The 225,553-nt window shown below is 64.4% G+C and carries 225 protein-coding genes, 3 tRNA genes and 1 pseudogene (2 of these 229 cut by a window edge); 135 read left to right on the top strand and 94 right to left on the bottom strand.

Features of this window, described 5'->3' with window-relative positions:
* On the bottom strand, positions 1-262 hold the 5' portion of the coding sequence (locus WJU21_RS15900) for a hypothetical protein (protein WP_346324432.1). 164 nt of this gene lie to the left of the window's left edge; 262 of the gene's 426 nt are visible here — the first part of the coding sequence; its start codon is at positions 260-262; the stop codon falls past the left edge of the window.
* A 134-nt stretch (positions 263-396) separates the two neighbouring features.
* Here WJU21_RS15900 and WJU21_RS15895 point away from each other — a divergent pair, with 134 nt between their 5' ends.
* The 18 genes from WJU21_RS15895 (at position 397) to WJU21_RS15810 (ending at position 17,488) form a co-directional block, all read left to right on the top strand.
* Complete coding sequence (locus tag WJU21_RS15895) at positions 397-1,137, top strand: beta-ketoacyl synthase chain length factor (protein WP_346324463.1); 741 nt, start codon at positions 397-399, stop codon at positions 1,135-1,137.
* Positions 1,116-1,904: a lysophospholipid acyltransferase family protein gene (locus tag WJU21_RS15890; protein WP_346324431.1), complete on the top strand. Its 789-nt coding sequence runs from the start codon at positions 1,116-1,118 to the stop codon at positions 1,902-1,904. Before WJU21_RS15895 ends, WJU21_RS15890 begins: the two co-directional genes overlap by 22 nt.
* Positions 1,897-2,160: a phosphopantetheine-binding protein gene (locus tag WJU21_RS15885; RefSeq protein WP_346324430.1), complete on the top strand. Its 264-nt coding sequence runs from the start codon at positions 1,897-1,899 to the stop codon at positions 2,158-2,160. Before WJU21_RS15890 ends, WJU21_RS15885 begins: the two co-directional genes overlap by 8 nt.
* Positions 2,157-2,411 carry an acyl carrier protein gene (locus WJU21_RS15880; protein ID WP_346324429.1) on the top strand — a complete coding sequence of 85 codons (255 nt, stop codon included), beginning with the start codon at positions 2,157-2,159 and terminating at the stop codon, positions 2,409-2,411. The genes WJU21_RS15885 and WJU21_RS15880 overlap by 4 nt, the downstream gene beginning before the upstream one ends.
* Positions 2,398-2,967 carry a hypothetical protein gene (locus WJU21_RS15875; protein ID WP_346324428.1) on the top strand — a complete coding sequence of 190 codons (570 nt, stop codon included), beginning with the start codon at positions 2,398-2,400 and terminating at the stop codon, positions 2,965-2,967. The genes WJU21_RS15880 and WJU21_RS15875 overlap by 14 nt, the downstream gene beginning before the upstream one ends.
* Positions 2,964-4,619, top strand: coding sequence for an AMP-binding protein (locus tag WJU21_RS15870; protein ID WP_346324427.1), 1,656 nt, complete (start codon positions 2,964-2,966; stop codon positions 4,617-4,619). Before WJU21_RS15875 ends, WJU21_RS15870 begins: the two co-directional genes overlap by 4 nt.
* Positions 4,616-6,319 (top strand): glycosyltransferase, encoded by a 1,704-nt coding sequence (locus WJU21_RS15865; protein ID WP_346324426.1) that lies wholly within the window; start codon positions 4,616-4,618, stop codon positions 6,317-6,319. Before WJU21_RS15870 ends, WJU21_RS15865 begins: the two co-directional genes overlap by 4 nt.
* Positions 6,316-7,872: an aromatic amino acid ammonia-lyase gene (locus WJU21_RS15860; protein ID WP_346324425.1), complete on the top strand. Its 1,557-nt coding sequence runs from the start codon at positions 6,316-6,318 to the stop codon at positions 7,870-7,872. The genes WJU21_RS15865 and WJU21_RS15860 overlap by 4 nt, the downstream gene beginning before the upstream one ends.
* Positions 7,869-8,288, top strand: a complete 420-nt coding sequence (locus WJU21_RS15855) for an acyl-CoA thioesterase (protein WP_346324424.1) — start codon at positions 7,869-7,871, stop codon at positions 8,286-8,288. Before WJU21_RS15860 ends, WJU21_RS15855 begins: the two co-directional genes overlap by 4 nt.
* Positions 8,237-8,839, top strand: coding sequence for an outer membrane lipoprotein carrier protein LolA (locus tag WJU21_RS15850; RefSeq protein ID WP_346324423.1), 603 nt, complete (start codon positions 8,237-8,239; stop codon positions 8,837-8,839). Before WJU21_RS15855 ends, WJU21_RS15850 begins: the two co-directional genes overlap by 52 nt.
* Positions 8,836-11,058, top strand: a complete 2,223-nt coding sequence (locus WJU21_RS15845) for a hypothetical protein (RefSeq protein ID WP_346324422.1) — start codon at positions 8,836-8,838, stop codon at positions 11,056-11,058. The genes WJU21_RS15850 and WJU21_RS15845 overlap by 4 nt, the downstream gene beginning before the upstream one ends.
* Positions 11,051-12,271, top strand: a complete 1,221-nt coding sequence (locus WJU21_RS15840) for an NAD(P)/FAD-dependent oxidoreductase (RefSeq protein WP_346324421.1) — start codon at positions 11,051-11,053, stop codon at positions 12,269-12,271. The genes WJU21_RS15845 and WJU21_RS15840 overlap by 8 nt, the downstream gene beginning before the upstream one ends.
* Entirely contained in the window at positions 12,262-12,840 is a 579-nt protein-coding gene (locus tag WJU21_RS15835) for a DUF3261 domain-containing protein (protein ID WP_346324420.1), read from the top strand. Before WJU21_RS15840 ends, WJU21_RS15835 begins: the two co-directional genes overlap by 10 nt.
* Complete coding sequence (locus WJU21_RS15830; RefSeq protein WP_346324419.1) at positions 12,837-14,003, top strand: beta-ketoacyl-ACP synthase; 1,167 nt, start codon at positions 12,837-12,839, stop codon at positions 14,001-14,003. The genes WJU21_RS15835 and WJU21_RS15830 overlap by 4 nt, the downstream gene beginning before the upstream one ends.
* A gap of 8 nt (positions 14,004-14,011) precedes the next feature.
* Positions 14,012-14,455, top strand: a complete 444-nt coding sequence (locus WJU21_RS15825) for a 3-hydroxylacyl-ACP dehydratase (protein WP_346324418.1) — start codon at positions 14,012-14,014, stop codon at positions 14,453-14,455.
* Positions 14,448-15,185 (top strand): 3-oxoacyl-ACP reductase FabG, encoded by a 738-nt coding sequence (fabG, locus tag WJU21_RS15820; protein ID WP_346324417.1) that lies wholly within the window; start codon positions 14,448-14,450, stop codon positions 15,183-15,185. The genes WJU21_RS15825 and fabG overlap by 8 nt, the downstream gene beginning before the upstream one ends.
* Complete coding sequence (locus tag WJU21_RS15815; protein ID WP_346324416.1) at positions 15,185-16,408, top strand: beta-ketoacyl-ACP synthase; 1,224 nt, start codon at positions 15,185-15,187, stop codon at positions 16,406-16,408. Before fabG ends, WJU21_RS15815 begins: the two co-directional genes overlap by 1 nt.
* Before the next feature lie 123 nt (positions 16,409-16,531).
* Positions 16,532-17,488 (top strand): aldo/keto reductase, encoded by a 957-nt coding sequence (locus WJU21_RS15810; protein WP_346324415.1) that lies wholly within the window; start codon positions 16,532-16,534, stop codon positions 17,486-17,488.
* 75 nt (positions 17,489-17,563) lie between these two features.
* Here WJU21_RS15810 and WJU21_RS15805 read toward each other — a convergent pair whose 3' ends face one another.
* Both WJU21_RS15805 and WJU21_RS15800 read right to left on the bottom strand, forming a co-directional pair.
* A complete protein-coding gene (locus WJU21_RS15805; protein ID WP_346324414.1) occupies positions 17,564-18,559 on the bottom strand; it encodes a glycosyltransferase family 2 protein in 996 nt (331 codons plus the stop codon).
* Between the two features lie 176 nt (positions 18,560-18,735).
* A complete protein-coding gene (locus tag WJU21_RS15800; RefSeq protein ID WP_346324413.1) occupies positions 18,736-19,119 on the bottom strand; it encodes a VOC family protein in 384 nt (127 codons plus the stop codon).
* A 97-nt stretch (positions 19,120-19,216) separates the two neighbouring features.
* Here WJU21_RS15800 and WJU21_RS15795 point away from each other — a divergent pair, with 97 nt between their 5' ends.
* The gene (locus tag WJU21_RS15795) at positions 19,217-20,482 is read left to right on the top strand and encodes a saccharopine dehydrogenase NADP-binding domain-containing protein (RefSeq protein WP_346324412.1); all 1,266 of its coding nucleotides are present in this window, start codon (positions 19,217-19,219) and stop codon (positions 20,480-20,482) included.
* On the opposite strand, the gene WJU21_RS15790 is transcribed toward WJU21_RS15795, so the two are convergent.
* Both WJU21_RS15790 and WJU21_RS15785 read right to left on the bottom strand, forming a co-directional pair.
* Positions 20,479-21,288, bottom strand: coding sequence for a hypothetical protein (locus WJU21_RS15790; protein ID WP_346324411.1), 810 nt, complete (start codon positions 21,286-21,288; stop codon positions 20,479-20,481). The genes WJU21_RS15795 and WJU21_RS15790 overlap by 4 nt on opposite strands.
* Positions 21,285-23,129 (bottom strand): hypothetical protein, encoded by a 1,845-nt coding sequence (locus WJU21_RS15785; RefSeq protein WP_346324410.1) that lies wholly within the window; start codon positions 23,127-23,129, stop codon positions 21,285-21,287. The genes WJU21_RS15790 and WJU21_RS15785 overlap by 4 nt, the downstream gene beginning before the upstream one ends.
* A gap of 334 nt (positions 23,130-23,463) precedes the next feature.
* On the opposite strand from WJU21_RS15785, the gene WJU21_RS15780 reads away from it, so the two are divergent.
* From WJU21_RS15780 to WJU21_RS15760, 5 genes are all read left to right on the top strand, one after another.
* Complete coding sequence (locus tag WJU21_RS15780) at positions 23,464-23,646, top strand: PLDc N-terminal domain-containing protein (protein ID WP_346324409.1); 183 nt, start codon at positions 23,464-23,466, stop codon at positions 23,644-23,646.
* Positions 23,647-23,717: 71 nt separating this feature from the next.
* Positions 23,718-24,602 (top strand): neutral zinc metallopeptidase, encoded by an 885-nt coding sequence (locus tag WJU21_RS15775; protein ID WP_346324408.1) that lies wholly within the window; start codon positions 23,718-23,720, stop codon positions 24,600-24,602.
* 117 nt (positions 24,603-24,719) lie between these two features.
* On the top strand, positions 24,720-25,817 hold the full coding sequence (locus WJU21_RS15770; RefSeq protein WP_346324407.1) for an AI-2E family transporter: 1,098 nt from the start codon (positions 24,720-24,722) through the stop codon (positions 25,815-25,817).
* A gap of 92 nt (positions 25,818-25,909) precedes the next feature.
* Positions 25,910-26,350: a hypothetical protein gene (locus tag WJU21_RS15765; protein WP_346324406.1), complete on the top strand. Its 441-nt coding sequence runs from the start codon at positions 25,910-25,912 to the stop codon at positions 26,348-26,350.
* Between the two features lie 193 nt (positions 26,351-26,543).
* Entirely contained in the window at positions 26,544-27,035 is a 492-nt protein-coding gene (locus WJU21_RS15760) for a hypothetical protein (RefSeq protein ID WP_346324405.1), read from the top strand.
* 11 nt (positions 27,036-27,046) lie between these two features.
* Here WJU21_RS15760 and WJU21_RS15755 read toward each other — a convergent pair whose 3' ends face one another.
* Together WJU21_RS15755 and WJU21_RS15750 are read right to left on the bottom strand one after the other, a co-directional pair.
* Positions 27,047-28,432: an aromatic ring-hydroxylating dioxygenase subunit alpha gene (locus WJU21_RS15755; RefSeq protein ID WP_346324404.1), complete on the bottom strand. Its 1,386-nt coding sequence runs from the start codon at positions 28,430-28,432 to the stop codon at positions 27,047-27,049.
* Between the two features lie 133 nt (positions 28,433-28,565).
* Positions 28,566-29,393, bottom strand: a complete 828-nt coding sequence (locus WJU21_RS15750) for an SDR family oxidoreductase (RefSeq protein WP_346324403.1) — start codon at positions 29,391-29,393, stop codon at positions 28,566-28,568.
* Positions 29,394-29,829: 436 nt separating this feature from the next.
* On the opposite strand from WJU21_RS15750, the gene WJU21_RS15745 reads away from it, so the two are divergent.
* From WJU21_RS15745 to WJU21_RS15735, 3 genes are all read left to right on the top strand, one after another.
* A complete protein-coding gene (locus WJU21_RS15745) occupies positions 29,830-30,495 on the top strand; it encodes an ATP-binding protein (RefSeq protein WP_346324462.1) in 666 nt (221 codons plus the stop codon).
* Positions 30,496-30,849: 354 nt separating this feature from the next.
* Positions 30,850-31,209 (top strand): hypothetical protein, encoded by a 360-nt coding sequence (locus tag WJU21_RS15740; RefSeq protein WP_346324402.1) that lies wholly within the window; start codon positions 30,850-30,852, stop codon positions 31,207-31,209.
* Positions 31,210-31,312: 103 nt separating this feature from the next.
* Positions 31,313-31,945 (top strand): glutathione S-transferase, encoded by a 633-nt coding sequence (locus WJU21_RS15735; RefSeq protein ID WP_346324401.1) that lies wholly within the window; start codon positions 31,313-31,315, stop codon positions 31,943-31,945.
* A 50-nt stretch (positions 31,946-31,995) separates the two neighbouring features.
* Here WJU21_RS15735 and WJU21_RS15730 read toward each other — a convergent pair whose 3' ends face one another.
* Positions 31,996-32,394 (bottom strand): DUF4168 domain-containing protein, encoded by a 399-nt coding sequence (locus WJU21_RS15730; protein ID WP_346324400.1) that lies wholly within the window; start codon positions 32,392-32,394, stop codon positions 31,996-31,998.
* Positions 32,395-32,791: 397 nt separating this feature from the next.
* On the opposite strand from WJU21_RS15730, the gene WJU21_RS15725 reads away from it, so the two are divergent.
* Positions 32,792-34,057, top strand: a complete 1,266-nt coding sequence (locus WJU21_RS15725; RefSeq protein WP_346324399.1) for an acyl-CoA dehydrogenase family protein — start codon at positions 32,792-32,794, stop codon at positions 34,055-34,057.
* Between the two features lie 17 nt (positions 34,058-34,074).
* Positions 34,075-34,470, top strand: coding sequence for a hypothetical protein (locus tag WJU21_RS15720; RefSeq protein WP_346324398.1), 396 nt, complete (start codon positions 34,075-34,077; stop codon positions 34,468-34,470).
* Here WJU21_RS15720 and thrS (WJU21_RS15715) read toward each other — a convergent pair.
* The 3 genes from thrS (WJU21_RS15715) to WJU21_RS15705 form a co-directional block, all read right to left on the bottom strand.
* Positions 34,463-35,650: a threonine--tRNA ligase gene (gene thrS, locus WJU21_RS15715; protein WP_346324397.1), complete on the bottom strand. Its 1,188-nt coding sequence runs from the start codon at positions 35,648-35,650 to the stop codon at positions 34,463-34,465. The two genes, WJU21_RS15720 and thrS (WJU21_RS15715), sit on opposite strands and share 8 nt — an antisense overlap.
* A gap of 353 nt (positions 35,651-36,003) precedes the next feature.
* Positions 36,004-36,600, bottom strand: coding sequence for a VOC family protein (locus WJU21_RS15710; protein WP_346324396.1), 597 nt, complete (start codon positions 36,598-36,600; stop codon positions 36,004-36,006).
* 210 nt (positions 36,601-36,810) lie between these two features.
* Entirely contained in the window at positions 36,811-37,458 is a 648-nt protein-coding gene (locus WJU21_RS15705; RefSeq protein ID WP_346324395.1) for a TetR/AcrR family transcriptional regulator, read from the bottom strand.
* 108 nt (positions 37,459-37,566) lie between these two features.
* Here WJU21_RS15705 and dmeF point away from each other — a divergent pair, with 108 nt between their 5' ends.
* The gene (gene dmeF / locus WJU21_RS15700) at positions 37,567-38,490 is read left to right on the top strand and encodes a CDF family Co(II)/Ni(II) efflux transporter DmeF (protein ID WP_346324394.1); all 924 of its coding nucleotides are present in this window, start codon (positions 37,567-37,569) and stop codon (positions 38,488-38,490) included.
* 22 nt (positions 38,491-38,512) lie between these two features.
* Here dmeF and WJU21_RS15695 read toward each other — a convergent pair whose 3' ends face one another.
* Positions 38,513-39,358, bottom strand: coding sequence for a fumarylacetoacetate hydrolase family protein (locus WJU21_RS15695; RefSeq protein WP_346324393.1), 846 nt, complete (start codon positions 39,356-39,358; stop codon positions 38,513-38,515).
* A 3-nt stretch (positions 39,359-39,361) separates the two neighbouring features.
* Positions 39,362-40,210 (bottom strand): MaoC/PaaZ C-terminal domain-containing protein, encoded by an 849-nt coding sequence (locus WJU21_RS15690; RefSeq protein WP_346324392.1) that lies wholly within the window; start codon positions 40,208-40,210, stop codon positions 39,362-39,364.
* A 143-nt stretch (positions 40,211-40,353) separates the two neighbouring features.
* On the opposite strand from WJU21_RS15690, the gene WJU21_RS15685 reads away from it, so the two are divergent.
* The 3 genes from WJU21_RS15685 (at position 40,354) to WJU21_RS15675 (ending at position 43,996) form a co-directional block, all read left to right on the top strand.
* The gene (locus tag WJU21_RS15685; protein WP_346324391.1) at positions 40,354-41,361 is read left to right on the top strand and encodes a nitronate monooxygenase; all 1,008 of its coding nucleotides are present in this window, start codon (positions 40,354-40,356) and stop codon (positions 41,359-41,361) included.
* Positions 41,362-41,429: 68 nt separating this feature from the next.
* Entirely contained in the window at positions 41,430-43,016 is a 1,587-nt protein-coding gene (locus WJU21_RS15680; protein ID WP_346324390.1) for an MBOAT family O-acyltransferase, read from the top strand.
* A 14-nt stretch (positions 43,017-43,030) separates the two neighbouring features.
* Positions 43,031-43,996: a hypothetical protein gene (locus tag WJU21_RS15675; protein ID WP_346324389.1), complete on the top strand. Its 966-nt coding sequence runs from the start codon at positions 43,031-43,033 to the stop codon at positions 43,994-43,996.
* A 1-nt stretch (position 43,997) separates the two neighbouring features.
* On the opposite strand, the gene WJU21_RS15670 is transcribed toward WJU21_RS15675, so the two are convergent.
* Positions 43,998-44,417 carry a VOC family protein gene (locus tag WJU21_RS15670; protein WP_346324388.1) on the bottom strand — a complete coding sequence of 140 codons (420 nt, stop codon included), beginning with the start codon at positions 44,415-44,417 and terminating at the stop codon, positions 43,998-44,000.
* Between the two features lie 92 nt (positions 44,418-44,509).
* Between WJU21_RS15670 and WJU21_RS15665 the strand changes: the two genes are divergently transcribed.
* Positions 44,510-45,082, top strand: coding sequence for a LemA family protein (locus tag WJU21_RS15665; protein WP_346324387.1), 573 nt, complete (start codon positions 44,510-44,512; stop codon positions 45,080-45,082).
* A gap of 10 nt (positions 45,083-45,092) precedes the next feature.
* Positions 45,093-46,034, top strand: coding sequence for a DUF3137 domain-containing protein (locus WJU21_RS15660; RefSeq protein WP_346324386.1), 942 nt, complete (start codon positions 45,093-45,095; stop codon positions 46,032-46,034).
* Here the strand turns inward: WJU21_RS15660 and WJU21_RS15655 are convergent.
* Positions 45,994-47,304, bottom strand: a complete 1,311-nt coding sequence (locus tag WJU21_RS15655; protein ID WP_346324385.1) for a chloride channel protein — start codon at positions 47,302-47,304, stop codon at positions 45,994-45,996. The genes WJU21_RS15660 and WJU21_RS15655 overlap by 41 nt on opposite strands.
* A gap of 163 nt (positions 47,305-47,467) precedes the next feature.
* On the opposite strand from WJU21_RS15655, the gene WJU21_RS15650 reads away from it, so the two are divergent.
* A complete protein-coding gene (locus WJU21_RS15650) occupies positions 47,468-48,460 on the top strand; it encodes an aldo/keto reductase (RefSeq protein ID WP_346324384.1) in 993 nt (330 codons plus the stop codon).
* A gap of 2 nt (positions 48,461-48,462) precedes the next feature.
* Entirely contained in the window at positions 48,463-49,173 is a 711-nt protein-coding gene (locus WJU21_RS15645) for a hypothetical protein (RefSeq protein ID WP_346324383.1), read from the top strand.
* Between the two features lie 108 nt (positions 49,174-49,281).
* Here WJU21_RS15645 and arfB read toward each other — a convergent pair whose 3' ends face one another.
* From arfB to WJU21_RS15615, 6 genes are all read right to left on the bottom strand, one after another.
* Entirely contained in the window at positions 49,282-49,707 is a 426-nt protein-coding gene (arfB, locus tag WJU21_RS15640; RefSeq protein WP_346324382.1) for an alternative ribosome rescue aminoacyl-tRNA hydrolase ArfB, read from the bottom strand.
* A gap of 5 nt (positions 49,708-49,712) precedes the next feature.
* Entirely contained in the window at positions 49,713-50,144 is a 432-nt protein-coding gene (locus tag WJU21_RS15635) for an SRPBCC family protein (RefSeq protein WP_346324381.1), read from the bottom strand.
* Positions 50,145-50,230: 86 nt separating this feature from the next.
* Positions 50,231-50,764 carry a VOC family protein gene (locus WJU21_RS15630; RefSeq protein WP_346324380.1) on the bottom strand — a complete coding sequence of 178 codons (534 nt, stop codon included), beginning with the start codon at positions 50,762-50,764 and terminating at the stop codon, positions 50,231-50,233.
* A 9-nt stretch (positions 50,765-50,773) separates the two neighbouring features.
* Positions 50,774-51,301 carry a VOC family protein gene (locus tag WJU21_RS15625; RefSeq protein WP_346324379.1) on the bottom strand — a complete coding sequence of 176 codons (528 nt, stop codon included), beginning with the start codon at positions 51,299-51,301 and terminating at the stop codon, positions 50,774-50,776.
* 86 nt (positions 51,302-51,387) lie between these two features.
* On the bottom strand, positions 51,388-51,795 hold the full coding sequence (locus tag WJU21_RS15620; RefSeq protein ID WP_346324378.1) for a MaoC/PaaZ C-terminal domain-containing protein: 408 nt from the start codon (positions 51,793-51,795) through the stop codon (positions 51,388-51,390).
* Positions 51,792-52,250 (bottom strand): hypothetical protein, encoded by a 459-nt coding sequence (locus WJU21_RS15615; protein WP_346324377.1) that lies wholly within the window; start codon positions 52,248-52,250, stop codon positions 51,792-51,794. The genes WJU21_RS15620 and WJU21_RS15615 overlap by 4 nt, the downstream gene beginning before the upstream one ends.
* A gap of 134 nt (positions 52,251-52,384) precedes the next feature.
* Here WJU21_RS15615 and WJU21_RS15610 point away from each other — a divergent pair, with 134 nt between their 5' ends.
* Complete coding sequence (locus WJU21_RS15610; RefSeq protein ID WP_346324376.1) at positions 52,385-52,735, top strand: cupin domain-containing protein; 351 nt, start codon at positions 52,385-52,387, stop codon at positions 52,733-52,735.
* Between the two features lie 53 nt (positions 52,736-52,788).
* On the opposite strand, the gene WJU21_RS15605 is transcribed toward WJU21_RS15610, so the two are convergent.
* A complete protein-coding gene (locus WJU21_RS15605; protein ID WP_346324375.1) occupies positions 52,789-53,052 on the bottom strand; it encodes a hypothetical protein in 264 nt (87 codons plus the stop codon).
* 224 nt (positions 53,053-53,276) lie between these two features.
* Here WJU21_RS15605 and WJU21_RS15600 point away from each other — a divergent pair, with 224 nt between their 5' ends.
* Positions 53,277-54,248, top strand: a complete 972-nt coding sequence (locus WJU21_RS15600; RefSeq protein ID WP_346324374.1) for a CorA family divalent cation transporter — start codon at positions 53,277-53,279, stop codon at positions 54,246-54,248.
* 97 nt (positions 54,249-54,345) lie between these two features.
* Positions 54,346-55,719, top strand: a complete 1,374-nt coding sequence (locus WJU21_RS15595) for an aromatic ring-hydroxylating dioxygenase subunit alpha (protein WP_346324373.1) — start codon at positions 54,346-54,348, stop codon at positions 55,717-55,719.
* 15 nt (positions 55,720-55,734) lie between these two features.
* Here WJU21_RS15595 and WJU21_RS15590 read toward each other — a convergent pair whose 3' ends face one another.
* Complete coding sequence (locus WJU21_RS15590) at positions 55,735-56,775, bottom strand: PDZ domain-containing protein (RefSeq protein WP_346324372.1); 1,041 nt, start codon at positions 56,773-56,775, stop codon at positions 55,735-55,737.
* A gap of 174 nt (positions 56,776-56,949) precedes the next feature.
* On the opposite strand from WJU21_RS15590, the gene WJU21_RS15585 reads away from it, so the two are divergent.
* Both WJU21_RS15585 and WJU21_RS15580 read left to right on the top strand, forming a co-directional pair.
* A complete protein-coding gene (locus WJU21_RS15585; RefSeq protein WP_346324371.1) occupies positions 56,950-58,587 on the top strand; it encodes an AMP-binding protein in 1,638 nt (545 codons plus the stop codon).
* Positions 58,584-59,918, top strand: a complete 1,335-nt coding sequence (locus WJU21_RS15580) for an MFS transporter (protein ID WP_346324370.1) — start codon at positions 58,584-58,586, stop codon at positions 59,916-59,918. The genes WJU21_RS15585 and WJU21_RS15580 overlap by 4 nt, the downstream gene beginning before the upstream one ends.
* Positions 59,919-59,958: 40 nt before the next feature.
* Here the strand turns inward: WJU21_RS15580 and WJU21_RS15575 are convergent, their stop codons facing one another.
* A complete protein-coding gene (locus tag WJU21_RS15575; RefSeq protein ID WP_346324369.1) occupies positions 59,959-61,920 on the bottom strand; it encodes an FAD-dependent oxidoreductase in 1,962 nt (653 codons plus the stop codon).
* 267 nt (positions 61,921-62,187) lie between these two features.
* Here WJU21_RS15575 and WJU21_RS15570 point away from each other — a divergent pair, with 267 nt between their 5' ends.
* From WJU21_RS15570 to WJU21_RS15540, 7 genes are all read left to right on the top strand, one after another.
* Positions 62,188-63,069: an alpha/beta hydrolase gene (locus tag WJU21_RS15570; RefSeq protein WP_346324368.1), complete on the top strand. Its 882-nt coding sequence runs from the start codon at positions 62,188-62,190 to the stop codon at positions 63,067-63,069.
* A gap of 245 nt (positions 63,070-63,314) precedes the next feature.
* A complete protein-coding gene (locus tag WJU21_RS15565; RefSeq protein WP_346324461.1) occupies positions 63,315-65,228 on the top strand; it encodes a PAS domain S-box protein in 1,914 nt (637 codons plus the stop codon).
* Between the two features lie 71 nt (positions 65,229-65,299).
* Positions 65,300-66,031, top strand: a complete 732-nt coding sequence (locus WJU21_RS15560; RefSeq protein ID WP_346324460.1) for an ATP-binding cassette domain-containing protein — start codon at positions 65,300-65,302, stop codon at positions 66,029-66,031.
* Between the two features lie 8 nt (positions 66,032-66,039).
* The gene (locus tag WJU21_RS15555; RefSeq protein WP_346324459.1) at positions 66,040-67,503 is read left to right on the top strand and encodes a glycine betaine ABC transporter substrate-binding protein; all 1,464 of its coding nucleotides are present in this window, start codon (positions 66,040-66,042) and stop codon (positions 67,501-67,503) included.
* A gap of 9 nt (positions 67,504-67,512) precedes the next feature.
* Positions 67,513-67,974, top strand: a complete 462-nt coding sequence (locus WJU21_RS15550) for a PaaI family thioesterase (protein ID WP_346324367.1) — start codon at positions 67,513-67,515, stop codon at positions 67,972-67,974.
* Positions 67,974-68,405: a PaaI family thioesterase gene (locus tag WJU21_RS15545; protein ID WP_346324366.1), complete on the top strand. Its 432-nt coding sequence runs from the start codon at positions 67,974-67,976 to the stop codon at positions 68,403-68,405. The genes WJU21_RS15550 and WJU21_RS15545 overlap by 1 nt, the downstream gene beginning before the upstream one ends.
* Before the next feature lie 105 nt (positions 68,406-68,510).
* The gene (locus WJU21_RS15540; protein WP_346324365.1) at positions 68,511-69,524 is read left to right on the top strand and encodes an NADP-dependent oxidoreductase; all 1,014 of its coding nucleotides are present in this window, start codon (positions 68,511-68,513) and stop codon (positions 69,522-69,524) included.
* A 4-nt stretch (positions 69,525-69,528) separates the two neighbouring features.
* Here WJU21_RS15540 and WJU21_RS15535 read toward each other — a convergent pair whose 3' ends face one another.
* The 4 genes from WJU21_RS15535 to WJU21_RS15520 all read right to left on the bottom strand — a co-directional run bounded on the left by WJU21_RS15535 (position 69,529) and on the right by WJU21_RS15520 (position 74,086).
* A complete protein-coding gene (locus WJU21_RS15535) occupies positions 69,529-70,029 on the bottom strand; it encodes a DnaJ domain-containing protein (protein ID WP_346324364.1) in 501 nt (166 codons plus the stop codon).
* A gap of 66 nt (positions 70,030-70,095) precedes the next feature.
* Complete coding sequence (locus WJU21_RS15530) at positions 70,096-71,514, bottom strand: hypothetical protein (protein WP_346324363.1); 1,419 nt, start codon at positions 71,512-71,514, stop codon at positions 70,096-70,098.
* Between the two features lie 90 nt (positions 71,515-71,604).
* Positions 71,605-73,209 (bottom strand): phosphoenolpyruvate carboxykinase, encoded by a 1,605-nt coding sequence (locus tag WJU21_RS15525; RefSeq protein ID WP_346324362.1) that lies wholly within the window; start codon positions 73,207-73,209, stop codon positions 71,605-71,607.
* 151 nt (positions 73,210-73,360) lie between these two features.
* Positions 73,361-74,086 carry a DUF2470 domain-containing protein gene (locus tag WJU21_RS15520; protein WP_346324361.1) on the bottom strand — a complete coding sequence of 242 codons (726 nt, stop codon included), beginning with the start codon at positions 74,084-74,086 and terminating at the stop codon, positions 73,361-73,363.
* Positions 74,087-74,211: 125 nt separating this feature from the next.
* On the opposite strand from WJU21_RS15520, the gene WJU21_RS15515 reads away from it, so the two are divergent.
* The 15 genes from WJU21_RS15515 (at position 74,212) to WJU21_RS15445 (ending at position 91,189) form a co-directional block, all read left to right on the top strand.
* Complete coding sequence (locus tag WJU21_RS15515) at positions 74,212-74,907, top strand: response regulator transcription factor (RefSeq protein ID WP_346324360.1); 696 nt, start codon at positions 74,212-74,214, stop codon at positions 74,905-74,907.
* Between the two features lie 24 nt (positions 74,908-74,931).
* A complete protein-coding gene (locus WJU21_RS15510) occupies positions 74,932-76,662 on the top strand; it encodes a stimulus-sensing domain-containing protein (RefSeq protein WP_346324359.1) in 1,731 nt (576 codons plus the stop codon).
* Positions 76,659-77,090 carry an HPr kinase/phosphatase C-terminal domain-containing protein gene (locus WJU21_RS15505; protein WP_346324358.1) on the top strand — a complete coding sequence of 144 codons (432 nt, stop codon included), beginning with the start codon at positions 76,659-76,661 and terminating at the stop codon, positions 77,088-77,090. Before WJU21_RS15510 ends, WJU21_RS15505 begins: the two co-directional genes overlap by 4 nt.
* On the top strand, positions 77,087-78,013 hold the full coding sequence (gene rapZ, locus WJU21_RS15500; protein WP_346324357.1) for an RNase adapter RapZ: 927 nt from the start codon (positions 77,087-77,089) through the stop codon (positions 78,011-78,013). The genes WJU21_RS15505 and rapZ overlap by 4 nt, the downstream gene beginning before the upstream one ends.
* A complete protein-coding gene (locus WJU21_RS15495) occupies positions 78,014-78,418 on the top strand; it encodes a PTS sugar transporter subunit IIA (RefSeq protein WP_346324356.1) in 405 nt (134 codons plus the stop codon). It begins immediately after the preceding gene.
* Positions 78,419-78,703 carry an HPr family phosphocarrier protein gene (locus tag WJU21_RS15490; protein ID WP_346324355.1) on the top strand — a complete coding sequence of 95 codons (285 nt, stop codon included), beginning with the start codon at positions 78,419-78,421 and terminating at the stop codon, positions 78,701-78,703. It begins immediately after the preceding gene.
* A gap of 105 nt (positions 78,704-78,808) precedes the next feature.
* Positions 78,809-80,104, top strand: a complete 1,296-nt coding sequence (gene ahcY, locus WJU21_RS15485; protein ID WP_346324354.1) for an adenosylhomocysteinase — start codon at positions 78,809-78,811, stop codon at positions 80,102-80,104.
* 107 nt (positions 80,105-80,211) lie between these two features.
* Positions 80,212-80,706, top strand: coding sequence for a tRNA (adenosine(37)-N6)-threonylcarbamoyltransferase complex ATPase subunit type 1 TsaE (gene tsaE, locus WJU21_RS15480; RefSeq protein WP_346324353.1), 495 nt, complete (start codon positions 80,212-80,214; stop codon positions 80,704-80,706).
* The gene (locus WJU21_RS15475; protein ID WP_346324352.1) at positions 80,703-81,731 is read left to right on the top strand and encodes a phosphotransferase; all 1,029 of its coding nucleotides are present in this window, start codon (positions 80,703-80,705) and stop codon (positions 81,729-81,731) included. The genes tsaE and WJU21_RS15475 overlap by 4 nt, the downstream gene beginning before the upstream one ends.
* Positions 81,731-82,462, top strand: a complete 732-nt coding sequence (locus WJU21_RS15470) for a nucleotidyltransferase family protein (protein WP_346324351.1) — start codon at positions 81,731-81,733, stop codon at positions 82,460-82,462. Before WJU21_RS15475 ends, WJU21_RS15470 begins: the two co-directional genes overlap by 1 nt.
* Positions 82,463-82,514: 52 nt before the next feature.
* The gene (gene addB, locus WJU21_RS15465) at positions 82,515-85,448 is read left to right on the top strand and encodes a double-strand break repair protein AddB (protein ID WP_346324350.1); all 2,934 of its coding nucleotides are present in this window, start codon (positions 82,515-82,517) and stop codon (positions 85,446-85,448) included.
* Positions 85,445-88,831, top strand: coding sequence for a double-strand break repair helicase AddA (gene addA / locus WJU21_RS15460; protein WP_346324349.1), 3,387 nt, complete (start codon positions 85,445-85,447; stop codon positions 88,829-88,831). The genes addB and addA overlap by 4 nt, the downstream gene beginning before the upstream one ends.
* Positions 88,832-88,905: 74 nt before the next feature.
* On the top strand, positions 88,906-89,226 hold the full coding sequence (trxA, locus tag WJU21_RS15455) for a thioredoxin TrxA (RefSeq protein WP_346324348.1): 321 nt from the start codon (positions 88,906-88,908) through the stop codon (positions 89,224-89,226).
* An 81-nt stretch (positions 89,227-89,307) separates the two neighbouring features.
* Complete coding sequence (locus WJU21_RS15450) at positions 89,308-89,721, top strand: NUDIX hydrolase (protein WP_346324347.1); 414 nt, start codon at positions 89,308-89,310, stop codon at positions 89,719-89,721.
* A 94-nt stretch (positions 89,722-89,815) separates the two neighbouring features.
* Positions 89,816-91,189, top strand: a complete 1,374-nt coding sequence (locus WJU21_RS15445) for an aromatic ring-hydroxylating dioxygenase subunit alpha (protein WP_346324346.1) — start codon at positions 89,816-89,818, stop codon at positions 91,187-91,189.
* A gap of 74 nt (positions 91,190-91,263) precedes the next feature.
* Here WJU21_RS15445 and WJU21_RS15440 read toward each other — a convergent pair whose 3' ends face one another.
* The 12 genes from WJU21_RS15440 to aroA form a co-directional block, all read right to left on the bottom strand.
* Complete coding sequence (locus tag WJU21_RS15440) at positions 91,264-92,526, bottom strand: folylpolyglutamate synthase/dihydrofolate synthase family protein (RefSeq protein WP_346324345.1); 1,263 nt, start codon at positions 92,524-92,526, stop codon at positions 91,264-91,266.
* Positions 92,523-93,401: an acetyl-CoA carboxylase, carboxyltransferase subunit beta gene (accD, locus tag WJU21_RS15435; RefSeq protein ID WP_346324458.1), complete on the bottom strand. Its 879-nt coding sequence runs from the start codon at positions 93,399-93,401 to the stop codon at positions 92,523-92,525. Before accD ends, WJU21_RS15440 begins: the two co-directional genes overlap by 4 nt.
* A gap of 35 nt (positions 93,402-93,436) precedes the next feature.
* On the bottom strand, positions 93,437-94,291 hold the full coding sequence (trpA, locus tag WJU21_RS15430; protein WP_346324344.1) for a tryptophan synthase subunit alpha: 855 nt from the start codon (positions 94,289-94,291) through the stop codon (positions 93,437-93,439).
* 2 nt (positions 94,292-94,293) lie between these two features.
* The gene (gene trpB / locus WJU21_RS15425) at positions 94,294-95,514 is read right to left on the bottom strand and encodes a tryptophan synthase subunit beta (RefSeq protein WP_346324343.1); all 1,221 of its coding nucleotides are present in this window, start codon (positions 95,512-95,514) and stop codon (positions 94,294-94,296) included.
* Positions 95,511-96,164, bottom strand: coding sequence for a phosphoribosylanthranilate isomerase (locus WJU21_RS15420; protein WP_346324342.1), 654 nt, complete (start codon positions 96,162-96,164; stop codon positions 95,511-95,513). The genes trpB and WJU21_RS15420 overlap by 4 nt, the downstream gene beginning before the upstream one ends.
* A 47-nt stretch (positions 96,165-96,211) precedes the next feature.
* On the bottom strand, positions 96,212-96,937 hold the full coding sequence (gene pyrF / locus WJU21_RS15415; protein WP_346324341.1) for an orotidine-5'-phosphate decarboxylase: 726 nt from the start codon (positions 96,935-96,937) through the stop codon (positions 96,212-96,214).
* Complete coding sequence (locus WJU21_RS15410) at positions 96,937-97,215, bottom strand: LapA family protein (protein WP_346324340.1); 279 nt, start codon at positions 97,213-97,215, stop codon at positions 96,937-96,939. The genes pyrF and WJU21_RS15410 overlap by 1 nt, the downstream gene beginning before the upstream one ends.
* Before the next feature lie 39 nt (positions 97,216-97,254).
* Positions 97,255-97,536 carry an integration host factor subunit beta gene (locus WJU21_RS15405; RefSeq protein ID WP_346324339.1) on the bottom strand — a complete coding sequence of 94 codons (282 nt, stop codon included), beginning with the start codon at positions 97,534-97,536 and terminating at the stop codon, positions 97,255-97,257.
* Between the two features lie 72 nt (positions 97,537-97,608).
* Positions 97,609-98,508 (bottom strand): signal peptide peptidase SppA, encoded by a 900-nt coding sequence (sppA, locus tag WJU21_RS15400; RefSeq protein WP_346324338.1) that lies wholly within the window; start codon positions 98,506-98,508, stop codon positions 97,609-97,611.
* 152 nt (positions 98,509-98,660) lie between these two features.
* Positions 98,661-100,376, bottom strand: a complete 1,716-nt coding sequence (gene rpsA, locus WJU21_RS15395) for a 30S ribosomal protein S1 (RefSeq protein WP_346324337.1) — start codon at positions 100,374-100,376, stop codon at positions 98,661-98,663.
* 28 nt (positions 100,377-100,404) lie between these two features.
* Positions 100,405-101,070 (bottom strand): (d)CMP kinase, encoded by a 666-nt coding sequence (gene cmk / locus WJU21_RS15390; protein ID WP_346324336.1) that lies wholly within the window; start codon positions 101,068-101,070, stop codon positions 100,405-100,407.
* Entirely contained in the window at positions 101,067-102,389 is a 1,323-nt protein-coding gene (gene aroA, locus WJU21_RS15385) for a 3-phosphoshikimate 1-carboxyvinyltransferase (protein WP_346324335.1), read from the bottom strand. Before aroA ends, cmk begins: the two co-directional genes overlap by 4 nt.
* 157 nt (positions 102,390-102,546) lie before the next feature.
* Between aroA and WJU21_RS15380 the strand changes: the two genes are divergently transcribed.
* The 3 genes from WJU21_RS15380 to modA all read left to right on the top strand — a co-directional run bounded on the left by WJU21_RS15380 (position 102,547) and on the right by modA (position 104,188).
* Entirely contained in the window at positions 102,547-102,879 is a 333-nt protein-coding gene (locus WJU21_RS15380; protein WP_346324334.1) for a TIGR02300 family protein, read from the top strand.
* 76 nt (positions 102,880-102,955) lie between these two features.
* A tRNA-Ala gene (locus WJU21_RS15375) sits at positions 102,956-103,031 on the top strand.
* 410 nt (positions 103,032-103,441) lie between these two features.
* Positions 103,442-104,188 (top strand): molybdate ABC transporter substrate-binding protein, encoded by a 747-nt coding sequence (gene modA / locus WJU21_RS15370; protein WP_346324457.1) that lies wholly within the window; start codon positions 103,442-103,444, stop codon positions 104,186-104,188.
* A gap of 13 nt (positions 104,189-104,201) precedes the next feature.
* Here the strand turns inward: modA and WJU21_RS15365 are convergent, their stop codons facing one another.
* Positions 104,202-105,707: an SPOR domain-containing protein gene (locus tag WJU21_RS15365; protein WP_346324333.1), complete on the bottom strand. Its 1,506-nt coding sequence runs from the start codon at positions 105,705-105,707 to the stop codon at positions 104,202-104,204.
* A 314-nt stretch (positions 105,708-106,021) separates the two neighbouring features.
* On the opposite strand from WJU21_RS15365, the gene WJU21_RS15360 reads away from it, so the two are divergent.
* Both WJU21_RS15360 and WJU21_RS15355 read left to right on the top strand, forming a co-directional pair.
* Complete coding sequence (locus tag WJU21_RS15360) at positions 106,022-106,435, top strand: Hsp20 family protein (protein ID WP_346324332.1); 414 nt, start codon at positions 106,022-106,024, stop codon at positions 106,433-106,435.
* Positions 106,436-106,466: 31 nt separating this feature from the next.
* The gene (locus tag WJU21_RS15355) at positions 106,467-106,682 is read left to right on the top strand and encodes a DUF1150 family protein (RefSeq protein ID WP_346324331.1); all 216 of its coding nucleotides are present in this window, start codon (positions 106,467-106,469) and stop codon (positions 106,680-106,682) included.
* A gap of 36 nt (positions 106,683-106,718) precedes the next feature.
* Here the strand turns inward: WJU21_RS15355 and ptsN are convergent, their stop codons facing one another.
* The 8 genes from ptsN to WJU21_RS15315 all read right to left on the bottom strand — a co-directional run bounded on the left by ptsN (position 106,719) and on the right by WJU21_RS15315 (position 112,405).
* On the bottom strand, positions 106,719-107,186 hold the full coding sequence (gene ptsN / locus WJU21_RS15350) for a PTS IIA-like nitrogen regulatory protein PtsN (RefSeq protein WP_346324330.1): 468 nt from the start codon (positions 107,184-107,186) through the stop codon (positions 106,719-106,721).
* Positions 107,187-107,228: 42 nt separating this feature from the next.
* Positions 107,229-107,801: a ribosome-associated translation inhibitor RaiA gene (gene raiA, locus WJU21_RS15345; protein ID WP_346324329.1), complete on the bottom strand. Its 573-nt coding sequence runs from the start codon at positions 107,799-107,801 to the stop codon at positions 107,229-107,231.
* Positions 107,802-107,932: 131 nt separating this feature from the next.
* Entirely contained in the window at positions 107,933-109,414 is a 1,482-nt protein-coding gene (rpoN, locus tag WJU21_RS15340; RefSeq protein ID WP_346324328.1) for an RNA polymerase factor sigma-54, read from the bottom strand.
* Between the two features lie 53 nt (positions 109,415-109,467).
* Positions 109,468-110,238: an LPS export ABC transporter ATP-binding protein gene (gene lptB / locus WJU21_RS15335; RefSeq protein ID WP_346324456.1), complete on the bottom strand. Its 771-nt coding sequence runs from the start codon at positions 110,236-110,238 to the stop codon at positions 109,468-109,470.
* 90 nt (positions 110,239-110,328) lie between these two features.
* Positions 110,329-110,934: an LptA/OstA family protein gene (locus WJU21_RS15330; protein WP_346324327.1), complete on the bottom strand. Its 606-nt coding sequence runs from the start codon at positions 110,932-110,934 to the stop codon at positions 110,329-110,331.
* A 9-nt stretch (positions 110,935-110,943) separates the two neighbouring features.
* Positions 110,944-111,564: an LPS export ABC transporter periplasmic protein LptC gene (gene lptC / locus WJU21_RS15325; protein WP_346324326.1), complete on the bottom strand. Its 621-nt coding sequence runs from the start codon at positions 111,562-111,564 to the stop codon at positions 110,944-110,946.
* A gap of 101 nt (positions 111,565-111,665) precedes the next feature.
* Positions 111,666-112,280 (bottom strand): ribonuclease H-like domain-containing protein, encoded by a 615-nt coding sequence (locus tag WJU21_RS15320; protein WP_346324325.1) that lies wholly within the window; start codon positions 112,278-112,280, stop codon positions 111,666-111,668.
* 38 nt (positions 112,281-112,318) lie between these two features.
* Positions 112,319-112,405: transfer RNA gene (locus WJU21_RS15315), tRNA-Leu, on the bottom strand.
* A 183-nt stretch (positions 112,406-112,588) separates the two neighbouring features.
* Here WJU21_RS15315 and WJU21_RS15310 point away from each other — a divergent pair.
* From WJU21_RS15310 to queG, 3 genes are all read left to right on the top strand, one after another.
* Complete coding sequence (locus tag WJU21_RS15310) at positions 112,589-113,545, top strand: complex I NDUFA9 subunit family protein (RefSeq protein ID WP_346324324.1); 957 nt, start codon at positions 112,589-112,591, stop codon at positions 113,543-113,545.
* A 159-nt stretch (positions 113,546-113,704) separates the two neighbouring features.
* Positions 113,705-114,376 carry a glutathione S-transferase family protein gene (locus WJU21_RS15305; protein ID WP_346324323.1) on the top strand — a complete coding sequence of 224 codons (672 nt, stop codon included), beginning with the start codon at positions 113,705-113,707 and terminating at the stop codon, positions 114,374-114,376.
* Complete coding sequence (gene queG, locus WJU21_RS15300; protein ID WP_346324322.1) at positions 114,357-115,493, top strand: tRNA epoxyqueuosine(34) reductase QueG; 1,137 nt, start codon at positions 114,357-114,359, stop codon at positions 115,491-115,493. Before WJU21_RS15305 ends, queG begins: the two co-directional genes overlap by 20 nt.
* Here the strand turns inward: queG and WJU21_RS15295 are convergent.
* The gene (locus tag WJU21_RS15295) at positions 115,399-116,337 is read right to left on the bottom strand and encodes a tetratricopeptide repeat protein (protein ID WP_346324321.1); all 939 of its coding nucleotides are present in this window, start codon (positions 116,335-116,337) and stop codon (positions 115,399-115,401) included. The two genes, queG and WJU21_RS15295, sit on opposite strands and share 95 nt — an antisense overlap.
* A gap of 98 nt (positions 116,338-116,435) precedes the next feature.
* Between WJU21_RS15295 and WJU21_RS15290 the strand changes: the two genes are divergently transcribed.
* Positions 116,436-117,305 (top strand): SDR family oxidoreductase, encoded by an 870-nt coding sequence (locus tag WJU21_RS15290; protein ID WP_346324320.1) that lies wholly within the window; start codon positions 116,436-116,438, stop codon positions 117,303-117,305.
* Positions 117,306-117,363: 58 nt separating this feature from the next.
* Here the strand turns inward: WJU21_RS15290 and WJU21_RS15285 are convergent, their stop codons facing one another.
* Positions 117,364-118,332, bottom strand: coding sequence for an alpha/beta hydrolase (locus WJU21_RS15285; RefSeq protein WP_346324319.1), 969 nt, complete (start codon positions 118,330-118,332; stop codon positions 117,364-117,366).
* On the opposite strand from WJU21_RS15285, the gene WJU21_RS15280 reads away from it, so the two are divergent.
* The gene (locus tag WJU21_RS15280) at positions 118,300-119,298 is read left to right on the top strand and encodes a glycosyltransferase (RefSeq protein ID WP_346324318.1); all 999 of its coding nucleotides are present in this window, start codon (positions 118,300-118,302) and stop codon (positions 119,296-119,298) included. The genes WJU21_RS15285 and WJU21_RS15280 overlap by 33 nt on opposite strands.
* Here WJU21_RS15280 and WJU21_RS15275 read toward each other — a convergent pair.
* Positions 119,276-120,364 (bottom strand): M48 family metallopeptidase, encoded by a 1,089-nt coding sequence (locus WJU21_RS15275; RefSeq protein WP_346324317.1) that lies wholly within the window; start codon positions 120,362-120,364, stop codon positions 119,276-119,278. The two genes, WJU21_RS15280 and WJU21_RS15275, sit on opposite strands and share 23 nt — an antisense overlap.
* A 1-nt stretch (position 120,365) precedes the next feature.
* Complete coding sequence (locus WJU21_RS15270) at positions 120,366-121,454, bottom strand: YjgN family protein (protein ID WP_346324316.1); 1,089 nt, start codon at positions 121,452-121,454, stop codon at positions 120,366-120,368.
* A 150-nt stretch (positions 121,455-121,604) separates the two neighbouring features.
* Between WJU21_RS15270 and thrS (WJU21_RS15265) the strand changes: the two genes are divergently transcribed.
* Both thrS (WJU21_RS15265) and infC read left to right on the top strand, forming a co-directional pair.
* Positions 121,605-123,587, top strand: coding sequence for a threonine--tRNA ligase (gene thrS / locus WJU21_RS15265; protein WP_346324315.1), 1,983 nt, complete (start codon positions 121,605-121,607; stop codon positions 123,585-123,587).
* A gap of 115 nt (positions 123,588-123,702) precedes the next feature.
* A complete protein-coding gene (gene infC, locus WJU21_RS15260; protein WP_346324314.1) occupies positions 123,703-124,224 on the top strand; it encodes a translation initiation factor IF-3 in 522 nt (173 codons plus the stop codon).
* Positions 124,225-124,422: 198 nt separating this feature from the next.
* Here the strand turns inward: infC and WJU21_RS15255 are convergent.
* Positions 124,423-124,872 (bottom strand): annotated as a pseudogene (locus WJU21_RS15255) (transposase); the annotation flags it as partial.
* Between the two features lie 233 nt (positions 124,873-125,105).
* Between WJU21_RS15255 and WJU21_RS15250 the strand changes: the two are divergent.
* The 4 genes from WJU21_RS15250 (at position 125,106) to WJU21_RS15235 (ending at position 129,206) form a co-directional block, all read left to right on the top strand.
* Complete coding sequence (locus WJU21_RS15250) at positions 125,106-125,462, top strand: hypothetical protein (protein WP_346324313.1); 357 nt, start codon at positions 125,106-125,108, stop codon at positions 125,460-125,462.
* 1,231 nt (positions 125,463-126,693) lie between these two features.
* The gene (locus WJU21_RS15245; RefSeq protein WP_346324312.1) at positions 126,694-127,575 is read left to right on the top strand and encodes an AraC family transcriptional regulator; all 882 of its coding nucleotides are present in this window, start codon (positions 126,694-126,696) and stop codon (positions 127,573-127,575) included.
* A gap of 158 nt (positions 127,576-127,733) precedes the next feature.
* Positions 127,734-128,402, top strand: coding sequence for a phytanoyl-CoA dioxygenase (locus WJU21_RS15240; protein WP_346324311.1), 669 nt, complete (start codon positions 127,734-127,736; stop codon positions 128,400-128,402).
* Between the two features lie 144 nt (positions 128,403-128,546).
* A complete protein-coding gene (locus WJU21_RS15235) occupies positions 128,547-129,206 on the top strand; it encodes a hypothetical protein (protein WP_346324310.1) in 660 nt (219 codons plus the stop codon).
* 108 nt (positions 129,207-129,314) lie between these two features.
* On the opposite strand, the gene WJU21_RS15230 is transcribed toward WJU21_RS15235, so the two are convergent.
* Positions 129,315-130,223, bottom strand: coding sequence for a TraB/GumN family protein (locus WJU21_RS15230; RefSeq protein WP_346324309.1), 909 nt, complete (start codon positions 130,221-130,223; stop codon positions 129,315-129,317).
* Between the two features lie 173 nt (positions 130,224-130,396).
* Between WJU21_RS15230 and rpmI the strand changes: the two genes are divergently transcribed.
* The 6 genes from rpmI (at position 130,397) to lepA (ending at position 137,138) form a co-directional block, all read left to right on the top strand.
* Complete coding sequence (gene rpmI / locus WJU21_RS15225) at positions 130,397-130,594, top strand: 50S ribosomal protein L35 (RefSeq protein ID WP_346324308.1); 198 nt, start codon at positions 130,397-130,399, stop codon at positions 130,592-130,594.
* A gap of 12 nt (positions 130,595-130,606) precedes the next feature.
* Positions 130,607-130,972, top strand: coding sequence for a 50S ribosomal protein L20 (gene rplT, locus WJU21_RS15220; protein WP_346324307.1), 366 nt, complete (start codon positions 130,607-130,609; stop codon positions 130,970-130,972).
* Between the two features lie 69 nt (positions 130,973-131,041).
* Complete coding sequence (pheS, locus tag WJU21_RS15215; protein ID WP_346324306.1) at positions 131,042-132,118, top strand: phenylalanine--tRNA ligase subunit alpha; 1,077 nt, start codon at positions 131,042-131,044, stop codon at positions 132,116-132,118.
* A 13-nt stretch (positions 132,119-132,131) separates the two neighbouring features.
* Entirely contained in the window at positions 132,132-134,534 is a 2,403-nt protein-coding gene (pheT, locus tag WJU21_RS15210; RefSeq protein WP_346324305.1) for a phenylalanine--tRNA ligase subunit beta, read from the top strand.
* Positions 134,535-134,647: 113 nt separating this feature from the next.
* Positions 134,648-135,196: an Hsp20/alpha crystallin family protein gene (locus WJU21_RS15205; protein WP_346324304.1), complete on the top strand. Its 549-nt coding sequence runs from the start codon at positions 134,648-134,650 to the stop codon at positions 135,194-135,196.
* Between the two features lie 139 nt (positions 135,197-135,335).
* Entirely contained in the window at positions 135,336-137,138 is a 1,803-nt protein-coding gene (gene lepA, locus WJU21_RS15200; RefSeq protein WP_346324303.1) for a translation elongation factor 4, read from the top strand.
* Between the two features lie 4 nt (positions 137,139-137,142).
* Here the strand turns inward: lepA and WJU21_RS15195 are convergent, their stop codons facing one another.
* The 3 genes from WJU21_RS15195 to WJU21_RS15185 all read right to left on the bottom strand — a co-directional run bounded on the left by WJU21_RS15195 (position 137,143) and on the right by WJU21_RS15185 (position 138,709).
* Complete coding sequence (locus WJU21_RS15195; protein ID WP_346324302.1) at positions 137,143-137,610, bottom strand: hypothetical protein; 468 nt, start codon at positions 137,608-137,610, stop codon at positions 137,143-137,145.
* Positions 137,611-137,726: 116 nt separating this feature from the next.
* Positions 137,727-138,218 (bottom strand): hypothetical protein, encoded by a 492-nt coding sequence (locus WJU21_RS15190; protein ID WP_346324301.1) that lies wholly within the window; start codon positions 138,216-138,218, stop codon positions 137,727-137,729.
* A gap of 2 nt (positions 138,219-138,220) precedes the next feature.
* Positions 138,221-138,709: a DUF2569 family protein gene (locus WJU21_RS15185; RefSeq protein ID WP_346324300.1), complete on the bottom strand. Its 489-nt coding sequence runs from the start codon at positions 138,707-138,709 to the stop codon at positions 138,221-138,223.
* A gap of 124 nt (positions 138,710-138,833) precedes the next feature.
* On the opposite strand from WJU21_RS15185, the gene WJU21_RS15180 reads away from it, so the two are divergent.
* From WJU21_RS15180 to WJU21_RS15130, 11 genes are all read left to right on the top strand, one after another.
* Positions 138,834-138,923 (top strand) — tRNA-Ser (locus WJU21_RS15180).
* Positions 138,924-139,072: 149 nt separating this feature from the next.
* Positions 139,073-140,257 (top strand): integrase arm-type DNA-binding domain-containing protein, encoded by a 1,185-nt coding sequence (locus WJU21_RS15175; protein WP_346324299.1) that lies wholly within the window; start codon positions 139,073-139,075, stop codon positions 140,255-140,257.
* 137 nt (positions 140,258-140,394) lie between these two features.
* Positions 140,395-140,679, top strand: a complete 285-nt coding sequence (locus WJU21_RS15170) for an excisionase family DNA-binding protein (RefSeq protein WP_346324298.1) — start codon at positions 140,395-140,397, stop codon at positions 140,677-140,679.
* A gap of 151 nt (positions 140,680-140,830) precedes the next feature.
* The gene (locus WJU21_RS15165; RefSeq protein ID WP_346324297.1) at positions 140,831-141,082 is read left to right on the top strand and encodes a hypothetical protein; all 252 of its coding nucleotides are present in this window, start codon (positions 140,831-140,833) and stop codon (positions 141,080-141,082) included.
* Complete coding sequence (locus WJU21_RS15160) at positions 141,079-141,315, top strand: PC4/YdbC family ssDNA-binding protein (RefSeq protein WP_346324296.1); 237 nt, start codon at positions 141,079-141,081, stop codon at positions 141,313-141,315. The genes WJU21_RS15165 and WJU21_RS15160 overlap by 4 nt, the downstream gene beginning before the upstream one ends.
* A 78-nt stretch (positions 141,316-141,393) precedes the next feature.
* Positions 141,394-142,182 (top strand): hypothetical protein, encoded by a 789-nt coding sequence (locus WJU21_RS15155; protein WP_346324295.1) that lies wholly within the window; start codon positions 141,394-141,396, stop codon positions 142,180-142,182.
* 186 nt (positions 142,183-142,368) lie between these two features.
* A complete protein-coding gene (locus tag WJU21_RS15150; protein WP_346324294.1) occupies positions 142,369-143,598 on the top strand; it encodes an ATP-binding protein in 1,230 nt (409 codons plus the stop codon).
* 177 nt (positions 143,599-143,775) lie between these two features.
* On the top strand, positions 143,776-144,417 hold the full coding sequence (locus tag WJU21_RS15145; RefSeq protein WP_346324293.1) for a hypothetical protein: 642 nt from the start codon (positions 143,776-143,778) through the stop codon (positions 144,415-144,417).
* Between the two features lie 124 nt (positions 144,418-144,541).
* On the top strand, positions 144,542-144,874 hold the full coding sequence (locus WJU21_RS15140; RefSeq protein ID WP_346324292.1) for a nuclease: 333 nt from the start codon (positions 144,542-144,544) through the stop codon (positions 144,872-144,874).
* Between the two features lie 205 nt (positions 144,875-145,079).
* Positions 145,080-145,439, top strand: coding sequence for a Rap1a/Tai family immunity protein (locus WJU21_RS15135; protein WP_346324291.1), 360 nt, complete (start codon positions 145,080-145,082; stop codon positions 145,437-145,439).
* A gap of 1,585 nt (positions 145,440-147,024) precedes the next feature.
* Positions 147,025-148,026 carry a CsgG/HfaB family protein gene (locus WJU21_RS15130; protein ID WP_346324290.1) on the top strand — a complete coding sequence of 334 codons (1,002 nt, stop codon included), beginning with the start codon at positions 147,025-147,027 and terminating at the stop codon, positions 148,024-148,026.
* Positions 148,027-148,285: 259 nt separating this feature from the next.
* Here WJU21_RS15130 and WJU21_RS15125 read toward each other — a convergent pair whose 3' ends face one another.
* The gene (locus WJU21_RS15125) at positions 148,286-148,756 is read right to left on the bottom strand and encodes a hypothetical protein (protein WP_346324289.1); all 471 of its coding nucleotides are present in this window, start codon (positions 148,754-148,756) and stop codon (positions 148,286-148,288) included.
* A 408-nt stretch (positions 148,757-149,164) separates the two neighbouring features.
* Between WJU21_RS15125 and WJU21_RS15120 the strand changes: the two genes are divergently transcribed.
* Both WJU21_RS15120 and WJU21_RS15115 read left to right on the top strand, forming a co-directional pair.
* On the top strand, positions 149,165-149,635 hold the full coding sequence (locus tag WJU21_RS15120; protein WP_346324288.1) for a nuclear transport factor 2 family protein: 471 nt from the start codon (positions 149,165-149,167) through the stop codon (positions 149,633-149,635).
* 48 nt (positions 149,636-149,683) lie between these two features.
* Positions 149,684-150,148: a nuclear transport factor 2 family protein gene (locus WJU21_RS15115; protein ID WP_346324287.1), complete on the top strand. Its 465-nt coding sequence runs from the start codon at positions 149,684-149,686 to the stop codon at positions 150,146-150,148.
* Positions 150,149-150,182: 34 nt separating this feature from the next.
* On the opposite strand, the gene WJU21_RS15110 is transcribed toward WJU21_RS15115, so the two are convergent.
* Positions 150,183-152,345, bottom strand: a complete 2,163-nt coding sequence (locus WJU21_RS15110) for a xanthine dehydrogenase family protein molybdopterin-binding subunit (protein ID WP_346324286.1) — start codon at positions 152,343-152,345, stop codon at positions 150,183-150,185.
* 191 nt (positions 152,346-152,536) lie between these two features.
* Complete coding sequence (locus tag WJU21_RS15105) at positions 152,537-152,902, bottom strand: EthD domain-containing protein (RefSeq protein WP_346324285.1); 366 nt, start codon at positions 152,900-152,902, stop codon at positions 152,537-152,539.
* Between the two features lie 316 nt (positions 152,903-153,218).
* On the opposite strand from WJU21_RS15105, the gene WJU21_RS15100 reads away from it, so the two are divergent.
* Positions 153,219-153,662 carry a hypothetical protein gene (locus tag WJU21_RS15100; protein WP_346324284.1) on the top strand — a complete coding sequence of 148 codons (444 nt, stop codon included), beginning with the start codon at positions 153,219-153,221 and terminating at the stop codon, positions 153,660-153,662.
* Between the two features lie 215 nt (positions 153,663-153,877).
* Here the strand turns inward: WJU21_RS15100 and WJU21_RS15095 are convergent, their stop codons facing one another.
* Entirely contained in the window at positions 153,878-154,024 is a 147-nt protein-coding gene (locus WJU21_RS15095; protein ID WP_346324283.1) for a hypothetical protein, read from the bottom strand.
* A 177-nt stretch (positions 154,025-154,201) separates the two neighbouring features.
* A complete protein-coding gene (locus tag WJU21_RS15090; RefSeq protein WP_346324282.1) occupies positions 154,202-154,360 on the bottom strand; it encodes a hypothetical protein in 159 nt (52 codons plus the stop codon).
* A 152-nt stretch (positions 154,361-154,512) separates the two neighbouring features.
* On the opposite strand from WJU21_RS15090, the gene WJU21_RS15085 reads away from it, so the two are divergent.
* The 3 genes from WJU21_RS15085 to WJU21_RS15075 all read left to right on the top strand — a co-directional run bounded on the left by WJU21_RS15085 (position 154,513) and on the right by WJU21_RS15075 (position 158,119).
* Positions 154,513-155,724 carry an amidohydrolase family protein gene (locus WJU21_RS15085; protein ID WP_346324281.1) on the top strand — a complete coding sequence of 404 codons (1,212 nt, stop codon included), beginning with the start codon at positions 154,513-154,515 and terminating at the stop codon, positions 155,722-155,724.
* Between the two features lie 80 nt (positions 155,725-155,804).
* Complete coding sequence (locus WJU21_RS15080; protein ID WP_346324280.1) at positions 155,805-156,692, top strand: YihY/virulence factor BrkB family protein; 888 nt, start codon at positions 155,805-155,807, stop codon at positions 156,690-156,692.
* Between the two features lie 101 nt (positions 156,693-156,793).
* Positions 156,794-158,119, top strand: a complete 1,326-nt coding sequence (locus WJU21_RS15075) for an aromatic ring-hydroxylating dioxygenase subunit alpha (RefSeq protein WP_346324279.1) — start codon at positions 156,794-156,796, stop codon at positions 158,117-158,119.
* Here the strand turns inward: WJU21_RS15075 and WJU21_RS15070 are convergent.
* The 7 genes from WJU21_RS15070 to WJU21_RS15040 all read right to left on the bottom strand — a co-directional run bounded on the left by WJU21_RS15070 (position 158,116) and on the right by WJU21_RS15040 (position 166,543).
* Positions 158,116-158,799 carry a TetR/AcrR family transcriptional regulator gene (locus WJU21_RS15070; protein ID WP_346324278.1) on the bottom strand — a complete coding sequence of 228 codons (684 nt, stop codon included), beginning with the start codon at positions 158,797-158,799 and terminating at the stop codon, positions 158,116-158,118. The two genes, WJU21_RS15075 and WJU21_RS15070, sit on opposite strands and share 4 nt — an antisense overlap.
* 119 nt (positions 158,800-158,918) lie before the next feature.
* Positions 158,919-160,256: an MFS transporter gene (locus tag WJU21_RS15065; protein WP_346324277.1), complete on the bottom strand. Its 1,338-nt coding sequence runs from the start codon at positions 160,254-160,256 to the stop codon at positions 158,919-158,921.
* Between the two features lie 24 nt (positions 160,257-160,280).
* On the bottom strand, positions 160,281-160,610 hold the full coding sequence (locus WJU21_RS15060; protein WP_346324276.1) for a putative quinol monooxygenase: 330 nt from the start codon (positions 160,608-160,610) through the stop codon (positions 160,281-160,283).
* 186 nt (positions 160,611-160,796) lie between these two features.
* Complete coding sequence (locus WJU21_RS15055) at positions 160,797-162,125, bottom strand: aromatic ring-hydroxylating dioxygenase subunit alpha (RefSeq protein WP_346324275.1); 1,329 nt, start codon at positions 162,123-162,125, stop codon at positions 160,797-160,799.
* A gap of 95 nt (positions 162,126-162,220) precedes the next feature.
* On the bottom strand, positions 162,221-162,889 hold the full coding sequence (locus tag WJU21_RS15050; protein WP_346324274.1) for a TetR/AcrR family transcriptional regulator: 669 nt from the start codon (positions 162,887-162,889) through the stop codon (positions 162,221-162,223).
* Between the two features lie 142 nt (positions 162,890-163,031).
* Positions 163,032-165,518, bottom strand: coding sequence for a TonB-dependent receptor (locus WJU21_RS15045; RefSeq protein WP_346324273.1), 2,487 nt, complete (start codon positions 165,516-165,518; stop codon positions 163,032-163,034).
* A gap of 221 nt (positions 165,519-165,739) precedes the next feature.
* The gene (locus tag WJU21_RS15040) at positions 165,740-166,543 is read right to left on the bottom strand and encodes an SDR family oxidoreductase (protein WP_346324272.1); all 804 of its coding nucleotides are present in this window, start codon (positions 166,541-166,543) and stop codon (positions 165,740-165,742) included.
* Between the two features lie 180 nt (positions 166,544-166,723).
* On the opposite strand from WJU21_RS15040, the gene WJU21_RS15035 reads away from it, so the two are divergent.
* The 3 genes from WJU21_RS15035 (at position 166,724) to WJU21_RS15025 (ending at position 168,227) form a co-directional block, all read left to right on the top strand.
* Entirely contained in the window at positions 166,724-167,377 is a 654-nt protein-coding gene (locus WJU21_RS15035; protein WP_346324271.1) for a TetR family transcriptional regulator, read from the top strand.
* A gap of 87 nt (positions 167,378-167,464) precedes the next feature.
* A complete protein-coding gene (locus WJU21_RS15030) occupies positions 167,465-167,920 on the top strand; it encodes a nuclear transport factor 2 family protein (RefSeq protein WP_346324270.1) in 456 nt (151 codons plus the stop codon).
* A gap of 10 nt (positions 167,921-167,930) precedes the next feature.
* Positions 167,931-168,227: a putative quinol monooxygenase gene (locus tag WJU21_RS15025; protein WP_346324269.1), complete on the top strand. Its 297-nt coding sequence runs from the start codon at positions 167,931-167,933 to the stop codon at positions 168,225-168,227.
* 1 nt (position 168,228) lies between these two features.
* Here WJU21_RS15025 and WJU21_RS15020 read toward each other — a convergent pair whose 3' ends face one another.
* Together WJU21_RS15020 and WJU21_RS15015 are read right to left on the bottom strand one after the other, a co-directional pair.
* Positions 168,229-168,915, bottom strand: a complete 687-nt coding sequence (locus WJU21_RS15020) for a TetR/AcrR family transcriptional regulator (protein WP_346324268.1) — start codon at positions 168,913-168,915, stop codon at positions 168,229-168,231.
* A gap of 64 nt (positions 168,916-168,979) precedes the next feature.
* On the bottom strand, positions 168,980-170,266 hold the full coding sequence (locus WJU21_RS15015; RefSeq protein ID WP_346324267.1) for an aromatic ring-hydroxylating dioxygenase subunit alpha: 1,287 nt from the start codon (positions 170,264-170,266) through the stop codon (positions 168,980-168,982).
* A gap of 114 nt (positions 170,267-170,380) precedes the next feature.
* Between WJU21_RS15015 and WJU21_RS15010 the strand changes: the two genes are divergently transcribed.
* Positions 170,381-171,349: a TIGR03621 family F420-dependent LLM class oxidoreductase gene (locus tag WJU21_RS15010; RefSeq protein ID WP_346324266.1), complete on the top strand. Its 969-nt coding sequence runs from the start codon at positions 170,381-170,383 to the stop codon at positions 171,347-171,349.
* 3 nt (positions 171,350-171,352) lie between these two features.
* Here WJU21_RS15010 and WJU21_RS15005 read toward each other — a convergent pair whose 3' ends face one another.
* From WJU21_RS15005 to WJU21_RS14995, 3 genes are all read right to left on the bottom strand, one after another.
* A complete protein-coding gene (locus WJU21_RS15005; RefSeq protein WP_346324265.1) occupies positions 171,353-171,808 on the bottom strand; it encodes a nuclear transport factor 2 family protein in 456 nt (151 codons plus the stop codon).
* Positions 171,809-171,871: 63 nt separating this feature from the next.
* The gene (locus tag WJU21_RS15000) at positions 171,872-173,014 is read right to left on the bottom strand and encodes an NAD(P)-binding domain-containing protein (protein WP_346324264.1); all 1,143 of its coding nucleotides are present in this window, start codon (positions 173,012-173,014) and stop codon (positions 171,872-171,874) included.
* The gene (locus WJU21_RS14995) at positions 173,011-174,675 is read right to left on the bottom strand and encodes a choline dehydrogenase (RefSeq protein ID WP_346324263.1); all 1,665 of its coding nucleotides are present in this window, start codon (positions 174,673-174,675) and stop codon (positions 173,011-173,013) included. The genes WJU21_RS15000 and WJU21_RS14995 overlap by 4 nt, the downstream gene beginning before the upstream one ends.
* Before the next feature lie 133 nt (positions 174,676-174,808).
* Here WJU21_RS14995 and WJU21_RS14990 point away from each other — a divergent pair, with 133 nt between their 5' ends.
* Positions 174,809-175,120: a rhodanese-like domain-containing protein gene (locus tag WJU21_RS14990; protein WP_346324262.1), complete on the top strand. Its 312-nt coding sequence runs from the start codon at positions 174,809-174,811 to the stop codon at positions 175,118-175,120.
* Here WJU21_RS14990 and WJU21_RS14985 read toward each other — a convergent pair.
* The 3 genes from WJU21_RS14985 to WJU21_RS14975 are packed head-to-tail and all read right to left on the bottom strand — an operon-like array spanning position 175,114 to position 176,702.
* A complete protein-coding gene (locus WJU21_RS14985) occupies positions 175,114-175,602 on the bottom strand; it encodes an aminoglycoside phosphotransferase family protein (RefSeq protein WP_346324261.1) in 489 nt (162 codons plus the stop codon). The two genes, WJU21_RS14990 and WJU21_RS14985, sit on opposite strands and share 7 nt — an antisense overlap.
* A 25-nt stretch (positions 175,603-175,627) precedes the next feature.
* Positions 175,628-175,903: an aminoglycoside phosphotransferase family protein gene (locus tag WJU21_RS14980; protein WP_346324260.1), complete on the bottom strand. Its 276-nt coding sequence runs from the start codon at positions 175,901-175,903 to the stop codon at positions 175,628-175,630.
* 10 nt (positions 175,904-175,913) lie between these two features.
* Positions 175,914-176,702, bottom strand: a complete 789-nt coding sequence (locus tag WJU21_RS14975; protein WP_346324259.1) for an SDR family oxidoreductase — start codon at positions 176,700-176,702, stop codon at positions 175,914-175,916.
* Between the two features lie 135 nt (positions 176,703-176,837).
* Here WJU21_RS14975 and WJU21_RS14970 point away from each other — a divergent pair, with 135 nt between their 5' ends.
* Positions 176,838-178,172, top strand: a complete 1,335-nt coding sequence (locus WJU21_RS14970) for an aromatic ring-hydroxylating dioxygenase subunit alpha (RefSeq protein WP_346324258.1) — start codon at positions 176,838-176,840, stop codon at positions 178,170-178,172.
* A gap of 8 nt (positions 178,173-178,180) precedes the next feature.
* Here WJU21_RS14970 and WJU21_RS14965 read toward each other — a convergent pair whose 3' ends face one another.
* Positions 178,181-178,567 (bottom strand): DoxX family protein, encoded by a 387-nt coding sequence (locus tag WJU21_RS14965; protein WP_346324257.1) that lies wholly within the window; start codon positions 178,565-178,567, stop codon positions 178,181-178,183.
* Positions 178,568-178,720: 153 nt separating this feature from the next.
* Here WJU21_RS14965 and WJU21_RS14960 point away from each other — a divergent pair, with 153 nt between their 5' ends.
* The 4 genes from WJU21_RS14960 to WJU21_RS14945 all read left to right on the top strand — a co-directional run bounded on the left by WJU21_RS14960 (position 178,721) and on the right by WJU21_RS14945 (position 182,265).
* A complete protein-coding gene (locus WJU21_RS14960) occupies positions 178,721-179,593 on the top strand; it encodes an EthD domain-containing protein (RefSeq protein ID WP_346324256.1) in 873 nt (290 codons plus the stop codon).
* A gap of 10 nt (positions 179,594-179,603) precedes the next feature.
* Complete coding sequence (locus WJU21_RS14955; protein ID WP_346324255.1) at positions 179,604-180,452, top strand: EthD domain-containing protein; 849 nt, start codon at positions 179,604-179,606, stop codon at positions 180,450-180,452.
* A gap of 158 nt (positions 180,453-180,610) precedes the next feature.
* A complete protein-coding gene (locus WJU21_RS14950; RefSeq protein WP_346324254.1) occupies positions 180,611-181,174 on the top strand; it encodes a hypothetical protein in 564 nt (187 codons plus the stop codon).
* Positions 181,175-181,185: 11 nt separating this feature from the next.
* Complete coding sequence (locus tag WJU21_RS14945) at positions 181,186-182,265, top strand: hypothetical protein (RefSeq protein ID WP_346324253.1); 1,080 nt, start codon at positions 181,186-181,188, stop codon at positions 182,263-182,265.
* Between the two features lie 26 nt (positions 182,266-182,291).
* Here the strand turns inward: WJU21_RS14945 and WJU21_RS14940 are convergent, their stop codons facing one another.
* Positions 182,292-183,536: a cytochrome P450 gene (locus tag WJU21_RS14940; RefSeq protein WP_346324252.1), complete on the bottom strand. Its 1,245-nt coding sequence runs from the start codon at positions 183,534-183,536 to the stop codon at positions 182,292-182,294.
* Between the two features lie 83 nt (positions 183,537-183,619).
* On the opposite strand from WJU21_RS14940, the gene WJU21_RS14935 reads away from it, so the two are divergent.
* From WJU21_RS14935 to WJU21_RS14895, 9 genes are all read left to right on the top strand, one after another.
* Positions 183,620-184,405 (top strand): enoyl-CoA hydratase-related protein, encoded by a 786-nt coding sequence (locus WJU21_RS14935; RefSeq protein WP_346324251.1) that lies wholly within the window; start codon positions 183,620-183,622, stop codon positions 184,403-184,405.
* Positions 184,406-184,548: 143 nt separating this feature from the next.
* Positions 184,549-186,021: a phospholipase D-like domain-containing protein gene (locus tag WJU21_RS14930; RefSeq protein ID WP_346324250.1), complete on the top strand. Its 1,473-nt coding sequence runs from the start codon at positions 184,549-184,551 to the stop codon at positions 186,019-186,021.
* 71 nt (positions 186,022-186,092) lie between these two features.
* Positions 186,093-186,797 (top strand): YafY family protein, encoded by a 705-nt coding sequence (locus WJU21_RS14925; RefSeq protein WP_346324249.1) that lies wholly within the window; start codon positions 186,093-186,095, stop codon positions 186,795-186,797.
* Between the two features lie 46 nt (positions 186,798-186,843).
* Entirely contained in the window at positions 186,844-187,224 is a 381-nt protein-coding gene (locus WJU21_RS14920) for a nuclear transport factor 2 family protein (RefSeq protein WP_346324248.1), read from the top strand.
* A complete protein-coding gene (locus WJU21_RS14915) occupies positions 187,221-187,991 on the top strand; it encodes an SDR family oxidoreductase (RefSeq protein WP_346324247.1) in 771 nt (256 codons plus the stop codon). The genes WJU21_RS14920 and WJU21_RS14915 overlap by 4 nt, the downstream gene beginning before the upstream one ends.
* A gap of 99 nt (positions 187,992-188,090) precedes the next feature.
* Positions 188,091-188,678, top strand: coding sequence for a peroxiredoxin (locus tag WJU21_RS14910; RefSeq protein WP_346324246.1), 588 nt, complete (start codon positions 188,091-188,093; stop codon positions 188,676-188,678).
* A 115-nt stretch (positions 188,679-188,793) separates the two neighbouring features.
* Complete coding sequence (locus WJU21_RS14905) at positions 188,794-189,180, top strand: hypothetical protein (RefSeq protein ID WP_346324245.1); 387 nt, start codon at positions 188,794-188,796, stop codon at positions 189,178-189,180.
* Between the two features lie 179 nt (positions 189,181-189,359).
* Positions 189,360-189,842 (top strand): nitroreductase/quinone reductase family protein, encoded by a 483-nt coding sequence (locus WJU21_RS14900; RefSeq protein ID WP_346324244.1) that lies wholly within the window; start codon positions 189,360-189,362, stop codon positions 189,840-189,842.
* Positions 189,843-189,961: 119 nt separating this feature from the next.
* Complete coding sequence (locus WJU21_RS14895; protein WP_346324243.1) at positions 189,962-191,914, top strand: FAD-dependent oxidoreductase; 1,953 nt, start codon at positions 189,962-189,964, stop codon at positions 191,912-191,914.
* Between the two features lie 62 nt (positions 191,915-191,976).
* Here the strand turns inward: WJU21_RS14895 and WJU21_RS14890 are convergent, their stop codons facing one another.
* The 6 genes from WJU21_RS14890 to WJU21_RS14865 all read right to left on the bottom strand — a co-directional run bounded on the left by WJU21_RS14890 (position 191,977) and on the right by WJU21_RS14865 (position 202,277).
* The gene (locus WJU21_RS14890) at positions 191,977-193,989 is read right to left on the bottom strand and encodes a PQQ-binding-like beta-propeller repeat protein (protein WP_346324242.1); all 2,013 of its coding nucleotides are present in this window, start codon (positions 193,987-193,989) and stop codon (positions 191,977-191,979) included.
* A gap of 7 nt (positions 193,990-193,996) precedes the next feature.
* Entirely contained in the window at positions 193,997-196,036 is a 2,040-nt protein-coding gene (locus WJU21_RS14885) for a TonB-dependent receptor (RefSeq protein ID WP_346324241.1), read from the bottom strand.
* A gap of 30 nt (positions 196,037-196,066) precedes the next feature.
* Positions 196,067-197,029: a HupE/UreJ family protein gene (locus tag WJU21_RS14880; protein WP_346324240.1), complete on the bottom strand. Its 963-nt coding sequence runs from the start codon at positions 197,027-197,029 to the stop codon at positions 196,067-196,069.
* 56 nt (positions 197,030-197,085) lie between these two features.
* Entirely contained in the window at positions 197,086-197,988 is a 903-nt protein-coding gene (locus WJU21_RS14875) for a peptidylprolyl isomerase (RefSeq protein WP_346324239.1), read from the bottom strand.
* Complete coding sequence (locus tag WJU21_RS14870) at positions 197,985-199,844, bottom strand: DUF3604 domain-containing protein (RefSeq protein WP_346324238.1); 1,860 nt, start codon at positions 199,842-199,844, stop codon at positions 197,985-197,987. Before WJU21_RS14870 ends, WJU21_RS14875 begins: the two co-directional genes overlap by 4 nt.
* Positions 199,845-199,973: 129 nt before the next feature.
* A complete protein-coding gene (locus WJU21_RS14865; protein ID WP_346324237.1) occupies positions 199,974-202,277 on the bottom strand; it encodes a TonB-dependent receptor in 2,304 nt (767 codons plus the stop codon).
* Positions 202,278-202,463: 186 nt separating this feature from the next.
* Here WJU21_RS14865 and WJU21_RS14860 point away from each other — a divergent pair, with 186 nt between their 5' ends.
* Positions 202,464-203,123, top strand: coding sequence for a helix-turn-helix transcriptional regulator (locus tag WJU21_RS14860; protein WP_346324236.1), 660 nt, complete (start codon positions 202,464-202,466; stop codon positions 203,121-203,123).
* Between the two features lie 329 nt (positions 203,124-203,452).
* A complete protein-coding gene (locus WJU21_RS14855; RefSeq protein WP_346324235.1) occupies positions 203,453-204,028 on the top strand; it encodes a helix-turn-helix transcriptional regulator in 576 nt (191 codons plus the stop codon).
* 9 nt (positions 204,029-204,037) lie between these two features.
* Here the strand turns inward: WJU21_RS14855 and WJU21_RS14850 are convergent, their stop codons facing one another.
* Together WJU21_RS14850 and WJU21_RS14845 are read right to left on the bottom strand one after the other, a co-directional pair.
* Positions 204,038-205,390: an aromatic ring-hydroxylating dioxygenase subunit alpha gene (locus WJU21_RS14850; protein WP_346324234.1), complete on the bottom strand. Its 1,353-nt coding sequence runs from the start codon at positions 205,388-205,390 to the stop codon at positions 204,038-204,040.
* A 29-nt stretch (positions 205,391-205,419) separates the two neighbouring features.
* Positions 205,420-206,778 carry an aromatic ring-hydroxylating dioxygenase subunit alpha gene (locus tag WJU21_RS14845; RefSeq protein ID WP_346324233.1) on the bottom strand — a complete coding sequence of 453 codons (1,359 nt, stop codon included), beginning with the start codon at positions 206,776-206,778 and terminating at the stop codon, positions 205,420-205,422.
* A gap of 146 nt (positions 206,779-206,924) precedes the next feature.
* On the opposite strand from WJU21_RS14845, the gene WJU21_RS14840 reads away from it, so the two are divergent.
* A complete protein-coding gene (locus WJU21_RS14840; RefSeq protein ID WP_346324232.1) occupies positions 206,925-207,641 on the top strand; it encodes a dienelactone hydrolase family protein in 717 nt (238 codons plus the stop codon).
* A gap of 6 nt (positions 207,642-207,647) precedes the next feature.
* Here WJU21_RS14840 and WJU21_RS14835 read toward each other — a convergent pair whose 3' ends face one another.
* The 3 genes from WJU21_RS14835 to WJU21_RS14825 all read right to left on the bottom strand — a co-directional run bounded on the left by WJU21_RS14835 (position 207,648) and on the right by WJU21_RS14825 (position 212,647).
* The gene (locus WJU21_RS14835; protein ID WP_346324231.1) at positions 207,648-208,673 is read right to left on the bottom strand and encodes an NADP-dependent oxidoreductase; all 1,026 of its coding nucleotides are present in this window, start codon (positions 208,671-208,673) and stop codon (positions 207,648-207,650) included.
* A gap of 118 nt (positions 208,674-208,791) precedes the next feature.
* Positions 208,792-209,412, bottom strand: a complete 621-nt coding sequence (locus tag WJU21_RS14830; protein WP_346324230.1) for a glutathione S-transferase family protein — start codon at positions 209,410-209,412, stop codon at positions 208,792-208,794.
* Between the two features lie 82 nt (positions 209,413-209,494).
* A complete protein-coding gene (locus WJU21_RS14825; RefSeq protein WP_346324229.1) occupies positions 209,495-212,647 on the bottom strand; it encodes a hypothetical protein in 3,153 nt (1,050 codons plus the stop codon).
* A gap of 135 nt (positions 212,648-212,782) precedes the next feature.
* On the opposite strand from WJU21_RS14825, the gene WJU21_RS14820 reads away from it, so the two are divergent.
* Positions 212,783-213,397, top strand: coding sequence for a hypothetical protein (locus tag WJU21_RS14820; protein WP_346324228.1), 615 nt, complete (start codon positions 212,783-212,785; stop codon positions 213,395-213,397).
* 1 nt (position 213,398) lies between these two features.
* Here the strand turns inward: WJU21_RS14820 and WJU21_RS14815 are convergent, their stop codons facing one another.
* Complete coding sequence (locus tag WJU21_RS14815; RefSeq protein WP_346324227.1) at positions 213,399-215,141, bottom strand: radical SAM protein; 1,743 nt, start codon at positions 215,139-215,141, stop codon at positions 213,399-213,401.
* Between the two features lie 182 nt (positions 215,142-215,323).
* On the opposite strand from WJU21_RS14815, the gene WJU21_RS14810 reads away from it, so the two are divergent.
* From WJU21_RS14810 to WJU21_RS14770, 9 genes are all read left to right on the top strand, one after another.
* Positions 215,324-215,986, top strand: a complete 663-nt coding sequence (locus tag WJU21_RS14810) for an SOS response-associated peptidase (protein ID WP_346324226.1) — start codon at positions 215,324-215,326, stop codon at positions 215,984-215,986.
* Complete coding sequence (locus WJU21_RS14805) at positions 215,983-216,906, top strand: endonuclease/exonuclease/phosphatase family protein (RefSeq protein WP_346324225.1); 924 nt, start codon at positions 215,983-215,985, stop codon at positions 216,904-216,906. The genes WJU21_RS14810 and WJU21_RS14805 overlap by 4 nt, the downstream gene beginning before the upstream one ends.
* Before the next feature lie 72 nt (positions 216,907-216,978).
* Complete coding sequence (locus tag WJU21_RS14800) at positions 216,979-218,166, top strand: CoA transferase (RefSeq protein WP_346324224.1); 1,188 nt, start codon at positions 216,979-216,981, stop codon at positions 218,164-218,166.
* A 22-nt stretch (positions 218,167-218,188) separates the two neighbouring features.
* Entirely contained in the window at positions 218,189-218,971 is a 783-nt protein-coding gene (locus WJU21_RS14795) for an enoyl-CoA hydratase (RefSeq protein WP_346324223.1), read from the top strand.
* The gene (locus WJU21_RS14790) at positions 218,961-219,737 is read left to right on the top strand and encodes an SDR family NAD(P)-dependent oxidoreductase (protein ID WP_346324222.1); all 777 of its coding nucleotides are present in this window, start codon (positions 218,961-218,963) and stop codon (positions 219,735-219,737) included. Before WJU21_RS14795 ends, WJU21_RS14790 begins: the two co-directional genes overlap by 11 nt.
* A 108-nt stretch (positions 219,738-219,845) precedes the next feature.
* Positions 219,846-221,477 (top strand): FAD-dependent oxidoreductase, encoded by a 1,632-nt coding sequence (locus tag WJU21_RS14785; protein WP_346324221.1) that lies wholly within the window; start codon positions 219,846-219,848, stop codon positions 221,475-221,477.
* Between the two features lie 20 nt (positions 221,478-221,497).
* Positions 221,498-223,108 carry a GMC family oxidoreductase N-terminal domain-containing protein gene (locus WJU21_RS14780; RefSeq protein WP_346324220.1) on the top strand — a complete coding sequence of 537 codons (1,611 nt, stop codon included), beginning with the start codon at positions 221,498-221,500 and terminating at the stop codon, positions 223,106-223,108.
* A gap of 119 nt (positions 223,109-223,227) precedes the next feature.
* Positions 223,228-223,812 (top strand): hypothetical protein, encoded by a 585-nt coding sequence (locus WJU21_RS14775; protein WP_346324219.1) that lies wholly within the window; start codon positions 223,228-223,230, stop codon positions 223,810-223,812.
* A 180-nt stretch (positions 223,813-223,992) separates the two neighbouring features.
* A complete protein-coding gene (locus WJU21_RS14770; RefSeq protein WP_346324218.1) occupies positions 223,993-224,799 on the top strand; it encodes a TIGR03084 family metal-binding protein in 807 nt (268 codons plus the stop codon).
* Between the two features lie 6 nt (positions 224,800-224,805).
* Here WJU21_RS14770 and WJU21_RS14765 read toward each other — a convergent pair whose 3' ends face one another.
* Both WJU21_RS14765 and WJU21_RS14760 read right to left on the bottom strand, forming a co-directional pair.
* Entirely contained in the window at positions 224,806-225,315 is a 510-nt protein-coding gene (locus WJU21_RS14765) for an NADH-quinone oxidoreductase subunit B family protein (protein WP_346324217.1), read from the bottom strand.
* A 9-nt stretch (positions 225,316-225,324) separates the two neighbouring features.
* Positions 225,325-225,553 carry the final stretch of a nickel-dependent hydrogenase large subunit gene (locus tag WJU21_RS14760; RefSeq protein ID WP_346324216.1) on the bottom strand. 1,280 nt of this gene lie beyond the right edge of the window, so the window shows 229 of its 1,509 coding nt (coding positions 1,281-1,509); the start codon falls outside the window, past its right edge — the gene reads right to left on this strand; it ends in the stop codon at positions 225,325-225,327.

The following is a 225,553-nucleotide window of genomic DNA, read 5'->3' as shown; positions in this document are numbered from 1 at the left end:
GACGCAGGGTCAACTCGGCCTGCAGGTGGCCATCCTTGATCTTGGTCACCAGCCATCCCTTTTGCACAGCCCCGGCCCGGATAGCCCTTTCGACCTCCATCAGGTTCGGTCGGTCACCACTACCGGTAGCGACCGGTTCATCGACGATGTTGAGAATCGGCTTGGTGCGGCCAAAGGCGGCATCCGCGTGGCCACTCCACGACGTTGCGATGAGCAAGACCGCCGCCGCGGCAATTATCCTGAACATTCCGTAGGCCTTCATGCTCCCCTCGCGCTGCCCGACGACGTTGCCGCGCACAGCCTACAGCTGGGATTTCACCATTGGCAATTGTCGCACGCACCGGCAGTCGCCCGCGTCTGCCAAAGGTTGTACAGATAGGCGCCGGCTTGACCGGCGTGCCCTTTTCGCAGCGGATAACGGACGTGGATTTCCAGGACTCGGCCTATATTCTGGATTGGTCGGCGCTTCTGACAATTGGTGGCAGCCTGGTCGGCTTCGGTGCCACCGTAGAGGAGTCGGCCATCAAAGCCAGCCAGCGGAGGCGACTGACACCCTATGGCCGGGTTGCTTTCCGTTGCGCGCTTGGCTTGACCAATCATGGTGACAGCGCCGGCCTGGTCTTCTGCTCGCAGCACGGCGACACCAACCTGACGCTCGACTTGCTGCAGACCCAACTGACGGGCGCCTTGCTTTCGCCCACCGGCTTCTCACTTTCTGTGCACAACGCCGTTGCCGGTCTGCTCGATATCGGTCGCGGCAGCCACACAGGCCATGTCGCGATTTCGGCCGGCTCCCAGACCTTGAGCGCCGGCATGACCGAGGCGCTACTGCGACTTCACGATCAGCCTGGCACCGCCCAGATATTGCTCCATGTCGATACCCCATTGGCCGGAGCCTACCCACCCGACGCGCAGCCCCCGGCCGTCTGCGGTTTTGCTCTCCGGCTCGCGGCAACACACGCGTCTGGCAGCTTGGGGAAGGTGACGCGCGGCAACATTCCGGATGGCGCTCCAGATTCCGAGGTCGCATCCCACGAACTGGTTGCTATGCTGACCACATATCTGGACGCAAGGACCGGCCCCCCCGGTTTCGGGTGGACCGCTCAAGGCTCGACGTGGGAAATATCAACCTATTAAGACGACTTGATTTTGCCTGGCGGCTCTTTGGGACCGGCCTTTCGTTCTCTTTGTTCGGCATCGGCGGATTGTTTCTTTCTCTCTGCGTGCTCGCCCCGCTCAACATCGTCGTGCGCTCGCCCCAGCGCCGCCGGCAGGTCGCCCAGCGTCTTATCGCACGGGGCTTCAGCCTGTTCCTGTGGTTCCTGCAGTCCATCGGCGTAATGCGCATGGAGATCGCGGGGCGCGACATCCTTGCCACGGAACGGGGCACGCTGGTGGTCGCGAATCACCCCACGCTCATCGATGTCATCCTGCTGGTGGCTCACACCCGAGCGGCACTATGCGTCATCAAGGGGGATATACTGCGCAATCCATTCATGCGCGGCGTTGTTGGCGCGGCGGGCTACATCCCCAACGACGCGGACCCCGAAGCGCTAATTAGAGATTGCGCCCGCGCGCTCAAAGATGGCAACAATGTGATCATGTTCCCTGAAGGTTCGAGGACCAAGATCGGGCTTCCGAGAACATTGCAGCGTGGCGTGGCTAACATCGCATTGAGAACAGCCGCTCCTATAAGGATCGTTACTATAACGTGCGAGCCTCGAACGCTGTACAAGGGACAGAAGTGGTTCGATATCCCGCCGCGGCGCTGGTTGATTCGTGCGGAAGTTCGGGGCCGGATTGAAACCGCCACACAGTTCGGAGAGCTAACTCCGACCCTCGGCAGCCGCAGGCTGACTGAACATTTGTCGAACATCTTCACGGAGTTGTTGGGGGATGGATAAAATTGAAGATGACATTCGACGGTTGATCGTCGAGGCGCTCAACCTGGAGGATATGTCTCCAGAAGACATTGATCCCGCGGAACCGCTTTTCAATGACGGCCTGGGTCTTGATTCCATCGACGCACTGGAGATCGGGGTCGAACTTCAGAAGCGGTTCGGAATCAGCATCGATCCGGACGACGACACGATCGCCGATCACTTTTACAGTGTCCGGACATTGGCGCGGTTCATTCAAGAACAGCGGGTTGCGTCATGACGACAGAGAAGGAAGTTTTCGAGACGATCAGGGGCTATCTGGTCGAATTGTTCGACATTCCCGAAAACACCATCGTCATGGACGCCCATCTGGGAGATGACCTGGATCTGGACAGTATCGACGCGGTGGATCTGGCCCTTAAGATACAAACCATGACCGGGCGCAAAATCGCCGCGGACGAGTTCCAGTCCGTCCGCTATGTCCGTGACGTCGTGAGGCAGATTCACGGCATGATCAATGAGCCGGCCTAGTCTTCATTCAGCGCTGCTAGCCGCCGTCATCGCCGTCTATCCCATTATAGCCGGCCTCGGCATTCAATTTGTCGATGGCGGTGCGATCTTCTGGGTGCTTGTCGTTCTTCTGGCCGCGCGCCTGCTATTGCCGAAAGCCCGCAAAGTGCCCACGCCGGTGACAATGGCGCTTGTCTGTGTCATCGCCGCAGGCATCGGCGTCAGCCTTGAAGACCCGTCTCTCGCTACCCGTCTTTATCCGGTTTTCATGAATGCCGCGCTGGCCGGAGCGTTCGTCTACAGCCTGGTCATGCCACCCAGCATCATCGAAAGCCTTGCGCGGATTGTGGAGCCGACGTTACCCGAAGAAGGAATCCGCTACACACGGAACGTGACCGCCATCTGGATGGGTTTCTTTCTGCTGAATGGCGCCATTGCACTGTGGACGGCGCTGGCATCCACCTGGACCGTATGGAGTATCTATAACGGCTTCATTTCCTACCTGCTCGCCGGCCTGCTGATGTGCGGCGAAATGCTGGTCCGGCGACATGTCCGGACAAAGAGGGCCTCGGCATGACGGCGTTCGGCATGAAAGCCGACGACTCCGTCGCTTTCGTGACCTCTGCCGGACCGATGACATCCGGCCAGGTCCGCCGCGCCGCGGCTGGCATCGTGGACCTCATCGGCCAGTCCGAACGCCCGGTCTTTCTCTACTTTGATCATGCCGTCAACTTCCTACCCGCCTTCCTGGCGTGCCTTGCCATGGAACGGGAAGTGGTCCTGCCCGGACATGTAGCGCCCAAATATCTCGAGGAAATCGGCACAGCGGACGGGCTGCTGGTTACCGATGTGCCGGGACTAGGCGCGAACGCGGTCATGCCGCCAGGCGAGATGAACGCCAAGTCACCGTCCTTGCTCCCGTCGCTCGAGACCGGCGTGACCTTTCTGACATCGGGTTCAACCGGACAGCCCAAACGGTGTCGCAAGCGGTTCGCCCAACTCGCCGCCGAAGTGGATGCCCTGTCCACGCTTTGGACACTGCCGCCGGGTCCGGTCGTATCAACAGTGTCCCACCAGCATATTTATGGGCTGCTGTTCTCGGTGCTGCTGCCCTTGCGGGCCGGCCGTCCGATAATCGCTACACGGGCGCAGGGCTGGGACGACGTCGCACGCCAGCTCGTCGGTGGCGATGCAACCCTTGTCACCAGCCCGGCGCATCTGTCGCGCATTCCAAGCGAACTTCCGGCCTCATGCAGACCGGCCGCCATTTTTTCGTCGGGAGCGCCGCTCAGCCCCGAGGCTGCAAACAATGCCCACCATCAGTTAGGTGTTCTGCCCACGGAAGTCCTCGGCAGCACGGAAACCGGGGGAATCGCATGGCGGCGCCAGGCGATGGGCGGCGAAACCTGGACGCCGTTGCCCGGCGTCGCCGCCAGCGCCGGCGAGGACGCCCTGCTGACCGTCGCTTCACCCTTCTGCGGCGACGGCATTCCTGCCCACACCGGCGATCTCGTCCGGTTCGAAAGCGATGGCCGGTTTGCGCTTTTCGGCCGTGGCGACCGCATTGCGAAGATCGAAGGCAAAAAAGTTTCTCTGGCCCGGGTCGAGCAGGCGCTCATGGAGCTCGTCGAAATCGACAATGCCGCGGCTATCGACCTTCCTGACCGGAGCGGTGCGCTCGGCGCCGCCGTCGTGCTGTCCCGCACCGGCGCGAAGCGCCTTGGGGAAATCGACAAATTCCGCTTCGGCCAGGAATTGCGCTCAAGGCTCGCAGATCGGCTCGAGCCCATGGAACGGCCCAAATTCTGGCGCTTCGTGACAAGGCTTCCTGAAACTGCGCACGGCAAACGGCTGCCCACCGACCTGCGCGTGATGTTTTCGGCCTCGCCCCCCACCATGCCAATTATCCGGCATGAAGCGGCGGATGCCGGCAACGCCGTGTTTCAGATCGAGCTGCAGGACGATCTTTGCTGGTTCGAAGGGCATTTCCCACAAATGCCGCTGCTTCCGGGTGTCGCGCAATTGCATATCGTCGCCGCGCTGGCGAACCGGACATGGAACATCGACGTCTCGGGCCGTGACTTGTCGCGCGTCAAGTTCCGCCGGCCGACCCACCCCGGCGATGTGCTGACGCTCAGCCTGAAGCGAAACGGGCGCACACGGGTCGATTTCGAATATGCACGGGGCGGCGAAATCACCGCCAGCGGCTCGATGAGCGGACGGCCATGACAGCCACCTGCGCCATTGTCCCGACATTCAACCATCACCAGGTTCTGGAAGCGATCCTCGACCGGCTGGCGGCGCTGGCTCTGCCGGTCATCGTCATCGACGACGGCAGTGGCCCCGTGGCAGCCAGAACGATCTCGACCATATGTCAGAAGCGTCCCGGCGTGGAACTGCTGCGACATGACATCAATGCCGGCAAGGGCTTTGCGGTTGTTCGCGGATTGCGGCGGGCGCGCGACCGCGGCTTCTCCCACGCCCTGCAGGTAGATGCGGACGGCCAGCACGACCTGGCCTTTGCGCCCGACCTGCTGGCGCTGTCGCGGCAGGATCCCGACGCGCTTGTCTCCGGCCGTCCGCGATATGACGACACCGTGCCTCTGGGCCGCCGGATCGGGCGCTGGGTGACCCATTTCTGGGTGTTCATCAACTCGCTGTCGCTCGACATCAAGGACAGCATGTGCGGGTTCCGGGTCTATCCGCTGGGAAAGACGCTCCTGGTGATCGACGAGGAGCGTATCGGCATGGCGATGGACTTCGACATCGAAATCCTCGTGCGCTGCCATTGGCGCGGGATACCGATCCGTTCTATTCCCGTCAAGGTGACCTACCCGGCCGGCAATCACTCGAATTTTCGCCTGTTCGCGGACAACCTCCGCATATCGGCGATGCATACGCGCCTGTTCTTCGGCATGCTGCGGCGCCTGCCACGACTGGCCACCCGCAGGCAACGAAATCCGGGATCGGACTCGCACTGGGCTCAGTTGGGCGAGCGCGGCGCCTATTGGGGCCTGGCCACTCTCGGCTTCGTCTACCGGATGCTCGGCCGGCGGCTGTGCCTGGTGGCGCTGGCGCCCATTGTGCTGTTCTTTTATCTGACTGGCCCAAGCCAGCGCCGGGCATCGCTGGACTATCTGCGCCGGGTGTGGCGCGCCGGGTCACTCTCCCGCCCGCCGGGACAGATCATGGTGCTGAGGCACTTCATGAGCTTCGCATCCTCGGCCATCGACAAACTGGCGTCCTGGACCGGCAGGCTCAACCTGTCGAAAGTCGACGGCATTCTCGACGGACCGCTCGCCGAAGCCGAGCAAACGGGCAAAGGCTCGTTCGTGATTTCGGCCCATCTGGGCAATCCCGAGGTGATGCGCGCCATTGCCAGCCTGACCGGCCGCTGGAAGGTCAATGTGCTTGTCCATACCCGCCACGCTGAAAACTTCAACAGGTTGATGTCCTCGTTCAGCCGCAAATCCTCGGTGCGGCTGATTCAGGTGACCGAGGTTGGCCCGGCCACCGCGATCATGCTGAGCGAGGCCATCTCACGCGGCGAATGGGTGGTTGTCATGGGCGACAGGGTGCCGGTGGGCGACTCGCGCCGGGTCTGTTCTGCCCCCTTCCTCGGTGCCATGGCCGACTTCCCTCAAGGACCGTTCATCCTGGGCGCTCTGCTCAAATGTCCGGTATACCTGTTGTTCTGCCTGCGGGAAGGCGACGGTTACAAAGTCCACTTCGAAACCTTCGCCGACCGCCTTGAATTGCCGCGCGGCAATCGTGAGCGGGCCGTCAATGCGCACATCCGCCGCTATGCGGCACGCCTTGAGACACATGTGCGGCTGGCGCCGCTCCAGTGGTTCAACTTTTATCCGTTCTGGCGCTCGGAGTCGCCGCCGGCTCCCGTGGTTGCCGAAGCACAAGGAAAAGCCGCATGAAGCCCGTGGTCATTTTCGGCGGACGGGATGCCACGGTCCGTGACATCTGGAACATCTCGCGCAGTAGCGCGACCGCCGAACTCGAGTCCGGCCCGGCATTCTCCGAACATGTCGGCCGATCCGCCGCGGTCATCGAGGACATCATCGCCCGCAACGGTGAGATTTACGGCGTCACCACGGGTTATGGCGACAGCTGCACCACGACGATCCCCGCCGATCTGGTCCGCGAACTGCCGCTACACCTGACACGCTTCCACGGCATCGGCATGGGCCGCTTCCTGACCCCCGAAGAAACCCGAGCGGTCATCGCTGTACGGCTCTCGACATTGGTTCGGGGCTGGTCCGGCGTAAGCATGGACCTGCTGCAAATGCTGCGCGACATGCTGCGCTTCGACATCCTGCCAATGATTCCAGCCGAAGGTTCAGTCGGGGCGAGCGGCGACCTGACGCCGCTGAGCTACATCGCTGGCGCGCTGGCCGGCGAGCGGCGCGTCCGGTTCCGCGGCGAAGAGGTCATGTCACGGGTCGCGTTCCAGCGCGTTGGCCTCGCGCCCATCGTGCTCAAGCCCAAGGAAGCGCTCGCGGTAATGAACGGCACCTCGGTCATGACCGGTCTCGCCGTCATCGCCTTCGAGCGCGCTCAGTTCCTGTCGGCGCTCAGCACGCGCCTGACCTCGCTCACCTGCCTCAGCCTGATGGGCAATCCGGCGCATTTCGACGACCGTCTGTTTATCGCCAAACCTCATCCGGGACAGCGGCGGGTGGCAACGCGCATCCGCGACGATCTCGGAGCGTTCGCCGCCCGGCACAAGGATCAGCGTATCCAGGACCGCTACTCCATCCGCTGCGCGCCCCATATCATCGGCGTATTCGAGGACATGAGCGGTGCGTTCCGCACGGTGCTGGAGACCGAGATCAACAGCGCCAATGACAACCCGCTGATCGATCCCGAGACGGGCGACATCCTGCACGGCGGCAATTTCTACGGCGGTCATGTCGCATTCGTGATGGACGGCGTGAAGACACTGGTCGCCAACCTCGCCGACCTGATGGACCGGCAAATGGCCCAGCTTGTCGACGTGCGCTACAACCAAGGCCTACCCGCCAATCTCAGCGGCTCGACCGGTCCGCGCGCCACCATCAATCACGGCCTGAAGGCACTGCAAATCTCCATGTCCGCCTGGACAGCCGAGGCGCTGAAGCTGACCATGCCGGCCAGCGTGTTCTCACGCTCGACCGAATGCCACAACCAGGACAAGGTCTCGATGGGCACCATTGCCGCGCGTGACTGCCTGCGTGTGGCCGAACTCACCACCCAGGTCGCCGCTGGTCTGATGATCGCGGTGACCCAGGCGATGAGACTCAGACAGCGTCAGGGCGACATCTGCGATGCCGACATGAGCGAACCGCTGCGCACGTTCATCGCAACAGCCGGCTCAGCTATTCCCTTTATCGAAGAGGACGCGCCGCTCGACATGGTGGCGCACCAGCTCTGCGCCCAGATCGACGCTGGCGCCTGGTCGCTCTACAACGAGGCAGACCCGCCGCGATGAAGCCGATCGCTTCAGCGACGCTGGCCATCGAGGTCCAGTTCTACGATCTCGACCCCATGAATGTCGTCTGGCACGGCAACTATCCGCGCTACTTCGAGGCTGTTCGGCGCGTGCTGATGGGTGGCATTGGCTATGGCTACGAGGCAATGCGGAACTCGGGTTTCGCCTGGCCCGTCATCGATATGCATGTCCGCTACTACCGCCCCCTGAAACTGGACACCCGGGCGGAAATCACCGCCGGCATCGTCGAGTGGGAAAACCGGCTGAAGATCAAGTATCAGATCCGCGACATGGGCAGCGGCAAGAAGCTGACCACCGGCCACACGGTGCAGGTCGCGGTGGACCTGGCCACAGAGGAAATGAAATGGCGAAGCCCGCCGATATTGTTCGACAAGCTGGCGCCATTCTTGCCCTGATCAGCGGGCTGGCTTGCGTCGTACTGGTGCCGGCAGGCGCAGCGGCGGAGCCATGCCTCTCGCCTGACCAGCTCAAGCCCAAGAATGTGCGCCAGAGTTTCGTCCAGCAACGCACATTCGCCAACCTGCCAAGGCCGCTTGTTTCCGAGGGTACCGTCGCTATCGACGACGACACGATCGTCTGGACCACGACCAGCCCGTTCAAAGTGCGCATGACCCTGGCGAAGGACGGCATGACCCAGTCCGTCGACGATGGCCCTGACGAGGCCATGAACATGACCGGCGACATCAGCGCCGTGATCGTCCGCGTGACATCGGCATTGGTCCGCGCGCGATGGAGCGAGCTGACCTCGTTCTTCACGGTGACGACGGCAATCCGGCCCGACACCAGATGGCTCGTCACCCTCAGCCCCAAGAGCGGGTCCTTTGCTGCATTGCTTGGAAAAGTGGAGGTGTCTGGCTGCCGGACCGTTTCGGAGGTCACCATCACCCGCGCCAATGGCGATCACGAGTCAATCCAGTTTCGCAATGAGGCGGTCGAAGCGCCATGACGCGCGCTCACGCTGCCGCAGCCATTGTCGCGAGCATGCTCGTCTGCGCGGCACTTTTTGTCGTAGTGAGCTTTTCTCGCGGCCTGCCTATAGACAACGATATCCTGTCGCTGCTGCCCGCCCATGCCCGCGATATCACCCTGTCGGACGCAGTGACCAGGGCCGGCGCGGCCGGATCGAGCCGTATCGTGTTGCTCGTGTCGGGGGGTGCGCCAGAAAACCGGGATACGGCGACGAAAGACCTGGCGCAGCGCCTCGCGGTCTCGGGCATGTTCCGGCCGGCGAGCGACGATGCGCGGCAAATATGGAACTGGCTGCACGCCAACCGCACAGCCCTGCTTTGCCCGGATGACCGGCACAAGTTCGATCAGGGTCGAGGCGGCGAGGTCGCCGCCGCGGCGCTACGCCAGTGGTACATGCCCATGTCGCCCGCCAGCAGCCAATTGCTGGCGACCGATCCCCTGCTGCTGACGCCCACGCTGCTGTCCTGCATCGCGCCCTACAACATGACGCTTGTGCCGACGGGCGACGGCAGGCTCATCGCAGGCAGCCTGTCGCAATCTGCCTATCGCCTCGATGTGCAGGACACGCTTTCCGCACTGATCGACGACTGGAAGGCGGCCTGGGCACCGAAGCAGGTCAGACTCGACCGCGCTGGCGCCGTGTTCCACGCCGACGAGGGCGGCCGTAACGCCCGGCAGGAAATTTCGCTGATCACGTCGGCGACAGCCATCGCGGTCTTCGTCCTGTTCTGGAGCGTATTCGGCACCTTTCGCTCGGTGGGTCTGGGGCTGGTGGTCATCCTCAGCGGCGTGATCGCGGGCCTGGCGGCCACTCTCGCGGTGTTCGGCACCATCCACGTAATCGCGACCGTCTTCGGGGCGGCGCTGACCGGCATCGCCGACGATTACACCATCCACTATCTGATGACCGGCGTTGGCGGCCAGAACGCCTCCGTCGAGCGGCGCAAGGGCGAAGTATCCCGCGGCGTCCTGGTGTCGCTGGTCGCCGCCGTCGGCGCGTTCACCGCACTTGCCTTTTTTCCCGTGGTCGTGTTCCAGCAGATTGCCCTGTTCGGCGCGGCTGGACTGGCGGCATCGGGTCTGGTGGCATTGACCATCCTGCCGCTGCTGGACAACGGCAAGCGGCGGAAGGGTATCGGCCTCCCCCTGTTGGACCGCGTGGCGGCATGGCTGCTGTCGCATCGTCCCGAAAGGCGTGCGGGCGCCGCGATTGCCCTGGGATTTACCGGGATTGTGACTGCGGCTGCATTGAACTGGGAGGTGCTGGACGATATCGGCAAGTTCCAGGTTCCGTCAGAGATCCTGCGGACGGAAGCAGACGCAGTAACGGCGGCGACCGGCTTCACCACCCCGGTGACGTTCATGCTGGTCAGCGGTCGGTCAGCAAGCGCCGTTGCGGCGAACGAGGAGCATTTGATCCGGGAATTGGACGGTGCACCGGTCCGTCCGGTAACGGCAGCGACATGGTTCGACCCGTCACCGGCACGGCGCCAGGCAAACCAGGCGCTCATCGCTGACCAGCTCATCAAGCCGCATCTGGCATCGCTCACCGCGTCGCTTGGAATAGAAACATCGGCCATGTACGACGAGCCCGAGGAAAGCGCGCCTTTGCCCGACATGATCGCAGCGCTGCGTGGATCGAGTGGCGACACTGCGTGGTCCATCGTGCCGGTCATGTCCGACCCCATGCTGCCGCCGAACCGAAACTGGCGCTTCGTCGATCCCGCGGCCGAATATTCGGCCGTGCTGGGCGCGTTCAGGGAACAGGCATCCTGGGGGCTGCTGGGCTCGACGCTGGTCGCCGGCCTGATCGTACTGATCGCTTACCGACGGTTTGCCGCGCTGCGGATACTGATCCCTGCATCGATGGCGCTGGTGCTGACGCCGGCACTGCTCGTCCTTGCGGGCGTGCCCTACTCGTTTTTCTCGGCGATGGCGCTGTTCCTCGTTCTCGGCGTCGGTATCGATTTCGCTGTTTTTCAGTGGGAGCATCCTGGTGAAGCTGGTCGCTGGACCCGCGTCGGCGTGCTGATGGCTGCCATCACCACTATCGTTTCGACGAGCCTACTGGGCTTCAGCGACGTTTACCCTGTACATGCCTTCGGACTAACCGTGGCCCTCGGTATTGTTCTCAATCTCATTCTTTCGCCGCTGGCCCAGCCGCGGAATTCTGTTCGGATAAAAGCACATGGATAGCGAGATCATCATCATCGGTGCCGGACCTGCAGGCTCCGTCGCGGCAAGTATGCTGGCGCGGATGGGCCGCAGCGTCACAGTGCTCGAAAGCGCAACCTTTCCGCGATTTTCCATCGGCGAAAGCCTGCTGCCCCAGATGATGGAGTTCCTCGAGGAAGCGGACCTGCTCAGGGACGTGGTGCAGCACGGCTTCCAGTACAAGAATGGTGCATTGTTCGCCCGCGGCGATGAACTGACCTCCTACGACTTCCGGCAGAAGCTGTCGCCGGGATGGGGAACCACCTACCAGGTGCGGCGCGACCAGTTCGACGAATTGCTGGCGAAAGGCGCCCAACGCCACGGCGCGAATATCCTGTTCAGGCAGACTGTGACCGCGTTCACGCCCGACGCCGAACGTCCGTCGCTGCGGGTACGGGACGAAAACGGCGACGAACGCACCATGACCGCCCGTATGGTGCTGGATGCAAGCGGCTTCGGCCGGGTGCTCGCCCGGATGCTCGACCTGGAGGAGCCGGCCGCGTTTCCGCCGCGTATGGCGCTGTTCACCCACTTCAAGGATCACATCTCGGCGCACGATTACGATCGCAACAAGATACTGATCAGCGTTCATCCCGAAAACCACGCCATCTGGTACTGGATGATCCCGCTCGCCAACGGCCAGACCTCCGCTGGCGTTGTCGGCGAAGTTGCGGATATCACCGCCGCCGGTGCCACGCGGGAAGAGCGCTACAACCGGTTGCTGCACGAGTCCGGACTGATGGGCCGGCTTCTGTCCAGCGGCGAGATGATTCGCGATATCGGCGAGATAGCCGGCTATGCCTGCAAGGTGAAGCATCTGTGGGGGCCCGGATATGTGCTGTTGGGCAACGCTGGCGAGTTCCTGGATCCGATCTTCTCGTCCGGCGTCACCATCGCGCTCAAGTCAGCGTCCCTGGCGACCAAGGCTGTCGATCGGCAGCTGAATGGCGAAGCGGTCGACTGGGACGCGGATTTCAGCAGGCCGCTGATCAAGGGCATCGACACGTTTCGCACCTATGTCGCTGCCTGGTATGACGCATCCTTGCAAAGGATCATCTTCAACCAGCCGCGCAATGCGGGCGAGATCACGCGCTCGATCAACGCCGTGCTTGCGGGATATGCCTGGGATGATAACAACCCGTTCGTGCGCGACCCCGTCAGGTACCTCAATCTGCTGAAAACCCTATGCGCTTGAAATCCATCTCCATCGTGGCGCTGCTGATCGCCGGCTGTGCAAGCCGCCAGCCAGGGCCGATCGCGCCGGCACCCGACACGACGATGATCGCGCCCGGCGTGACCATGACGCTTTCGCGGCTAACGCCCCTCGAATCTGGCTTGGATGTGTCCCAACTCGTGCAGGCGCGCTATCAGAACCGCGCGGACACCTTCCTCGCCACCATCCAGACCTCGCCCGGCACGGTGACTGTAATGGTGACGATGCCGTCGGGTCCGCCGCTGGTGACCATCGTCTGGGAGGACGGCAAGATTAGCGGCAACAAGGCGCCGATGCTGCCCGATTCCATGACGCCCGACCATCTCCTTGCCGATCTCATGAGCGTCTATGCCTCCAGTACCACGCTCAATGGAGCGTTGACCGGCGCCAAGGTGGTCGACGATGGCACCTCCCGCACCATCGAGCAGGACGGCAAGGTACTGGTTCGCATCGTCCGGCCTGCCGGAGACACGTGGACCGGCACAGCGTCGTTGCACAATCTGGCCTTCGGATATCAACTGGGCATCAAAAGCCGCAGAATGAGCCCATGACCTCCGGCCCGGCCGTCTATATCAACGCTTGGGATGTCGCCAACGCGCTCGGCGGCAACCGCCGGACCGTGGCCAACAGCCTGCTGGCCGGACACAAGGGCATCAACGGCACCTGGCGCGTCGGCGGGCGCGACGTGCCCGTCGCGCGGCTCGAGGTGGAGCCGGCTGCGCTTCCTGACGATCTGGCGCCGTGGGAGAGTCGGAACAACCGGCTGGTCCTGCACTGCCTGACCCCGCTGAAGCCGCAAATAGAGGCGGCGCTTGCCAAATGGGGCCCACGCCGGCTCGGCGTGATCATCGGCACCAGCACGTCCGGCATTTCCGAGACCGAACACGCCCTCAAACGACGCGCAGTGACTGGAGAATGGCCCAGCGGCTATCGCTACTCGCGCCAGGAACTGGGCGATACCGCTGCGTTTGCCGCCCGGGTGATCGGCGCAACTGGTCCGTGCTACGCGGTATCGACGGCCTGCACGTCGGGCGTCAGGGCGATGATCAGCGCCGTGCGCCTGCTGCGCGCCAATCTGTGCGACGCGGTACTGTGTGGTGGGGTGGACACTTTGTGCGACCTGACGCTTCAGGGATTCGCCAGCCTGCAGTCCCTGTCTTCAGGGGGCTGCAATCCATTCAGCATCAACCGGGACGGCATCACCATCGGCGAAGGCGGCGCGCTGTTTCTGTTGTCACGTGACGAGAGCGACCTGAGAGTGAGCGGATGGGGAGAAAGCTCCGACGCGCACCATTTCAGCGCGCCGCATCCCGAAGGCGTCGGGGCGCGGCTGGCTGTTTCCGATGCATTGGGAAGGAGCACGTACCGCCCCGGTGACATCGCCTATATCAACCTGCACGGCACAGGCACCGCCCTGAACGATTCCGTCGAAGCCGCCGTGATGCACGACATCTTCGGACCGGAAACGCCTTGCAGCTCGACCAAGGGGATGACCGGCCACATGCTTGGCGCCGCCGGCTCCAATGAGGCAGCGTTCCTGGCCATCGCCATGACCCATCGCAAAGCCCTGCCGCATGTCTGGGACGGTGCCACGGACCCATCGCTTTCCGCGATCAAACTCGCCACCGATGAAACCGTCGATGGCAGAACCATGCTCAGTTGTTCCTACGCCTTCGGCGGCAACAACGCGGCGATCATCCTGACGCGCGAGTAGAGACCGCAATGTCACTGGACCTGGATCGTTTCGTGCCCCATCGGGGGCTGATGAGCTTGCTCGATGCGCTGATCGAGCATTCCGACGAGCAATCCGTCGCGTCCGTGTGCATTACGCCGCAATCGACCTTCTGTCTGCCGGGCCTTGGTGTGCCAGCCTATGTCGGCCTGGAATACATGGCCCAGACCGTAGCGGCATTCGATGGCGCCAAACGACACACGGAAGGCGCGGCGCCGATGCTGGGCTTTCTTCTCGGAACGCGGCGGTATCAATCGCTCAGGGACTACTTCGTCCCGGGCGAAACACTCGTCATCACCGCCACGATGACGGTGAGCCAGCATCCGGTGGCCGCGTTCGACTGTACGATTTTGATCGAGGAAGAAGTGGTCGCAACGGCCAGCCTCACTGTATACCGGGCGGAAGGCCAAAATCTGGAGTTCCCTGGTGAGTAACGATCCATCAACCAGGCCGGTGCTGGTCACTGGCGCGAGCAAGGGCATCGGCCGTGCCATCGCGGCGCGTCTTGCCGGCGATGGCTTCCCTGTCACGGTCCACTACAATCGCGACCTCGCTGGGGCTGAGGAAACCTGCGGCGCGATCGCTACGCAGGGCGGACGCGCACGCCTGCTGCGCTTTGACATCTCGGACCGCGCCGAGACCACCAGCGCAATCGAGTCCGACGTCGCCGAAAACGGCGCCTATTGGGGACTGGTGCTTAACGCGGGTATTGCCCGTGACGGCGCGTTTCCGGCGCTGCGTCCCGAACATTGGGACGACGTCATGCGCACCAACCTCGACGGTTTCTTCAACGTTACCCAACCGCTGGTGATGCCCATGATCCGTCGCCGCGACGGCGGCCGCATCGTTACCTTGTCGTCGGTTTCCGGCCTTATGGGAAACCGGGGGCAGGTCAACTACAGCGCCGCGAAGGCCGGCATCATTGGTGCCACCAAGGCACTGGCGGTTGAACTGGCAAAACGGTCCATCACGGTGAACTGCGTCGCCCCCGGCCTGATCGAGACGGACATGACCGGCGAGTTGCCAGCACAGGTACTCGACATGATCCCCATGCGCCGCATGGGACATCCGGACGAGGTCGCGGGCCTGGTCGGCTTCCTTTTGTCGGCCCAGTCCGCGTACATTACCCGCCAGGTGATATCGGTGAACGGCGGAATGTACTGATGCGGCGCGTTGTTGTAACCGGAATGGCCGGGATTACCCCGCTGGGCGGCGACTGGCCGCAGATCCGGGACGCCATGGAACTGGGTCAAACCGGCGTCAGGCAGATGCCCGACTGGGACCGTCTGATGGACCTCAATACCAGACTGGCCGCACCTGCCTGCTGGTTCGCGCACGAAAATCTCTATCCCCGCAAGAAGATGCGCGCCATGGGACGCGTCGCCGCCATGGCCGTGAACACCGCGGAAACGGCACTATTCCAGGCCGGCCTGCTAGACGATCCGCTTCTGAAGTCGGGCCGGGTCGGCGTCGCCTTCGGCTCATCCTACGGCTCGACAGACCCGACACGCGGATTCGTCCATTTCATGGAAACCGGCAAGAGCACTGACCTCAGCGCCACCAGCTATATCCGGATGATGAGTCACACGGCTGCCGTCAACATCGCTATCTTCTTCGGCCTTGCGGGCCGCGTGATCCCAACGTCGTCGGCCTGCACCTCCGGCTCCCAGGCCATCGGCTACGCCTATGAGGCGATAGGGCACGGCTATGCCGACGCCATGGTGGCTGGCGGCGCCGAAGAGCTTTGTCCGACCATGGTCGCGGTGTTCGACACGCTATTCGCCACCAGTTGCCGCAACGGCGAACCGAACCTGACGCCGCGTCCTTACGACCGCGCCCGCGACGGGCTGGTCATCGGCGAAGGCGCCGGAACGCTGGTGCTGGAGGAACGCGAGCACGCACTGGCGCGCGGCGCGACGATTCACGCCGAAATCGCCGGGTTCGGCACCAACATGGACGGCGTCCACATCACAGATCCGGTCAGCGAAACCATGGGCGCGGCCATGCAGCTTGCGCTGAACGACGCGGGCATCGAGGCCGCTGAGATCGCCATGGTGAGCGGTCACGGCACCGCGACCCGGCAGGGTGACATTGCCGAGACGCTCGCCACCCAGGCGATTCTCGGGGCGGACAAGCCCATGCACTCGCTGAAGAGCTATTTCGGCCACACGCTGGGAGCCTGCGGCGCGCTTGAGGCGTGGCTTGCGATCGAGATGATGCGCGAGAGCCGCTTCGTCCCCACTGCCAACCTCCAGGATCCCGATCCCGCCTGCGGCGTGCTGGACTACATAATGGGCGAGGCCCGCTCGATTGATGCCGAATTCGTCATGTCCAACAACTTTGCCTTCGGCGGCATCAACACCTCGCTCATCCTCGCGCGTCACTAGGAGATCGCCGCCGGCGCATAATCGCGGTCGGGATTGCGCACATTTTCGGTGACATCGACGGTGCTTCCGGGCACAGATGGCGCCGCCGGATTCGGCGCCCATGACGGATAAGGAGGGAACCCCATGGAAGAACGGTTGTTGGGAAATTCGGGCCTGAGGGTTTCCACGCTCGGCCTCGGCTGCAACAATTTCGGCTGGCAGATCGACGTGCCCGCCTCGAAGGCCGTATTGCACAAGGCGCTCGACCTGGGCGTGACCCATCTCGACACCGCCGACATCTATGGCGACGGCACCCCGGAAAACAATTCCGAGGCCTATCTGGGCCAGTTGCTCGGCCCGCGCCGCAAGGACGTGGTGATCGGCACCAAGTTCGGCCTGAAGACCATGAATCCGGCCGATGGCCTCGCCGGCGCCTCGCGCCGCTATATCATGCAGGCGGTCGAGGCCAGCCTGAAGCGGCTCAATACCGACTGGATCGACCTCTATTACCTGCACATTCCCGACGGCATCACCCCGACCGAGGAGACGCTGCGCGCCCTCGACGAACTGATCCACCAGGGCAAGATCCGCTATGCCGCCTGCAGCAACATGTCGCCGTGGAAGGTGACCGAGGCCCACTGGATCGCCAAGTATCATCACCTCAACGGCTATATCGCCTCGCAGAACCAGTACAGCCTTGTCGCCCGCGACGTGGAGAAAGAGCTGGCGCCGGCGCTGGAAGCGGCCGGCATGGGCCTGGTGCCGTTTTTCCCGCTGGCCTCGGGCTTCCTCACCGGCAAGTACAAGCGCGGCGAAGCCAGTGGCAAGGACACCCGCTTCGGGCGGCTGCAGGGGCTGGGCAACGCCTACGCCACCGACGCCAACTGGGAGATTGTCGAGAAGCTGAGCGCGTTCGCGGCAAGCCGCGACAAGGAGCTGCTCGACCTGGCCTTCGCATGGCTGCTGGCCAAGCGCGGCGTCGCCAGCGTGATCGCCGGCGCCACCCGGCCCGAGCAGATCGAGCGCAATGCCCAGGCCGTCACCTGGAAACTGACGCCGGACGAAGTGGCCGAAGTCGACGACCTGTCGAGCAAGGGCTGACCCACCGGGTCAACCGCCCTATTGGGCATGTGTCAGGATTGCGGGCGGGCTTGCTCTCGGGCAGCCCGCCTTCACTCATGTGGTCCGGCTTTGGTTCCCGGCCGGGTCTGCCCCGCATGCCGTGGACCCGGCATCGAAATTGATGCGCTCGCGCTCGGTCACATAGGGCCGGTTCTGCACGGTCGTGTGCACCGAGCCGATATATTCGCCGATGATCCCCAGCGCGATGAGCTGTACCGCGCCCAGGAAGAACAGGCCGATGACGACAGGCGCCAGGCCCAGGTCGAATTCGGTCCAGAAGAACAGCTTGTAGAGCAGATAGGCCAGCGCCACGACGAGCGAGCCGGCCGCCGTCACGAAGCCCAGGCCCGCCACCAGCCGCAGCGGCACCTTGGACAGATTGGTGATGCCCAGCATCGCCAGGTCGTACAGCGTGTACCAGTTGTTCTTGGTGATGCCCGACTTGCGGCCCGGCTGTTCGTAGGGAATCTCGAACCGCTGCAGGCCGATCTCGGCGATCATGCCGCGAAAATACGGATAGGGGTCGCCGAAACGGCGCACCTCCTCGATAACCTTGCGGTCATAGAGACCGAACCCCGTGAAATTCTGGATGGTCTCGATGGACGACAGCCGTTGGACCAGCGCGTAGTACTTCTTGCGCAGCCAGAACATCAGCTGCGATTCCTCGCTGGCATGCTTGATGCACAGCACGACCGGAAAGCCTTCCTCCCATTTGGCGACCAGCTGGGGAATGAACGAAGGCGGATCCTGCAGGTCGGCCACCAGCGAGATGACGGCCTCGCCCCGCGCCTGCAGGATGGCGTGCATGGGCGAGCGGATATGGCCGAAATTGCGCGCGTTGACGATGACCTTGACGTTGCGGTCGGCTGCGGCAAGCCGCTTGAGCACGGTCACCGTGCCGTCAGTCGAACAATTGTCGATGAAGATATGTTCGTAATCGTAGCGGCCGATCGCCTCGAACTGCGCCCGCACCTGGCGGTACAATTCCTCGACGTTGCCTTCCTCGTTGAAGCAGGCGGTGACCACGCTGAGCAGGCGTCTCCCGCTCATCGTCCCACCATGCCGGCTGACACCGATGCTCCCGGCGTCACCGCTGCGGCATGCCCCGTATTGCCCGTTTCAAGAAGGTGAATGGCGTCGGCTCCGGCTGCGGCGGCCGCCCTGTCGCGTCCGCCATGTCCAGCTTAGCGGCAACGCCGCCCCTGACAAACGGGAAACCCTCCGGCTCAGGCGCCGCTTCCATAGGGCCGGGTGATCGCTTCCAGAAAATGGCCGTCCGGATCGAGGAAGTAGACGCCGCGGCCGCCGTCGTTGTGGTTGATTTCGCCCGGCTGGCTGCGCCCCGGGTCGGCCCAGAACTCCAGCCCCTTGTCCTTGATGCGCCCCAGAATGCCGTCGAAAGCCTCCTCGCTCACCAGGAAGGCGTAGTGCTGGATGGAGAAATCGCTGCGGTCTTCGGAGAAATCCAGCGAGACGCCGTTGTCGACGTCGACCACATGAAAATGAGCGAATCTCTTCGGCGCCGGGCGGCCCAGCATCTCGGCAAGGAAATTGGCGGATTTCTGCTGGTCCCGGCACCAGACAATGGTGTGATTCAACTGAACGGTCATCGGCTTCTCCCTCAGCATGCCTGCCGATGACGTATCGCTGCAGCCGGATGAGTCAACCCGCCGGCGAAGTGCTATGATGCCCCTTCGGGAGGAAGCCATGCGGGAATTCGACGTCATCGTCGTGGGCGCAAGCGGCTATACCGGCCAGCGCGTCTGCGAGTATCTGGCCGGCCGCGCGCGTGAAACCGGCCAGCGCTGGGCCGTCGCGGGACGGCGCGCAGAGGTGCTCGCACCGCTTGCCGAACTGCACCAGGCGTCGGGCGCCATCGCTGCCGATTGCACGGTGCCCGCAGAAGCGGCGGAACTGGCGGCGCGCGGCGCGGTCATCACCAATCTGGCCGGCCCCTATTATGGCCGCGCCGAAACCCTGGTCGGCGCCTGCGCCGCGGCCGGCACCCACTATCTCGATCTGACCGGCGAGCTGGTGTTTGTGCGCGGCATCATCGACCGGTTCCACGACATCGCCCGCGACAGTGGCGCCCGGATTGCCCCGGTCGCCGGCTACGAGGCGCTGCCGTTCGACCTGATGGCCCTGGCGCTGCTGGAAGATTATATGGACCGGCACGGCGCAAGCCCCGCACGCATCGACCTGCTCGCCGGCGCCATGCAGCCGCCGCCCGGCGCGACCGGCCTGGGCGAAATGATCTCGGGCGGCACGGCCGAGACCATGCGGGTGATGCTGGAGAACGATTTCTCCGGCCTCGCCGAAGATCCCACCGCGCTCAACCCGGCCGACGACCCGGACCGGGCCGAGATCCGGCGCGCAATGCCCTACGACATGGCGCCCAGGCCCGACGATCTGGAGCCATGGACCATGCCGATCTTTCCCGGCCCCTATCTGCATCCGGCGGTGGTCAACCGCACCTTCGCGCTGTTGCGGCGCGAGCAGGTGCCGGTGTCCGCATCGATACACTACCGCGAGCGCATGAGCATGGGCGGCCGCGCCGGCGCCTTCGCGGCGCCCGCCTCTTATCTGATGTCGGTCAATGCGTCGGTGATGGGCTGGCTGTCGAGCACCTCGCTCAGGTTCCCGCGCCAGATCATGAAGTCGGTGGCCGACCGCTATTTCCCCAAGCCGGGATCAGGTCCCAGCCTGGAGAACCTGGACAACTGGCACTGGAACATCATCGGCCGCGCCAGCGGCCCGGCAGGCAATGTCGCCATGCAGCTCGACGCCGACGGCCATCCCGGCTACCGCACCACCGCCAACATGATCGCCGAAGCGGCCCTGATCCTGGCCGACCCGCAGGCCAAGACGCCCGGCCGTGCCGGCGTGCTTACCCCCGCGCTTGCGCTCGGCACGGCCGAGCTGCCACGCTTTGCAGCGGCAGGCTTGCGGTTCTCGGCGGTCGAAGCGAGCTAGCTGCCGTCCCTGGCGGATTTTTCCTCGACTGTCCGCGACCGGATGTCCTTGCGGTCCATACAGATGGGTTCCTGGCTCAGCGCCGCGGCCGTTTCGGACCGGATGCGCTGATATTCCTGCCTGGTTTCCGAGGGCAGGCCCGCGCGAGAATTCTCGATCGCGAAAGCCCGTGCCCGGCCCGCATTGCAATAGGCCAGCAAGACCTGCCGGTCGACATAATCACGCAGGTCCGGCGGCACGGCGATGTCCGTCCCCGGCGGTCGAAGCTGGAGCAAACGACCCGTTGCGCCGAGCATCCGGTCGGTCACGCGCACCAATCGCTTCAGGTGCTCTTCGTCCAGCTGACCCTGACGCGCCGCCGCCTCCAGGGCGTCCAGTTCCCGCCTTTCGCTTTCGATCTGCGCCGCCGGCAGCGCCAGGGCGATGGCGACACAGTCCCGAGGCGGGCGACGTTCCACGGTCTTGCACAGGGCCAGACCGGCGGCGACCACATCGCCAATCCGCTGCTCGCCCAGGACGCCGGCCTTCCAGTAGGCGACCGCGGCGATCCGATAGAAGGTGATGCGGTCGGTCTGCCCCTCGGTCACCTGCGCCTGATGGGCGGCCTGTCGCGCCAGTTCGGCGAGCGCCTGGTCGGATGTGACCTGCCTCACCAGTGCGTCATTCTGGCTGGCCTGCTGGACCAGCACCTCGCGGACCCTGTCATCAAGTTCCCGGATCGTGGAGGCAGTCTCCACGGTCTCGCAGCCGGTCATCAGGACCAGGGCCGTGACGGCAAGAAGTGCCGCACCCCATCTCGTCGTCATGCCATGCTCCCCTTGCCCAGAATGGCCATGATCTTCGCCTCGTCCAGTTCGGGCACCGTGCCCCCATTGACCGCATCGACGGCGAGCACCTCGAATAGTCGCAGCCAGTCCCTGGACCCGAAAGCATCGGGCGTCCTGACGACGATTGCGTTGATCGCCTCGGCGACAGCCTTGATGGGCTTGTCGTCGGAGGCAGCGGCCATGGCATTGTCTGCCGCGGTCCGCAGTGCCGATATGATCGCGTCCCGCAATGTTGCGCCGGCGAGCAGGCTGCCGCCGTCACGCCCCGTTGACCATGCTGCCGACGCGGCCTCCAGCAGGTCCCCGATGATCAGCGCCCCCAGTGCCGTGCCGGGAGCCGAGTCATCCAGCCCGAACAAACGGCCCGGATTCGCCGCCGCTTCGCCTGCGGCCACGGCCGCGATCTTCAACCAGTCGTCCGGCGACAGCAGGAGGTCCTCGTCCCTGGCCATCGCCGACGCGACCCCCGAGACGATGGCTTTCAGTTCGGTCCGCCGGACCCCGATCATGCCCGGCGTTGCCGCCGCCTGGACCAGGAATATCCGGCCGAGTTCGAGAATCTGGTCATGGCCGAAGCGTCGCAACGCGCCGCCTTCCGTGGTCAGCGCCTGCGACAACCCGCCGGAGACCTGGCCGATCATGGCCAGCGCCATCCCCTCCCATGCGTCGTCCCGGTCCAGCTTGAGCAGCCCGCCCGCATTCGCGTTGAGCGCCTGTACCGCCATGGCTGCGAGTTCGGCGCCGATCGGGCCATCAAAGCCCGGGTGAGCCTGCAACGTTGTCGCCGCGCCGGACAGCAGGCCGCGGATGAGTTCGTCCCTGGGTCTGGTCCCGTCGCCGGCAAACAAGGCGGGATGATCGGCAACCACCTGCAGCAGCGACGTGTAGAGCGTGATCCAGCCGCCGTCGCCGAACTGCCGGCGCAGGTCCGGGTCCTTCAGCGTGTTGAAAAGCGCGCCGGTCAGCGCCCCCAGCGCCTTGTCCGAGCCGAACTTCTTGCCGAGAAACGCATCGGGCTTTGCCGCCACGACGGAGAACGCGGCCGTCGCGGCCGGCCCCATCAGCGCATCCAGCAATGCCTGCCATTCCAGCCGTTCGCTCAGTCCGTCCGGCGTTGCCTCGATCAGCGGCGCCAGCGTTTCCGTGACCAGCTTTTCGGCATGCTCGCCGTCGAAGACCAGGCCGGGATGCGCGGCCAGTGCCGAAAGGCCGGCGCGCAGGAAGATTCCCACGAGATGATTGGCGAACTGGGCGCGTGGGCCGAATTCATCGGTGTCGTCGGGAACCAGGGCGGACAGGTTGCTGGCGATGGCGCCGATCAGCTTCTCGCCGCCGCCTCCCGCGCCGATAATCGACGGATTCGAGCCGACGAACTCCAGTGCAATGTCGGCCATGGTCAGGGCGATACGGCCGAGCGGGCTCAAGGGCTCGGCGGACCGGCTCCACTGCGAGATCAGCGCCCCGCCGGCCAGTTCGAGCCGTACAAACCGGCTCTCCTCGCCGACGCCCAGCGACGTCTCAGTCAGCGCTGCGAGGAAGGCGGCATGCAATGGCTCGATGGTCTTCGGCAGCTTGTTGACCGGACGTTGCGCGGCTTCGTCCCACAACACGATCAGTTGCGGGTCCGCCTTCAGCTTTTCGAGGTTGGCGGGATCGCCATAGAAGTCGATCAGCAATTGATAGGGACTGAAGGGCGCCGGCGGCATGATGTCCGGCATGTAAACCGCCCTGTCGCGCGACCGTTGCGCGTAGATTTCCGCGCCCGACCGACCGAGCCGGACCGCGGCGCGAATTCCGAACATTATCAGCACAGGATCCATGACGCCCCCTCCAGGCCGGTTGCGCTGTTCCCCGCTGCCGCCTGGCGGCACGGTTCGCCGTCATGAAAACGCAGTCGCGGCACCCTGCAGGCTGACGCAATCACTATCCCCGGGCCAATGGCTTTCGGGGACATGCGGTGCATGGAATGGCGATCAGGCCCTGCTGGATGTTAGGGCAGCACAGGCACTTTGTCATCATGGCCGGCCTTAGGACCGGGTGGTCTGTTTCGATGGAGGCAGCTGCTTCCGGTCTGGCCACGATCTCGTCTGATTGCGCTTACGCCGGTAGCGCCGGCCCGCTAGGGTGGCGGCTGCCATCACTGGAGAACCTTTCATGCTAGACTTCCCCTATTCAGGTTTGTTGGGCCTCATCATCCTGGTGCTCGATATCTACGCCATCATCAGGGTGGCGCAGAGCGGCGCCGGCGCCCTGTCCAAGGCGATCTGGATTGTCGTCATTCTGCTGCTGCCGGTATTGGGGCTCATCCTGTGGGCGCTATTCGGCCCCAAAAGGTAGGGTGATACGCCGGCAGCTTGTGACGCCGCGCGCAACTCACTACCGTTGATACAAAGGTACGGGAGACCTCGATGCGTTGGCGCGGCCGCCGCGAAAGCAGCAATATCGAAGACATGCGTGGCCAGGGCAGCACGGGCAGGCGCGGCTTGCGCATGCCCGGCAGCGGCGGTGGTGGCGGCAAGCTGGGGATCATCGGGACGATCGTCGTCGTGCTGGCAGGGCTTTACTTCGGCGTTGACCCATCCGTGTTCCTGGGCGGTGGCGGCGCGCCGCAAGCGCCGGCGCACACCGTCGACACGTCCTCGCCCGAAGCACGGGACAGCCGCGCCTTCGTCGCCACGGTCCTCGCCGACACGGAAGACACCTGGCATCGGATCTTTGGCCTGATGGGCCGCAGCTACGAGGAACCCAAGCTGGTCCTGTTCAGCGGCTCGGTCCAGTCGGCCTGCGGCTTCGCCCAGTCGGCGACCGGACCGTTCTACTGTCCCGGCGACCAGAAGGTGTATCTGGATACCAGCTTCTTCGACGAACTCGGCAGCCGCTTCGGCGCACCGGGCGACTTTGCCCAGGCCTATGTGATCGCCCACGAGATCGGCCACCACGTCCAGACCCTGCTGGGCATCTCAAGGCAGGTCGCGAGCCTGCGTGCCCAGGCCAGCCAAAGAGAAGGCAACGCCCTGTCCGTCAGGCAGGAACTACAGGCCGACTGCTTCGCCGGAATATGGGCCTACCATGCACGCCGCAGCCGCGACCTGCTCGAGGCAGGGGACATCGACGAAGCATTGACCGCGGCCACCGCGATCGGCGACGACCGGCTGCAAAAGCAGGCTCAGGGCCATGTGGTTCCCGACGCGTTCACCCACGGCAGCTCGGCCCAGCGGGTGCGCTGGTTTCGACAGGGCATGCAGACGGGCACCATGGATGCCTGCGACACCTTCAACGCCCGGGAACTCTAGCCCTCGAGCGGAACTGGCGGCGTTCTGACGCGTTCGCGAGCAGATCGGTCGGTTATTGCGGGCGGTCACGACGCGTGGTGCTATTGTGCCGCTCCTCAAACCGGTTCCTGCCCGATGATGCCAACACCGCTTCCGACAGAAAAGCTGCAACGCTGGGCCTACATATCGCTCATCGGACTGTTCGTCTGCGCGGTCGTCTCAAGCCTGTATTTTGCAGCCGATGTATTCATCCCGCTGGTCGGCGCGGTCCTCATGGGCTTTACCTTCGCGCCGCTGATCCGGCCGCTGGCGCGGCGGGGCGTGCCATCGCCCCTGCTCGCCGCGATCGTCCTCGCGACACTGATTGGCGTGGCCGCGCTTGCCGTGACGGCCGTCAGCAAACCGGCCATCGACTGGATCGACCGGGCGCCCAAGATCGCCAAGCAGCTTGAGCGCAAGTTCAGGCCGATGCGCGAGTCCGTCGCCACGGTGGAGAAGGCGTCCGCCGATGTGATGAACCTGACCAACACCGACCGGAAGAAGCGGACGACCACGATCGTTGCCGCTTCGCCATCGATGATGGAGCGCATTGCCGGCGGCATCCAGCATATCGGCGTCAATCTCGCCATGATGCTGGTGCTGTTGTATTTCCTGCTGGCGGCCGGCGACATGTTCAAGGAAAAAACCGTCCGGCTGATGCCCACATTCCACGACAAGCGCGCCGTCGTGTCCATCATCAACAAGATCGAGAGCGAGGTATCTTCATACCTTATCACCATCCTGCTGATCAACGTGGCGCTGGGCGCGGTGGTCGGCGGCGGCCTCTATGCCATCGGCCTGAACAATGCGCTGTTCTGGGGCATCACCGTCGCCATTCTCAACTTCATTCCCTATATCGGATTTCTGATCGGGCTCAGCCTGGTCACGGTCGCCGCGTTGCTGCAGTTCTCCGGCATTGGCGACGCGCTGCTTGCGCCCGCCATCTACACCGTCGCCAATATGCTCGAGGCGAGCTTCATCACCCCCAGCCTGCTGGGCCGCCGCTTTACCCTCAACCCCGTCATCGTATTCCTGTCAGTGGTGATCTGGACCTGGCTGTGGGGCATTCCCGGCGCGCTGATGGCCGTACCGATCACAGTGGTGATGAACGTGATCTTCAGCCACATTCCCGCGCTCAGGCCGCTCAACGAATATCTCAGCGGACGGGTGCGCGTGCGTGAAGCCGTCATTACCTGACGGCAGCCCCGCAGCACGAATAAGCACGTGTATCCCGCCGCATCGTTCCTATCTAAATGGCATTGGCAACATGCAGTCAGATGGAGGTTTCCATGGCAGGGAACAGTTCACTCACGCGCATGGGTTGGATTGCAGCCGGGGTGATCATTCTGGGCGGCATCCTGTATTGGCAGCTCAGACCTTGGGCCGATGATGCGGAAAGGGCCAGGCTCGCCGGGTTGCGCGACCAGCTAGCAGCGTTCTACGAGACCCACCCGCCGGTTCCGGGGTGGCGCATTACCGCGATCGACGTCGCCCCCCCAGGCATTGTCGTCGCACTGGAAATGCCGGCAAAAACCGCCGACGCGCTGCAGCTGCGGCCGGCCGTCTACCGGCTCCAGGCCGCAGGCGCCATCTGCCCCGAGCCTGGCGATCCCATTTACAGTCAGCTTGGTGAATTTAGCCTGGAGATTCATCCGTTCGCCGATGGAAAGCCGGTCCTGGTCCAGGCTGACTGCCGCAAGGTGCGCCAAATGGCGCCGGTGTCGCCGTAGCCGCTCCAATAAGCATTTTAATAAAATTCAAAATATCTATTGCGTCAGAATCCCTCGTGCCTCATAAGAGACCGAGGTACCGCAGTGTGCGGTGGAGGGGCTCCAAGTGTCTACAGACGCCGCATCAGCGCGAAAGTCGGTGGCCGAAAGCCAGGGTTGGCGTTACCTGCCCGCCCAAGCCAGGGATGGACGAGTGAAAAAGAAGCGCCTGGTTCCTGCGAACCGCGCCAAGCTCGACGAAAAGTCACGCATCTTCGCCTACGAGTTCGGGGTCCTGCTCTGCGAACTGCTCCCGCGTTATCAGACGGCTTTTCAATCCGACTTCTCCAAGGTGCTGATCATCCATGCCATCGGCGTCGCCAGCGTCAGCCGGCTGATGTCGAGGCCGGAAGCCGGCACCTACGAGGCATTGTCCGCAATGGTGCCCAGCGAATTGCAGGTACCGGTCAATGCCCTCTCGGTCGCGGAATCCACCGGAATCCCGCGGGAGACCGTGCGCCGCAAGATCAAGGAAATGATCGTCGACGGCTTTCTCGTCGAGGACGAACGAGGCGGCTACCGGATGAACCCCGGCACCCTGCAGAGCGACGCCATGCTGGAGATTTATTATCAGCAGCTCCAGAGCCTGACGATGCTGCTCAACCGCTGCCTCGAATCCGGCATCATCAGCATCGAGGACGCCTAGATCCTCGCGCGTCAGCCTGCCAGATACTTGTCCAGGGTCTGGTGCATGTGCCTGATCCGGACTTCCTGGTAATTCCCCAATGTTGCGCGCTTCTTCTTCGCCGCGCCGAAGCCTTCCTGCTGCCATCCCATGTTGCCGGTATCCTGGTCGTAGATCACCGCCATGCTCGGATCCATTCCCGGCACGATCCCATAGGATTCCTCGACCTTCACCCGGAAGGGTTCGTAAGGCTCGGGCCGCGGCCCGTCCTTCGGCACCGGTGACAGCAGCAGCAGGTCGAACAGCGTCCTGGTGTGGTCGGTGCCCAGCGGCCGAAACCGGTAGACGATGGGGAACGAGAGCGCGAGGAAGAAGTGCGCGTTCGGAAACGCGAAATAGCCGACCGTATCGATCACCTCGGTGACGCTGAATGCCGACAGGTCGCGGCCGCAATGCTCGCCGATCAGGTCGCGGAAATATTGTGCCATGATCGCCCGTGCCCGGCCGCCATCCGGCACGCGCAGCGCACCGCCCAGCTGTTCGCGGTCACCCAGCACCATGGTGTCCAGGATTTCCTGCTGCGACACCTCGCGCTCCAGCAGCGGGCTTGGCGACCCCACAAGGTTGAAGAGGCGGTCGACGTGGTCGCTGAGGATGTCGTACTGGGTATTGATGTCGCCCGACGCCGGCAACAGCTGCGGATGGGTCGCCAGCAGATGGTACGCCTCGAGGAAAGCTTCCTGCGCCACTTTCCAGTTGCAGGGCAGCTCCTTTTCCACATGGAGCGAGACATAGCGGTCCTCGAATCCCGCCCGCTTCGCATCCTCGGTCAGCGGCGCCAGATACGCGTCCAGCGGCACGGCGTTCTCGTCCATATTGACGAAGACGAAACCGCCCCAGACACCGACCCTGGCTTCCGGCAGATCGAACTCTTCCTTGTTCACATGCGGAAAATCCCACTCGCACAGCAGCCGGGTCAGCTCGCCGTTCAGGCTCCACGTCCAACCGTGATACGGACATGAGATGGCCTGCGAGCTTCCCGTTGTGCCTGACGGCTTCAGCTTGGTGCCGCGATGAAGGCAGGCGTTGTAGTAGGCCTTGATCGTGTCCGGCGCCGTGCGCGTCACGATCAGCGAGTAGGGGCCCACATCGTAAACGTAATAGTCGCCAACCTCCGGAATATGTTCCTCGCGGCAGGCCCACTGCCACGTGCGCGGCCACATGCGTTCCATCTCCAGGTCGAAGAATGGCCTCGACGTGTAGCGCTCGAAGGGCAAGTCCGCGCTGCCCAGATATTGATAGGCCTGCTTGCGGTATGCGGGCGGTGGATTGTCGCCGTCGGCGTCGAGTACATCCTGAACGCTGTCGCCCGGACAACGCGCCTCGCCCGGCGCAAGGATTAAAGACGGCTTGTTCAAGAGAGCCTCCCCGACTCGTACATAACGGATGTCATGCACCAATACAGGATCATGCCCGGACTCGCAAGCCGGCACGCCGGATGTCCGCTTTCCGGCCGCCATCACCGACGTATTCCTGGCGCTGGACTAGACGTCAGAACTTGACGTGCTTGGTGTATCCGCCGTCGATCACCACGTTCTCGCCAACCACCCATGAGGCGCGTGGGCTGGCCAGGAACGCCACCACATCGCCCACTTCCTCGGCGCGGCCGAAGCGGCGCGACGCCTGCTTGGCAATATTGGCTTCCACATAATCCGGCATGTTCTGGTCCAGCCAGTCCCACGAGCCGCCCTTGATGTAGATCGGGCCTGGCGACACGCAGTTACAGCGAATGCCCTCCCCGAGGAACTCGTGCGCCAGCTGCGCGGTATAATTGATCAGCGCCGCCTTCATGGCGCCGTAACTCTGCGAGCTGCCGGCGAAGGCGTGATGCTCCACCGCGCTGATCGTCGACACCTGCACCCACGCTGCCTGGTCCGACTGTTTCAGATAGGGATAGGCTGCGTCCCACATGGCCACGGCCGACATCATGTCGACGTTGTAGCTGATATCCCAGCCCTTCCTCGACCGGGGAATGCCGCCCAGCGCGCTGGCATTCGACACCACGATATCGAGACCGCCCATCTGGCGCGCCGCCTTTTCCACCCACGCCGTCACCTGATCGAAATAGCCGCAATCGACCACATCGCCATAGACCGTACCCAGCCCGCTCATGGCCGCAACCGCTTCTTCGACGCCGTCGCCGGGAAGATCGTTGCGGATAACTTCCGGTTCGGTGGTGCTCGCGTCGCCGGAACGGGCCGTGCGGCCACAGATGGAAACAATGGCGCCTTCCGCCAGAAAGCGCTCGGCGATCGCCCGGCCGACGCCGCGCGTTGCTGCGCTGATGATGACCTTCCGTCCCGTCAGTTCCAGATCCACCGCATATCCCCTTGTTTGCCGCTTCGGAGCAATCCTGACGGAAGCGGTCGTCCGCCACAACCAATTACTGACTATATTGTCAGCTCTTCTTTGGCCCGGTGCCGACATGGTGTGCAGAAGATTTGCGGGGGGATTCCGCCGTTGCGGTTCATTGCGGAACTGTCATGATATGCTTGGAAACGAGGCTTAATCGTTTCCAGGGGCGCACTTGCTTCAGAGACCCCCTCTTGCGCAGGTGCGCCCCACTCATATCCGGCGCTTGGTATTCCCTTACCCGCCCCTGGAGCCTGCCGTTTGGCAACATGCCGGTGCTGCTGCTAGGGTCGCGCCTCAATACTGTCAGCAGGAGCCAGGCCATGACCGGAACGCGCGCCCGCCGCCCGGAGATCGCCGGCAAGCAGATATCCAAACGGCGCAACGAGCGGACTTGAGCACCGTGCGGCCCAAGGTCTGTGTCTCCTGGAGTTCGGGCAAGGACAGCGCCTTCGCGCTGTGGGAGGCGCGCCGTGACGGTGTGCTCGACGTGGCATCGGTGCTGACCACCGTCAACGTTGCGCACGGCCGCGTCGCCATGCACGGTGTGCGCGACGCCCTGCTCGACCGGCAGGTGGCCGCGCTTGGCTTGCCCTGCCTGAAAGTGAGTATTCCCAGCCCCTGTCCGAACCATATCTATGAAGCGCGCATGCGCGAGGCGACTGCGCGGCTCATCCGGGACGGCATTACCCAAATGGTGTTCGGCGACCTGTTCCTCGAGGATATCCGAGCCTACCGCGAGGACCGGTTGCGCGAGGCCGGCATGACCGGCATCTATCCCCTGTGGGGCCGCGACACCCTCGCACTGGCGAACGAGATGATCGACAGCGGCCTGGTCGCCTATCTGACCTGTGTCGATCCACGCCGCCTCGACCGTTCATTCGCCGGAAGGCGGTTCGATGCCGCCCTGCTCGCCGATCTGCCGGACAGCGTCGATCCCTGCGGCGAGAACGGCGAGTTTCACACCGTCGTGACCGGCGGCCCCATGTTCTCGGCGCCCATTCCGGTCAGCATTGGCGAGGTGGTCGAGCGCGACGGCTTTGTCTTCGCCGACGTGATCCCGGCCTAGCGACCCGGCGGCGCGGATTCATCACGTCGGATTCTAGCATCTGCCACGGTTCGTCAGCGCCCCGTCCCGCTGCGCGGCGATACGGCGCCGGCATCCCGACTCCGGCGCATCAGGCACGGACGAAGCGGCTGCCCCATCCAGCCACATCCATCTGCCGAAAAAATACAGCCAGCCTCAAAAACCATCAGCTTTGTCCATATTTTGTGTTACATTTTGATTGCGCCGACTAAAGAGTGTGTGAGGTGTTTGCCTCCCTCGACATGACGGCAAATCCTCCCTTCATTCCGGGCCGGTGGAGCATTGTGCCGGGGCAGTTGCCCCGGTTGGGGAGACTCTAGGCAACAGGAGGGGAGAATGAACGCGTTGATCGCCGTGATCGGCACCGCAATTCTCGGTTGGGTTTGGTTGATGGTCTACAACTACGCCAGCGGGTTCGACGACCTGTTCCTGCTGGGATCGTTCGCCGCGGCAACGCTGCACTTTCCCACATACAAGGCAGAAGCGAGCGTCGGGAATTTCCTGCGGGCGCGTGTCCACGAACTCAAGCAATGCACCTGCATCGTCGTCGCCTGCATCGCCATCGGCCTGATGATGATCGCCCCCGGCGGCGGCATCCTCGACATCACCTGGAGCGCGATCGTCCAGATCACAGTTACCTCCGTCGGCGCGGTCGTCATCGTCCACACCATCGGGCGGCTGCTCTGGCGCGTCTGACCCTTAACGGGGCTGCTGGCGCCGCCGGGCGCCGGCGGCCCTTTGACACGCTCCCTGCCGCGCACCATGATCGCGTCCGGTTCACGCGGCGGGGAGGCCATCGATGATTACCGTTCATCACCTGAACAATTCCAAATCCCAGCGCATCGTCTGGCTGCTGGAGGAACTTGGACTGGACTACAGGCTCGAATTCTACAGGCGGGAACCAACGCTCGCCGCACCGCCCGAAATGCGTGACGTCCATCCCCTCGGCAAGGCGCCGATCGTCGAGATCGACGGCCAGGTGATGGCGGAATCGGGCGCGATCATCGAATATATCGTGCAGCGTTACGGCAATGGCCAGCTCATGCCGGCCCCAGACACGGCCGACTATGCCCGTTATCTCGAGGTGCTGCACTACGCCGAAGGCTCGGCCAACCCGATCCTGCTGATCAGCATGATGTTTCCCATGTTCGGGATCGACAATCCGGTGGCGACCGGGTTTCTCACCAATGCCGTCAAGCTGCACCTCGATTACATTGAGGGCATGCTTGAGAACCGGGATTATTTTGCCGGCGACCGGTTCACCGCCGCCGACCTCCACATCACGTTCAACCTGCAGATGGCCCAGGCGTCGAACCTGATCGGCGACAGGCCGCGAATGCTGGCATTCCTCGACCGGGTGACCGGCCGCCCGGCCTATTTGCGTGCCATCGAGAAAGGCGGCCCGTTCGACCTGACCGCCAACCGGCGCTGAATCGCAAAAGGCCCGGGCATGCCCGGGCCTTTCCGTCCACATCCGGCTGATTACTGGATCTTGGTATCCGGCTCAGCCTGTCCCTTCATGGACGCAACCTTCGCCGCCAGGGCGGGATCGGCCTTGGTCGCCATATAGATCTGGTTGTATTCGGCCGTCGTCAGCCCTTCGGACTTCACGGCGTCCGCCAGATCGATATTCTTCAACTGCGTGACCTGCTTCCTGGCGGCTTCGTCAGTCGCGCCGTTCGCGCGCGCCGAATATTGCTTGTTCAGCGCCTCGACCTTTTCGTGTGCCGCCGCGAACGACGCCAGCTGCTCATCGGTGAAGGACGCCTGCGCGGCCTCCTCCTTGGCGGGCGCCGGAGCGCTCGTGGCGGCCATGGCCGGCGCGGCGAGGCCCATGCCGATCGCGATCATCGAAGCGCCAATAAACTTGCCATACAACATGTTATCTTCCTTTCTCGCTATCAAACCTTGCGGCCTGCGACAGCCGCATGATGGGCAATGGACGCGCCAGGCGGCTATTTGTTCCGGTGATTCCGCTGGGAAGGGCCTCCTGAAATTATTTCGATTCCGCATTTATCGGCGGCCTCCAGCCATTTTTGGCGCAATTACCCGGGTTGGTAGCGGCGGTGCGCATTGAGGTGTCATGACACCTCCTGTGTCGCATCGGACAGCGCGGTCTCCACGGCAGGCCGGCGTCCCGTGCACTGTCGCGCGCCCGGAAAGCGCCTGTGATCCGCCCTGATTGTTATTTCGCTGGGCTGGAAACCGCTCTAGGCTTCCCGGCAGGAGACTAGGGCCGGATCGCTGCGAGGCGCGTCCGCATTCATGGAGAGACTTGATGGAAGGAACCGCCAAAGCCGTTCACGGCGCCGCGCCGAAGGGAAACGGCGCCAAACCACTGTCCGGCACACCGCTGGAGCGTATCGCCCGCCTGAAGGACGTGATCGCCAAGGGCGGTGACGAGGCGCAGAAGATCCGCCGTCTGCCCAACGAAACGGTCGACGCACTGCTGGATGAGGGGCTCTTCCGTTTCGCGCAGCCCACCGAACTGGGCGGCGAGAACGCCAGTGCCTGCGAGACCGTGGAAATTCTCGAAGCCATCTCGGCCATCGACGCATCGGTGGGCTGGAACGTCATGCTCGGGTCCGAAATCAACGCCATGGCCGCAGGCGGCATGGATCCGGCGCTGGCGAGGGAAGTCTATCTCGATAATCCGCGCGTGATCATGTGCGGCGGCGGCGGCCCCGGCTCCATGCCGTCCCGTGCCGAGGCGCAGTCCGACGGCAGCTTCAAGGTCTGGGGCGAAGCAACCTTCATCAGCGGCTGCTACAACGCCGAGTGGTGCTTCATGGCCGCCCCGATCGTACCGGAAGGCCAGGGCTTTACCGGCAGCCCGCTGGATGCCCGCATGTGGTTCCTGCACAAGTCCCAGTATGAGATTATCGATGTGTGGGACATGGCCGGCCTGCGCGGATCGGGCTCCAATACGGTCCGCGCGGAAGCCGCCGTGGTGCCGGCGAAATACGCCGACGTCCAGCTGGTCACCGTGCCGCCGCACTATGACAACCCGGTATTCCGCATCCCGATCCCGCTGCGCCTGTCCTACAACAAGGTCGCCGTGGCGCTGGGCGTGGCGCGCGGCGCGCTCGATGCGTTCGTCGACCTGGCGAACAACAAGATTCCCTTTCTGTCCGGCTCCAAGCTGACCGAACGTCCTATCGCCCAGCACCGCATGGGCGAGGCGGAAGGCAAGTTCCGTGCCGCCCGCGCCTATGTGCTCGACGCCATGAACGAGGTCGAGGAAGAACTGCGCAAGGGCGCCGAGGCGCCCGGCGCTTGGACCACCCAGAACGCCCGCCTTGCCTGCACCCATGGCGCACAGGCCTGCATGGAAGTGGTCGACCTGCTGCACAATACCGCCGGCACCAGCGGCATGCAGATGAAGAGTCCGCTGGAGCGCAAGCTGCGCGACAGTCATGGCTGCGCCACCCATCGCTGGGTCGCTCACCCGCTGTTCGGCGACCTGGGCAAGATCCTGCTCGGTCACGAAGCCGGCCCCGAATTCGCCGGCACCGGCGGCCCCGGCCTGGGCGCCAAGAAATAGCCAGGTTGACCGCGCGCATGCCCCGTCGCCTGCCGATCGCAATGGCTGCCCTGCTGCTGTGGAGCGGCGGGGCGCTTGCGCAGGCCGACAAGTTCGAGGATCAGCCGCCCGCGCCCGCAGGCTACGGTGCAGACGGCACCTTGATCCAGATGTGCAACGAGAACGATGTTCAGGCCGCCTTGCGGGAGTGCCAGTCCAAGATCCGCTCCTACGAGACAGCAATCCGAGACTTCGAACGCCGGAAGGCGCGCAAGGAGACGGATGCCACGTCGCGCCAGCTTCAGTGGCTGCGGGGCATGCAGCACGACCTGACCCGCTACAAGGATGCCTGCGCCAAGATCGACTACGGTCTGCAGCAACTCCGTGCCCACCCCGAAACCCGCTGCGACGCCAACGGCCAGCGGCTCAGGTAGCGGGCGCTGCAAGCAGCGCAACGGCGTCGGACAGCTGCATTACTGACTGCGAGCCGTCCCGCCGGCGCAGGGCGACGGTGCCCGCCGCAGCCTCCAGGTCGCCGACGATGGCCATCGCCGGAATACCGGCTTCATGGGCGGCTACGATACGGCGCGGCAAGGTTTCATTGCCGTCCCGCATGACCGCGCGCACATTCGCACGGTCCAGCGCTTCCCATACTTGCCGTGCATAGTCGCCGTGCCGGTCCGACACCGGCGCTACTGCGACCTGTTCCGGTGCGAGCCAGAACGGCAGGGCCGCGCCATAATGCTCCAGCAGCACGCCAACGAACCGGCCCATGGAGCCGAACACCGCGTGATGGATCATCACCGGCACGGCGCGGGAGCCGTCGGGTGCGACATAGGACGCGTCGAGCCGCTCGGGCAACACACAATCTAGTTGTACGGTGCCGCACTGCCATGTCCGCCCCAGCCGGTCACGCAGGATGAACTCAAGCTTGGGGCCGTAGAACGCGCCCTCGCCGGCTTTGACCGAGAACGACAGACCGCGCGACCGCGCCGCCTCGTCGAGCCGCGCCTCGGCCCAGTCCCACTGCGCGTCGGACCCGGCGCGCTCGGCCGGACGAGTGGCCAGCGCCACCTCGTACCCTGCAAAACCCAACTCGGTATAAACATCGTCCAGCAGGTCGATGAACCGGCCCATCTCCTCGACGGCCTGCTCCTCGCGGCAGAACACATGGGCATCGTCCTGCTCGAAGCCCCGGGTGCGCATCAGGCCGTGCATCGAGCCAGACGGCTCGTTGCGGTGGCACTGGCCGAACTCGGCGTAGCGGATCGGCAACTCGCGCCATGACCGCAGGCCCTTGTTGAATATCTGGACGTGGCATGGGCATGACATGGGCTTCAGCGCCATTTCGCGGCCGCCCTCGTCGGCGACGAGGAACATGTTGTCGCGGAACTTTTCCCAATGGCCACTGCGCTCCCATAGAACGCGCGGCAGCACCAGCGGTGTGCGCACCTCGGCATAGCCGAGGCGTCGCATTCGGCGCCTGATGTAGTCCTCCAGCACCCGGTAAACGGCATAGCCGTGCGGGTGCCAGAACACCATGCCGGGCGCGTCGTCCTGCTGGTGAAAAAGCTCCAGCCTGCTACCCAGGCTGCGGTGATCGAGATCGTCCATTTGCTGTACTCCTTGAGATGAAGGGCACGGCGGGGCGTCTGTCGCACAAAAGAAAAGGCCCCGTCGTCGCCGGCGGGGCCTTTGCTGATGAATGCGGTGTAATTTTACCGCACGCGACCACAAGACCAACCGCCGGAGGCGGTGGTCGTCGTCATGTTCGGCATGCGGTACATCGCGTTCATGCCAAACTATATGCGGTTTCGAAACGTCATGGTCAAGCCTCTTGACCGCCCGGTGACGCGGCCGTGCGGCGCACTGCTGGGCTGGTGATCCGTTCCTTCGCCGCGAGGTTCCGGGCTTCGCGGCCCATGGGATCGAGCGCGAACGCCCGTCTGGAATCCGAATCCGCTGTCTCAGTCACTGTCGCCGTGCTTCCAGTCGGCGCCGGTCCCCGCCAGCAGCTTTTCGAGCAGGATACCGATGGGCCGGATTGGATCAGTGCCATCCCAGGTATCGGCCGCGTACTTGATCATGCCGAACAGCTCGATGTAGAGCGGATCGTGCATCATCAGCTGGACCATGGTGCCCGGATGGTCGATCGAATCCAGGTAGACATGCCGGTTGCGGTCGGTCCGCGTGATATCGATGTAGGACTGGGTCACCTCGAAGCGGCGACCCCCGGCCTGCAGCTTGCTCACCACGTCGTCCGGTTCGTCGGCCCATACGGCGATGTGCTGAAGGCCGCCGTCCGGCACCCGTTTCAGGTAGTCCTTGTAGATGCTCGGCGCGTCGCCATGAGGCTGGATCAGCTCGATCTGCTGGTCGCCCGAATAGGTGAAGGCGGGGGACAGTTCGAACTCGTATTGCTTGCCGTAATACAGGCCGGGCAGCTTCAGATGCTCGTCCACATAGAATGGTCCGACGCCGATGTCGATCCAGTGCCTGGTGGCTTCGCGCATGTTGGGAACAACATAGCCCTGCTGGATCACAGGCCCGAAAATCCGGCTCATGACACTTCTCCCGCTTTGACGTCACGCCGGATCGCAACTCCCATAACGGTCGACGGCGCAAGGGGCCCCCCTCCGAGCCACTGGCGCCGTCCCGTCTCCCCCAGGTAATCCGTGCGTTTGAACGAAGGTTACCGATGGCGATTTATTCATGCAAGCTTAAATAAAAACAGGTTTTTAGTTGCAATTGCACTTACCCGGCGCCGGCAAGGCTCAAAACGTTGCTTTCCCGGTGAATTGCCGGTGCAGTGTCTGCAGCCGGGCCTGCAGCGCGTCGCGGGTGTCGCCGCTGGTCAGGGGAATGAGCATTTCGCACATGGCCAGCATGTACAGCCCCTCAAGGTTGGCGATGGATATGGTGCCGTTTCCCCACTGGATCATCAGGGCGTGTTGCCCCATCAGCAGCCGGCGCGCCGTCAGTTCCAGATCGACCCAGGGCAGGAAATCCCCCGCCTCGCGCATCTGCTCAAGACACCCGAGGAAGTGCTTCACAGGCGTTTCGATGGTGTAGATCGAGATTCTGTTGGAGGCGAGAACCGACGCATAGGCGCGGGAAAAATTCTCGCTTCTGGCGATGCTGTCGACGATCGCCCCGTTCATCTGGATCAGTCGATCGACTCCCTTGCCGTCGATCGCCGCCTCGATTCGCTCGAAAACGATCTCCAGTCGGCCGCGGAACGCTTCGCCAAGCAGCGCGTCCTTGCCGCCATATATTTCATAGAGCGTTCGGGTGGAGATGCCGGTCCGCTTGGACAATTCGCGCATGGTGACGCCGTCATAGCCACGCTCGGCCATAAGTCGCCAGGCCTCCGCCTGAATACCCTGCCGCCGTTCGACCTGTCTGCCGTCGCCATCCGCCATGCAAACCCCCTCGATTTGCCGGTAGGCTTTTCTATAGCGGCTCAATGTGACACATGTCACTTCGGATCGCGCGCGACCACGATGTTTTGATCAACCGGAGATTGTGCCATGCATGCGGAAAACCTCGACCGCTGGAGCCATTCGCACCGTTTCGAAACGGGCGGCGAGGGCGCGGCCGAACGCCGGACGCGGATCGTCGTGATCCTGACTTTCGTGGTGATGATCGTGGAGATCGCCGCCGGCCTGGCGTTCAATTCCATGGCGCTGCTGGCCGATGGCTGGCACATGGCCACCCACGCGGGCGCGCTCGGCATCGCCGCCTTCGCCTATTCCTACGCCAGGCGTCATGCCAACGATCCGCGATTCGCCTTCGGCACCGGCAAGGTCGGCTCCCTGGCCGGCTTCGCCAGCGCCGTGGCGCTCGCCATGGTAGCGGCCCTGCTGATCTGGGAGTCCGCGACTCGGCTCACATCGGTCCAGGTGATCGGCTTCGACGAAGCCCTGCCCATCGCAGTACTTGGCCTGCTGACGAACCTGGCCAGCGTGGCGATTCTCGGTGGCCACGGCCACACCGCCGACCATGACGAACATGGTCACGGCCACCACCACCATGACCACAACCTGCGCGGGGCCTATCTCCATGTGGTCGCCGACGCGCTCACCTCGGTGACCGCCATCGCCGCCCTGCTGCTGGGCAAATATTTTGGCTGGTGGTGGGTTGACCCGCTGATGGGCATCGCCGGCGGCACCGTGATCCTGGTCTGGGCGTACGGTCTGATGCGCCAGGCCGGCGGTACGCTGATCGACATGACCGATGCCGGCCTGCGCCAGGAGGTCGTCGACGCCATCGAGGGCGACGCCGACAACAAGGTCGCCGATCTGCATCTCTGGCGAGTCGGACCCGGACATTGGTCAGCCATCGTCTCGCTGGTCACCCACCATCCGCGTGATCTGGAGCACTACCGGGCGCTGCTCGCGCCCGTGCACGAGATCAGCCACCTCACCGTTGAAGTTCAGAGCTGCCAGGAATAGCCGGCGGCGGACGCCCCGTTGCCTATGCGTCCTGCACCACCAACTGGCTCTGTTCGCCCAGACCCTCGACGCCCAGGCGGATCCGCTGCCCAGGCTGAAGGTAGGTTTCCGGCGTCATGCCCTGGCCTACACCCGCCGGCGTGCCGGTGGTGATGATGTCGCCGGCATGCAGCGTCATGAAGCGGCTGAGATAGCTGACCAGGAACCGCACCCCGAAGATCATGTCGGCGGTGGTGCCGTTCTGCCGGCGCTCGCCATCCACTTCCAGCCAGATCCGCAACTTTTGCGGATCGGGAACCTCGTCGCGGGTCACCAGCCACGGGCCGATCGGGCCGAAATGGTCACCCGACTTGCCCTTGACGAACTGGCCCTCGCGGTCCTTCTGGAATTCCCGTTCGGAAACATCGTTGACCACGCAATAGCCGGCCACATGCTCGAAGGCGTTGGCCTCGGCGATGTATTTTCCCGTCGTGCCGATGACGATGCCCAACTCGGCCTCCCAGTCCAGCTTGGTCGAGCCGCGCGGCCGGATGACGTCGTCGTTGGGCCCGCAGATCGCGTGGACCGACTTGGTGAACAGCATCGGCTCGGTCGGCACCCGCGCGCCGGTCTCGGCCGCGTGGTCGCGGTAGTTGAGACCGATGGCGTGGAACATGCCGGTGCCGGCGACGCAGGGGCCGACGCGCTGCTTGCCCGGCACCAGCGGCAGCGATTCAACATCCAGCGAACGAAGCTGCGCCAGGGCACCATCGGACAGGGCCGAGGGGGTCAGATCGCGGATCACGCCCGACAGGTCGCGTATGGCGCCGTGCCGGTCGATGATCCCGGGCTTCTCCAGACCCTTGGGGCCATAGCGCAGCAATCGCATGGATCAGTCCTTCAGCACGCAGCGGCCGTTATTGATCACCATCACGTCCCGCTCCTTCAGCCGGCTGCGATACGAGACCACGTTGCCATCGACCCACATGTCGACGATCACCGTCTCGCCCGGATAGACCGGCGACGAAAACCGGGCATCGAACGCCGTGATCCGGGTGTGATCGTAATTGCAGATGGTCTGCAGCACCGCCCGGCACGACACGCCATAGGTGCACAGGCCGTGCAGGATCGGTTTCGGGAAGCCCGCCGCCGTCGCCACGTCCGGGTCGCAGTGCAGCGGATTGCGGTCGCCCGACAGGCGGTACAGCAGCGCCTGGTCCTCGCGGGTCGCCAGCTCGCAGGTGGCGTCCGGCTTGCGGTCCGGGATCTGGTGGGTCTCGGCCGGCGCCGGGCCGTTCGGGCCGCCGAAGCCGCCGTCGCCGCGCGCGAAGATGCTCGACATCGACGTGGACACCGGCGCGCCCGTGTCCTTCAGCCGGGTCTTGGTTTCCATGTAGATCACGGCGCCCTTGCCGGCGCCCTTGTCGAGCGCCTCGGCGACGCGTGCCTCGACCAGCAGGTCGGCCTTCCAGGGCAGCGGCTGGTGCAGGGTGATCCGCTGCTCGCCATGCACCACCATGGTGTAGTTGACACCTTCCAGCAGGTTGCCGCGGGCTCCGAACAGCGCCGCCATCGTCGGCACGGTCTTCAGGTTCTTCTCGTAGGTATATTGCAACTCCTGCGGGTCGAGCGGCGCGCGCCCCATCCCCAGGCCCAGCGCATACAGCATGGTTTCCCGGTCGCCGTAGGAATATTCGCCCTTCGCCGTGCGCGCCTTGATCTCGTCGTATGTGAAAGCCATCGGTCTCTCCCCGCTTCACTGATCCGGCAGGCATCCTAGAGTGGTTTGCGCGCTTTCACCAAGCGCGGATGACGGTGAATGTCGGGCCATGGCGCCGGATGTTTCCAGATGGTAATGTCGCCTCTGAATCGAATGGAGGGATCATGGGGCTGAAGACGCCGTTGTGCGAAATGCTGGGTATCGAACATCCGGTGATGCTGGCGGGCATGGGCGGCGTTTCCTACGCCGAATTATGCGCCGCGGTTTCCGAGGCGGGCGGTTTCGGCTCGCTGGGCATGGCGTCGGTGCCGCCTGACGGCATTCGCGATCAGATGCGCCGGGTAAAGGACCTGACCGACAAGCCCTTCGGCGTCGACCTGCTGGCCGCCATTCCGGACTCGCTGACCCGCTCGGTCGACATCATCATCGAGGAAGGCGCCAAGGCGTTCATCTCGGGCCTGGGGGTGCCCTCCTCGATCCTCCAGGTGCTGCACGAGGCCGGCATCGTCGTCATCCAGATGTGCGGCGCGGTCAAGCATGCGGTCAAGGGCGAGCAGGCCGGCATCGACATTGTCATCGGCCAGGGCACGGAAGGCGGCGGCCACACCGGCCAGGTCGCCGGCATGGCGCTGATCCCGCAGATGGTCGAGGCGGTGAACATCCCGGTGGTCGCCGCCGGCGCCATCACCGACGGGCGCGGCCTGGCGGCGGCGCTGGCGATGGGCGCGCAGGGCGTGTGGATCGGCACCCGCTTCATCGCCTCGCGCGAGGCGCATGCCGCCATGGGCTACAAGCAGGCGATCATCGACGCCGCCGACATCGACACGGTCATCTCGCGCTCCTATTCGGGCAAACCCATGCGGGTGATCCGGAACGAGTGGACCACCGACTGGGAGTCCCGCCCGCAAGACATCAGGCCATTCGGCGAACAGGGCCGCGCCTCGCGCGACGCGGGCGTCATGCGCCCGCTGATGGGCGACACCAGCGCCTATGACCCCAGCCGCGACGCCACCGCCGCCGGCCAGGGCGCCGGCGCCATCCACGACATCCCGGCGGCGGGCGATATCGTCCGCGAGGTGGTCGCCGAAGCCGAAGCCACCATCGCCCGGTTATCCGGCATCGCCGCCGGCCGCTATGCGCCGTCGCCCCGCCAAGGCACCCGGTCCGCCTGACCCTTTGCGCCGCCGGTCCGAAATGCTAGCGTGCGCCGCTCGCGCATGCGATCGGCCCGGATGTGCCGATGAGCCCGCATTCGCATCGGGGGGCCGATCAGGTGCTTTTCAATTCCAACGTCTTCCTGTTCGTCTACCTGCCTGTCGTCCTCGTCATCTTCCATCTGCTGCGGCCAAGGACCGACGGGCGCTGGGCCATGGGCTGGCTGGCGGCGGCCTCGCTGTTCTTCTACGGTTATTGGGATATCCGCTTCCTGCCGTTGCTGGCCGGATCGATCACCGTCAATTATCTGCTCGCCCGCGCCATCGGGCCCGACCGGCGAAAGTCGGTCTTCATCGCCAGCCTGGTATTCAATCTGGGGCTGCTGGCGTTCTTCAAATACGCCAACTTCTTTGTCGACAACGTTGAAGCCCTGACCGGCTTCGAGATTGCCATGCGGCAGATCGTCCTGCCCATCGGCATCTCGTTCTTCACCTTCACCCAGATCGCCTTCCTGGTCGACCGCAGGCAGGGCAAGGCGGCGCAGCCCGGCATCGTCAATTACACCTTGTTCGTCACCTTCTTTCCGCACCTGATCGCGGGGCCGATCCTTCACCACCGCGAGATGATGAGCCAGTTCGAGTCTCCCGAAGGCCGCAAGTGGAATGGCGGGGCATTCAATGCCGGCCTGTTCCTGCTCGCTGTCGGCCTGGTGAAAAAGGTGGTGATCGCCGACAGCGTCGGCGCCTTCGCCGCCGCCCGCTTCGCCCGGGTGGCAGCCGGCGAGCAGCTCGAGGCCATGGTCGCGTGGCTCACCGCGCTGGCCTATCACCTGCAGATCTATTTCGACTTCTCGGCCTATTGCGAGATGGCCATGGGACTGGCGCTGCTGTTCGGCATCCGCTTTCCGGCCAATTTCGATTCGCCCTATCAGGCGCGAAGTATCGTCGACTTCTGGCGGCGCTGGCACATGACCCTCTCGCGCTTCCTGCGCGATTACCTGTATGTGCCGCTGGGCGGCAACAGGCACGGCGAAGGCCAGCGGCTGGCGAATCTGATGATCGTCATGCTGCTGGGCGGCCTGTGGCACGGCGCGGCCTGGACCTTCGTGCTCTGGGGCGGGCTGCATGGCCTGTACCTGATCGTCAATCATGCATGGACCCGAAGCGGCCTGAAACTGCCCTGGAGCTGGCTGGCGCTGGTGCTCACCAACCTCGCCGTTATCGTTGCCTGGGTGCCGTTCCGCGCCGACTCGCTGGCGACGGCGGCCTCGCTCTATCACTCCATGCTGTTCCTGGGCGACACCGGCCTGCCGCTCGAGATGGCGCAGGTCCTCGCTAGGTTCGGCGTCACTGTCGATAATGTGCATTTTTTCGCCGAGAACAGCCGCATGGAGTTCTATACCGGCATAGTCTGGATATTGGGCGCCGGAACTATCGCCCTGTTCGCGCCCAGCGCCTTGAGGTTGCTGGCGTTCCAGCCCATCGCCACTGATCAGGAAACGCTGGAGGCCGGCTGGGCAGAGCGCGCCAGGTCCAGGCCGAAGCCATTCCCACGGCGGCGTGGCCTGACCTTCACCACGACGCTGGCCTGCATCACCGGCCTGTTGCTGTTCGTAGGCGTGAGGCTGATCAATGGGGCACCCGCCTCTGAATTCCTGTACTTCCAGTTTTGACGCGGACCAGCCCCATGCATCGGAACGCAGGAAAATTCTCCATCATCGCTGTCGCTGTGCTGGCTGCCGCCATGGCGATAAATCTGGGCGCTGCCAAACTCGCCTTAAAGATGCCTACCAAGCGGTCTATCGGCATGTGCTCCATGATTGACCAGCGCATCGCCCTGGCGCAGGCGGCACCTTCGCCCAAAATGCTCATTGTCGGCGGCTCGGGAACCACGCAGGGCATCAAGGCCAAAACGATCAGTGAAATGCTGGGCATCCGAGCGCAGAACTTTGGTTTACATGGCTCGTTCGGGCCGGGGTTCGACCTCTTCCTGGCAAAGAAAGCCCTCCGCCCCGGCGACTCGGTGCTGCTTACCTTCGAATATTCCGCATATCTGCTCGACAAGCCAACCGACGTCTCGCTTGATGTCATGTATGGCTGCGGCCACGACTATCTGAAGCAGTACAGCATGGTCGAACAAATCCGAATTATGGTCGGCTTTCCACTTTCCGCGCTGCTGGATCGCATTACTTTTGCGCTCGCGCCAGCAAAGCCGACCAGCCTTCCGGAATATTCCGCCTGGGGTGATCAGCCGAAGGGACATTTCCCCGAAACCGGCGAGGCACATGCGCGTCGCGTCGCCCTGTACCGGCCCATGCAGGTCGTTATCCTAGCTGATGGAGCCGCCGCGCAAGAGATCGCCGATTTCGCCAAGTGGGCACGTCAAAACCAGATCGAACTGATTTCGACTTGGCCGAACACTCTAGCTTTCAAGGAATACCTCACGATGCCTGGTTTTGCCGAAATTAGACGATTCTACGAACACCTCGGCATCCCGGTCATCGGCGCACCCCAACTGGCCATGCTCCCTGTCGAATATATGAGCGACACCCAGTATCACCTGAACGACGAGGGCATCCGCATCCGGACGGCCCGTCTCGCCAAAGCCCTGGCCGCGCGCCCGGAGCTGCTTGCCCCGCTGCGCGGCGAGTGACCTACCACTCGCCTGTATTGTCCATGCTGGCCCAAGGCTCGGCGGGCGGCAGCGCCTGACCCTTCTGCAGCAGCTCGATGGAGATATTGTCCGGCGAGCGGACGAACGCCATGCGGCCGTCGCGCGGCGGGCGGTTGATGACAACCCCCTTGTCCATCAGGCTCTGGCACAGCGCGTAGATATCGTCGACCTCGTAGGCCAGATGGCCGAAGTTACGGCCGCCGCCATACTCCTCGGGATCCCAGTTATAGGTCAGCTCCACCTGCGCGTCGGGCTGTCCAGGCGGCGCCAGAAAGATCAGCGTGAAGCGGCCCTGCGGCACCTCGTGCCGGCGCAGCTCCTCCAGCCCCAGCTTGTTCACGAAAAAATCCAGCGCGCTGTCCAGATCGCCGACGCGCAGCATGGTGTGTAGGTAACGCATTGTTCTACCCCGCATTGAGTTCGCGGCCAGTATAGCCGATGATCGCGGCGGGCAACCATCCACCATCGCCCGGGTCAACAGGAGGGGGAACCATGCTCTATGCTTTGATCGCCGTCGGCGTGCTCGTGCTTGTGTTCTACATGCTCTACGTGAAGCTGATCACGCGGCGCAACAATGCGCGCGAGGCGCTCTCGACCATCGACGTCCAGCTCCGCCAGCGCCATGACCTGATCCCCAACGTGGTGACGCTGGCGCAGAAGTTCATGACCCACGAACGCGAGTTGCTGGAAAGCGTCGTTGCCGCCAGGACCCAGGCGCAGCAGCCTTACAGGTCGGACGACCCCAACGCGGTGCGCGAGCATCTCAAGGCCGAACAGCAGCTTTCCATGGGCCTGGGCCGCCTGCTCGCCATTGCCGAGAACTACCCGGAACTGCGGTCGTCCGAGACCATCGTCACCGCCCAGCGGACCCTGAACGAGGTCGAGGGGCATATCGCCGCCGCCCGGCGCTTCTACAATTCGTCGGTCACCGACCTGAACAATGCGGTGGAGATCTTTCCGTCCAGCCTCGTCGCCGGCATGGTCGGCGTTCAGAAAATGCCGTTCTACGAGGTCGAGGACGCGGCGGCCCGCGCGCCGGTCAATGTGGCCGACCATATGAAGTAGGCTGCGCCCCATGGCCAACGACGCCGCGCCCTGGCTCACCGGATTCGATGAATTCCGCGCCCGGGAAATCGACCCCATCATCGGCGAGCTGGAAGCGGCGCGCCACGAAGCCCGCAATGCCGCGCTGAAGCGTGCGTCGTGGTTTATTCCGCTGGCCCTGCTCGGCGTCGGGCTTGTCTGGCTCTATCTGCCCGGAGACTTCCTGATCTTTGCCGCCTTTGTCGCGGTTGGCGGCAGCTGGGCATTCATCCAGCATCCGATCATCCGGCACCAGAAGGTGGTGAAGGAAAAGCTGGTCACGCGCCTGTGCGGTTTCTTCGGCCTGGACTTCTGCCTGGTGCCGCGGCACGACCCGATCCCCGAGTTGCGCCGCGTCGGCCTGCTGCCCAGCCACAACCGTGATGGCCGGGAGGACCAGGTTTCGGGGGTCTATGAGGGCGTGCGGCTGGAGATGACCGATCTGCACCTGCGCCAGGTCAGCGGCTCGGGCAAGAACAAGCGGGACGTGACCGTCTTCCGCGGGCCGGTGTTCAGCTTCTCCTTCGCCAAGCGGTTCCACGGCACCACCATTATCAAGGCGGATGCCACCGTGATCGGCAACTGGTTCGGCAGCATCGGCATGGGCGACATGGAGCGGGTCAGGCTGGAGGACCCGGAATTCGAGAAATGCTTCGAGGTCTACGGCACCAATCAGGTGGAAGCCCGCTATCTGCTCACGCCCGGCTTCATGCAGCAGCTCATCGAGCTGCGCAACAGCCTGGGCAGCAAGATGCAGGCGGCGTTCGACGGCGACAGCCTCTACATCGCCGCCAACAACGGACAGGACCATTTCGAGGTGCAGGGCTATTCCGGCAAGGCGGTCAATGTGCAGCTCGACAGGTTCGTCGGCGACATCGGCATCCTGTTCAGGATCATCCGGACGCTGAATCTGGAGTCGAAGACGCGTCTTTAGCAGGCGCGGCTTTAGCCGGTTTGGCCGGCAGGAATCCCTTGCTCAGCGCATGATAGATGCCTTCGCGGCAGACCAGCCGGGACGCGCCGTGGGCAATTGCCGCCGCCGCCATCAGCGGCAGCAGCATGTCGTGATTATCGGTCATCTCGGTCACGATGACGAAGGCCGTGATCGGCGCCTGGGTGACCCCGGCGAAATAGGCGACCATGCCCAGCAGCACGACCGCGCCCATGGCATCGGCCGGAAACAGCTGCGCGATGTTGAAGCCGAACCCGGCGCCCACGGCCAGCGACGGCGAGAAGATGCCACCCGGAATGCCGCTGATCGATGAGATGGCCGTCGCCAGCAGCTTCAGGATCCCAAAGTCCCAGGACAGCGTGCCCGAACCGCTGAGGACCTGATCGACCTGATGATAGCCGGTGCCGTAGATCGCATCGCCCGAGAGCAGACCGCAACAGGCGACAGCCAGCCCGCAAGCTGCCGCAAAGGCCACCGGACGGGCCTTTATCAGCGCGCCGGCCCGATTCGGCAGGCCCCGCGACATGGTCACCACCACCTTGCTGAAGCCGCCGCCCAATAGTCCGCCAACGACCCCGCACAGCGGCACCGCCATCCACACGCCGCGGTCATGCAGCGCCGCATGGCTGACGCCGAAATAGGTGTAATTGCCCAGGAAGAACACCGACGTCATGCCGGCGATGATGATGCAGCCGATGATCAGCCCGCTGGTGCGCGCTTCGAACGACTTGCTCATTTCCTCGATGGCGAAGACGATGCCGGCCAGCGGCGTGTTGAAGGCCGCAGCCACGCCCGCCGCCGATCCCGCCAGGATCAGACCGGCCTGACGCCGCGGCGACAGCCGTCCCGCAGCGAACATGATCGAGGCGCCGACCTGCACCGTCGGGCCCTCGCGCCCCGTCGAGGCACCGGACAGCATCCCGAGGAGCGTGAGGAAAATCTTTCCGGCGGCCATGCGCAGCGAGACCAGCCTGCCCCGTGTCTCCGGATCGGTGATGGCGCGCGCGGCAATGGCCTGCGGGATGCCGCTCCCCTGTGCATCGGGGAAAAACCGCCGCGTCAGCCACACCACCACCGCGAAACCCAAGGGCGTGACGACCAGCGCCCAGTAGCGCGAATAGGCCAGCACCCCATGGAATCGCTCCTGTGCCCAGTCGCCCCAGATCGCCAGCAGCACGGCGGCTGCGCCAACCACCAGCCCGCCCGCCAGAAACAGGATACGCCGGACCCAACGCCTGCGGGCGACCGCCACTCGGCGCCGCAATCTTGTTCGGCGCTCTGATTCCGGAGAAGACACCATGTCTTACTTCATAGGCGCTGACATCGGCTGCCGTCACGCAAAAGCCACGGGCACCGGTTGCGTCCGCCACACGGAGGGTGCAAATTCCGTCCAAGCACGACACAAGGAAGTACCGATGAACCGTCGCAAATTACCATTTTCCGATGTTGAGATTTCGCGCCTGGGCCTGGGGTGCATGAGCATGTCGGCCGCCTATGGTACGCCCGAAGAGGGCCAGGCGGAAATGACCCTGCGCCGCGCCGTCGAGATGGGGGTCACATTCCTCGACACGGCCAATGTCTACGGCAACGGCCACAATGAGGAACTGATCGGCCGGGTGCTCGGGCCTGTGCGCGACCAGGTCCAGATTTGCACCAAGTTCGGCTTCGTCCCCGGCGAGAAGGGCGCGCTGTCGGTCGATGGCCGGCCTGAAGTGGTCCGCGCCCGCTGCGAGGAAAGCCTCCAGCGGCTCGGCACCGACTATATCGACCTCTATTACGCTCACCGGGTCGATCCCAACGTGCCCATCGAGCACACGGTCGACGTCATGGGCGCGCTGGTGACCAGCGGGCTGGTGCGCGCCATCGGCCTGTGTGAAGTAAACTCGGACACGTTGCGCCGCGCCCACCGCATTCACCCGATCTCGGCGGTACAGTCCGAATATTCGCTCTGGAACCGCGAGCCCGAGGGCGGGATCATCGAAACCTGCCGCGAGTTGGGCGTCGCCTTCATTCCTTTCAGCCCGCTGGGCCGGGGCATGCTGACCGGCACGCTGACCCCGGCCACCCAGTTCGCCAAGGGCGACATGCGCTCGTTCCTGCCGCGCTTTACCCAGGGCAATTTCGAGAAGAACCTGGCGCTGGTCACCCGCCTGCGCCAGATCGCGCTGTCGAAGCACTGCACGTCCGCGCAGCTTGCGCTGGCCTGGGTGATGGCCAAGGGCGACGACATCACGCCGATCCCGGGCACCAAGCGGGTCGAAATCCTGGAAGAGAATGTCGGCGCCCTCGACATTCCCATGGACAAGGCCACCATGGACGAGCTCGAGACCCTGTTCCCCGTCGGCGCGGCGGTCGGCGAGCGCTATCCCAGCCAGATGAGCCGGCTGGCCCAGACGGACCGCGGATGAGGATGGACCAACTCCACGACGCCATGGTGCTCGCCCTTGAAAAGGCGGGCGGCAAGACGCCGTATGCCATCACCGGTAACAAGCCCACCGGCAAGCAGGCCGACGTGAACTTCCGCCCCGAAGGCATCATCGCCGAGGTACGGATGCTCTACGACGACCAGCTCGGCGCCGAGCAGTTCGTCTCCAGCCTCTACGACATGTACAATCGCTGGCTGTTCACCTACGAAACCCCGCTGGTGACGGGCCGCGGCCAGATCAACACCGCCGACCTGCCGGCCGATGGCATCGAACAGCTTCGGCGCGTGGTCACCCTCAACCTGCCGGCTGGGCTGATCGCCGCCAACAAGCAGATCAAGCAGTCGCGGATCGACTTCGGCATGCGCACGGCGGGCGGCCTGCTCGCTTATGTGCTGCCACTCGGCGTACCGATCGACCCGGCCATTGTCCTCTATTTCATCTCCCGCGCCTTTCACGCGTCGGACGAATGGCCCGCCATCGACCACATCCTGCTGGCGACCTGCCGGGTCGACGAAATCGACCCCGACCAGCGGCCACCCTACTGGCGCATGATCACCCGCGACGGCGTGGAGCCGCTGCCGGCGGGTTTCGAGGACAGGCTGAAGACCGCCTGGTTCGGTGTCCTCAGCCAGCATTTCGGCAAGGAAATCGGCTATGCGCAAGTCGAGCCATTCGCCGGATTTGGCGCACCATAACCCTCATTCCGGCGAAGGCATCCCAGACGGCCACGCACAATCCGGCACGTAGGACACCGGCGGATCGGGCTCGATGCATCCATTTGGCGTCATCTCAGCCGGGGAATGCTATTCGTCCCGCACCTTGCCGCGCAGGCTCTTCACGCCGGAACGCTGGGCCTTTCCTTCGCGCCGCCTTTCCTTCGCGGCCTTGCTCGGCTTGGTGGCCCGCCGCTTGACCGGCGGGACTGACGCCTTGCGGATCAGGTCCAGCAGCCGCTCGCGCGCGTCGGCGCGGTTGCGTTCCTGGGTGCGGTAGCTCTGGGCGGTGATCACCAGCACGCCGTCCTGGGTCACCCGGCTGCCGGCCAGCGCGATCAGCCGCACGGCCACGTCGTTGGGCAGCGAGGGCGAGCGGCGCACGTCGAAGCGCAGCTGCACCGCCGTCGCCACCTTGTTGACGTTCTGGCCACCCGGCCCGCCGGCGCGGATGAAGCTCTCGTCAAGCTCGCTGTCGTCGATCGAAATCGAGTTGGTGACCGGAATGGCAGCCATGGGGCCTAGAGTACGGCCGCAGCGGCCAGCGCCTGCGACATGCCCGTATAGGAGCCTTCCAGCAGCTTCGCGACCTCAGCCTCATCGGCGCCGGGCGCCGCCTCGAATACGCCTGTCCAGTTCAGCCGGCAGCCGCCGGGCCGGTCGCTGACCACCACCGTGGCCCTGTACTGGCCCATGCCGATCGGCTTGCCGGCGACCAGCGTGTAGACCTGGGTGCGGGTGCCATGATCCAGTGTGTCGAGCCGCTCGGCCATGGTGCCGATGCCGGGCAGGGTCAGGTGGCGGGTCATGCCGACGCCTGGGCCGCCGGTGATCTCGATGGTGCGCGCGGGGTCCGTGCCGGTCCATTCCAGAAAGCCGGCGAAATCGGCCAGCACCTTCCAGACCTTGTCCGCCGGCACCGGCAGATCCTGTTCGACGTTCACGGTTCCCATGCGCCTCTCCCCAATATGGCTGCGCCGCGGACCATCGCCCGCGGCGCGAAAACCATATCACCGGCAAGCCGCCAAGCGAAACCGGGTCAGCGGATGTCGACGAACGGGCTGTCGCCCGGCTTCCAAAGCTGGTGCGCCCGCTTCAACGCCGTCCAGCGCTCGCGCATCGCCTGCGGGGGATCGCCATGGACCTCGGTGAAGCAGCCATTGACCGAGCGCGTGTCGAAATAGGCCGCGTCCACATTGTCGGCATGCAGACGGGTGGCGCAGTCGAAGCCCATGTCCTCGAGGCGCTTGAACTCGCCCTCGAAGTCGCGGGCCAGGAAAGCCACATGATGGAAACCCTCCTCGCCCTTCTTGTACATGTCGCGGTAGATGGACGGCTTCTCGTCATGCTGCTGGATAAACTGGATCATGATGTCGCCGAGGTAACCGAACGCATAGGACACGTCGGCCTCGATATCCTGGCCGCGGTACTCGAAACTGTCGGTCTTGTGGTGCGCCGCGATGCGGAACGGGCCGGCGCCATAAAGCTCGCTCCACTTCTTCGCGTGCGCCTCGACGTCGTTGACGAAATAGGCCTGCTGGAACATCGGGTAACCGTTGCGTGGGTCAGCCATGATCGCCTCCTACAGGGTCAGGAACGGGCTGTCGCCCGGACGCCAGAGTTCGTGGGCACGGTGCATCGCCATCCAGCGGCCCATCAGGTGCGGCGGATCGCCGTGCAGTTCGGTGAAGCCGCCATTGACCGAGCGGGTGTCGAAATAGCAGGCGTCGACCTCGTCGGCGTAGAGCCGGCAGGCGCTTTCGAAGCCCATGTCCTGCCACCGCTTGAACTCGCCCTCGAAGTCGTGGACCAGCGTGGCGACGTGGTGGAACCCCTCCTCGCCCTTCTTGTACATGTCGCGGTAGATCGACGGCTTGTCGTCATGCTGCTGGATGAACTGGATCATCATGTCGCCGAGATAGCCGAACGCATAGGACACGTCGGCCTCGGTGTCCGTGCCGCGGTATTCGAACTTCACGGTCTTGTGGTGCGGGACCATGCGGAACGGGCCGGCGCCGAACAGCCGGCTCCATTTCACGATCGACTCTTCCAGGTCGTTGACCAGATAGGCCTCCTGGAACAGCGGATAGGATTTGCGGAAATCGACCATGACGTCTCCCTGGATTGGTGTCTGCCCGACTCATGCGGCAAAACGGCGCCAAAGGGAAGCACCGAACCAGCATCCATGAATATTTTTTAGCCCGGCAGGGCTACGGTCGCGGTGCCCTTGAGCGGCGGCTCGGTGCCCGGCCGCTCCAGCCAGATGTCGCACTCGGCCAGCGTCACGCCGCCCTCCTCGCGCACCCCGGTCACCACGCCCTTGGCGGTGATATGGTCGCCGTCCAGCACGGCCATGGGAAAGGTCATCACCAGGCGCTTTATGGCGCCGGGACCGGCCCATTCATGCAGCATGTTGATCATGTAGCTGAGGCCCAGCGGACCCTGGTTGATGGTGTGTTGCCCGAAGCCCAGCGCGTCCACCGAATTGCGGTCCCAGTGCACCGGGTTGGGATCGCGAAGGATGGCGGCCATGGTGCGCATCCGCTCGGGCCGCACGCTTTCCATCACCCAGTCGGGAATCCTGTCGCCTGTCTTGACGTTCACAGCAGGCCCCTCCGGTAATGCCAGGTAATCGTGGTCCGCGCCGCCAGGGTGCCGTCGGCCTGCGCCACCTCGAACTGGAACTGGATGCGGTCGTAGAGCCGGTCGTTGCGCGAGGTGTGGCGCGAGGCCGAGATGATCTTGCCCGAGATGTTGTAGGGCACATCCTCCTTCAGCGGCACGAACATTTCCCAGTCATAGCTCTCGATGCCGATGGAGAAATCGGACTCGGCCTGCCCCAGGGCGAACATCTCGCCGATGGTGGTCTTGCTGCCCAGGATCGGCATGTGGAACAGCACCACGGGATGCACCATCCCGCCTGGCAGCAGATCGGCGCCGGTGCATTCGGTCAGCAGAAAGTTTTCCCAGTGCTCGACGGTATAGGTGCCGCCTGGAAAGGTGTGGCCAACGATGCCGGCGATCTCGGCTTCGGGCGGTATGGGTCTTGATGCTGTCATGATGTCCCCGTTTTGGCGTACCTGACGTTAGGCGCACACTTCGTGCCCGGTCAACGCGAAGAAATGCGGCGTTGCCGATTTCATTGCGGCGTGAGGCGCGCTAGGCTGGACCGCTTGCAACGGGGAGGTTCGCAATGGCGATGACTGTGGAACGGAACTGCTTTTCCGGGCTCGAAGGCGTTTACGACCAGCTCAAGGCCCGCAGGCTCTGGCCGTTGACGTCGGTGCATGAAAAGGCACTGCAGCGCGAAGCGCCGCACTGGCACCCCTACAACAATCACCTGTTCCTGCTGGAAGGCACCATCAGTGTCTTCGACGAGGATGCCGGCATCCGCTACGACCTCAAGGGCGGCGATCTCTGTATCGTCCCGGCGAAAACACTGCACGCGGCCGCGTCGGATGGCCCGATGGTGCTGATGGTCTGCTTCGACGAGCCCACGCCCATGTCGAAGATCAAGGCCAACCCGGCGGAAGAGCCGCGCTGAATCAAAAAGGGCGCGCCGAAGCGCGCCCTTTCCTGGCCGTGAAACCGGCCCTGTTACTTCTTCGACGTGATCTTCAGCGAGGAAACCTCGAACAGGCCCCTTCTCGACTCGTACCGGGCGCGGATCGAGCTGCCCGGCGTCAGGTCGGCCTCGTTGACCTCGTCGTCATAGTGCAGTTCAATGCCGTTGGTCAGGTGAATGACGTTGTTCTCGACGTCGACCTTCTCGATGCGGCCTCGGATGTCGGCGGCCTGGGCGGCGCCAATACTTGCCACAGCGAGGGCGCCGACAACGGCGAGCGACAGGATCTTTTTCATTGGATTGACCTTCCGTGGGTAGGTTGCAGGCGCACGTTATATCGGAGTGCAAAGGGCATTCCATCCCGCTTCCCTGCAACGCAGCTGTGCGTTCCATCACTTGTGACTTTTTCTGATGCACTGGTCTGCGGCGGCGCGGCGGCCCCACCGTCTCACACCGCAGGCTCCGAAAGGCCGTGGTCGGGCGTCACGGAACTGAAACAAGGGACTGCTAGACCGGCATCATGCTGGATCGCGTCGGCCTGATATCCGCTTACCGCTTCGACGGCCAAGGCCGCGCCCGCCTGGTCGACTGGGACGATCTGACCGCGGCTGGCCAAGGTAGCGGCTTCGTCTGGATCCATCTGCAGCAGAACGCCGCCTATACCCGGCAATGGCTTACACGTGAAAGCGGTCTCGACCCCGTTGTCGTCGAGGGCCTGCTGGCGCGGCAATCACGGCCCCGCTGCACCGAATTCGTGAATGGGCTGATGCTCGACCTGCGCGGCATCAACCTGGACCCGACCTGCGAGGAGGAGATGACGCCGCTCCATGTCTGGATCGAGGCACGGCGCCTGATCACCGTGCGCCTTTACCGGATAAAGGCAACCCGCGACATTCGCGAACAGCTTGCCGCCGGCCATGTCCCCACCTCGATCGGCGGGCTGCTGGCGCGGCTGACCCACCGGCTGATCGAGCGGGTCGAACCCGCCATCACCGCCATCGATGACGACATGGACATGCTCGAGCATGACATGGTCGAGGACCGCAGCGCCGCCACCCGCGCCCGCCTGAACGGCCTGCGCCGTCGCGCCGTGGCGCTGCACCGCTACGTGGCGCCGCAGCAGATGGCGCTCGCGCGTCTCGCCGGCCAGCGGGTACTCGACATCGACGTCCAGACCCGCGGCCGGCTGAGCGACGTGGCCGACGATGCCAGCCGCTCGGTCGCCGATCTGGACGCGATCCGCGAACGCGGCAAGCTGATCCACGAGGAAATGGAAGCCCGCGTCAACGACCGCATGCAGGCCAACATGTATCTGCTGTCCATGGTCTCGGTGGTGTTCCTGCCGCTCACCCTGCTAACCGGTCTGCTCGGCATCAATGTGGCCGGCATTCCGTCCGCCGAAAGTCCGAAGGCGTTCTGGAGCGTCTGCCTGATCCTGCTGGGATTGGGCATCGCCGAGATCTGGTATCTGCGCCGGCGCTACCTGACCTGACTCTCGACTTCGACGCCGGTATTCAGCACGCGCGACTGGAATCAGGGAACGGAATTTGCCATTCTCGTTTCAGGGGACGACTTCACGGGGACGTATGATGAACAAGATGGACTTTCCGGCCGCCCGCAGCTTTGCGCTCAATCCTGGTGCAGAGCCCGGTTCGCCCGAGGCGCTCGCGCCCTATCAGGACTACGGCGACCGCTCCTATTCCACCGACCGCTATGTCTCGCGGGAATGGGCCAAACGGGAATGGGACAATATGTGGACCCGTATCTGGACCCTGGCCGGCGTCGCCAAGGACATCCCCGAAGTTGGCGACTACTTCAAATACGATTTGGGCCCGGAAAGCTTCATCGTGACCCGGCACGGCACGGGCCCGAACGATATTTCGGCCTATTACAATGTGTGCCATCACCGGGGCAACCGGCTGGTGATGAGCGAGTTCGGCCATGCCGCCTCGTTCAAATGCGCCTTCCACTCGTGGGAGTGGAACCTGGACGGCACCCTGAAGAACATCCAGGACCGCGAAACCTTCCGCACCGCCGTTGTCGCCGACGATCCGCCGCTGAGCCAGGTCCGCTGCGAATTGTGGGACGGCTTCATCTTCATCAACATGGACCTGAACGCCGGGCCCCTGCTGGACTTCATCGGTCCGCTGGTCGAGCACATGAAGGCCTACCGTTTCGCCGACATGCATGTGGTGAAGGACCTGGAGACGCCCTGGCCCTGCAACTGGAAGATCGGCCACGATGCATTCATCGAGGTCTATCACGTCCATGCGGTGCACCCCGAGATCCTGTCGTTCTTCAACGACCGCGAGGTGCAGTGGGACACCTATCCCAACGGCATGAGCCGCCAGCTGCTGAAATTCGGCGAGATCAGCCCCAAGCTCGACGACCATGAAACGCTGAACGAGGGTCTGAAATACCTGTTGTCCGAGGTGGATGTGACCCCCGAGCAGTTCCGGGGCCAGCCCAACGACGCCCGTCGGGTGCTCCAGGAAGCCAAGCGCGCCTGGGCGGCCAAGCGCGGCATCGATTACAGCGAGTTCACCGATAACCAGCTCACCGACGACTGGAACTATTCGATCTTCCCGAACGTGACCTTCAACGCGCATCCGGAAGGCCTGCTGATCCAGCGCTTCCGGCCGCACCGGTCGGATCCCGAGCAGATGACCTACGACCTGTTGGTGCTGATCCGCCCGGTGGACGACCCGAACTACAAGGTTCCCGCCTATATGGGCGTCGAAGACGGCACCGACCTGTCGGGCAAGGTGCGGCCCGAGCGCATGCACATCAAGTACGGCGACGACGGCCTGGGTTACGTCATCAACCAGGACGCCAGCATGATGGGCTATGTCCACCAGGGGGTGCAGTCGCGCGGCTACAAGGGTGCCCGCTATTCGGACCAGGAACAGCAGCTGCGCCACTGGCACAACGAGCTGGAGCTTTATGTGAAGGGCGAGAAGTAGACCGCCCGCCCGCCTTCAGGGCCGCGGGGTGATCTGGACGTCCAGCATCTCGCGCTGGCCGCCGCGCAGGATTTCCAGCCGCACCGTCTGGCCCGCCGTCAGGCGTTCCGCCTGATATTGCAGGTCCTTGGGCTGCAGGATGGCCTCGCCGTCGAAGCCGGTGATGATGTCGCCGCGCTGCAGGCCCGCCTTCTGCGCCGGGCTGCCCAGCACCGCATTGAGCACATAGGCGCCCTGGGTGCCCTCGGCGCCGAGCCGGTAGGCCGCCTGCGGCGACACCGCCCCGATCTGCACGCCGAGCCAGCCGGGCGCGCCCGGGCGGGCATAGGGGCCGGCCATCTGCGGCGCGGTGCCGCCATAGCCGCTGCGGGCCGCGTCCACGGTCAGGGCGCGCTGCTCAAGGCGCTGTTCGGCCTTGCTGGCATCCTGCTCCATGCAGCGGCGGTACTCGTCGCGCTGCTGCTCGTAATCCCGGTAGAAATCGTCCGAACACTGGCGGAATGCGGCATTGGGCCTTCCCGGCTCGCCGCCTGCCCGCGCCGAGGCGCAGGCTTCATCGCGTGGCAGCAGGGGATTGTCCGGCGGGCCGCGGAATCGCTCGAGCTCGGCGGCAAGATGGTCGCACGAGCTGCCGACGCCTGCCTGCCCGTCCTGAGCCGGAGCGGCCCCCTGCACATATGACGGCTCCGGCGCGCTGCGTCCATAGGCAGGCGGCGCGCTGCGTCCATAGGCAGGCGGCGCGCTGCGCGGCTCGGGTGCGTATGCCGGCGGGCCGCCCGGTCCGGGCAAGCGCGTCGGACCGCGCACTGTTCCAGCGGCAGGATCATAGACCCCGCCCGCGGACGGATCCGCATAGGGATCGTTCGCCGGGTCCGCCGTCCTGCCATACCCCTGTCCGGCTTGCGGCTGGCTGCCATAGGACGGGCGGGACGGCTCGTCTGGTGCGCCGTAATTGCCGCCAGGCGGCGGATCGAGTGATTCGCTCGTGATCTGGGCGTGCGCCGCACCGGCGGCGACCAGGGCCATGACTGAAAACGCGATAGCGCGGCGAACCACGGGCAACCTCTCTTCACACATAATGGACGATGTCGGCTCAGCCAGCATCATTCAGCAACGGCATGGCCAATACCATCCACCTGAAGAAATGGGTATTCCCAATGTCATTCGCACGCCGGTTGTTTTCGCAGGCGGCCATCCCTACTGTTTTTGGCGGGGAATACGGGGACGGACATGAACCGACATCGCATCGAGGCGACCACTTTCGGCGACCTGCTGCTCAAGGCGGCCGACCGCTGGCCGGACAACGACGCCATCGTGTTCCCGGAAGGCCGCCGCACCTATCGCCAGGCCGTCGGCAAGGCCTACGAAATCGCCCGCTCGCTGATCGCTCTGGGCGTCCGGCCCGGCGAGCATGTGGGCATCCTGATGCCCAATTGCATGCCCTATGTGGACCTGATCCTGGGCTGCGCGCTGGCGGGAATCGTGGCGGTACCGATCAATGCCCGCTTCAAGGCCCATGAAATGGGTTATGTGATCGAGAACGCCGATCTGGTCGCCCTGTTCACCAGCGACCTGATCTCGGAATATGCCGACTTCGCCGCGGTGCTCGGCGAGGCGTTTCCAGACCTGAACGACCAGAACGATACGCGCCGACTGAACCTGAGCGGCGCGCCGCTGCTGTGGAGCATCATCATGTATGGCGGCGCGGCGCCTGCGGGCTTCATGGGCTGGCGCGACTTCGAGGCGCTGAAGGTTGGCGCTTCCGAGGATGACGTCGAGCACAGGCGTGTCGCCATTGCGCTGAAGGACCCGTGCATCATGATGTACACCTCCGGCACCACGGCCAATCCGAAGGGCTGCCCCATCACCCACGAGCATTTGGTGCGCAACGGCATCAATATGAACCGTGAGAAATATCTGATGGGCCCGGATGACCGCCTGTGGGACCCGCTGCCCCTGTTTCACATGTCGACCATCCTGCCCATGGCCGCCCTGTTCGATGCCGGCGGCACATTCATCACCACCACCCATTTCGAGGCGGGCGAAGCGCTGCGGCTGATCGAAGCAGAGAAGGCGACGGTCCTGTTCGCGGCGTTCCCGACCATCACTGCCGCGCTGGTCAATCATCCCGACTTCAAGGCGCGAAATCTCGGCAGCGTGAAACGCATCAACAATGTAGCGCCGCCCGACCTGATGCGGCAGTTCGCGGCCGCGTTCCCGCAGGCCAGCCAGACCGCCGCCTATGGCCTTACCGAAGTGTGCGGCGTCGTCGCCTTCGGCCACCCGGATGACAGCGAGGATCACCGCACCCGCGCTTGCGGCACCACGTTCTCCGGCATCGAGGTGCGCGTCACCGATCCCGAAACCGGCAAAGACGTCCCCCGCGGCGCGCGCGGCGAACTGGTGATCAAGGGCTACGCGGTGTTCGACGGCTATTACAAGGATCCGGTAAAGACCGCCGAAGCCTTTCGCGATGGATGGTTCCGGACCGGCGACCTGGGCATGGTCGACGATTCCGGCCAGATCTTCTTCCTCGGCCGGCTGAAGGACATGCTCAAGGTCGGCGGCGAGAACGTTGCCGCCGTCGAGATCGAATCCTTTATCTCCAACCATCCGGCGGTAAAGCTGGTGCAGGTTGTCGGGGTTCCCGACGATCGCCTGGCCGAAGTGCCTGCGGCCTTCATCGAACTTCGGCCGGGCGCCACTGTCACCGAGCAGGAAATCATCGATTTCTGCAAGGGCAGGATCGCCAGCTTCAAGGTGCCGCGACATGTGCGTTTCGTCACCGAATGGCCCATGTCCTCCACCAAGATCCAGAAATACCGGCTGAGGGATGAATTCGTGGCCAATCAGGCAGCCGCCGAGTGACGGCGCAATCAGGCGCCGCCGCTGAAGCCGCCTACCCGCCGATCTCCAAGGCATGGCAGGCTGTCGGCGTCCTCGCGATCGCGACGGTATTCGCATTCATCGACCGGCACCTGCTTTACATTCTCAGCGAGCCGGTCCGCGAGACGCTGGGCGTTACCGACACCCAGATCAGCCTGCTTCAGGGCATGGCTTTCGTCGTGTTCTATGCCCTGTTCGGCCTGCCCATCGGCCGGCTGGTCGACCGGCGGAACCGCCGGAATATCGTCATCGCGGGCGTTCTGGCCTGGAGCGTGATGACCCTGGCCTGCGGCATGGCGACGGATTTCTGGACCCTCTTCGCCGCCCGCGCGGGCGTCGGCATCGGCGAGGCCTGCCTCGCGCCCGCCGCGTTCTCGATGATCGCCGATTATTTCCCGCCGCGGCTGCGCGGCCGGGCCATGGCCTGCATCGTCATGTCGATCACCCTGGGCTCGGGCTGCTCGTACCTGATCGGCGCCGGCATGGCCAATCTGATTCCCGGCGCCGAGCAGGTCGATCTGCCGCTGCTGGGCGCCACCTATGGCTGGCAGCTCACTTTTTTCGCCGCCGCCCTGCCGGGCTTCGTGATCGCCCTGCTGCTGCTGTTCGTCGACGAACCGGCCCGGCGCGAGACCGTGCCGCATGTCGCGGCCGGTTCGTCGGTCGCCATGACCATCTGGAGCTATTCGCGCCGGCACCGGACGATCCTGGTCTGCCTGATGCTGGGCGCCGGCTTCGTGGCGCTGGTGTCCTACGCGGTCGTCGCCTGGATGACGGCGCTCTACGTCCGGTATTTTGGCTATTCGGTCGCCACCATCGGCACCACCCTGGGCCTGATCAACATCATCGCCGGTCTTCCCGGCGGCATGGTGGGCGGCTATCTTAGCGACTACTTCGCCACCCGTTCCGGCCGCGGCGGCAGGTACAATGTCATGGTGATCGGCATCGCGCTGGGAATCCCCGTGCTGGTCCTTTGGCCCCAGGTCGATTCGGCGATCGCCAGCCTGGTCTGCCTGGCCGCGCTGATGTTCATCCTGCCGCTCATCGTCGCCAGCATTCCCAGCACGCTGCAGGCCATCGTGCCCAACCAGTTCCGGGGACAGATGACCGCCGTGCTCTATCTGATCAACGGCGCTTTCGGGGTCGCGTTCGGGCCGCTGCTAATCGCACTGGGAACCGACTACCTGTTCACCGAAGGCGGTTTGCGGCAATCGCTGCTGGTGCTGCTGCCCGCCATGATGGCCATCGCCTGGCTCCTCATCTTGGTCGGTCGGTCGGGCTACGAGCGGGCGCGTCTCGAATTGCCGGAATAACGCCCCGCACGGCTACCCTGGCCGCGTGCAGCGCTGCGGGCTATATCGCCCGGGCGGCAAGGTTGGCCGTACGGAACGCCGCTGGCAGGAATGCCTGCTCGATGGCGTCCCCCACCACATGGACGGGAATTCCCAGCGCCTCGATCGCCTCGGCCAATGCATTGTTGGGCCGGTTGGGTGTCACCAGCACGACCGTTTCAGCCGGGACCGTCATGTCGGGCCAGCCTTCCAGCGAGCCGACCACGGCATTTTCCGCGCCGATATCCTTCAGATAGGCCCGGGATACCAGCCTGAAGCGCCCGTCCTTGTTGAGACGCTCCAGCGCAGGCACGGCGACACCGGGCACCGTCATTTTGGGTGCGAAGGTCTCCTTGGTGGTGACGAAGGTCACCGTCGCGCCTTTCTCCACCAGGAATTCGGCGGCGCCGATGCCCTCGTAGCCGCCCACGTCGTCGAGCACCAGCGCCGTGCCGCCGATCTGGTTGTGGCGGCCGGTCAACAATTGCGCGGTCGAAACCACATGGTCCTGCCTGACGCCGCCGACCTCCACATCGGGAACCGGCGACTGTTTCCCATCCATGCGGGGCACAGCGCCCGTCGCCAGGATCACCACATCCGGCCGCCGGGTCTCGATGAATGCCTTCTCGACCCAGGTATCGAGCAGGACGGTCACGCCGCGCCGTTCCATCTCGCCCTCCAGCCAGTCGACCACGTCGCCGATGCCGGCATGCCTGGGCGCCAGCCGCGCCACCTGGACCGTACCGCCGAGCCTGGGCCCCGCCTCGACCAACGTGACCCGGTGGCCGCGCTGCGCTGCGACTCGGGCCGCTTCCATGCCCGCCGGACCGCCGCCGACCACCATCACATCCTTTGTGGCCGGCGCGGGCGGCGGCGCCTCGTCCAGGGTCAGTTCCCGCCCTGCGGTCACGTTGACGGTACAGCCGATACGCCCCTGCATCAGGCCGCCGAGGCAGCCCTGGTTGCAGCCGATGCACGGTCTGATCTCGTGGCTGCGTCCTTCTAGCGTCTTGCGGACAATGTCCGGATCGGCGATGTGGGCGCGGGTCATCCCCACCATGTCGGCATCGCCGCGCGCGATGGCGTCATCCACGTCCTGCAATGTCCTGAACCGGCCCGTGACGAAGCGCGGGATGCGCCCCTTGGCCACTTGCGTCACCGGCACGCTCATATGCAGTTCGTAGCCGGTATCCTCGTGCATGGCGCCGATGATCTTGTGGCTGGCGCTGCCGGAGGCGCCATGCGAGACATCGAGAAAGTCGATCAGATCCTCCTGCAGGACCCGTGCGACGATGTCCTGGTGCTCCTCCACATTGAGCCAGCCCGGCGCGTTGTTCGGCCCTACCCGCAGACCCAGGGGATATTTCGGCCCGACCATGGCGCGCACGGCACGCAGCGTCTCCATCAGCAGCCGCATGCGGTTCTCGAAGCTGCCGCCATATTCATCGGTGCGGTGGTTGAATTTCTCGGAAATGAACTGCTGGAACAGGAAATTGTGGGCCGCATGGATCTCGACGCCGTCCAGCCCGCCCTCGAGGGCTCGTCGTGCCGCCTGGGCAAATGCATCGACCACTTCGGCGATTTCGTCCTTCGTCATCGAATGCGACGTCATGCCGGTCAGCGGATTGGCCAGAACCTCTGAAGCCGACCAGGGCTGCGCCCAGGGCGGACCCTGCAGAAAGCCCATGTGGTTGATTTGCGAGAACATCCGCATGCCGTGCGGCTTCACCGACTTCATCAGCTTCCGATAGCGCGGAATGATGTCGTCGCTCCAGGCGTGCATGGTCATGGGACCGGTCCTGTGCACGCTGGAGGCTTCGATCAGCGACAGTCCGACACCGCCCCGCGCCCGCGCCTCGTGGTAGGCGATCAGGTCGTCGGACAGGTCGGCGCCCAGATTGGTGCCGTGCGCCGTCCGGAGCACGCGGTTCTTGATTTCCACGCCGTTGATCACGAGTGGACTGAACACGTGTGCCAGTGCCATTTGCTTTCCCCTTGAAGTCTCCCCGCGCTGATCATGGTGCCCCGGGGTGCCTCCGTCAAACCTGACTTGCCCCGCTGAGGCCGGATGAAAAAACCAAATCTCTTTCATTGCATTCGGTTATGCACCATATGTTGAAGAGAGCGAGGGCAGAGAGTCGACCATTGGACCCGAAGCCGTTGTGAGAGTTCGAGTATTCTTGCCCGCCGGACCGGCGGGCTGGCCGGCGTCCTCCATATTCGTGACGTCCGCCGATGGGGCTGGCACGGATTGCAAAAGGGCACGCAATCGTCGATCTCGATCAAGGACAGCCTGCGCTATCTGCGTCGGCAGTTGCTGGTGTGCACGCCGCTCAACGTCCTGAACGCCTCGGTTCCCACCAATCGCATCGCCATCACCCGCAACATCGTCTACGGCCAGCACAAGCGCAAACGGCTGGACATTTATCGGCCATCGGACATTCCTGGCCCGCTGCCCGTGGTGGTGTTCTTCTACGGGGGCAAATGGACCATGGGCCACCGCGAGGATTACCTGTTCGCCGGCCAGGGCCTTGCCTCCATGGGCTACGTGGTGGTCGTGCCGGATTACCGCCTCTATCCCGAAGTACGCTTTCCGGCCTTCATGCACGATGCCGCCGCCGCCGTCGTCTGGGCGTCGCGATATGCCCAGGACTATCGCGGCGATCCGGACCGGATAGTCCTGCTCGGGCATTCGGCGGGCGCCTTCATGGCCGCCAAGCTGGCCTTCAACCTGGAATATCTGGGTCAGCGCGGCTACGACGCCCGCAAGCTGCGTGGCCTGGTCGGGCTGTCGGGGCCCTACGATTTCCTGCCCATGCTGAAAAAGGACCACGAGTTGGGCCAGATCTTCCGGAGCCACATCGATTCCGAGTTGAGTCAGCCGATCACATTCGCCCATGCCGAGGCGCCGCCGACCCTCTTGCTGAGCGGCGAGAATGACCCCATCGTCTGGCCGGTGAACTCGGAGAACCTGCAGGCCCGGCTCACCGAACTCGGTGTGCACGCCGAGTACAAGAGCTATCCCAACATCAGCCATGCCGGCACGGTGCTGGCGCTGGCGCACATGTTCCGCTGGCGCGCCGGGGTTGCCGAGGACGTGAATCGCTTCATCGACAAGGTCGCCCGCGGCTGAGCCGGAGCACAGTGGACCGTGAACACCATGACACCACATACAGCACGGATCGTCCCGCCGCCAAGTTGACGCACCTTTATTACTAAGGCAGTGATAATAAATACGTTTTTTGCCTCTAAAAAATACCCGGAATTTCGGACCACCTTTTGCATTTGCAATTAGTCGGCGGCATCAATTAGGCATTGCCCTGTACGCCAGCGCGCATTCATATTGGGACACTGGCGAGGGGTTCTTTTTTGACCGACATGATTACAGGATCAAGGCAATTGGCGCGCGCCATGGCGGACATGGCCTGGACCGCGATGGCCGATGGCTCGATCGACTTCGTCAACGACAAGGCCAAGGCCTATAGCGGCAGCTCGGCGGCCAGCCCCGGCGATATGCTCGACGCTGTTCATCCGGATGACCGCGCAACCATGCTCGAGGGCTGGGCGGCGGCTTTCCGGCATGGCGAGGCCTTCGAGATCGAGGTGCGCGGGCGCCGTCACGACAGTATGTATCGCTGGTGCCGCATCAGGATTATTCCGGTGCTTGGCAAGGACGGCGCCGTCGACCATTGGTTCGGCACCTCGACCGACGTTCACGAATCGCATGAATCGCTGCAAGCCCTGCGCCTGGCCCAGCAGCACAGTGAAACGCTGCTCGTCAAACTCCAGCGCATCCTTGATCACTCCGTCGATGCGATCTGTAGCTTTACGGCGGACGGGACCTGCGTCGAGATGAGTGCGCGCTGCAGGGACATCTGGGGCTATGAGCCCGACGAACTGATCGGCCGCCATTTTGGCGACCTGATCCATCCCGATGACAGGGAGAACTCGCGCCAACATAACATGGCAATCCGGGAGGGGCAGCAGGTCACCACCATGCTGCAGCGGCATTTTCGGAAAAATGGCGGGCTGGTATACATCCAGTGGTCTTCGGTGTGGTCTGCCGATGACCATCTGTTCTTCAACATCGCCCGCGACGTGACGGCGCAGATCGAGGCGGAAACCCGTCTGCGGCAGGCGCAGCGCCTTGAGACGCTGGGACAACTGACCGGCGGCGTGGCGCACGATTTCAACAACCTGCTGACGGTCATCCTGGGCAATGCCGAGTTTCTCGCGGAACAACTCCCCCCGGACGGCGACCTGCATCAGATGGCAATCGCCATGCAGGATGCCGCCGAGCGCGGTTCGGCGCTCAATCGCCGGTTGCTCGCCTTCGCCAGGCGGCAGGCGCTGGAGCCGCGGGTGTCCGATATCAACGCGCTCATGGGCTCCATGGATCATCTGTTGCGCCGGACTCTGGGCGAACAGGTCGAGATTGAAATGGTTCGCGCCGGCGGGTTGTGGCGCGGCTTCGTCGATGCGGGCCAGCTGGAATCCGCCGTCCTCAACCTGTGCCTCAATGCCCGCGACGCCATGCCCGGCGGAGGACGCCTGACCATCGAAACCGCCAACGCCTATCTGGACGGCACCTATGCCGCCAGCCACGAGGACGTAACGCCGGGCCAATATGTGATGATCGCCGTTTCTGACACCGGAGACGGTATGCCGCCGGATGTGGTCAGCCGTGCTTTCGAGCCGTTCTTTACCACCAAGGATGTGGGCAAGGGCAGCGGCCTTGGCCTGTCCATGGTCTACGGCTTCGTCAAACAGTCTGGCGGGCACATCAAGATATATTCCGAGCTTGGCCAGGGCACGGTCATACGGCTCTACCTGCCCCGCACCCGCGACGCCGACCACAGCACAGACGCGTCCGCGTCCCGCGCTGCTTCGCCAAGCGGGACGGACAAGATACTCCTGGTCGAGGACGATGATCTGGTCCGCGTTCATGTGGAGAAGCAATTGCTGGGACTGGGGTATAGCGTCGTCGCGGTGTCCAGCGGGCCGCAGGCGCTTGAGGTGCTCCGGAACGTGGCGGATTTCGACCTTCTGTTCACCGACGTGGTCATGCCAGGCGGTATGAACGGCCAGCAGCTCGCCGCCGAGGCCCGGCGCCTGCAACCGCGCCTGCCGGTGCTGTTCAGCTCTGGGTACACCGAAAATGCCATTATCCACCACGGCCGGCTCGACCCGGGCGTGCACCTGCTCAACAAACCCTATCGGCGTGAGGAAATGGCCCGCAAGGTCCGCGAGGTGCTTGGCCTGGCCCGAGAGAGCGCGCCCCAGGAAACCTAGCCCTGCCGGATATGGGCCGCACGCAGCATGATTTCGTGACCGCACCGCCTGCGGCGTCCTACACTTCGCCCATGCTGGAATTACGGAATGCGGCGAAACGGTTTGGCGAGGCGCAGGCGGTCAGGCCGTTGTCGCTGGCGATTCCGGAAGGCCTCACCACAGTGCTGATCGGCCCCAGCGGCTGCGGCAAGTCGACGCTTTTGCGCATGCTGATCGGACTGGCGCCGCCTGATACGGGCGAGGTCCTGTTCGAGGGCGCGCCGCTTGCCGGCCAGATCGCCGCGGCCCGGCGGTGCACCGGCTATGTCATCCAGGATGGCGGCTTGTTCCCTCATCTTACGGCACGCGAGAACATTTGCCTGATGCCGGCGCATCTCGGCTGGACCGTGCAGGCGCAGGCGGACCGGGTCGATACGCTGACCGCCCTTACCCGCTTTCCCGCCGAGCGCCTCGATGCCTTTCCCGGCGAGTTGTCCGGCGGCCAGCGGCAACGGGTCGCCATCATGCGGGCTCTGGCGCTCGATCCCGATGTGCTGCTGCTCGACGAGCCGCTCGGCGCGCTCGACCCGCTGATCCGCCGCGGCCTGCAGGACGACCTGCGCGACATCTTCCGCGCCCTGTCCAAGACCATCGTATTGGTGACCCACGACATGCATGAAGCCGCGTTCTTCGGAGACCGGATCGTGCTGATGCGCGGCGGCGCGATCGTGCAGCAGGGCGGCATCGACGACCTGCTGGAGCGCCCCGCCGACCCGTTCGTCACCGAGTTCGTTCGCGCCCAACGCAGCGAGCTGCCGCTGTGAGCCGCCTGATGCTGATGCTGATGCTGCTCGTCTGGCCGGCCCAGTCCTGGGCCGTGACCGTGGGCTCCAAGGCATTCACCGAAGGCGTCATTTTGGGCGAGATCCTGACCGGAGCCCTGCGGGATGCAGGGATCGACGCCGCGCACCGCACAGGGCTGGGCGGCACGCGCATCGTCTACGAAGCGCTGAAGGGCGGCGATATCGACGCCTATGTGGATTACACCGGCACGATCTCGGGCGAAATCGTCGCGGGACGCGATGCATCCACCGCCGAGGCCATGCGCGCCGCTTTGCGCGAAGACGGCATCGGCATGACCGGTTCGCTGGGTTTCGAGAACACCTATGCCATCGCCATGCGCGCCGACCGCGCCCAGTCGCTGGGCATCGCGGCGCTCTCCGACCTGCGCGCGCATCCCGGCCTGAAGCTGGTGTTCAGCAACGAGTTCCTCGACAGGAAGGATGGCTGGCCGCTGCTGCGCGGCCGTTACCGCCTGCCGCAGTCCGATGTGCGCGGCATGGAGCACGAACTGGCCTACCGGGCACTGGGCTCGGATGCCATCCACGCCACCGACGTTTACACCACCGACGCCAATATCCCCGCCTACGGGCTGACAGTACTGCGCGACGACCTGGCGGTGTTTCCCGAGTACCAGGCCGTCGTCCTCTACCGGCTGGACCTGCCGGCTGGCGCCATCGCCGCACTCAGGCAGCTTGAGGGACGGATCGACGTGGCTCGGATGCAGTCCATGAACGCCGACGTCACGCTGCGCGGCAAGACCGAGCGATCGGTCGCCGCCGCCTTTCTCCAGCCGGGCGCGCCCCCCTCGCCCGACGCTGCCGGCTTCTGGCGCCGTCTCGTACGGACCACCGGCGCGCATCTGACCCTGGTGGGGCTCTCGCTGGGCGCCGCCATCCTGGTGGCGGTGCCGCTGGGTATTCTGGCCTATCGGCGCCCGCGCGCCGGACAGGTCATTCTGGCCGTGGCAGGTGTTGCCCAGACCATCCCGTCGCTGGCGCTGTTCGTGTTCATGATCCCGTTGGTCGGCATCGGCGGGCCGCCGGCGCTGATCGCCCTGTTCCTCTACAGCCTGCTGCCGATCGTCCGGAACACCCATGCGGGCCTGCACGGGATCCCTGCGTCGCTGCGGGAGTCGGCCGAGGCGCTGGGCCTGCCCAGGGGGGTGATCCTGCGACGCATCGAGCTGCCGCTGGCGACCCGGTCGATCATGGCCGGAATCAAGATCGCGGCGGTGATCAATGTGGGCACCGCAACCCTGGGCGCGCTGATCGGCGCCGGCGGCTATGGCCAGCCGATCCTGACCGGCATTCGACTCGCCGACACCGGCATGATCCTGGAGGGCGCGGTGCCCGCCGCACTGCTGGCGCTGGCGACGCAGGGCCTGTTCGAGTTGCTCGAACGCAGGCTCGTCCCCCGGGGATTGCGCTTGCCGCCCCGGGCAACCGATGCATAATCCGCGCCCATGACCGACGACGACCGATTCCAGCGCATGATCCAGAGCCAGAAATTTCTGGACCGCATTCCGCATATGCATGCGCTGGGCCTGGAACTGGTCGAGTTCGCACCCGGCAAGGTGACGGTCCGCCTGCCCTATAACCGGGCGCTGATCGGCAACCCGGATACGGGCGTGCTGGCGGGCGGCGCCATCTCGGCCACCCTGGACAATGTCTGCGGCTCGGCGGTGGTGGCACGGACCGCCAAGCCGGCGGCCTTCGCCACCCTGGACCTGCGCATCGACTACATGCGGCCGGCCGAGCCGGACCGCGACGTGCTGGCCTTCGCCGAGTGCTACAGGGTGACACGCCAGATCGCCTTCGTACGCGGCTTCGCCTACCAGGACGATCCCGCGAAACCCATCGCCAACGCCACGGCCACCTTCATGTTCACCGGCCGGGGCGAGCTGGCCCAGGCGAAGGACGCCTGATGGCCTTTCTCGATACCTTCCGGCTGATGCGCGACGCCAACGACTTTTCCGGCCTGCAGGATGCCGTGCCCTATGCCAGGTTCCTCGGCATCGGCGCGGCGGTAGAGGACGGCCGCATCATCACCACCATGACCTATGCCGACGCGTTGATCGGCAATACGGCGCTGCCGGCGCTGCATGGCGGCACCATCGCGGCGCTGCTGGAGTTGGCAGCCCTGTTCCAGATCGCCCACGAGATCGAGACCGAGGCGATGCCCAAGACCATCACCATCACCATCGACTACATGCGCTCGGGCGCGGCACGGGACACCTATGCCCGCGCCCAGGCCACCCGCATCGGCCGCCGGGTCGCCAATGTCCGCGCCGAAGCCTGGCAGGACGATCCGGCCAGGCCCATCGCCGCCGCCAACGTCAATTTCATGCTGTCCTAGCCTGACAGAGCGGCAACCGGCTCAAGCCGCGCGGCCCTATCGCGCACGGCGCGCATGGGCTAAAAAATGGCATCAATGATTCAGAACACTGAACGGGGATGCCACATGTCTGAAAATAAAGTCGTGCGCTTCATCAAGCGGCCGGAAGGCTTTGTCGACGAGAGCAGCTTCGCCTTCGAGACCGCGCCAATGCCGGTGCCGGGCGAGGGCCAGATATTGCTGCGCAACTTCTATCACTCGCTCGACCCGTATATGCGGCCGCGCATGACCGAGATGGATAGCTATGTGCCAGCATTCGAGATCGGCCAGATCATGGATGGCGGCGGCATGGGCGTGGTCGTCGAGTCGCGCCACCCGGACTACAAGGCCGGCGACGTGGTGATGGGCATGCTGCAATGGGCCGAGTATCAGGCGACCGATGTCGGCGGTTTCATGCGCAAGATCGAGCCGGGCGTGGCGCCGTGGAAGGATTATCTTGGCGTGCTCGGCGGCGCATCGCTGACCGCCTATGTGGGCATGAAGATGATCGGCGAGCCGAAGCCGGGCGAGACGCTGTATGTATCGGCGGCGTCAGGCGCGGTGGGCTCGATCGCCGCGCAAATGGGCAAGATCATGGGCTGCCGCGTGGTCGGCTCGGCCGGCACCGACGACAAGGTGGCGTGGCTGAAGGACGAGCTGGGGCTGGACGCGGCGTTCAACCACCGGACGGTGGCGTCGATGGATGCGGCCATCGCCGAGCATTGCCCGGAAGGCATCGACATCGACTTCGAGAATGTGGGCGGCGCGACCCTGCAGGCAGTGCTCGATCACATCAACCATCACGGCCGCATCATCATGTGCGGCACCATTTCGGAATACAGCGAGCCGGGCCCGGGCCTCAAACGCATCTTCCGCATCGTCAATCACAAGGTGCGGATGCAGGGCTTCATCGTCTCGGACCATTTCGACATGATGCCGGACTTCACCGCCGACATGGCCGGCTGGCTGGCCGAAGGCAAGATCAAGTACCGCGAGACCATCGTCGAAGGCATCGAGAACATGCCGAAGGCGCTGGTTGGACTGTTCCGCGGCGAGAACTTCGGCAAGCTGATCTCGAAGGTCGGCCACGAGCCGAACTGAGGGTTCAGACCTTCAGGATTTCATAGGCCGCGATCACGCTCTTGAAGCGCTCTGCTGCCTCGTCGTCGCCGAGATTGGCGTCGGGGTGGTGCTTCTTGGCCAGATCGCGGAAGGCGGCCTTGATCTCGGCGGCGTCGGCGGCGCCGTCGAGGCCGAGCACGTCAAGCGCGGCGTTGCGCTCGCGCTCTTCCTTGGTCACGCCGCTGGAGGTGTCGCGCCAGGTGCCGGCGTCACGGAAGCCGCGGGACTTTTTCATCTCCTCGCGCACGGCGCGCTCGGCTTCTTCCTGGGTCAGGCCCTTGAAGTAGTTCCAGTTGCGGTTGTAGGCGCCGGCATGTTCCTGGCAGAACCAGAACCTGTCACTGGAATCGCGGAATTTGGGCGCGGGACAATCGCCGGCTTCGTTGCAGCCGTCCCAGTCGCACATGCGGACGGACACGGCGTCCTGCCCCGTATTGCCGTATCCGCCCCAGCGCGGAAAACCCCAACTTTTCGATCGCGTCATTCTAATCCCGACTCACAGGCTGTCGATTCTACCATGAAGTCGTGATGGCAGCGGTGCGCGGCAAGCTCAAATTGGCCCACCGGGTTCGGGCACGTCCTGCCACGCCGGCCCGGAATCCGCCGGCGACTCCGGCGATGTTCGCGGCGGCGCGGCCTGAGCCGGCGGATCGTCGACCGGCGCGGACGGCGTCTCGTCATCGACCTCCAGGGGCTCGGGCGCTTCCCACTCCTCGGCAGGCAACAGGGTGGCGCGGGCATTCGATTCGATCAGCAGGCCCTGCGTCTCGGCTCCGGTCCTGGCGCGGTCGGACAACTGGCCGGCGACCACCACGCCCCGCCATTGGATCTGCGGCGCCCGGTATGCGGCCAGCGCGGCCGTGGTCGTGGCGAACCATTCGGTCCAGTGGATGCGGTCCGCCGGCATTGCCATGGCGAGACCGCCATCCGCGGTGACCATGGCCAAATTGGCGTCGATCTCCTCGAACCGAACGATCGGGCGCACCGTCGCATGATAGGTCCGCATCATCTCGACCGACCGCTGCATCAGCAGCGCGGCCAGGTCTGAATCCACCTGTCCCGCGCGGCGGATCACCGCCTGCCGGTTCATCACGCCCGACATGCTCTCGAGCGCCATGGTGATGATCGTCTCGTGTCGCGGCGTGAAATAGTCGTTGTCCATGAAAGCGGCGATTTCCCGGTCTTCCGCCCACATATCCGTGAGCGCCTGGCGGTTGCGCATGCGCAAATCCTCGGGCGTCATGTCGCGCAGGATCTGGTTCGCCTGCCGGGTGTACTGGACGGCGCTGAGAGCCTTGCCGGCGGCGGCCGGCAGCGAGACCGGAATCATTGCTCCCTTGAACGCGAGCCCGCCGGCGAAGCTGGCATAGGAGACGTCGTTGATCTCCTTCTGCAGCGTGACATTGGCCGAATAGACGTCGATGCCCAGCTTGTAGGCCACCTTGCGCTTCAGCGCCGAATAGCCCAGCAATTCGGCCGGATAACTGTCTTCCTTGTCGCCCCGGCTGCCGGACGCCATCTCGCCCACCCGCTTGCCGAACTTCCACAGCGCCACGGGCACGCCCTTGACCGTCTCGACCGGCGCCTCGATCAGCGCCTTGACGCCCTTGTAGGGGCTCTTGGCCGCCGACGCGAAACCCGACGCGAAGGCCTTGGTGCTTCTGATCTTGCGCAACTGGGCGATGGCGCGGGTCTCGGCAATGTACTTTTCCAGCAGGTCCTGGGTCACGACGTCGTAACCGCCATAGATGGTCGACAACATGTAGCGGTTCGAGAAGCCCTGCGCGGTAACCTCGCCGATGACCTCGAACGCCTCGCCCTTCTGCAGTTCAGGTGGCAGAATCTGCGACGGCAGGAAGGTCATGGGCGGCTCGTACCCATCGGCGCGCGCCAGGCGAGGAAGCAGCCCAAGCATCGGAATGGCCGCCACCGCCGTCAGCAATGTCCTGCGTTTCAACTCTGACCTCATGGGGCCTCTTATAGGGACAGCGTCTCGTCGACGCCAAAGGAAACGGCGGGCCTGGGCCCGCCGTTCCATCGACCGGTCATGAATTGGAGGTCAGGCCGCCTTTGGCGCCGCCGCCCGGATCTTCTCATCCACATAGTCCTCGAACTTGGCGAAGTTCTGGATGAACAGGTCGACCAGGTGACGCGCCTTGGCGTCGTAGGCCGCCTTGTCCGCCCAGGTGGCGCGCGGGCTGAGGATATCGTCCGGCACGCCGGCGCAGGCGACCGGCACCTCGAAGCCGAAATTCGGATCGACGACCATGGCCGCATTCTTCAGCGAGCCGTCCAGCGCGGCGTTCAGCAGGGCGCGGGTAACCTTGATAGGCATGCGGTTGCCGGTGCCGAACTCGCCGCCGGTCCAGCCGGTGTTGACCAGCCAGCAATCGACCTGGTGGTTGGCGATCTTGTCCTTCAGCAGGTTGCCGTAGACCGACGGGTGGCGCGGCATGAACGGTGCGCCGAAGCATGTCGAAAACGTCGCCTGCGGCTCGTTGCCCAGGCCCTTCTCGGTACCGGCGACCTTGGCCGTGTAGCCCGACAGGAAATGGTACATGGCCTGCTCGGGCGACAGCTTGGCGATCGGCGGCATGACGCCGAACGCGTCGCAGGTCAGCATGATGATATTCTTCGGGTGGCCGGCGACGCCGGTATCCGAGGCGTTCGGAATATAGGACAGCGGATAGGCGCCGCGGCTGTTCTCGGCCAGCGTGTCGTCGTCCAGGTCCAGCTCGCGGGTCGCCGGGTCCATCACCACGTTCTCCAGCACCGTGCCGAAACGGCGGGTGGTGGCGTAGATCTCGGGCTCGGCCTCGGCCGACAGTCGGATCATCTTGGCGTAGCAGCCGCCCTCGATGTTGAACAGCGAACTGTTGCTCCAGCCGTGTTCGTCATCGCCGATCAGGGTGCGCTTGGGATCGGCCGACAGGGTGGTCTTGCCGGTGCCCGACAGACCGAAGAAGACCGCCGCGTCGCCCGCCTCGCCCACATTGGCCGAGCAATGCATGGACATGACGTCCTTGCCGGGCAGGATGTAGTTGAGGATCGAGAACACCGACTTCTTCATCTCGCCGGCATAGGAGGTGCCGCAGATCAGCACCACGCCGCGGGTGAAGTCGAGCGCGATCGCGGTCTCGGAGCGGGTTCCGTGACGGGCCGGGTCCGCCTTGAACTCGGGGGCGTGCAGGATGGTGAAGCCGGGCGCGAAGCCGGCAAGGTCTTCGGTCTTCGGCTCGATCAGCAGGTGGCGCAGGAACAGATTGTGCCAGGCACGCTCGTTCACCACGCGAACCTTCAGCCGGTAGGCCGGATCGGCGCCGGCATAGAGGTCGGCGACGAACAGTTCCTGGTTGCCCAGATACTCGGTGATATCCTTCTCGAGCAGGGCAAAGGCGGCGGGGGACATCTCGGCGTTGTTGGCCCACCAGATATTGGCTTCCGAGCCAGGCTCGCGGACGATGTACTTGTCCTTGGCGGAGCGGCCGGTGTGCTGACCGGTCTCGACGACGAGCGCGCCGCCGGCCGAAACTTTGCCTTCACCGCGTTGGACCGCTTCCTCGAACAGGATCGCCGAGTCCAAATTCCAGTTCACCGGGCGCTGGGGCCTGATGCCGTGCTTGTCCAAACCGAAGTTACCGACACGGGGGTTCGTGGTGCCCACGGCCTATCTCCCAGTACTGTCATGACGAGTGGTGGATGCGTCGAACGCCGCTTTCAAAGGTCCGCCCCAATTCGCGCTTGGGTATAGCCACAGACATGTTTGACTGGCAACGACAGAATTTACCGTATTGTGACACGCGCCTACAAAGCCCTCATGAGGTGGACGCAACACGCGCGCGCTTGACCAGATCGACCAGCGCCGTCCTCGCCTCCTGACTAGACCCAACGAACGTGTCGAAAGTGAGACGCAGCCGCCGGGTTCCGTCGGCGATATCAAAGCCTTCCGGATCGATGCCGGTCATCCGCCAGTCTCCCGGCGACGCACCTTTCAGCACCGTCGCATAAAGCGAGATGGCGTCGGCATGATCCTCGTTCATGTGCGAAACGATGCCCGATTCGGCTTCCGCGAGTGCCGTCCACGCCGCGTCTGGCAGCAACAGCGCCGCCCCGTCGATCCATGCGATTCGGCCGAATCCCGAGACCAGATGAGCCTTCTCGACCGCGAGCCGCCACAGGCCGAAATCGGCGAAACCGGCATAGGTCGCGGCGCTGCTGTGCTGCGCAACGAAGCGGTCAGCCAGCGCTGCGGCTTCGATCGGCCGCATCGTGCCGACGAGCGTCACGCGCGGCCCGTCGAGCGTGCCGCCCGAGCCGTCGACCAGCAGACTTGCCGAGGGTGCCCGGCGCAGGTTCATGGTATGCTGGGCAAGGTCGGAGATCAGCGTCACCGGGGCGCCGCCTCCATCGCAGACGAACTCGACAAGGGACACATAGGGCGTGCCGTCTTCCATGAGCGTTCCCAGCGCGCCGCGGCCTGTGCGACGGATCAGGAACCTTGCCGCTTCAGCCGCGTTAGAGGTAGCCGGTTCCGTCAGCATCAGCGGGGTACTGCCCTTATGTGGTCACGATTGATTGCGAAGGTTGCAAATTCGCGCATAACGTCAAGATTCAACACATCCGGCAACTGGGCTGTTCGAGCCGCCGTTCGAACTGGGGAATAGCAATGGCGACAATCGCACTGGTAGACGACGACCGCAACATCCTCACATCCGTCGGCATGGCGCTGGAGGCCGAGGGTTTGGCGGTGCGTACCTATTCGGATGGGACATCGGCCCTGGCCGCGCTGACCGCCCAGCCCGCCGACCTGGCGGTGCTGGACGTCAAGATGCCGCGCATGGACGGCATGGAACTGCTGCAGAAGCTGCGCCGGGTAACCGACATGCCGGTGATCTTCCTGACGTCGAAGGACGAGGAGATCGACGAGGTGCTGGGCCTCAAGCTGGGCGCCGACGATTATATCCGCAAGCCGTTCTCGCAGCGGCTGCTGATCGAGCGCATCCGCGCCATCCTGCGCCGCGCCGAAGGGCGTGCCGCGTCCCCGGCCAGTGACAAGGTGATGGTGCGCGGGAAACTCGTGATGGACCCGGGCCGCCACAGCTGCACCTGGGACGAGCAAGCGGTTACCCTCACGGTTACCGAGTTCCTGATCCTGCAGGCTCTGGCGACGCGTCCAGGCCATGTCAAGACGCGCGACCAATTGATGGACGCCGCCTATGACGATCAGGTCTATGTGGACGATCGCACCATCGACAGCCACATCAAGCGTCTGCGCAAGAAGTTCCGCGAGGTCGATGACAACTTCTCCGGCATCGAGACGCTGTACGGCATCGGCTATCGCTACGCCGAGGAGAAGATCTGAGCCGGGGTGTCGCGGAGCCGCGCGGTGAATGTCCGCAAATTTTTCGGGGGGCGGGACAACCGCCCCTCTGATCCCGCGTCGGCCTATTACCGCCTGCCCTTCTCCGGACTCACCGGCCGCATCCTGATCCTCAACGTCATCGGCCTTGCCGTCCTTGTCGGCGGCATTCTCTATGTCAACCAGTACCGCACCGGCCTGATCGAGACCCGATTGACGGCAATGCGCAGCCAGGCCGAGATGCTGGCCGGCGCGCTCGCAGAAACCGTCGAGAGCGAAACCGAAACCGGGGAACTGAAAAAGGAACGCGCGGCCGCCTTGCTGCGCCGCCTTTCGGCCGACCGCTCGGACCGGGTCCGGCTGTTCGAGACCGACGGCACGCTCGCCCTCGACACCCGCAAGCTCAACCCGTCGACCTCGGTGGTCACCATTCCGCTGCCACCGCCGGGCCAGCGCGAACAGGTCAGCATGCTGCAGGCGCTGTGGGCGAAGTTTCGCGCCTTCTCGATCCGCACCCTGTCGTCCGACCCGCAATATCCGCTTTATGAAGAGCGCTACGATCAAACTGCCGCCGACTATCCGGAGGTGCTGAAGGCGCTGACCGGCGAGTTCGACGAGATGGTCCGCACCAAACCGGATCGGTCGCTGGTGCTGTCGGTCGCGGTGCCCGTCGCGCATTTCCGCCATGTGCTCGGCGCCCTGCTGGTGTCGGTCGAAACCACCGAGATCGAGGAGGTCGTACGCCAGGAGCGGCTTGCCATCCTCGAGATATTCCTGGTTGCGCTGTCCGTCACCATGCTGCTGTCGATCCTGCTGGCCGGGACGATCGCCCGGCCGGTGCAGCGGCTGGCGGCATTTGCCCATACGGTGCGCCAGGGCCGCGGCAGGCAGGCCATCGTGCCCGACTTCTCGCGGCGCCATGACGAGGTGGGCGACCTGTCACGTGCGCTGCGCGACATGACGCTGGCGCTCTATCACCGTATCGACACGATCGAGGGCTTCGCGGCGGACGTCGCCCACGAGGTCAAGAATCCGCTGACGTCACTGCGCAGCGCCGTCGAGACCATGGAGCGGACGCAGAATCCTGACCACAAAGCCAAGCTGATGACGATCATCAAGCATGACATCGACCGGCTCACCAGACTGATCAGCGATATTTCCAACGCCTCGCGGCTCGACGCCGAACTGCTGCGCGCCGACATGCAGGAAATCGATGTGCCGTCGATGATGCGCGAGATCATCGGCGTCTTTGCGGCCCACGACGACAAGGTCATCGCGGGCACGAGCAAAAGGCGTCCGCGTATCGTGCTGGATGTGGAAGGCTACAATCTGGTGGTATATGGAATTGAGAGCCACCTTGGACAGGTAATGCGCAACCTTATCGACAATGCCATATCGTTCAGTCCGCCCGGCGGCGTGATTACCATCAGCGTGCGCCGGAACCGTGACACCGTGTTCATCTCGGTCGACGACGAAGGGCCTGGCATTCCCGACGAACGGCTCGACGAAATCTTCGAGCGGTTCTATTCCGAACGTCCGGAGGAGGAAGGCTTCGGCAGCCATTCGGGCCTGGGTCTCAACATTTCGCGCCAGATCATCACCGTGCATGACGGCGCAATCCGTGCCGAGAACCGCTATGGCCCCGAAGGCGAGGTCGGGCCGCCGCTGGGCGCGCGGTTCACCATCACTCTGCCCGCCGTCGGCCCGCCGCAGAAGGCGCCCAAGCCGTCCGACCGATCCTCGACAGAGATATCATGAGCACGATTCACGCGACCTGTGTCGATATCGACGGCCTCGGCGTGCTGTTGCGCGGCCCGTCCGGTTCGGGCAAGTCCGACCTGGCGTTGCGGCTGATCGATTCCGGCGCGCAGCTTGTCGCCGACGATTACACGGTGGTGACGCTTCGCGGCGACCGGCTGATCGCCACCGCGCCGCAGAGCATCAAGGGCATGCTGGAGGTCCGCGGCGTCGGCATCCTGCCCATGCCGGTGAAACCAAGGGCAGTGATCGCCATGGTGGTCGACCTGATAACCGAAGGCGAGATCGAGCGGCTGCCCGATCCCGACGCCACAATCATCGACGGCGCGACCGTACCGCGGATCCAGGTGGCGCCGTTCGAGGTATCGGCGGCTGCCAAGGTCAGGCTTGCGGCGAGAAAATACGCGCCGCAAGATACCGAGACATGAGCGCCGAGCCGGCACGGACCCGTATTGTCTTGGTGACCGGCCTGTCGGGCGCCGGCCGCAGTTCTGCGCTCAAGGCGCTGGAAGACCTGGGCTATGAGGCGGTCGACAACGTGCCCTTCTCGCTGGTGCCTAACCTTGTTCAGCCCGCCGGCAACGATCCGGCCGACGCCGACATCGGCGCCGTGGCCGTCGGCATCGATTGCCGGACACGCTTGTTTTCCGCCGAGCGGCTCGAGCGCCTGATGGCGACATTGCGCGCCCGCGATGATCTCGAGGCCACGCTGATCTTTCTCGACGCCAGCGACCGGGTGCTGAACAGCCGCTTCACCGAGACGAGACGGCGGCATCCCATGGCCATGGACCAGCCCGTCCAGGAAGGCATCGACCAGGAACGCGCCATGCTGGCGCCGGTCCGGCAATTCGCCGACGTGCTGGTCGACACGTCGGACCTGAGCAGCCACGACCTGCGCCGGATAATCCGCAAGCAGTTCGATCTGGAAACGCCCCACGGAATCGCCATCACCGTGACCTCGTTCTCGTTTCCACGCGGGCTGCCGCGCGACGCCGATACGGTGCTGGACGTCCGCTTCCTGCGTAATCCGCACTATGTACCCGAACTGAGACCCCTGTCCGGCCGCGACGCCGGAGTCGCGGACTATATCCGCCAGGACGCCGAATTCGAGGGCTTCTTCACCCGCATGAGCGACCTGATCCTGGGCCTGCTGCCCAGCTATGCACGCGAAGGAAAAGCCTACCTGACCATAGCCTTCGGCTGCACCGGCGGCCGGCACCGTTCCGTCTTCATTGCCGAATGCCTCAGCAGCCTATTGCGTGACAAGGGCTTCGGCGTTACCACCGTGCACCGCGATGCCGACGTGGAGTTCTCGGGATCGTCGCCGTCTCGTCGTCAGGATAGCGATTAAATGATCGGGTTGGTTCTCGTTACCCATGGCCGTCTGGCCGAGGAATTCGTCGCCGCCATGGAGCATGTGGTGGGACCGCAGCAGCAGGTCGAGGCGATCTCCATCGGACCCGACGACGACATGGAGCGCCGCCGCAAGGACATACTGGATGCGGTCGCCGCGGCGGATTCGGGCCAGGGCGTCGTCCTGCTCACCGACATGTTCGGCGGTACGCCGTCCAACCTTGCCATCTCGATCATGGACAAGGCCAAGGTCGAGGTTATCGCCGGCATCAACCTGCCCATGCTGATCAAGCTTGCCAGCGTCCGCAATTCCAGCACGCTTGAGGACGCGGTTGCGTTCGCCCAGGAATCCGGGCGAAAATACATCAACGTCGCGTCCAAGCTGCTGACGGGTAAGGACTGAGTGCCGGGGGAAGCGCCTCACAGGACTGTAACGATCACCAACCGACGCGGGCTGCACGCCCGCGCGTCGGCGAAGTTCGTCAATGTGGCCTCCCAGTTCGACGCAATTGTCCACGTGACCGGCCCCAATGACGGCGAGAAGGTTGTCGGCACCTCGATCATGGGATTGATGATGCTGGCCGCCGGCCCCGGCTCCCACATCTGTATCGAGGCCAGCGGCCCGCAGGCGCAGGAAGTCGTTAACGCGTTGGCAACGTTGGTAGAAGACAAGTTTGACGAGGATTGATCGCGCCCTCGAAATTAAGATAGAAATATATAAAGATATCTTTATACTTGCCGCCGCGCCGGGCCTCGTCTGGTCCACTCCCCGTGTTATGATGGCAGGATACCGATGAACGCGTTTTCCGATTTCAAAGTCGCCGATATGTCGCTGGCGCCCTGGGGCCGCCGCGAAATCACCATTGCCGAGACCGAAATGCCGGGCCTGATGGCGCTGCGCGACGAATATGGCGCCAGCCAGCCGCTGGCGGGTGCGCGGATCGCCGGCTGCCTGCACATGACCATCCAGACCGCCGTGCTGATCGAGACGCTGACGGCGCTGGGCGCCGAGATTCGCTGGAGCTCGTGCAACATCTTCTCGACCCAGGACCAGGCTGCCGCGGCCATCGCCGCCGCCGGCGTACCGGTGTTCGCGTGGAAGGGCCTGACCGAGCCTGAATTCGACTGGTGCATCGAACAGACCATCCTGGGTCCGGATGGCTGGCGCCCGAACATGATCCTCGATGACGGCGGCGACCTGACCGCCATGATGATCAACAAATATCCCGAGCTGATGGGGGAAGTGCGCGGCATCTCGGAAGAAACCACGACGGGCGTGCTGCGGCTGTACCAGCTTGAGAAGCAGGGCGGGCTGCCGGTGCCGTGCATCAACGTCAACGATTCCGTCACCAAGTCCAAGTTCGACAACCTGTATGGCTGCCGCGAGAGCCTGATCGACGGCATCAAGCGCGCCACCGACGTGATGCTGGCCGGCAAGGTCGCCGTGGTCGCCGGTTACGGCGACGTGGGCAAGGGCTGCGCCGCCAGCCTGCGCGGCCAGGGCGCCCGTGTACTGATCACCGAGATCGACCCGATCTGCGCGCTGCAGGCGGCCATGGAAGGCTATCAGGTCGTGACCATGGACGAAGCCGCTGCGTATGGCGACATCTTCGTCACCGCCACCGGCAACATCGACATCATCACGCTCGACCACATGCATGCCATGAAGGACCGGGCGATCGTGTGCAACATCGGCCATTTCGACAGCGAGATCCAGGTCGCGCGGCTGCACAATTATTCGTGGCAGGAAGTGAAGCCGCAGGTGGACGAGATCGAGTTCCCCGACGGCAAGCGCATCATCCTGCTGGCCAAGGGCCGGCTGGTCAATCTGGGCTGCGGCACCGGCCATCCCAGCTTCGTCATGAGCACCTCGTTCACCAATCAGGTGATCGCCCAGATCGAGCTGTGGCAGAACCACGAAAACTACGAGAAGAAGGTCTATGTGCTGCCCAAGCACCTGGACGAAAAGGTCGCCCGCCTGCATCTGGCGCGCCTCAACGTCAAACTGACCGAACTGAAGCCCGAGCAGGCGTCGTATATCGGCGTCACGCCCAACGGGCCGTACAAGGCCGACCAATACCGCTACTGAGTTTTCCGGCATCCCGGAACAGAAGCCCCCGCCTCACGGCGGGGGTTGTCATTTTGGGTTCCATCCTCAATAACCTCGTCATCCCCGCGTGCGCGGGAATGACGGCATTGGGTTTATTGGAAACCTGCGGCACCATGATCCGCCTTGACCTCCCCGACATAGACACCACCGCCCGGATCGCGCGCAGCCTCGCGCCATTGCTCCGGACCGGCGACGTCATCGCGCTCGAGGGCGACCTGGGCGCAGGCAAGACCGCGTTCGCGCGGTTCCTGATCCAGGCGCTGGGCGTCGAGGACGAGGTGCCGAGCCCCACCTTCACGCTGGTGCAGACCTATGCGGTCGAAGGCCGGGACTTCGACGCGGTCTGGCATTTCGACCTCTACCGGATCGAGCATCCGGACGAGATCGAGGAGCTGGGCATGGACGAAGCGTTCGATACCGGCGTGACCCTGATCGAGTGGCCGGCGCGCATGGGCGACGAATTACCGGCCGACAGGCTTTCCATCGGGCTGGGATTGGTGGAGGATCGGCGCAGCATGACCCTGTCCGGCGGCCCGTCATGGACCGGACGCCTGCTGCAGATCGGAGAGTTGCCAGTTTGAGCCGTGAAGCCGAGATCGACGCGTTCCTGGGAAGAGTCTGGAAACCGGGCGCGCCGTGGCGGCCGCTGGCGGCCGATGCCTCGTTCCGCCGCTACTTCCGGGTAGACGGCGAGCCGCCGGCAGTGCTGATGGACGCGCCGCCCGACAAGGAGGACGTGCGCCCCTTCATGGCCATCGGCGAATACCTGGTCGAGAGCGGCTTCAGCGCGCCGCGCCTGATCGCCGCCGACATCGCCGAAGGCTTCCTTTTGCTGGAGGATCTTGGCGACGACACCTTCACCCGGATGATTGCCCGCGATTCCGGGCTGGAGCGGGCGCTGTACGAAAGCGCCGTCGACGTGCTGGTCGATCTGCACCGCATCGCACCGCCGCAATATCTGCCGGTACGGGGCGCGGCACCCTTCGAGTTGCCGCTATATGACGACGACGCACTGACCCGCGAGGTGCTGCTGTTCACGGACTGGTACCTGCCCACCCGGACCGGCCAACCGACGCCGCCCGACGCCGGCGCGGAATTCGAGGCGCTGTGGCGGTCGGTGTTTCCGCTGGTGCGCTCGGGCGCCGAGACGCTGGTGCTGCTGGATTATCACGCCGACAACCTGATGGCGCTGCCCGGCCGCCATGGCGCCGGCGCCGTTGGCCTGCTGGACTTCCAGGACGGCAGGATCGGCCCGGCCGCCTACGACCTGGTCTCGCTGTTGCAGGATTGCCGCCGCAACGTGCCGCATGCGCTGGAAGAGGCCATGCTGGATCGCTATCTGGCAGCCCGGCCCGAAGTGGACCGGGAGGCATTCATGACCGCCTACTGGGTGCTGGGCGCCCAGCGCAACACCAAGATCATCGGCATCTTCACCCGGCTGTGGAAGCGCGACGGCAAGCCGCGCTATCCGGCGATGATTCCGAATCTCTGGACCCTGCTCGAGCGCGGCCTGGAGCATCCGGAACTGGACGACATGAAACTGTGGTTCGACGCCTATTGCGCCGCCGACCAGCGCCGGCTGGCGCTGCCGGGAGAGGCGGCATAATGCCGGTGCCGCAACGGGCCATGGTGATGGCTGCAGGCCTCGGCCTGCGCATGCGGCCGCTGACCGATGACAAACCCAAGGCGCTGGTCGAGGTGGGCGGCAAGACCCTGCTCGACTGGGCGCTCGATGCCCTCGCCCAGGCTGAAGTGCCCGAGGCGGTGGTGAACCATCATTATCTGGGTGGGCAGGTGATCGACCATCTGGCCCAGCGCGCGGCCATGCCGCGCATTACCCTGTCCGACGAGACTGATCGGCTGCTCGAGACCGGCGGCGGCGTGGTGAAGGCGCTGCCGTTGCTGGGCGATGCGCCGTTCTATGTGATCAACGCCGACGTGGTCTGGACCGACGGACACGAGGACACATTGCGGCGCATGGCCGCCGCCTGGGATCCGGCGCGCATGGATGCGCTGCTGCTGCTTGCACCCAAGACCCGCGCCATCGGCTTCGACGGGGCCGGCGACTTCTTCATGGCCGCGGACGGACAGCTTCGCCGGCGCGCACCGGCGCCGGAATCGCCCTGGATCTACGGCGGCGTCCAGATCGTTTCGCCGCGCCTGTTCCGCGAGCCGCCGGTGGGACCGTTCTCGACCAATATCGTCTGGGACAGGGCCCGGGAAGAGGGCCGCCTGTTCGGCATCGAGCACGACGGCTGGTGGCTGCATATCGGCAACCCCGACGGCCGCGACAAGGCGGAAGAATTCCTGCGCGAGCTTTGCCATAGTGAGGCATGAGCGCCCGGCATTTCACCCCACCTGACACCGTAAATTGCGGGACTCACGTCCCATGACCAGCCCATCCGTCTTCACCATTCCGGCTGGCATCTCGTTCGTCGATGCGCTGGCGCGCGGACTGATGGTCCGTTACGGCGCCGATCCGCTGGCGCTGGGCCGGGTGCGGGTGCTGCTGCCCACCCGGCGCGCGGCGCGGACCCTGCGCGAGGCCTTCCTGCGGCTGTCGGACGGCAAGGCGCTGATCCTGCCGGTGATGCAGCCGCTGGGCGACGTGGACGAGGGCGAGTTGTCCTTCGCCACCGACGGCGCCGATGCGCTGGATGTGCCGCCAGCGATCCCGGCGCTGGAGCGCACGCTGCTGCTGGCGCGGCTGGTGCAGGCCTGGCGGCTGACCGATGGCGACGGCGGCGACGAACCGTCGCAGGCGTTCCGGCTGGCGGCGGAACTGGGCAGCTTTCTCGACCAGGTCCAGACCGAGGGCTGCGATCTGGCCGACATGCACGCCCTGGTGCCGGACGACTTCGCCCATCACTGGCAAAAAACCATCAGGTTCCTCGAAATCCTCGCGACCTCGTGGCCAACGATACTGGAGACGCGCGGCTACCTCGACCCTGCCGCGCGCCGCGACCGTCTGCTGCGGCTGCTGGCGGCGCGCTGGACGGCGGCGCCGCCAGCGACACCGGTCATCGCCGCCGGCTCGACCGGCTCGATTCCCGCCAGCGCCGACCTGATCGGCGTCATCGCGCGGCTGCCGCAAGGCGCGGTGGTCCTGCCCGGCTTTCAGCGCGACATGGATGTGGAGAGCTGGGAGGCGCTGGCCCCCTCGCACCCGCAATTCGGCATGAAGCAGCTTCTCGCCCGCATGGCGGTGGACCGGGCGGAAGTGGAACCATGGACTGGCGAGGCGCAAGCGCCGCCGCCGCGCGCCGCGCTGCTGAACGAGGCCATGCGCCCGGCCGAGACCACCGCCGCGTGGCAGAACCTGGCCGTCGACCGGGCTGCCGCGCTGGCCGGCCTCTTCCGCATCGATGCGCCGACCCCCCAGGAGGAAGCGGGCGCCATCGCGGTGATCCTGCGCGAGGCGCTGGAGCATCCGGGACGGACCGCCGCGCTGGTCACGCCAGACCGCGACCTGGGCCGCCGGGTCGCTGCGGCGCTGCGGCGCTGGGACATCGCCATCGACGATTCGGCGGGCACGCCGCTGCCCCAGACCCAGGCCGCGGCCTTCCTGCGCCTGACCGCCGACATGGCGGCAAGCGCGGCTGCGCCGGTGCCGCTGCTGGCCGCGCTGAAACATCCGCTGGCGGCAGGCGGATTGGATCCGGGCCGCTTCAGGCGGCATGTGCGCGACATGGAGCGCGCAGTGCTGCGAGGTCCCCGGCCCGCGCCCGGCATCAAGGGGCTGGGCCGGGCGCTGGCAACCGCCGATCCGCCGGTGCGTCCCGGGCTGATTGCCTGGTGGGATGACGTCGCCGCCAAGATCGGGCCGTTCATGGCGCTGTTCAGCCAGGGCGAGATCGCCCTGCCCGAGCTGATCCGGGCCCATGTGCAGCTGGTCGAATCACTGGCCGCGACCGCCAGTGAAACCGGCGCGGCGCGGCTGTGGGTCGAGGAGGCGGGTGAAGCCGCCGCCGCGTTCCTGGAGGAATTCATCCACACCGCCGAGGGCACGCCGATCGAGGCCCGGCACTATCCGGCGCTGCTCGATGCCGCCATGCAGGACGGCGTGGTGCGCCCGGCCTATGGCCGCCATCCGCGCCTTGCCATCCTGGGGCCGCTGGAGGCGCGGCTGCATCATGCCGACGTGATGATCCTGGGCGGCCTGAACGAGGGCACATGGCCGCCGCAGGCGTCGGCAGATCCGTGGATGAGCCGGCCCATGAAGCAGCGCTTCGGATTGCCGCCGCCCGAGCGCCGCATCGGTCTCTCGGCCCACGATTTCGTCCAGGGCGCCGCCGCGCCGCTGGTTTATCTGACCCGGGCGGAGAAGGTCGGCGGCGCACCTACCCTGCCGTCGCGCTGGCTGCTGCGCCTCGATGCGTTGGTCGGCCAGGACAATTGGCCGCGGCCGCCCCATCTGGCGTGGCACCGGCGGCTCGACCATGTGGAGCGGCCCGCGCCGCTAGCGCCGCCTGCGCCGACACCGCCACTGTCGGCACGGCCGCGCAGATTGTCGGTCACCCGCATCGAGAACTGGCTGCGCGATCCCTATGCGCTCTATGCCCGGAATATCCTGCGCCTGCAGGTGATGGACCCGCTCGATGCCGACGCGGGCGCCGCCGACCGGGGCAATTTCATCCATCAGGCGCTACATCACTACCTCGAGGCCCATCCCGGCGCGCCGCCACCGGACGGGCTGGAACGGCTGCTGGACTTTGGCCGCGAAGCCTTCGGCACGGTGATCGAGAAGCCACTGGTCCGCGCCTTCTGGTGGCCCCGCTTTACCCAGATTGCCGCCTGGTTCCTCGACCGGCAGCGCGAGCGCCTCGGCATTGCCGCGCCTGTCGCGCTGGAGCGTTCGGGCGCATTGGTCCTGGGCGGCCTGCCCGGCGGCGACTTCACCCTGACCGCCAAGGCCGACCGCATCGACCGGCTGTCCCATGGGCGACTGGAAATCATCGACTACAAGACGGGCCGTGAACCCAGCCGCGACCAGCTGCTGGCCGGTTATGGCGCGCAGATGCCGCTGGAGGCGGTGATGGCCAAGGCAGGCGCGTTCGCCGACCTGGCCGCCGCCGAGGTGGCAGAGCTGGCCTGGTGGAAGCTGAAGGGCGACGCGCGATTCAACGAGATCAAACTGGCGAGCGCGATTCTGAAGGACGAGCCAGGCCTGGAAGAACTGGCTGCCGATGCCGAGGCCGGACTGCGGCGGCTGGTCGCCGCGTTCGATGATCCCGCCGTGCCCTATGTGTCCCGTCCCAACCCCCTGGAAGTGGGCTTCGGCGAGTACGACCATCTGGCGCGCGTCAAGGAGTGGGGCGAATGACCGCCGAACAGGACCGCGCCGCCAATCCGGGCGTCTCGGCCTGGGTCGGCGCGTCGGCCGGCACCGGCAAGACCCACATGCTGACCAACCGGGTGCTGCGGCTGCTGCTGGCGGATGCGCGGCCGCAGGGCATCCTGTGCCTGACCTTCACCAAGGCCGCCGCCGCCGAGATGGCCAACCGCGTCAACGCCAACCTGGCGGCCTGGGCGACCGCACCGGAGGAGAAGCTTTACGATGCGCTGTGCGAGCTGGAAGGCGTGCCGCCCAATACGGCCCGCATGGCCAAGGCGCGCCGGCTGTTTGCCGAGGTTCTGGACGTGCCCGGCGGCCTGAGAATCGAGACCATCCACGCCTTCTGTCAGTCGCTGATGTCGCGGTTTCCGCTGGAGACCGGCGTCGCGCCCCATTTCCAGGTGCTCGATGACCATTCGGCCGCAGAGTTGAGGCAGGAGGCGACCGCCGGCGTGCTCGTCGCGGCACAGACGGGCCGCAATGCCGCCCTGAGCGAGGCGCTGGATTTCGTATCGGCCCACATCACCGACCTGAAATTCGGCGAATTGCTCGACATGCTGGCCGGCAGGCCCGACGCACTGGGTGACGGCAACGATCATTCGGCCATTTTCCGCCTGCTGGGCGCCGACCCCGACATGACGGCCAGCGCCATCGCGGAAGCCGCCTGCCAGGATGCCATGATCGCCGTCGCGGCGCTGCGCCGGGCCACCGCAGCCCTTGCCCGCGGCAGCAAGACCGACCAGCAGCGCGGCGCCCAGATCAACCTGTGGCTCGACCTGGACGTGGCAGGCCGTGTCGCCGGTGTCGAAATCTATTTCAGGGCGTATCTGACAGCCACGTCCGGGTTCAGCCAGCCGCTCAAGACGCTTGCCACCAAGGCCGTCGCGGCCGCGTCGCCAGAAGCTCTGGCCGCGCTCGCCGACGAGGCCGAGCGACTGATCGAGGTGGCCTACCGGCTGAAGGCCGCCCGCGCTGCCCATGCCAGCCGCGCGCTGGCCACCCTTGGCCGGGCGCTGACGCGCAACTACCAGCGGCTCAAGCGGCAGCGCGCCGTACTGGACTATGACGACCTGATCGCCAAGGCGCGCGCATTGGTGACCGGCAATGCACCGTGGGTGCTGTACAAGCTGGATGAGGGCCTGGACCACATTCTGGTCGACGAGGCGCAGGACACCAACCCGGATCAATGGGCGGTGATCGCCGCCCTGGCCCACGAATTCTTCACGGGCGAGGGCGCGAGGGACACCAACCGCACCCTGTTCGCGGTGGGCGACGCCAAGCAGTCGATCTACAGCTTCCAGCGCGCCGAGCCTGCCCAGTTCGAGGAGATGCGGCAGGTGTTCCAGCACCGGGTGACACAGGCCGAAAAGGTATTCCACCACGGCGCGCTGACCCTGTCGTTCCGCTCGACCGAGGCGGTGCTGAAGCTGGTCGATACCGTGTTCGAGAAGGATGAGGCCAGAATCGGCCTGGTCTTCCGCGAGCAGGAGGCGCGCATCGCCCACGAGGCCCACCGCAAGGATGTCCCCGGCCTTGTCGAATTGTGGCCCACCGAAGTGCCGCAGGAAGTCGAGACGTCCGGCAACTGGGAGCCGCCCGTCGCCCGCCGGGAGATCAAGCCGGCCGACACGCGGCTGGCCGACCGCATCGCCCGGCAGATTGCCCACTGGTTGAGTTCGGGCGAAAAGCTGGAGTCGAAGGACCGGCCGATCCTGCCCGACGACATCATGATCCTGGTGCGCCGACGCAACGACTTCTTCACCGCAATGGTGCGGGCCCTGAAGCGGGCGGGCGTGCCGGTGGCGGGCGTGGACCGCATGGTGCTGACCGACCAGCTGGCGGTCATGGACCTGCTGGCGCTGGGCCGGTTCGTGCTGATGCCCGAAGACGACCTGACCCTGGCCGTTGTGCTCAAATCACCGTTGGTCGGGCTGTCCGAGGACAATCTGTTCGCGCTGGCGCATGGCCGCGACGGACGATTGTGGCAGGCGCTGTCCGACCGCCGTGACGAACCGGCCTTCGCGGCGGCCCGGTCGTTCCTCGACGGCTGCCTGGCGCGCGCCGACCGTATTCCGCCCTACGAATTCTTCGCCCAGGTGCTCGACACCGGCAGGCGGCGCGCCATGCTCGAGAGACTCGGACCCGACGCGCTCGATCCGCTCGATGAGTTCCTGGCCTTGGCCCTCGACTACGAGCGTAGCCATCCACCGTCGCTGCAGGGCTTCATCCACTGGGTCGAGGCCGCCGAGACCGAGGTGAAGCGCGAGTTGGAGCAGGGCAAGGGCGAAGTGCGGGTGATGACGGTACACGGCGCCAAGGGCCTGCAGGCGCCCATCGTGTTCCTGCCCGACACCTGCGGCATTCCCAATGAAGGCCGCGACATCTACTGGCTGGACGACCCGGGCGGAAAGCCTGTCCTCGCCTGGCCGATGAACAAGGATAACGCCGTCGGCGCCATCGCCGACGCCAGGGACGCGGTCAAGCGCAAGCGCGACGAGGAATACAACCGCCAGCTCTATGTGGCGCTGACCCGCGCCGGCGACCGGCTTTATGTCTGCGGCTACGAAACCCAGCGCGGCCGGTCGGCCAATTGCTGGTACAATCTGGTTGCCGACGCCTTCGACCGGCTGGAGGCCGAGGCGGCCGAGGATTTCGACGGCAATGCGGTGCGCCGCTTCCGCATGGGCGCGGGCAAGGTCGAGCCCGACAAAAAGGCCGCCGTCGCCGAACTGGCACTGACACCGCCGGACTGGCTCACCTCGCCGCCGCCGCCCGAGCCCGCGCCCGTCCGCCCGCTGGCGCCGTCGCGGCCGTCGCTGCCGGAGATGCCGGTGCGCAGCCCCATGGACGCGACCGACCGGGAGCGGTTCCTGCGCGGCACCCTGCTCCACCGGCTGCTGCAATGGCTGCCCGACATGCCGCCCGGCCAGTGGCACGGCGCGGCGCTGCGGTTCCTGCGCCAGCCCGGCCACGGCATTCCTGAAACCGCTGTGCTGCGCTGGACCGATGAGGTCATGGCGGTGCTCGAGGATCCGGCCTGCGCCGCCTTGTTCGGCCCCGGCAGCGCCGCCGAAGTGCCCGTCACCGGCCTGCTGGGCACAATCGCCATCAGCGGCCAGATCGACCGGCTGGCGGTCACGGAGACCGAGGTGGTGATTGTCGATTACAAGACCAACCGGCCGCCGCCGGTGCGCGCCGAGGACGTGCCGCCGCTCTATCTGAGGCAGCTGGCCGCCTACCGCGACCTGATGCGCCGCATCTATCCGGACCGGCCGGTGCGCTGTGCGCTGCTGTGGACTGACGGGCCGTCGCTGATGACCCTGCCCGACCGGCTGCTCGATCCTCATGGCCAAGTTACGCCGGCGGTCTGACCTGCCCTTGACCAACCGGGTCACCGTCCCTACTTTTGGTGGCCAAGCACATCCCGTGATCAAGGAATATCCCCATGGCCACCAAGAAGATTACCGACGACAGCTTCCAGGCCGACGTTCTCGACGCGTCGGGAATCGTGGTTGTCGACTATTGGGCCGAGTGGTGCGGTCCCTGCAAGCAGATCGCCCCCGCGCTCGACGAAATCGCCGAGGAGATGGGCGGCACGCTGACCATCGCCAAGCTCAACATCGACGAGAATCCCGTGTCGCCGACCAGCTATGGCGTGCGCGGCATTCCCACGCTGATGCTGTTCAAGGACGGCGAGTTGCGCGCCACCAAGGTCGGCGCCCAGCCCAAGAGCAAGATCGTTCAGTGGATCAACGAGTCGATCTGACCCGTGTCCGCATAGCGGTTCGAAAGGGCGCCTGCGGGCGCCCTTTTTCGTTCGGGGGATTTCTTTGGGGCAGGTTGGGGAATGGACGACTTCAGCGGCGCCAAGATCGCGCTTTTCCTGGGTGACCACGTGCTGGTCTATCAGCGCGACGATTTTCCCGGCCTGCGCTATGCCGGCATGTGGGACCTGCCCGGTGGCGGCCGCGAAGGCGATGAGACGGCGGTCGAATGCGCGCTGCGGGAGCTGGAGGAGGAATTCGGCATCCGCGTGCCGGCCGACGCGATTGGCTGGCACCGGATCTATCCTTCGGCCGACTTCACCGGCTTGTCCGCCCACTTCTTCGTCGGCACCATGACCCAGGGCCATGTGGATGCCGTTGTCTTCGGCGACGAAGGCCAGCAATGGGCACTGGTGCATATCGACGAGCTGCTCGCCCGCGAAGATTTCGTCTCGCACTACCGCGACCGCTTGCGGGACTATCTGGACAGCCGATAGCCGCGCGATTTTTGTTCATTTGACCAACCCGGTGGATTGCCGCCGTTGGATAACGGATGTTATGCTTTCTCCCGCCGTTGCAGGGGAGTGCGCGATGAACATCGAGTCCAGGCAACCCAAGGCCGCCAGTGTCATGGGTCCATTTTACCAGGAAATCATCGCCAGGGACGGCGACGCGCCGCCGGTGCTGAAGCTGGAGGCCGGCGTGCCCCAGACCAGCGAGGACATTCCGCTCGAGCGGTTCACCTCGCAGGACTTCTTCGATCTCGAGATGAAGAAGATGTGGCGCAAGGTGTGGCAATATGCCTGCCGCGACGAGCATCTGCCCGAGGCCGGCGATTACTATGTCTACGATCTGGGCCGCCATTCCATCGTCATCGTGCGCCAGGAGGACGGCGGCCTGAAGGGCTATCACAATTCCTGCCTGCACCGCGGCACCAAGCTGAAGCCTTCGGGCTCGTCAGGCTATTCGGCCAGCCTGCAATGCCCCTATCACGGCTGGACCTGGAACCTGGACGGCACCCTGAACGAGGTGCCCTGCGCTTGGGAGTTCCCGCATCTGGACTACGAGAAGAACCGGTTGCCCGAGGTCCAGGTGGATGTGTGGAACAGCCTGGTGTTCATCAACATGGACCGGGAAGCGCCGCCGCTGCTCGATTATCTGGAAGTCCTGCCGGAGCACTGCGGAAACTGGGACTTCACCGACTGGTATGTGAGCGTGCATGCCCGCAAGGAGCTTGCCTGCAACTGGAAGGCGGCGCAGGAGGCGTTCATCGAGGGCTATCACGGCCCGATGGTGCATCCGCAGCTGTCCGGGAGCGCGGCCCAGCAGCAACACGACATCTTCGGCGATCATGTCAGCCGCGACCTGGTCGCGCTCGGCGTCAAGACCAGCCGCGGCGGCGTCGAGATGACCGAGCAGCAGGTGCTCGACGGCATGCTGATGGGCGATCGCTCGCTGGTCGACGGCGAAAAGCCGAAGGTGCCGGACGGCAGCACCGCCCGCGAGGTGATGGCGAAGCAGATGCGCGATGCCTATCTGACCCGGTTCGGCATCGACCTGTCGGGCATGTCGAACTCGGAGGTACTCGATTCCATCAAGTACAGCCTGTTCCCCAATCTGTTCATCTTCACCGGAATCTCGCTGCGCATCCTCTACCAGTATCGGCCGCTGGGGAACGATCCGGACCGCTGCCTGTTCGACATCCTGTTCATGCGCCCGGTGCCCAAGGGCGAGACCCGCCCCGATCCTGCGCCGGTGACCTATGTGCAGGAGCACGAATCCTACCGCGACGTGCCCGGCATGGACCCGGGCTTTGGCCTGTTGTTCGACCAGGATACCCAGATCATGCGCTGGCAGAACGAGGGCAACCACGCCACGGCAAAAGGCGCGATCACCTATTCCAACTACATGGAATCCCGCCTGCGCCACCTCCACAACACGCTGGACAAATATCTGGGGAAATAGGGGCTTTTTCCCCACCCTCAGCCGTCATCCCGGCGAAGGTGTTGTGTCCCGGAGGGTTGGGTTGATAGCTTTGGTTACTCGGGGATCATCCCCGAGGCGTTCAGCACCTGCCCTGCCAAGTAGAGCGATCCACAGATCAGCACCTCGTCGGCGCTGCACGCCGACAGCGCGGATTGGACCTCCGGAAAGGCTTGCGCCTTCAGCCCGACGCGCCGAGCCAGCTCCGCCAGATTCTCCGGATCGTGGCAGGCCTCGCCGTCGATGGGCACCGTCTTCACCGACGCGGTGACCGGCGCCATCAGCCGCAGATATTCGGCGGCGTCCTTGCCTTCCAGCATGCCGACGACCAGGTCCAGCTTGCGCCCCGCCAACGCCTGCGCCAGCGCCTCCGCAGCATGCGGGTTGTGGCCGCCGTCGAGCCACAGGCGCGTGCCGGTCGCCAGCAGGTCGAGCAGTGGACCGCGGATGATCGGCTGGAGCCGGGCCGGCCATGTCACCGTCTTCAGCGCGGCCTCGATCCTGTCCTGCGACGGCGCGATGCCCAGCGACCGCAACGCCGCCAGCGCCAGGGCCGCATTGCCGATCTGGTGCGCGCCGGCAAGCGCCGGCACGGGCAGGCGCAGTTCCCCCGCCGCATCGGCAAACGTCCAGCCATCGCCATCGGCGGCAGCCTTCCAGTCCCTGCCCGCGACCTTCAGCGGCGCGTCCGCGCCCGCCGCCTCGGCCTCGATAACCGCCAGCGCCTCGGGTGCTTGGGCGGCCGAGAATGCGGGCGTGCCGGGCCGGATGATGCCGGCCTTCTCGCCGGCGATGCCGGCGAGGCTGTCACCGAGGAAATTCTGATGATCGAGGCCGATCGGCGTGATCAGGGTGGCCAGCTTGCGCTCCAGCACGTTGGTGGAGTCGTAGCGACCGCCCAGGCCAACCTCGACGATACAATAATCCGCCTCGTCCTCGGCGAAAGCGAGGAATCCCGCGACCGTGGTGATCTCGAAGAAGGTGATGGGCTGGCCGGCGTTAACGGCTTCGCAGCGGGTCAGGATGTCGACCAGACGCGCCTCGGAAATCAGGCCGCCGGACAGCCGGATGCGTTCGTGGAAGCGCACCAGATGGGGCGAGGTGTAGGTCTGCACCCGCTTGCCGCCCGCCTCCAGCATCGCCCGCAGATGCGCCACCGTGGAGCCCTTGCCGTTGGTGCCTGCCACGTGAAGCACGGGCGGCAGCTTGAGGTGCGGGCTACCGAGCGCGGCCAGCAACCGTTCGGTGCGGCCGAGCGACAGGTCGATGAGCTTGGGATGGAACGTGTGCAGCCGGGCGAGAAGCGTATCGCTGCTCAATTGGCGGCAGCTCCGCGTCTGGTCCTGGGCGGCGACGGCAGCGCGAGTTGCTTGTCGTCGCGCCGGCCGCCCATCAGCAGGCGCAGCACAGCGGCCAGTTTCGCCGGCAGCTCGTGGCGGTGCACGATCATGTCGATCATGCCGTGCTCAAGCAGGTATTCCGCGCGCTGGAAGCCCTTGGGCAACTGCTCGCGCACCGTGCTTTCGATCACCCGCGGTCCGGCAAAGCCGATCAGTGCGCCCGGTTCGGAAATCTGGATGTCGCCCAGCATGGCATAGGACGCCGTGACGCCGCCGGTGGTCGGATCGGTCAGCACCACGATATAGGGCAGGCGCGCCTCGCGCAGCATCTGCACGGCGACAGTGGTTCGCGGCATCTGCATCAGCGACAGGATGCCTTCCTGCATGCGCGCGCCGCCGGACGAGGTGATCATCACGAATGCGGATTGCTCGTTCACCGCCCGCAATGCGCCGGCGACAAACGCGTCACCCGCCGCGATGCCCAGCGAGCCGCCCATGAAGGCAAAGCTCTGGATGGCGACGACGGCGGGGATGCCGCCGATCTTGCCCTCGGCGACGGTGACCGCGTCCTGCTCGCCGGTTTCGGCGCGGGACGCCTTGATCCGGTCGATGTACTTCTTCTTGTCGCGGAACTTCAGCGGGTCGTCGGCCTGTTTCGGCACGGCGATGGGATCATAGGAGCTGCCGTCGAACAGGGCGGCGAAGCGGTCCTTCGCCGGCAGCTTGTGGTGATGGCCGCAATGGGGGCAGACATATTGCGCCGCGACCATTTCCTTGTGATAGATCATCTGGCCGCAATTGACGCAGGTGTCCCACTTGACCTCCTCGGAGCCCGGGCGCTCGCGCCGGAAGATGGTGCTGAGCTTGGCGCGCCCCTTCTTCAGCCAGTTCAACGTGCATCTCCCGCAGCAACCGGATGCTTCGCCCGGTGCACGCCCGACGCCAGGCCACCGACAAAGGCAAGTACGTCATGGATGCCGGAATCGCTCAGCATGCCGCTGGGGCCCAGATTCTTCGCAATCCTGTCAATGATCGCCGAGCCGACAACGGCGCCATCGGCGACCGAGGCGATTTCGGCAACCGCGTCGGCGGTCCTGATGCCGAAACCGACAACCACGGGAAGGTCGCTCTTGGCGGCAAACCGTTTGCGCGCCCTGCCGACCGCATCCAGCGCGCCCTTGGCGGCGCCGGTGATGCCGGTGACGGAGACGTAGTAGAGGAAGCCGCTGCAATTGGCGATGACCCGCTCGAGCCGCTTGTCGTCGGTGGTCGGAGTCAGCAGCCGGATGAAGCGCACGCCCGCCCTGACGGCCGGCTCACACAGTTCAGCGTCTTCCTCGGCCGGCAGGTCGACGATGATCAGCCCGTCGACTCCCGCCTTGACCGCATCGGCGAGGAACGCCTCGACGCCGTATTTGTAGATCGGGTTGTAGTAGCCCATAAGCACGATGGGCGTGTCGTTGTCGGTCTTGCGGAAACGCTCGACCATGCCCAGCGTCTTGCGCAGGGTGTGGCCCGCCGCGAGGGCGCGCAGGCCGGCCGCCTGGATTGCCGGGCCATCGGCCATGGGATCGGTGAACGGCATGCCCAGTTCGATGATGTCGACACCCGCCCCCGGCAGACCGGCGAGAATCGCCTCGGACTGTTCGAGATTGGGATCGCCCGCCGTGATGAACGACACGAAGGCGGCGCGGCCTTCGGCGCGCAGGTCGGCGAAACGGCGTTCAATGCGGCCTGGCGTCATGGTCAGATCTTCGCTCCCAGGGCCTCGGCGACGGTGAAGATATCCTTGTCGCCGCGTCCGCTGAGATTGACAACGATTAAGTGATCGCTGGGCAGGTTTGGCGCGACCCTGGCCACATGAGCGAGCGCATGGGACGATTCCAGCGCCGGAATGATGCCCTCGAGCTGGCAGCAGAGCTGGAATGCCTCGAGCGCCTCATCGTCTGTCGCCGAGACGTACTCCACGCGGCCCACATCGTTGAGCCAGCCATGCTCGGGCCCGACGCCGGGATAATCCAGGCCTGCCGAGATGGAATGGGCCTCGGTGATCTGACCGTCGTCGTCCTGCAGCAAATAGGTGCGGTTGCCGTGCAGCACACCGAGACTGCCCGCCGATATCGAGGCCGCGTGCTGGCCGGTCTCGATACCATGGCCCGCCGCCTCGACAGCCGTCATGGCGACGCTGTCGTCGTCGAGGAACGGATGGAACAGGCCGATGGCGTTGGAGCCGCCGCCGACGCAGGCGATCAGGGTGTCCGGCAAACGGCCCTCGGCCGCCAGCATCTGCTCGCGGGTTTCATGACCGATCACCGACTGGAAATCGCGCACCAGTTCCGGATAGGGATGCGGACCGGCAACCGTACCGATCAGATAATAGGTCGAGTCCACATTGGTCACCCAGTCGCGCAGCGCCTCGTTCATGGCGTCCTTCAGGGTCCGGGCTCCCGAGGTGACCGGAACGACCTGCGCGCCCAGCAGGTTCATGCGGAACACGTTGGGCTTTTGCCGCATAATATCGGTCTCGCCCATGAAGATCACGCATTCCAGGCCAAAGCGCGCCGCTACCGTGGCCGTCGCCACGCCGTGCTGGCCGGCGCCGGTCTCGGCAATGATCCGCTTCTTGCCCATGCGCTGGGCGAGCAGGATCTGGCCGATGCAATTGTTGATCTTGTGCGCGCCGGTGTGATTCAGCTCCTCGCGCTTCAGGTAGATTTTCGCACCGCCGAAATGCTCGGTCAGCCGCTCGGCGAAATACAGCGGGCTGGGACGGCCGACGAAGTTCTTCATCAGGTCGTCCATGCGCGCCTTGAACGCCGGATCGGCCTTGGCGTCGCGGTAGGCGTTGTCCAGGTCCAGGATCAGCGGCATCAGCGTCTCGGCCACGTAGCGGCCGCCGAACAAGCCGAAATGGCCGTCCGCATCGGGAAGGCTGCGATAGGAATTGGGCCGTTCGGGTTTGTTCATGATGTTGCGTTCCGTGCCGCCTTGATAAACGCCTCGATCTTCGCCGGGTTCTTGACTCCCGGCCTGTCCTCGACGCCGGACGAGACATCGACGAACCTGGCGCCGCTCTGTTCCACGGCATCGGCCACGTTGTCGGCCGTCAGGCCGCCGGCAAGAATCCAGCCCCGCTTCCAGGTTTCCCCGGCGATCAGCTTCCAGTCGAAGGAGAGCCCGTTGCCGCCCGGCAGCGCGAGGGGCATAGCTTTAGGTGGTTTCGCATCGAACAGCAAGAAATCCGCCGTATCCTCATAGGAATGCGCCCGTGCCACATCATCCGGCCCCGCTATGGCGACGGCCTTGAAGACAGGCTTGCCGGTGCTGGCGCGGATTTCGGCGACACGGTCCGGCGTTTCCGCTCCCTGCAGCTGGATGATATCCAGCGGCACGGCGCGCAGAACCTCTGCCAGCGCCTCGTCGGTCGGATCGACGAACAGACCGACCTTGCGCACGCCCTGCGGCACGATCAGCGCCAACGCGCCGGCCTCTTGCGCGCTCACGGCGCGGGGTGACCGCGGATAGAACACGAAGCCCACATAGCCCGCGCCGGCATCGATGGCAGCCCGCAGGCCGTCGGCAGTGCTAAGGCCGCATATCTTGACGTCGACAGTCATGTCCGGATCCGATGGTTCAGCCACAGATAGGACGGCGCGTGGCCGGATCAACCGGCGACGGCGGTGTCGAGCGACTCCGCGATGGACTGCGCCGCCAACCGTGGATCGGCCGCCGCGATGATCGGACGCCCGATCACCAGGTAGGTGGCGCCCGCGTCGGCAGCCTCACGCGGCGTCATCACCCGCTTCTGGTCGCCACTCGCGCTCCCGGCGGGGCGGATGCCCGGCACCAGCAGGATCAGGTCCGGGCCGCAGGCATGGCGGATCGGGACAATCTCCTTCGGCGAGCACACCACACCGTCCAGACCGCTGTCCTGCGCCAGTCGGGCCAGGCGCACCACCTGGTGCTCGACGCTTCCGGCGACACCGGCCGCATGAAGGTCGCTGTCGTCCAGGCTGGTCAGCACGGTGACGCCCAGCAATTTGGGCCGCGGCACGCCGGCCTTCGCCGCGGTCTCGCCTGCGGCGTCCACCGCGGCGCGCATCATGGCCTGGCCGCCGCCTGCATGGATGGTCATCATGAACGGCGCCAGCGGCGTCACCGACGCAACCGCACCGGCCACCGTGTTCGGAATGTCATGGAATTTCAGGTCGAGGAATATCGGCATGCCGGTCGCGGCTACCCGGCGAAGTCCCTCGGGTCCCTGTGCGCCGAAGAATTCCAGACCGAGCTTCAGGCCGCCGACGATACCCTTGAGACGGGCGGCCCAGTCCAGGGCCACGTCGAGCGAAGGCGTGTCGAGCGGAACGAAAACCTTGTTCGCGTGTGTCATTACAACCTCGGCATCGGATCATCGATGTCGGCGACCTTGGCCGCCGCGGCCACCTGCTGGCGCTCGCGGCGGCGTTTTCGCATGCCGCCCAGCCACACTGCAAGCCCGCCGCTCAGCGCGCCCAGGAAAAACCCGCCGAACGCCACCGCCGACAGCGGCAGATCGACAGCGTATGGAAATGGCCAGAAATTGACGGGCACGGCGGTGCGGTTCACCACCGCGAACAGCACGACGATGAGAAGCAGCGGCAGGGTGACGATCAGGCGAAACCGACTCATGCCGTCAGCCTAGTTCGGATGAGAGGGCTGGAACAGCGGCTACTTCTCGTTTAACCGCTCACGCAGTTCCTTGCCGGTCTTGAAGAACGGCACGGCCTTGGCGGACACATCGACCGCGTCGCCGGTGCGCGGGTTGCGCCCCAGGCGAGAGGGTCTGTATTTCACGGAAAACGCGCCGAAACCCCGAAGCTCCACGCGATCGCCCCGCGCCAGGGCGCCGGTGATCTCGTCGAAGATCGTAGATACGATTCGCTCCACGGCACGCTGATACAAATGTGGATTGTCTTCAGCCAGCCGCTGGATAAGTTCGGACTTGATCACGTAAGTGTACCCCCGTCGGCAAGAGACGACCGACCCCCAGCACGTCTCGCTCTACCTCTTGTCTCGGAAACCCTAAGGTTGCCAGAGCGCTAGCACTCCGTCAAGTGAAAGCCGGTCGGCCAGGTGTGTGTCGCCGAACACCATGGCCATGGCCCTTTCCATGAACGGAAACTCCTTGTCCTTGTCGGCATCGATCACCGGCAGGTTCCTGGAGAGTTTCTTTTCCTTTTCCAGCCAGGCGATGGCGTCCTGCTCGCCGCCCAACGCGTCGACCAGCTTGAGCGGAATGGCCTGCCGGCCGGAATAGACACGGCCGTCCGTGACCACCGCCAGTTCGTCGGGTGTCAGGTCGCGCCGTTCCTGGACCAGATCCTTGAACCAGTCGAAGGCGTCGTTGACCATCACCTCGATGCTCTGGCGCATGTCATCGGACATGGGCTCGAACGGTGACGGGCCGCCCTTCAGCGGCGCCGATTTCACCTCGTTGACGCTGACGCCGATGGTCCCCATGAGCTTGGAGAATTCGGGCGACTGGAAGATCACGCCGATGGACCCGGTGAGCGAGTTCTCCCGGGCGTAGATGCGGTCGGCGCCGAGCGCCGCGATATAGCCGCCCGATGCGCCCATGCTGCTGATCACGGCGACCACCGGCTTGTCCTCGGCGATCTTTCGCAGCCCCTTGTAGATGATTTCCGAGCCGACGACCGTGCCTCCCGGACTGTCGATGCGTACGATCACCGCCTTGACGGTGCTGTCCCCGGCGATGTCGTCGAGCACTTCCTCGCGCTTCTTCTCGTCCATGATCACGCCGTCGATGTTGACCCGCGCGATATGCGGCAACACGCCTTTGCCCTTGCTGCCGAATACGGCGAGCGCGAGGCCCACCACCAGCAGCAGCGCCGCCACCCGCCAGAACGCCAACCGGCGCTTCAGCTTCCTGCGGGCCAGCAGTTCATCGACATCGATGGCCATTCGTCACTCCCTCACATCCAGGGTCATCATAGAGAAAGCCCTCTCGCCTGAGAACAGGCGAGAGGGCTTTCGAAGTCGTCTCTCACCAGGAGAGATTTCTCTCGTCGCAGCTTTCATGCGGCCAGGCGAATCCGCCCGGCCTGAAAAGCATTTTAGTCGTTGGCTTCCCGGCGGGCCTTATCCATGGCCGCGCCCAGAATGTCGCCGAGGCTGGCGCCGGCATCGGCCGAACCATACTGGGCAACCGCCTTCTTCTCTTCCTCGATCTCCAGCGACTTGATCGAAAGGGTGATCCGGCGCGAGGACTTGTCGACGTTGGTCACCAGCGCATCGACCTTGTCGCCGACGGCGAAGCGGTCGGGACGCTGGTCGCCGCGATCGCGGGCCAGGTCGGAACGGCGGATGAAACCCGGGAAGTCGCTGTCACCGAACTTCACCTCGAGACCATTGTCGGTCACGGCGCTGATGATGCAGGTGACGATCGAGCCCTTCTTGGTGCTGGACGACACGCCGGCGAACGGATCGCCGCCGAGCTGCTTCACACCCAGGCCGATGCGCTCTTTCTCCATGTCGATATCGAGAACGATCGCCTTGACGGTATCGCCCTTCTTGAAGTCCTTGATCGCCTCGTCGCCCGAACGGTTCCAGTCCAGATCCGACAGATGGATCATGCCGTCGAGATCGTGGTCGAGGCCGATGAACAGACCGAATTCGGTGATGTTCTTGACCTGGCCTTCGACGGTCGAGCCGACCGGATATTGTGCGGAGAACGACTCCCACGGATTTTCCTGGACCTGCTTGAGGCCGAGGCTGATGCGGCGCTTCGACGGATCGACGTCGAGGACCATGACCTCGACTTCCTGGCTCTGCGACACGATCTTGCCGGGGTGGACGTTCTTCTTGGTCCACGACATTTCGGAAACGTGCACCAGACCTTCGACACCGGGCTCCAGTTCCACGAAGGCGCCGTACTCGGTGATGTTGGTGACACGGCCGGTGAAGGTCGCGCGGACCGGGTACTTGAGGTCGATGCCATCCCACGGATCGGCCTCGAGCTGCTTCATGCCCAGGCTGATGCGCTGGCTTTCCGGGTTGACCTTGATCACCTGGACCTTGACGGTCTGGCCGATGCTCAGCACCTCGGTCGGGTGGTTGATGCGGCGCCACGACATGTCGGTGACGTGCAGCAGGCCATCGATGCCGCCCAGGTCGACGAACGCGCCGTAATCGGTGATGTTCTTCACGACACCGTCGAGCACCTGGCCTTCATGCAGGTTCGACAGCAGCTCGGTGCGCTGCTCGGCGCGGGTCTCTTCGAGGACGGCGCGGCGCGACACGACGATATTGCCGCGGCGACGGTCCATCTTCAGGATTTGGAAGGGCTGGGTGATGCCCATCAGCGGCGTGACATCGCGCACCGGGCGGATGTCGACCTGGCTGCCCGGCAGGAACGCCACGGCGCCGTCGAGATCCACGGTGAAGCCGCCCTTGACGCGGCCGAAGATGATGCCCTCGACGCGCGAGCTGTCGCCGGCTGCGTCTTCGAGGCGGTCCCAGGCTTCCTCGCGACGGGCGCGCTCGCGGCTGATCACCGCTTCGCCCATGGCATTTTCCATGCGCTCGAGGAACACCTCGACGGTATCGCCGACGTTCAGGCTCTGGCGGCTGCCGACGGGGCCGAATTCGGCGACGGGGATGCGACCTTCGGCCTTCAGACCGACGTCGACAACGATGACGTCATTCTCGACGCCGACAATGGTGCCCTTTACGACGGTGCCTTCGATGGCTTCGCCACCGCCAAAGCTTTCGTCCAGAAGGGCCGCGAATTCATCGCGAAGCGCGGTGTTCGCGCTGGTGTTGGTAGACATGCTGTTTAAGCTCCTGCTTCTTCAGATGTTACAGGCCAGCCGGTTTTTCCGGCGGTCTTTCTGCCATTGCCTTGCGGACGGCAGACTCAACAACGGCTTTCGCCGCTTCAAAGGCGGCTTCTATAGACAGATTCGAGGTATCGAGCAAGTGCGCGTCCATGGCGGGCGCGAGCGGCGCGACCGCACGGCGCGTATCGCGCCGGTCGCGCGCCTCGATATCCTCGAGGATGCGGTGCTCGTCCGCGGCCTTCCCGCGCGCCCTCAGTTCGTCGGCGCGGCGTCTGGCCCGTACGGCCGCGGCGGCCGTCACGAACAGTTTGGCGTCCGCTTCCGGGCAGATCACCGTTCCCACGTCCCGTCCATCCAGTACCGCGCCGCCCGGCTGATGCGCGAAGGTCCGCTGGTAGTCCAGCAGCGCGGCGCGTACATCCGGCATGGCGGAGACGATGGAGGCTGCCTCGCCGGTTGTCTCGTCACGCAGGCCCGGATCGTCGAGGTCGGCGGCGCTCAGTGCCCGCGCCGCGCGCCCGGCGGCAGCCTCGTCACCCAGGTCGGCGCCGTCCCGGAGCAGCTTGCGGGCAACCGCCCGATAGAGCGAACCGGTGTCGAGGTGAGGCAGGCCGTAATGCCGGGCCAACAGCCGGGCCAGAGTGCCCTTGCCCGACGATGCCGGCCCGTCGATGGCGATGATCACGCCGCCTCCAGCCGGGCCCCGGCGCTGGCCATCAGGCCGGCGAAGTCGGGGAAGGAGGTGGCGATCATCTCGTCCTCATCCACGGTCACCGGCTTTCGCGAGGCGCAGCCCAGCACCAGGAACGACATGGCGATGCGGTGATCCATGTGAGTCTCGACGGTGCCGCCGCCGGGCACATCGCCGGGCCGGCCATCGACGATCATCCCGTCTTCCAGCTCCTGGAAGGCAATGCCGTTGGCGGCGAGGCCCTTCGCCATGGCGGCGATCCGGTCGGATTCCTTGACCCGCAATTCGCCGAGGCCGCGCATGGTGGTGCGTCCCTGGGCGAAAGCCGCGGCAATGGCCAGAATCGGATATTCGTCGATCATGCTGGGCGCCCGCTCGGCCGGCACGTCCACGCCGCGCAGGGCACTGGAGCGCGCCGTGACGTCGGCCACCGGTTCGCCGCCCTCGATGCGGCGATTGGTGATTTCCAGCAACGCACCCATCTCGATCAGCGTCTCGAACAGGCCGGCGCGCAGCGGATTGACGGAAATGCCGGTGACGGTCAGCTCGGAGTCCTCGGTGATCAGCGCCGCCACCAGCGGGAACGCCGCCGAGGACGGATCGCCCGGCACCGCCATGGGCCGACCGCGCAACTCGGGCTGACCGTCCAGCGCGATGACATCGCCTTCCGCCGTGCGCTCGACGCTTACGCTCGCTCCGAAATGGCGCATCATGTTTTCAGTGTGGTCGCGGGTCGCCTGCTTCTCGACGACGATGGTCCGGCCGGGCGTGTTGAGCCCCGCGAGCATCACCGCCGACTTCACCTGCGCCGACGGCACCGGCACCACGTACCGGATCGGCATCGCCATGGCGGCGCCTTCGACAGTGATCGGCAACCGGCCGCCCTCGGCGGCGGTGAAGCGCGCGCCCATCTGGCGCAAGGGCGTCATCACCCGTTCCATGGGCCGCTTGCGCAGCGAGGCGTCGCCGGTGAACACGCTGGTGAACGGATGGGTGGCTACCACGCCCATGAGCAGCCGCACGCCGGTACCCGCATTGGCAAGGTCCAGGATATCCGACGGCGCCCGTAGGCCGCCCACGCCGGTGCCGTACACCGTCCAGGCGCCGTCGGCGCCGCGCGTCACTTCGGCGCCCAGCGCCCGCATGGCGCGGGCCGTCGCCAGCACATCCTCGCCCTCCAGCAGGCCGGTGATGCGCGTCTCGCCCACGGCGAGTCCGCCCAGCATCAACGCCCGATGGGAGATCGACTTGTCGCCCGGCGCCGCGTAGGTTCCGGTCAGGCCGGTGATCCGATGTGCAGTTCGGATGCTCATAATTGTCTTGCCCTTGAGGTTGTGGCGCTCCATCTAGCACAGCCTGCGCGGCGGGCCAATTCCGGTACGCCGCCAAATAGTGCTTTGACACCCGGTGCCGACCGTGGCAATGGGTTTCGCCAATCTCCAAAGACTGATCAGAAAAGTGAGGACAAAGGTGGCCAAGCCTGAGCTGGGAACCAAACGCCAGTGCCCGAAATGCGGCACCCGCTTCTACGATCTGGGCAAGTCCGATCCGATCACCTGCATCAATTGCGGTCAGAACTTCGTGCCCGAGACCATCCTGAAGCCGCGCCGGCCCGTCGCGGAACCGGTCGAGGTCAAGGCCAAGGTCGTCAAGAAGCCCGAACCGGTGTCCGACGACGACGACGACCTTGAGGACAGCGACGATTCCGACATGGACCAGATCCTCGAGATCGAGGACGAGGAAGATGATATCGACGTCGAGGTCGAGGTTGATGTCGAGAACGACTCGGACGATGACAAATAGGCGCTTGACCTTCAGGCGCACCCCGCGCATATAGACGCGGCTTCGGCAGCCCAGCGGGTTCCGAAGCCGCTCCTGGGGGGCTGTAGCTCAGTTGGGAGAGCGCTACAATGGCATTGTAGAGGTCAGCGGTTCGATCCCGCTCAGCTCCACCAGAACCCCAGAAAAAGCCGCCTTCGGGCGGCTTTTTTCATGCCTGGACCACCGGCGCACGCGGTAAATTCCGCAGGGGACCAGAACGCCGTGTCACACCGGGAGAATAGCCATCATCCGGAGGACCGCTCGCTGCCTGTCCCGGCGGACACCGCCATGATGCGGCGGCGAAGCCTGCATGGAAATTTTGCGATCCCAGATGTGCCGGCGCCGAGCGAATCGGCATCACCGGCTCCCGAGCGGTGGACCACGTTCCGCCATGGCGCCGCCCGGGATTTCACTTCTCTGCGCCGCGAAATGCCCTTGCCTTGGAACAGTGCATCCCTACAGATAAGGCATGCACGGGAGCCGATTGTTCAGCCTGTTTGACCCTGCGCGCCGCCGCGCTGTGCTGGCCGGTGCAGCAGCAGCGATGGTCATGACCATGCTGCTTCCGGCTGCGCCGAAAGCCGCGCCGCCGCGGGACGTGACTGTCTTTGCGGCCGCCTCGTTGACCAACGCCCTGCAGGACATCGGCGCGGCCTATACCGGCAAGACCGGCGTGAAGGTGGTGCTTTCCTTCGCCTCAAGCTCGGCGGCCGCACGCCAGATCGAGGCCGGCGCACCCGCCGACCTGTTCATATCTGCCGACACGGACTGGATGGATTACCTGCAGCAGCGCGGCCTGATCGACCCCCCCAGCCGCAGGAACATCCTGTCCAACCGGCTGGTGCTGATCGCGCCGGCGGCCAGCCCGCTGGCATTGAAGGTCGCGCCCGGCTTCGCGCTGGCTGCCGCCCTCGGCAAGGGTGGCCGCCTGTCGACCGGCGATCCTGATTTCGTGCCGGCGGGCCGCTATGCCCGTGCCGCGCTGTCCCGGCTGGGAGTGTGGAAGGATGTGGCCGACCGGCTGCTTCCAGCCGACAACGTGCGGACGGCGCTGGCGCTAGTGGCGCGGGGTGAAGCGCCGCTCGGTATCGTCTATTTCAGCGATGCCGGCGTGGAAGGACGAGTCCGAATCGTCGATGTGTTTCCAGGCTCCAGCCACATGCCCATCGTCTATCCGGCGGCGCTGGTGAAGGGCCACAATCCGGCTGCCGAGGCCTTTTACAGCTATCTCGGGACACCGGAAGCGCGCGCTCTGTTCGAGAAATACGGTTTCGGCGCGGCCAGACCGTAAACCGGCCAGGCGGCTATGGCTGTGTGGCGGTCACGAAGCAGTCAACCTTGCGGGCCTTGAGCCGCTCGCACAATCCGATGGCGGCGGGACGGGTGCTGAAGCGGCCGATCTGCACCCGGTAGAACACGCCTTTCAGCCCCAGATCGGCCTTGTAGATGTACAGCTCGGCAGCATCGAGCAGATCGGCGTTCGCGCCCATCAGCCGCGCCCAGCGGAACCGGGCTTCTTCCTCGGTCCGCCCTGCGCCGACCTGAACCCGCCACTTGTCGCCCTCATGCAGCGCCTCGGGACCGATTTCGGGATGATCCTCGGGCGCTGGCGCTGCCGGCGCTTTCTGCTGCGGGACCACGGACGGCGTCGGCGCGCCGGTCGTCTGGGCGTGCTGCAGTTCGGCGTCCGCGCCTGCCGAGACCGGAACCCGCATGCTCTTGGCAGTCTGACAGGCGATCTTGTCCCCGCTCACGCCATCGCACACCGCCCTGGCCGCGGCCTCACTCTTCAGCGGTCCGGTTCTGACCCGGTAGACGACGGACTGGGGTCCGCCCCCGATCAGCTTCTCCACTTTCACGCCGGCATCACCGAGCAGCCTCGCATGTCCGGCCTCGAGCGACTGGCGCAGTTCCATGGCCTCGCGCTCGGTGCTGAAACTGGCGAATTGTGCCCGGTACTCGACGTTGCGAGAATCGTCGGATTTCGCCAGTGCGGCCGGCGGCGCCCGGGGAGTTGACGGCTCGGGCGGTGTGGCAGACGGCGGCTCGTTCCCGGTTTTCGACACGGCTTGGTGCGCATCCGGTGCGTCTTGCAGCGATGGCAGCGCTATGGCGCCGCGCACCGCGTCGGGACTGATCGGCCACAGGTCGGCGATGGCCAGGTCATCCACCGGGTTGGGCAGCACCGCCGCGTCCAGCTGGCTGGCGAGTTCGCCACTGGCCGGCATGGTTGCCGCCCGGGGCGCCGCGGGCGGCACGACCAGCGTGGCGGCGAGTGTGTCGGCCTTTCCCACATCAGCCGCATCCATGTACGTCCTGACGAGGGTCAGCGCCTCCGTGGCGTCGCGGATACCGGCCTTCGCCGCCAGGCTGAGCCAGGCATGGGCCTGCACGTAGTCTCGGGCGACGAAATCGCCATTCACGTACTGCACACCCAGCAGGTACTGCGACTTGACGTCACCGGCCCGCGCCGCCTGCTGCCAGAAACTGACCGCCTCCTGACCCTGTGGCGGATCGCGGTCGTAGAGCATGGAGCCCAGATTTGCCTGGGCGCCCACATGGCCCTGTTCAGCCGCGCGGCGGTAATATTCCTCGGCCTTGTCCAGGTCCTTGTCGACCGCGACGCCAAGGCGGTGCATCTGGCCCAGGTTGAACAACGCACTCGGATCGCCCTGTTCGGCATCAGGAGCCCATGCGTCGATCGCGGCCCGGAAATCCCCCCGCGCATAGGCAGCCGCACCGGCCTGGAAATCGGCGCGAGCGGGGACGGCCGTGACGGCCAGCAGCAGGGCGGTACCGAGCAACCGCACCACACCACGCCTTTTCCGGGGCCCGGTGCCCGTGCCGCACACCGCCGTACCATGACAAGTGGCCATCTGGGGCAGAATTCCTTGCTATCCGTTCACCACCATTTATAGCGGCAACGTCACCAACAGGCCACTACATAAGCCAATAAGTAACGGTACCATGCGGGACGGCGCCCCATGCCGGGAACCCTGCGCGCGCCCCTTGAACGCCCGCACGCCATAACCACATAGGAAACAAGCGGCGCCGGATTCCGGGCCGCGATCCGAGGGCGCCTTCGGGGCCCAAATCACTGCCCGCTTCAAGGAAGGAGGCCAGCGTGACGCGTGTATCCTTGCTGTCGAGCCCGTTTCTGCTCGGCTTCGAGCGGCTGGAAGGCATGCTCGAACGTGCCGCCCGCTCGGCGGACGACGGTTATCCGCCCTACAACATCGAGCAGACCAGCGAAACGAGCTGGCGCATTGTATTGGCGGTGGCCGGGTTCCTGCCCGAGCACCTGAGCGTCACGGTCGAAGACAACCAGCTGGTCGTCGCTGGCGCACAGCCCGACGACAAGACGCGGACCTTTGTTCACCGTGGCATTGCAACCAGACAGTTCCAGAGGCGTTACGTATTAGCCGACGGCATCGAGGTCGTGCATGCGGGTGTCGAAAACGGTCTGCTGACCGTGGACCTGACCCGGCCGAAAAGCCAACAGGTCATCCGCAAGATCGACATCGTCGCAAAGCCCTAATCCTTGGGACCGGCTCATTAGGAGAGGTCTAATGACTACGACTGAAGTACTGAAGCACATGACCCCGGAGGCCTTCGCGGCCCTGGGTGCCGAAAACACCGTATATCTGCGCCCCATCGTGCAGGACGGAGTCGTGGCGTTCGCCGTGCATACCGCGGCCGGCCAGGCCATCGGACTGATGGAAAGCCCCGAAATGGCCCGCGCAGCCGCGCTCCAGCACGACATGACGGTGGTCAGCGTCCACTGACCGGCATCATCAATTTGGCGTGAAATCGTTTCCGGCTCAGGCCGCGTTGGTCTGGGCCGGATTCTGCGTGAGCAACGCATAGAGCGCCGCAGCCCCGTCGGCGCCGCGCAGCTTGTCGCACATGGCCCGGTCGCGGAGCAGGCGTGACACCTTGGCGAGAGCCTTGAGATGGTCCGCACCGGCGCTTTCCGGTGCCAGCAGCATGAAAATCAGGTCGACGGGCTGGTCATCGATGGATTCGAAGTCGATAGGATCGTCCAGCCGGGCGAACAGGCCGTGGAGCCTGTCGACCTTTTCGAGCCGCCCATGGGGAATGGCGACACCCTGGCCAACCCCGGTGGTGCCGAGGCGTTCCCGGCCCAATATGGTCTCGAGGATTTCACGCGCAGGTATGCCGGTGATGGTGGAGGCACGCTCCGCCAATTCCTGCAGCGCCTGGCGCTTGCTACTGGCCTTGAGCCCGGAATAGACGGAATCTGGCGATAGGAGGTCTTGAATTTCCATGGCGCATCCGTTCGTCAGCGGGACAGGTGCACTCCGCGCGGCCTAGCTCTGGCTTTGCGGGTCAATCCAACCGATGTTGCCGTCTGGACGGCGGTAGACAACGTTCAACCGGCCATGTGCCGAGTTACGGAACATCATGACCGGCGCGTCGGACAGATCAAGCCGCATCACCGCGCCGCCGACCGTTGTCGTGGGTATTTCCATCTTCGTCTCGGCGATGATGAGGGGCTGAAGATCTTCGGGCTCCTCGCTGCCCTCTTCCTCGGCCTCGAGCACATAGCTGGCCGCCGCCACCAGTTCGGCCGACGCCTTTGCGGCGGCATGATGATTGCGCAGACGGCGCTTGTAGCGTCGCAGGCGGGTCTCGATGCGATCAAGCGCCTGGTCGAACGCGGCATAGGGTTCCGCGGCCGAGGCGTGGCTCTGCATGACAATCGCGTGGCCCGCATGTACGGAACAATCGACCCGGATCAGATGCGCGTCGCGCGAGAACGTGACGTGCGCATCCACGGCGCGATCGAAGTACTTGCTGACGCGCTCCTCAATCCGGTCCGTCACCTGCTCGCGCAGCGCGTCACCGATATCGATCTGCTTGCCGTTTACCTGAATTTCCATGCTGCTCGCTACACCTTGTGATCTTCGGCCCAAGTTCCGGGACGTGCCACTTCCCTCTCCCGAAGGATAGGTGTGCCCGTCGAGAGGCGCGGACCATAGTGATGTCGCCCGTTGCTGTCAAACACGCCGCCTTACCGTCCCGACTTGAGGCGCCGCCGCTGGACGGACGACGGGATATGCATGGCTTCACGGTACTTCGCGACGGTCCGGCGCGCGATGTCTATGTCGGCGTCGACCAGCATTTCGACGATCTTGTCGTCGGACAGGACCGCCCTGGGATCCTCGCCGTCGATCAATTCCCGAATGCGGTGGCGAACGGCTTCGGCAGAATGGGAATCGCCGCCGCCGGTCGCCGAAATCGCCGCCGTGAAGAAGTATTTCAGCTCGAACGTGCCGCGCGGGCACGCCAGATACTTGCCGGCCGTGACGCGGCTTACGGTGCTTTCGTGCATGCCGATGGCGTCGGCCACCTGTTTCAGATTCAGCGGCCGCAAATGCGATACGCCGTGGGTGAAGAATCCCTCCTGCCGCCGCACCAGTTCGCTCGCGACCTTGAGGATGGTCTTGGCGCGCTGGTCGAGCGCTTTCGCCAGCCAGCTGGCGTTGCTGAAACAGTCGGAGAGATACGCCCGGTCGTGCTTGGACCGGCTCGCGCCGCGCACCTCGGCATAATAGTGGGCATTGACCAGCACCCTTGGCAGCACATCGGCGTTCAGTTCGACGCCCCAGGCGCCGTCGCCCCGGTACGAGATCAGCACATCCGGCACCACCACGTCCGCGTGGGGGCGGTCGAACGCCAGGCCGGGTTTGGGATCGAGCGCCCGCAATTCCATCAGCATGTCGGCGAAATCCTCGTCGCTGACGCCGCACTGGCGCTTGAGCCAGTCGGTACGGCCATCGGCAAGCGCCGTCAGATTGGCCACGAGGGTCTCCATCGCCGGGTCATACCGGTTCCGGTCCTTCAGCTGAAGCGCCAGGCATTCGGCCAGATCGCGGGCGCACACGCCCGGCGGGTCGAACTGCTGCAGCAATGCCAGGGTCTCTTCAACGTCGGCGACCGTGCAGCCCAACCGGTCGGAAACGTCGGTCAGTGCCTCGCGGAGATACCCGGCATCATCCACCAGGTCGATCAGGTAGCGGCCGATCATCATCATCCGGCCGTCGTCCACGGTCATGCCGAGCTGGTCCGACAGGTGGCCGCGCAGCGTGGTCGGGACGGCAAGGCGCGCGGTGGCGTCCAGCCCGGGACCGGTGTCGCCGCCGCCCGAGCTCGTTGTCCAGGGGCTGGCGGGCAGCGCCTGGATGCCGTCATCGACTGGCGGCGCGGGCGCCATGTCGCGGTCGTCATTGGTGAAAACGTTGTCGTACCGGCTGTCGAGCGGCGCATCGCCGCCGTCGGCCGGTGCTAGCGCGGCGGGCCCGGTCTCGGGCGGGGACGCGGCATCGGCAGGTCCGTAGTCGAATTCCAGCAAGGGATTGGATTCGACCTGCTCCTCAACGAAGGCGACGAGGTCGATACTGGACAGCTGGAGCAGCTTGATGGCCTGCTGCAATTGTTGCGTCATGACCAGTTGCTGGCCTTGTCGCAGGACTTGCCGCAATCCGGTTGCCATTCAACTCCACCTGCCGGCTGGCCTGGCGCCGCCAGGTGGCAGCATGCGCGGGATCACCGGATAAATCTCTCTCCCAGATACACCCGGCGGACGTCCTCGTTGGCGACAATCTCATCGGGCGTACCGCTCATCAGCACGGTCCCGTCGTAGATAATATACGCCCGGTCGGTGATGTCGAAGGTTTCCCGAACGTTGTGATCGGTGATCAGCACGCCGATTCCACGGTCCTTCAGATGGGCGACCAGGTCGCGGATGTCGCCGATGGCGATGGGGTCGATACCGGCGAACGGTTCGTCGAGCAAGATGATGTTGGGGTTGCCGGCAAGGCTGCGCGCGATCTCGACCCGGCGCCGCTCGCCGCCCGACAGTGACAGAGCCGGCGCGTGCCGCAGCCGCTGGATGCTGAATTCGCTGAGCAGGTTGTCGAGCCGTTCCTCGCGCAACCGCCGGTCGGGCTCGGACAGTTCAAGCACCGCCATGATATTGTTCTCGACCGACATGCCGCGAAAGATCGATGCTTCCTGCGGCAAATAGCCGATGCCCAGCCGAGAGCGGCGATACATGGGCAGCGAGGTGACGTCGAGGCCATCAAGCACGATCTCGCCGGCGTCCGGCCGGATCAGGCCGACAATGGAATAGAAGCACGTGGTCTTGCCGGCGCCGTTCGGCCCCAGCAGGCCGACAACCTCGCCGCGGTGCACGTCGAGGCTGATGCCCTTGAGCACCGGGCGGCCCTTGAAACTCTTGCTGATGCCGGAGATGAACAGGCCTTCGCGGCGGCGCTCGGGATCGACCGGCTGCGGCGCGACACTGTCATCGCGCACCGTGGCGGCGATGGTGTCGAACACCCTGGACGGATTCTGCTCGAACAGATCGCCGGGCTTGAGCTTGCCTTCGTTGGTCAATGGACCGCCTTAGTTCTGCTTCGGAGCGGCATCCGGCCCGGTGCCGGATGTCCCCTCCTTGCTTTTTGTCGCGGGCGTGAATTCGCCCCGCACCCGCTGGTCGCCCTGCGTGCTCGCCATGCCCTGGACACGGGCCTGGCCCGAATCCAGGTTGAGCTCCAGCCGGCTGCCGCGCACCACGCTGCCGCCCTGGTGCAGCACCACCCTGCCCCCCATGGTGACCAGCTGGCGGCCCACGTCATAGACCGCCCAGTCGCCCTGCGCGGTGTCGCCGCGCGAGGTAATCCGCACATTGCCGCGGGAATCGATCCGGGTGACCGACCCGGTCAGACCGCCGGAGACCCCGCCCTGGTTCCCGCCGCCGGTCTGGTAATAGACCCGGACCTCGTCGCTCAGCAGGGTCATGTCACCCTGGATGGCCTCGACCTTGCCAAGGAACATGGCGACGGAGCCTTCCTTCTGGATTTCCAGCCGGTCAGCCGAGAACTGGATGGGATCGTTCGCGTCGTGCGAACTGAAGCCGGTCTTGGCCGCCATCGCCATCGGCACGGCGACCGACGCCGCGAGCGCGCATGCCAGCGCCAGTCTGTATCCCTGTGATTTCCAATTGGGCATCTTGTCGCCTCAGTCGACCGCGCGGGGATAGACAGTCATCTTGACCCCATCGCGCAATGTTATGTTTTCCGTCTTGGTGTCGACGTCGAGCCCGCCCGCCTGGAACTTGCCGAACGGACCTTGGCCATGAACCGCCTCGTCGCTGGTGCCCGTCCCCTCGGACAGATGCATTGTCAGCTTCGGCGTATGAACCTCCATGCCCGAATCCGAGAATACATTCACTTGTCCCGTCAAATCCAGAACCTCGGACCTGGTGTGGAACGTGCCAACCGGGGCATCGACCGTGACCCACGATCCGTCCTTCGACTTCAGGTCGGCAGATATGGTCTCGAGCATCACCAGTTCGTCGTTGGACGCGTCGTGATAGGCCGAATTGGCAGATACCGAAAATGTACGGTCTTCGGTATCCGTGCCGACGAATCGCGGCGAAATCATGCGCGCCTTGTCATCGGAATCCTTGAGCTCGGAGAATGCCAGGGTGAACCCGCTGCTCGATCCGCGGATGGCGGGCACGATCAGAATGCCCGCGAGCAGCAGAGCAGCGCCCGCGGGAAGCGCGCGCTTCATCATCCGCACATAGCGGCTGTAGCGATCCTCTCGATAAACGAGGAGGTCGTAGCGCTGCTCCAAGGTGTTCTCCAGCCGGTCGCCGCCCCGTTATAGATAGGGCGTCTTTCATCAGAGCCACTATCTATGGGGAACGGGCATGACGATCAAGGCGCACGGCGCGCTCACGCGTGGGCGAAGATGTCCTCTTCCGCCCAGCCGGCTAGGTCGAGCCTGGCACGCATGGGGAGAAAATCAAAGCAGGCCTGCGCCATGGCGGTGCGGTCTTCCCGCGCCAGCATGACGTCCAGCCGAGCCTTGAGCGCGTGCAGGTAGAGGACGTCCGATGCCGCATAGGCGAGCTGCGCCTCGCTCAGGTCGGCGGCGCCCCAATCGGAGCTCTGCTGCTGTTTGGACATGTCGACGCTCAGCAACTCGCGGCACAATTCCTTGAGGCCATGGCGGTCGGTGTAGGTGCGAACCAGCCGCGACGCGATCTTGGTGCAATAGACCGGCTGCGGCATCACGCCCAGCCGGCCGAACAGAGCCGCCAGATCGAAGCGCGCGAAATGGAACAGCTTGAGTACCGCCGGGTCGGCCAGCAACGCGGTCAGGTTGGGTGCGCTCACCTCGCCCTGCGGAATCTGCACCAGATGGGCAGTGCCGTCACCCGAGGACAGCTGCACCAGGCAAAGCCGGTCGCGTCCGGGCCTCAGCCCCATGGTTTCGGTGTCGATCGCAACGGAGGAGCCGAAGCCCAGGCTGGACGGCAAATCGCCGCGATGCAACGTAATGGTCATGGGAGAAACATTCTGCGGGCCGAAGAAACTTCGGCGATTGGTGCCCAGGAGAGGACTCGAACCTCCACGACCTTGCGATCACTAGCACCTGAAGCTAGCGCGTCTACCAATTCCGCCACCTGGGCAACTCCGTGTCTGTCACGGTGGACGCAGTTCCTATTGCCCGGCACGGTGCTTGTCAACAATCCAATCGCAGGGAAAGTGCAACACATCCGTCATGCGCCCCGCGCCGGGAAGTTTCCGGTAGCAATCCTGCGGTCGGACGGTATTTTAGCGTCGAACTCCATCTCCGCGCGAACAGAGACTCAATGACACGTGACCTCGTTACGGTGATCGGCGGCTCCGGCTTCATCGGCCGGTATGTCGTGCGCCTGCTTGCCAGGCAAAAACATCGCATCCGGGTGGCCGTGCGCCACCCCAATGAAGCGCTGTTCCTCAAGCCCATGGGCGATGTGGGGCAGATTCAGCTGCTGCAGACCAACATCCGCAACGCCGCCTCGGTGGCGCGTGCGGTCGATGGCGCCGACGCCGTCGTCAATCTGGTGGGCATCCTGCAGCCCTCCGGGCACCAGGACTTCCAGTCGACTCATGTGGACGGCGCGGAAACGGTGGCGAAGGCCGCCGCGGCGGCAGGTGTCCGCCGGCTGGTCCAGCTGTCGGCCATCGGTGCCGACCGGCGGTCCGAATCGGCCTATGCCCGCACCAAGGGCGAGGGCGAGATCGCCGTGCGCGCCGCCTTCCCGGGCGCGGTCATCCTGCGCCCGTCGATCGTGTTCGGCCCCGAGGACGCATTCTTCAACCGCTTCGCCGGCCTGGCCACCATTCCGCTGCTGCCGCTGCCGCTGATCGGCGGCGGCAAGACCCGGTTCCAGCCGGTATATGTGTGCGACGTGGCCGAGGCGATCACCCGCGCGGCGACGCTGGACGGCCTGGCGGGCCAGACCTATGAATTGGGCGGTCCCACGATTTACAGCTTCCGGGAGATTCTCGAACTGGTGCAGGCCGAGATCCAGCGCGACCGGATGATGCTGCCGGTGCCGTTTTTCGCCGCCAAGATCGCCGCGTTCTTCACCGGCCTTCTGCCGAATGCACCGCTGACCATGGACCAGGTGGAACTGCTCAAGCACGACAATGTGGTAGACGAAACCGCGCCCACCCTGCGCGACCTCGGCATCGACCCCACGCCCTGCGAGTCCGTTGTCGGCAGCTATCTGGAGCGGTACCGCCGGCAGGGCGAATTCGCGAAGCCCGCTGAAGCGGGCTGACCGCGAGTCAGCGCTTTGTGACCGCTGCAGCATCTGTGTTAGGGTCTGAGCCGTCTCGGGAGGGTCTCACATGCATTCTACCCGGTTCGGCGCGGGCCATCACGGTTCGTGGGCCCCATCCGTCTTCGTCGGCCCGCATGTGACAGGACATTCCACATCGTGACCCCTCGCCTTTTCCACCTCTGGCTGTCGCCGTTCTCCCGCAAGGTCCGCATCGCCATGGCCGAGCTTGGCGTCGATGTGAAGCTGGTGATCGAACCGGTATGGGAACGCCGCCCCGAGTTCCTGGCGCTCAATCCCGCCGGGACGGTGCCCGTGCTGGTCGAAGACGACGGCACATCCATCGCCGACAGCGCGGTCATCTGCGAGTACCTGAACGAAACCGTCTCGGGCAGGACCCTGTTCGGCAAGGACGCGCTGACCCGCGCCGAAGTCCGCCGGCTGGTGTGCTGGTTCGACCAGAAGTTCCACCGCGAGGTCACCGACAATCTGGTGACCGAGAAGGTGATGAAGCGGTTCATGAAGATGGGCACGCCCGACAGCACCGCCATCCGCGCTGGTCTGCACAATATCGGCTATCACCTGGATTATATCGCCTACCTGACCGAACGCCGCCGCTGGCTGGGCGGCGACGAATTCTCGCTGGCCGACATCGCCGCCGCGGCCCATCTGTCCTGCGTCGACTACCTGGACAACGTGCCGTGGGACAGCCATCCCGAAGCCAAGGACTGGTATGTGCGGGTCAAGTCCCGGCCCAGTTTCCGCCCGGTGCTGCTCGACCGGATCCCCGGCCTGTCGCCGCCCGCCCACTATGACAATCTCGATTTCTGAGCCGCCGGCGATTCTGAACCTCAAGCAGGAAATCATCGACCGCCTGCTGGCGGAGGGCTTCGACGTGGCCGCCGTCACCACACCGGACAGCTTGCCCCTGTTGCCCGGGCGGCTTGCCCGATTCATCGCGGAAGGCCGCCACGGCGCGATGGGCTGGATGGCGGAAAAGGCCGACCGGCGCGGCGACCCGCGCATTCTGTGGCCCGAGGTGCGCAGCATCGTCGTCGCCGGCATGAACTATGGCCCGGACGACGATCCGATGGCGCGGCTGGACCACAAGGAGCGCGGCGTGATCTCGGTCTATGCCCGCAACCGCGACTATCACGACATCATCAAGAAGCGCCTGAAGCGCGTCGGCCGCTGGCTGGGCGAAAGCAAGGGCGCCGGCCTGAAGGTCTTCGTCGACACGGCGCCGGTGCCGGAAAAGCCGCTGGCCGAGGCGGCCGGGCTGGGCTGGCAGGGCAAGCACACCAATCTGGTGTCGCGCGGCTTCGGGTCATGGCTGTTCCTGGGCGCGATCTACACCGATATCGAACTGCCCGCCGACATGCGGGAGGCGGACCATTGCGGCCAGTGCCGCAACTGCCTGGACGCCTGCCCCACCAACGCGTTTCCCGCGCCTTACCAGCTCGACACGCGCCGCTGCATTTCGTACCTGACCATCGAATATGATGGCCACATACCAGCTGAATTCCGCAAACCGATGGCCAACCGCATCTATGGCTGCGACGACTGCCTGGCGGTGTGCCCGTGGAACAAGTTCGCCAGCGAGGCGCGCGAGGCCGCGTTCCATGCGCGCGACGCATTGGCCGCGCCGCTGCTGACCGAATTGGCCGTGCTGGACGATGCCGCGTTCCGGGCATTGTTCTCGGGCTCGCCGATCAAGCGCGTGGGCCGCGACCGGTTCGTGCGCAACGTGCTGATCGCGCTGGGCAACAGCGGCGAGGCATCGGCGATCTCCGTGGTCGAGTCGCTGCTGGACGATCCATCGCCGCTGGTGCGGGCGATGGCCGTCTGGGCGATCAGGGAGCTGGCGCCGGCGCGGGCGGCGGCGCTTCGGACGGCGCGGCTGGCTTTGGAATCTCAGCCCGATGTAAGGCGGGAGTGGACGGCTTAGGCGGCGCCTTCTCTTCCTCGGCCTGCTGGGCGCGGACCTTGTTGACGCTGTCGGCGGCAGCCTTGGCCGACAATGTATCCGGGGCCAGCTTCATGACCTGGATCCAGTCGATGATGGCCGCTTCGCTGTTGCCGATCGCATGATTGAGGTTGGCGCGCTCGAGCAGCGCGTCCGCATTTTCCGCATCCAGCATCAGCGCCTTGTCGATGTCGGCGCGGGCCGATTCGAAATGGCCCAGCGCCCGGTGCGCCGCGGCCCGGTAGGAATAGGCCTCGCTGCGGGGGCCGCCGCGCAGCAGCGCATCGTCCAGGTCCTTGACCGCGCCTTCCAGATTGCCCATCTCGACCCGGGTGCGCGCCCGGTCGATAAGAATTTCGGCCGCCTGATCGTCGTTGATGCCCTGCATGCCGAGAGCTTCCGACAGCACGGTGAATGCCTTTTCGTTGTTTTCGGTCATCAGCCAGGCGTTGCCGGCCTGCGCCAGAAGGTCGATGGCGAGGCCCGGCGGCAGAAGCTCCGGGTGGGTTTCAGGCTTGCCGTCCGTGCCAAGCTTGACCACGGCCGGACCTTGCTGCGACGGCGCCTTGGCCTGTTGCTGCGCCCGCTGGGCGAGGTCCTCGAGCATGGCGGCGGCCTTCTCGTACTCTCCCTGGGCGAACAGCGACAACGCCATGCAATGTTCGGCCGGTATGCCGCCGCTGTAGTCGCGCCATTGCGCGGCCAACTCGTAGGCGCGCTTGGGCGCCATATCCACCAGCTTCATGCACTCCGCATAATTGCCGGCGGCGGCGGGAAAAGACATGAGGCCGACAGCGGCGCTCAACAGGGCAAGAAACTTTCTCAAGTGGGAGCCTTGTGAGGTTCTGGAAATGGCTTCTAAGCTGAAACGCGGTCGCTTCGGGCCGCGCCGGGTGTTGGGCAACATATAGGAGATCGAATCTGATGAAGCGACTCTTCGTCTTCGGGCTGGGCTACACGGCGCAGATCGCCGCCCGGCAGCTGCGCGCCGATGGCTGGAAGGTGGCCGGCACCTGCCGCACACCGGCAACCAAGGCGGCGCTGGAGGCGCAGGGCTTCGATGTCTTCCTGTTCGACGGCGACCGGCCCCTCGACAACCCCGCCGCTGCGCTCGAGGGCACGACCCATATCCTGGCCTCCATTCCGCCCGGCGAGTCGGGCGACCCGGTGCTGCGCTATCACGCCGCGGACATCGCCTCGCTGCCAGGCCTGGCGTGGGCTGGCTACCTGTCGACCACCGGCGTCTATGGCGACAAGGCTGGCGGCTGGGTGGACGAGAGTACGGCGCGTTCGCCCTCGACCACGCGCGGCCGCAAGCGGGCCGAGGCGGAGATGGGCTGGATGAGTCTGTACGAGATGGGCCGGGTGCCGGTGCATCTGTTCCGCCTTCCCGGAATCTACGGTCCGGGCCGCAGCGCCATCGACGCGGTCAAGGCCGGGCGCACGCGGCGGGTATTCAAGGAAGGCCAGGTGTTCTCGCGCATCCATGTGGACGATCTGGCCGCCGCGCTGATCGCCTCCATGATCCAGCCTTGCCCCGGCGCCATCTACAACCTCTGCGACGACGAGCCGGCGCCGCCGCAGGACGTCACCGCCTTTGCCTGCGAGTTGCTGGGCGTGCCGGTGGAGCCGTTGACGCCGATCGAGCAGGCCGACCTGACGCCCATGGCGCGCAGCTTCTATGCGGAAAGCAAGCGGGTGCGGAATGACCGGATGAAGCGGGAGCTGGGGGTGACGCTGGCCTATCCGAATTACCGGGACGGGTTGCGGGCGGTCCTGAAGCAATCCCGATAGCCGCGATGCTTGCTGGTTTCATCGCCACGCGCGCAATGAGCGATTCTGGGAAGCCGGCCTAGGTCGAGAGCCGCTCCAGCACCGTCCCCAGCCGCGCGATGTCCGCCGGCTCCGACAGGCGGTGGTCGCCGCCCTTGACCAGAATCACCTCGACGTCGTCGCCGTCGATATGCTCGGCGAGGCGCAACGCCGTGCGCCACGGCACGTCCGGGTCCTTCATGCCCTGGATCAGCCGCACCGGGAACGGCAGCGCCAGCGGCGAGCGCAGGACCAGATGCTGCCTGCCCTCTTCGATCAGTCGCAGGGTGATCGTGTAGGGCTCGCCATAGTCGGACGGCTCGTGCCAGACGCCGTCACGGCGCAACGCGTCCTTCACGCTTTCCGGATAGGACGCCCACATCAGGTCCTCGGTGAAGTCGGGAGCAGCGGCGATGCCGACCAGACCGGCAATGCGTTCGGGCCGCGCCCGGGCGGCAAGCAGCGCCATCCAGCCGCCCATGCTGGAGCCGACCAGAATCTGCGGGCCGACGGCAACCTGGTCGATGATGGCGACCGCATCGGCCGCCCAGCGCCCGATGGTGCCGTCTTCGAATTTCCCCGTCGACCGGCCGTGCCCCGAATAGTCGAAACGGGTGAATGCCTGGCCGCGTTCGATGCACCGGCCACGCAGCGCCTCGGCCTTGGTGCCGGTCATGTCCGACTTGAAGCCCGGCAGGAAAATCACGCCTGGCGCGCGGCCCGGAACGGCCTCGTACGCTAGGTCGTGACCGTTTACGGAAATGGTGCTAATTGACGGTTCCATCCCACCATCTAGCCAACACCGGGGGCCGCCTTCAACCTTCACGATCACCCGAATGCCGGGATAGCGCCCCGCGTTCTCCAGATCCTGCCCCGCTTCGACGCGGACGGCCCGTCGCGCAATGCCGTCGACATCGCCCGCGCCGTCATCGGTGCGGGCGGCGCCGCCGTTGCGGCCTCGCGCCCCGGCTCGCTGGTGGGCGAATTCCGGCAGTCGGGCGGCATCCATCTGGCGCTGCCCTTCGAGGCGATCTCGCCCATGACCCGCTGGCGGATCGCCCGGCGGCTGAGGGCGGCGGTCACGATGCACCGAATCACCGTGATTCACGCCTATGGCCGGCGCGGCGCCCGGCTGGCGCGCGCCGTGTCGAAGGCGACCGGCGTGCCGTTCGTCGCCTCGCCGATCGCCAACGAGAATCATGCGCCCGAGCACTGGGTGGTGCCCGAAATGGCCGACGCCAGCGCCATCGTGGCGGCATCGGACTTCGTGGCGGCGCTGGTGCCAAAGGCACTGGCGGCGGAGGCCCAGATCGTGATCATTCCGCGCGGCGTCGACCTGACACGGTTCGACCCGGCGGCGGTACGCGCCGAGAAGCTGGTGCGCCAGATGCAGGACTGGCGCTCCGACGACCTGTCGGCTGTGATCCTGATGCCGGGGCGGGTGGCGCCCGGCAAGGGTCACGGCATCCTGCTGCAGGCCATGGCGCGGATGACCAACAAGCAGGCGACCTGCCTGATCGTCGCCCGTGACGATGACGACACGAAATACCGCGCGACCTTGCTGAAGCTGATCGCCCAGCTGGGCCTGGAAGGCCGGGTCCGCTTCGTCAGCCACGCACCGGACATGCCGGTGGCCTATATGCTGGCCGACGTGGTCGCGGTGCCCTCGAGCACACCCGAGGCGTTCAACAGCGTCTGTGCCGAGGCGCTGGCCATGGGCCGGCCCGTGGTGGCATCCAGCGTGGGCGGCACACCCGATCTGGTCATCGACGGCAACACCGGCTGGCTGGTGCCGCCGGATGATTGCGACGCGCTGTCCCTGGCGCTCGACCAGGCGCTGGCGCTCGATGCCGCCGCCAGGGTGCAGCTGGCCGAGGCCTGCCGCGGCCACATCGAGGCGCAATGTTCGCTGGTCGGCGTACGCCATCGCATGCTGGCGCTCTACAGCAGCGTTACGGCGCCCGTTCGCCCCTAGCAGACGACGCCTTCACCCCGGCGCAGACAGCGCGGACATCCTGCCATTGCCGGTCGGTAAGCGCCGGCCGGACCGCTGTGGGCGGCCGGTGGCCGTGCATCATGGCCGACCGGTCGGCCAGCGGCGGATGGGTGCGCAGGAAGCCGGTGAAGTTGATCTTGTCCTTCTGCTTCTGCGCCATGCGATCAAAGAACTCGGCAAGGCCACCCGGCCTGATGCCCGCACTGTCCAGCAGCTCGAGCGCGGTACTGTCGGCCTGCGCCTCGTCCCGCCGGCCATAGTTCAGCATCAGCACCATGGTGCCGATGGCGCCCACATCGCCGCTGATCCCGGTGACGATGAGCTGGATACCGGCCACGTCGATCAGCCGCTTCAACGGATGGCGGTGCTTCACATGGCCAATCTCGTGGGCGAGGACGCCGGCGACCTCGTCGGGCGTTGCCGCCTGCTGGATCAGGCCATCGAGCACGGCGATGTGCCCACCGGTTGCCGCGAAGGCGTTGACCTCGCCCGACGAGCGCACATGCACCGTGATCGGCTCGGGCAAGCCGGCGTCCCTGCTCAACCGGGCCGCGAGATCGTCGAGCGCGGCGATGCCCGCGGTGCCGTGACACGGCTGCTCGAACATGGACTCGTCCGCCACCATTTCCTCGCCGATCCGGTCCGACCATGCCGCGGGGAAGACTGCGACCAGTCCGTCCTTGATCAGCGGATAGCCAGCCCACGCCAGTGCCAGCACGGCGACAATGGCGCCCGCCGTCAGCGCGGCCATGCGGTAGCCCCGAGTCGGCTGCTGGTCGCGCAGCGATGGGACCGCAGCCAGCATCGCCCGGAACACGCCTGGCCCCGAAACCGTCAGCCGCTCGTCGGCAGCCGGGGCCGGCGCCAGCACCAGGCGGTTGCCGTCACCCTCGTCGGAAATCAGCGTGAGACCCGTATAGGTCCAGGCGAGCGCCGCGCCGTCCGGAAAGCGTATCTCCAGCGCGCCATCCGCCGGGGTGACGGAGCAGGCGCGTCCGGCCGCAGAGTGCCCGTCATAGAGCGTGGCTTCCCAGGACCCGTTCATCTCACAAAAACGCCTCGCCAAGCCCTTCGCCGAACCGTGGCCGTACCGCCGTGTTCTGGGATATCCGGGTGAAATCGGGCTCGCCGCGGATTTCAACGACGCCTGCGACGAACCGCAGGATCCTGAGCTGGACCCAGGGATAGGCGATGTACTGGGTCACCAGAACCAGCAGGAAATTGGCCATCATGAAGCGGGCGTACCGGCCGCCGGTTACGGGCGCCGCGAAACGGACGCCTTCGAATTCCATGCCGGCGAACAGGGTCCGGATCACGGCCGCCCAGTACCAGTACATGGCGATGGCGGACGCGAGCAGCAGCAGGAGCCCGATGCCGATGACGGCAAGCCCCTGCAGCACGGCGGCCCGCTCGGCAGCGTCTCCCTGGCCTGACGACAGGGTCATCTGCCAGAGGGCAAACCCGATAATGGCCAGCGCCACGATCCGCAGGATGCCCGGGCCGATATAATATTTGACCAGCGGCTTCCAGTCGGCGTCGAACCGCAGCCGCCCGCTGCCGAACCAGACATTGTTCAGGAGATAGCGGTAAATCATGATGGTGGTGAAGGGCGTCGCCAGTCCCAGGGTCACGATCTGCAGCACCAGGTTCAGGATATACAGACCCGTATATCTTAATGTGGAGCCGCCCAGCGACGCACGGATGCCGCGCCACTTGGTGCGCGACAGCCGGTACATCATCACCCGGTAGATCGCCGCCCCGTACAGCGCGAACATGACCAGGTAGGTGGCCGCCATGATGGTGCCGCCGAGCAGCATGTCACCGGATTTCACCATCCAGTAGCCGGCGAAGTACACCGCCATCAGCGGTGCCACCACCAGCACCAGAACGATCAGGAACCCGAGGAAAATCTCCAGCCCGCGGCCGGTAAACTCGAAGGGATCGCCCTTGTAGGAGAGGCTGGACCACAGATAGCGGCGCACATTGGTGCGCCACCAGAAACGATAGATGCCCAGGGTCACGATGGTCAGGAGCAGGCCCATGAGATGGATGGCCAGCAGGTTGCCGCCGTCGCCGCCTGCCTGCAGCCGGTCGTGTCGCGGCGCGTCCAATGGCGCCTCCAGAACCTGCGACATGAAATGCCCCCTCAATATATGGCTTGACGAAACAGGCGTGAGACTATCAGCGGCGAGGCGGCGCAGAAAGGCGCTAAACGCCTTGGGCGGCTTGACACCCCAACAAATCGGGCTAGGGTTCCCGGCTCTCACCGGAGCACCTTTTCGACCATGGAACAGACAGTAGACAGTCCCGTCAAGATTACCCTGCCCGACGGCAGCATCCGCCAGTTCGACGGCCCCGTTACCGGCGCCGCACTGGCCGCGGACATCGGCCCCGGCCTCGCCAAGGCCGCCCTCGCCGTTCTCGTCGACGGCCAGGAATGGGATCTGACGCGCACGATCGCCAGGGACGCGCGGGTATCGATCATCACCCGCAAGGACGAGGCGGGGCTGGAGCTGCTGCGCCACGACGCCGCCCACGTGATGGCCGAGGCAGTCAAGGAACTGTACCCCGACACCCAGGTGACCATCGGCCCGGCGATCGAGGACGGCTTCTATTACGACTTCGCCCGCGAGGAGCCGTTCACGCCCGAGGACCTGGAGAAGATCGAGCAGCGCATGCGCGAGATCGTCGACCGGGACGAGACCATCGCACGGGAGGAATGGGACCGGGACGAGGCCGTCGCATTCTTCAAGAAGATCGGCGAGGACTACAAGGCCGAGATCATCGCCTCGATTCCGGCCAATGAACCCATCGGGCTTTACCGCCAGGGTGACTTCATCGATTTGTGCCGCGGCCCGCACCTGCCCTCGACCGGCAAGCTGGGCAAGGCGTTCAAGCTGATGAAGCTGGCCGGCGCCTATTGGCGCGGCAATTCGGACAACGAAATGCTCCAGCGCATCTACGGCACCGCCTGGCGCGACGACAAGGAACTGAAGGACTACCTGTTCCGCCTCGAGGAGGCCGAAAAGCGCGATCATCGCCGCATCGGCCGCGAGATGGACCTGTACCACCTGCAGGAAGAAGCGCAGGGATCCGTGTTCTGGCATCCGAAGGGCTATGTGATCTGGCAGGCGCTGGAGCAATATCTGCGCCGCCGGCTGACCGAGCACGGCTATGTGGAAGTGAAAACCCCCCAATTGCTGGATTCGCGCTTCTGGGAACAGTCCGGCCACTGGTCGAAGTTCCGCGAGAACATGTTCGTGGTGCCCGACGAGATCCCCAGCACCGAGGACGACAAGCCGATCGTGTCGTCCGAAGCGCGGATGATGGCGCTGAAGCCGATGAACTGCCCGGCGCACATCCAGATCTTCAAGAACGACATCCGCTCGTACCGCGACCTGCCGATCCGCATGGCGGAATTCGGCTGCTGCCATCGCAACGAGGCCCATGGCGCGCTGCATGGCCTGATGCGCGTCCGGCAGATGACCCAGGACGACGCGCACATCTTCTGCCGCGTCGACCAGATCGTCGGCGAGACCAAGGCGTTCTGCGAGTTGCTGGCAAGCGTCTACGAGCATCTCGGCTTTACCGAGGTCAACGTGAAGCTCGCCACCCGTCCGGATGACCCGGCGCTGCGCGGCGGCACTGAAGAAACCTGGGACCAGGCCGAGCGCCTGCTGGCCGAGGCGGTCACCGCCGCGGGCCTGGAGTTCACCTATTCGCCGGGCGAAGGCGCGTTCTACGGTCCCAAGCTGGAGTTCCACCTGAAGGACGCCATCGGCCGGTCATGGCAATGCGGCACCCTGCAGCTCGACTTCGTGCTGCCCGAGCGGCTGGACGCCAATTACATCGGCGAGGATGGCGCCAAGCATCGGCCGGTCATGCTTCACCGCGCGATCCTGGGCTCGTTCGAGCGCTTTATCGGCATGCTGGTCGAGCACTATGCGGGCAAGTTTCCGCTGTGGCTCGCCCCCGTTCAGGTCGTTGTCGCCACCATCACCCAGGACGGCGACGGCTATGCCAACGACGTCGTGGCGCTACTGAAACAGGCCGGCATCCGGGCCGAATCGGACCTTCGCAACGAGAAGATCAACTACAAGGTGCGCGAGCACAGCGTCGCCAAGGTGCCGGTGATCATGGTGATCGGCCGCAAGGAGGCCGAAGAGCGGACTGTGTCGGTGCGCCGGCTCGGTTCGGCCGACCAGAAGGTCGAAAGTGTCGACGCGGTCATCGCTGCCCTGCGCGTGGAAGCGGCGCCGCCCGCCTGAACGTCTGGACTTGCCAGGGGGTTGCGCCTATCTTCATGGCTTGCATCGCGACGCCCGTGCGCCGCGACATTGATATTTGGTTACTACGGGAGAGACTTACATAGCTAGACCACCAATGCAGGCGCCGCCGAACCGGGAGGGTCCGCGCGCCAATGATGAGATCAGGGTTCCCAAGGTTCGCCTGATTGACGCAGACGGAGAGAACGTCGGAGTTGTGACCATCGAGAAGGCGCTCGCCACCGCGGTTGCCGCCGGACTCGATCTTGTCGAGATTTCGCCGAACGCCGATCCGCCCGTATGCAAGGTTCTCGACTACGGCAAGTTCAAGTATGAGGCCCAGAAGAAGGCCAATATTGCCCGCAAGAACCAGAAGGTCATCGAGGTCAAGGAAATCAAGATGCGGCCCGGCATCGACGAGCATGACTATCAGGTCAAGCTCCGCGCCATGTACCGCTTCTTCGAGGAAGGCGACAAGGTGAAGGTCACCCTGCGCTTCCGCGGCCGCGAGATGGCCCATCAGGACATCGGCGTCGATCTGCTCCGGCGCGTCCAGGACGACCTGGTCGAGTTGGCCAAGGTCGAAAGCTTCCCCCGCCTGGAAGGCAAGCAGATGACCATGGTGATGGCGCCGAAATAAGCGCCGGTTTCATCGCCACGAGTTCCGAACCCCCGCCTCGCGCGGGGGTTTGTGTTTCAATCTGCTCCGTCGGTAAAAAGCTCGGCTCACCAACTTCCGCTATCGACCCAGGCTGTGTGAGAACGCGTTTTTAACATCGCGACGAGAATTTGGTGTTGATGCCGGCTTTGGTGTTTCGGTCGGTGAAAGCGCAGGCCTTCAGGCCCGGATCGCCTCGATCAGCGACTGTGGGCCGAGCATCGCGATCATCCGTTTCATATTGTAGGCGAGGACGTGGAGGCTCATCTCGGTTCGGACCTTTTCGAGGCTCCGGGTCTTGAAGTGTGTCGCGCCCATCCAGGCCTTGAGCGTGCCGAAGGGATGTTCGACGGTAGCTCTGCGGGTGCGCATGGCGCCCGGTGTTCGATCAAGCCGGGCCTGCATGGCCTCGATCACCGCCTCATGCTCCCAGCGCTTGATGCGGCGCTCCTTGCCGGTCGTGCATTGGGGCTTTAGCGCACAGTCGCCGCACCGGCGCGTCCAGTAGACGGACAGGTTCATGCCGTCCTCGACCGAGGTGAAGCGGCGGGTCAGGATTTCTTCTGCAGGACAGCGATACACGTCGTCGTCGGCCAGATAGACGAAGTCCTGCTTGGCGAAGCGTCCCTTGGTCATTACGGTGACAGTGCATTTAATTCGGCATCGACTTCGGCCCACACTTGCCGAGTGTGAGCGCGCTGCGGACTGTCAATTTAATGTACTGTCACCGTAACCGCAACATTGATGCCGCGCCCTTCAGGGGCAGGCCAATCCCACAGATTTTCAAATGGATCGGCAACGCCGCATCCATTACTCATGATCTAGCCGTCAACTGAAGAGTGATTGAGAGAAGGGTTGTTTTTATGATGCTGCGATCATCTATCGCCGCCTTGGCCTGGCTTGTTATGGCGCCCGTTGCGTTGGCGCAGAATATGGCTCCTGAACTCATGGTCGAGGGAAATTGCGAAGAGTTGGTGGCTTGGGGTTCCCGTCCGGCCAACGAAATCCGTGGCGATCTCGATGCTCGGCTTGGGACTGAAACGACGATCAAGATGACGGAGAACATGTATAAGACCGTGATGGGTGTTCTGAAGCGCACACCGGTGAGTGATGCCTGGTTTGCCCGTCCATGTCCCTTCAGTGAGGCGCAGATTGCGGCGATGGCCCCGTTGCACGAGGCCTATGTCGCCCACATGGCAGATAAGCTGGCTCCCAAGTGACTGGCCTGCCCTGACGGGTGGTCCGGTGACAGTGCATTTAATTCGGCATCGACTTCGGCCCACACTTGCCGGGTGTGAGCGCGCTGCGGACTGTCAATTTAATGCACTGTCACCGTAACCCCCGCCTGTATCCGACCCATTGCGGACTCAGGTGCTGACCACAGCGACTTGCTTTTCCATGTCTACCGTGTTGAGCGGGATCGTCTCATGTGGGTAAACGCGCACCTCGGTCCAACCTCGGGCTGCGTAGAAGGCTCGTGACTTATGATTGGGTTCAAGACAGCGCAGCCGAGCAACAACGAACCCTCGCGCGGCAATCTCGCGCTCAAGCGCCGCTAGGAGCGCCGATCCTGCTCCTTCGCCTTGCGCCTCAGGGTGAACCCATAAGTCACTGACAATATCGCGCTCTGAATGCCCCACTCCGATAATTCCGCCAAAGGAGCAGGCTACCCAGGCACTTTCCCAGTCATCGTCGCCGACTTCGAGCGGTTCTGAAGTCCAGAGGCCGCCTTAGGTTGCGTTCAAAGAAGCGCGCATGCAGTCTTTGATGGCCTCCACATCCTTGGCGACGGCTCTTCGGATCGACATGGCATTACCCCTATGCTGGGAAGAAGCTAACGCCACATGCCGAACATCCGCAATCCACCCTTTGTAGTCCGTCGGCATTCGACCCTTTGGGACATTAACCGATTGCTTAGAGTAACAGTCGGCACCAGCGAAAATAGCAGCAGAACCCTAAGGGCAGAGAATGAAGCCTTCCGTTTCCAAATGAGCCCAGATGCTGGTCGTCATGCTGTGTTGTTGTTCGCGGCGATCTTCGGAGGTGCGGTAATCTGGTTTTCTGCCTACATATGGAACGCGCGCTTCATGGACCGGCATATACTAAATTACAATTGGTGCCACATTATCTCGCTGCTTTACGCCTTTGTTACGGCAGTCCATTTATTTTTTGTCCTATCATTTTGGTAAACGTCCGAGTATTTCCCGAAAATGTGGATGAACGCTACAGATGAGCGATTCTGCCTCGTTCCCGGTCAAGCCTAAACGGCCAGGCAGCATCCGACCCATAGCGGTCGGGCAGAAATCGACCCCTTTTCGCCGTTCATCCGTAAATTGGGCGTGCCCATGTACAGTTCTTGGCAATGTTCTGCGACCCGTGGCAAAACCGCAAGATCGGTCGAGCGCGTCATGTCAGCGTGCGCTTAGCTGGTGCTGCCACGAGGACAGAATGATGAAGGCGGCGCTTCAAAACTACTATGCCCGGATGCAGCGGGTGCTGGATCACATAGACCGGCATCTGGACGACGATCTAGGGCTGGACGCGCTGAGCAGCGTCGCGGCCTACTCGAAGTATCATTTCCACCGTCAGTTCACGGCAACCTTCGGGCTGACCGTGCATCGCTATACCCAGCTCGCCCGCATGAAGCGCGCTTCATACCGGCTAGCCTACAGGGATGCCCAAAGCGTCACGGATATAGCGATGGATGCCGGTTACGATGCACCGGACGCTTTCGCCCGCGCCTTTCGGCATCAGTTCGGGCAATCGCCTTCGTCTTTTCGGAAATCTCCCGACTGGGAGCCGTGGATTGCGGCCTTCGGGCCTCTCGACAACGCGAGGAGCAAGCTCATGCAGAAGACTTTTACCGCTGAAGACGTGACAATCCGCGATGTGCCCGCGACACCGGTGGCGATCATGGAGCATCGGGGTGACCCGGCAACGCTCGGTGCCACCATCCAGCGGTTCATTGCATGGCGCAAGGTCGCTGGCCTGCATCCCAAGACAAGTCCGACATTCAATGTCTGGCGTTCCGAGCGGCGTCCTGCGTCGCCCGCCCATTATAGCGTGGACCTTTGTGCCGGGATCTACCAATCGTTCGAGGCGAGCGGCGAGCAGATCAAAGCCGGCGAGATCCCTGGCGGCCGCTGCGCGGTGCTGCGCGTCGTTGGCAACACCGACAATCTGGAGCCCGCCGCGCTCTACCTTTATCGCGACTGGCTTCCGGCCAGCGGCGAGGAACCACGCGACTTCCCGATCTATTGCCAGCGGCTAAGCTTCTTCCCGGAGGTGCCGGAGCATGAGGCGATCGCCGAACTGTTTTTGCCGCTGAAATAACGCCTGCTGGCGAAGGCCTGTCCCTTCCGATCGCAAGAAACAGACAGGCCGCTATCCACCCATTGCAGACGTTTTACCATTATACCCGCCACCCGAAACCAGACATTGCTGCGACGCTAATGAGAATATTACAAGGCTATATGGAGCAAGCAGCAGGCATGGACCATTTCACCCTCGCCGAGCATGGCGCTCAACACTTCCACGCAGTCGTTTTGTCATCACTGCCAGACATCCGTGAGGCGTTGTTTGCACTTCCATCTGAGCAAGCTGGCGTTCGTATCCACGGCATTGAAAAACTCCGACCTATCTTGGCTGCGGAAGGTGTCATTGGCGGTTTAGCCGCACAATTTCTCGGGAAGCAATGTCGCGCAGTGCGGGCGATCTTGTTCGATAAAACCGCAGAAACGAACTGGTCACTAGCTTGGCATCAGGACCGGACAATATGTGTGAAACTGCGTATTGCTGTTGAGGGCTATGGACCTTGGACTATGAAAGCAGGGTTGCAGCATGTCGCACCACCGTTTGATCTATTATCCCGAATGCTCACGCTTCGCGTGCATCTCGATAATGTGCCTGCCGAAAATTCGCCCCTGCTGATAGCGCTGGGTTCTCACCTCGCTGGCCGTGTGCCCACCGAAAAATATGATGATGTAGTAGCTCGCTGCGGCACTTACGCATGCCTTGCTGAGGCTGGTGACGTGTGGGCGTATGCAACGCCTATCCTGCATGCGTCTGATGCGGCGTGCGTAACAGGCCATCGCCGCGTTTTGCAGATCGATTATTCGGCAGATGAGCTTAGCGGCGAGTTAGAGTGGCTTGGCGTTTAATAGCCATGTCGGCTTTGCCTTTTATAGCCACCGAAACCAGACAGTCCGGTTTCCGCACATTGCAGTCATCCCGGCAGGTGGTCGAGTTCCCCCAAAGCGGACATAAGCGAAAATCCGCCTGAATGTCTGCTATGGAGGAGCGGCATGGTCCATCCCTATGACCGAGATGGGTGGAAAGCGGACCTTGACGGTGCTGGCACGGCCCGCGAGCATGCACCAATGTTTACAAACGAAGCCAACGCGCGAGCCGATATGAAGCAGGGCACGGTCTATGCCCTGATAGGTGAAAACAGTTGGATATACTACGGGCAGGTAACTGCTGATAAATCAGTCGGATTCTTTCATCGGCGAGATCGAAAGGTCGGCGACATCCAAAGCATCCTTTCAGCTTCTGTGATGTGTGTTATCCCGGTTGCGTATCCTTCAATCACGAGGGCGCTTCGAGCCGGGACCTGGTGCAAGATTGGACGGTATGATCTCGCCGAAGCCCTTCGTTTGCCGCGCAGCTTAGTTCAGTGGCCAGTTGGGACACTGGATGTGACCATTTGGCAGGGCGGCACCATCGTAGGCCAAACACGGATTGATGATCCGGGGATACAGCAGCTAGAGCTGATGGCGGTATGGGACGCTCAGTATCATATACCTGAACGACTAACCGCAGATTTCGGCGCAGAGCAATCTGGCTGGCACGTAGGGGGGCCAATCTGGAGAGAGCGCAAGGTCAAAGAAGAGAGGGCGAGGCGCTTCCCTGACCTGCCCTATCACCAACTCCCTGCTGACTGGGTTCCCGTTGACGTCCGCTAAGGGTCGTGTGCAGTCTGACCGGAATCCACCCATAGCAGTCATCCCGCATGCGTGCTCTCACGGCCAACGCCGTCTGTTCCTCGGCATCGACACAAAGGTAGGCGAGATTCAATACCTTTCGATTGCGTACCCCTTGGCGCGCAGCATGGCGATGACGCTCTGGTCGCCCACCAGGTGGCCGGCGCCCACGACCACGAAATAGGTCCCGCCCTTGCCGATCAGAGCCTCGATCTTCGGCACCCAGGCCATGTTCCTGTTGGTCAGGAAGCGGTCATAGACGCCTTCGTGCTTGCCCAGATCTTCGCGGATCAGCGCATCGATGGCCTGCGTGTCGCCGGTCTGCCACGCCGTCAGCGTCTGGGACAGCAGGCCGTTGGTGTCGTCCAGAAAACGGATCATGTCGGTGATCATCAGGTCGGGATCTTCCCGGGACAGCGATTCGAGCACGTCGAGTTGCCCGTCGATGGTCTCCAGCGGGATCACCGCCTTGCCGGCGGCCCTCGCATCGCGGGTCAACTGACTGTCGACGCCGCTGGCCGGGTCGGCGCCCTTGCTGACCATGTAGCCGACCAGCAGGCCGCTGGCCGCCAGCCAGGGCTGCATCGGCTCGAGCATCGCCATGTCCATGCCGTATCGTCCGGCGGTCGACTGGAGCGCGCCATAGGTTTCGGGCGTCAATACGTCGCGCAATGTCTTGCCGCCGGGCAGCGTGGCCCGCCTGACGATGCTGGCGGCGACCTCGGGCTTGTCCATATCGTCCAGGTCCACCTCGAACAGCAACGCCGCCGCCTCCGAAAGCGCCGTCTCGATGCGGCTGTCCTCGCGCCACGCAATGCCGGGCGGCAGGATGTGAAACGAGCCGAGAAAATAGACCGTCGCCTTGTCGGCCGTCAGCGTCCACATGGCCGGGCCGCCGGATTGGGGCCCGGCGCCCTGCGCGGCGGCCGCGCCCGCCCACGCTGGCGCGAGCAACAGCCCGATCAGGAACAGGGCGCGGGTGGTCCAGCGATGCGTCATCCGGTGTTTCTCCTTCATTGGCGGGGCATCATAGACAGTCGCAAGGGTTCGTCGCCACGGCGCTTGCAACCTCGGAACACCGACGCTATAAAGCGCGCCTTGATCGCCCGGCCGGCAGGGCATGCCGTGGCGATCTGTATCGCTGAACAACATTCGACCAAAAGGAAAGCGAAATGCCCAAGCTAAAGACCAAATCGGGCGCGAAGAAGCGCTTTAGCCTGACGGCGTCGGGAAAGGTTCGCTCCAACCAGGCGAACAAGCGGCACGGCATGATCAAGCGGACCAACAAGCAGATCCGCAATCAGCGCGGCACCACCATTCTGTGTGATGCCGATGCGCGTATCGTTAAAAAATTCCTCCCTTACGGCTAAGGAACTCGCAGCATGGCACGCGTAAAACGCGGTGTGACGACGCACGCCCGTCACAAGAAGATCATCGATGCGGCTAAGGGCTATTATGGCCGCCGCAAGAATACCATCCGCATCGCCACCCAGGCGGTGGAGAAGGCCGGTCAGTACGCTTATCGCGACCGCCGGGCGAAGAAGCGCACGTTCCGCGCCCTGTGGATCCAGCGCATCAACGCCGCCGCGCGCGAGCACGGCCTGACCTATTCGCGATTTATCAACGGGCTGATCCTCAGCGGCATCGAGCTCGACCGCAAGGTCCTCTCGGATATCGCCGTTCACGAGCCAGCCACCTTCGCTTCGCTGGCCAAGCAGGCGCAGGACGCGCTGGCGAAGGCCGCCTGATCCAGGGCCTCCTTGCCTTGACGTTACGGAAAAGGGGGCTGCGCGCCCCCTTTTTCATGGGAAAAGCAGATGCAGGATATCGAGTCTCTCCGTGAAGACGTTCTCGGCCAGGTCGCCCACGCGGCCGACGCCGCGGCGCTCGAGCAGGTCCGGGTCGCCGCCCTGGGCAAGAAGGGCGCCATTTCCGAACTGATGCGCGGCCTGGGCCAGATGAGCCCGGACGAGCGTAAGGCCGCCGGTCCTGCGCTCAACCGTTTGAAGGACGATGTCGACAACGCGATTCGCGCCGCCAGGGACAGGCTTGACGACGCCGCGCTCGAGGCCCGTCTCGCCGGCGAGCGGATCGATGTCACCCTGCCCGTACTGCCCGAGGCGCGCGGCACCATCCATCCGGTAAGCCAGGTGATCGACGAGATCACCGAAATCTTCGCCCAGATGGGGTTCGCGGTCGCCGAAGGCCCGGACATCGAGGAGGATTTCTACAACTTCACCGCGCTGAACATCCCGCCGGAGCATCCCGCCCGGCAGATGCACGATACATTCTACCTGCCCGAGCGGCCGGACGGGACGCGCCGCGTGCTGCGCACCCACACCAGCCCGGTGCAGATCCGCACCATGCTGAACAGCAAGCCGCCGCTGCGCATCATCGCGCCGGGCCGGACCTTCCGCTGCGACAGCGATCAGACGCACACGCCGATGTTCCACCAGATCGAGGCGCTGGTGATCGACGAATCGACTCACATGGGCCACCTGAAGGGCTGCATCGAGGCGTTCTGCCGCGCGTTCTTCGAGGTGGACGAGGTGAAGATGCGCTTCCGCCCCAGCTATTTTCCGTTCACCGAGCCATCGGCCGAAGTCGACATCGGCTGCCGCCGCGACGGCGGCGAACTGCGCATCGGCGAGGGCGACGACTGGCTGGAGATCATGGGCTGCGGCATGGTGCACCCGAAGGTGCTTGAGCATGGCGGCATCGATCCGGCGAAGTATCAGGGCTTTGCCTTCGGCATGGGCATCGACCGCATCGCCATGCTGAAATATGGCGCGCCCGACCTGCGCGCCTTCTTCGACAGCGATTTGCGCTGGCTGCGCCATTACGGCTTCTCGGCCCTCAACATGCCCACCCTTGGCCAAGGTATCAGTAGATGATGGGGATCAGCCGATGAAGTTCACGCTGTCCTGGCTGAAGGACCATCTGGACACCGCAGCCGATCTCAAGACAATCACCGACACGCTGACCGCCATCGGCCTCGAGGTCGAGGACGTAACCGACAGCGGCGCGGCGCTGGCGCCGTTCACGGTGGCCCATGTGCAGAAGGCCGAGCCCCATCCCAATGCCGACAAGCTGCGGGTGTGCGTGGTCGACACCGGCACCGAGGTGGTCCAGGTGGTCTGTGGCGCGCCCAATGCGCGCGCCGGCATGAAGGCGGTGTTCGCCCGCAGCGGCCTGACCGTTCCCGGCACCGGCCTGACCCTGAAGCCCAGCGAGATCCGCGGCGTCGCCTCGAACGGCATGCTGGTGTCGGAGCGCGAAATGGGCCTGTCGGAGGCCCATGACGGCATCATCGAGATGCCCGGCGACACACCGCTGGGCGTGCCGTTCGCCCGGGTGCTGGGCCTGGACGATCCAGTCATCGACATCAACATCACGCCCAACCGGCAGGATTGCCTTGGCGTGCGCGGCATCGCCCGCGACCTGGCCGCCGCCGGCATCGGTTCGCTGAAGCCTGCGCATCCCCAGCCCGTGGCCGGGACGTTCAAGAGCCCCGTCAACATCGCCATCAGGCTCGAGCCGTTCGATGCCAGCGCCTGCCCGGTCTTCGTCGGCCGCACCATCCGCGGCGTCCGGAACGGGCCCAGTCCGGCCTGGATGCAGCGCCGGCTGAAGTCGATCGGCCTGCGCCCCATCTCGGCGCTGGTCGACATCACCAATTACCTGTCGTTCGACAGGGCCCGGCCGCTGCACGTCTATGACGCGGCAAAGCTCACCGGCGGCATCCATGTTCGCGTCTCCAACCCCGGCGAAGAACTGGCCGCGCTCGACGGCAAGACCTACGCATTGCCGGAAGCCGTCTGCGTGATCGCCGACGAGGCGGGCGCGCTGGGCCTGGGCGGCGTCATGGGCGGCGAAGCATCGGGCTGTACGCCCGAGACGACCGACGTGGTGCTGGAATCGGCGCTGTTCGATCCGGTGCGCACCGCCTATACCGGCCGCACCCTTGGCATCAACAGCGATGCCCGCTACCGCTTCGAGCGCGGCGTGGACAGCCAGTACGTCATCGGCGGCGCCGAGGACGCGACCAGACTGATCCTGGAGATCTGCGGCGGCGAGGCCAGCGAACTGGTGATCGCGGGCGCCGTGCCCGAATGGACCAAAACCGCCGAGATGCGGCCCGACCGTGTGCGCACCCTGACCGGCATCGACATTCCGGCAGCCGAATCCGTGCGCCGGCTGGAATCCCTGGGCTTCGGGGCCGAGGAAATGGGCGGCGTGATCAGCGCCCGGGTGCCAAGTTGGCGCACCGACATCGAGGGCGAGGCCGACCTGGTCGAGGAAGTCGCGCGTATCCACGGCTTCGACGCCATTCCCTCGACCATGCTGCCGCCGGTGAGCGAGACCATCAAGCCGGCGGTCAACGCCCGCCAGCGGCTGGTCCGCGTGGCCCGCCGGGCGCTTGCCGCGCGCGGCATGAACGAGGCGGTGACCTGGTCGTTCACGTCATCGGCGAGCGCGGCGCTGTTCGGCGGCGGATCGCCGGCGTTGGCGCTGGCCAATCCGATCAGCTCGGACCTGGACGCCATGCGCCCCAGCGTGCTGCCCAATTTGGTCGAGGCCGCCGGCCGCAACGCCGATCGGGGCTTTACCTCGGTCGCCCTGTTCGAGGTCGGCCCGCAATATCTGGGCGACGCGCCCGAGGACCAGTCGACAGTGGCAGGCGGAGTCCGCTCGGGCGCCAATCACCAGCGTCATTGGTCCGATGCGACCGGCCCGGTATCGCTGTTCGACGCCAAGGCCGACGCCATCGCCCTGCTCGACGCGCTGGGCGCGGCGACGAACAATCTGCGCACCGCAACCGACGCGCCCGGCTGGTATCACCCGGGCCGCAGCGGCAGGCTGATGCTGGGGCCGAAGAATTGCCTCGCCCAGTTCGGCGAGCTGCACCCGAGGGTGCTGAAGGCGCTCGACGTCAAGGGGCCGGTGGTCGCGTTCGAGGTGTTCATCGACAACATCCCGGTAAAGGAACGCAAGCGCACCTCGAAGCCCGCGCTGGCCGCCTCGCCGTTCCAGGCGGTCGAGCGTGACTTCGCCTTCGTCGTCGGCCAGTCCGTTACCGCTCACGACGTGATGGGCGCCGCCGGCGGCGCGGACAAGCAGCTGATCGAGAGCGTGTCGCTGTTCGACATCTATGAAGGCCCGGGCGTGGGCGAAGGCAACAAGTCGCTTGCCATCGCCGTGCGGCTGCAACCCAGCGACCGGACATTGACCGAGGCCGACATCGAGACGGTCTCGAAGAAAATCGTCGCCGCGGTGGAAAAGGCCACGGGCGGCACGCTGCGGTCCTGAGAGAGCGCCCGATCCCCCTTTGACCCGGATCAAGGCGGGTGCCTCCTTCCGGCGGTAGGGCTTGTTGCGTGCGTATACCGCACGCAATTATCAACCCAATCCGGGAGAGCGTTATGGCTTCTGAAGGCAAGAAATCGGGCGGAATGCCACAGACTTCTTCGGCCCAGGCAACGACCGCCAAGGCGCCGGCAACATGGTCCCCCTTTGGTACGCTGCGCGATCAGATCGATCGTCTTTTCGAAGATTTTTCGCGCGGCTTCCCCACCATCGGCCACTCCGTGTTCGACGAAGCCGCCACCCGGCCGTGGAGCTTCGGCAGCTATGGGCTCCGTGTGCCTGCGGTCGATGTGGTGGAGAAGAACGACACATACCTGGTGACCGCAGAGCTTCCGGGCCTGACCGACAAGGACATCGAAGTCACGCTGCGGGACAACATTCTGACGGTGAAGGGCGAGAAAACCAGCAAGCACGAGGAGCGTAAGGACAATATGCGCGTCTCCGAACGTCAGTACGGCTCGTTCGAGCGTTCGTTCCAGCTGCCCGGCGACGCCCAGAGCGACAAGATCGAGGCCCACGTCACCGACGGCGTCCTGGAAGTGACCATACCCAAGACCACCGACGCCAGCAAAAAGCCGCGCAAGATCGCCATCGGCAAAAAATAAACGGGCCTTCGTCGACGCCCGCAGGACCGCCTGCCCGCTCCCGGACACCCCATTTCGAGGAGCGGCGCAGGCCGTCCATGTCAGTGCCCGCGATTCCTCTGCTTGGCAGCGCCTTTGCCTCCGTGTAAAACCCGCCGCCATGACCACTGATCTGTCGCTTATCCGCAACTTCGCGATCATCGCTCATATCGACCATGGCAAGTCGACCCTGTCCGATCGCCTGATCCAGACCTGCGGCGGCCTCACCGCCCGCGAGATGACGGAGCAGGTGCTCGACAGCATGGATATCGAGCGCGAGCGCGGCATCACCATCAAGGCCCAGACCGTTCGCCTGAATTACAAGGCCAAGGACGGCAAGACCTACGTCTATAACCTGATGGACACGCCCGGCCACGTTGACTTCGCCTACGAGGTCAGCCGGTCGCTGGCCGCGTGCGAAGGCTCGATCCTGGTGGTCGATGCGTCGCAGGGCGTCGAGGCGCAGACCCTGGCCAACGTCTACAAGGCCATCGAGAACGACCACGAGATCATCCCGGTCCTGAACAAGATCGACCTGCCCGCCGCCGAGCCCGAGCGGATCCGCCAGCAGATCGAGGATGTCATCGGCCTGGACGCGTCGGACGCCATCGCCACCTCGGCCAAGACCGGCGTCGGCATCGAGGAACTGCTCGAGGCCGTCTGCACCCGCCTGCCGCCGCCCAAGGGCGACCGCGACGCTCCGCTGAAGGTGATGCTGGTCGACAGCTGGTACGACACCTATCTGGGCGTGATGATCCTGGTCCGCGTCGTCGACGGCGTGCTGCGGAAGGGCCAGCAGATCCGCATGATGGCCGCCAAGACCACCCACACGGTCGAGCGCGTCGGCGTCTTCACGCCCAAGCCCGTCTCCATCGACGAACTGGGCCCCGGCGAGATGGGCTTCATCAACGCCGCCATCAAGGAAGTCGCCGAGACCAATGTCGGCGACACCATCACCGAGGAAAAGCGCCAGGCCGCCGCCGCCCTGCCCGGCTTCAAGCCCAGCCAGCCGGTGGTGTTCTGCGGCCTGTTCCCGACCGACGCCGGCGAGTTCGAGGAGCTGCGCACCAGCCTGGCCAAGCTGCGCCTCAACGACGCCAGCTTCGAATATGAGATGGAAACCTCGGCGGCGCTGGGCTTCGGTTTCCGCTGCGGCTTCCTGGGCCTTTTGCATCTGGAAATCATCCAGGAGCGGCTGGAGCGCGAATTCAATCTGGACCTGATCACCACCGCGCCCAGCGTGATCTATCGCATGCACATGACCGACGGCACCATGATCGAGCTGCACAATCCGGCCGACATGCCCGATCCGGTAAAGATCGACCGCATCGAGGAGCCGTGGATCAATGCCTCGATCATCGTTCCAGACGAATATCTGGGCGCGATCCTGAAGCTGTGCGAGGACCGCCGCGGCAGTCAGATCGAGCTGACCTATGCGGGCGCCCGCGCCATGGCCGTCTACCGGCTGCCGCTCAATGAGGTGGTGTTCGACTTCTACGATCGGCTGAAGTCGGTCTCGCGCGGCTATGCCAGCTTCGACTACACCCTGGACGGCTACGAAGAGGGCGACCTGGTGAAGATGTCGGTGCTGGTCAACGCCGAACCGGTCGACGCCCTGTCGATGATCGTGCACCGGGGCAAGGCCGAGAGCCGTGGCCGCGGCATGTGCGAGAAGCTCAAGGACCTGATCCCCAGGCAGCTGTTCAAGATTCCGATCCAGGCGGCCATCGGCGGCCGGGTCGTCGCCCGCGAGACCATCAGCGCCATGCGCAAGGACGTGACCGCCAAGTGCTATGGCGGCGACGTCACCCGCAAGAAGAAGCTGCTGGAGAAGCAGAAAGAGGGCAAGAAGCGCATGCGCACCTTCGGCAAGGTGGAAATCCCGCAGGAAGCCTTCATCGCCGCGCTGAAGATGGACGACTGAGGCACTAGCCTCTCCACGCCACGCGTCCGAGCCGGCCACGGCTGAGGCCGGCATGGGCCATGGCGCGGTAGACGTCCTGGTCGCTGACCCCGTCGCGAAGCATGACCAGCCGCACGATCGGATCCGCCAGCATGTCCGCGACGCTGGGCTCAACGCCCGGTCCTCGCCTGACGGCGGCAGCGCCGGAAGGCGGCCAGTCCGGGCCGAGACCGTCCAGTTCATGCAGCGCACGCCTGATCTCGTCATAGGGCACCGGGTTCGGCGCGCCGGGCGGCTGCCTAAGCTCCGGCCGCGAATCGACCGCACAGGCATCGGATGCCCAGAACGCCAGAATTTCCCGCTTTCCGGCCGGGGACAGGCCCGTGTCTTCCATCACTTCCCGGGGCGTCGCATAGGTGCTCGCGGGCATCGCCGGCAGGCCGTTCACGGACCGCGCACGCAGGGAAGCGGGATGCTGAATGATCGTATCCATCATCATCTCTCCGTTGCTCACGCATCTCCCGGAAGGCGGCCGCCTCAGGACAGGCCGCCCTCCGCGATCAGGAAATGTAGGAAGCGGAACTCCGCGTGCAAGAGGTGCGCGGCGGCTCAATTCAGGACCGGTGCATCGAGGGCAGGATCGCTGGCGCGCACGCGGTACCGGTAGGTCACGTTCACCCGGCGGGACAGCAGCACATAATAGGTCAGCAGCGGCGCGGTCGATGTGGAGACGATGGTGGCGGTCAGGGCCATGACCGGCATGATCCCGAGCATCAACAGTCCGGCATCGAGCGCGACACTGGCCCAGATGCAGGCAATGGAGGCGATCGGCATGGCCTGTCGCCAGACCAGCGAGAGCACCAGAAATGGCAGCGGCAAACCCATGCCCGCTGCGAGCAGCGCGGCACTGATCTGCACATCCGCCGGATTGAACAGCGGCGAGAAGGTCATGGCGACAGACAAGGTCGCGACCCGCATCAACAGGCCGCCCAGGGTCAGCACGTAGAAGCACAGCAGAATGAGGTTCAGTCCGTACAGGGGATGCTGCCGCGCCTGCCGCGCCGGAACGGCCACCCAGTCCCACATGCGCCATAACACCATGCTCAGGCGACACCGTCGACGGGCAGCGCTGCCGCCGGGGCATTGCCCGCAGGCACACGGTGCCGGTAGGTGACGTTGACCCGCCGCGAGCGCAGCAGATACAGCGTGAACACCGCGCCCCAGACGAACCAGACCAGGACACGCGCCAGGACCGAGGCATCCATGTCCACCGATGACGGCAGGGTGACGACCATGCCCAGGCTGAACACCATGCCCACCCAGTAACAGCCGATGGCGACCGCCGGCATGGCACGCGCCTTCATGGGCGCCATCAGCAGGAACGGCAGGTTGAGCAGCACCTGCAGCCAGACCAGTCCGAACCCCGGATTGGCCAGTTGCCCGGCGCCGGCCTCGTCAACCACCCGGACGATGCCCTCGAGCGTCAGGGCAAGGCCGAGAACCTCGACGGCATAGACGGCGTAGAGCCAGCCGCCAAAGCCATAGAGCGGGTGCAGCATCGCCTCGTCTTCGGTCACGGACGTCCAGTTCACCGGCATTCCTCCTGCCGCGTTGTCGCGCATCAGCCTACGCCATTCCTGCGCCCGAAGAAATTGCCCAACACCCGCCCGGAACCGTTGCCAGAAGCGATTGATCGGCTATAGTGCGCCCCTTCGCGGAGGGGTGGCCGAGCGGTTGAAGGCGCACGCCTGGAAAGTGTGTAAGGGTGCAAGCCCTTCGTGGGTTCGAATCCCATCCCCTCCGCCAGAACATCATCTCCCCACATTCGCCATCATCCGAATAAACCAACTAAACAGCGGTCTTGAGGCACATTAGGGTGCGTCAGCGTCCGTTGACATTCGCCCCCAACCACTCAACTATGTGGGGACAGGTGTGGGGACGAATGAGGTTGGGTGATGGGAAGCCTGAATGCCACTCAGGTTCGGGCGCTGAAAGAGCCAGGCCGCTATTCCGATGGCGACGGGCTGATGTTGAACGTGAAGGACGGCGGCTCAAAGAGCTGGCTTCTTCGGATTCAGCATGACGGAAAGCGGCGGGAGTTTGGCCTGGGCTCACTGAAAGACGTTTCGCTGGCAGGTGCTCGGGAAAAGGCGGGCGAGATTCGCAAACAGGTTCGCCAGGGCGCGGACCCGGTGGCGGAGAAGCAGAAGCAGCGCGAGCGTGTCCCCACATTCCGGGAGGCCGCCAAAGCCGTTCACAAGGAACACAAGCGCGGTTGGAAGAACGGGAAGCATCAGGCCCAATGGCTCGCGACCCTCGAAACCTACGCCTTTCCGGCCATAGGCGACCTGAGCGTTGAGGCTATCGAGGGCCGCATGGTTCGGGACGTTCTGGCTGACATTTGGCTGGAGAAGCCGGAAACGGCGCGGCGGGTGCGCCAGCGTATCGGCGCGGTGCTGGACTATGCCTATTCCAAGGGCTGGCGGACGCAGGAAGCCCCCATGCGCTCCGTCACCAAGGGTTTGCCGCGCCAGCCGCGAAAGACTGGCCGCTTCGAGGCCATGCCCTATTCAGACGTTCCGGCCTTTCTGGAGAAACTGCGCGAGCGTGACAGCATGGGGCGGTTGGCGCTGGAGGCGTTGATTCTGACGGCGGCGCGTTCGGGTGAGATACGCGGCGCGACATGGGACGAGATCGACGTGGACGCTGCCTTGTGGACCATCCCAGGTAAACGAATGAAGGCGGGAAAGGCCCACACCGTTCCCTTGTCCCCGGTGGCTGTAGAGGTATTCAAGCGGGCGGCTGCCCTCCGCCTCAAGGGCAGCGAACTGGTGTTCTATGGGCAGAAGCCGGGGCGACCGCTATCGGACATGACGCTGTTGAAGGTGCTGCGGGATATGGAGTTGCCATTCACGGTTCACGGCTTTCGCTCTGCGTTCCGCGATTGGGCGGCAGAGGAAACCAGCTTTCCCGGTGAAGTGGCAGAGGCCGCTCTCGCTCATGCAATTGCGAACAAGGTCGAGGCCGCTTACAGGCGCACCGACTTTCTGGAGAAGCGGCGTGGGCTCATGGAGGCATGGACGAAATACTGCGCGGGCGTGCCGGTGTCCCGTGTGGTTAAGTTGGTCGCTGATAGCTAGTTTCTAAATGCGACTCCGATGCGAGTGGACGCCGATAGACCAGTTGAAAGCAGCCGACAACATATTTTCCTGATGGCTCCCAAAGCTATTTTTGGGTCTTAAATTATTGTTTTTATTAAATAATATTCCACAGCAACATGCACCCGCTTGACCCGCCTCCGGCGCAGGCACAAAATCTGGTAGTCCGCGTGCCCCCATATACCTCTGCTTGCGGCATCACGTGTATCGGCAACCAACCATGGAGGAATGATTTGCAACCTATTTTATGTTCGATAAGCGAAGCCGCAAAGGCGTTAGGCCTCGGCAGGTCTAAGACCTATGAACTCATTGCTGCTGGCCGACTTGAAACTGTCTCAATTGGGCGGCGTCGGCTGATACGCATTGAGAGCGTTAAGACTTTCGCTGAAAATCTGGAGGTGTGACGTGCCCCCAGACATAAGTACCCCCAGCACTGCGCCAACAGTGCCAGGGGCTCATATCGTCGTCGAGATTGTGCGTTCCTCATCGACACCAAATGTTGACACACCTTCGACCCTGATTGCTACCCGCAAAAAGCGGTTAGCGGTCACGGCGATGGTGGATGGCTCGACGCTTACCGTCACTGGCCAGGTTGCCAAGGCGCTGTTGGCGCTCACGGTGGCTGGCTCGAAAGGTGTCACCGCGATGGAGGTGGCAACCTGGGCCTATCGCCTGGGAGCCTATGTCCACACGCTGCGGCATGAATGCGGTCTTGCCATCGAAATGGTGCGTGAACCGCATGAGGGGGGCTGGCACGGTCGCTATGTGCTGCGCTCGCCGGTCTCGATCCTGGAACCTTCACCATGAGCGGCGTGGTTCTGTTCGAGCATAGCCATCGCGGCAACGTGTGGCGCCTCGAAGTCGCTACGCACAATGGCCGCACGTTCCTGAACTGGCGAAAGTGGTACTGGGACGGCGAATCCTTCAAGCCGACGCGGGAGGGCTGCACTATCCCGCTGGAGCGATTGCCTGACCTGATGGATGGCGTGGCAAGCTGGTTATCCGGGAACGACACCAGCGAGGCGGAAGGCACGCCCTAACTGCAATCGGGGAGCGGCTGGAAACGGTCGCCCCCCTTTTTATTCCGCAATCTTGAAACTTGCGAAAGGGGCCGCAAAGTGGCGTTTTCCCGCTCACGCGCTGTGCCCGGAAGTGGCGGTAATCCGCCAGCTGCCGAAACTGGCACGGACCTTGCTCTTTATACTAAGACCTTAGGTGGGGTGCCATTTCCCTCCCCTGCCCGCCAGACATGGGGCGGCGCTCGCAACCGGCGCGACCGTGTAAGCCATGCCCTGACGCTGAAACAGGCCACCAACATCATCGAGGCGGCGCGGTATGCCATCAGGATTGGCCTGCCCTTCAACCGGCACATCACCATCCATTGGGAGACGGCCGGCATCCCCGATAGTCGGGCAGCATGGGCAACTGGTCGCTATCTGAAATTAATGGGTGACTGGGTGGCAAAACAGGGCGGGTGCATTGCCTGGGTGTGGGTGCGCGAGAACGGCGACGGCAAGGGCTCGCACACGCACATCCTGGTTCATGTTCCGGCTGGGCTTCCCATCGGCTCGATACAGCGTCGCTGGCTACGGCGCATCACTGGCAAGCCCTACAAGGCGGGCACAATCCACACGACGCGAATAGGCGGCACGCTTGCGGCGGCGCAGGCGGTCACAGAAGCGTATCTGGCGAATTTGGGGGAAGCAGTGGCCTACGTCCTGAAAGGCGCCTCAGCGGACTCCGCAGCGGCGCTGGGGCTGGACAAGCTGGAACCGGGTGGCAGCATCATTGGCAAGCGGACGGCAACGTCTCAGAACCTCGGTGCAACGGCGCGGCGACTGGCGGAGCGAATGGTTGAGAAGAGACCCGTTGGCATATGTGCGGGTACCGGGGAACTGCCTTCGTGACCAAGGGCCGACTCAGGCTAAGGTGGGCGTGAAGTATAATCTCCATTGTTCTAAGCGTAATGTTCGCTAGTGGATGCCTAGCCCAACCGGGACGAGCGGCGCGCAAGAAACAAGGGCGGCGCGCAAAAAACCATAGCGAGGCGCGCGAGGCGCACTACAATGCGCCGATAATTCAGGGGAGCACGCATGATGGGTCCGCATAGAGACGAAGTGTTTGTCGCTGGAGGCCAACCTACGCACACCTACGTAGAGCGAGAGGCTGAGCACATCGAGCGAACTTTCGCCAGGGCGATAGCCACTCCAAATCAAATCGTTTCTCTCTCAGGACCTACAAAAACCGGCAAGACAGTCCTTTGTCGCCGCATTTTGGGCGAGCGCCAGTACGTCTGGATTGACGGCGGCCAAATCAAGTCTTCGGATGGCTTTTGGGAGAGAGTGTCCGGCGAACTCAGTCTCCCGGCAGAAATTGAGATTCAGACTGGTTCCGAAACTGAAATCGCCATTGAGGGCTCGGTACCCCTTATAACAACGGCCAGCGGCTCCCGCCTTCAATCTCGGTCTAAAACAGAGCGTCGGTTGGTCAACTCCATGTCTGGCGCCATCTCGGCGCTTATTCAGGGCAAAATCGCACTCGTCATAGATGACTTTCACTACATCGACGACGCGTCCAGAAAAGAGCTCATGCGGAACGTGAAGGGCGCGGTCTTCAACGGCCTGAAGGTTGTGCTCCTCTCTGTGACCCATCGCGTGTTTGATGCCATTAAAGATGAAACTGAATTAACGGGCAGATTTACCGCGATTTCCCTGCCTCATTGGACGCTGGAGGACCTCGCGCAGATTCCCGCAAAGGGCTTCAACGCACTTAAGATTAAATGCAGTCCCACTGTCATCGAAACCCTCTGCGCGGAAGCACAAGAGAATCCATTCCTGATGCAGAAATTCTGCTGGGAGCTGTGTTTTGACCTGCAGATCGAACGTCCCAAACTGATGGGCTCGTATGATATATCCGACAGCCACGATCTGACCGGCATGTTTGAGCGCATCTCACTCGATGCAGGGCTGCCGATATATGAAAAGCTGGCTGCGGGCCCAATTAGCCGGAAGGTTCGCGCGAAACGCCCGCTACATAATGGGGACTTTGCCGACATTTACCAAGCCACCCTCTTGGCAATAGCTGAGAGTGGACCTAAGGCTATGCTCCCGTACGACGAGCTTCGCACGCTAATGAACGGCCTACTTTCCGATATGATGCCTCAGAAACACGAAATAACTTCCGCGCTGAAACACCTCTCGAAAATTTCCAGAGATATCGGGGCTGAATCCGCAATTGACTGGGCAGAGGATAGCCGGGAAATCAACGTGGTTGATCCCTATCTCCGCTTCTATCTGCGTTGGCAGATTAGGCAGAAGCGATGAAATGTCTGTACGGCTTCTTTTATGTTGCTGGTTTTTTGCCCCCGATCCCGCTTATGGCGATCCTCGGGTGAAGTTTTCAGCAGCCTGAGGAGCATACGCGAAGCCTCGATTATCGGAACTCGCGCAAGCGTCCAAAGCCAGAAAAGGCTATTTATCTAGGAAAATGTGGAGACCGGAATGGGCGGCTGGAACTCAGGCCGAAGAGGCGGCAGGCCCACCGTTGAGAGCGGGCTAACCATTAGCCTGCCGTGGCTGATACGACGCGGCGGGATGGTATCTGGCGGGGGCGGTTCCGGCACCGTCACCTGGTCGACCAACGGCCAACAGACAAGCTCCATCGGGTACTCCTACGGCATGTGGGAGCCGGACTTTCCGTGGATGGAACTGCGGTTCACCTGCACTCCCTATGGGAGCGAACCGCGCTCAGCAAACCAACGCATTTCCCTCACCTGCACCCGGCCGAACTACGGCGGGCGACGCTGGTGGATGCTCTGTCCACAGACCAATAAGCGAGTGCTGAAACTGCACCTGCCCCCTGGAGGCGACAAGTTCCTCAGCCGCGAAGCATGGGGGCTAGGCTATCGCTCTCAACGCGTATCTCACAGTGAAAGAACGCTGGAGAAGCTGTTCAAGCTGCAACAGAAGCTGGGCGGCGAACCCGGTTGGGATAGGGGCTTGCCGCGCCCCAAAGGCATGTGGCAACGAACCTATGACAGGCATCTGGATAGATACGACGAGCTCGATGTGGCCGTTGGCGTTGATATGATGCGGCAACTGGACAAGCTACGCAGCATGGCGGGAACAATTGGCATTGGTTAGTCGGCTAGCTTCGATGAACGTTCGACGCCAAACCCTGCCGTTCGCGGTAACGCTATGTGTCCTCCTGGGTGCAACCACCGCTGCCCTGGCTGACCCCTGTGAGGCGATCCCCGATAAGGGGCCGATGCCTGCCTACCTGTCTCCCGGCTCCAAGTTCTCAGGCCCGGTGGTCTATGTCGGCGATGGGGACAGCATATGCGTTGGTGTGGGGCAAGGCTCCGCGAACTGGGTCGAGGTTCGGGTTGCGGACTTTTATGCACCCGAATTGAGGGAGCCAGGTGGCGAGCAAGCGAAGGCGGCAATGAAGCGCACCGCCATGAACAAGCACGTGGACTGTGTCGCGCAGAAGCGAAGCTATGACAGGGTTGTTGCAACATGCACGCTGAGTGGGCGCTCGCTGGGCGAACACATGAAAGCGGCGGGTATCGAGGAAAGCGGTAACGGGCACCAGCATTAAGCAGGGACGGAAGGGGACCCGTGGCTTCGAACAACGCCTACCGGGGGGTGTCTTCGTGGTGGAGCGGAAAAGGCGGTTCGGCATCGCTCACGGAATATTTTCCAAATTCTGACGCCTTAACCCTGCTGCGGTGCGCCATGTTTTGTTTGGCCGCCGTCGTCATCGGCGTATCGTTCTGGGATATTCACCAGGATCGGGGGTTTTAATGAAGATAGTTCAAGCGGGTGTCGTGACGCTGGCGTTGGCTGTGATGCCGGTGTCGGTGTGGGGTGCTGAGGAGAACCTCACCCGCTCATTCACTGACGGAAACAAACTACATATGTACTGTCAGGGCTCTCATGACATATGCGCCAGCTACATTACGGGCGTTGCCGATACCTTGTTCATGAATGGCGGTACTACCGTTACCGGCGGGCGGAATTGTCTGCCTAATGGCGTTACCATCTTTCAAATAAAAGATGTCGTGAAGGCATTCCTGACGGCTCATCCTGAGAAACGCCACCTGGCAGCAGCCTCCCTAGTAGAAACGGCCTTGGCAGAAGCATTCCCCTGCCCGACGCATTAATGCTGCCTATAAAAGGCCACAGAAAGCCCAGGAATGGCCAGTTGCTCATTTCGCCCTTCTTAACACTGTTAAGTCCGACTTCTCACTGGCGCACCCCTCAGAACGGCTGGAAGCCGGTTTGCATCGGCTTTGTTCCTGTTGCCTTTTGTTAACCTTCTAGGTGTTGAGAAAACTTCAGGTTGGGACTAGCCGCTCAATAGCCTTCCAGCGTGTTTCAGAGAACGGTGGGGCAAGAGGGCGCGGTGTTGTCAGGCACAACGATTCTGTGAATGCCCTTCTGCCTCGGCAGGAGCATGCGCGATAACGTATTGCTCTCCCTGCATATTTCACCACTCGATTGTGGACGATAGGTTGGGTGCTATCATGGAGACAGACGCAGGTAGGTGGTTCCATAAACTCCAATGAGCGAGCGGTTATCGTCAGCTGGCGGACAATACAGAGTTACCATTTACTGCAGTCGCCCTGCTCCGTTCTGCCACCACGGCGCAACGCTCGACATCGAGGCAACTATTAGCCGTTATGGCGACGTCACGTTTCAGTGGCTGCGGGAGCGTGCCAGGTGCCAGAAATGTGGGCACCTTGGGGCATCCATCCGAATTGCCCCGGTGTGGACGGGGCCTGCTGGCTTGAGGACTTCGCGCCTAGCGAAATGAGCGAGACTTACTGCCGCTAGAGAAGCGCCGCGCTGCCGCCATCCGCAGGTGATTGAGGGGTTGAAGAACCTAGAAATTCGCTGGAGGGGCCCCGTGGCTTCGACCAACGCCCACCGGGGGCACCTTCCTGCTGGAAATGGAAATGTCGATTCAGCACCACTCATGAAATTTTTCCCCAATTCTGGCGCCGCCGTGCATTGCTTGATATCCACTAGTTCTAAGCCTGCATCGGCACTCAATGTGGGGACAAGTGTGGGGACACACAAAGAAATATAATTATGTATCTATATAAATCAATGTGTTGGATAGAATAGTTCTACGGACATCCCCTCCGCCATTTCATCCTGCGCGAAACCGCCGACTTCGGCCTGCAATAAAACTCATTATATAATTCAATATCCCACAGCGCGGGCTCATCCGCCTCACAGTTTTCCTATTTGAGAGACACAAATTAGCGTCGACATATCCCGCTGTCTCTGCGGCAGAGAACGGAACACTGACTTGGTAGGTCCAGCCGACCTGGCTGTCCTTTGCCATTCAAAACGCGTCGGATCGGACCGGGGCAGGTGCCAGCGCTCACCGGATGCGATGGCAGCTACAGAGACATGAAAACGTGACATAGATTATAGGCGGTCAAGGCCATGATGGCGCTGGTCCCCAGTCCTGTCAGCAACCGCTCCCCTCTTGGACTGGATTATTGGGTTCCGCTCCATGCATGGAGGGCAACAACAAATTTCCGACGGTTCCCTGCACTGCACGGGGTGATCCACTCCGAGAGTCCCGCGAACGACACAATCTGACGGCCCCTTACACTGTCCTCGGCAACATTCCTTCTGTGGAGTATGCTTTGAAGGGAGGGCCTATGAACGACCCGAAACTTGCGCGGGGCGGGGATGAACCCTTGATGCGCATTAGAAATCCTAGGGGGTCACATGTACGGGACTTCAAACGGCTTCTGCGACCGCACCGTCAAACGTTTCGCGCGTCTTACCCGTGGCATGATTGTTCCCATGATCGCGGGCCCTATCCTGCTTTGGGCCCCTGTACATGCTGCCGCACAATCCGCGCCTGGTTACCCCGGCCTCAAGAAGACGGTCTCCGTAAGCCAGTTCCAGGCTGCTGAATCCGTAGGCGGCGGCGTAACCTCCGAAGGCATGACCGCTATGCTTATCAGCGCCTTGGCCAATGATGGACGCTTCGTCGTCGTGGAGCGCCCCGGAACCTATGGCGATATTGTCGGGGCCGAGCAGATGATGGCCAAAGCGGGCGCGGTCGACGCGGAGACCGCCGCTGGCACAGGCCAGATGAGCGGCGCCAGCGCCGTCATTATCGGTGTTGTCACCAAGTACGACCCCGCTGCCAAGGGTGGCGGCGTAAGCTTGGGCATCATGGGCGGCGGTTCACCCTTTGGCGGCAACGCCAGCCGCAAGAACCAGAAGGCGGTTATCGAAATTTCGCTGCGTTTGGTGGACACCACCAGCGGCCAGATAATCGCCAACGCCAGCGCCCAGGGCGAGGCCAGTTCATCGATCACCAGTGCCGGATTGGTAGAAGAGAACACGGGCGCAACGCTCGGCACCACATCGTTCAAAAGCACGCCCATTGGCCAAGCCGGCGAAGACGCCATTAAAAAGGCGGTCGAGTTCATCGCCGCCAGCATGAACAAGGTGCCGTGGTCGGCGCTGGTGATCGATGCCGCAGATGGCAAGATTTACATCAACGCTGGTGCGGACCGGAATGTCCTGCCCGGCATGGAACTCACCGCCTATAAAAAGGGCAAGGTGTTCAAGGATCCAGGCACCGGTGAGGTGCTGGAGGTCAGCATGGACAAGACTGGCGTTATCCGCATCGATGAAGTTCGCGACAGGTTGTCGGTCGCCAGCCTGGTCAGCGGCACCGCCCCGACGCGCGGTGATGTATTAAAACGCGATTAGAGTCCACTTGGTTCGGCACCCACTTTTTAGTTCTGCCCGAGACTGGAACTGGATGTGATTCGACCTGTGATGACCGACACCCAATGCTCGACAAACATTCCTCAAACTCGTTGAAAGGGCGTCCATCCGTCCTTCCGCTGACGAGGGTTTCTTTAGCGATTCGCGGGCTCGACCCAGCCCGATATTCGGCGTGACCGAACCCGCGAAGCAACGATTCAGCTAGTCCACGAGATGCTATCTTGTAGAAGGCGTAACGCAGTTACAGTCTTATGGTGATGACGATTTTCACCGGGCAACAGCTCGCTTCGATGGTAATCGAAAGCCGGCTCTCTGATCCCATCTGGCCGCCGCCCGTCTTGTCTTCCAGAACGATATCCGCGCCGTCGAGCTGGTCCGTGGTGAAACCGTTGCGCAACAGCACGCGCTTGGCCAAATCGACATTCTTGCCCCGTACAGCCCTCACCATCTCCATTGCGTCTGGCGGAGGGGCATTTAGTTTCGCCTCGACCTGTTTTGCCGCCTGCTGCGCCTTCCTTAGCGCCATGGGGTCAGCCGCAGGAGCGGCGGACTGCCCCTTCATCGCCTTATGGGGCGCTGGGGTAACGGGATCGGCGGCCATGCCGGCGGGTGAGGGTTGATGTTCGTGACTCTCGGCAAAAACAGGGCTTAGGGGCAGCGTTGCCAATCCCACAGCGACGACCGAGAACAACAGGCTAAACCGGTTACTCATGATGATCCCCATTTCTAAAGCCGGGAACAATCCCCAGCGCTCCGACTATACTCCTGCGCGTGTACAGTAGATATCGCGCGTCATTGCCGACCCGTCTGGCCTCAACGGGCCGGTGGCATGGAGAGTTCGCGGCGACCAGGCGTCCGGCCAGACAATCGCTTTAGCGTTGATATTATGGCCGACACTATCGCAGTCGAAGCCAAGCGATATCCCCGGTGGAGGAATGACGAAACGCCCTGTAGTTTACCGCTTATCAGGAAAATCTGGCCTGAGAGGGGTTTTAATCCAGATGGTGCCCTCCGCTACCTAGTCCAACACAATTTGGATGTGAATGGACGAGACAGATTCCCCCATTACTCGCAGGCTTACGTTGGAGCGGCCTACCGGGCCATATTAGGGAAGACGACTATGACGCTGGATGAACTGCTGGCCATCGAGGAGGTCAAACAGGTCAGGCACCTGTTCTCCCATTACTTTGATGGTCGAATGCTCGGCCCCTTGGTCGACCTGTTCACCAACGACGCGGTCTGCGAGTTTGGTCCTGTCTTTGGCGGCGAGTGGATCGGCAAGGATCAGATTCGCGCCAGGTTTGAGGCTGTAATGGGGCAGCCCGGCATGGCCGTGCACGGCGCGCCCTACAGCGTGCTGCACGCGATTACAAATCCCTGGATCCGTGTGCTCGACGACACCACGGCAAGCGGCCGGTGGTACCTTCTCGACCTGCATACGGCCGTAGGCGTCGAGAACCCGCTGATCCTGTTCGGGATCTATGACGACACCTACCGGAAGGTTGAGGGACGCTGGCTGATCCATCGCACGCGTATCGACTTCCTGTGGCCGCGCCGTGACGTCAAGGCCGACCGACAGGACCAGGCATAGCGCTTCGGCGTATCATGAGCGCAGCGCGGCCGAACCCGGAGACCGATGATGAGCCTTACGATCGAGCACCTTCTCGACATCGAGGAAATCAAGCAGGCCAAGTACCTGTATTCCCACTATTATGACGGCGGCGAAGTCGACAAGGCGGTCGATCTGTTTACCGAGGATGCGGTGTGCGAGTTCGGGCCCAGATATGGCGACTGGGTCGGCCGGGACCAGATCCACGAGAAGTATTCCGGCATCTGGGCCAACAACAGGGCGAACGGCGGCCTGCCCTACGAGGTGCTGCACGCATTCACCAACCCGCATATCGTGCTGACCGGGCCGGAAACGGCGCAGGGATGGTGGTATCTGCTTGAGTTCACCACCAGGGCTGGCGCAGAGAGTCCACCGCGCATATTCGGCGTCTACCGGGACGATTACCGCAAGGTCGGCGGTCGGTGGAAAATCGCACGGATGCGGGTCGACTTTCTTTGGCCGATCCGCGCCTTCAAGGGCGAAGAGGCCGTCTAGCCAGGGCAGGCCTGCTGCGCGGGCGCGCCGGACTTCATGCCGTCTTCAGCACGTTGCCTGCCATGGGAAGCGTCCTGATGCGACTCCCCGTCAAGACTGCGACCGCGTTCGCGACAGCGGGTCCGATCGGCGGCACGCCGGGTTCACCAACGCCGGTCGGCTGCTCCGTGCTGTCGACGATATGGACCTCGACAACAGGCATGCGGTCAAGGCGCAGGACTTCGAAACCGTCGAAATTCCCCTGGGTGACAGCGCCCCTGTCGAGCGTCAGTTCTGAATAGAGCGTCGCCGAAAGACCGAAACCGACGGCGCCTTCCATCTGGGCACGGATGATGTCCGGATTGACGACCTGCCCGCAGTCAACGGCTACGACGACACGGTCGACCTTCACAGAGCCGTCATCGGCGATACGCAGCTCGACCACCTGGGCCACATAGGTGTTGAACGATTCATGGACCGCGACGCCGCGCGCCACGCCTTGCGGCAAGCTGGTGCCCCAGCCCGCCTTTTCCGCCGCCAACCGAAGCACGCCCGCGTGCCTCGGCTTTTCCGTCAGCAGGGCAAGACGAAACGCGACCGGGTCCTTGCCGGCTGCCGCCGCGAGTTCGTCGATCATGGTTTCGACCGCATAGGCGGTGTGCGAGTTGCCCACCGAGCGCCAGACATGCACAGGAACCCCGACCGCCGGTGAATGCAGATCCACCCTGGCATTGGGTATCGCATAGGGAATGGTCGCGGCCCCCTCCACCGAAGAGCTGTCGACTCCATCCTTGATCAAGGCGGCGAATGGCGGAAAGCTGCCGTAGATCGATTGTCCGACGATGCGATGCGACCAGGCGGTGATGGTGCCCGCGTCATCGATCGCCGCTGTCAGGCCGTGCACATAGAGTGGCCTGTAATGGCCGGCCCGCATGTCATCCTCGCGGGTACGCTGCAGGCGGATCGGAACCTCGCCGCCCATGGCCCTGGCGATGTGTACCGCTTCGGCAATGTGGTCGCCGTTGAAGGTGCTGCGCCGGCCGAAGCTGCCGCCTGACGGCAAGGTGTGCACGGTGACCTGATCCGGGCCGAGGCCGGCCGCCGCCGCGGCATTGCCCCGGTCCAATGACGGGGCCTGGTGCCCCGACCACGTCTCCAGTTTGCCGTCATGCAGCCAGGCGACGCAGTTCATCGGCTCCATGGCGGCATGGGCCAGATAGGGAAACTCATAGACCGCCTCGATGATGGTCTGGCCCGAGGCCAGGCCTGCCGTGACGTCGCCATTGTTCAGCGCGACGGCGCCCGGCGTGTCGAGGAGAGCCTTGTATGCGGCGACCAGATCGGCACTGGAGCGCGTCTCGGCCTTCGCTTCGTCCCAGATGATCTTGAGCGCATCGCGTCCCTGGATCGCCGGCCACATGCCTTTGGCCACGACCGCCACGCCTTCGGGAATTTCAACGACCTTCACCACGCCCTTGATGGCCAGCGCGGCCGACGCATCGACTGACTTGACGGTCGCACCAAACTTCGGTGGATGGGCCGTGACGGCGGTCAGCAGTCCGGGAAGCTGCAGATCGCTCGTATAGGTTTCCGTGCCCGTGCTCTTGGCCGGCACATCCAGCCGAGGCACCGACTTGCCGATATAGACATAATCTGCGGGGGTCTTGAGCGTGACGTTCTCGGGGGGCGTGAGCGCCGCCGCGGCGGCTGCCATCTGGCCGAATGTCGCTCGATAGGCGCCCACGGACAATTCACCCTTCGACACGACGATGGAAGCCGCCGCGACGCCCCAGTCCTTGGCGGCGGCGGCAACCAGCATGGCGCGCGCCGTGGCGCCGGCCATGCGCATCTGGTCGAAAGAATTGGCGATCGACGTGGAACCGCCGGTGGCTTGGAAGCCAAAGATCAGGTTCTTGTAGAGCGCGTCGTTTGCGGGCGCGTATTCGGTGCGAATCTGGCTCCAGTCAGCATCCATCTCGTCGGCAACAAGGGTCGCCAGGCCGGTCGTTACGCCTTGCCCCATCTCGTGGTGCTTGATGATAACGGTCACGGTGTTGTCGGGTGCGACACGAACAAAGGCGTTGGGCTCGAAGGACTTTGCCAGGCCAGCGGCGATCGCGCGGCCGGCTCCGGGCAGGGAAACCCCGATGACGAGGCCCAGCGCAGCCGTGGCTTTCAGGAACGTCCTGCGATCAAGATCGTGCTCGTGAATTGGCATGCCGGTCAGCCTCGCATCCTCGGGCGCTATTTTGTTCTCAGCCGTGAGTCTGGCCATCACGGCACCAGCCTCATACGCCTCGGGTTGTCGATTGCAGTGCTTTCTCGAACGCCGCATCCCACAGTCTGCCCGCGCTTTACGGCGCCGTCACTGTATGCACGAGCGAGCGAGGTTTGTCGCGGCGCAGGCGCTCAGATCGCCGCAGCCAATTTCGATTCGTGCTCTTCTATCGTACAGAAACGGTTCTTGCTGCGGTCGAAGAGCTTTTCCTCATCCTCGGCGATCTCGGCGGCGACCTCAGGAGCCGAAAGCGCCGTCATCGCGGCCTCGAACGCTTCACGGGTCTCGAACCACATCTCCGTCAACACGTCATAATCGAGTTCTGCCGCTTCACCCGTAACAGGGTTAGGAACCGGACGCAGGTAGCGCCGCATGTACCGGACACAGGTTGGCAGCACCTTTTCACCGATCTTGCGGTGGTGGGTTTCGTAATAGGTGACGAAATCCTCGAACGACATTCCCTGCCGACGCTTCAACAGACAGACCGTCTTGAACATCACAAGCTCCTTTCCCGCTATGGCACTCGGCTGATGCCGCTATTCCCTGCCCTGAACCGATCGGCAGCAAGTTGCGCGTGGGATTGGTGACATATTGATCAGCGAACCCGCCGCACGCCAGGAACTGTAACGAGTTACCGGCAGGGAGGTAAGACGCCAGATCAGCGTTGCCCGCCCAAAGGTCATGCGCACTGGAACGGGCCGCAGATCGCCAGCGAACAGCGCAGGACCCGGAGTCGGGTTTACTGTTCCCGCTGGCCCTGCCTACACTGCACGAGGAAACCGGGCAGAATTGCTCCGACAGCGAGGTGAGAACATGCGAGCCATCCAATTGCCAAGGATCGGACTGTTGATAGGCATCGCTATCCTCGCAAGCGCAACCGCAGCGGCCGCGCAGGATGCGACACCCGACCTGACCGGGGTGTGGTCCGGCAAGGTTGAGGCCGGCGTCAGCCAGGGCATGCAAGGCCACGAATCGGATGTCGCCGAACCTACATTCGGCAATTACGAACTGACGATGACGCTCGAGATAAGCCGGCAGGAAGGACGCGCCCTCATGGGAACGTGGTCTTCGCCGAACCAGAAAGAAAAGATCTTCGGCGTCCTTCGCCGGAATAACAGTGATCTCGTCCTGGTTGACGAGGATTCCCATTTCAACGGATCGTTGCTGTCGCCGACTTCAATGGAATTGTGCCTCGCCGAAACCCATGCGGACGCCATGGGCGTCTGGTGCCTGTTGATGGAAAAGCAGGCGCCATAGCGCCGGGAAAGCCTGCCGCCAGAGCGCGGCTTTCGTCGGAAACTGCCGGCGCGCGCTAACCACCGCGTGACGTCAGCGGCCCGGTAGCACCATCTGAATCGGCGTTTACTGTTGTTGAGAGGCCCTTGCCGGCCACCCTAACCGGCCGTGAGGTTCACCAGGCACGCCGCTACGGCAGCCTGCGCCGTCCAGATATGCGAACTGGCGACATGACCCTAGATGACGGGGAGCGCGCGCTCGAGTTTCTGCAGCGCAACCACGATTTTGGTTTTGGCCTTGTCCTGGACGTGCGGCGACATCGCGCTCGGCCCGAGCGCCACCATGAGGGCAATCGCGATCACGATGATTACTTCGCGTTTCATCCAAGGACCTTACTATAGCACCACATCTGGTGGAGACATCCTCCACAATGGCTCTATTTATATGTATGCACGGCATTTGCGTAAAATACAATGTTTCCGTGCGGCCTGGTTCCGGTCTTTCGCCGGCTTGCCCCCACTGCTTCTGCCCGAATCTACCGCCGATGCTCCGCAATCTGCTCAGTGATTGATGTTCCGAAGCTGCTCCTGCACGGAATCGATCTTGCGATCCCGTTCGGCGTCCTCGCGCGCCTTGTCGGATGCGGCGCCCGATGAGGTGCCGCCGGACTGGCATGACGCCAGCAGGACGGCGGCGATCACGATCCACAGTCGTTGCACGGACCCCTCCCACGGTTGACTGCCCTATCATAGCGCAGCCGCGGCATCCCGTCAGGACGGCGCGAGCGGGTGGCCGTTGCGCGCCCCGCGGCAAAAAACTAGCATGGGTGCTGAAAACGGCTGCCGACACCACCGGACGCAGGGGAAGCCACATGAACCGAACCATCTTTACCAACGCCAACCTGCTGGACGGCGAGAACCCCGCCCGCAAGGGCGCGACCGTGGTTGTCGAGGATGGCCGCATCGCCTCCACCAACCCGGCGGCGCCACGCGACGGCGACATGGTCATCGACCTGAAGGGCCGTACCCTGATGCCAGGCATGGTCTCGGGCCACTATCACGCGGTCTATGGCCGGCCCGGCGGCAAGCCCGGCTACACGCGCGACGCCGATCCGGTACAGCATGCCTACTGGGCGTTGGGCAACGCGCAGGTTGCGCTGCGTGCCGGGGTGACGAGCGTGGTCGGCGCGGCGACCTTCGACACCATCGACGCAACCCTTGCCGCCACCATCGAGGCAGGTGACGTGCTGGGGCCGCGCTTCGTGCCCGCCAGCCGGGCATTGTCGCCCACGGTGAAGGACAACAGCGGCCAGATCATCTCCCACGTCCTGCAATGCGACGGCGCGGAAGCGTTCCGCCGCGGCGCGCTGCTCGAGATCGAGCGGGGTGCGAAAATCATCAAGATCTTCGCCGGCGAAGGCCACGGGCAGTTTGTCGGGCGCGACATGACCGAGGCCGAGTTGCGCGCCGCCGTCGATGCCGCCCACGAGCATGGCGTGCGCACCCGCGCCCACGTGGCAGGACGCGACAACGTGCTGGCCTGCGCGCGGGCAGGTGTCGACATCCTCGATCACGCGGACGGCATGGACGAGGCCTGCATCGACGCGATCGCCGAGGCCGGCGCGTTCGTCGTGCCCAGCCTCTATCTGCCCTGGGTAGCGATCAGGAACGGTGGCAAGGGCGGCACCGGCTTGTTCGACCAGGCCAGCCTCGACCACAGCCGCGCCATGCTGCCGCGGGCAATCGAGGCTGGCGTGCGGCTGGTGCCGGGCGACGATTACGGCGCGGCAGAACTGCCGCACGGCTCCTATGCCCGCGAACTGTCCTGCTATACGGACTATGCGGGCATCGATGCGCTGGAGGTGATCCGCTGGGCAACGCGCAATGGCGGCGCCATGACCGGCATTGCCGATCTGGGCACCATCGCACCGGGAAAACTGGCCGACATGGTGATCGTCGACGGCGACCCGTCCATGGACATCGCGCTGCTGTCCCGGCCCGAGCGGCTCGTCGCGGTCATCAAGGACGGCGTGGTGGTAAGCGGCCATCTACAGGCGCGCCAACGGGAGCCTGCGCTGGCCTGACCGGCAGTAAGTTCGGAACTCCTTCCGCCGGCGGCTGTTTGCTGGGACCGGGTGCAACGGCACCCTCGCCGAGGTCACGAATGCACGCAACAGACCAACAGAAGCACGCGGAGCCGCCGCTCGACATGAAGCTGGCGGACTGGAAGGCCATCCTGAAGCGGCTTGTGGAGGAACTGCGCGACGACCGCGTGTTGCTGGCGGCGGCCGGCGTGACCTATTACGCCATACTGGCGCTGGTGCCCGCACTGTCTGCCCTGGTGTCGGTCTACGGCCTGTTCTTCGACGCAGCCAGCGCGGCCGAACACCTGAAACACCTGGATTATGTGGTGCCCGGCGGCGCCATCGAAGTGGTCCGAGAGCAGGTGTTGCGGCTGGCCGACGAAAAGTCCGGCAAGCTGGGCATGGCCTTCGCGGTGTCTATCCTGGTCGCGCTGTGGAGCGCCAATGGCGGCATGAAAGCCGTGTTCAAGTCCATGAACGTGGCCTATGACAGGCCGGAACAGCGCGGCTTCTTCGTTCTGACGGCCATCACTCTCGCCTTTACCCTGGCCGGCATCGTGGTGCTGCTGGCGCTGGTCGCAGCGATTGTCGCGGTGCCGGTCACCATCCGCAATCTGGGTTTCGGCGGTCTGTTGACCTGGGTACTGGCAGGCACGTTCTATATGCTGGCGCTCTTGCTGATCGCCCTGGCCGTAACCGCGCTCTACCGCTGGGGGCCCAGCCGGCCGCGCGCCGGGATGCGCTGGATCGCACCCGGGACGATCACGACGGTGCTGCTGGTCTCGCTCCTGTCCGTGGGGTTTTCCTGGTATACCGCCAATTTCGGCTCCTACGACAGGATTTACGGTTCGCTGGGCGCCCTGATCGGATTCATGACCTGGATGTGGATGTCCGTCGCCGTACTGATCGCCGGGGGCGAGCTCAATTCCGAGATCGAGCGGCGGGCAGCGGCCACGAACCCCGCGTGAGCACTTTCTTTGTCAATTGACCAATTATGTCTGTCGGGAAGCCGCGCATCCGCCTAAAATCCTGCGAAAGCCGTTGGCTGACCCGAGCAGGAGATTGAACAATGGACGGAGTGGACCTGATGGACGCCGGCGATCTGCCGCTGGGCAAGACCCTCGGCCTGACGCTGCGCGGCGACACGATCAGCAGCGAGGAATATACCTCGGCGGACTTCATGCAGCGCGAGATGGACATGGTCTGGGCCAAGGTCTGGAACGTGGGTGGTCTGGCATCTGAAATCCCCGAGCCGGGTGACTACATCACCCACCAGCTGGGCAAGGAATCGATCCTGATGGTCCGCCAGGACGATGGAGCAGTGAAGGCGTTCTTCAACGTGTGCCAGCACCGCGGCAACCGGCTGGTCTATGGCGACGACGGTTCGGCGGACCTGTTCACCTGCGTCTATCACGGCTGGCAATTCGCCCGCGACGGCGAATTGGTCAACGTCCAGGACCCGGAGGACTTCCGCGAGGGCAATCCATGCGGCAAACTCAACCTGGTCGGGATGCCCTGCGAGGTCTGGGCCGGTTTCATCTGGTACAACATGGACCCGGACTGCCGCCCGCTGGCAGAATTCCTCGGGCCGGTGGTCGATGAACTGGCGCCCTACCGGATCGAGGGCATGACGCGGGTGTTCTACCGGGTCACCGAAGCGCCGTTCAACTACAAGTGCATCCACGACAATTTCTGCGAATCCTACCACCTGCCCACCTTGCACCCGCAGATCGGCAGCTTCGTCGATGACGACTACCGGAACACCGCCTTCATGATGTACCCGCAGGGCCATAACCTGATGAAGATGAAGGGCGCGCTGCCGTCCATGCGCGAGGCGGGCGGCATCGGCGACAGCCTGGCCGCCGAGATGCGCGAATGGGATCTGGACCCGGCCGACTTCGCAAGCCGGCCGCGGGAGGCGCGCGGTGCGCTACAGCGCCAGAAACGGGCGCTGGGCCCGTTGCGCGACCTGCCGCATTTCGCCGAACTGGAAGACGGCCAGTTGACCGACGCCCATCATTTCAACATCTTCCCGGGTACGACCATGACCATGTCTGGTCCGATGATGCTGGGCTTCCAGCGGGCCGAACCCCATCCGACCGATCCCAACAAGTGCATCTTCGAGCACTGGCGGCTTGCCCATCCTGCGCCGGATGGCCGCGACGTGGTGAATTCGACCGGCGTCTTCGCGTTCAGAGTCGCCGAGCGCGAGGTGATCCCCTTCGGTCAGGGCAGCATGGGCAGTGTGTCGGACCAGGACCTGTATGCCTGCTCGGGCCAGCAACTGGGATTCCAGTCGCGCGGGTTCCGGCGCATGTACCTGGCCGGGCAGGAAGACCGGGTACAGCAGTTCCACGAAATGCTGCACGATTACATGGACGACCGGCGGCCCTAGCCTTTCGCCAGCCGGGCGATACCCGCGTCGAAAACAAGCGCCAGCTTCTTTGCCACCGTTTCCAGGTCCGAGGCCCTGCACCGGCCGCCCGACAGGCGGTCGATGCTGCCGTTCTCCACCAGGATGTGGATGAACGCGGAATTGAGGATGTAGAAGCCCCAGTAGACGTCCTCCTCGGCGGCGCCCGGCATCTTCTGGCGCAGCATGCCGATGAAGTCCTCGACGACGCGGGCGTATTCGCGGGCAAAGGTCTTGGTGTGCGGCTCGGAACCGGGCGTATTGGCCGCCAGCGACAACAGCTTCACATAGGCCGCCCAGCCCGGCCCGCCCTCGATCGCCCGCCGCACCACCGGCATGACGAAGGCCGTCACCATGTCGGCGATGCTCGCCTGCTTGCCGCGTGCCGCCACCGCCCGCAGCGAGGCTGCAATATCGGCCGCATGTTCGGCCGAGCGGCGCATGATGACTTCCGAATAGAGTTCACCCTTGGTGCCGAAATAATAGCTCATCAGCCCCAGCGGGACGCCGGCCTTCAGCGCGATGGCGCGTGTGGTGGTGCCCTCGTAGCCCTGCTGCGCGAACAACATCTCGGCGGCGTCGACAATCCGCTCCTTGGCGGTGGGGGCTCCCGCCGCCTGCGACTCATCGGAAAGGGTGGCTGCTCTCGATTTCCTTGCCATTGCGCGCGGTCCTGAGTGTTACCATGGAGAAACAGCGGGCAATACTAGCAGCGCCTCCAGCTTTCCAGGCACTCATTTCTGGAACCTCCCGTTTGCGCGCAGCGAACGGCGGTCCGTTTTCAGGGCGTGGTCACCACTAGGTCCAGTTCCTCGGCCTCGCGCAGGTTGCGTGCGTAATGGGGGCGCGCATACCACAGCAGGCCCAGCCAGACGGGCGCGCAGGCCGCCATCATCAGCATCAGCGAATAGCGGACGCCGTCGGGTTGCGGAAACAGGTTGTCGCTGATCGCGCCGGTCAGCACCGGTCCCAGCCCGGTGCCGATGGCCGAGCCCATCATCAGGTAAACCGCCGACACCTGGGCGCGCAGGCGGTTGGGCACCACCACCGGCAGCGCGCCATAGGACATGCCGAACGGCACATTGATGAAGAACATCAACGGCGCATAGAGCAGCCAGGCGACCTCGACCCAGGGCACCATGGGCGCCGCGATGCCCAGCGGGATCATGGGCCAGGCCCATCTCAGGCTGCCGCGCATGGGCCAATCCTTGTGCCCCGCGCGGTACATGCGGCCGCCGATCCAGGCGCCGAAATAGGTGCCGGCCGTGGCGAAGGTCAGGAAATACAGGCCGTAATAGATGCCGGCGCGGCCCGCCGGAACGTCGTGGATGCGGTAGAAGAAGGTGGGCGTCCAGAAGACGAACGAAAACCCGGCCAGAGCGACGGCGCCGAAGCCGATGTGGTGAGCGAGCAGCGTCCGCCAGTTGGCGCGGTAGAATGCGAGCAGCGGGCTCAGGCCTGCATCCATGCCGCCATACGCCTTCACCACGCCGCGGCGCACCGGCTCGCGGACCAGCAGCATCAGCAGCACGACCAGCACGCCCGGCGCGCCGACGCAGATGAACACCAACTGCCAGGGCTTGAGTATGCCCAGGATTCCGGCATCGACCGGCGGCATCGTCCCCACCAGTTCGACGATCAGCCCGCCGGCAGTGAACGCAATGCCCGTTCCCAGCGTGCCGCTGAGCTGGAACACCGCGACAGCGAGCGGAATCTTCTCTCGCGGAAAATAGTCGCCGATCAGCGAATGGGCCGACGGCGTCAGCGTTGCCTCACCCACGCCGACGCCGATGCGGGCCGCCAGCAGGCTCCAGAAGCCACGCGCCAGGCCGCACCAGACGGTCATCACGCTCCACAGGAAAATGCCCGCGGCGATCAGCCGGCGCCGGCTGAAGCGGTCGGCCATCCACGCCAGCGGCAGGCCCGCGACCGCATAGAACAGGGCGAACGCCGAGGACAGCCAGCCGACCTGGGTGTCGGTGATTCCCAGGTCGATCTTCATCGGAGCCACCAGCAGCGCGATGACCTGCCTGTCGACATAGCTGACCAGTGACGCCAGCACGAGAACGCCGACCACGAACCAGGCGTAGCCGGATTTGGGATAGGGAATCGTGCTCACGCCGCGGCCGCGCCCCGCTGCGGCTTATGCACCGGCGGCCTCCCGGTTCATCAACACGGCGGAATAACCGACGCTGCCCAGTTCGATGGTCTCGATGTCGGCCATGCATTCGCGCAGATCGGGGCTTTTGCCCAGATGATAGTCGGCGTTGTAGTGAAGATCGAACGCCGCCTTGTCCGCATAGGAATGGAAGCCGATGAACGTGTTGGGCTGACGCGGGTCACTGCGCAGCTCGAACACCAGATTGCCCGGCTCCTGCCTGGTATGCTCGGTGATCCCGCGCATGATCTCGAGGAACTTGTCCACCTTGCCCTCGTGGATCCTCATACGGAACATCAGGGTGTATTCGGCCATTCCGGCGCTCCCTTCCGGGCTATTTGTTGAAGTCGGCGATGACATCGCGGGCGACGGTCAAGGTCGGGCTGGGCGCCGGCGCCGAGCCCTTCGCGCAGCCGCGCGAGGCCGCGCTGTCGTCGGTCGTCGGACATGATGCTTCCCCTGTTCCAGCCGCGGCTTGGGTTGCTGCGCCTGCCGCTGCGCCTAGCGGTCCGTCTGCGCCTTGCCTTCGGCAATATAGCGATCGATGCCATTGTGGAACTGCTGGATGCGGTTCTCCTGGCCCGACAGATAGGCCCCCTGGAAACCGCGCGACTGGAAACCGAGCTGCTGGCCGGTCGCCACCTGCAGATCCTGGTCGGCGGTGAAGCCCACGGTTTTCTCGCCGTAGGGGAATTCATCGCGCTCGGCCACCTTGAAGGGGATCATGCCGATGGGGCTGGAGACCATGCCATCCGCGTTCGGCTTGATGGTCATGTGCCAGTGCTCGTAGATGCTGCGGTTCGGATCCCAGGGATGCGGCTCGCAGCGCTGCAGCGAGGCGCCGATCGCCGACACGGTGATCGACGTGCCGGGGAACAGGTTGAAGTGGTAGGCATCGGTCAGCCAGCTGTCCTCGATCTGCAGCCAGTGTTCGAAACCCTGTTCGAGCGCAATGGCGCGCTTGTGCTGCTGCATGGCCTCGCGCACGTCCTGGGCACGGCCTTCGAACGACTTCGGATCAAGGCCCCACTGACGCATCTCGGCGGCCAGGGTCTCGTTGACCACGGTCGGGTCGCTGCCGCGCACCGAGGGCATGCAACCCTTCATCTTCATCAGGCTGTGGTGGCCGTCGAACAGCTCGAACGTGGTGTTCTGGTAGTCGTCGTCGTAATAGTCGGCGAGCTGTGGATGGGCAGTGGGCAGGTGGTAGGATTCACAGAAATTGTCGTGCAGTGCCTTCCAGTTGAACGCGACCTCGGTGACCCGATAGAAGGTCCGCGTCATGTTCTGCAGCTGGTGGGTGTCGAAATAGGCTTTCACCGGGCCGAGAAAGCTGCCCAGCGACGGCGCGTGCTCGTCCATGTTGTACCAGATGAAACCGGCGTAATCCTCGCAGGGAATCTGCGACAGGCCGAGCTTGCCGCACGGGTTGCCCTGCGGGAAATCCTCCTCGTCCTGGACCTTGATCAAGGTGCCGTCAGGGCCGAACGTCCAGCCATGATACGAACAGGTGAAGGCCTCGACCGAGCCTTCGCGCGCCTGGGTCAGGCGGTTGCCCCGGTGCGGGCACACATTGTGGAAGGCGCGGATCGAGCCGTCTTCCTGGCGCACCATCAGGATCGAATCGCGGCCGAGCGCATGAACGACGAAGTCGCCCGTCTCGGGAATCTCCGATGACCGGCCGCCAATGTTCCAGACCCGCGCCCACATGTGATCCAGTTCGAGCTCCATGAACTCGCGCGAAGTATAGCGATCGCCGGTGATGCGAACCTCTTCCGGCACGATGCGGTTGGCTCCGCCGGAAATCACCCTGTTGAGCGTCGTCGACATGGCGTCCTCGTTCGTCGTTGAACTGCGTTGTCCTCAATGCCGTCTACATTAATCGGACGATCGACCAATGCAACGGAAATCATGCACGTTGCTGTTCACAATTCTGCCAGCCGGGTGATCCCTGCCTCGAACAATATGGCCATTTTCTCGGCGACCGTATCCAGGTCGGACGCCGAGCAAAGTCCCTCGGAAAGCTGCTCCAGGGTGCGGCTTTCGACCAGCATGTGGATGATCGCCGAACTCATGACGTAATGAGCCCAATAGATGTTCTCGGGCTGAGCCTTGGGGAACCGCTCCTTCAGCAGGCGGATAAATTCCTGCGGCACCGAATTGTAAATTCTGCGGAAGGCCGCGACATGCGGATGGGTCGGCGACTCGTTCGCCGTGCGCGACAGCAGCCTGATATAGGAGCGCCATCCTGGGCCGCCGTTCATCGCCTTCTCGACGATCGGCCGGAAGAAGGCCTCGACGAGCGCCCGCACATCTATTTGACCGTCGCCGGCGCGCTGCTTGACGGCGGCCATGGCGGCAAGGATGTCTGCGACGTGCTGCTCGGCGCGGCGGTCGATCACCTCGGTGTAAAGGTCGTCCTTGGTGCCGAAATGATAGCTCATCAGGCCAAGGGGGACGCCAGCCTCGCGGGCAATCTCCCGCGTCGTCGTGGCGTCGAATCCCCGGATCGAGAACAGCCGCTCGGCCGCATCGAGAATCTTGCCTCTCGTGCTTGCGGTATCGTCCGAACTGTCTGCTTTTCGGCGTGCCATGGCACCCGTCCGGTTAAAAAATGCGCCGGAGGCTGAGGCCGCCGGCGCCACAGGAGCGCCCCTTGGGGAGGTTGTCGGAACGCACTAATCCGTATCGGGGACCGTCCGGTCCGTGCACAGGCACGAACCGGACGGCTGATCCCTAGTAGCGGTAGGTCAGCTCGAACTTCACCGTCCGGGGCGGTAGCGAATAACCGGTCAGATCCGAGCGGAAGGCATTGGCCGTGCCCGTGTTGCCGCCGGTGCTGGCCGCGTCGCGGACGCCGACCAGAACGTATTCGTTGGTCAGGTTCTTGCCGATCACCGCGAAGGTCCAGCGGCCATCATCGGTACCGAAGCGGATCGCTGCATCGAACTGCACATAACCCTTCTGGGTCGCGTCGGGGATGAACTCGCTGAGTGAATACTTCGACTTGAACTTCATGTTGCCCGACAGGCCCCAGACGAAGCCGTTGCCGAAGGGCATTTCGTAGTTGAAGCCCATGTTGCCCGCCCACTTCGGCGCCAGGTTGCGGGGCGCACCCGCCAGATCCTGCTTCTTGAGCGGAAGATTCAGGTCGACATTGCAGCCTTCGGCGATCGACTGGCCACCAGAGCAGGGTGCCAGAAAACGGGTGTAGTGGGAATCGTTGTAGGCGAGAGCCGCGTTGAGTGTCAGGCCATCGACATTCTCCGGTGCCCAGGTGACCTGCAGTTCCCCGCCGGTCGTGCGCATATCGCCGTTCAGCGTCTGGTAGGCGAAGATCGGGGCGTTGAAGAAGTTGAGCTGCAGATCGTTGTACTTGTACATGAAGGCATCCAGCTCGATGCTGACAGTGCCATCCGCCAGCAGCGTCTTGATACCAGCCTCGAAGCCTTCAACACTCTCAGGGTCGAAGGTGATGTCGTCAAGCGGGCTGGTATTCAGGGTGCTGTCGATGGTGCCGTTATCGAAACCGCCCGATTTATAGCCCTGCTTGTAAGCTGCGAAGATCGTCAGGTCTGGGCTGGGCTGCCAGGTCACCGTGGCTTCCGGAATGATATCATCGAACTTCTGCTTCACGGCGAGGGTGCGGTCCTCGACGAACAGACCCGCGAACGCCGGGTTCACATAGGGCTGGATGAAGTAGGAGTCCTTGGTTTCCCAGATGTAGCGTGCGCCACCCGTCAGGGTCCACTGGTCGGTGATGGACCACTTCACTTCGGCATAGGGCGATACCGTCTCGCCATCGGTCTCCGAGTACTTGTCATAGGCCGTATAGCGTTCGTATGCGGGCGCAGCCGAGTTTTCGGCACCGGCGAAATGCACGCTCTGCTCGAAGTAACGGTGAGTCTTCTGATAGTAGAAGCCGAAAACCGCATTGACCGGACCATCGAACTTGGTCGCCATGCGCGCTTCAGCGGAGTAGTTGCTGAAGGTGTTGAATTCCTGGGCAAAAACCGACGTGTCGGCACCGCCATCATTGTCACCCACCCAGGCGTTCTTCTGCCGATGATAGTTCAGCACCAGCTTCAGGTCCGCCCAGTCCATATCCCAGTCGACATCGCCGGAAATGATGAACGACTTGTACATCTCGCCGAGCTGGCCGTTGCCGAACCGGTCCAGGCCGGGGCTGTCAGGGTTCGGGCCGCCACCGGTGGCGGCGATATCCGGCGGCTCGTTGTTGAAACCGGTTTTCCAGTCCTTGTTGCATTCGCCGGTACCAGCCGGCACAGGCACCTGATTAGGCGCAGCGCCACTGACGCGGTGCGGCTGGCCGTTCAGGGTCGGGCACGAGACCAACTCGAACAAGCCGGGCGCGTTGGTCAGCACGTCGGCATAGGAGGTCTTCAGGCGCAGCGTCAGATTGTCGGTCGGCGTCGCCTTGAGGGTCAGGCGGGTTTTCCAGGATTCCTCGCCCGGCAATTTCTTGTCGGCCGGGGCCGGATTAAAGTGCGGCGTCGCCGCGAAGCCGTTGGCCGCATCGAGGGTGGTGTAGTTCGTGTCACCGGCGGTGTTCTCGAAGTAGCCGCCCCACATCTTGGTGCCGGCGGCGGCGATACGGAAGCCCCACTTGTCGTTGACCGGGACGGAAATCATCGCCTCGCCGTCCATCTGGTCGGCCCGTACTTCGTAGCCGGCGCGAGCCATTGCCTCGAATTCGTTGCCCGGATCGTTGGTCGTTATCGCCACCACGCCAGCGGTGGCGTTCTTGCCGAAGTATAGGGCCTGGGGCCCCTTCAGGATGGCAACCTGGCTGCTGTCGAACAGGCCCTCGTTGATCACCCGGCCCTGCGGAAAATAGACACCGTCGATGATCACCGAGACTGACTGCTCGATACCAAGCGAACCCGCGCTCGAGGACACGCCGCGGATGCTGATGCTGGTGCCCGTGCCGCTGAGGATGCGGAGGATTTCGAGCGACGGCGTGTGGGCCGCCACATCGCTCAGGCTCTGCATGGAATACTGCTGGAGGGTCTTCGCGTCGACAGCGGTGATCGCCACCGGGATGTCGCGAATCGATTCTTCCTGGCCGCGCGCTTCGACCCGAACTTCCTCGATAGCTGCTTGCGCCGCGAACGGCGTGCCGGCTATTGCGAGGGCGGCAACGCCCTGTAACGCACGACGGGCGATGCGCCGCGCCACCGTGCGGTTGATAAGCCTAGTCATAGGGTTCCTCCCCTGTTAGCGGCCTGAGCGTTCCGTCTTCGCGGAATGACGCCCTGCAAGCCTGTTCCACCCGTGCGCCAGAAACTCTGGCTCCCCTTTTTCCCAGTTTTCAGGGAAAGTTTATTGTTTGTTCGTCCGTCCTAATAATGCACTTAGATAGACGGACGTCAACGGCAGATTGACAGAACTGTCAACAACCTTGCGGCCATATAACAGCTACGTCACCGCACCGGAATAGATTTTCCCCATTCCCGCTCGTAGCGCGCGATATCCTCGGGCAGCGGGTTGCGGCGCAGGGTCAGGCCGCCGTTCACCTGGAGCGCCTCACCCGTCATGAAACATTCGTCGCTGGCGAGCCAGACGGCAGCGGCCGCCACATCCTCGCAGGTGCCGTAACGGCCCAGCGGCGTGGCATCTGCATAAGCGGCCTTGCGCCAGTCCTGCAGCGGCACCTTCTGCATGGGCGAATCGGTGTGCCCTGCCGAAATGGTGTTCACGCGGATATTCTGGCGCCCGTAGAAGTTGGCCACGGCGCGGACCACATGATCAATGCCCGCCTTGGTGCCCACATAGGCTTCGTAGCCCTGGACGGTGCCGGTCCGCTGGGCGGTGGCCGAGCTGATCTGGATGATAGAGCCGCCCTTGTCCATGGCGCCGACCATGGCCTGGAGGAAGAAGAACGACCCCTTGAACTGCAGGGCAATGAGCCTGTCGAGATCTTCCTCGCTGAACGCCTCGAACGGACCGCCGACGGCAATACCCGTGGAGTTCACGGCGATGTCGACCTTTCCGAATCTCTGCTTGGTAAACTCGGCCAGGGCGAAAACGTCGGCTTTCTTCGTCAGGTCGCAAACCGTCGAGGCGCCGCCGATCTCGCGGGCGAAGGCGTCGAGTTCGGCGCCGCGTCGGCTGGTGACGACCACGTCGGCGCCTTCGTCGCGGAAGCGCCGGGCGATCGACTGGCCCATATTGCCCGCGCCGGCCGCACCGATGACGATCGCCACCTTGCCATCAAGCCGTCCCATCTGGTCGCTCCACTCTTACCAAGCAAACGCATAGTTCGGTCTACCGACCTATATTACGCACGACATGCCGCTTGCGCAATCCCGCCGGCACCGGCGGCCATTACAAAGATGTGCGGCATGCCCCTCCCAAGCTGCTACAAGATAGGCATTCTCACGAGACTCCGGGCGACGGTTCACAGCATGACAGCCGCAAGGCGCAAACAATCATCTCCGGAACGGATTCTCGACGCTGCCGAGCGGCTGTTTTCGCGCCGCGGTTTCTACGGGGCCTCGCTTCGCGACATCGCCAAGGACGCCGGCGTGCAAATGAGCCTGGTGAACTATCACTTCGGCCCGAAGGAAGACCTGTTCAGGCAGGTGGTGCGCCGCCGCGCCGACGAGCATGCCAGCGCCATCGCCGCCTCGCTTGAGGCGTTGCTGGAGAGACAGGAACGCGAGTCCGTCACCGTCGAGGATGTCATCCGCGCGCTGCTGACGCCGATCATCGACCGCTACATCAACGGCGGCGAGGGCTGGCGCGACTATATCCAGCTGCTGTCGCGGGCCTCGCACCAGCATCATGATGCCAATTTCATCGCGCCGTTCGTCGAGACCTACCAGCCGATCATGGACCAATACACCGACGAATTCCTGTCGCTGTTTCCCAAGGCCGACAAGCCCGACGTGTTCTGGTCGATCGTGTTCCTCGAGGCCGCGCTCGCCAACATCCTGCTGCAGAGCACCCTGGCCGAACGCGTTTCACAGGGCGCGTTCACCGCAACGGACCTGGACACCGTTCTGGAGCGCATGGTGCGGTTCTTCGGCGCCGGTTTCCGCGAGATCGCACGTCCCTGACGCGGCCTGCCGATATCCATTGAAATTGGTCGATCGATCTAACACCCTGTGCGCGGGGACGAACCGCATCATGAACGGGAGCATCGCATGACCATCGAGGAACTGCTCGAGATCGAGGAAATCAAGAACCTGCGCCATCTCTACGCGCTGTACCTGGACAGCGGCGAGATCAGGCGGATGGTCGACCTGTTCCTGCCCGACGGCGTGGCCGAATGGCCCGAGCATATGGGCGGCTACTGGAGCGGCCACGATCAGATGTTCGAGAACTGGACCAAGGTCTACAAGGACGCCGACCTGCCCTTCGCGCATCTGCACATCGCCACCAACCCGTTCATCCGCATCACCGGACCGGACAGCGCCAACGGGCGGTATTACGCCCTGTCGCTGCACACGACCGAGAAAGAGATCGGCGATGCGATCAGCGTCATCGGCGTGCATGACGACGTATATCGCAAGGTCGACGGCAAATGGTTCTTCGAGAAGACCCGCTACGATTTCCTGTGGCCGGTGCGGCGCTATCAGGGCTTCCGGACTCCGATCTGAGCCGTCTGTCATGGGAAAAATGATCGCGGTGATCGCCAGGGTTCGCGCCAGGGCGGGGATGGCGAAGGCGTTCGAGGAGATGGTGACCGGCGTGGCCGGCACCGTCGAGGCGGCGGAGCCCGGCAATGTGTTCTACCGCGCCTTTCGGACGCCGGACCCGCAGGTGTTCGTCGCCATCGAGGTCTATGCCGACAAGGCCGCGCACGATGTGCATACAGGTTCCGACCATCGCGCCAGGGCCGCGGCCAGGGTGGTGACCCTGCTGGACGGCCCGATCGAGGCCGAGCGGCTGGAGCAGGTCTGGTAGCTCAGGGCTCGTAGACACCCGAGGCAAACAGGGTCGAGACCGTGCGGATCATCTTTTCGGGATCGATTTCCGCATCCCTGAAATTGTGGTCCATGACCAGCGCCAGATAAGCGCCGACGCCGATCAATTGCAGGAACTGGGGATCCAGTTCCTTGTTGCGATGGCGGCCGCCATAGGAGTCACGGATGCTGGGCACCAGAGACTGGAACCAGGGATAGAGATGGCTCCGGTAGAACTGGCGGCCGCGCTCGCTGTCCGAGAACAGCGCCGTCACCAGCAGCGGATAGATCTCGCGGATGGTGTCGAGCAGCCGCTTGTGCGCCTCCAGGTTCAGACGATGCTGTTCCTCCTGGCTGGTGGCGCGGCGGTAGCTGCCGTCGATGTTCATCTCGTTCTCGACCAGCCGCTCCAGCGGCTCGACGACAGCGGCGTCGAACAGGTCCTCCTTGGTCTTGAAATGGGTGAACAGCGTCGCCTCGTTGACGCCCGCCTCGCGCGCCAGCTCCCGCGTGCGCGAGCCGCCCAGGCCACTGCGGATGAACACCTGCTGCGCCGCCTTCAGGATTTGTTCGCGCCGCACGGACGCCGCCAGGCGTTTGCGGCGCTTGGGCAGGCCGTCCGACGCCGGCGCGCCCGATAGGTCGTCCGGATCAGCTGGATTTGGCTTGTTCATGCGATCCCGTGTCATGGTTTGCTCATTGGTGACAGCACCTGCTGGACAGGGTGCTGCAAGTCGGTTCCAGCGCCGGCGATCACGCCTCGATGTAGTCCATCAATGTATGGTGCATGTGACGGATACGGCGCTCCTGGCTGCTGATCCACAATCCCCTGAAGGCGTCCGAATTCATGCCCTTCTGCACGTGGGGCAGGTTGACCGCGTCCTGATCGAGGACCAGTCCCAGCGACCGCTCGCCGAAGGCCACGTGCTCATGATCCGGCATCGGCGGGCGCGGCTGGTTCGCGGGCACCCGGACATGCACGGTGACGTCGTAATACATCTTGTTCGGGTCGGTTTCGTGCGGCCGCTGGCGGAACAGCATCATGCGGTCCGAGAAGATGTTCAGCGTCAGATTGGGGAAGATCATGTAGTGGTAATTGTCGGTGAGCTGGTCGTCGTTCAGCTCGGCATAGTCGACACCCCGCGCCTCCTGACTCTCGCGCTTGTAGACCTGCATGGCATTGCGGATCTCGCCGACCCGTCCGATGTAGTCGTCCGGGTTCATGCCCACGGCCTTGAGCTGGTTCGACAGGATTTCCGGCACCTCGTGCGGTTCGTAGCCCAGCCGCGGGCTGTAGGTGTGGTACGGCACCAGATAGCGGTTGTGCTTGTCGTAGAGATCGATCTGCACATCGACGTCGTCGATGGTGTAGGACAGCTCCGGGTGGATGCACTGGACGTGATAGACCTCATTGAAGGCGTCCACCGACGTCTTCCAGTTACAGTCGGATTCGACGGTGACGTTCATCACCATGGCCATCCGGTCGAAGTGGTACGGGTCCAGGTGATGCGGGATGATGCCAAGATAATCGTGCAGCGGCGGGCCATCGGGATCCATGCAGAACCACACCCAGCCGCCCCAGGTGTCGGTCTTGACGGTCTTCAGGCTGAGCTGGTCCCTGGGGCAGCCCTGGGAAAAATCCTGCTCGTCGGGGACGCTGACCAACCGGCCGGTCAGGTCGTATTCCCAGAAATGATAGGCGCATTGCAGCGTGCGGGAATTGCCGGAATGATCGAACTTCACCTGGTTTCCGCGATGGTTGCAGACATTGTAGAACGTGCGCGCCTTGCCGTCCTCGCCGCGCACGATCAGCAGGCTTTCGGTGCCGATGTCGGTGGTGATGTAATCGCCGGTCTCCGGGATTTCGTCCTCACGGCAGCCGACCAGCCAGACCTTCGTCCACAGCTTTTCCCACTCCAGCGTCATGAATTCGCGGGTGGTGTAGCGTTCCTTGGGAATCAAGGCCGATCCCAGATTGGGCTCCGGCGCCTTCTCGGCCGGGGTGACGATGCTGTGTTTGACCCGCGTGATCGCAACCATGAACGATGTTCCCGTTTCAGCCGCCGCAACGGCGCTCGCTGCAAGATAGAATAATCACTTACTATGTTGTAGGACTAGATAACAAGCGTTGCACGAAACTGGGGAGGATCAATCATGCCGCTGAAGAAACCGTTCCGTTTTTCCTGGCAGGCCTATGACGCCGAGACCCCGGAGGATTGGCGCCGCAAGGTCCAGTCCGCCGAGGCGCAGGGCTTTTCCGCGTTCCACCTGGCCGATCACTATCTCGGCCCGGGTCCGGCCACCTGGGGCCATCCTCCGCAGGATCTGGCGGCGGTGCCGGCCATGGCCATGGCGGCGGAGGCCACCACCACACTCAAGGTCGGCTGCCGGGTGTTCTGCACCGGCTACCGGCCTGCGGCGGTGCTGGTCAAGGAGGCCATGACCATTGATTTTCTGTCGAACGGCCGGCTCGAGCTTGGCCTGGGCGCGGGCTGGATCGAGGGCGAATACGAGGCCATGGGCGTGCCCTACGACCCGATCGGCCGCCGCATCGACCGGCTGGAAGAGACCATCAAGATCGCCAAGGCACATCGCGCCGGCGGCATCATGAACGTGGACGGCAATCAGGCCCGCGCCGTCGGATTCGAGGGGACGCCGCGGCCCCGTGGCAAGGTGCCCATCATGATCGGCGGCGGCTCGCCCCGGGTGCTGCGCCTTGCAGGCCGCGAGGCCGACATCGTCAGCCTCAACTTCAACAACAAGGCGGGCAAGATGGATTCGAGCAACATCGCCGCCTACTCCACCGCCGACGGCACCATGGACAAGATCAACTGGATCCGCGAAGGCGCCGGCGACCGGTTCGACGATATCGAGATCGAAATCGGCATCTATTTCGGCGCGGTCACCGACAACCAGAAGGCGACCGCCGAGGCCATGGCACGGCAGATGGACATGGACCCGGACACGTTCCTGTCGTTCCCGCACGCGCTGGTCGGGTCGGTCGACTACATCTGCGAGGAACTGGAGCGCCGCCGCGAACTCTACGGCTTCTCCTATGTGAGCATCCTCGACCGCTGCGTCGACGGCTTCGCGCCGGTGGTGGCGCGGTTGACGGGAACCTGACCGTCAGCCGCGGGCGTGGATGCCGGTGAGCGATTCGGGCAGCGGCATCAGGCCGCTCTCGGCGAACCGGCTCAGCTTCCAGCCCGACGGCGTGCGGACGTAGTCGAGGAAATATTTGACGTAGACCAGCACGCTCTGGCCGTCGCGGGCCACGCCCATGCCCATCACATAGGCGGTGCAGGCGGCGGCGTCCCCGTCCATCCGGGCAACCCTGAAGTTGCTGATGAAGTGCGCGTGGTGCGTCATGTCGGCGAACACCTGGGTGAAGAACTGCCGGATTCCCGCATGGCCGTCGAAGCGCGGCAGGTGGATGCCGCTCAGGTCCAGCACCGCATCCTCGGTGAAGCAGTTCAGCAGTCCGTCCATGTCGGACAGGGAGTCGACGGCGGCGCAATAAGCGTTCAGCACCTCCTCAAGGGCGAGGCGATCCTCTATCTGCTTCCAGCGATCATCTGACATGTGGTCCTCCCGGTTGGCACAACGATGCCTCTGGGGCGCAGGCCGGGTCAACTGAACAAACAGTCATTTTTCAGCGGCCAGCGCCTGACCGATGAGACACGCCGAGGTCCGCACCGAAATGGTGAAGGCGAAGAACGGCCCGAAATCCCGGGTTGCCGGCATGGAGGTGATGAACAGGCCGGGAATGCTGGTCTGGAAATGGTCGTCGAGAACCGGAAAGCCGTCGCGCACGGCGAGATCGCCGAGCAGTCCGGCGAGGAACGGCACCCTGCCGATCTCGACCTTGTAGCCCGTCGCCAGGATAACGTGATCCACGAGGAGCGTGCGGCCGTCGTCGAGCGTGACCGCAAGGCCGTCACCCGTCTCGCGGCATGACGCAAGCGCGGTGCGCGGCCACAGCGCCACATTCGGCCGCATCACGCGCGGCTCCAGCCACGGCTCCACCTTCGAGCGGCCCTCGATCCACAATCGCCGCGCCAGCGCATCCTGCTCCGTGCCGGAGAGGCTGCGGAACCAGCCGGGATCGTCGGCCATGGCATCGACCAGCGGATTGACCCACGACCAGTCAGACGGCGCGAAGGCGGGCGAATCGTGGCGGTGCGACACGTGAACCTGGGCAGCGCCTTCGTCGGCCAGCAACGCCGCCCATTCGAAGGCGCTCTGGCGGCCGCCGACGATCAGGCACCGTTTTCCCTTCAGCGCCGCGAAATCCACCATATCGCAGGTATGGGACCGGCGACCGGCCGGAATCATGTCGGCCAGCTCGGGAGGCACCTGCGGAAAATTGCTGAAACCGACGGCAACGGCCACGTTCCGCGCCGTCAGCTCGGCGCCGTCATCCAGGACCGCCGCGAATCCGTCCGTCCGTCGCTCCAGCGACCGGACCGTACCGAACAATGGCTCGATGCCGGCCTGGTGCCGAAACCACTCGGCGTAGTCCAGGTAGAGGTCGCGCGACAGGGGTTCGACATCGTCGGGCGTCTGTCCGCGCGCCTGCAGGAACGCCTCGATGGTCAGCCGGTTGTCGGCATCGAGGTGCCAGTCGCAAGCCGACCGCAGGATCATGCCGCGCGGCATGTGCTCCTTCCAGAACCCCATGGGCTGGCCGAACACGACCGTCTCCAGTCCCAGCATGCGGGCGTGGGCGGCAAGCGACAGGCCGAACGGCCCGGCGCCGATGATCAGCAGATCGGCGGGCATGCTCATGGGGTGTGCCGCTCCAGCAGGGCGCCGAATATCGGGACCTCCTCGGGCGCCGGCGGCGCGCGGCCCAGGATCATGTCGGCGGCCTTTTCAGCGATCATGATCGTCGGCGCATTGGTGTTGCCGCCGATCAGCGTCGGCATGACCGACGCATCGACCACCCGCAGGCCGGGCAAGCCCATCACCTTCAGCGTATCGTCGACCACCGCCATCGCGTCGCCCGCCACGCCCATGCGGCAGGTGCCAACCGGATGATAGATCGTCTCGGCCGTGCGCGTGATCCAATCGTCGATCTGGTCGTCATCCTGGATGTCCGGACCGGGATCGAGCTCCGGTCCGCGCACGCCGTCGAGGGCGGGCTGGCCAATGACATCACGCACCATACGGACACCATCGCGCATGGACCTGCGGTCGTTGTCGGAGGCCAGATAGTTCCCCCGGATCGCTGGATCGTCGAACGGATCGGCCGAGCGCAGCCCGACGCTGCCCCGGCTCTCGGGCCGGAGCTGGCACACATGGACGGAAAAGCCTTCCCGGTCCATCGGCACCCGGCCGTGGTCGCGCATCAACGCCAGCACGCAGTGAAGCTGCAGGTCGGGCAGCTCCAGGTCCGGACGCGACCTGAGAAACGCACCGGCCTCGAGGAAATTCTGCCGTCCCGGCCCCTGCCCGCGCAGCAGATAATTGAGCCCGGTGGTCAGCCTGGCGAGCCCCCGGTTGTGGCCGAATGCGGTGATCGGCCTTGGGCACTCCCATGCCAGGATCACATCGAGATGATCCTGCAGGTTCTGCCCGACACCCTTCAGCGGATGCACCGCTTCGACGCCCGCCGCCGCCAGTGCCTCGGGGTCGCCGATGCCGGATAATTGCAGGATATGCGGCGACTGCACCGCACCGGCACAGAGCAGCACCTCGGCGTTCGCCCGGACCGTGTGACGGCGCCGGTTCCCGCCCTGGGCGTATTCGACGCCGGTCGCGCGGCCGCCCTCGATCAGGATACGGGTCGTGCGCGCGTCGGTTTGCGTGAACAGGTTGGGCCGCTTGCCCAGGATCGGGCGCAGGAAACCCGCCGACGCGCTCCAGCGCCGGCCACCATGGATGGTCAGTTGATACGGCCCGAAGCCCTCCTGCTGGTAGCCGTTGAAGTCGGCGGTCAGCTTGTGCCCCGCCTGCTCGCCGGCGGCGATGAACCCCTCGAAGATCGGGTTGGGCGTCGCGGCGTTCGAGATATGCAACGGCCCGTCGGCGCCGTGATAGGCATCGCCCCCGCCCTCCAGCGCCTCGGACCGCTTGAAATAGGGCAGCACCTCGGCATAGGACCAGCCGCGCAGCCCCATCTGCCGCCACTGATCGTAGTCGCGGGCATGGCCGCGGATGTAGATCATGCCGTTGATGGAGGACGATCCGCCCCAGCCCCTGCCGCGCGGCCACCAGAGCCTGCGGTTGCCCAGGCGTGGCTCGGGCTCGGTGCGGAAGCCCCAGTTGAACGGGCCCTTTTCCTTGATCAGCTGGCCCGCGCCCGCCGGCATGCGGACCAGCAGGGAATCGTCCCGGCCGCCCGCCTCCAGCAGCAGGACCGTGGCCTTGCCGTCCTGGGTCAGCCGGTTGGCCAGCACGCAGCCAGCCGATCCCGCGCCAATGACGATGTAGTCGTAGCGGTCCATGCGAAGCGGTCTCCCCTCCGGTCCCTTATGAAGCCTAAGGGTTGCGGGCTGGAATTTCGAGCGCTTCGCGTGACTGGCGCGGGACGCACGGCTTGGCTATCGTCGCGCGGATCACGACTGGAGGAGACGGGCCTTGGAAATCGACGTTTTGAAGCTGAAGGACATGCGCGATACCGGCGAAAGCTACACGCTGCTGGATGTGCGCGAACCGCACGAGATTGCCCTCTGCAAGGTGGCCGGATCGGTCGACATTCCCATGCAGCAGGTGCCGCAGCGGCTGGCCGAATTGCCCAGGGAAGGCACCATCGTGGTCATGTGCCACCATGGCGGGCGCAGCCTTACCGTCACCAACTTCCTGCGCCAGAACGGCTTCGGCGCCATCAACCTGGCAGGCGGGATCGACGCCTGGGCCCGGATGGTCGAGCCCGGCATGGCGCGCTACTGATCGATTTCGGCGGCAGCCAGTTCCGAGAGGCGGCGCACCGCCTCGGTCCGTTTTGGTTCGAAGGGCGGCCAGAGAATGGACAATGCAACCCACGCCAGAACCCAACGGGCGAGTCGTTGCCGGTCCAGCCCCGCTGCAGCGGCGACATGTGAAAGTCGCGTCCGGAACCTAGCGGGATCGGCCGCCGTCTGCGGATCGGGATTGCACAACAGATTGGCGTAATCGAAGCCGCGCTCGCCCAGCAGCCCCTTGGGATCGATGGCCAGCCAGCCGCGATCACCAAAATCCAGGATGTTCCCGTGGTGGATATCGCCATGCAGCACCGTCTCGTCGGACGGCGTGGCGACCAACAGTCGTGCCGTGTCGGCGGCTCTGGCGAAGATACCGCCGCGGCCGGCCGCCTGCTCCAGGTCGCGAAACCAGCGCGTCAGCGGAACAAGGTCCGGCGGATTGGATGGAGATATCTGGTGAAGCCGGGTCACGGTAGCGCAGATGATGCCGGTAGCCTCATCGTCCGCGTCCGGTCATGGACAGGTTTACCAGCGAGCCGCCATGGGCGCGCTCCAGCAGGACGGCGCCGTCCAGGTGCGCCAGCACCCGCGCCGCGCCATTGCCGTTCCACCACGCCATCAGCCGGTTACCGCGCTGCTCCTCCTCATTGCGGGCAATCTTGAGCATGGCAGCCATCCCGCTGCGGCGCACCGGAAGCAGATCGCTGGTGTGGGTATGGATCGGCTCCCCGTCCGGAACCAGGCCCCATGCGTCCAGATAGGCGTCAAACATCCACGCCGCGTCACCGCCCGCCGGAAACCATGATGCATTCGCCGGTGATCCATTCGGCAGCGGGCGAGGCCAGATAGAGCGCGGCAGCGGCGATATCGTCCGGCCGGCCGATACGGCCGAGCGGCGCGGCAAAGGGCTGGAACGCCTGCAGGCCTTCGGGCGACAGGTCGGTGAGGCCCAGCCGAACCTCGGCATGCGCCTTCAGGTAATCCGTCTCGACCACGCCGGGCGCGATGCAGTTCACGGTGATTTTCCGGGGCGCGAGTTCGACCGACATGGTCTTCGACATGGCGACGACGCCGGCATTGCCGGCCGCGTAGGCGCCGCTTCCCGGCGTCGCCACCGCGATCGCCCGCGAGACCACGTTGATGATCCGGCCACCCTCGCCCATCCGGCGCGCGGCCTGGCTGGAGCCCCAGAATTTGTGGCGCATATTGTGGGCGAGCAACTCGTCCCACTTCTCTAGCGACATCTCGGCCACCGGATGGGCGAGGCCATCCGGGTTGCCGCCCGCATTGTTGACCATGATATCCAGTCCGCCGAGTTCGGCGATCACCCGGTCGAGCGCATCGGGAATCGTCTCTGCCAGGGTGATATCCCCGGCGATGGCCAGCGAGCGCCGTCCCATTGCGGACACCTCGGCAGCAACCGAATCCACATCCGGCTGGCGGCGCGCCATCACCGCCACGTCGGCGCCAGCCTCGGCGAAGGCGAGCGCAGTGGCGCGGCCAATGCCCCTGCCGCCGCCGGTAACCACCGCCACCTTGCCCGCCAGGCTGAAGTTCCCGTAGACACCCATGAAAAATCCTCCCCGTTCCAAGCATAGACCGGACCGGGAATCTGCGCCATTGCCGTTGGCCGTTCCTTAAACTAACATAATTGTCAGTTTTGGCGTGCGGCGGGTGCCGCCTGCCTTTCGAAACGGAGAAATGTCATGGGACTTCCGGTCGTTCACCCGCAGGCGCTTGACGGCGGCGATGTCCGCAACGTGCGCGGCGACCCCATCACTGGCGATCGATTCTGGTCGAAAGAGTTCGCCCAGAAGGAATGGGACCACATGTGGAAGCGCGTCTGGCACGTGGCCGGCCGCACCAACCAGCTGCAGGAGCCGGGGGATTATGTGATCCACGACTTCATGCACGAATCGGTGATCTGCGTGCTGCAGGATGACGGGTCGATCCGTGCGTTCTACAACGCCTGCCGCCATCGCGGCCAGCGGCTGGTCTGGAACGACGGGTGCCAGGAGGCGTTCACCTGCGCCTATCACGGCTGGGTCTGGGGCAAGGACGGCCTGCTGCAGGACGCGCCCGACCCGGAGACGTTCCCGCAGGGCGATCCGATCGGCACGTTGCGCCTCAAGGAACTGCAGTGCGACACCTGGGGCGGCTTCATCTGGTACAGCATGGATCCCAACGCGCCGCCGCTGATGGAATTCCTGGCGCCGATTCCCGAGTTGTACAAGCACTGGCCGTGGGAAAAGCTGGTCAGGGTCACCAACCTGACGATCGAGATGGAGTGCAACTGGAAGTTTGCCAGCGAGAACTTCTCGGAGTCGTATCACACCCGCACCGCCCATCCGCAGGTGCCGGCCTGGATCGATCAGGACCACTGGACCTCGGTATTCGAGATGTTCCCCATGGGCCATGGCCGCATTGTCCAGCCGGGCCGGCCATCACTGCGTGACGTGCCGCCGGAGGGCGAAGCCGCGCCGTTCGACAGCTTCCTGACCCCGTGGGGCATCGACCCGTCGAAATACGCCAGCTACGAGGAAAAGGTCACTCAGGGCTACCAGGACCTGATCGACGCCAAGAAGCGGCTGTGGCGCGAAAAGGGCTATCTGCACTACGAGAACCTGGTCGACGGCGAATTGGTCGACAGCCCGCATAACGTGGTGTTCCCCAACGTGACCCTGTCGGTGCTGCCCGACGACGTGATCTTCTTCCGCACCGAGCCGCACCCGGACAACCCCGAGAAGTGCACCTTCGACCTGTGGCACATGGTGTTTCCGGTCGAGGGCATCACCGACGTGGAAACCATGCACGGCCCGCGCAAGGTCGAGGAAGCCGCCTACGAGCGCCGGGCGTTCGACCGCGGCCGCGGCGTGCCCGAGATGCACGGCCAGATCGTCTTCCAGGACCTGAGCCTGGCCGAGGGCCAGCAGCGCGGCTGGCGCTCGCAGGGTTACGAGGACGCCTATCTGTCGAGCCAGGAAGTCCGCGTCCGGCGCTGGCACGAGGTGCTGAACGACTACATCGAGGGACGCCGCTAGAGGTTCTCCTACCGCCGCCTGTCGACGCTGAACGCGCCCGGTCCGGCGGCGGCGATGTACAGGAAGATGAAGCAGAACAGGATCGCCGCCTCGCCGCCGTTCAGCAGCGGGTGGAACCCGGCGGGCGCGTGGGCGATGAAGTAGGCGAACGCCATCTGGCCCGACAACAGGAACGCCGCTGGCCGGGTCATCAAGCCGATCAGCACCAGCAGGCCGCCGCCCACCTCAATCACCGCCGCCGCGCCGAGCATGGAGGCGAGCGGCTGGACGCCCGGAGCCGCGCCATCGGGAAACCCGAACAGCTTCACCAGGCCGTGGGACACGAACAGCGCGGCGGCAACGATGCGCAGCGCCGCGAGCGCATAGGGAGAATACCGGTCGAACGAGACGGCCATGGAGTCACCTTTCGTGAATGCCTGTGCGAATTCTAGCACCGACCCTGGCAGGTATTGAAATCCCACATGCACCATCGCCGCGAGCACCCCGGGAACGTCCGGGGTGACAAGCGGTCGGGGGCGTGGAATGATCCTCGGCGGGGAGACATGGTCATGTTCAAGGTTTTCGCGTTTCTGAAGCGCAACGCCCAACTGACGCACGACGAGTACCGGGCGGGGCACATCGGCTACCATTCCGGCCATTCGCGGCGTATGAAGGGCATGCGAGGCTACTGCGTCAATGTCTGGGCCAACCGCGACTTGAATGAGGCGCTGGGGCCGTTGCACGGCGCGATCACCCGCGGCGCGCCGGCCGACTTCCTCGACCAGTGGGACGGCTTCCCCTGCGTGCATTTCGACAGCTACGACACCTGGGTGGGTTCGAGCGAGCCGGAAAAGACCCGTGCCATGGCCGAGGGCCTTGTCGTCGATCCGGACCGCACGCCTGACGACGCGCCCTATCTGTTCGATGTGGTCCCCGGCACCAACGGCCAGTTCCGCTCCAACCATGTGCGCATGGACGAGCATGTGATGCTGCCGGTCGAGCGCGTGGAGTACAAGCAGACCAAGCTGGTCCAGTTCTTTCGCCGCAATCCGGCCCTGTCGGAAGCTGCCTTCAGCGCCGGGCTGCTGACCCGCCACGGCCCGCTGGCTGCCCGGATGAAGGGCCTGAACGGCTACATCGCCAATCTGCGCGACCGGGATATCGATTCCGCCATCAGGGCGTTCTACCCGCCAGACGACTGGCGCTTCACCGGCGAGGGCCGCACCGAGCGCGAGGCGTTCTGCGGCCAGTGGGACGGCGCCAACGAAATGTGGTTCGACAGCCTGGACGCGTTCCGGGCCGCCCGTACCGATCCTGCGATCGCCCCGGAACTCGACGCACTGGAGCGCCACCTGTTCGAGGCGGTCTGGTACGTGGAGGTGGACGAGAGCGTGATCGTCATGCCCAACCGGGACCCCGCGCCCGCTTTCTATTACCGGTAGGAGAACGGGGATGCTGAAGGTCTTCGGATTTGTCCGGCGCAACGCGAATTTGACCCACGACGAATACCGCGCCGCCCACGTGGGCTACCACAATTCCTATGGCCGCCGCCTGCCCGGCATCCGCGGCTACATCCTCAACGTCTGGTCCAATACGCCGGTCAGCGACAGCTTGGGGCCGCTGGCCGCGCGCATCACGCGCAGTGAGCCCGCCGGCTTCGACGCGATGACCGACGGCTGGGGCCAGTTGATGTTCGACGACCTGACCGAGTACCTGGCCGGCAAGAGCCCGTCGCGCGACCGCGCCGGGCCGAACGGCCTGGCCGACGACCCCAAGGTGGGCGACGTGGGCGGCGACGGCGACTATCTCTACAGCGGCTCGCCGTTCCAGTTCCATATCGACGAGCACGTGGCGCGTCCGGTGCGCCGTCCCGAGCGCAAGCTGTTCAAGCTGGTGCAGTTCGGCAAACGTCCGGATAGCATGTCGCCCGAGGAGTTCCGCGCCATCTGGACCGGGCGCTACGCCGCGCACATCAATACCATTCCCGGCCTGCGCGGCCACATCGTCAACTTCCGCACCGGGCTCGACGCCATGACCGGCTTCTTCCCGCCCAGTTCGGAAGCCTTCACCGAGGCAGGTGCGGTGCGCCGCCAGGCGTTCTTCGACACCTTCGACGGCATGGCCGAGATGTGGTTTGACCGGCCGGAGCAGTTCGTCGCGGGCCGGGGCGACCATGACCTGGGCTCCAAGCTCAATGCGCTCGAGCGCAAGCTTTTCAGCAGCGTTTTCTACCGCGAGGTGGACGAGACCATCGCCGTCCTGCCCAACCGCGCGCCAGCGCCGGAGTTCTATTACCGATAGATGCTTACGCCCGATTTTGCCGCCTGACGGCCCGTGAAAACGCAGGGCAGAATCCGCCCCGCACGCTTGCCCGGATTCTGTCCCGGGGAGAAAATCATGGCTAATCAGGGGCTTAGCGTGTATCATGCTACCTCAGGGATAGAAACGGAGAAAGACATATGCGCAAATTGATCGCAGCAGGCCTGGCGCTCACACTGGCATCCGCCGGGCTGGCGAGCACACCGGCCCAGGCGCAGTACGGACCGCGCGACGCCAAGCAAATCTGCAAGGACGCTGTCCGCGACCGGGGTGCCCGCGATACCACGGGCGTCAATGTGGATGCGCTTGGCGGCAGCCGCTACAACGTCACCGGCTATGCCAAGAGCCGGGGCGGTAAGTCTTATTTCAGCTGCCGGGTGAACAATGGCAGCATCCGCCATGTGGACATGGGCAACTGGCAGGGCGGCAATAGCGGCAGCGGCAACAATGCCTCCACGGCGGTGGCCGTGATCGGCGGCGCGCTGGTGCTGGGCGCCATCGTGGCCGCGGCAACGTCCGACAAGCGCCACGGCGACTATGACCGCTATGACGAATACCGGTACCGCGACCGCCCGTCCTATAACGACCGGGGTGGCCAGTACAGCCCGAAGCGCGGCGTGACCTGCTATCGCTGGCAGCGCACCTGCTACAAGAACGGCCGGGGCTATGCGCCCAACTGGACCGCCCGCGAGTTCGGCAATTGAGGGGAATGGCAATGAAGACCACCATCCGTTACGCGGCAGCCGCCGCGCTCCTGCTGACGTCTCCCGCCCTGGCGGAAACGCCGGCGGCCGAGGCCGCGCCAGTGGCCGCCGACGCAGCCGCGAAGGCAGCGGCACCCGTCGCCGCTGAGGCTGCCGCGAAGGCAGCTGCACCGGTTGCCGCCGAAGCTGCCGCGAAAGCTGCTGCACCCGTCGCCGCCGAGGCTGCGGCAAAGGCAGCCGCACCGGTTGCCGCCGAAGCTGCCGCCAAGGCAGCCGCACCGGTTGCCGCCGAAGCTGCCGCCAAGGCAGCCGCGCCCGTTGCCGCCAAGGCTGCAGCCAATGCCGTCGCGCCGACCGCGGAAGCAGCGGCCGACGACGAGGTGGACAATGTCCGCGAGGACGCGGCATGGAAATGGCTCGACCAGGCCATGGCGCCAACCCTGACCGAGGCGCAGCGCCCGAAGCTGCTGTGGGCGGCCTATAACGCCACCGCCGGCGGCCTGTGCAATGAAGTGACGGTAGACGACGTCAAGATGGGCGCGCTTCTGGCCACCCTGCTGCCGGCCGACGACGACAAGACCTCGCCCGAGCAAAAGCAGTATCTGCAGGACACGCTGCTGGTGCATCTGGGTGCGGCCATGGGCATCTATGCCGCCGAGAACGCCGACAATCTGACCGAATTCTGCGGCGAAGCCGTGGCCTTGCGGGCCTCGCCCGAGGGCAACAGCCTGTTCCTGTCGGCCAATGACGATGCGCCCGATGCGGTAGCACCGAAAGCCGCCGCGCCCGCCGCCGATGCCGTGGAAAAGGCCGCGCCGAAGGCCGTTCTGCCGGCCGCGAAAGCACCGGAGGCCGCAGCACATGAAGCCGCCGCCGAGAAAGCCGCGCCCGACGCAGAGCCGTTGAAGGCGGTCAAGCCGGATGTCGAGTTGCCCAAGGCAGCCGCCCCGGCGAAAACGCCCGATGCCGCCGTGCTGAAGGCGGTGACGCCGGATGTGGAAATGCCGGATGCCGAGGAAGCCCCCGCAGCCGAGGCGCCGGATGCCGCAGCCCCGGCGGAAGCTTCTCCCAACGACGCGGCGCCCGAGTAAAGTCTAAGGCACCGCGAACGGCGCTCTTACGACGCCGAGAACCTGATGACCAACTCCTTCATCGGCAGCCAGTGCAAGCTTTGCCGGTGAACGGGGTTGGGCAGGTCGCCGGCCAGTTCCACGTGCGTCAGCCGATCGAGCAGCGCCGTGAAGGCCACATTCATCTCCAGCCGCGCCAGGGTCGCGCCGACGCAGAAATGGATGCCTGAGCCGTACGCCAGGTGGGCGCCCACATTGGGCCGGTCGACGTCGAACTGGTGCGGGCAGGCGAATTTTTCCGGGTCGCGGTTGGCGGCGCCGTAACGGGCCAGGATCAGGCTGTTTTCCGGGATCAGGACGCCGCCCAGCTCCACATCGCATGTCGCGCGCCGCATCAGGCTCTGCACCGGGCTTTCCATGCGGATCACCTCCTCGCAGAACTTCCTGATGCCGCCGGCGTCGCCGCGCAGCCGCTGCTGCAGTTCCGGATGGCGCACGAGCTGCCACATGCCGTGGGCAAGCGCGCTCTGCACCGTCTCGTAGCCGCCGCCGATGAGCTGGCCCATGACGCCTTGCAACTCCTCCATGGAGAGGGGATCGTCTTCATGGGCGTGGACCAGGTCCGACAGCATGTCGTCCGAGGGATTGCTGCGGCGCTTCTCCAGTTCGGCGGCGATGAAATGCTGCATTTCCAGGGTGGTCTCGGCGCTGGATCGCACCTCGTCCTCGCTCTGCGGCGTGGCCGCGACGATCAGCAGATTATCGGCCCAGCGCTTGAACGTTTCGACATCCTCGCGCGGCAGGCCCATCTGCTCGGCGGTGATGATGCCGGGCAGCTTCATGGCGAACTGGGCGTTGAAGTCGCACTGGCCGTCGCCGATCCAGTCGTCGATCAGCCCGTTGGTGACCTCCTCCACATGGGGCTTCATGGCGGTCATGCGCTTGCCGGCAAAGACCGCGTCCAGCACCTTGCGGTAGCGGGCATGGGCGGGCGGGTCGGTGGACTGGAGCGTGTCCACATGTCGCCAGCCGCGCTCGGCGACGAGGCTTTCATAAAGATCGCCCAGGTCGCCCTTGAGCGCCCTGCGGCTGGGCAAGCTGTTGCTGAACGTCCCGGTGTCGATCAGCACCTTGCGCAAATCGTCATAGCGGGTGACGACGTAAAACCCGGTCTCGGGCATGCGGTAGACCGGACACTGGGCGTGCAGCAGGGCGTGGAAGTCATAGGGATCGCTCTGGACCGCATGGTCCATGAGGCTGTGGCGCGACAGGTCGGCTGTATCCTGGTCCATCAAATGCTCCCCGTATCCGAAGGCGCCATTTGACAACGGATCGCGCCAACGTGCTAGCTGTCAGAAAATCGAGGGAGAGCCAGATGACCGACGACATCCTTTATGACGTGGCCGACAAGGTCGCCACCATCACCCTGAACCGGCCCGACAAGATGAACGCCTGGAGCCCGGACATGGAGGTCGCGTTCCGCGCCGCCATCGAGCGGGCGGCGTCCGACGACGGTGCCCGGGCCATCGTGGTGACCGGCGCGGGCAAGGGCTTTTGCGCCGGCGCCGACCTGTCGCCCGGGCCGGACGGCAAGCCGCGGCCGCGCATCGTGCCGCCGTTCAGCGCCGACGAATTCGGCCAGCGCTATTCCTACCTTCTGGGCGTGCCCAAGCCGATCATTGCCGGCATCAACGGCGCCTGCGCCGGGGTCGGCCTGTGCCTCGCGCTCTATGCCGACATGCGCTACATGGCCGAAGGCGCGAAGATGACCACCGCCTTCGTGCGCCGTGGCCTGATCGCCGAGCATGGCAGCGCCTGGATGCTGCCGCGGTTGATCGGCACCATGAACGCCATGGATCTGCTGCTGACCGGCCGCACCATCGACGCCGCCGAGGCCGAGCGGCTGGGCCTGGTGCGCATGCTGGCGCGCGATGGCTTCGCCGAGGCGGTGCATGCGGTGGCCGCCGAGATGGCGGCGCTGTCCTCGCCCCGCGCCATGGCGGTGGTCAAGCGGCAGGTCTATCTGGCCTACACCCAGTCGCTGGCCGCCGCGACCCAGATGTCGAACGAGGAGCAGCAGAAGTGCTTCACCTCAGAGGACTACATTGAAGGTGTTGCCAGCTTCAGGGAGAAGCGGGCGCCGGCGTTCACCGGGAAGTAGGCGCAGCCCGCTGTCCGGCCAGGGCGGGACTGCGCGGCCACGCAGTACCGCCGTCACGGCATGGGCGAGACGGCTGCACCCTCCATTACCGGAACCGCGGCGGTGCCATGGCGTTGGCGACCCAAGCCCTGGGAGCATTGTTCATGACGCAGCCTGATCCACCGACCGACCGTCAGGCCATCCTGTCGCCGGGACGCAATTGCTGGCGGATCGAACGTGCGTCACGCTTCGCGCTGATCATCGACGCCGAGGCCTATTTCCGCGCGGTCAAGGCCGCCATGCTGCAGGCCAGGCACACCATCTATCTGATCGGCTGGGACTTCGACACCCGCGTACCGCTGGAGCCCAGCCAAGGCGGACAGGAGGGGCCCGCCAAGCTGGGGCCATTTCTGCGCTGGCTGGACCGCAATCGGCCCGACGTCCGAGTCCACGTGCTGAAGTGGGACCTGGGACTGATCTACGCCCTGGGACGCGGCACCACGCCCATCGCCGTGCTGAACTGGATGACCAGCGCGCATGTCAGCTTCAAGCTGGACGGCGCCCATCCGCCCGGCGCGGCGCACCACCAGAAAATCGTGGTGGTGGACGATGCGCTGGCATTCTGCGGCGGCATCGATATCACCGCCGACCGCTGGGACACCCGCGAACACAAGGACGACGATCACCGGCGCCGCCGGCCGAGCGGCCGCCCCTACGACCCATGGCACGATGCAACCACGGCAGTCAGCGGCGACGTGGCCCGGGCGCTGGGCGAGCTGGCGCGGGACCGCTGGAAGCGCGCCACGGGCGAAGACCTGACGCCGCCGCCCCCGCGCACGCCGTTGTGGCCCGAGGACCTGGACGCCGTCTTCACCGACGTGGACGTTGCCATCGCGCGAACGCAGCCCCGAACCGAGGATTGCGAGGGCACATTCGAAATCGAAACGCTCTATCTCGATGCCATCGCCGCGACCCGCCGCAGCTTCTATTGCGAAAGCCAGTATTTCGCCTCGCGCCGCATCGCCGAGGCCATTGCCGCCCGGCTGGGCGAGGCCGACGGGCCGGAATTCGTCATCGTCAATCCGGAATCCGCCGACGGCTTCCTGGAATCCGCCACCATGGACTCGGCCCGCGCCAGGCTGCTCGCCATGGTGCGCAAGGCCGACATCCACGACCGGTTCCGCCTCTATACGCCGGTGACCGAGGCGCGCCAGCCCATCTATGTGCACGCCAAGGTACTGGTAGCCGACGACCGGCTGCTGCGGGTGGGCTCTTCCAATCTCAACAACCGCTCCATGGGCTTCGACACGGAATGCGACCTGATCGTCGAAGCCGCCGCGGACGACGCTGAACGGCGCGACAGCATCGCCGCCATCCGCGACGACCTGCTGGCCGAGCATCTGGGCACCGACTGCGCCAATGTGCGCGAGGCGCTCGCCCGGCATGGCGGGCGCCTGACGGCGATGCTGGACGAGTTGATCGGCAAGGGCCGCTCGCTCGTCCCCTACCAGCCCGAAGAATCCAATTTCGTCGAGGAAACGATGGCCGAGAACGTCCTGCTCGACCCCGAGCGCCCGCCGAGATTCCTGCGCCGGCTGCGCCAGCGTCTGGGATTCAATCACCGGAATTTTCGCTAGGGTCTCCCGACAGATTTTGTCAGGGTTTCGGTTTATGATAATCCGTCGGTGTTCTGCCGACAGGAGCGCTGATGTCTCGCACGACAAGGCTACTGGCACTGATGCAGGCGTTGCGACGACGCAGCCGTGCGGTAACCGCCGCCGCACTGGCCACCGAACTGGAAGTGTCGGAGCGTACGATCTATCGCGACATCGCCTCGCTAGCCGCTCAGGGTGCGCCCATCTCGGGCGAAGCGGGCGTGGGCTACGTGCTGCGTCCCGGCCTTTTTCTCCCGCCGCTGATGCTTGACCGGGACGAGACCGAAGCGCTGTTGCTCGGTCTGCGCTACGTGGAGCAACGCGGCGACGATACACTGGCGAGGGCCGCCGCCGAGGTGCGCGCAAAGATCGGAGCAGTATTGCCGCCCCACGCGCGAGAAGCTATCGACAGCCCCAGCCTGATGCCTGGACCGACCGGACGCGGCTTTCCCCCCAATATGGTCGGCCTCGATACGCTGCGGACGGCGATCGAAGGGCAGCGACGGCTGCGGATTGCCTACACGGACGGCAGCGGCAGCATCACCGAGCGCGTGATCTGGCCCCTGGCCCTGGGCTTCATGAATGACGCCCGGATCGTCGCCGCGTGGTGCGAGCTTCGGCAAGACTGGCGCAGCTTCCGCACTGACCGGATCGCCTCAGCCGATGTCAGCGACGGCCGCTATCCCGGGCGACGGACAGTATTGCTGGATGGCTGGAAGCAGCAGATGGACCCGGAATTCTCTCCTGACAAAAACTGACAGGACAATGAGCTAGCTTCCTCCTTTATCGAAACAGGAGGATTCCATGCCACTATTACTTTCCACCGATACTCTCCCCGCCCCGGTCAGTGACTATATCCAAGCCGCCAACGCGCAGGATGCCGACACCTGTCTTGCCACGTTCGCCAACGACGCCCTCGTCAACGACGACCGCCGGGAATTCCGTGGCAAGGCCGCCATTGGTCGCTGGGCTGCCGCTGAACTGTTCGCCGCCAGCGTGTCCATGGACGTGGTAGAGGCAATCGACCTCCACGGCAGCATCATCGTCACTGCAAGGATCGACGGCACCTTTGACAAGACTGGCCTGCCCGACCCGCTTTTGCTCACATACTATTTCACGCTGGATGGCGGCCACATCGTTCAACTCATCATCATCCACAACCGCAGCCAGGGAGGCTGCGCATGACAGGAGAATTCTCCGGCAAGCGCGCCCTCGTAACCGGCGGCAGCCGAGGCATTGGTCTGGCAATCGCAAAGCGGTTGTACGCGGCTGGGGCAATAGTAGCGGTCGTCTCACGCCAGCCGGTCGAAACGGCGGGCATACACTCCTTGGCCGCAGATGTTGGCAGCGCCTCGGGTACGGCCGCGACTGTCCGGCTGACAAATGACCTGCTGGGCGGGTTGGATATCCTGATCAACAATGCCGGCGGATCGAGTGCCCCGTTCGGCGGCGCGCTCGCGCTGTCTGACGATGACTGGCGACAGGCTCTCGGGCTGAACCTGCTGAGCGCCGTCCGTCTGGACCGCGCCTTCATTCCATACATGCTGAATATGGGTTCGGGCATAATCATCCACATGTCTTCAATCCAGCGCCGGCTGCCCCGCCCAGAATCCACTCTGGCCTATGCGGCCGCCAAGGCGGCGCTGAGCACCTACAGCAAAGGGTTGTCAAAGGAGGTCGGGCCGAAAGGCATTCGGGTCAACTCGGTGGCGCCAGGCTATGTGGAAACCAGCGCCACAGCGCGGCTGGTAAGTCGGATGGCTACGGAAGACGGGACCAGCGAAATCGCCGCCCGCGAGAAATTGATGGACTCCATCGGGGGCATTCCGCTGGGGCGGCCAGCGAAGCCGGAAGACGTGGCCGAACTGGTCGCGTTCCTCGCATCGGACCGGGCGCGATCGATCCATGGCAGCGAATACCTGATCGATGGCGGAACCGTGCCGACTCTTTGACCGCCTGCGTGAGGGCACGGGCTTCGTGCATTTCCCGCGAGGGCATACCGGCTCCAGATCGGCTATGCTGCGAGCAGAACAGAACCGGGGAGTAACATCATGCGCCGCCTGCTGCTGACCGCCGCCATCGTCCTTGCCGCCGCCCTGCCCGCCCATGCGGCGCTGAAGGCAGGCACGGCCGCACCCGACTTCGCCGCGCCGGCATCGCTGGCCGGCAAGCAGTTCGAGTTCTCGCTGGCCGAGGCGCGCAAGACCGGACCGGTTGTCGTGTACTTCTACCCGTCGGCCTATACCGGCGGCTGCAACGTGCAGGCACATGCCTTCGCCGAGGAAGCCGACAATTACCGGGCCGCAGGCGCCACCATCATCGGCGTGTCGCAGGACAGCATCGCGCGGCTGAACGACTTCTCGGCCGATCCCGAGTACTGCGCCGGCAAGTTCCCGGTAGCCTCGGACGCCGACGGGGCCATCAGCAAGTCGTTCGACCTGCAGACCATGCAGGGCCAGCCCGGCATGAAGGACTCGCGCGGCGCCGAGATCGACCATGCATTCACCGAGCGCACCACCTTCGTGATCGGCGCCGACGGCAGGATCGAGGCCGTGCTTTCCACCACCGACGACAAGATCGCGCCTGTCGATCATGCCGCCCGGGCGCTGGAAATCGTCAAGACGATGAAGCAGCCCTAGGACGCGCGACCGGGCGACACGCCCCGGCTTGCGGGAGATCAATGCGCGGCGGCAACGCGGCGGGCAAGCTTTCCGAATTGGCGCCGCAGCTTCGCGGCCGGATCGGGAGCCTGCCATGAAACTGCTGCCTGCCTTGGTTTTCAGTCTGGGCCTTGCCATGTTGAACGTGGCGGGCGCCGCGCCGCCCGATCAAAGCCAGTCCGATCACATGAAGACGCCGCTCGACCAGTGGGACCGGCCCGCCGAACCGCGCATTGGGCCGGGCCCCGCCCCCATGGATTGGGGTGGACTGAAGCCGGACCGCGGCCGCGAGGAGACCTTCTATTTCTGCGCGCCCTGCCATTCCGATACCCGCATCAAGGCAGCGCGCAAGACCCGCGCACAATGGGACGCCCTCGTCGAGCGCATGCTCAAGACCTATCCGGAATACAAGCGGCTGGAACCGGACGAGCGCGAAGCCATCCTGGGCTACCTCACCCGGCAATATGGTCCGGCAGGTTAGATCGCCTGCCCCCGAAGCCTGACGCCAAATACGGGTGACCGCGAGGCCGCTTTTCTGCCATTCTGGGCGTGTCGAGACCTCGAGTGGGGAGACGGTTTCATGAGGTGGCCGCAGGGCGCCAACTGCCACTTTCCGGGATGCGCGGACTTCTGGCCGACCGTCGGCGCGCCGGGCGCCGCATGCCTGTAGCCGCCATGGAAAAGCGGCTGATCAAATTCCTCCTGGGCAAGCGCGGCATGGCGCTCGACTTGTGGCTGGTGAGGGTGTTCGGCCGCTCGCTGCTCAATGTGCTGATGGGCCGGCGCCAGGGGTTCACGCCGCAGCCCATGCTGGTTCTGTCCACCAGGGGTGCGCGCAGCGGCCTGTGGCGCAGGGCGGCGCTGCCCTATTTCCAGATCGGCGAGAGCATCATCGTGGTCGGCTCCAAAGGCGGCGCGCCGGACGATCCCGCCTGGGTGACCAATCTGCGCGTGCATCCCGAGGCAGCACTGGCGATCCGCGGCAGGCGCCGGCAGGTGGTGGCGCACGTCGCCGCCGGCGACGAAAGAACCGCCCTGTGGGCGCACGTCACCAGGGCCATGGAGGTCTACACCCGCTACCAGAAGCGGACCGACCGGGAGATCCCGGTGGTGGTGTTCGAGGCGCAGACTGCCGGCCGGTAACGTTGTTTCCCGGACTTTTATTTCCAACCGCTGTCGCAAATCACACCCGGCCTCATTGACGCCCACCACCCGTTCTGCAATCGTGCATAAAATCTCTGCCGATGGGGAGACGCGGAGCCATGGCGCTTTATGACAATCTGTTCGAGCCGATCAAGGTCGGTCCGATTACCATTCCGAACCGCATCGTTCGATCGGCCCACGGCACCCATCTGGGCGGCGAGGACCTGATCGCCTATCACGAGGCCCGCGCCAGGGGCGGCGTGGGCATGTCGACGCTCGAGGCAACGGGCGTCCATGAAAGCTCGAAGACCCACCTGCCGCTCTATTCCGATGCCATCCTGCCGTTCTACGAACAGATCAGCAGCCGGGTCCACAAGCACGGCATGAAACTGTTCGCGCAGGCCTATCACACCGGCGCCAGCGGCGCGGGCACGCCCGATACCTGGTCGGTCAGCGGCGTGCCCAACCCGATGATCCAGATCATGCCCTTCGTGATGACCAAGACGCAGATCGACGACATTGTCGCGGCCTTCGGCAAGGCGGCGCGGCGCATCCGCGACGGCGGTCTGGACGGCATCGACATTCACGCTTCGTCCGGCTACCTGATCCACGAATTCCTGTCGCCCGCGCTCAACAAGCGCGACGACGAATATGGCGGCAGCCGCGAGAACCGGATGCGCTTCCTGATGGAAGTGATCGCGGCGGTGCGCGCCGAAGTGGGCAGCGACATCGCGGTGGGCGTGCGCCTGCCCAACGAGGACTATGTGCCCGGCGGCCTTGACGCAGCCGAGAACGCGGCCATCGCCGAGATCCTCGATCCGCATGTGGACTATGTATCGCTGCACATGGGCGCCTATTGGCGTTTCCACAAGCTGATCGCGCCGGCCGACGATCCGCTGGGCGTCGAAATGAAGCCGAACAACGTGATCACCAAGGTGGTCACCAAGCCGACCATCGTCGTCGGCCGGATCATGACCATCGACCATGCCAGTTCCCTGGTGGCGAGCGGCGAGGCCGACATGGTGTCCATGGTGCGCGCGCTGATCGCCGATCCTGAGATGCCCAACAAGGCGCGCCGGCTGGAGGAGCACACGATCCGCCCGTGCATCGGCACCAATATGGGCTGTGTCGGCCAGTTGATGACCCGCGGCGTGATCAGCTGCGTCGTCAACGTAGCTGCGGCCCGGGAAGCCCATGTCACCCACGATCCGGCAGGCAAGACCGACCAGCCGAAGAAGCTGCTGATCGTCGGCGGCGGCCCGGCCGGCCTGGAGGCGGCGCGCACCGCCGCCATGCGCGGCCACAAGGTGGTGCTGCACGAGGCCATGCGCCGTCTGGGCGGCCAGGTGGCGCTGGCGGCCGATGCGCCCCACCGGGCGGATGTGGGCACCATCACGCGCTGGCTGTCCGACGAGATCGACACGCTTGGCGTCGAGGTGCACCTCAATTCCATGGTCGACGCCGAGATGGTCGCCGAGATCGCGCCCGACGAGGTGATCATCGCCACCGGCACCACGCCCCGCTATGACGGCTTCCAGGTGTCGACGCCCTCGGTGCCGATCGCCGGGTGGGATCTGCCGCATGTCCATAATTCTTGGGAGATGTTCGGTGTCGGCGGCCAGGTCGACATCAAGGGGCCGGCCGTGGTGTTCGACGACACCGGTACCTTCGAGGGAATTTCGGTGGCCGATGTGCTGCTCAAGGCCGGCGTTCACGTCACCATGGTCTCGCGCATGGAACAGCTGGGCCAGAACGTGCCGTTCCCGCCGGTCACCGTCGGTGCGGCGCGCGAGCGGCTGATGTCGGCCGACTTCGACTTTGTCGGCGGCCATTATGTCCGCAAGATCACGCCTGACGCGGTGGAGATAGGCGTGCTGTTCACCGACCGGGTGCGGACGATCCCGGCGAAGACAGTGGTGCTGGTCAGCTTCAACGAGCCGAACCGCGATCTGGCGAACGAACTCTCGGCCCGCTTCTCCAACGTCAAGGTCCACATGATCGGCGACGTGAAGGGCGGCAACAGCATGATGACCGCAATCCACGAGGCGGCCGCGCTGGCCCGGGTGATCTGAGATCCAGCCACGAAAAAGGGGCGCGGACGGTCACGTCCGCGCCCCTTTTTTGTGCGGTTCAGCTATTCGACCTCGAACACCAGCAGCACGTTGCCGGGCATCTTGCCGGCAAAGCCGTAGCCCGAGTTCATAATCAGCAGGCCATCATGGGCGATCGGCGCGGTGCCGCCGCCCATGGAGCCGCCCCTGGCGACGGTGCCGTTGACGGTGGTGAAATCCGTCACCGTGTCGAACGCCCACAGCACCTTGCCGGTTGCCGCATCGTAGATGCGGATATAGCCGTCATTGGCCCCGGCCAGCACCAGATCCTCGGTGGCGGTGATCGCGCCCGAATAGCCCGGATGGCAGAACTGCTTGCCGCCGCAGATATCCTCCGAGGGCGCCTGCCACTTGTATTCGCCGGTCTTGATATCCAGCGCGTACATGCCCGGGCGCGGATGGTCGCCCTCCGGGTAGCGGTTACCGTCCGGCACGTCCGAGACCGGCGCGAACACCGTATCGCCCGAGGCGGCGATGCCGAAGTGGATGCCGGCGACCACGCCGCCGCGGCCCACCTTGTTCTTCCACACCAGCGTGCCGTCCTCGGCGTCGAAACCGTACATGATGCTCGATTTCTGACCGGCCAGGACATAGTCCTTGCCGTCCACGGTGGCGAGCACCGGACCGGCGCCGAAATCGAAGTCGGGGCCGTCCTCTTCCGGGCAATTGGTCTTGTCCACCGCCTCGCAGGCACCGTTCCAGACGTCATCCTCCAGCACCTGGTGATGCCAGACGATCTTGCCGGTATCGAGGTCCATGGCCACGATGGCGTCGCTCATCTCGGTGCCTGGCGACGAATAATTGTCGCCGGTCGCGATGATCACCCGGTTGCGCTTCTCGTCAATCGCAGGCGTGTTCCACAGGGCGACGCCCGACGGGCCGAACTGCTTGGCGCCGGCCGCATTGACGCCGCGCTGCTCCGGTTCTGGCGCCATCCAGGTGCGCCAGATCTCGGCCCCGGACGCGGGGTCGAGCGCGACCAGCGAGCCGCGGAAGGTGCAGCATTCGTATTTCGGGTCGATCCGTGCCTCTTCCAGCGACGAGATCGGCACCAGCAGCTTGTCCTTGTACAGCACCGGCGCGGCGGTGATGGTCAGGTTCGGGTGATCGCCCGGCCGTATGCGCCAGACCTGCTCGCCGGTGCGGGCCTTGATCGCGTAGACGTTGCCGATCAGGTCGCCGAAATACATCAGCGGATCGGCGGTCTCATCGCCCTTGGTCCAGGGCGCGACGACGATGCCGGTGCGCACTTCGGCGCCGGCGTGGAAGGTCCAGCGGGCGCAACCGGTTTCCCGGTCCAGCGCGAATACGGTGCCGTCGTGGCTGCCGACGAAGATGGCGCCGGCGGCGAGCGCCGGCTGCGAGCGCGACCGCATGGCGTTGGGGAATGCCAGCGACCATTTGAGTTTCAGCTTGCCCACATTGCCGCGGTCGATGCCGGCGGTTTTGGTATCGATGAAGTGGGAGTTGCGCGCGTCGAAGCCCCAATAGTCGAACACCGGCGGCTCGCTGGCGTCGAATGCCGAGGTGCCGGCGGCACACATCAGCGGCGGCGCGACGATGTCCTTGCCACCCAGCTTGCGCTTGGCGAGGAATTCGGCGACGGCTTTCATGTCGTCGTCGGTCAGTTCGGCGGCTTCGGCCTGCTCCTTCATCACGCCGCTCGTCAGGGCGCGGTAGATCGATTCCGGGGTCATCAGCGACAGCATGGCCCGCTGCGGCGCGCGGTTCAGGCCCTTTTCGTGGCAGGTGCCGCACAGGCTGTCATAGACCTCGCCGCCCTTGCCGGCTTGCGCCGGGTCCAGTTCGGCGAAGTCGCCGCCTGACCGGTAGGCCTGATCGGCCGAGGTCTTGCCGCCCGCCGCCACCGCCGGCGCCGCCTGCTCCTGCTCGCTGGGCGCCGGCGTATCCATTGCCGCCAGCGCGCCCGCGGCAAGCGCCACCATGGTCGCGCCGGCCAGCGCGATACCGGCCAGAATGCCGTTCAACTTCATCTCGTCTTCCCCGTTTTCCTCGAGCCGGTTGGCCGACCCCATTGGTTTCCTAAAATTTTACCCGGACCGAGCCACGTATCGTCAGCGGCTCGACCGGGTGGAAGTGGACATCTTCAACACCCGCAGTCTCGCCACGCAAGCGGGATTCGTAGAAGTAGGTTATATCGTTGTCCCTGCTGTTCAGTATGTTCAGCAGTTCTAGCCCCACCTCGAACTCACCAAAATCATACGACAACCCGGCATTGACCAGCGTCGTCGAGCGCGAGCGCATAGAATTGCCCTCGATCAGCGGCGCGTTGCCCAGGTGGCGCACCCGCAGGCTGGCGGTGAAGCCTTCGGGCAGGGTGACGACCGCGCCTCCGCCTAGCACGAAGCCGACCGAGTTGGGGATGCGGTCGTCATCGACATTCCTGAACCGCGCCCGCGTCATCGCGCCCGAGAGGTCGAACACCAGCCAGTCGGTAGCCTTCCAGAAAGCCGACGCCTCTATGCCGTAACGGCGCGTCGCTTCGTTGGGTTCGGTGGCGCCCGCATCGCCGACGAACACGAGTTCGGACTGCAGGTCGAGCCAGAAGCCGGCCACCGTCACGCTTAACCGGTCGTTCGCCTCCACGCGCAGGCCCAGTTCGGCCCCGTCGCTGCGCACCAGCGCCGGCACCGCGCCGACCGGCTCGCCGGTTTTCGGGTCGATACTGATAGTGGCGCCGCGCACGTCGTTGGAATGGAAGCCGCGCCCATAGCTGGCATAGAGCTCCAGCCCGTCCGCAACGCGCCACGCCAACGTGCCCTTGGGGCTGAGGATAGCATCGTCACCGTCGCCCGAATTGACCGGCAGGCTGCGCGCTGCCACGTCCCAACTCAGCCAGTCGACCCGCGCCCCGAAAATTGCGCGCAGCCGGTCGCTCAGGTGCAGCTCGGCCTCGCCGTGCAGGCTCACCATCAACTCTTGTACCTTGTCGTCGCGAACCGTGCCAATGCGCTCGCGGCCCGCAGTATGGAAGAGCCCCACGCTCATGATGTCGTCATAGCGCAGGTCGAGTCCGGCCCGGATCGTAACCGGCATGGCGCCAAGCGTGACATCGTTCACCCAAGACAGGCTGCCGCCGAGGATGGCGCGCTCGTCGGCCTGTTCGAACTGGTCTCCGTTCACCGGGTCTTCGAGGAAATAGGTGAAGTTCGAGAACAGGTTGAGACGGTAGTATATGCCGTAGACCTGTGCCTCCAGGCGGCCCCAGTCCATCCGGCCGCTGAGCGACAGCCGCGTCGTCTGGCCCCCCAGGTCCGGATCGATGAAGCCCTTACGCGGAATGAGCCCGCCGTCGACGGCGCGCAGCGGCACTTGGTCGGTCGAGTCCCACAACGCGCGGTAGGCGGTGGCGATGAACTGCGTGTCGGCGCCGCCAACCTCGCCGGTATATTTCATCAGAGCGTTGAACTTCTCCAGGTTCTCATCGAGTTCCCATGGGCCGCCGTAGAAATGCGCCTCGCCCGCCAGCAGCAGGGTACCGCCGGCCGCGTTCATGGAATCGGCTGCGACGAGCCTGTAATAGCCTTGGTTGCCGATGGAGGCGTGAACGAACCCTTGGCCTAGTCTGTCATAGGTCTTGAACGCTGCAGAGCCGGCGCTGGAGAAATCGCCGACGTCCGCATGATACGGCCCCTTCTCGTAGGACACGTATTCGACAATCTCCGGGATGATGAAGTTCAGGTCGAGATAGCCCTGGCCGTGGCCGTGGGTAGGCATGTTGACCGGCATGCCCTCGAACCGGGCGGCGAAGTCGGTGCCATGGTCGAGGTTGAAGCCGCGCAGAAAATACTGGTTGGCCTTGCCTGTGCCGCTGTGCTGCGTAGCGATCATGCCCGGAATAACTTCGACCAGTTCGCCCGCGCGCAGAATCGGCCGCTTCGATAGGTCCGAATAGCCGACGATACCCTCCGAGGCGGTGAACGCCTTGCCAGCCAGGCTGAACGCCCGGCCCCAGACCACCACCTGCTCGATGTTCTCTTTCTTGTCCTCGGTATGAGCAAAGGCCGGTATGGCAAATGCCGCACTGATACTAATTCCGACTATCGCCTTGAATCCGAACATCAGCCCCCTTCGCCGCGTCTTTGTGGTTACTCAGCTGACGGGTACGAACGCCCACAGGCGTTCGATCATCCAGAACGCCGCGAGCGCGCCGACACCGTAGGCGACCGGCTTCTCCATCCTGGGAAGCAGGGTTTCAGGCGCAATATCCGATTTGCCCAGAATCCACAGCGCTGCGAGCATGACGAGTATCAGCGCGCCAATGAACATCAGCTGCCCCGCCTCGACACCCACATTGAAGAACAGCAGCGCCAGCGGCACCTCGGTCTGCGGCAGGCCGATCTCGGCCAGCACGGCGGCGAAGCCGAAGCCGTGCAGCAGACCGAAGGTGCACGAGACCGCGATGGGATGCCGCCAGGTGATGGTATCGCGCAAGGGCCGGGCGATCTCGGCCGCGAGGAAAATGATGCTGAGTGCGATGGCCGCCTCGACCGGAGGCACCGGCACCCGCACCAATCCCAGCGCAGCCAGCGCCAAGGTCACCGAGTGGGCAAGCGTGAAGCCCGTCACCACAACCACGATGCGCCTGCCCGTGCGTGCGATCAGCAGCAAGCAGGCCAGAAACAGCAGATGGTCGTAGCCCAGCAGAATATGTTCGATGCCCAACCGAAAATACTGACCCGACACGGCCACGGCGTTTTCCTGATCGGGCACGCTGACGCGGGTTTCATCCGGCGGCGCGACCAGCGAGCGGCTCTCGCCCGAGCGCCAGTCGACCCGCACCATGGTCGAGAGCGACGGATTGAATTTCGGCCAGAGCAGCGTGATGTCGCCGCCCAGGCCGTCTGGACAATTATAGAGATCGCGTGCCGTCAGCGCCGGACGGGCCACGCCGTCCTCGCCCATTCGCACGCAGCCCGCGGGCATCGCGACGGTGGGAATGTTGAAGGATGGCACCGATGGCGGCGTCGTCACCATGACCGTATAGACCGCGTCACCCTGTTCCTTGATGGCGACGACCACCGGCCGGCTGTCGTGTGCCGAGACCGGCCTCATGTCGGCTCCCAGCAAGACCAGAAAGATGGCAGAAAACGCTGCGAGTGACCGCGAATTCATCGTGCGGCGGCCTTGACGGCACCCCGGCGATCCAATGTCACCTCGACCTCGTAGTGCTTCAGCATGTCGTCGATCAGTTCGTCGCGCCGCTCGGTGGCGAGGTCGGCCATGTAATCTTCCCGTACGCGGTCCTTGATCTCCTCAAGCGGCGGAAATACCAGGTCCTTGCGCGCCGTCACCATCACAAGGTGAAAGCCATAGGCGGATTCGAGGGGGCCTTGCCAGCGCTCCGGTTCGGCCTTCAATGCGAATAACTGCTGCGTGAAGTTGTCGCCGAAATGGCCGGCAACGGCGTCCATGGGCCGGTCCACATAATTGAGATTATAGGCGAACCTGTCGCCCCAGCCGGGCGCGTCGGCGAACGCCACTTGGCGCCCGTTCATGGCTGCGAGCGCCTTGGCAGCGCGGCCTGAGGCGACGTCCCGGCCCTGACCCGCGTCAAAAAATACGTGGGTGAAGGTGATCGTTGCAGGCTCGGCATAGCGATCCTTGTGGGCCGCAAAATAGTTGTTCAGCCCCGCATCGTTTACTGTCAGCGGTGCGCTGGCGTTGCCAGCCACGAACTCGACCGTCTGCACCAGGCGCCGCTTGATGACGTAATCGGACTTGTCCAGGCCCAGCGCCGTTGCCTCGCGGTAAAGCGCCTCTTCGCGCGCATAATCGCGGATCAGGCTGTCGAGTTCCCGCGGCCCCATGGCGTCGAGCAAGGCGTTCGCCCGTTCGGGCTCAAACGCCTTTGTCCGGAACTGCAGGAACTCGAGCAGTGCGGGACGATCGACGACGATGCGGGACGGATCGTCCTCGGCAGAGCCGTGCGGGTTGAGCGCCATGTATCCGCCGAACATCAGCAGTCCGGCGGCCAGAAAGTGGACCAGCGGGTCCCTCAGAAAACGGCTCAAGGCGTGTACCAGATCGGCGAGGTATAGGCGCGGTCCTGCACGACCATCGGCACGTCGGGCGGCATCTTGACGCCGAAGAACTTGGCGTCGTAGGCGGTCCAACGGGGCTTGGGTATCTCGATCACCCGCCCGTAATAGAATGCCCGTTCAGCCGGGTCGAAGTCGGGGTCGGTCCACACCGCCGCAAGTTCGGCCGTGCCTATGGTATTGGTATAGGACGCGTCGGCGACATCGACCGTCGAACCCACCGGCGGTGCCTTGCCGGTCTTCGGATCGACTTTACGGCCATCGGACAGCGCCAGATCGTAGACCTTCTCATGGGACTTGCCGTCCTTGTCGAGCCAGCCCTTGACGATCTGGATACGGTCCAAGTTGGCGTCGTCGGGGTCCTTCAACGCCAGCATCATGAATACCGGCGCCTTGCCGGCAGGCGCTCTGGTCAGGTCGCCGCCCATGGGCACGCCCTTGCCATAGCCGACCTTGACATAATCGTCGCGGAACACGGCGTCCCGGGCATAGTCCCAGCCGCCGAAGAACCGCACCATGATGCGCGAACCGCTCGTGGCATAGACTTCCTTGCGCTTCATGGCCGCAAACAGTGCCTCTCGGGTATTCTCCGGCGCCCACACGGCCGCGAGGCCCGACGATCCGAGCTGCCAGTCAACATATTTACCGCTGGCCATATGGGTTTCCGACCTGTGCGCGTTCGGTTCGGAATTGGCGAATTTACCGAAGAAGTTGTCCTCGGTCGTGGTCGGGAGGGCGGTATGGTCGTCGGTGCTCCCGATCATGCCGAACTTGTAGGGATTGGCGCCCAACTTCTGTTCGAACTCCAGGCCGCGTTTCAGCGCCGACCGGGCGTAGCTGCCGGGCAGCATCTCCGGCGTGGTTTTTACCCGGCCCATGATGTTCCAGCTGTCCCACCGTTCAAAGTCGGCGAATTCGTCAGTGGGCGAAAGCACCGGATGGGTTTCGCTATCGCCCTTGATCTGGGTGACCTCGACGATAGGCTCCCATCGCATGCGCGTTTCGGCATAGGTCTTTGTCAGCGGTCCGCCCGACAATGTCTTCTCATCGAAGAAAATGCCGTTGCTGAGGTTGCTGTTGTGCGGGATCGACAGAACCTCGACGCCGGCCGACTTCTCGAAGCCTTCGAGGGCCGTCCAAAGCTTCTCAGGATCGATGGCGTCCTGGGCCGAGAACGGCAATATTTTGGACACGGCGTCCGCGCGGTCCTTGAAGAGGATTACACGGTGGAGGTTGTTGCCACCAGTCATCGAAGTCCATTCATAGCCCGCGAATGTCGTGAAACGGCCCGGCGCGTTGTACTGGTCGGCGGTCTGGGCAACCTCGCTCCAGATCGACCGGGCCACCACCTCGGGCAGTTTGTTGCGCGCCGAATCCGGAGTCTCGATGCTGGTGACGAACTCGGCCATCAGCTTTTCCGGCTTGCCCTCCTTCACGAAGCCGCTCCAGCGCTTTCCGACGTTGGATTCCAGTAGCGCAGGGTCACCGGCCGTGAAGCGGTAATAGGCACCGATGAACTCGCCGTGGTCGGTAACCGCGAGGAAATCCAACGGCCGCTTCAGCCGCGCTTTAACGCCGCTGGAGGACAGTACCTCTTCGCCGCGCGCGAATTTGTAGGCATCTGCCGGAGACAATTCCTTGTTGCCCTGACCATAGGCGTCAGGCGAGTTGCGGGTGTGCAGGTGCAGGTCGCCGAAATAGACGCTCTTTGGATAGTCGGTCCCAACACCAGGTGAATATTCCCGTTCGGCGGCGAACGCTGCACCAGTGATCGACGAAACCAGCATCGCACCTGCGATGCCATACAGAAAAGTGCGGTCCGAACCCATTATACTCTCCTCGTTATTCAGCACCCTTCCTAGGGCGCTTCCCCTTCTGACTCCCCGGAAAAGGACGGGGTGCCGCCCTCGAAGGCTTCGCGGCCGGCACCCCAGTGGGGAGGAATTATCGTTGCGTCGTCACAGGTCCCACGAAAGTTCAATACCCCAGCGACGCGGCTCACTGATGCCGTATGTGTCGAAGAGGGCGGCAACTTCGGTGATGTTGTTGAGGTAAATCTCGTTGGTCAGGTTCTTGCCAAAGAGCGAGACGGAGTAACGCCCCTCGATGTCCCGATAGGTGATGCTGCCATCGACCAGGTTCACCTTGCCGCGCCATCCACGATCAGAGCCGCTGGTGGACACGTTCATGTTGCTGATGTGGGTGAAGTTCGCGTTCAGCACGATGGAACCGGTATTACCCACGTCGAACTCGTAGGTGGCCCCGAGACTGATCTGGAACTTGGGTGCACGCTGGAAGGGCGTGTTCGAGAAATCCTCGTCCACGAGATAGTTACCCGGCCCCATACTGCCCGGCATTGTCACGTTGTTGACAGTGCCGCCGCAGTTCGATGTAGGCGCCGACGCGAAGAACGACGGGCCATTGAGATCGGCGCAGTAGGCACCGTAACTGGCATCGAGATACGACGCGTTGGCAGTCAACTGCAGGCCAGGCAGGGGTATCGCGGTCAATTCCAGTTCCGCACCCTTGATGTTGGCCGACGCCGCATTCGACGTCACCGTTTCCTGTGGATTGGCGGCGCCTGGCAGGAACCGGATGACCGTCCGCTGCAGGTTCTTGTATTTGTTCAGGAACAGCGCAAAATTCGCGCGCAGCCGGTTGTCGAACCAGTCGCTCTTCATACCGAATTCGAAGCCGTCAACCACTTCCGGGTCGAACGGACCAAGCGTCGTCGGCGTGCCGCCGCGTCCGTTCCAGCCGCCGCTTTTGAAGCCGCGCGAATAGGTGAAGTAGGCAAGCGCGTCGTCGGAAATTTGATAGGAAAGCCCGGCTTTCGGGCCAAAGTTGCTCCAAGCCTTGGGATCCGGAGTAATGCGTGCGCCGGTGTTCGGGAACGGAGCGAACGGCTCTTGATAGAACGCCTTCCTTTCCCAGCTCCAGCGGCCACCGGCCGTTAGAGTCAGCCGGTCATTGAAGTGATAATTGCCTTCCGCGAAGGCGGAGAACGCCTTGTGATTCTGCCAGGTGTCGCCAACGATGTGGGATACCGCGCTTGCAGGCGTGATTCTTTGGGTCGTATCCCGGTGTAGAAAGAACTCCTGATAGAAGCCATAGACACCAGCCACGAAATCGAAGCTGTCCCAAGCCGAGGAGGCGAACCGCAGCTCGGTCGACGTCTGCTTGTGGGGTGAATCGCGCGACGTCTTGAACATCGGTGCTTCTGTCGAGTCGATATCCAGGAAAATGAATGACTCGGTCTTGCGGTAATTAGACACCCACGTGACAATGCCCGGACCGACATCCCAGACCAGTTCACCGGTGATGCCCCAGGTGGTGTTGTCGATTTCACCATTGTGCGCGAGGCTGGTCGTGACGAGGTAATCGTCCTTGGTGAACTTGCCGTTTAATGGCCGGTCTGGCGGACAATAGCCCCAGGCCGAGCATAATATCTGATTGGAACGGGGAGCCGCGACGCCGGGCGTTGGATCGCTCTTGGTGCGCGTGTACTCGCCGATCAGCGTCAAGGTCAGGTCATCATTCGGCCGGAAGCGGATAATCGGCCGCACCGCGAAATTGCTTTCCCGCCCTAAATCCCCAGTGGACTCGGCATTGGTATTTGTATTGGTGTAATAGCCGTCGGAGTTCGCAGACAGGATAGAGATCTTCGCATCGAGTTTGTCTTGTACGATTGGCAGATCGACCGCCGCGCGAACATCGAGCCTGCCGTACTGGCCAATCGTCAGGCGTCCGCGCGTCCCAAACTCGCCGCTGGGCCGCCGCGTGCGAACCTGAACCGCGCCAGCTGTCGTATTACGGCCGAACAAGGTGCCCTGCGGTCCGCGCAGAACTTCGATGGATTCTACGTCGAACAGGTCGATGCTCGAATTCTCAGGCTGCGGTATATAGACGCCGTCGATGAAGATCGCCACGGGCGGATCGGTCGTGGAATCATTGTCCGAATTGCCGATGCCGCGAATGAATATGGTTACCGCGTTGCTGAACGAGCCCAGCCGCGCCATGTTCACGCTCGGTGCGGGAAATGCCATTTCGTTGAGTTGGGTGGTGTACTTCAGGGCCAGTTCCTGTCCGGAGATCGCGGTCACAGCGACCGGCGCTTCCTGCAATGGCTCCTCGCGCTTGCGCGCCGTAGTCGTCACGGATTCGATGGATGTGATCGGCGTTCTGACCGCCGGCGTGTCGGTGACGGCTACCGCTTTTGCGGGCGCGCCTGCGATCATGCCGCCAAAGACTGATAAAGCCACTGTGGCCGCACGGATCGCGGTAACACTGGATAGCGCGCCAGTAGCAGCTCTTGGGTGCCGGAGCATGGTTTCCCCCTATGTGATTCCCGTTTACCGCGAGTTTTAATCTCGCGTCATTTAACTTGCTGTTTTGGAAAAATCCTGTAAACAATATTGACGTTGTGGGAACCGATTATACTTGCCAATATGGCAATAAATTTCGCGTCCCGAATGCCGAAACCGAAGAAAAAGACATTACTTTCCGGTAACCAAGTGGGCTCTGCAGCAATGAATCTGCCGTCACTGCGTGAGACGAGAGTAAAAAGGGGGCTCACCCTCCAGAAGGTCGCGACTCGTATGGGCGTCAGCGCCCCGCAAGTACAGCGCCTCGAGACAGGAGAACGCCGGATGACGGTGGATCTCCTGGAATCCTACTGCATGGCGATTGGTATCAATCCAGTCGACGTCTTGGTCGGCGAGACCCGAGTGCCCATCATCGGCATCCTGGAAGTGCGCTCCAATATCCTGCCGGTTCCTGCCGGTAGCGCCACAAGCACAAGGGCTCCGAATATTGTTCCGCACCCTGAACGGCTCGCTGCGGTGCGCTGGGAACCTCGCGAAAGGTTCATCGAGATGACGGGACACCTGCTGTTTTTCTACGCCGACGTGAAAGGCGTGCAGGCAGAGGCCTGGGGGCGTCGCTGCATCGTGCGCCGTATCGACGGCACCCAAAGGGTCGGCTGGCTGTCCCACAAGGACGGCCAGTCCCATGTCAGCGACCTAGCCGGCGAGGTCGAATTCAACGTACAGGTGGAATGGGCCAGCCCGATCCTCGCCGTGGTGGCACCGCAGGTTCTCGCCGACTAACCAGAACGGTATTAGCGTTACCGGATAAGACCTTCAGAAGAAGAGTTTACTTTGCCGTTTTTACGTAAATTGAAATTCTCTTCGAGCGCCACTGCAAAGTCAGAATTAATGATTGTTGCGCGCGCCATACAAAACAGCAATGAGGTTTTTTTGTGTTGGGCGAGGGAAATGACGCAGAATTTCTCAAATTAGAACTGCCGGCCGGTAGCACCAATAAGCAGCAACAAAATTTAGCCAAATTCACCAATTATCGATTATTTTACCAATATGGAAAAATATGATGAAAGACCCAGGCTGTTGTGGTATCAGGTACTTCTCAAGGGGGCGAGATGATCGGTGAACGAATCCGAGAACTACGCAAGGAACGAGGTCTGACCCTTCAGGCCCTGGGCGAAACGTGCGGCCTGTCGGTACAGCAGGTCCATCGGCTCGAGCGCGGCCACCGCCGTCTGACCGTAGCGATGCTGGAGCAGATTTGCGACGGCTTGCAAGTCGACATGTTCACAGTCGTACGCGGCACCGAGAAGGTACCGGTCCTCGGCGTACTTGATCACGAATTTCTGGTTCACCCGCTGCCACCCAATTCCGAGGTGACGGTGCCGGCACCCTTTCTCGGGGTCGACCCGAGACGGCTGGGCGCCTACCGCTGGCAGCCACGCACGCGTATCGCAAACATGATGGGCCAGCGCATTTATTTTCGCCGGGACGTGGAGGGCATCGATCCAGCCGCGTGGGGCCACCGCTCCATTATCACGCTCGCCGATGGAACCCAGCGCATGGGCTGGCTGATCCGGCAGGACGAGCATGTCCATATTGGACAGACCCAGGGGATTTCCGAACTGGACGTCGAACCGGTCTGGGCCAGCAAGGTGCTGGGCGTGCTGCCGCCGGACCAGACCTGGTAACGGACCAGCCTACGCCTTCAGATATTTGTCCAGGGTCAGGTGGACCTGGCGGATCCGGGCTTCCTGATAGTTGGCCAGCGATTCCGCCTTCTTGCCCGATGCCTTGAAGCCGCGCTGCTGGCGTTCCAGGTTCGAGGTGTCCTGCTCATAGATAGCGGCCAGCGGCTTATCCATGTTCGGCACCCTGTCGTAGGTCTCGTGCACGTCCAGCTTCACCACGCGCGGCGGTTCAGGATGGTCCTCGCCCTCTTTCAGGGGACGCAGGAACATCAGGTCGAACCAGCAGGTGTCGACATCGTTCCCGGCGGGCCGGAAGCGGTAGATCATCGGCAGGGTTATGCCCGGGAAGATGAACATGTTCGGGAACAGGAAATATTCGATGGAATCGAGCATCTCGCTTTCCGAGAACTTGCTCATGTCGACGCCGTATTTCGGCTCGAGCTTGTCCCGGTTGGCCTGCGCCGCCATGATCCGCTCGGCCATGGCGTTGGCGATGTCTTCCTCGGTCTCGGGCTCGGGCCAGGTCGGCGTCGGATAGCCGATGGTGTGGATGAACCGGTTCACATTGTCGCCAAAGATGTCGTATTGCGCGTTGGTGCAGGCGTTGCCAATCGGCGTGCCGCCCATATGCGTCTCGCGGGAATGATATGCCTCAAGGAAGGCTTCCATGCCGGCCTTCCAGTTGCACGGCAGGGTGCGGCGCAGATGCACCTCGACATAACGCCGGTCCAGCGGGAAGAAATGCTTGAAGTGCTCGGGCAGCACCTCGAGATGCTCCTCCAGCGGCCTGGCGTTGGGGTCCATGTTGATGAACACGAAGCCGCCCCACAGGCCGACCTTGGCCTCGGGCAGGTTCAGCTTGTCCTTGTCGAGATGGGGAAAGTCCCAGTCGCAGGGCAGGTCCTTCAAGGTGCCGTCGATATTCCAGGTCCAGGCGTGGAACGGGCAGCGGAAGTCGCTGCCGGCCAGGGCATAGCCTTCCTCGTCCTGGCCCGGACGCAGCTGGGTGCCCCGGTGCAGGCAGGAATTGTAGAACGCCTTCACCTCGCCGCTGTCGGTGCGGCTGATGATGAACGAATAGTCGCCCACCTCGTAGACCATGTGGTCGCCCGCCTCGGGGATGTGCTCCTCGCGGCACACCCACTGCCATACCTTGGGCCACAGCTTCTTCATCTCGAGGTCGTGGAACTCGCGCGACGTATAGCGGTTGAACGGAATATCGGCGTCGCCCAGGAACTCGTATTGCTCGGTGACCAGCGGGACCGGCGCCGCATTGGGGTCGCGCAGGATGATGTCCTTGGTGCTCTGGCCCGGTGTGCGGGCCTCGCCCGGCTTCATCGCCTTGGGGTTCTGTACATTCATCCGCCGTCTCCTGATCTGTCCCTGCGGTATCAATCCCGCGCGTTGAGGTACTTGTCCAGCGTGATATGCAGCTGCCGGACCCGGACTTCCTGGTAGTTGGCCAGCGATTCCGCCTGTTTGTGCGACGCCTTGAAGCCGCGCTGCTGGCGTTCCAGGTTCGATGTGTCCTGTTCATAGACGGCTGCAAGCGGTCCGTCCATGTTCGGCACCTTGTCGTAGGTCTCGTGCACGTCCAGCTTCACCACGCGCGGCGGCTCGGGGTGCTCTTCGCCATCCTTCAGCGGCCGCAGGAACAGCAGGTCGAACCAGCAGCTATCGACATCATTTCCGGCGGGCCGGAACCGGTAGATCATCGGCAGGCCGATGCCCGGAAAGAGGAACATGTTGGGGAACAGGAAATACTCGATGGAATCGAGCATCTCGCTTTCCGAGAACTTGCTCAGGTCGACGCCGTATTTCGGCTGCAGTTCGTCGCGCTTGACCTGCGCCATCATGATGCGCTCGGCCATGGAATTGGCGATGTCCTCCTCGCTCTCCGGCTCGGGCCATTTGGGCGCCACATAGCCGCGCGTGTGGATGAACCGGGTGACGTTGTCGCCAAAGATGTCGTACTGGGCGTTGGTCTGGGCGTTGCCGATGGTGCTGCCGCCCATATGGGTCTCGCGCACGTGGTAGGCCTCGATGAACGCCTCGGCCGCGGCCTTCCAGTTGCACGGCAGGGTGCGGCGCAGATGCACCTCGGTATAGCGGCGGTCCAGCGGGAAGAACTCCTTGAAGTGCTCGGGCAGCACCTCGAGATGCTCCTCCAGCGGCCTGGCGTTGGGGTCCATGTTGATGAACACGAAGCCGCCCCACAGGCCGACCTTGGCCTCGGGCAGGTTCAGCTTGTCCTTGTCGAGATGGGGAAAGTCCCAGTCGCAGGGCAGGTCCTTCAAGGTGCCGTCGATATTCCAGGTCCAGGCGTGGAACGGGCAGCGGAAGTCGCTGCCGGCCAGGGCATAGCCTTCCTCGTCCTGGCCCGGACGCAGCTGGGTGCCCCGGTGCAGGCAGGAATTGTAGAACGCCTTCACCTCGCCGCTGTCGGTGCGGGTGATGATGAACGAATAGTCGCCCACCTCGTAGACCATGTGGTCGCCTGCCTCGGGGATGTGCTCCTCGCGGCATACCCACTGCCAGACCTTGGGCCACAGCTTCTTCATCTCGAGGTCGTGGAACTCGCGCGACGTATAGCGATTGAACGGGATATCGGCGTCGCCCAGGAACTCGTATTGCTCGGTGACGATGGGCCCGGGCGCGGCGATCGGGTCGCGCAGGATGATATCCCTGGTGCTCTGGCCCGGTGTGCGGGCCTCTCCCGGTTTCATGGCCTTGGGGTTCTGAACGTTCATCAGCGTGCTCCTGGTCGTTCCCGCGACGATGCGGGCAGATGACCGCCACACTAACGCCCGAGTCAGTTTCAGACAATACAGCACACGTGCTGAATCTGCTTCCGGACGTGCTATGCTGCCGCCAATATCGGATTGGGGAGCTGTCGATGACCAGGGAAGCAATCAGCATCAATATTGCCGACGGCTCGGCCGACGGGTATTTCTTCCACGGCGGCGAACCGGCGCCCGGCGTGATCATCTACATGGACGGCATCGGCCTTCGGCCGGCGCTCTACGACATGGCCGAGCGACTGGTCGACAATGGCTATTCGGTGCTGTTGCCTAATATGTTCTACCGCTTCGGCCCGGCAGAGCCGATGACGCTGCCAGGCGATTTCGAGCGGATGATGAAGATGGTGGTAACGGTCACGCCGACCACGTCCATGCGCGATACCGCCGCATTCCTCGATTATCTGGAGACGCGGCCCGAGGTGAAGGGGCGATGGGTGGGCACCACCGGATATTGCATGGGCGGCGCCCAGTCACTGACCGCCGCCGCCGAGTTCCCCGACCGGGTCGTTGCCGCCGCCGCGTTCCATGCCGGCGCCCTCGCCACCGACCGGCCGGACAGCCCGCACCGGCATGTGGGCAAGATCACCGGCGACGTCTATGTAGCCGTGGCCGGCACCGACCCGTTTCTCGGCCCGACCGAGACCGACGACATCCGGGCCGCGCTGGCGAAGGCCGGCCCCCGCCACGTGCTGGAAATCTATCCCGGCACGCAGCACGGATGGACCATGCCGGACCTGCCGATCTACGACCAGCAGGCCGCGGAACGGCATTGGGACAACCTGCTGGCGCTGTTCGCGCGCAAGCTGGGATAGGGCGGCCTATTTGTCGGCGGCGTCCGATACCTTCACCAGCTGAACCCCGAAATTCTCGCCGGTCAGCGTGCGGATCAGCGCCTGGGGCGCCTGCTCGAGGCCATCGAGCACATCCTCGGCGTATTTGATGCGGCCATCGGCCACCAGGGGCGCGAGACGGTTCACCGCCTCGTCGAACCGGGCCGCGAAGTTGGCGATGTAGAAACCATGCATCTCGGCCTGCTTGTAGACCAGGTTGAAATAATTGTGCGGGCCGTACCATTCGGCGTCGTTGTTGTATTGCGACGTGGCGCCGCACAGGACCACGCGGGCGCGCGGCGCGATCAGGCCGAGCGCCGCGTCGAGCGTTTCGCCGCCCACATTGTCGAAGAAAATGTCGATGCCGTCGGGGCAAAGCTGGCGCAGCCGCATGGGCAGATCGTCGTTGCGGTAATTGACCGCGCCGGCGCAGCCAAGTTCCTTGGTGAGCCAGTTGCACTTGCGGTCGCTGCCGGCGATGCCGATCACCCGGCAGCCCTGCATCCGCGCAAGCTGGACCAGGATCGAGCCCACATTGCCGGCGGCGCCGGAGATCACCATGGTGTCCCCCAGCCTGGGCTTGCAATATTCGGTCAGGCCGAAATAGGCGGTGCGCCCGCCGCTGCCCAGCACATGAAGCAAGGTCCGCGCCGGCAGGCCTTCCCGTGCCGTCACCTTGGCGACAGGCGCCTTTGCCGCGCCGTCGGACACCACGTAGCGCTGCCAGCCCATGTCGCCGGTGACAAGCTGGCCTACGGGAAAGTCAGGGTGCCGCGACTCGACGACCCTGCCCAACCCGGCGCAGCGCATCGGCGCGCCCAGCGGCACCGGCTTGCCGCTGAGGCCGCCGGAGGTGAGCCACATGCGCAGCGGCGGCGTGACGATCAGATAGGCAACCTCGATCAGAAACTCGCGGTCGGCCGGGACCGGCGCCTCGCTATGCTCGACGCGGAAATTCTGCCCCGTCACCATGCCTTCGGGACGCGATGCAACCAGTACCCTGGTGTTCTTCATGCCTGTCTCTCCCCATGTCCTGCGCCGGCACCCGCCGTGCGCGCCCCCAATCTCCGACAAATAGTAATGGACATGCGGCCGGCGATGTCGAGACCTGTCGAGCGTCGGCCGACGGCGGCTACAATGCGCGGGAGGCGGCCACCGCCGGGCGCGCCATGCATGCGCCGAACCATTTGCTGACACTCGGATAGGGCGAATAGTCGAAGTCCATGATCTGGGACATGGACATGACACCGGCCACATTCACATCGGCCACGGTAAAGCGGTCGCCCAGCATGTTGCTGTTCCTGGACAAGTGCTGCTCCAGCACCTTCAGCGGCCGCTCGAGCTTGAGGCGCATGTCGGCCTCGATCTTCGGATCGGGCGGCATGAACGCGATCTTCGGGTGCCGCACCAGCAACGCAATGAACGCGTCTTCCAGTTCGGTCAGCGCCCACATGCTCCACTGGATCGCCTTGCCTTCTTCATGGAGATCCTTCGGCGCCAGACTCCCGCCCGCCTTCTTCACCAGGTAGAGATTGATGGCCAGCGACTCGAACAGAATGTAGCCGTCATCGTCCATGGCAGGCACGCGGCCATTGGGATTGATCGCCAGATATTCCGGCTTCTTGGCGTCGTCCATGAAATGGGTGGGCACCATCTGATAGTCGAAGCCGGTTTCCTGCTTCAGTTCCTCGGCCAACCACAAGGTCCGGTTGGCCCTCGACCCCGGCGTTCCATAGATCTTTACCGCGCTCATTCCCGTCTCCCCGAAACACAATGGTCACCACGCTGGCACTCATCGTGGGTCTGGACAACGAAGAATTTACCGGCAGATCCGGTCAGGGCGGCGCAACGGGACCGCCGCGCCGCGTCACACGGACATTGAGCACCTGCGGTCCGGGTACTTGTGCGGTCAGCCGGGCGATCGGCTGCTGCCCACCGGCCAGCTGGCCGCCATCCAGGGTCACCCGGCTCGGACTCACGGTCTGGGTGGCCGATGGCAGAAGCTCGACCTCGAGACGGTCGTCCGGCTCCACGCCCTGGGCCTGGAACATGACTGGAACGGTCTGTCCAACGCGTGTGACCGGCTGGACGGTCACGGTGAACGCCCAGGTGGGAACCTGCGCCTCGGTGGTGGTGCCGTCCGGCGCGGTTACCCGCACGGGCACGTCGCCGGCCGCCGACAGGGGCACATCGCTGCCGGTGACCGCGATCTCGCCCTCCCGGACCGCCACGGGAGTGAGCGGCTGGCCGCCCAGGGTGACCTGATGCTGCGCCGGTGACATGGCGGGATCCGTGGCCGAGTCCGGCACGCGCAAGGTTTCGCGCACGGCGCCGTTGCGGATATCGAGATCGCCGTCCTGCGGCGTGATCACCGGTTCGGCGCCGGTTGCCGAAGCGGGCGGCGCCCGGCGGGGCTTGAACAACTCGACCGAACCCGTGGTGCCGCCGATAATGATCGCACCGACACCCACGGCATCGCCCGCGTCGAGCCTGACGCTGTCATCGTCGGTCGTCACCTTGGCGCCGCGCTCCTTGTCCGGCATGCGCGTGCCGTCGACGGCGACAAAAGTCACGCTCTGGACATCGCCGATCGCGCCGCGCGTGATCACCGTTTCATTGTCCAGCGCCGTGAACGAAACGGCGGTGTAATTCTCCATGTTGCCGCGCGGCGTGAACACCTTGCCGCCGGCGCCCTGCTGCTGCGAGCTGCCGGTCGGGCCCGGCGTCGTGGCGCTTCCGGCGCCGGAGGGCGTTGTCGCACGGCCACCCCGCTGCCCGCCGCTGTCGTCGTCCCCGGTTGAATCATCGCCGCTGCCGGATTCGTCCGGTGTCGTCGGCGTGCCGGGGCACGGCCGCTGGGCAATGCGCACCAGCATGAAGCCGATCTCCTTCCGGACCACGACCGGTGGCCCGGCAATCAGGAAGCTGCCGTCGCTGTCACGCATGACCATGCCGCCGCCCGCGGTCGCGACGTAGCTCCGGCCACCGCCGCTGCCGGCGGCGTCGCGCACGGCGGGCGGAATCTGGCTGTCCGACGCCAGGCTCCAGGACCGCGTCTCGAGCAGCAGGTAGAGTTTGTGCAGTTCGTGATCCGACCAATGGACCAGACGCGGCTTGTGCGGGTCGTTGATTTCCCACCGGACCGTGGTGGAAACCTGGTTGGTGAACTTGCGCGCATAGGAAGCCGAACTGCTGCGGGACTCCTCGATGGACCGGGAGGCGCTGACGCCGCCTCCAACCTGGACGCCGACAACCGGTATCTCGGCCTTGGCCTCGGCCTTGATGCTCGACGCCTTGCCGCTGGCCTTCGAGACCGTGTCCTCCGCCGCCTGCTCGGTTTCGGTCTTGATCGTGATCTCACCCGCCGTTTCCCGGCGGCATTCCATGTTGGTATAGCGCTCGGGCAGCGAGTCGGGCAGCACGCCCCAGCCCAGGTAGCGGGTCGTGGTCGAGCCGTCGAAGGCCGCCTCTTTCATGCCCGCGCCGCCGCCGAAGAACCGGGCGGCGTCAGGGCCGTCCTTGGCCGCCTTTTCGTTGGGCTTGCCCGCCTTGCAGTCATAGACGTGCAGTCCCTTGGGCACGCGCACCAGATATTCCGCCTTCAGCCGGTAATATTCGTAGCCCGCCGCCGTCTTGCGGACGGCGATCTTGTCGCCGCCATAGATTGTGCGGCCGACGGCGATGGACCGGCTGCCGACGATGTCGAAATACCCCCAGTCGCTGGACGAATCCGACCGGTCGTCATAGGCCGATTGCAGCCCCGGCGCCTCCTTTTCACCGGGGGTGTGCCGTGTCCATTTGCGGATTCGCCAGTACTCGTACCAGCGCAGCACATACGCGCAGTCCGTGTCGTATTCCGGCGTGGCCATCTTGAATTCGACGGTCTGGCTGGTCTCGGACGATGACCCATTGCCGACGCTGGAGGCCACCTCCTGGGCTTCGGTCGACGACACCTCGCCGCTGACCTCGACGCCGACGCCGCCGAACGAGACGCCCCCCGACGCGCCCTTGGTATCGGTCGATGAACTGGAGGACGAACTGCCTTTGGTGCGCATCACCGCCGACGCGGAGCCGGTGGACTTCACCCATTGGGCGCCGTGGTCGCCGCCGCTGAGGATGACGACGAATTCCGCGTCCTGGGTCGACATGCCGCCATCCCCGTTCAGGTCGACGGTGCGCTTGACCAGTCTGCGCTCCATGCCCTCGGACGGATCGCCGGCCGCATAGCGGCTGAAATGCATGACGCTGAAGACGACGTCGGCGCCTTCGCGGGACACCGACGCGCCCGCCGCAGGGCCGTAGCGCCCCGACCGTTCATTGAACAGCAACGGCATCGCCGCAGCCGGCCCGTCGGCGCCGGTCACCGGCACCCGCAGTTTCACGGCCTTCTGGAAGATCAATCCCTCGGGCGCCAGAGCGACACCGGTGACGCGCGTCGGCTGGGGATCCTCGCTCTCGTCATACGACAGGTCAGGTGGCAGAACGGCGGCATGAACGGTTACCGCCTCGCGGACCGCGCCGGGCGGCACGTCCAGCGTCATCCCGTCGCTCCGGTAGACGCCGCCCGCCGGCGTCACCGGGAAGCTGGCGGTGTAGCGTGTGAGCACAATCTCGCTGCGCCCGCCTTCGCCGGTGAACAGGTCGCGGGCCGCCTTGCGGAACGCGACGGCATCCGGATGGGAGACCCGGATGATGGCGGTTGCCGGCACCATGCCGGAAAGGACGAAACCGCCGTCCGACGCGGCGGCTGCGCCCGGTTCGCCGTCGACCGATATCCGGGCGCCTTCCATGGGCGCGCCGCGCTGGTCGACAACGATGCCCCGCAGCGGAAAACGCGCAGGCACTTCATCGTAGGGTGAAAAATCCGCCGAGCGGCTTTCGACGATTCGCAGACCGGGAAGTTCGGCAGACGGAGCCGGTCCGGCCGTCGTCAGGAGAGTGGCGCACAGAACAATCAGGCCGTGGCCTGCTTGTCGGATGTTCGACATCAAGGCCTCCCCGCCGCGTTTGCGGCGACAGCATGATACCACACACCCGCCGCCGAAACGACCCCTGCCGAGAAACCGTCTGGGCACAGACCCTGCCCGCTGTTAAACGGGGTCCGGCAGCCCGGGGAGAATGATGTGACCGACTATGTTTCCGTACACGACGAGCCCATGCACCGCTTCCGGTTCAGGAACGAGTACGCCTTCGTCTATGACGTCCGCATTCCGGCGTCGGCGGTCACGCTCTATCACAGCCATGACGAAGACTCGCTCTACGTGGCGATCAACGGCGTCCATTGCTGCACCCAGGATCTGGGATGCGATCCGGTGACCAGCCAGATCGACAAGGGCACGATCATGGTCGCGCCGTTCCGCAGCACGCCGCTGATCCATCAGGTCACCAATATCGGCGACGACGAAATGCGCATGATCGGCGCCGAAATTCTCGCCTCGCCGCCGGTGACCGCCGCTGCGCCGCTGACGGCGCCGGGCGTGACCTTGCTGGCCGAGAAGCCGCGCATCCGAACCTACAAGATCGAACTGGCGCCCGGCGAGACCACCGGCGACATGGCGTGCGACTTCTCCGGCATCCTGATCGTCATGGCGGGCGGCTGCATCGAGATCGCCGATGGCAGGACGCGGCGGATGTCGCTCGCGCCCGGCGACGCCATCTGGCACGACGGCCCGCTGACCCAGCGCTTCACCAATCCCGGAAGCGTGCCGTTCGAGGCCGTGCTCGGCGAGTGGCGCTGAGCTAGCGGGTTTCCGCCGCCATCGCCGCCTGGGCGGCCTGCACCTTTGGATGACGCTTGACCTTGGGCAGTTGACGTTCGGCGAAATGCTCGGTCATGCCCGGCGTCGTCGCCTCGTCGCGGTAATCGACCGACGCGGGGTCGTTCCAGATGCGCCGCGCCATCCACCAGTAGCGCACGATCAGGCCGACATAGCGGGCGTGCTTTGCCACCGTTTCCCAGGCGTAGCGGGTATGGAACGCGATGACGTTCTCGCGCGGCAGTTCGGGCCGCCGCTCGTCGCGGCTGCGCAGCCGCAGCCAGCCGGCATCCAGCGGATGGAGATTCTCGATGGTCTTGCAGCCATGGAACCACAGCGCCATGCCGACGAGCTGCTCCCAGCCGATGCCGCTGGCCCGGGCCCGTTTCAGCAGGGTGCGGACATGCTCGTGCGTGTAATAGGTGCTCCAGGCAGTCTGGTACGCCTCCCACCACTGATCCTGCGTCATGCCGCCGGAATGGCCGGTGGTGACGTGGTTCAGGTCGTATTTGTTCAGGTCCGGGTCCATCCAGACACCCTTGCCGAACAGCTTCTGGTGATCTTCCGAGCCGGGCAGCGGGGTCAGGATGAAGAACTCCAGGATGTCGAGCGGCAGCTCGCGCTTGATGATCTCCACGTCGCGCCGCACGGATTCCGGCGTATCGGTGGGAAAGCCGATGATGTATCCGGCGAAGACGATGATCTGGTGGTCGTGCCAGGCCTGCATCATCTGGCGATATTCGTCGATGTGGTTCTGGCGCTTGCCCGCGGCCACCAGGGAATCCGGATTGATGCTCTCCAGCCCGATGAACACCTTGTTGCAGCCGGCCCGCGCCGCCTTGTCGATGAAGTTCTCGATCCGGTGGCAGAGCGTGTCCACCTGCATGGTGAACTTGATTTCGATGCCGTCGCGCTCGCGCAACAGGATCAGCCGGTCGAAGATCTCCTCCCAGTCCTTGTTGCGGGCCAGATTGTCGTCGGTGATGAAGAAATCGGTGATGCCCTGATCCACATTGGCACGGATGATGCGCTCGACGTCGTCGGCGCCGCGACGGCGCGACTTGCGGCCCTGGACGTTGATGATGGTGCAGAAGCTGCACTGGAACGGGCAGCCGCGTCCGGCGTCGAAGCTGGTCTGCATGCCCATGCTGCGCACAATGCGCTCGCGCGGCAGGAACGGCACCGGTTCGTCGCCAAGATTGGGCAGGTCGTTGAGGTAGTTGTAAACCGGCTGCAGGGTGCCGTTGCGCGCATCGCGCAGCAGCCCTTCCATGCGGCCTTCCGCCTCGCCGGCGAACAGCGTGACGCCGAGATCGATCGCCTGCTGCAATTCGGGCTGCATGCCGGGCAGCATGGACAGGCTGCCGCTGACGTGGAAACCGCCGATCACAACCGGCACGTTGGCCGCGCGGAACCGGCGCGCAAGGTCCATCGCCCGTGGAAACTGGTTCGACTGCACGCCGATCAGGCCGACCAGGCCGCAGCCCGCCGAATGAATCCGGGCAATGATGCCCTTCACATCGACCTTGGTATTGGTCTCGTCGATGGCGTCGCAGGTAATGGGAAGGTCGAGGACATTCCGGTCGGCGCAATCCATGACCAGACCATAGACGGCGGCCAGGCTGTTGGACGGAATGACCGAGCGCCGCCAGCGGATGACGTAGCCGTCGTCGTCATAATGCGACGGCTTGATGAGGATGACAGGAAATGTTCCTGCGTCGTGCATCGTGGCTCTCCGTCGGATAGTCTGCCCGCTGCGCTGACCCGGTGCCCCGCAGCGGCAGTGTCTCACAGATGACATAGGTCGGAAACCCGTCGGTACGAAACCGTTCCCTGGCGCACCGAATCTCTTGACGTGGCCACGGGGAAACGGGAAACGCTGGTGGCGATCATGATCGGAACACCAGCATGTGCGGACGGTTCACCAACGCGCTCACATGGGAGCAGATTTATCAGCTGTACCAGTTGACGCTGGATACGCCGATGAACCTGCGGCCGCGCTACAATATCGCGCCGACACAGGACGTGCTGACCATCTACGCGGGCGACGACGGGCGCCGTACGGCCACCATGCGATGGGGCCTGGTTCCCTTCTGGGCCAAGGAAATTCCGAAAGCCTCGACTTTCAATGCCCGCGCCGAGGGTATCGCCGACAAGCCCATGTGGCGCGATCCGTTCAGGAAGCGGCGCTGCATCGTGGTCGCCGACGGCTTCTATGAATGGACCGGCAAGGTCACCGATCGCCAGCCCAACTACTTCACCCGCGCCGACGGCCAGCCCCTCAGCTTCGCCGGCCTGTGGGACCGGAACACGGTGTTGGACACCGTGTCGTGCACCATCGTCATCACCGAGGCCAACAAGCAGATGCGCGCCTTTCACGACCGCATGCCGGTGGTGCTCGAAGAAGGCGACATCGGCCGATGGCTCGCCGAGCCCGATGCGAGCCTGCTGAAACCGTCGAAGGCCGAGCTGCACATCCACCCGGTGTCGAAAGCGGTGAACAACGTCAGGAATGACGGCCCCGATCTGACCGAGCCCATGGGACAGGATTTGCTGCCGGGACTGATATGAGGGTGCTCCGCCGCGTAACGTTCACCATCCTGCTCGTGCTGTTGGCGTGCAGCGGGATCGGCCTGCTGGGCGGGTTGAACTGGTTCCTCGACCTTTTCAACAGTTTCCGCCCGCAAGCGGTATGTGTGGCCGCTCTGCTGATGATCTATGCCGTGTACTTCCGCTGGCGCTCCTGCATAGCCGTTGGCCTGGTCGTCATCGTTCTGAACGGCAGCCTGATGGCCGCGCGCATGATCGCGTTTGGTGGCGCCGAGGAAGCGGATCAAGCGGCAAAGCCGGTAAAGCTGATCTCCGCCAATGTGCTCGCAAGCAACAGTCAGTGGTCGAGCGTGATGAATCTCGTCGCGCGCGAACGGCCGGATATCATTGTTGTCGTGGAAGTGACCCACGAGTGGGCAGACGCGTTGAAGCTACTACCCAAAGAGTACTCGCACAGTCTGGTCGAGGCCCGTTTCGGCGTATTCGGTATGGCGGCCTATTCCCGCCTGCCCTTTACCGGTCACGTCCTCCGTGTGGGCGCGCGGAAGCTGCCGCTGTTCTATATGGATTTCGGCTCATTCGTGGTGATGGCGGCGCATCCACCCCCGCCCGTGACCACCGAACTCGCCACCGAGCACCGCCTGTACATCGAGGAGATCGCCGATCGGGCCAGGCAAGTGGCCAAGCCGGTGATCGTGGCCGGCGACTTCAACGGCACCCTGTGGAACAACAGTATGCGCCCGCTGCCCAAGGCTGGTCTGCGCTCGAGCCATCCGTCGGGTCTGGCCTTTACCTGGCCAAGAGGCTTCGTGCCGTTCGCCATGCAGATCGATCATGTCCTCGTGCGCGACGCGGCGGTGAGCGACTTTCGAGTTCTGATGGATATCGGCTCCGATCATCGTCCGATCACGACATCGTTCGCGCCGTTAACCGGTCGCTGAAGTCGCGCAGGTTTGGGCGCTTGACCAACCACGGCCGGTCCACCAAACTCCGCCGCGTGGAGAAAGTTACGCATGAATAAAATCCGCGCTTCGGCCGCCCTGTCGCGGTTCACGGTGATCGACCTGACGCGGGCGCGTGCCGGGCCGACCTGCGTGCGCCAGCTGGCCGACTGGGGCGCCGACGTGATCAAGGTCGAGATGCCGCCTTCGGCCGGCGAGCCGCAGGATTTCGCCAACCGGGCGGACTCGGACTTCCAGAACCTGCACCGCAACAAGCGCAGCCTGACGCTGAACCTGAAGACCGCCGAGGGCGTCGCCGTGCTGAAGCGGCTGGTGGAGACCGCCGACATCCTGGTCGAGAACTACCGGCCCGACGTCAAGACACGGCTCGGCATCGACTATGAAGCCATGCGACAGGTGAACCCGCGCCTGGTCTATGCCAGCATCTCCGGCTTCGGACAGGACGGCCCCTACGCCGACCGGCCCGGCCTCGACCAGATCGCCCAGGGCATGGGCGGGCTCATGTCGATCACCGGCGAGCCGGGCCGCGGTCCGATGCGCGTCGGCATCGCCATCGCCGACGTGGCCTCGGGCATCCTGGCCGCCTCGGGCGTGCTGACCGCGTTGCTGGAGCGCGAAGTGTCGGGCGAAGGCCAGTGGGTCGCCACGTCGCTGCTGGAATCGCAGATCTTCATGCTGGATTTCCAGGCGGTGCGCTGGCTGATGAAGCAGGACGTGCCCGGCCAGGTCGGCAACGACCATCCGACCGCCGTGCCCATGGGCTGCTTCCGCACCGCGGACGGCCACGTCAACATCGCGCCCATGCCCGGCGCCTGGGGAAAATTCTGCAAGGTGCTGGGCCTCGACCACCTGGCTGAGGATGAAAACTTCAGTTCGCCCGGCCGCCGGGTGCGCAATCGCGACACGGTCAACCAGCTGGTCGGGGCGGTCACCGCCACGAAATCCAGCGCCGAGTGGATCGACCTGCTGAACAGGGCGGGGATTCCGTGCGGCCCGATCTATGCCATCGACGAGACCTTCGACGATCCGCAGGTGCGCCACCTGGGCATCGCCCAAACGGTGGAGTCGCCCACGCTGGGCGCGCAGACGCTGGTCGGCCAGGCGTTCCATCTGAGCCGCACCGACAGCAGCCTCGCCAGCGCCACGCCGGAGCTGGGCGAGCACACCGACGACATCCTGGCCGGTATCGGCTACTCGGCCGCCGAGATCGCCGGCCTGCACGAGCGCAACATCATATGAGGCACCCCATCATGAGGTTCCAATGACCGAGCATGTCCTGACCCGCCGCGACGGCGCCGTGCGCTGGCTGATCTTCAACAAGCCGGAGAAGCACAACGCCCTGTCGCTGGAGATGAACGAGGCGGCCCTGAAGATCATCGAGGCGTTCGCCGCCGCGCCCGACGAGCGGGTGCTGGTGGTGGCCGGCGCCGGCGGCAAGGCGTTCGTCTCGGGCGCCGACATCTCGGAGTTCGAGGACCGGCGCTCCAATGCCGAAAAGGCCGACGAATATGGCCGGCTGACCCAGCGCATGTTCTTCGCCCTGCGCGATGTGGAAAAGCCGACCATCGCCATGATCCAGGGTTATTGCCTGGGCGGCGGCGTGGCGCTCGCCACCTGCTGCGACATCCGCATCGGCGCCGAGGCCTCGGTCTACGGCATTCCGGCGGCGCGGCTGGGCATCGGCTACAGCGCCGATTTCATCAAGCTGCTGGCCGATCTGGTGGGCCCGTCCTGTGCCAAGGAATTTCTCTACACCGCCCGCCGCTATTCTCCGGCCGAGGCGTACCATATGGGGCTGCTGAACCGGGTGGTGCCGACAGCGGGACTGGAAGACTATGTCGCCGAATATGCGGCCACCATGGCGGCCAACGCGCCCTTGACCCAGCGGGCCACCAAGATCGTCGTCTCCGAATTGCTGGCCGATCCGGACCGGGAGGGCGCGCGCGGCCGCAAGGCGGTGGCCGACTGCGCCAACAGCGAGGATTTCCGGGATGCGCGGCGCGCCTTCATGGAAAAGCGAAAGCCGGTGTTCCATGGCCGCTGAGATGGCAGCGCTGGAGAGCTTCCGCCTCGACGGACAGGTCGCCGTCGTCACCGGCGGCGGGCGCGGCATCGGCGAAGCCATGGCGCGGGCCCTGGCCGAGGCGGGCGCGGCCGTGGTCGTCGCGGCGCGCCGGGCGGCCGAGGTCGAGGCCGTCGCCGCCTCGATCAATGCAGGCGGCGGACGGGCGCTCGGCGTGGCCACCGACGTGACCGACCCCGACGCCGTTGACGCGCTCACCCAGGCGGCCGCCGACCATTTCGGCAGCCTGTCGATCTGGATCAACAATGCCGGCGGCTCGCGTTACTTCGGGCCGCTGGGCGGCATCTCGGCGAAGGACTGGAGCGACTGCGTGGCGCTCAACCTGACCGCCGTTGTCACCGGCACCAACGCGGCGGCGCGGCGGATGACCGGCGGCGGATCGATCATCAACATCTCCTCGCTGTCGGCGCAGGGCGCCTCGCCGGGCAGCGGCCATTACGGCGCCGCCAAGGCCGCGGTGAACAGCCTGACCAAAACCTATTCGCGCGAACTGGCGCCCCACATCCGGGTGAACGCCATCCAGCCGTCGACCATCCCGACCGAAGTCTACAAGGACGCGCTGGGCCTGTCGGACGCGGACCTGCCCGCATTGCTCGAGCGCAAGCAGGTGCCGCTGGGCAGGCTGGGCCGTCCCACGGACGTGGCCGGCGTGGCGGTGTTCCTGTCCTCGCCGGCGGCAAGCTGGATCACCGGCGAAGTGTGGACGGTCTCCGGCGGCCTCATGTAAACGCCTCTGAACGAGACCAGTCGGTGTTCCGGCAGGCCGAATTTCCCGATAGACCAGCCGGCAACCGTCATATAACGTGCGTCATAAATGATGGCACGGAGACGGGGAATGCAGGAATATGATGTGGTGGTGCTGGGCACCGGCGCGGCTGGCCTGACGGCGGCGATCACCGCGGCCGAGGGCGGCGCGACGGTCGGCGTGTTCGAGAAGGCCGACAAGGTCGGCGGCACGTCGGCATGGTCGGGCGGTCAGGTGTGGATTCCGAACAATCCGCACATGAAGGATCACGGCATCGATGACAGCCGCGACAAGGCCTACACCTACATCATGTCGCTGTCGCGAGACCTGATCGACGAGAAGCTGGCCGCCGCCTATGTGGATGCAGGGCCGGAGATGGTGAACTTCCTCGAATCCCGCACGCCGGTGCAGTTCTATTCGGTCAAGGACATGCCCGATTATCATCCGGAATTCCCCGGCGGCAGCCCCAAGGGCGGGCGCACGATCGAGTGCCCGATCTATGCCTATGACGAGCTGGGCGAGTGGGCATCCCGGGTGACGCCCTCGCCCTATTATCCCAACCCCCACATCACCATGAGCGAGACGCCGCTGGGCAAGTCGGTGCCGCAGCCGGCCTCCGCCGAGGAAATCGCCCGCCGCAAGATCCGCAACGAGCGCGGCTGCGGCCAGGCGCTGATCGGCCGCTTGCTGCGCGGATGCCTGGATCGCGGGATCGAGCCCAGGACCGATCATGCGGCCAAGGAACTGATCCTGGAGCATGGCGCCATCACCGGCGTGGTGTTCGACACGCCGGGTGGCGAAGTCCGCGTCCGGGCGCGCAAGGGCGTGATCCTGGCGACCGGCGGCTTCGAGTGGAACGACGACCTGAAGCGCGCCTTCCTGCGCGGCCCGCTCACCCACCAGGTCTCGATCAGGACCAACACCGGTGACGGCCTGAAGATGGCGATGAAGGCCGGCGCCATGCTGGGCAACATGCGCGAGGCGTGGTGGACGCCGGTCGCGTCCGTCCCGGTGGAGGAGAACTCCATGGAGCGGATGATGATCATGGGCCAGCGCACCATGCCGGGCGCGATCATGGTCAACCGCAAGGCCCGCCGCTTCACCAACGAGGCCGCCAACTACAACGCCTTCGGCAATGCCTTCCATGTCGAGGACGTGGCCAGGTTCGAATACGAGAACATCCCGAGCTGGCTGATCTTCGACCAGCATTACCTGGAAAACTACGGCTTCGGCATGCTGTCCGCCGGACCCGGCGAAGCGCCCGACTGGGTGATGCGCGCGCCGACCCTGCAGGCGCTTGCGGACAAGCTGGGCATATCCGGCGACGCACTGGAAAAGACCGTCGAACGCTGGAACGCCAACTGCGCCGCCGGCTCCGACCCGGATTACGGGCGTGGCGAGAGTGCCTTCGACTGCTGGTGGGGCGACCCCTACAAGAAGGGCACCAAGGAGGCGACCCTGGGCCCGCTGGTCAAGGGCCCCTATTACGCCGTCGAGGTGCGCTCTGGCGCGCTCGGCACCAAGGGCGGTCCGAAGACCGACGTCCACGGCAACGTGGTCGATATCGACGGCAACGCCATCCCGGGCCTGTACGCCGCCGGCAACGTCATGGCCTCGCCGTTCGGCATGACCTATGGCGGCCCCGGCGGAACGCTTGGGCCCGGCATGGTGTTCGGCTATCTTTCCGGCAAGCACGCGGCGGAGCGTCTCACCAACCGCTAGGCGTCAACGGGAAACATCGCATGGACGCGTTCGACTACATCATCGTCGGCGCCGGCTCAGCCGGCTGCGTCCTCGCCAACCGGCTGTCGCAGAACCCGGCGCACAAGGTGCTGCTGCTGGAGGCGGGCGGCGAGGACACCAGCCCGCTGATCGGCATGCCCAAGGGCATCGGCAAGCTGGTGAAGGACCCGGCTCACGCCTGGCATTTCAAGGTCGACCAGGAGCGCGTTCCCGGCGTGCCGTCACGCGAAATCTGGGTGCGCGGCAAGGTGCTGGGCGGATCGAGCTCGATCAACGGCATGATCTATTCGCGCGGCCATCCCAACGACTACGAGGACTGGGAGGCGCTGGGCGGATCTGGCTGGGGCTGGTCGGACATGAAGTCGGCGTTCAAGGCGATCGAGGACCACGATCTGGGCGCCACCGACTATCGCGGCGCGGGCGGCCCGCTGCATGTGAGCGCCGGCAAGTTCCGCTATGCCGCGACCACGGCCATGCTCGAGGCCGGCAAGGAGATGGGCCTGCCGGAGCGCGACGAGCTCAACCATCCGGACCTGGAAGGCGTCGGCTATTATGCCCACACCATCCGCAACGGGCGGCGCGTCAGTTCGGCGCGGGCGTTCCTCGACCCGGCCCGCAAACGGCCGAACCTGCGGATCGAGACCGGCGTGATGGTCGACCGCATCCTGTTCGAGGACAAGCGCGCCATCGGCGTCGCCGCGCGCCAGGACGGCCGGCCGGTGGAGTTCCGCGCGGCGGGCGAGATCATCGTCTCGGCCGGCACCATCATGTCGCCGGTGATCCTGCAGCGCTCTGGCATCGGTCCCGCCGCCGACCTCAAGGCCGTGGGCATCGACGTGGTCGCCGACAGCCCGGACTGCGGCCGGCGCATGCGCGAGCATGTGGGCTACGGCATGCCGCACCGGCTCAAGGGCATCAAAGGCCTCAACCACCGCTACCAGGGCATCGGCCTCGCCCTCAGCCTGCTGCAGTACTACGCCTTCCACAACGGGCCGATGGCGACCGGCCCCTATGAGATCGGTGCTTTCGCCCGCAGCACGCCGGAGCGGGACCGGCCCGACATGCAGCTGTTCATGGGCGCGTTCACCTTCGCCCGCACCGCCGACAATTTCCCGGTTCCGCTCGCCCATCCCGACAAGGTGCCGGGCTTCAACATCTACGGCCAGCTGGTGCAGGCGACCAGCGAGGGCAGCATCTCGGTGACGTCCGCCGATCCGGACGCGCCGCCCAGCATCGAGCCCAACTGGCTGAGCACAGCCTACGACCAGGAAACCGTCGTGCGCATGGTCCGCTACATGCGCGACTACGTTCGCCGGCCCGCGCTCCTGCCCTATGTGGGCGAGGAAGTGATCCCCGGCGAAAAGGCCCAGTCCGACGAGGACATCCTGATGTCGGCCCGCCGCATGTCGACCAGCGGCCTGCACGCCACCGGCACCTGCCGCATGGGCCGCGACAATTCCGCCGTCGTCGATAATGAGCTCAGGGTGAAGGGCGTCGAGGGCCTGAGGGTCGCCGACTGCTCGGTCATGCCCGGCCTCGTCTCCGGCAACACCAACGGCCCGGCCATGGCGCTGGGCTGGCGGGCGTCGGGCATCATCCAAGGTAAGTGAGCCTGATGTCCGCTATGGGTGGACGCGGACACCGAGGGCTTTAAGTTCGCCAGCTTGAAGGCGTGCCTTCGAAATTCTGTAGCCTGAGTGAGATTACGTAGGTCGTCATGCAAAGAGACATGTTTGAAGAGCGTATTCTGCGACCGATGATGGCTTGGGCGCACTTGGGCATGGTAGATGATGGTGACGGCATGCGGCTGATTGGCCAAATAAAGCATCTGGGGCCGCTAGCTTATATGCACACGACTTTCCGACCAGTTTCGTCAAAGCAATGTGTCGAATATGGTCGTAACTACGACATATCGATCCCACGCCCAATAATGGAGTTTCTGGAAATTTCGAACGGTCTACGCATGTTTTCGAACGACATCAGCGTTAGTGGCGTCCGCCAGAGCTACGATCGGTCGGACAATGTTATGTTGCGCATGCCCTATGATCTTGCCGATCCAAATCGATTGGAGAGGCCGGCCGCTCTGCCGGAAAATCACTATATCTTTGCCTTCTATGCGTGGGACGGATCGCGAGGCGTGATGAGACCTGATGGCTCTGTCTATCGAGCAACGAGAGGGTTGGGGGACACTTCTCTTGGCTGCTGGGACACCTTCGATCACTGGCTTCTGTCTGAGTTCGAAAGGGTAAAGGCGTTCTTTGATTTAAATGGGCGCCCACTAGCCGATGATGCCGTGATCTACGGTTTTCAATGATTACGACCTGCGGTTACTTGCGGCCTAGCCGACGGACTCTGGATGTCCGCTACAGGTAGCGTACGTTCCAAATCGGGCAGATCTGATCCGTCACATGCGGGGGCGCCACAATATAACGACGGTGGCAAGACGCGCGCCGCCCGGCTATAGACCGGGCCGAGAGCAAACGGGGAAAACCGCATGGAACAGGCCGCCGATTTCCGCGACGAGAGCGACGCGATCCACCGCCTGCTGGAGCCGCTGGCCGACGCCGACTGGGACCGCGCCACCCAGTTCAAGGGCTGGACCATCAACGACGTCATCGCCCACCTGCACATGTGGAACTACGCCGCCTGCCTGACCCTGGTGGACGCCGACGCGTTCCTGAAGTTCCGCCGCGAGCTGGCCGACTACGTCAAGGCCGGCGGCACCCATTTGCAGTTCAACCATGCCTGGCTCGGCGGCATCAAAGGGCGCGCCCTGCTGGCGCGCTGGCGAGACCTCTACCGCGACACCGCCGACCAGTTCGCCGTCGGCGACCCGAAAGCCAGGGTGAAATGGGGCGGGCCGGACATGTCCGTCCGCTCGTGCATCACCGCGCGGCTGATGGAAACCTGGTCGCACGCGCAGGCGGTCTACGACGTGCTCGGCGTGGAGCGCATTGACCACGACCGCATCCGCAACGTGGCGGTGATCGGCATCAACACCTATGGCTGGACCTTCGTGAACCGCAAGCTCGAGGTGCCCGCCGAGCCGCCCTATGTCCGCCTGACCGCGCCGTCCGGCGCAGTCTGGGAGTGGCATGATCCCAGCGACACCAACCGCATCGAGGGCACGGCGATGGATTTCTGCCAGGTGGTGACCCAGGTCCGCAACGTGGCCGATACCGGCCTGCGCGCGACCGGCGACACGGCGACGCGCTGGATGGCCATGGCCCAGTGCTTCGCCGGCCCGCCCGAGGACCCGCCGCCGCCGGGCGCACGCCGCATCCAGCGACCGAACGGCTGAAACCGCTTATCGCTCCATCAGCGACAGCAGACCCTTGAGCAGCGCCGTCGGATTGGGCGGGCAGCCCGTTATGTGCAGGTCGACCGGGATCACCCGGGATACGCCGCCTTCCACCGCGTAGCTGCCACCAAACAGGCCGCCATCGGCCGCGCAGTCGCCGACCGCGACCACCCATTTCGGCGACGGGGTTGCATTGTAGGTTCGCTCCAGCGCCTCGCGCATGTTCCTGGTCACCGGACCCGTGACAAACAGGACGTCGGCGTGCCGCGGCGACGCGACGAACCGGAGGCCATAGCGTTCCAGGTCGTAGAATGCATTGTTCAGGGCATGAACTTCCAGTTCGCAGCCATTGCACGAGCCGGCGTCCACATGCCGGATGGACAGGCTTCGTCCGAGCCGGCGCCGGGCCGCGATATCGAGATGGTCGGCCAGCGCCGCGAGATCCGCCGCGTCGGGAACCGGCGGCGCCTCGGTCAGCGGGCGGCGGAATAATCCTTGGAGCAGCAGGCTGCGCATCATCGGTTCCTAGAGGTCGTGCCCCGCATAGGAGCAGTTGAACGATTTGTTGCAGAGGGGAAAGTCGGCGACGATGTTGCCTTCGATGACCGCCTCCAGCAGCGGCCACTGGAACCACGATGGATCGCGCATGCGGCATCGCTCGATCTTCCCCGATTCACCGAGGCGCAGCGATACCAGGACGTCGCCGCGAAATCCCTCGACCAGCGCCATGCCCTCGCCGCCACCGGCCGGCAGG

Source organism: Emcibacter sp. SYSU 3D8, assembly GCF_039655875.1.
Lineage (GTDB): Bacteria > Pseudomonadota > Alphaproteobacteria > SMXS01 > SMXS01 > RI-34.
This window is presented reverse-complemented; position numbering and strand designations above follow the sequence as displayed.

Bases quoted from the DNA above. Each gene is read 5' to 3' on its own strand.
- WJU21_RS15530 (WP_346324363.1), bottom strand. From the start codon at position 71,514: ATGAGGTCAGAGTTGAAACGCAGGACATTGCTGACGGCGGTGGCGGCC.
- WJU21_RS15685 (WP_346324391.1), top strand. From the start codon at position 40,354: ATGGGGCTGAAGACGCCGTTGTGCGAAATGCTGGGTATCGAACATCCG.
- WJU21_RS15275 (WP_346324317.1), bottom strand. From the start codon at position 120,364: ATGAACGGGTCCTGGGAAGCCACGCTCTATGACGGGCACTCTGCGGCC.
- WJU21_RS15720 (WP_346324398.1), top strand. From the start codon at position 34,075: ATGCCCCGTCGCCTGCCGATCGCAATGGCTGCCCTGCTGCTGTGGAGC.
- WJU21_RS15785 (WP_346324410.1), bottom strand. From the start codon at position 23,129: ATGGATCCTGTGCTGATAATGTTCGGAATTCGCGCCGCGGTCCGGCTC.
- WJU21_RS14790 (WP_346324222.1), top strand. From the start codon at position 218,961: ATGGCCGCTGAGATGGCAGCGCTGGAGAGCTTCCGCCTCGACGGACAG.
- WJU21_RS15665 (WP_346324387.1), top strand. From the start codon at position 44,510: ATGCTCTATGCTTTGATCGCCGTCGGCGTGCTCGTGCTTGTGTTCTAC.
- rapZ (WP_346324357.1), top strand. From the start codon at position 77,087: ATGAGCGCCGAGCCGGCACGGACCCGTATTGTCTTGGTGACCGGCCTG.
- WJU21_RS15160 (WP_346324296.1), top strand. From the start codon at position 141,079: ATGAGCGGCGTGGTTCTGTTCGAGCATAGCCATCGCGGCAACGTGTGG.
- WJU21_RS15870 (WP_346324427.1), top strand. From the start codon at position 2,964: ATGACGGCGTTCGGCATGAAAGCCGACGACTCCGTCGCTTTCGTGACC.
- WJU21_RS14905 (WP_346324245.1), top strand. From the start codon at position 188,794: ATGAAACTGCTGCCTGCCTTGGTTTTCAGTCTGGGCCTTGCCATGTTG.
- WJU21_RS15710 (WP_346324396.1), bottom strand. From the start codon at position 36,600: ATGAGCCGGATTTTCGGGCCTGTGATCCAGCAGGGCTATGTTGTTCCC.
- WJU21_RS15565 (WP_346324461.1), top strand. From the start codon at position 63,315: ATGATTACAGGATCAAGGCAATTGGCGCGCGCCATGGCGGACATGGCC.
- WJU21_RS15600 (WP_346324374.1), top strand. From the start codon at position 53,277: ATGCTGGATCGCGTCGGCCTGATATCCGCTTACCGCTTCGACGGCCAA.
- trpB (WP_346324343.1), bottom strand. From the start codon at position 95,514: ATGAACAAACCCGAACGGCCCAATTCCTATCGCAGCCTTCCCGATGCG.
- WJU21_RS15540 (WP_346324365.1), top strand. From the start codon at position 68,511: ATGTCTGAAAATAAAGTCGTGCGCTTCATCAAGCGGCCGGAAGGCTTT.
- WJU21_RS14815 (WP_346324227.1), bottom strand. From the start codon at position 215,141: ATGCACGACGCAGGAACATTTCCTGTCATCCTCATCAAGCCGTCGCAT.
- WJU21_RS14855 (WP_346324235.1), top strand. From the start codon at position 203,453: ATGATCGGTGAACGAATCCGAGAACTACGCAAGGAACGAGGTCTGACC.
- WJU21_RS15205 (WP_346324304.1), top strand. From the start codon at position 134,648: ATGGCTTCTGAAGGCAAGAAATCGGGCGGAATGCCACAGACTTCTTCG.
- WJU21_RS15650 (WP_346324384.1), top strand. From the start codon at position 47,468: ATGAACCGTCGCAAATTACCATTTTCCGATGTTGAGATTTCGCGCCTG.
- WJU21_RS15330 (WP_346324327.1), bottom strand. From the start codon at position 110,934: ATGCCCAATTGGAAATCACAGGGATACAGACTGGCGCTGGCATGCGCG.
- WJU21_RS14850 (WP_346324234.1), bottom strand. From the start codon at position 205,390: ATGAATGTACAGAACCCCAAGGCGATGAAGCCGGGCGAGGCCCGCACA.
- WJU21_RS14845 (WP_346324233.1), bottom strand. From the start codon at position 206,778: ATGAACGTTCAGAACCCCAAGGCCATGAAACCGGGAGAGGCCCGCACA.
- WJU21_RS15835 (WP_346324420.1), top strand. From the start codon at position 12,262: ATGCGCTTGAAATCCATCTCCATCGTGGCGCTGCTGATCGCCGGCTGT.
- WJU21_RS15050 (WP_346324274.1), bottom strand. From the start codon at position 162,889: ATGGCACGCCGAAAAGCAGACAGTTCGGACGATACCGCAAGCACGAGA.
- WJU21_RS15765 (WP_346324406.1), top strand. From the start codon at position 25,910: ATGGCAGGGAACAGTTCACTCACGCGCATGGGTTGGATTGCAGCCGGG.
- WJU21_RS15495 (WP_346324356.1), top strand. From the start codon at position 78,014: ATGATCGGGTTGGTTCTCGTTACCCATGGCCGTCTGGCCGAGGAATTC.
- WJU21_RS15100 (WP_346324284.1), top strand. From the start codon at position 153,219: ATGCGAGCCATCCAATTGCCAAGGATCGGACTGTTGATAGGCATCGCT.
- WJU21_RS15860 (WP_346324425.1), top strand. From the start codon at position 6,316: ATGAAGCCCGTGGTCATTTTCGGCGGACGGGATGCCACGGTCCGTGAC.
- WJU21_RS15005 (WP_346324265.1), bottom strand. From the start codon at position 171,808: ATGTCAGATGATCGCTGGAAGCAGATAGAGGATCGCCTCGCCCTTGAG.
- WJU21_RS14840 (WP_346324232.1), top strand. From the start codon at position 206,925: ATGACCAGGGAAGCAATCAGCATCAATATTGCCGACGGCTCGGCCGAC.
- trpA (WP_346324344.1), bottom strand. From the start codon at position 94,291: ATGACGCCAGGCCGCATTGAACGCCGTTTCGCCGACCTGCGCGCCGAA.
- WJU21_RS14965 (WP_346324257.1), bottom strand. From the start codon at position 178,567: ATGGCCGTCTCGTTCGACCGGTATTCTCCCTATGCGCTCGCGGCGCTG.
- WJU21_RS15060 (WP_346324276.1), bottom strand. From the start codon at position 160,610: ATGGCCGAATACACCCTGATGTTCCGTATGAGGATCCACGAGGGCAAG.
- WJU21_RS15815 (WP_346324416.1), top strand. From the start codon at position 15,185: ATGCGGCGCGTTGTTGTAACCGGAATGGCCGGGATTACCCCGCTGGGC.
- ptsN (WP_346324330.1), bottom strand. From the start codon at position 107,186: ATGGAAATTCAAGACCTCCTATCGCCAGATTCCGTCTATTCCGGGCTC.
- dmeF (WP_346324394.1), top strand. From the start codon at position 37,567: ATGCATGCGGAAAACCTCGACCGCTGGAGCCATTCGCACCGTTTCGAA.
- WJU21_RS15230 (WP_346324309.1), bottom strand. From the start codon at position 130,223: ATGACGCATCGCTGGACCACCCGCGCCCTGTTCCTGATCGGGCTGTTG.
- WJU21_RS15705 (WP_346324395.1), bottom strand. From the start codon at position 37,458: ATGGCGGATGGCGACGGCAGACAGGTCGAACGGCGGCAGGGTATTCAG.
- WJU21_RS14835 (WP_346324231.1), bottom strand. From the start codon at position 208,673: ATGAAGAACACCAGGGTACTGGTTGCATCGCGTCCCGAAGGCATGGTG.
- WJU21_RS15865 (WP_346324426.1), top strand. From the start codon at position 4,616: ATGACAGCCACCTGCGCCATTGTCCCGACATTCAACCATCACCAGGTT.
- WJU21_RS14945 (WP_346324253.1), top strand. From the start codon at position 181,186: ATGAAGACCACCATCCGTTACGCGGCAGCCGCCGCGCTCCTGCTGACG.
- WJU21_RS15045 (WP_346324273.1), bottom strand. From the start codon at position 165,518: ATGACTAGGCTTATCAACCGCACGGTGGCGCGGCGCATCGCCCGTCGT.
- WJU21_RS15610 (WP_346324376.1), top strand. From the start codon at position 52,385: ATGGCGATGACTGTGGAACGGAACTGCTTTTCCGGGCTCGAAGGCGTT.
- WJU21_RS15515 (WP_346324360.1), top strand. From the start codon at position 74,212: ATGGCGACAATCGCACTGGTAGACGACGACCGCAACATCCTCACATCC.
- WJU21_RS15880 (WP_346324429.1), top strand. From the start codon at position 2,157: ATGACGACAGAGAAGGAAGTTTTCGAGACGATCAGGGGCTATCTGGTC.
- WJU21_RS15115 (WP_346324287.1), top strand. From the start codon at position 149,684: ATGAGCCTTACGATCGAGCACCTTCTCGACATCGAGGAAATCAAGCAG.
- WJU21_RS15805 (WP_346324414.1), bottom strand. From the start codon at position 18,559: ATGAGCGGGAGACGCCTGCTCAGCGTGGTCACCGCCTGCTTCAACGAG.
- WJU21_RS15240 (WP_346324311.1), top strand. From the start codon at position 127,734: ATGGACCATTTCACCCTCGCCGAGCATGGCGCTCAACACTTCCACGCA.
- WJU21_RS14940 (WP_346324252.1), bottom strand. From the start codon at position 183,536: ATGGACCAGGATACAGCCGACCTGTCGCGCCACAGCCTCATGGACCAT.
- WJU21_RS15010 (WP_346324266.1), top strand. From the start codon at position 170,381: ATGCCGCTGAAGAAACCGTTCCGTTTTTCCTGGCAGGCCTATGACGCC.
- WJU21_RS15830 (WP_346324419.1), top strand. From the start codon at position 12,837: ATGACCTCCGGCCCGGCCGTCTATATCAACGCTTGGGATGTCGCCAAC.
- WJU21_RS15445 (WP_346324346.1), top strand. From the start codon at position 89,816: ATGAACATCGAGTCCAGGCAACCCAAGGCCGCCAGTGTCATGGGTCCA.
- WJU21_RS15140 (WP_346324292.1), top strand. From the start codon at position 144,542: ATGCCTGCCTACCTGTCTCCCGGCTCCAAGTTCTCAGGCCCGGTGGTC.
- WJU21_RS15035 (WP_346324271.1), top strand. From the start codon at position 166,724: ATGACAGCCGCAAGGCGCAAACAATCATCTCCGGAACGGATTCTCGAC.
- WJU21_RS15195 (WP_346324302.1), bottom strand. From the start codon at position 137,610: ATGGATACGATCATTCAGCATCCCGCTTCCCTGCGTGCGCGGTCCGTG.
- WJU21_RS15810 (WP_346324415.1), top strand. From the start codon at position 16,532: ATGGAAGAACGGTTGTTGGGAAATTCGGGCCTGAGGGTTTCCACGCTC.
- WJU21_RS15245 (WP_346324312.1), top strand. From the start codon at position 126,694: ATGAAGGCGGCGCTTCAAAACTACTATGCCCGGATGCAGCGGGTGCTG.
- WJU21_RS14970 (WP_346324258.1), top strand. From the start codon at position 176,838: ATGGGACTTCCGGTCGTTCACCCGCAGGCGCTTGACGGCGGCGATGTC.
- WJU21_RS14830 (WP_346324230.1), bottom strand. From the start codon at position 209,412: ATGAGCGCGGTAAAGATCTATGGAACGCCGGGGTCGAGGGCCAACCGG.
- WJU21_RS15605 (WP_346324375.1), bottom strand. From the start codon at position 53,052: ATGAAAAAGATCCTGTCGCTCGCCGTTGTCGGCGCCCTCGCTGTGGCA.
- WJU21_RS15680 (WP_346324390.1), top strand. From the start codon at position 41,430: ATGAGCCCGCATTCGCATCGGGGGGCCGATCAGGTGCTTTTCAATTCC.
- thrS (WP_346324315.1), top strand. From the start codon at position 121,605: ATGGAACAGACAGTAGACAGTCCCGTCAAGATTACCCTGCCCGACGGC.
- WJU21_RS15670 (WP_346324388.1), bottom strand. From the start codon at position 44,417: ATGCGTTACCTACACACCATGCTGCGCGTCGGCGATCTGGACAGCGCG.
- lepA (WP_346324303.1), top strand. From the start codon at position 135,336: ATGACCACTGATCTGTCGCTTATCCGCAACTTCGCGATCATCGCTCAT.
- WJU21_RS15015 (WP_346324267.1), bottom strand. From the start codon at position 170,266: ATGGTTGCGATCACGCGGGTCAAACACAGCATCGTCACCCCGGCCGAG.
- WJU21_RS14860 (WP_346324236.1), top strand. From the start codon at position 202,464: ATGGCAATAAATTTCGCGTCCCGAATGCCGAAACCGAAGAAAAAGACA.
- WJU21_RS15850 (WP_346324423.1), top strand. From the start codon at position 8,237: ATGGCGAAGCCCGCCGATATTGTTCGACAAGCTGGCGCCATTCTTGCC.
- WJU21_RS15800 (WP_346324413.1), bottom strand. From the start codon at position 19,119: ATGACCGTTCAGTTGAATCACACCATTGTCTGGTGCCGGGACCAGCAG.
- WJU21_RS15250 (WP_346324313.1), top strand. From the start codon at position 125,106: ATGATGCTGCGATCATCTATCGCCGCCTTGGCCTGGCTTGTTATGGCG.
- rplT (WP_346324307.1), top strand. From the start codon at position 130,607: ATGGCACGCGTAAAACGCGGTGTGACGACGCACGCCCGTCACAAGAAG.
- WJU21_RS15420 (WP_346324342.1), bottom strand. From the start codon at position 96,164: ATGACTGTCGACGTCAAGATATGCGGCCTTAGCACTGCCGACGGCCTG.
- WJU21_RS15055 (WP_346324275.1), bottom strand. From the start codon at position 162,125: ATGTCGACGACGCTCAACAGGGTGATTTCCGGCGGAGCCAACCGCATC.
- WJU21_RS14805 (WP_346324225.1), top strand. From the start codon at position 215,983: ATGAGGGTGCTCCGCCGCGTAACGTTCACCATCCTGCTCGTGCTGTTG.
- WJU21_RS15470 (WP_346324351.1), top strand. From the start codon at position 81,731: ATGCCGGTGCCGCAACGGGCCATGGTGATGGCTGCAGGCCTCGGCCTG.
- WJU21_RS14880 (WP_346324240.1), bottom strand. From the start codon at position 197,029: ATGAGGCCGGTCTCGGCACACGACAGCCGGCCGGTGGTCGTCGCCATC.
- WJU21_RS15575 (WP_346324369.1), bottom strand. From the start codon at position 61,920: ATGGCACTGGCACACGTGTTCAGTCCACTCGTGATCAACGGCGTGGAA.
- WJU21_RS15555 (WP_346324459.1), top strand. From the start codon at position 66,040: ATGCTGATGCTGATGCTGCTCGTCTGGCCGGCCCAGTCCTGGGCCGTG.
- WJU21_RS14775 (WP_346324219.1), top strand. From the start codon at position 223,228: ATGTTTGAAGAGCGTATTCTGCGACCGATGATGGCTTGGGCGCACTTG.
- WJU21_RS15690 (WP_346324392.1), bottom strand. From the start codon at position 40,210: ATGGCTTTCACATACGACGAGATCAAGGCGCGCACGGCGAAGGGCGAA.
- WJU21_RS15840 (WP_346324421.1), top strand. From the start codon at position 11,051: ATGGATAGCGAGATCATCATCATCGGTGCCGGACCTGCAGGCTCCGTC.
- WJU21_RS15070 (WP_346324278.1), bottom strand. From the start codon at position 158,799: ATGGCAAGGAAATCGAGAGCAGCCACCCTTTCCGATGAGTCGCAGGCG.
- WJU21_RS15825 (WP_346324418.1), top strand. From the start codon at position 14,012: ATGTCACTGGACCTGGATCGTTTCGTGCCCCATCGGGGGCTGATGAGC.
- WJU21_RS15170 (WP_346324298.1), top strand. From the start codon at position 140,395: ATGCACCCGCTTGACCCGCCTCCGGCGCAGGCACAAAATCTGGTAGTC.
- WJU21_RS15855 (WP_346324424.1), top strand. From the start codon at position 7,869: ATGAAGCCGATCGCTTCAGCGACGCTGGCCATCGAGGTCCAGTTCTAC.
- WJU21_RS14780 (WP_346324220.1), top strand. From the start codon at position 221,498: ATGGACGCGTTCGACTACATCATCGTCGGCGCCGGCTCAGCCGGCTGC.
- WJU21_RS14825 (WP_346324229.1), bottom strand. From the start codon at position 212,647: ATGTCGAACATCCGACAAGCAGGCCACGGCCTGATTGTTCTGTGCGCC.
- WJU21_RS15130 (WP_346324290.1), top strand. From the start codon at position 147,025: ATGTACGGGACTTCAAACGGCTTCTGCGACCGCACCGTCAAACGTTTC.
- WJU21_RS15080 (WP_346324280.1), top strand. From the start codon at position 155,805: ATGCACGCAACAGACCAACAGAAGCACGCGGAGCCGCCGCTCGACATG.
- WJU21_RS15150 (WP_346324294.1), top strand. From the start codon at position 142,369: ATGATGGGTCCGCATAGAGACGAAGTGTTTGTCGCTGGAGGCCAACCT.
- arfB (WP_346324382.1), bottom strand. From the start codon at position 49,707: ATGGCTGCCATTCCGGTCACCAACTCGATTTCGATCGACGACAGCGAG.
- WJU21_RS15875 (WP_346324428.1), top strand. From the start codon at position 2,398: ATGAGCCGGCCTAGTCTTCATTCAGCGCTGCTAGCCGCCGTCATCGCC.
- WJU21_RS15020 (WP_346324268.1), bottom strand. From the start codon at position 168,915: ATGACACGGGATCGCATGAACAAGCCAAATCCAGCTGATCCGGACGAC.
- WJU21_RS15635 (WP_346324381.1), bottom strand. From the start codon at position 50,144: ATGGGAACCGTGAACGTCGAACAGGATCTGCCGGTGCCGGCGGACAAG.
- WJU21_RS15545 (WP_346324366.1), top strand. From the start codon at position 67,974: ATGGCCTTTCTCGATACCTTCCGGCTGATGCGCGACGCCAACGACTTT.
- addA (WP_346324349.1), top strand. From the start codon at position 85,445: ATGACCGCCGAACAGGACCGCGCCGCCAATCCGGGCGTCTCGGCCTGG.
- modA (WP_346324457.1), top strand. From the start codon at position 103,442: ATGGTCATGACCATGCTGCTTCCGGCTGCGCCGAAAGCCGCGCCGCCG.
- WJU21_RS15725 (WP_346324399.1), top strand. From the start codon at position 32,792: ATGGAAGGAACCGCCAAAGCCGTTCACGGCGCCGCGCCGAAGGGAAAC.
- WJU21_RS15790 (WP_346324411.1), bottom strand. From the start codon at position 21,288: ATGACGACGAGATGGGGTGCGGCACTTCTTGCCGTCACGGCCCTGGTC.
- WJU21_RS15095 (WP_346324283.1), bottom strand. From the start codon at position 154,024: ATGAAACGCGAAGTAATCATCGTGATCGCGATTGCCCTCATGGTGGCG.
- WJU21_RS15410 (WP_346324340.1), bottom strand. From the start codon at position 97,215: ATGAGTCGGTTTCGCCTGATCGTCACCCTGCCGCTGCTTCTCATCGTC.
- WJU21_RS14960 (WP_346324256.1), top strand. From the start codon at position 178,721: ATGTTCAAGGTTTTCGCGTTTCTGAAGCGCAACGCCCAACTGACGCAC.
- WJU21_RS15190 (WP_346324301.1), bottom strand. From the start codon at position 138,218: ATGGTGTTATGGCGCATGTGGGACTGGGTGGCCGTTCCGGCGCGGCAG.
- WJU21_RS15585 (WP_346324371.1), top strand. From the start codon at position 56,950: ATGAACCGACATCGCATCGAGGCGACCACTTTCGGCGACCTGCTGCTC.
- WJU21_RS15770 (WP_346324407.1), top strand. From the start codon at position 24,720: ATGCCAACACCGCTTCCGACAGAAAAGCTGCAACGCTGGGCCTACATA.
- WJU21_RS15285 (WP_346324319.1), bottom strand. From the start codon at position 118,332: ATGGATGCCGCCCGACTGCCGGAATTCGCCCACCAGCGAGCCGGGGCG.
- WJU21_RS15320 (WP_346324325.1), bottom strand. From the start codon at position 112,280: ATGACCATTACGTTGCATCGCGGCGATTTGCCGTCCAGCCTGGGCTTC.
- WJU21_RS15625 (WP_346324379.1), bottom strand. From the start codon at position 51,301: ATGGTCGATTTCCGCAAATCCTATCCGCTGTTCCAGGAGGCCTATCTG.
- WJU21_RS14785 (WP_346324221.1), top strand. From the start codon at position 219,846: ATGCAGGAATATGATGTGGTGGTGCTGGGCACCGGCGCGGCTGGCCTG.
- WJU21_RS15075 (WP_346324279.1), top strand. From the start codon at position 156,794: ATGGACGGAGTGGACCTGATGGACGCCGGCGATCTGCCGCTGGGCAAG.
- WJU21_RS15135 (WP_346324291.1), top strand. From the start codon at position 145,080: ATGAAGATAGTTCAAGCGGGTGTCGTGACGCTGGCGTTGGCTGTGATG.
- WJU21_RS15660 (WP_346324386.1), top strand. From the start codon at position 45,093: ATGGCCAACGACGCCGCGCCCTGGCTCACCGGATTCGATGAATTCCGC.
- WJU21_RS15615 (WP_346324377.1), bottom strand. From the start codon at position 52,250: ATGACAGCATCAAGACCCATACCGCCCGAAGCCGAGATCGCCGGCATC.
- WJU21_RS15775 (WP_346324408.1), top strand. From the start codon at position 23,718: ATGCGTTGGCGCGGCCGCCGCGAAAGCAGCAATATCGAAGACATGCGT.
- WJU21_RS15630 (WP_346324380.1), bottom strand. From the start codon at position 50,764: ATGGCTGACCCACGCAACGGTTACCCGATGTTCCAGCAGGCCTATTTC.
- WJU21_RS15175 (WP_346324299.1), top strand. From the start codon at position 139,073: ATGGGAAGCCTGAATGCCACTCAGGTTCGGGCGCTGAAAGAGCCAGGC.
- rpmI (WP_346324308.1), top strand. From the start codon at position 130,397: ATGCCCAAGCTAAAGACCAAATCGGGCGCGAAGAAGCGCTTTAGCCTG.
- WJU21_RS15795 (WP_346324412.1), top strand. From the start codon at position 19,217: ATGCGGGAATTCGACGTCATCGTCGTGGGCGCAAGCGGCTATACCGGC.
- WJU21_RS14895 (WP_346324243.1), top strand. From the start codon at position 189,962: ATGGCGCTTTATGACAATCTGTTCGAGCCGATCAAGGTCGGTCCGATT.
- WJU21_RS14980 (WP_346324260.1), bottom strand. From the start codon at position 175,903: ATGTTTGACGCCTATCTGGACGCATGGGGCCTGGTTCCGGACGGGGAG.
- WJU21_RS15450 (WP_346324347.1), top strand. From the start codon at position 89,308: ATGGACGACTTCAGCGGCGCCAAGATCGCGCTTTTCCTGGGTGACCAC.
- WJU21_RS15735 (WP_346324401.1), top strand. From the start codon at position 31,313: ATGATTACCGTTCATCACCTGAACAATTCCAAATCCCAGCGCATCGTC.
- WJU21_RS14995 (WP_346324263.1), bottom strand. From the start codon at position 174,675: ATGGACCGCTACGACTACATCGTCATTGGCGCGGGATCGGCTGGCTGC.
- WJU21_RS15740 (WP_346324402.1), top strand. From the start codon at position 30,850: ATGAACGCGTTGATCGCCGTGATCGGCACCGCAATTCTCGGTTGGGTT.
- WJU21_RS14810 (WP_346324226.1), top strand. From the start codon at position 215,324: ATGTGCGGACGGTTCACCAACGCGCTCACATGGGAGCAGATTTATCAG.
- WJU21_RS15560 (WP_346324460.1), top strand. From the start codon at position 65,300: ATGCTGGAATTACGGAATGCGGCGAAACGGTTTGGCGAGGCGCAGGCG.
- WJU21_RS15675 (WP_346324389.1), top strand. From the start codon at position 43,031: ATGCATCGGAACGCAGGAAAATTCTCCATCATCGCTGTCGCTGTGCTG.
- ahcY (WP_346324354.1), top strand. From the start codon at position 78,809: ATGAACGCGTTTTCCGATTTCAAAGTCGCCGATATGTCGCTGGCGCCC.
- WJU21_RS15110 (WP_346324286.1), bottom strand. From the start codon at position 152,345: ATGCCAATTCACGAGCACGATCTTGATCGCAGGACGTTCCTGAAAGCC.
- WJU21_RS15025 (WP_346324269.1), top strand. From the start codon at position 167,931: ATGGGAAAAATGATCGCGGTGATCGCCAGGGTTCGCGCCAGGGCGGGG.
- WJU21_RS15645 (WP_346324383.1), top strand. From the start codon at position 48,463: ATGGACCAACTCCACGACGCCATGGTGCTCGCCCTTGAAAAGGCGGGC.
- aroA (WP_346324335.1), bottom strand. From the start codon at position 102,389: ATGAGCATCCGAACTGCACATCGGATCACCGGCCTGACCGGAACCTAC.
- WJU21_RS14955 (WP_346324255.1), top strand. From the start codon at position 179,604: ATGCTGAAGGTCTTCGGATTTGTCCGGCGCAACGCGAATTTGACCCAC.
- WJU21_RS15125 (WP_346324289.1), bottom strand. From the start codon at position 148,756: ATGAGTAACCGGTTTAGCCTGTTGTTCTCGGTCGTCGCTGTGGGATTG.
- WJU21_RS15535 (WP_346324364.1), bottom strand. From the start codon at position 70,029: ATGACGCGATCGAAAAGTTGGGGTTTTCCGCGCTGGGGCGGATACGGC.
- raiA (WP_346324329.1), bottom strand. From the start codon at position 107,801: ATGGAAATTCAGGTAAACGGCAAGCAGATCGATATCGGTGACGCGCTG.
- WJU21_RS15270 (WP_346324316.1), bottom strand. From the start codon at position 121,454: ATGTCGCAGGTTCTGGAGGCGCCATTGGACGCGCCGCGACACGACCGG.
- rpoN (WP_346324328.1), bottom strand. From the start codon at position 109,414: ATGGCAACCGGATTGCGGCAAGTCCTGCGACAAGGCCAGCAACTGGTC.
- WJU21_RS14770 (WP_346324218.1), top strand. From the start codon at position 223,993: ATGGAACAGGCCGCCGATTTCCGCGACGAGAGCGACGCGATCCACCGC.
- WJU21_RS15550 (WP_346324367.1), top strand. From the start codon at position 67,513: ATGACCGACGACGACCGATTCCAGCGCATGATCCAGAGCCAGAAATTT.
- addB (WP_346324350.1), top strand. From the start codon at position 82,515: ATGACCAGCCCATCCGTCTTCACCATTCCGGCTGGCATCTCGTTCGTC.
- WJU21_RS14935 (WP_346324251.1), top strand. From the start codon at position 183,620: ATGACCGACGACATCCTTTATGACGTGGCCGACAAGGTCGCCACCATC.
- thrS (WP_346324397.1), bottom strand. From the start codon at position 35,650: ATGGACGATCTCGATCACCGCAGCCTGGGTAGCAGGCTGGAGCTTTTT.
- WJU21_RS15355 (WP_346324331.1), top strand. From the start codon at position 106,467: ATGACTACGACTGAAGTACTGAAGCACATGACCCCGGAGGCCTTCGCG.
- WJU21_RS14975 (WP_346324259.1), bottom strand. From the start codon at position 176,702: ATGGGTGTCTACGGGAACTTCAGCCTGGCGGGCAAGGTGGCGGTGGTT.
- WJU21_RS14795 (WP_346324223.1), top strand. From the start codon at position 218,189: ATGACCGAGCATGTCCTGACCCGCCGCGACGGCGCCGTGCGCTGGCTG.
- WJU21_RS15165 (WP_346324297.1), top strand. From the start codon at position 140,831: ATGGTGGATGGCTCGACGCTTACCGTCACTGGCCAGGTTGCCAAGGCG.
- WJU21_RS15030 (WP_346324270.1), top strand. From the start codon at position 167,465: ATGACCATCGAGGAACTGCTCGAGATCGAGGAAATCAAGAACCTGCGC.
- WJU21_RS14870 (WP_346324238.1), bottom strand. From the start codon at position 199,844: ATGGGTTCGGACCGCACTTTTCTGTATGGCATCGCAGGTGCGATGCTG.
- WJU21_RS14950 (WP_346324254.1), top strand. From the start codon at position 180,611: ATGCGCAAATTGATCGCAGCAGGCCTGGCGCTCACACTGGCATCCGCC.
- WJU21_RS15505 (WP_346324358.1), top strand. From the start codon at position 76,659: ATGAGCACGATTCACGCGACCTGTGTCGATATCGACGGCCTCGGCGTG.
- WJU21_RS14800 (WP_346324224.1), top strand. From the start codon at position 216,979: ATGAATAAAATCCGCGCTTCGGCCGCCCTGTCGCGGTTCACGGTGATC.
- trxA (WP_346324348.1), top strand. From the start codon at position 88,906: ATGGCCACCAAGAAGATTACCGACGACAGCTTCCAGGCCGACGTTCTC.
- WJU21_RS15310 (WP_346324324.1), top strand. From the start codon at position 112,589: ATGACACGTGACCTCGTTACGGTGATCGGCGGCTCCGGCTTCATCGGC.
- WJU21_RS15120 (WP_346324288.1), top strand. From the start codon at position 149,165: ATGACGCTGGATGAACTGCTGGCCATCGAGGAGGTCAAACAGGTCAGG.
- pyrF (WP_346324341.1), bottom strand. From the start codon at position 96,937: ATGACACACGCGAACAAGGTTTTCGTTCCGCTCGACACGCCTTCGCTC.
- WJU21_RS14910 (WP_346324246.1), top strand. From the start codon at position 188,091: ATGCGCCGCCTGCTGCTGACCGCCGCCATCGTCCTTGCCGCCGCCCTG.
- WJU21_RS15885 (WP_346324430.1), top strand. From the start codon at position 1,897: ATGGATAAAATTGAAGATGACATTCGACGGTTGATCGTCGAGGCGCTC.
- pheS (WP_346324306.1), top strand. From the start codon at position 131,042: ATGCAGGATATCGAGTCTCTCCGTGAAGACGTTCTCGGCCAGGTCGCC.
- WJU21_RS15695 (WP_346324393.1), bottom strand. From the start codon at position 39,358: ATGCGATTGCTGCGCTATGGCCCCAAGGGTCTGGAGAAGCCCGGGATC.
- WJU21_RS15595 (WP_346324373.1), top strand. From the start codon at position 54,346: ATGAACAAGATGGACTTTCCGGCCGCCCGCAGCTTTGCGCTCAATCCT.
- WJU21_RS15520 (WP_346324361.1), bottom strand. From the start codon at position 74,086: ATGCTGACGGAACCGGCTACCTCTAACGCGGCTGAAGCGGCAAGGTTC.
- WJU21_RS15235 (WP_346324310.1), top strand. From the start codon at position 128,547: ATGGTCCATCCCTATGACCGAGATGGGTGGAAAGCGGACCTTGACGGT.
- WJU21_RS15845 (WP_346324422.1), top strand. From the start codon at position 8,836: ATGACGCGCGCTCACGCTGCCGCAGCCATTGTCGCGAGCATGCTCGTC.
- WJU21_RS14915 (WP_346324247.1), top strand. From the start codon at position 187,221: ATGACAGGAGAATTCTCCGGCAAGCGCGCCCTCGTAACCGGCGGCAGC.
- WJU21_RS15290 (WP_346324320.1), top strand. From the start codon at position 116,436: ATGAAGCGACTCTTCGTCTTCGGGCTGGGCTACACGGCGCAGATCGCC.
- WJU21_RS15145 (WP_346324293.1), top strand. From the start codon at position 143,776: ATGGGCGGCTGGAACTCAGGCCGAAGAGGCGGCAGGCCCACCGTTGAG.
- sppA (WP_346324338.1), bottom strand. From the start codon at position 98,508: ATGGCCATCGATGTCGATGAACTGCTGGCCCGCAGGAAGCTGAAGCGC.
- WJU21_RS15105 (WP_346324285.1), bottom strand. From the start codon at position 152,902: ATGTTCAAGACGGTCTGTCTGTTGAAGCGTCGGCAGGGAATGTCGTTC.
- WJU21_RS15040 (WP_346324272.1), bottom strand. From the start codon at position 166,543: ATGGGACGGCTTGATGGCAAGGTGGCGATCGTCATCGGTGCGGCCGGC.
- pheT (WP_346324305.1), top strand. From the start codon at position 132,132: ATGAAGTTCACGCTGTCCTGGCTGAAGGACCATCTGGACACCGCAGCC.
- WJU21_RS14930 (WP_346324250.1), top strand. From the start codon at position 184,549: ATGACGCAGCCTGATCCACCGACCGACCGTCAGGCCATCCTGTCGCCG.
- WJU21_RS14920 (WP_346324248.1), top strand. From the start codon at position 186,844: ATGCCACTATTACTTTCCACCGATACTCTCCCCGCCCCGGTCAGTGAC.
- rpsA (WP_346324337.1), bottom strand. From the start codon at position 100,376: ATGTCTACCAACACCAGCGCGAACACCGCGCTTCGCGATGAATTCGCG.
- WJU21_RS15780 (WP_346324409.1), top strand. From the start codon at position 23,464: ATGCTAGACTTCCCCTATTCAGGTTTGTTGGGCCTCATCATCCTGGTG.
- WJU21_RS14900 (WP_346324244.1), top strand. From the start codon at position 189,360: ATGCCTGTAGCCGCCATGGAAAAGCGGCTGATCAAATTCCTCCTGGGC.
- WJU21_RS14925 (WP_346324249.1), top strand. From the start codon at position 186,093: ATGTCTCGCACGACAAGGCTACTGGCACTGATGCAGGCGTTGCGACGA.
- queG (WP_346324322.1), top strand. From the start codon at position 114,357: ATGACAATCTCGATTTCTGAGCCGCCGGCGATTCTGAACCTCAAGCAG.
- infC (WP_346324314.1), top strand. From the start codon at position 123,703: ATGCAGGCGCCGCCGAACCGGGAGGGTCCGCGCGCCAATGATGAGATC.
- WJU21_RS14885 (WP_346324241.1), bottom strand. From the start codon at position 196,036: ATGTTCGGATTCAAGGCGATAGTCGGAATTAGTATCAGTGCGGCATTT.
- WJU21_RS15000 (WP_346324264.1), bottom strand. From the start codon at position 173,014: ATGAGCATGCCCGCCGATCTGCTGATCATCGGCGCCGGGCCGTTCGGC.
- WJU21_RS15730 (WP_346324400.1), bottom strand. From the start codon at position 32,394: ATGTTGTATGGCAAGTTTATTGGCGCTTCGATGATCGCGATCGGCATG.
- WJU21_RS14765 (WP_346324217.1), bottom strand. From the start codon at position 225,315: ATGCGCAGCCTGCTGCTCCAAGGATTATTCCGCCGCCCGCTGACCGAG.
- WJU21_RS15085 (WP_346324281.1), top strand. From the start codon at position 154,513: ATGAACCGAACCATCTTTACCAACGCCAACCTGCTGGACGGCGAGAAC.
- WJU21_RS14890 (WP_346324242.1), bottom strand. From the start codon at position 193,989: ATGGGGTCGGCCAACCGGCTCGAGGAAAACGGGGAAGACGAGATGAAG.